Here is a 230686-nt window from a genome sequence, read left to right as displayed (position 1 = left end):
CGGTCAAGCGCCAGCCGAGTTAAATGCAGAACTGCAAGCGAAAGTGCTTGATGGTAAAGAGCCAATTACCTGTCGTCCTGCCGATTTACTTGAGCCTGAAATGGAGACGCTTACGGTTGATCTGATGGAGAAAGCGAAATCAGAAGGCATTAAGCTAGCAAGTGAGCGTGTTGATGACGTACTCACTTATGCACTTTTCCCTCAAGTTGGACTTAAGTTCCTTAAGAATCGTGAAAACCCAGAAGCATTTGAGCCAGCACCAACGCTAGAAGCTGCGAAGCCTGCTGTACCTGTAGCTCAACCAGCAACTGGTGGTGTAGAAACTTATAGTGTACGTGTTGACGGGCAGGTGTATGAGGTGGAAGTTGGCCCTCAAGGTGAACTGACATCTGTTACTCCTTCTAATGCACCGGCAAAATCGGTTACACCTAGCACACCTTCTAATGCTTCAGCTGAAGCGGTACCTGCTCCTCTTGCAGGTAACATCTTCAAAGTGAATGTTCAGCCTGGTGCTGAGGTAGCTGAAGGCGATGTATTGCTCATCCTTGAAGCGATGAAAATGGAAACTGAAGTACGAGCGGCGCGTGGTGGTGTGGTTCAAGAGCTGAACGTTAAAGAAGGCGATGCTGTCACAGTAGGTGCGCCTCTGTTGAGGCTGGCGTAAGGGAGTATCATGGACGGATTGTTAACCCTTTGGGCAGAAACAGGGATCGCTAACTTCGAGTTCGGCCAAATCTGTATGATGCTGGTTGGTTGTACCTTGCTGTTTTTGGCAATTAAAAAAGGATTTGAACCTTTACTGTTATTGCCGATTGGTTTCGGTGCTATTTTGGCGAATATTCCAAATGCTGGCTTTACTGAGCCTGGTGGCTTGCTCTACTACGTTTACTACATTGGGATTGAATCGGGTGTGTTCCCGCTATTGATCTTCATGGGTGTAGGCGCGATGACCGACTTTGGTGCTTTGATCGCAAACCCAAAAACGTTGTGGTTAGGTGCGGCTGCGCAGTTTGGTATTTTTGCAACACTGTTTGGCGCTATTTTGCTCAACTATGTACCTGGCATGGAGTTCTCCATGGCAGATGCATCGTCTATCGCGATCATCGGTGGTGCTGATGGGCCAACAGCGATTTTCTTAGCGAGTAAGCTCTCTCCAGATCTGCTAGGTGCGATTGCAGTCGCGGCATACAGCTATATGGCATTGGTGCCGATCATCCAGCCACCAATCATGAAAGCACTGACAACCAAGGAAGAGCGTCAAATCAAGATGGCTCAGCTTCGTCATGTTGGTAAATGGGAGAAAGTCATCTTCCCGCTTGCTGTATTACTGATGACGATTCTGTTCTTACCTTCAGCTACGCCATTGGTTGGTATGTTCTGTTTGGGTAACTTGATGCGTGAAGCTGGTGTGGTCGATCGTTTATCGAAAACTGCTCAAAATGAATTGATCAACATAGTGACTATCTTTTTAGGTCTTGGTGTTGGTTCTAAGCTGCAAGCTGAGCAGTTCTTGAACCTAGAAACGTTAGGTATCTTGGGGTTAGGCGCAGTTGCATTTAGTATCGGTACTGGTGCGGGCGTCCTGATGGCGAAACTGCTTAACAAGTTCTCGAAAGAAGACATCAACCCACTTATTGGTGCGGCTGGCGTTTCTGCGGTACCAATGGCCGCGCGAGTCGTAAACAAAGTTGGTTTACAAGCTAACCCGCAAAACTTTTTGTTAATGCATGCGATGGGACCAAACGTTGCTGGTGTGCTGGGTTCAGCCGTTGCGGCTGGTATATTGTTAGCACTTGTTGGTTAGACATTATTGAAAATGGAATGATCAACCAATTTACAAAATCACGATTAACTTAGGTTAACAAAATGGTTTATAGTCAAAGGGATGCTTTCGCATCCCTTTTTGTTTTCTTGCAGGGAATGGTTTATGGAACACAAACAGATCGTTATCACTGAGTTTGGTGATGCCAACGTACTCGCGATTCAACATGCTTCTACACCATCACCACAGCCTAGTGAAGTCTTAGTAAAAGTCGCTTTTTCAGGCGTAAATCCTATTGATGTCAAAACTCGAGCTGGGCTCGGTTGGGCAGCAGCGCAGAATAAGGATAATTTACCTTGGGTGCCAGGTTACGACATCTCAGGAAAAGTGATGTCTTGTGGAGAGGGGGCATCACGTTTTAATGAAGGTGATGAGGTGGCTGGATTTATTGGTTTCCCAGTTCGAGGCGGTGGTTACAGTCAATACATATGTGTTCCAGAAACTGAGTTAAGTCATGTTCCTAGCTCTGTCACTTTAGAGGCAGCTGCTGCATTACCGTTGGCGGGGCAAACTGCGGCACAAGCTCTCAGTAAGGCTAATGTGACGGAAAACGATCGCGTACTTATCCTCGCTGGTGCCGGTGGTGTTGGACACCTCGCGGTACAAATTGCGATCGCGACGAAAGCGGAAGTCTTTACAACCTGCAGTGAACGAAATTTAGATTACCTTGCGACGCTCGGTGCTCATGCAGTGAACTATCAATTTGCACCAGTGTCAGAACGTGTTGAAGATGTTGATGTTTTGATTGATTTAGTAGGCGGAGATGCTGCGTTAGATGCGCTTAAATGCCTGAAAGACAATGCGAGAGTCATCACCGTTCCAACCATAACTGCTGAGCTGATTTGTGAAAAAGCCAAACTCCTAGGCTTTGAGGCTAGTGGCATGTTGGTTGAACCAGACCCTGCGCAGTTAGATACCTTGTTGTACATGGTCGGCGTTGGCTTACTGAAGACTGAAATTCAACAGGTTTATCCTATGAGTGATGTCATTGGTGCTCACCAGCAGGTCGAATCAGGAAGAACCAGAGGCAAGGTGTTGCTTGATATGACATGCTAGAAGCATTTAACACGAGTTTTGAAAGTTTAGCGCTTTGGTTTTCAGATTCAGCATTATGGGTGCTTTTCATGACCGGTTTTCTCAGTGCCACGTTATTGCCTGGTGGTTCTGAGGCGGGCTTAGTTGCCACTCTCTCATTAAATCAATACTCCGTTTCTTCAATTGTTATGGTCGCTACTATCGGTAATACGCTTGGTGGCTTAACAAATTATTGGCTTGGCTTGTGGATTCCCAACAAAGCACAAGAGGAAAAGCACGGTCATACCGCATTAAAGTGGCTCTCTAAGTATGGCTATTGGGGGTTATTTTTTAGCTGGTTACCTGTAATAGGAGACCCGCTGTGTTTAGCCGCAGGGTGGCTAAGAATGAAGTTTCTGCCTTGCGTGATTTTAATATTTTTAGGAAAGGCTGCTAGGTATAGCTTACTTGCGGCCATCTATCTCGGATTATTTTAAGGAAAGTACATGAAGATGTTTTGGGTTGGCGCGTGTTCACTGTTGGTGATCACGGGCTGTGCATCAAATACGCCAGTTTCATCACTGCCGAAAGGGGTAACTTTCGTTGAGTCATCGAAAGCTGAAGAAGGCAAAGTTAAGATTCCATACCAAAAGTATAAACTCGATAATGGTTTAACGGTGATCTTAGCTCCTGAAGATTCTGACCCATTGGTCCATGTGGATGTGACTTACCATGTTGGTTCAGCTCGTGAAGAAGTGGGTAAGTCTGGTTTTGCGCATTTTTTTGAGCACATGATGTTCCAAGGTTCAGAGAACGTTGGTGACCAAGAGCACTTCAGAATCATCACAGAGGCTGGCGGCACGTTAAATGGTACAACAAACCGCGATCGTACTAACTACTTTGAAACTGTCCCTGCTAACCAGCTCGAGAAAATGCTGTGGTTAGAGTCTGACCGTATGGGCTTTTTGTTGGATGCGGTTTCTCAACGCAAATTTGAAATTCAACGTTCTACTGTAAAAAATGAGCGAGCTCAGCGTTACGATAATCGTCCTTATGGCTTAATTTGGGAGCGCATGTCCGAAGCGCTATATCCTGAAGGTCATCCGTATTCGTGGCAAACCATTGGTTATGTTGAAGATCTTGATCGTGTTGATGTGAACGACCTCAAAGCGTTTTTCTTGCGTTGGTATGGCCCAAACAATGCGACTATCACGATCGGTGGTGACTTAGACGTTGAACAAACTCTAGAGTGGGTAAATAAGTACTTCGGTTCGATTCCTCGTGGTCCTGAGGTTGAAAATGCGCCGAAACAACCTGCAAAACTGCAAGAAGATAAATACATCACTCTAGAAGATCGTATTCAACAACCTATGGTGATGATCGCGTGGCCAACAACCTACAACGGCGAAGAAAGCCAAGCGTCTCTCGATACATTATCGGAAGTATTGGGTGGCGGTACCAACAGCGTGCTCTATCAAGACCTAGTGAAGACTCAAAAAGCGGTCGATGCTGGTTCATTCCATGACTGTGCTGAACTGGCGTGTAACTTTTACGTTTACGCAATGGGTGATTCTGGAGACAAAGGCGACCTATCAAAACTGTACGATGAGCTTTTACAATCACTAAATCAGTTTGCGGAAAAAGGCGTGACAGAGGATCGCCTTGAGCAGTTGAAGGGTAAAGCGGAAGCGGATGCTATTTTTGCGCTAGAAAGCGTTAAAGGTAAAGTGACTCAGTTGGCTTCCAACGAAACATTTTTCGGCGATCCTGATCGTCTTGAGCAACAGCTTGAACAAATCCGTGCAGTTACGCCGACTTCGGTAGAAAAAGCGTATACGGACTTTATCCAAGGTAAGAACAAAGTGACCCTAAGCGTGGTCCCAAAAGGAAAAACAGACCTTGTCGTAAAACCTGCGACCTTTGTGACGCCAAAGCGCACGCTGCCAGAATATGAGAAGATTTCCGATGACCAATTGGCGTATCGTCGTGCGACCGATAACTTCGATCGCTCAGTGCAACCGCCAGTAGGAGAACCAGTGAAAGCGACGATGCCAGAGCTGTACGAGTTACATTTCAAGAATGGCTCAGAGCTGCTTGGTGCAGTTAGCGATGAAACGCCGACGGTGATGATGCAATTTAGTCTGCCTGCAGGGACACGTTTTGTTGAAAAGGGTAAAGAAGGTCTTGCCCAATTGACCGCTGCGATGTTGCAAGAAGGTACAACGAAACGCAGTGTCGAAGAGATTCAAGCTGAGCTTGATAAACTGGGTAGTGTTATCTCTGTTAATGCCACAGGTTATACAACAAACATCAGTGTTTCTGCTCTAGAAAAGAACTTAGAGCCGACGTTAAAAATTGTCGAAGAGATGTTGCTGTCTCCTGCATTTAATCAAGATGATTTCGAGCGTGTAAAAATGCAAGCGCTAGAAGGCCTGGTATATGAGCACCAAAATCCAAGTTGGATGGCGTCACAAGCGAGTCGTCAGGTGCTCTATGGGGATTCGGTTTTTGCTCGACCAAAAGACGGCACGCAAGCAGGTGTCAGTGCATTAACGTTGGATGATGTCCGTGAATTCTACTCGAAGCATTACACGCCACAAAGTGCGCAAATCGTCGTTGTTGGTGACATCAATAAACAGGAAATTGAGCAGCAACTGACGTTCTGGAAAAACTGGCAAGATGAAGCTGCGCCATTGTATGCACCGCAAAGCATTGCTGCATTAGGTGAGCAAAAGATCCATCTTGTTGATAAACCAGGAGCGCCGCAAAGTGTGGTCATGATGGTTCGTCAAGGTATGCCTTACGACGCAACGGGCGATTTTTACCTAAGCCAACTGGCAAACTTCAACTTAGCTGGGAACTTCAATAGCCGCATTAACCAAAATCTACGTGAAGACAAGGGTTACACATACGGTGCTTACGGCTACTTCTCTGGTAATCCAGAAACAGGCTCGGTGGTTTTCACCGCGCAAGTACGAGCGGATGCAACGGTTGCTTCGATCATTGAGATGGAAAATGAGCTAAATGAATACTCGCAGTCAGGTATTACTGATGAAGAGATGAAATTTATGCGTCAAGCGGTCGGTCAAAAAGATGCACTGAAATATGAAACGCCAACACAAAAAGCGGAGCTCATCAGTGATATTCTTAAGTACAACCTCGATCATGATTACTTGCAGCAAAGAAACGCTATCGTAGAAAAAGTCGATAAGCAGACGTTGAATGCGCTGGCTCAGAAATGGTTTGATCCAAATGACTATCAAATTATCGTCGTTGGTGATGCTAAATCGTTGCGTCCTCAATTAGAAAAGTTGGGGAAAGACGTAGAAGAGCTTGAAATCATTCGATAGAGTACACATTTAATAGCGGAGAAACGTTTCTCCGCTATTCATCTAGATAAGCAACTTTTCGTGGGTTATTTATCTAGATGCATTAACTATCAATAACTTAGCTTACACTTGTGTTATGTGACAAGTGTCCTGCTCCCAATATAAGCGAACCTCATTTTGACTGATTTTGCTGCGCGACTAAAAAAAGTTGCATCAAACCCCGAAGTATTTAAGCAGTTTGGACGCGGTGTTGAGCGAGAAACTTTGCGCTATCGTCAGGATGGACATCTAGCTACAACTCCTCATCCTGAAGGGTTAGGCTCTGCGTTCACAAATCAATGGATCACAACGGATTTTTCGGAATCATTGTTAGAGTTCATTACGCCTGTGTCACATGAAATTCCAGAACTGATGGCACAGCTGAAAGATATCCATCATTTCACTCAAACCAAAATGGGTGAAGAGAAAATGTGGCCACTATCAATGCCTTGCTACGTAGGCTCAGAGGATGATATTCAGTTAGCCCAGTATGGCTCTTCGAATGCAGCGAAAATGAAAACGCTGTACCGAGAAGGCCTAAAGCGTCGCTATGGCAGCCTGATGCAAATTATTTCAGGTGTCCATTTTAACTTCTCGTTTCCTGAAACATTTTGGGATGCGCTCTATGGCGAGCAAGATGAACAAGCCCGCCAAGATGCTAAGTCTGATGCGTACTTTGCGTTGATCCGTAATTACTACCGCTTTGGCTGGATGATTCCCTACTTCTTTGGTGCATCACCAGCGTTATGTGGCTCTTTTATTCAAGGTCGTGAAACCGATCTGCCATTCGAGAAGATTGGCGGGACATTATATTTGCCGAAGTCGACGTCTTTGCGTTTGAGCGATCTTGGCTATACCAATAGTGCTCAAAGTGTGCTGAAAATTGGTTTTAACAGCATTGACCAATACCTCGATGGTTTGAGTGATGCGATTCGCCACCCATCAGAAGAGTTTGCGAAAATTGGGGTAAAAGTGGATGGTGAATACCGCCAGCTTAATTCCAATATCTTACAAATTGAGAATGAACTGTACGCTCCGATTCGTCCAAAACGTGTATCGAAAAGTGGTGAGAAGCCTTCAGATGCGTTACGACGCGGTGGTGTCGAATACATTGAAGTTCGTTCTCTAGATGTTAACCCATTCAGCGCAGTGGGCTTAAATGAAGAGCAAGTACGATTCTTGGATCTCTTCCTTACCTGGGCGGCCTTGTCAGACTCAGACCCTATGGATAACTGTGAATTAGAGTGTTGGCGCGATAACTGGAATAAAGTCATTGTTTCTGGCCGAGAAAAAGGTCTAATGCTGCAAATTGGTTGTCAAGGTGAACGTCTATCTCTACAAGATTGGGCACACCGAGTTTTCGTCGAGTTACGTCAAATAGCACAGCAAATGGATATGACCGCTGGTGGCAGTGCATACCAAGATGTGTGTAATCAACTCGAGACATGGATTGATAACCCAGAACTAACGATCTCTGGTCAACTATTAGAGCTAACGAAAGATCTAGGTGGGCTAGGTAAAGTCGGCTGCACTCTTGGTATGAAGTACCGTGATGAAAACCTAGCGCACGGTTATCAGTACTACTCACAAGATACGATGGAAACGGAAGTAGCGTCGTCCGTGGAAAAACAAAAGCAAGCAGAGCAGAGTGACACGCTTTCTTTTGATGATTTTTTGGAAGATTACTTTGCTTACCTGAAGCAGTAATGACTAACTAAGGATTGGTGGGGTTGAACATTAAGTCGTTAGTAGTAGCGGTACTTGGAAGCGTGTTACTTGCAGGTTGTGCTACGGCACCGCCAAAGCAGCAGAATAACTTATGCGAGATATTCCGAGAGAAATCCGGTTGGTACGATGATGCCAAAGATATGGAAGCTGAATGGGGGACCCCTATTCATGTCGCTATGGCCATCATTAAACAAGAAAGCAGCTTTCGGCACGATGCAAAACCACCTAAAGATTATTTGCTAGGGTTTATTCCTTGGGGACGAGTCAGCAGTGCGTATGGTTACGCTCAAGCTCAAGACCCTGCTTGGGAAGACTTCCAAGATGCGACAGGTCAGGGTGGCTCTCGTACCAACTTCGATGATTCTATGATGTTTGTCGGTTGGTACACTCATGAAACACGGCGTCAGCTAGGGATTTCATTATGGGATCCCTATAACCAGTATCTGGCTTATCATGAAGGGCGAGGTGGGTATAAGCGAGGCACTTATAATCGAAAACCTAGTTTAATCAAAGTCGCTCGACGTGTTGAACAAACAGCGAAAACTTATGGCTGGCAGCTGAAGCAATGTCGTCAGGAATTAGAAGACAACAGCAGCTGGTTCTTTTAGCCCACAGTCTGTTCATGTGCTGTAGGGATGAATGACATTTATCCATTACCGAAAGGTACTGGAGTTACAATCAGGAGAGATGTAATGCCTTTACTCGATAGTTTTACCGTGGACCACACTCGTATGAATGCACCGGCAGTGCGAGTGGCGAAAACCATGCAGACCCCAAAAGGGGATACGATTACTGTTTTCGACTTACGCTTTACTGCGCCAAACAAAGACATTCTTTCTGAAAAAGGTATTCACACCCTAGAGCACCTTTATGCAGGCTTTATGCGTAATCACCTAAACGGTGATTCTGTTGAGATCATCGATATTTCGCCTATGGGTTGCCGCACAGGTTTTTACATGAGCCTGATTGGCACACCATCAGAGCAGCAAGTCGCAGATGCTTGGATTGCAGCAATGGAAGATGTGCTGAAGGTAGAAAGTCAGAATAAGATCCCTGAACTTAACGAATACCAATGCGGCACGGCAGCAATGCACTCTTTAAAAGAAGCACAACAGATCGCAAAGAACATTTTGGATGCTGGTGTTTCGGTGAACAAAAATGATGAACTTGCTTTGCCTGAGTCGATGTTAAAAGAGTTGCGCATCGACTAGGTGCTCATTAAGAAGCATATTGCCCCAATAAGTAAAAAAGCCTGACATGAGTCAGGCTTTTCTTTTGGTTATTTGGATGTCGATTTTTTCTTCTTCGGATAAACACGAACGAGCTTGATTCGGTTCTCTTCAATCTCAACAAGTTCCATTGGGTGACCCGCTACTCTCACGCTTAAATGGCTCTCTGGAATATCTTCCAGGTGCTCCAAAATAAGACCGTTTAACGTTCTTGGGCCATCCGTTGGTAAATCCCATTTCAGGCCTTTGTTAATATCTCGAATATTGGTGCTGCCTTCAATAAGAAAGCTTCCGTCACCTTGAGGACTGATTTCATCAGAGAGGCTTGGAGAAATTGACGTCGTGAACTCACCAATGATCTCTTCCAGAATATCTTCAAGAGTGATTAGACCGATGATATCACCGTACTCATCCACGATCAGACCGATACGTTGCTTGTTGCGTTGGAATTTCAACATTTGCACGTTCAGTGGTGTGCCTTCTGGGATGTAATAGACCTCATCAGCAGCACGTAATAGCGTTTCTTTGTTGAATTCGTTCTTTTCCAACATCAGACGATAAGCTTCACGCAAGCGCAGCATGCCAACCACTTCATCAATTTGGTCACGATAGAAAACTATGCGTCCATGTGGTGAGTGTGTTAGCTGGCGAACAATGGATTTCCAGTCGTCGTTAATATCAATACCGGTAATTTCATTGCGTGGGACCATAATGTCGTTCACGGTGACGTGCTCAAGATCTAAAATAGACACTAGCATGTCTTGGTGTCGGCGAGGAATCAAACCGCCAGCTTCATTTACCACCGTACGCAGCTCATCGGAGCTAAGATGATCTTCTGCTGAGTGATCCGCTCTTACGCCAAGTAAGCGGATAAAGCCATTCGTAATAAAGTTAACAAGCATCACTAAAGGCGACAGTAACTTCATCAGTATGGTCAATAATATACTGCTCGCGTAGGACACGCGTTCAGGGTAAAGCGCTGCAATTGTTTTAGGGGTAACCTCGGCAAAAACCAGTACAACCATAGTTAGTGCACCGGTTGCGATAGCGACACCTAAATCACCATACAAACGCATACCAATAATGGTTGCGATAGCAGACGCGAGAATATTAACGAGGTTGTTGCCGATAAGAATAAGACCAATCAAACGATCTGGACGGTCTAATAGTCTTTCGACTCGCTTAGCACCCTTATGCCCGTTTTTGGCTAAGTGTTTTAAGCGATAACGATTCAGAGACATCATCCCTGTTTCTGAACCGGAAAAGTAACCTGATATGACGATAAGACACGCGAGTAGCGCAAACAAGATACCCGTAGAGATGTCGTCCAAAACGTTGCTGTTCCTTGTAAGTATTGGGTTATATAACGGTTGAGTAAGTCCGTTAAGTCAAAGAGTTAAGGCGTACTGTATTTTATCTAGCCTAAAATATAAAGGATAGGAGCCCTAGAGCTCCTTAATTCAAGATGATTTCTTTTACAAAGCGACTGCCAAAATATGCCAGAGTCAACAGTGTTGCTCCTGCAACAGCGAACCATGTGACTTTTCTACCACGCCAGCCTTTTTGATAGTGACCCCAAAGTAGTATTGAGTACACCACCCAAGCGATGAAAGAAAGAATGCCCTTATGTGCCTTACCTTGGGCAAACATATCCTGCACAAAGACAAAGCCAGTAATGAGCGTGGCAGTTAACAATAAGTTACCGATCAAAATAATTTTGAAGAGTTGACGCTCCACCATTAATAGAGGCGGCAGGTTTGGGTTAATCGCCAAAGATTTTTTTGCTTTCAGTTTGTGATCCAGCCAAGCCAACTGAAGCGCATAGAGTGCCCCGATAGTTAAAGTCGCGTATGAGAAGAGCGCAAATGAAATATGAATGAGTAGCTTAGGGTCATTCTCTAGGTGCTTTATAAACGTGCTTGGCAAAAATGTGGCAGCAGATAAATTGATGGCAGCAAAGCTATAAACGACAGGCAATAAAAACCACAGTCGGTTTTTCAACATAGCAAGGCTCATGACCAGAGAAATAATAAAACTGATCAAAGAAGCCACGTTGAGAATACTCAGGTTTTGACCTGAACCATCAAAAATCAGATCACTCAAAATCCACGCATGAAAAACAAGCGCACAGGCAGCACTAGCAAACACTGTTTTTGCTTTGATTCCTGACTGTTGTGAGAGTCCGGGTATGATGGTCGCAATCGCCAAGACATAAAGTATGGCGGCCGCGATGGCTATTAAGCTATCCATGAATCCTAAATATTATTGTGCACGATGGAGAAATTATACCTTGCATTACACTTTGGGGCTACGTTATATCCGACATCAATCGTGAGAGATGAGATATTGAAATTAATAAGTTACCGCACCATATATAAATAGAGACAAGAATAGGACAGCGGTACGGGTATGACTCAGACCTTGGCTAATGTATACTCACACTAATTAATCGCCATTTTAGCGAAGAGACAAAGATGTTTGAGAATTTAACGGATCGATTATCCAAAACGCTGAAAAATATCAGTGGCAAAGGTCGTCTGACCGAAGACAACATTAAAGAAACCCTACGTGAAGTCCGAATGGCTCTACTTGAAGCTGACGTTGCGCTTCCGGTCGTTCGTGAATTTGTGAACCGCGTTAAAGAAAAAGCGGTGGGCGTAGAAGTTTCTAAATCTCTGACTCCAGGTCAGGAATTTATCAAGATCGTTCAAACAGAACTTGAAGCCGTAATGGGTGAGTCGAATGAGGCGCTAAACCTTGCCGCTCAACCACCTGCTGTGCTTCTTATGGCAGGTCTACAAGGTGCGGGTAAAACCACATCGGTAGGTAAGTTATCTAAGCTTCTAAAAGAACGTGACAAGAAGAAAGTTTTGGTTGTGTCTGCCGACGTTTACCGTCCTGCGGCAATCAAGCAGCTTGAAACACTGGCATCAGACATCGGTGTTGACTTCTTCCCATCATCACCAGACCAAAAGCCTATTGATATCGCCAATGCAGCGATTGACCATGCGAAGAAAAAATTCTACGACGTACTTATTGTCGATACCGCAGGTCGTTTGGCAATTGATGAAGAGATGATGGGGGAGATCAAAGATCTTCACGCAGCTATCAACCCAGTAGAAACGCTATTTGTTGTTGACGCCATGACGGGTCAAGACGCAGCAAATACAGCAAAAGCCTTTGGCGATGCGCTACCTCTTACCGGTGTAGTTCTAACTAAGGTTGATGGTGATGCTCGTGGTGGTGCGGCACTTTCAGTACGCCATGTCACGGGCAAACCAATCAAATTCTTGGGTGTCGGTGAAAAAACTGACGCGCTAGAACCGTTCCACCCAGATCGTGTTGCTTCACGTATTCTTGGCATGGGTGACGTTCTGTCTTTGATTGAAGACCTACAACGCAACGTTGACCAAGAAAAGGCAGAAAAGTTAGCGAAGAAGTTCAAAGAGAAGAAAGGTTTCGACCTTGAAGATTTCCGTGAACAGCTAGGCCAGATGCAAAACATGGGCGGCATGATGGGGATGATGGATAAGCTTCCAGGAATGTCCCAGCTACCAGACAATGTGAAAGATAAAGTCGATGACAAGATGTTCAAACAGATGGAAGCGATCATCAGCTCCATGACAATGAAAGAACGTCAACGCCCAGAAATTATCAAGGGCTCGCGCAAGAAGCGTATCGCGGCTGGTTCTGGTGTGCAGGTTCAAGATGTAAACCGCTTACTAAAACAGTTCACCCAAATGCAGAAAATGATGAAAAAGATGCAAAAAGGTGGCATGAAAGGCATGATGCGCAACATGCAAGGCATGATGGGCGGCATGGGTGGTGGCGGTGGCTTCAACCCATTTGGTCGTTAATTAATCGATCACGCATAGATTCAGGGTGTTAGGTACGTCACAAACTTTAAATTCAATTTATGTTGGTGAAAAAGTAACTAAACTCCTTGCATTGCTCCGGGAGAAGAGTAAAATTCCGGAGCTTTATTTTGGCACGAGACCCCAAACTGTTTAATTTCTTGAATGGTTTTTGGGGTTAATTTTATTTTTGAGAAAGCAAAGAGGACGACATGGTAACCATTCGTTTGGCACGTCACGGCGCTAAAAAGCGTCCATTTTATCAAATCGTAGTAGCGGACAGCCGCAACGCTGCAACTGGCCGTTTCATCGAGAAAGTTGGTTTCTTCAACCCAACTGCTAAAGGTCAAGAAGAAGGTCTACGTCTAGACCTAGACCGCGTTAACCACTGGGTTGGTCAAGGCGCGTCAGTATCTGACCGTGTTGCTAAGCTAGTTAAAGACGCTCAAAAAGCGGCTTAATTTTTTACTTGAAAAGTAGAAACTAGTTTATGTCGATGAAAGGTAAAGAAACAATGAGCAACGAAAAGATTGTTGTAGGCAAGTTTGGTGCTACTTACGGCATTCGTGGTTGGCTTAAGGTTTTTTCCTACACAGACAATGCTGAAAGCATTTTCGATTACAGCCCTTGGTACATTAACCAAAAGGGCAAGTGGGTTGAGTACAAAGTAGAAAGCTGGAAGCGCCATAACAAAGGTATGGTGGCTAAGCTGGAAGGCATGGATGTTCGTGAAGACGCGCATCTAATGACGAACTTTGAAATTGCTATTGACCCTGCGGTACTTCCTGAATTGTCAGAAGATGAGTTCTACTGGCGCGAATTGTTTGGGATGCAAGTTGTAACTACTAAAGGTTACGATCTAGGTGTCGTTACTGACATGCTAGAAACTGGCTCAAACGATGTTCTGGTTGTTAAAGCAAATCTTAAAGATGCTTTCGGGCAGAAGGAACGATTAATCCCGTTCCTTGAAGAGCAAGTGATCATTAATGTTGATCGCGAAGCTCAACGGATCGAAGTTGACTGGGATCCTGGATTCTAATCTCCAAAATTACAGAGCGAGATAAACATGTGGGTTGGCGTTATTAGCCTTTTTCCAGAAATGTTCCGTTCTGTTACTGATTTTGGAGTAACAGGTCAAGCGGTTAAAAAAGGTCTTTTGTCGATTGAGACTTGGAATCCTAGAGATTTCACTCACGACAAACATCGCACAGTCGATGACCGACCTTACGGTGGTGGCCCTGGTATGTTAATGATGGTTCAGCCTTTGCGCGATGCCATTCATACCGCGAAAGCAGCCTCACCGGGCAAGACGAAAGTCATCTACCTTTCTCCTCAAGGTCGCAAGCTCGACCAGAAAGGAGTGGAAGAACTGGCAACGAATGAGAACTTGCTTCTGATTTGTGGTCGTTATGAAGGGGTAGATGAGCGCATCATTCAATCTGAAGTCGACGAAGAATGGTCGATTGGTGATTTTGTGATGACGGGTGGTGAGATACCAGCCATGACGTTAATCGACTCTGTCTCTCGGTTTGTTCCGGGTGTACTAGGGGATTTCGCGTCAGCAGAAGAAGACTCTTTTGCAAATGGCTTGTTAGATTGCCCTCACTATACGCGTCCAGAAGTATTGGATGACAAAGAGGTACCAGCGGTACTGATGTCAGGCAATCACAAGGACATTCGTCAATGGCGACTCAAGCAGTCGTTGGGCCGTACTTGGCTAAGAAGACCAGAGCTCCTGGAAAACCTAGCTCTGACTGACGAACAGGAACAATTACTTGCTGAGTTTGTTAATGAGCATAAAGCCATTAAAGAACATAACGCAAAGTAACCTAATTTATTTAGTATCAGTTTATTCTAGGAATTTAAAAAATGAGTAACATCATCAAAGCTCTTGAAGAAGAGCAAATGAAATCAGACCTACCTAAATTTGCACCAGGTGACACTGTTGTAGTTCAAGTTAAGGTAAAAGAAGGTGACCGTGAGCGTCTACAGGCTTTCGAAGGCGTTGTAATCGCAATCCGTAACCGTGGTCTACACTCTGCTTTCACTGTACGTAAGATCTCTAACGGTGAAGGTGTTGAGCGTACGTTCCAAACACACTCTCCAATCGTTGATAGCATCGAAGTTAAACGCCGTGGTGCAGTACGTCGTGCCAAGTTGTACTACCTACGTGAGCGTTCTGGTAAGTCTGCTCGTATCAAAGAGAAACTTGCTAAGAAGTAATGCTATAACTAGCGTTCTCATCTTAAACGGAGTCCTTTTAGGGCTCCGTTTTTTTATTTGTGTAATTAGCTTGCTCGTTTCTTTTCACCCGACCTGAACTGTCGATGCTCATGCACTGATGTACACTCCACGCCTCTGCCTTGCTGTGAATAGATTCCTGATGTCGCTATGGCTCCTCGGAATGACGGGAAATGATGATCAAATATTACTGGGTACTGTGGTTAAAATTCGTCATTCTGGATAGCGACGAAGGAGCGTGATTCAGAATCTACTAGTTGAGAATGTAAGTGTTTAAGTTGTTAGCTTCATCCTTACTGTGAATAGATTCCTGATGTCGCTATGGCTCCTCGGAATGACGGGAAATGATGGCCAAAGATTACAGGGTACCGCGGTTAAAATTCGTCATTTTGAATAGCGACGGAGGAGCGTGATTCAGAATCTACTAGTCGAGCATGCAAGTGTTTACGTTGTTAGCTTCATCCTTGCTATGAGTAGATTCCTGATGCCGTTATGGCTCCTCGGAATGACAGGAAATGATGGTCAAAGATTATAGAGTACCGTGGTTAAAAGTCGTCATTCTGGATAGCGACGAAGGAGCGTGGTTAAAAATCTACTCGCTGAGAATGCTAGTGTTTCAGTTGTCTAACAGTATTCTTGCTATGAGTAGGTTCTTGATTTCGCTATGGCTCCTCTGAATGACGGGAATTGATAACCAAAGATTACAGGGTACCGTGGTTAAAATTCGTCTTTCTGGACAGCGACGAAGGAGCGTGATTCAGATTCCCCAAGAAGGAACCTAGGGTATTCCTTTACCCTAGGTCTCAATTTAATACTGGTCTTCAGACCAGCCATCACTATCGGACATATCGGGTGCGCCTGGGATGGTGTTTTCTTCATCTGCCCATTCACCAAAATCAATCATTTGGCATTGTTTACTGCAGAAAGGGCGATGAGGACTTTGTTCTCCCCATTCTACGTCGGCGCCACATTGTGGACATTGAACGATGGTAACTTTAGACATAGTTGAGCGTCCCATTACTAATTGGTGTTAAAGGGTAGTATACCTAAACGAATTAAAGATGGCTTATTCAACGCGCTATTGCTGCTACGAAATTTTATCAAATATAAGCGCAATAAAGCGTTGAATTTTAGATTATGGAGGCGAGGCGTAGTGTCGTCTTAGCTGCACACAGCAAGTTCAAATTCAATATCTTGTGTGCACGCTTGACCGTTTTCAAACGACATGAACTTGATCGCAAAGCGGTTTTTATGGCCTGAAATCATAGGATACACGCCATATTCCATTGGGATGTGAAGTCTTAGAATGTTGGCTTCATCAGCGTCACTTTGGAAGAAACCTGCACGACCGATTTGAGCTTTGAAATGTCCGGTTTCTCTAGTGAGCTTTAACCATAACGAAAGCGCATCAGATAAGGGCTTTAAGCTTGCTTGCCACTGTTGTGCATCACGCTTTTTACGTTCAATAGGTAGATGAAGCCAGTAGTGTAATGCTGGCAGATCAAAACAGCATGAACCACCCGGTAGATTAAAGCGTTGACGGATAGAGCTTAGGAAGCGATCTTCTTTTAGTGCTTGACCAAAACGTTCTGCACCCATTAGTTGGCTATGAACGACATCTATCTCTTGTAGTAGGGTATTTAATGCGTCTTGATCGACGCCATCAACATTGAGCCAATGGCGGTACGACAGCCGTTGCTTCTCAAGATCTTTAGCCAGTTCACTTTTCAGTTGGATTTGTTCGAAGATCTCAACCATATCGAATAACGCACGGAAAAACAGTTGATACTGATGATTTTCGCTAAACCCAGAGGCCAAGTGAGCCTGACGCAGCAGAGACTCCACTCTTAGATAAATACGAGTTTTCTCATTTAACGGATGTTCAAATTTGTGCGTGGTCATCGACATAAGCCTTTGTGAGTTTCGTTCCTATTTTCGCAGATTTTTCTTACACATGGCTAGGTACTTTTCGTGCAAATCTGTGATTTGAAGCAAAAGATCAGGGTCACTTGGATTATTCTTAACCACATCGTCTGCAAGCGCGAACCTTTGCTCTCTTGATGCTTGAGAGGCAAGGATGGCGCGAACTTGATCTTCACTCACATTGTCTCGTTTCATCGTGCGAGATATCTGTGTATTCGGTTCTACATCGACGACAAGAACGCGATCACATAAACTATCTAGCTTGTTTTCTACGAGCAACGGCACCACAAGTAACGCATACTCTGAAGTGACTTGCTGCAAATCTTCGATCATCTTTTCACGAATTATCGGGTGCAACAGTGCGTTGAGCCATGCTTTTTCATCTGAATTCGAAAAGATTTTTTCTCTCAGCTTTGCGCGATCTAAAGTTTGGTCTTCACGAACTATATCGTGACCAAAATGTTCAATAATCGCGTTTAGGCCGGGAGTACCTGGTTCGACAACTTCTCTTGCTACAATGTCGGCATCGACGATATCGATTTTAAATTGTTGTTTGAACAGATTCGCGACGGTTGTTTTTCCACTAGCGATACCACCTGTTAAACCAATAACCAAAGCCATTTACACTCCTAGAACTGAAGTAAAGTACCAGTTTAAAATCTGGTCGCCCCAAATTAAGCTTATCCAACCAGCAATTGCTAAGTAAGGACCGAAAGGGAAAGCTTTTTCAATTCCCTGCTTTTGCAAGCGTAGTTGAATGATGCCAAATACGATGCCAACCACAGAAGAAAGTAGAATGATCATCGGCAGTGACTGCCAACCTAGCCAAGCTCCTAGTGCCGCTAGTAGTTTAAAATCACCATACCCCATTCCTTCTTTACCAGTAAGTAACTTAAAGCCCCAGTAAACGGACCAGAGACATAGGTAACCAGCAATAGCACCAATGACAGAATCTTGTAGAGTAACAGGACTTATTTCGACTAATGCTAAGGCAATGCCAGCCCAAGTTAATGGTAATGTTAATTGGTCAGGTAACAACATAGTATCGAGATCGATAAATGTTGCGGCGATTAAGATAAAAGTAAAAAAGAGTAGGGCAACGGTAAAGTAACTAAAACCAAAGTAATAAGCGATAAAGCCTGAACAGAACGCGGTGAGCAGTTCAATCAGTGGATAGCGTGCACTAATGGTTGCCTGACAGTTGTGACATTTGCCTTTTAAAAGCAGCCAGCTAATCACAGGAATGTTGTCGCGAATACGTATCGGTGTTGCGCATTTCTGGCAGGAGGAGCGTGGAACGCTCAAGGTCAGCACTTCTTTAGGAGGTTCTATTTTGTATTCAGGAAATGACTCGGCACATTCGCGTCGCCATTCTAGTTCCATGATTTTAGGTAGTCGATAAATAACCACATTGAGGAAGCTACCCACGATCAGACCGAAGATGGTGGCAAATACAACGAATAGCCAAGGGTAGTACTGGAATACTTCCATATTTGTCTCTTGAGCGATGAGTGAAATCAGCAAGATGCTGTTTTAAAGGAGTTAACAGCCCATTCTAGCCCAATACACTCATTAAGTTAAAGATTGGCAAGTACATTGCTGTCACTAATCCGCCAACAACGATACCTAAAAATACGATAATTAGTGGCTCTAGAATTTTACTAAGGTTGTCGACGGTGTTATCGACTTCAAACTCGTAGATCGTTGCAACTTTATTGAGCATGTCGTCAAGTCGACCAGACTCTTCACCGATCATAACCATTTGTAACACCAATTCAGGGAACACATTACAGTTGCGCATGGCTACATACATTGGCATACCTGCGGCGGTATCACGGTAAACTTCTTCTATGGCGAGTTGATAGTGTAAGTTTCCTGAGGTTTTTGATGTGGTTTTTAAACTGGTTAGAATTGGAATACCCGCTGTAAAGCTTGTGGCGAGTGTTCGACTAAATTTGGCGATAGCGGCTTTTGATAATACAGGGCCCAGAACAGGAAATTTAAGCACAGAGCGGTTGAGCATTAAGCGAAAAGAATCTGAACGCTTAGAGAGGATTCTCGCCGAGGTGAATAAACTAATGGAGCCTAGTGCGATAAACGGACTCCAGTTTTGTGTCCAGGCGGAAAGATCTAACACTTGCCTGGTAAACCAAGGTAAGTCAGCACCAAAACCAACAAACATTTTTTCGAACTCGGGAATGACTTTGGTGAGCATGATAAACGACACGCCTAACGCTACTAGCACTACCATGGCTGGGTAAATCAGTGCTTTGATCACTTTCGCACGAAGCTGCTCATTTTTTTCTCGGTAGGTGGCTAAGCGCTCGAACACTTCCGCTAAGTTACCGGATTGCTCACCTGTTGCGATAAGGTCGGTATAGAGTGGGTCAAAGTGTTCACTTGCAGTGCGCATGGCTTTTGACATGGGCGTACCGGCTTCAACGGCGCGTGTCACGCTCATCAAAATGGATTTCATCTCTGCTTTTTTATTGTTTTCTGAGACCAATTTTAAAGCCTGAACTAACGGCACACCAGTTATCAACATCGTCGAAATCTGACGGGTGAACACCGTGATGTCTCTGCCTTTCACGCGATGGCTGAGTTTAGTGAGAAACGAGATACTGCTTTTCTTTAACTTCTTGATCTTGATGTGCTGTGCGTCTAGACGCTCGCGTACTTCAATTTCTGTCATCGCGAGGGTTTGTCCAGACGTCTTTTTGCCTGAACTGTTGATGCCTTTCCAGCGGAAGTTTTTAAGTTGTGGTGTAGTGCTTTTCATAGAGGTGACTGCTGATTAAAGGATTAAAAATAAAGTACGCGCTGTAGTTCACTAAAACTTGTGATCCCTTGTTTGAGTTTTTCTATGCCCGACATTTGTAACGTGCTCATACCATTTGCGATGGCGAGTTTTTCTAGTTCATGTACCGAGGCACCTTTAATAAGCGCTTCGGAAAGAAATTCATCAAAGCGCATCACTTCATAAATCCCCGTTCGGCCGGAATAACCATGGGTACACTCATTGCATCCATCGGGATTGGCTTTAAAAATGTTGTCGCTTGCTTGAATTCCGAGATGTTGTAGCTGAACGGTAAGCTCTTGTGATTGTTTGCAGTGCGAGCACAGTTTACGGGCTAAGCGCTGGGCAATAATCAAACTAAGAGATGAGGCCAAGTTAAAGCTTTCTACGCCCATGTTTGATAAACGAATAACCGTTTCAGCCGCAGAATTGGTATGTAAGGTTGAAAGTACTAAGTGACCGGTTTGCGATGCTTTTATGGCTATTTCCGCAGTGTCTAAGTCACGAATCTCACCGACCATTACCACATCCGGGTCTTGACGCAAGAAAGAGCGCAGTGCTTCGGCAAAACCAAAACCAATCTTAGGCTGAACTTGAACTTGGTTAATGCCCGATAAGTTAATTTCTACTGGGTCTTCTGCCGTGGAAATGTTGATTTCTGGCTTATTGAGGATACTCAGCCCAGTGTACAGAGATACGGTTTTTCCGCTCCCGGTTGGGCCTGTCATCAGAATCATGCCTTGTGGGCGACGCAGCGCATCCAAGTACAATTGTTTTTGTTGTTCGCTATAACCAAGCTTGTCGATATCCAATGATGCAGAGCTGCTGTCGAGCAGTCGTAGTACAATTTTCTCTCCAAATAGAGTAGGCAGCGTGGATACACGCATATCAATTGCGGTGTCTTGATTCAACTTGAGCTTAATACGCCCATCTTGTGGTAAACGTCGCTCTGCAATATCAAGTTTAGAGAGGATTTTGATACGAGCGGATAAGCGGCGACTTAAGTGGCTTGGTGGCTGCTGTGTTTCAATTAAGATGCCATCACAGCGTAGGCGCACGCGGTACATCTTTTCATAAGGTTCAAAGTGGATATCGGATGCGCCTTTGCGCACAGCGTCCAGCAGAATTTGGTTTATGTAACGGCTGACGGGCGACTCGTCTTGGCTCAAGTCTTCAATGTTGTCGATTTCATCTGCGCCCACATCAACCAGGTTGGCTAATTCTTCTTGGTTGATCTCTTTTAGCCCAGACTTTTCCTGCCCAAGTGCGCGGCCATATAAGCGTCGAATTGCCGCGCTGAGTTGACGAAAATCCGCCAACACCATTTCAATCTGTAAACCAGTGGCAAAGCGAAAATCGTCTTCTGCTTGTTGGTTCGTGGGGTCGGCAACGGCGAGTAATAACGTTGAAGTCGTACGGTGGAGTGGGAGTGCGTTATGCCGTGTGATTAATTCCCTAAGGCCAAGTTGCTGACAAAGCGAAGCGTACTCGTACTGAGATAACTCGGGCTGATTTAATCCAAAAATAGAATTTAAATGTTCAGTGAGTTCGCGTGATGTAAATAACCCTGAACTGAGCAAAGCCTCTGGCATCGAAATGCCAGAAGCTTTGACTTGCTCTATTAACGATTCTTCTTGGGAAAATGTTAGTAACCCGGCCTGGCGAAGAACCGTTGAGAGGTTGGTTATCATTTATATGTTGCTGTACAACTATTTGGACGAGAATCTTCTGGCACATTTTTAGTCGCGCAAGTCCAACCTGTTTTGTTGTTTTTGGCATATTGAACAGAAGCTGTTTTACCTTTCAAGCTACCTTCATCGAATACAAATGTAGCAGTACCGCCACTAGTAGCTGTAGCTAAGGTTATAGTTCCTAGGGCATTCATTTTTTGAGTCCCGCCAACTAATTTCGCATCAGTGGGAAAAGTACCACCATTTTCTTGTTGATACATATCGATATTTGTAAGTAATCCGCGAACAGTGGCAGAAGCTGAAGCTACTTCTGTCTTTTGGACATAGTTTTGATATGCAGGTATTGCGACTGCTGCTAAAACACCAATAATCGCCACCACAATCATCAATTCAATCAGAGTAAAACCCTGTTGTTTTTTCTGTTTACTGTTTTTCATTTTTAACCCTTTCCTAAAAATTAATAATGCTCTTGCATTAGCGAAAGATTATGGAGAGTTAAAGTGGGTTGAAAATGGGGAAGAGATGGGCTCTCGAGTGAGATAAAACTCTTTGGTGAAAAGTTGCATATCGCATGCAGAGTTTTGCGAGTAGTACTATTTTTTTAGTGGATAAAAAGAAAGGGCCAATTGGCCCTTTGAAATGATGAGTTACTCACAACTCACTGAGTTAGTTGAAGTAATTGAGATTGTGTTGCTTTTATTATTTGAAGCGCATCGAAAGATCCATCGCTTTTAGATGCTTAGTCAACGCGCCTACCGAAATGTAATCGACACCTGTTTCTGCGTATTCTGCGATGGTCTCTAGCGTAATGTTACCTGAGTTCTCTAAAGCGGCACGACCTGCGTTAATCGCTACGGCTTCACGCATCATTTCTTTTGTGAAGTTATCGAGCATGATGATGTCGGCACCAGCCTCTATCGCTTGTTTCAACTCTTCTAAGCTTTCTGTTTCTACTTCTACCGGTTTGCCTGGGTTAAGCTCTTTCGCTTTTTGGATGGCTTGAGTGATGCCACCACAAGCAATAATGTGGTTTTCTTTAATGAGGTAAGCGTCGAACACGCCGATGCGATGGTTAAAGCCACCACCACACGTCACGGCGTATTTTAGTGCGCTACGCAGACCAGGAATGGTTTTGCGTGTGTCTAGTAGACGACACTCAGTATGCGCGATTTTTTCAGCGTACTCTGCGGTAACTGTTGCGCAGCCAGACAACGTTTGGATGAAATTCATTGCGTTACGCTCACCAGTCAACAGGTCACGAGCAGGGCCTATCAGCGTGCAAAGGGTTTGGTTAGGTTCGACTTTATCGCCGTCCTTTACGTGCCATTCAATGCTGACCTTGCCACCGAGCTGTTTAAAAACTTCATCAGCCCATGCTTGACCACAGAACACACCATGCTCACGAGTAATAATCGTTGCGGTATTAACCGCATCGGCAGGGATCAAAGATGCAGTAATGTCATTATCTGCGTCGACACTGCCACCTAGATCTTCTTTTAAGGTATCAGCGACAGAGCGAGTGATCTCTAAAGGGAGTTGTTGTTTAAGGTATTCTAGGCGTTCTTGAATGTTGTGTGTGTTCTTCATCGCAAATCTTGTCTTGAAAGGGAGATGGCAACGAATGATACTCTCCGGTGTCAATAATTTCAGCAGTTAATTTGAAAAGTAGAGAGGTTGATATGCGCCCAATTATCGAGAATGGCTGGCTGACACAGGCAAAGCATGTTCCGTCACCATTTTTTGATGCCCGCTCTGATATAAACGACATCTCTCTGCTGGTGGTACACAACATCAGTTTGCCTCCTGGGCAGTTTGGTGGACCATATATAGAGGACTTCTTCACTGGCAAGCTAGACCCAAATGAACATCCATTTTTTGAAGTTATTCACAAAATGGGCGTTTCTGCACATTGCTTGATTAAGAGAAACGGCGAGGTTGTTCAATTTGTTTCTTTTCTCGATAGAGCATGGCATGCCGGTCAATCCAGTTTCGCGGGCAGGGAGCGTTGTAATGACTATTCCATTGGTATCGAGCTTGAAGGGACAGAATTTACTGCCTACACAGATGCGCAATATCAATCACTTGCAGAGATAACTGAGGTGATTATGCAATCTTATCCTCAAATCACCCCGCCACGAATTACCGGTCATCAATATATTGCGCCCTTGAGAAAAAGCGATCCTGGTCTAAGCTTTGATTGGGTGAAATATAGACTGCTTATACAGCGTTGATTTGTAGCGAAAGTGTAAATTCAAAAAAGCGAAATAAATAAGGCATACGATCAGGTATGCCTTTTTTGATACCAGAAATATTAATGATTGTTAAAAGTTAACTACATTTTTACGCTCGCATATGCCGTTTTGGTGAATAAATAGACTGATAATTTTGTCATTTTCTGTATTTCTTTTCCAAAACTGCTAGCACGTCGACTTCCCATTTGTATGCTTTATGTAATTGGTCATACCAATTCTATTGCTGTTTTAACAGTCGATTGTTATCAGAGTGTTGGAAGTAAGCTCGTTCTATGATTTAGGTCAATTTTCGGCTGGACAGTGGCGTTTTAATTATGTTAATTTCTGCACCAACTTAAAATTGGTATTACCAATTACCTGCAAGAGTAGAAGAACAATAAATTATGGCTTATCAAAGGATTCGTCAGCCAAAACTCTCTGATGTTATAGAACAAGAGTTAGAAAGGTTGATAGTGGAAGGAACATTGTCTCCGGGGCAACAACTGCCTCCAGAGCGTGAACTGGCAAAACAGTTCGATGTGTCTCGTCCTTCAGTCCGAGAAGCCATTCAACGCTTGGAAGCGAAGCGTTTGTTGACTCGTCGCCAAGGTGGCGGAACATTCGTAAGTGAGAATATCTGGAAGAGCTTTTCAGATCCCTTGTTGAATTTGTTGTCTAGTCATTCTGAAACCCAGCTTGATGTGCTTGAGTCTCGTCATGCGATGGAAGGAATTTCAGCCTACTTTGCAGCTTTACGTGGTACCGAAGAAGATTTTGCGCGTATTCAAGGTTGCCTTGAGCGCATTAGCCAAGAGCAAGCAAACAACGATATCGAAGCTGAATCTGCGGAAGTAATGCAATTTTTGATCGCTTTGACAGAGGCCGCGCACAACGTGGTTTTGTTGCACATTGTTCGAAGCTTAGCGCCTTTGCTTGAGCAAAATATTCTACAAAATTTTAAATTACTACGTCGCCGCCCAGAAGCGGTCGAGAAAGTCAGTAAACACCGAGCCAATATCGTGGATGCGATTGTTTCTGGTCAGCCTGAAAAGGCGCGAGAAATGTCCCACTCGCACTTGGCTTACATCGAAGAAACATTGTTGGATTTGACTCGAGAAGAGTCTCGACGAGAGCGTTCTCTACGTCGAATTCAGCAGGGTAATGACTCGTAAGAGCGTTACTTAAATAAGTAGATCCAACCAACAGAAGGATAGATCGCCATGTCTGATATGAAGCATGACGTAGATGCACTGGAAACTCAAGAATGGCTACAAGCGCTTGAGTCAGTTGTACGTGAAGAAGGTCTAGAGCGTGCTCAATTCCTATTAGAGCAAGTTCTAGATAAAGCACGTCTAGACGGTGTTGATATGCCAACAGGTATCACAACTAACTACATCAACACGATTCCTGCAGACCAAGAACCAGCATACCCAGGTGACACAACACTTGAGCGTCGTATTCGCTCAATTATTCGTTGGAACGCTATCATGATCGTTCTACGTGCATCTAAGAAAGACCTAGAGCTAGGCGGCCACATGGCGTCTTTCCAGTCTTCTGCTGCGTTCTACGAGACATGTTTCAACCACTTCTTCCGTGCGCCAAACGAGAAGGATGGTGGCGACCTAGTTTACTACCAAGGTCACATTTCACCAGGTATCTACTCACGTGCATTCGTTGAAGGTCGTCTAACTGAAGAGCAGCTAGACAACTTCCGTCAAGAAGTAGACGGAAAAGGTATTCCTTCATACCCGCACCCTAAACTGATGCCTGAATTCTGGCAGTTCCCGACAGTATCGATGGGCCTAGGTCCAATCGCTTCTATCTACCAAGCTCGTTTCCTTAAGTACCTAGAAGGCCGTGGTCTTAAAGATACTTCAGAGCAGCGCGTTTACGCGTTCCTAGGTGACGGTGAGATGGATGAGCCAGAATCACGTGGTGCTATCTCTTTCGCTGCGCGTGAGAAACTAGACAACCTATGTTTCCTAATCAACTGTAACCTACAGCGTCTAGATGGCCCTGTAATGGGTAACGGTAAGATCATTCAAGAACTTGAAGGTCTGTTCAAAGGTGCTGGTTGGAACGTAGTGAAGGTAATCTGGGGTAACAACTGGGATTCACTACTAGCTAAAGATACGACTGGTAAGCTTCTACAGCTTATGAATGAAACGATCGACGGCGACTACCAAACATTCAAATCAAAAGATGGCGCGTACGTACGTGAGCACTTCTTTGGTAAGTACCCAGAGACAGCTGCACTTGTTGCTGACATGACTGATGACGAAATCTTCGCACTTAAGCGTGGTGGTCACGAGTCTTCTAAGCTATACGCGGCATACAAAAACGCGGCAGAAACTAAAGGTCGTCCAACAGTAATCCTAGCTAAGACTGTTAAAGGTTACGGCATGGGTGAAGCGGCTGAAGGTAAGAACATCGCGCACCAAGTTAAGAAGATGGACATGACTCACGTACTACACCTACGTGATCGTCTAGGTCTTCAAGACATCCTAACTGACGAAGCAGTGAAAGAACTTCCGTACCTGAAACTTGAAGAAGGTTCAAAAGAGTACGAATACCTACACGCTCGTCGTAAAGCGCTACACGGCTACACGCCACAGCGTCTACCAAAATTCACTCAAGAATTCATCGTTCCTGAGCTAGAAGAATTCAAGCCACTACTAGAAGAACAGAAGCGTGATATCTCTTCTACTATGGCATTCGTACGTGCACTAAACGTTCTACTTAAGAACAAGAACATTGGTAAGAACATCGTTCCTATCATTGCTGACGAAGCACGTACATTCGGTATGGAAGGTCTGTTCCGTCAAATCGGTATCTACAACCCGCACGGCCAAACATACACACCAGAAGACCGTGGCGTTGTTTCTTACTACAAAGAAGCGACTTCAGGTCAGGTTCTACAAGAAGGTATCAACGAGCTAGGTGCTATGTCTTCATGGGTTGCTGCTGCGACTTCATACTCGACAAACGACCTACCAATGATTCCGTTCTACATCTACTACTCAATGTTCGGCTTCCAACGTGTTGGCGACATGGCGTGGATGGCTGGTGACCAACAAGCACGTGGTTTCCTACTAGGTGCAACTGCGGGTCGTACAACGTTGAACGGTGAAGGTCTACAGCACGAAGACGGCCACTCGCACATTTTGGCGGGTACGGTTCCTAACTGTATTTCTTACGACCCAACGTTCGCGTACGAAGTAGCAGTAATCATGCAAGACGGTATCCGTCGCATGTACGGTCCAGAACAAGAAAACGTGTTCTACTACCTAACGCTAATGAACGAAAACTACGCAATGCCAGCAATGCCAGAAGGCGCTGAAGAAGGCATCCGTAAAGGTATCTACAAGCTAGAAACTTACACGGGCGACAAAGCGAAAGTTCAGCTAATGAGCTCTGGTACTATCATGAATGAAGTACGTAAAGCAGCTCAAATCCTAAGCGAAGATTACGGTGTTGCTTCTGATGTTTACTCTGTAACGTCATTCAACGAACTAACTCGCGATGGCCAAGATGCAGAGCGTTTCAACATGCTTCACCCAGAAGCGGAAGCGAAAGTACCTTACATCCAAACAGTAATGGGTACTGAACCTGCTATCGCAGCAACTGACTACATGAAGAACTACGCAGAGCAGGTTCGTGCATACATTCCTGCTGAGTCTTTCAAAGTTCTTGGTACTGATGGCTTCGGTCGTTCAGACAGCCGTGAAAACCTACGTCGTCACTTCGAAGTGAACGCAGGTTACGTAGTAGTAGCAGCGCTAACTGAACTAGCGAAACGTGGCGAAGTTGATAAATCTGTAGTTGCAGAAGCAATTAAGAAATTCGACATCGACACAGAGAAAACAAACCCGCTATACGCTTAATTAAGAAGGTAGATAAGAAATGGCAATCGAAATTAATGTACCAGACATCGGTGCGGATGAGGTTGAAGTTACTGAGATTCTTGTAAGCGTTGGCGACAAGGTTGAAGAAGAGCAGTCTCTGATCACAGTTGAAGGCGATAAAGCTTCTATGGAAGTTCCTGCTTCTCAAGCGGGTATCGTTAAAGAAATCAAAGTTGCAGAAGGCGACAAGGTTTCTACTGGTTCTCTAATCATGATTTTCGAAGCCGAGGGTGCAGCTGACGCTGCACCTGCTCCTGCGGCAGAAGCAGCTCCAGCAGCAGCTCCAGCTCCAGCAGCAGCGGCAGAACTAAAAGAAGTTCACGTACCAGACATCGGTGGTGATGAAGTAGAAGTTACTGAAATCATGGTTGCCGTTGGCGACAGCATCGAAGAAGAGCAATCTCTTCTAACTGTTGAAGGCGACAAAGCTTCTATGGAAGTTCCAGCGCCATTCGCAGGTACTCTAAAAGAGATCAAAGTTGCAGCAGGCGATAAAGTATCGACTGGCTCACTTATCATGGTATTCGAAACAGCAGGTTCAGGCGCTCCAGCAGCACCAGCGGCAGCTGAAGCTCCTGCGGCAGCAGCTCCAGCAGCGTCTGCGGCAAAAGAAGTGAACGTTCCAGATATCGGCGGCGACGAAGTTGAAGTTACTGAGATCATGGTTGCGGTTGGCGACACAGTGGAAGAAGAGCAATCTCTAATCACTGTTGAAGGTGACAAAGCTTCTATGGAAGTTCCTGCACCATTCGCTGGCACAGTTAAAGAAATCAAGATTGCAGCTGGCGACAAAGTGTCTACTGGCTCACTAATCATGGTATTCGAAGTGGCGGGCGCAGCACCTGCTCCTGCAGCAGCTCCAGCTCAAGCGGCAGCACCTGCAGCTCCAGCTCCTAAAGCAGAAGCTCCAGCAGCAGCAGCTCCAGCAGCGACTGGCGATTTCAAAGAAAACGATGAGTACGCTCACGCGTCTCCAGTTGTTCGTCGTCTAGCGCGTGAATTTGGCGTTAATCTTTCTAAGGTTAAAGGTTCTGGTCGTAAGAGCCGTATCCTAAAAGAAGACGTTCAAGCTTACGTGAAAGATGCACTTAAGCGTCTTGAGTCTGGCGCAGGTGCAGCAGCATCTGGCAAAGGCGACGGCGCGGCTCTTGGTCTACTACCATGGCCAAAAGTGGACTTCAGCAAGTTTGGTGAGACAGAAGTTCAACCGCTATCTCGCATTAAGAAGATCTCTGGCGCAAACCTACACCGTAACTGGGTAATGATCCCGCACGTTACACAGTGGGATAACGCAGACATCACGGCTCTTGAAGCATTCCGTAAAGAGCAAAACGCGATTGAAGCGAAGAAAGACACTGGCATGAAGATCACACCACTTGTGTTCATCATGAAAGCGGTAGCTAAAGCGCTTGAAGCGTTCCCAGCGTTCAACTCTTCTCTATCAGAAGACGGTGAGAGCCTAATTCTGAAGAAATACGTGAATGTTGGTATCGCGGTAGATACACCAAACGGTCTAGTTGTTCCTGTATTTAAAGACGTGAACAAGAAAGGCATCTACGAGCTATCTGAAGAGCTAATGGCGGTTTCTAAGAAAGCACGTGCTGGTAAGCTAACTGCGGCTGACATGCAAGGTGGCTGTTTCACTATCTCTAGCCTAGGCGGTATCGGCGGTACAGCGTTTACTCCAATCGTAAACGCACCCGAAGTTGGTATCCTAGGTGTGTCTAAGTCAGAAATGAAACCGGTATGGAACGGTAAAGAGTTCGAACCGCGTCTACAACTTCCACTGTCTCTATCATACGACCACCGTGTGATCGATGGTGCTGAAGGTGCGCGCTTCATCACTTACCTAAACTCATGTCTATCTGACATTCGTCGTCTAGTTCTGTAATAGAAATTAGATGAATGAGAGGCGGCAACTTAGCCGCCTCTGCTAATCATAATTACCGACAATTTGGTTATCAGCCTTGCTTCGTTCAGGGTTTTCACAATCGAATTGTTGTCTAGCTCACAGGCTAAATTGATTTACTTTTCACACCATTAACATCTCTGTAAACTGTTAGCGGTCTGAAAATAACTGTTTAAAACAAATCTCTCTTAAACATAAAAAATCGATACCCACTCAGCCTGTTAGGGATAATGACTACAAGAGGTCAAAATGAGCAAAGAAATTAAAGCCCAAGTTGTTGTACTTGGTTCTGGTCCTGCTGGTTACTCCGCTGCATTCCGTTGTGCGGACTTAGGTCTTGAAACTGTACTAGTTGAACGTTACAGCACGCTTGGCGGTGTATGTCTGAACGTGGGTTGTATCCCATCTAAAGCACTGCTTCACGTTTCTAAAGTAATTGAAGAAGCGAAAGCGATGGCTGACCACGGCGTTGTGTTCGGTGAGCCTCAAACAGACATCAGCAAAATCCGCATCTGGAAAGAAAAAGTTGTTAACCAACTAACTGGCGGCCTAAGCGGTATGGCTAAGATGCGTAACGTAACAGTAGTTAACGGTTACGGTAAGTTCACTGGCCCTAACTCTATCCTTGTAGAAGGCGAAGGTGAGCCAACAGTTGTTAACTTTGACAACGCAATCGTTGCGGCTGGTTCTCGTCCAATCAAACTGCCATTTATCCCGCATGAAGACCCACGTATTTGGGACTCTACTGACGCTCTTGAACTAAAAGAAGTGCCAGAAAAACTGCTTATCATGGGCGGTGGTATCATCGGTCTAGAAATGGGTACGGTTTACCACTCTCTAGGTTCTAAAGTTGAAGTTGTTGAAATGTTTGACCAGGTAATTCCTGCAGCAGACAAAGATATCGTGAAAGTATTTACTAAGCGTATCAAAGACAAGTTCAAGCTAATGCTAGAAACGAAAGTAACAGCAGTTGAAGCAAAAGAAGACGGTATCTACGTTTCAATGGAAGGCAAGAAAGCGCCAGCTGAAGCTGAGCGTTACGATGCGGTTCTAGTTGCTATCGGTCGTGTACCAAATGGTAAGCTAATCGACGGTGAAAAAGCGGGTCTAGAAATTGACGAGCGCGGCTTCATCAACGTTGATAAGCAAATGCGTACTAACGTTCCTCACATCTTCGCGATCGGTGATATCGTTGGTCAACCAATGCTTGCTCACAAAGGTGTGCATGAAGGTCACGTAGCTGCTGAAGTTATCTCTGGTAAGAAGCACTACTTCGACCCTAAAGTTATCCCTTCAATTGCGTACACTGAGCCAGAAGTGGCTTGGGTTGGTAAGACTGAAAAAGAAGCGAAAGAAGAAGGCATCAAGTACGAAGTAGCAACATTCCCATGGGCAGCATCAGGTCGTGCAATCGCATCTGACTGTGCAGACGGTATGACTAAGCTAATCTTCGACAAAGAAACTCACCGCGTAATCGGTGGTGCTATTGTTGGTACTAACGGTGGTGAACTACTTGGTGAAATCGGCCTTGCAATTGAGATGGGCTGTGATGCAGAAGATATCGCTCTGACTATCCACGCTCACCCAACTCTACACGAGTCTGTAGGTCTAGCTGCTGAAGTATTTGAAGGTTCAATCACTGACCTTCCAAACAAAAAAGCAGTTAAGAAGAAGTAAGCTTTTTCTGACTGAATGATAGAAGCCGCTGCATTGCAGCGGTTTTTTTATGCTTGTTACATAGGAATATAAATGTGTGCTTAGCTGACAGCAGACAATAAAAAGCCCACCAAACGGTGGGCTGACATATATTACTAGTTAAGCTTTAGTGTTCACGGTTGTAAATGCAAAGCATATCTAAGTATGAATTCACTAGATGTTTCAGTTCCGCTTCACCTTTAGCGCGGTTCGCTTGGACAAACAGTGAGTAACAAATACCGTGGAAAAGGTTTGCCAAGTGTTCTGAATCGTGCTGGTCACACACCTCACCGCGTTCAATTGCTTTAATGAACATGTTTTGTACCAGCAACTGGTTAGTACGGTTAGTTGAAACAAACAATGGCCATACTTCATCACGTGTTGAAGCACTCCACTCGAACCATACTTTTAGCCAGTGACAGTCTTGGCTGACAAGCTCGATCATCGCATTAGTAATATTGGCGATGTTTTCACGTGCATGTAAGTCTAGGTCTATGTTATCCGATAGGAAGTTTGAGAACTGACGTACGACGTGATTGAGAACTTCATCCACCAAGTCTTCGCGTGTAGGGAAGTAGTTAAAAACAGTCGCCACAGAAACTTGAGCAATTTCTGCGATATCTGCGTGACCACCACGACCGATGCCGCGGCGCGCAAATACTTCCAATGCGATTTCCATTAACTGTTGCTTACGCTTAATTGGAGAAAGCCTAGTTCTAGGTCTCTTTGCAATTGAGTCCATATCCATTTTCCTTGCCATTTGAGTTGATATTGGGGGTAACCCCCTAATTGATTATTTTAATAGTTGCTTAAAGCAGTGATGAGTGTAATGGTGCATATGCACAAGGTCAACATCTGTAGAACAATTTATATACAGTAATGTCATTATTATTGATAAATTTAGCTATGAACTTTATAAAACTAAGACCTTCTTCCAAGATTTTTTGGCAACAGGATGCGACTTTCAACCCAATGAACGTGGTGATACACTACACGCCGTAAGATTAGGTGATCGTTTGCGTGCGACTTACCTCAACCCACAAATTTAGATTGAGCACAGTATGAAACATACAATAGAAGTCATGATTTCTGAGCAAGAAGTTCAGGAGCGAGTTCGTGAATTAGGCAAACAAATTACAGAGCGTTATCAAGGTAGTGAAGATCTTGTGTTGGTAGGCTTATTGCGTGGCTCATTTGTATTTATGGCAGACTTGGCACGTGCTATCGAACTGACTCACCAAGTTGATTTTATGACTGCGTCAAGCTACGGCAATACGATGGAAAGCTCACGTGACGTTCGTATCTTGAAAGATTTGGATGATGACATCAAAGGTAAAGACATTCTGCTTGTTGAAGACATCATTGACACTGGTAACACACTAAATAAAATCCGTGAGATTCTTTCGCTACGTGAGCCGAAGTCTATCGCTATTTGTACGCTCCTAGATAAGCCATCTCGTCGTGAAGTGAATGTTCCTGTGGATTGGATTGGTTTCGAAATTCCAGATGAGTTTGTCGTTGGGGTGGGTATTGATTACGCGCAGAAATACCGCCACTTACCATACATCGGTAAAGTTGTACCTCAAGAATAATTATTGAGTTCAGCATTAAAAATATAAAAAAACGCCCATCTAAGATGGGCGTTTTTCGTTCAACTTTTAGATATGACTTAGCGACAAAGGAGCTTGTTGTCTGTATTTAGAATCGTCGAAAGAGCTTTCTGGTAAGACGCTTCTACGGTTTCCTTAGAGTTAGAACGAATGCCTAAGTACTCTAAGCGACCATCTTCAATTCCGTATACCACACCATGAATTTCAACATCTTGCCCACGCTCCCAAGCGTTTTGCAGGATGGTTGAGTTACCCAAGTTGTACACTTGCTCTGCAACATTAAGCTCGCCTAGTTTATCCGCTCGATCTTGTTGCGGCATTTGATCTAGGTAAGTGCGGTGTTTGAAATAGATATCTCTGATATGTAACAGCCAATTATTAATAAGACCTAGCTTAGGGTTATCAATGGCTGCGTTTACGCCACCACATCCATAGTGTCCACAGACAATGATGTGTTTAACCTTAAGCACATCTACGGCGTACTGGACGACAGATAGACAGTTGAGATCAGTATGGATAACTTGGTTTGCAACATTCCGATGAACAAAGAGTTCACCTGAGTATAGCCCGGTTAGTCGCTCGGCAGGAACGCGGCTATCAGAGCAGCCAATCCAAAGAAAATCAGGCTTTTGCCCCTCAGCGAGTTTTGCGAAGTATTCAGGTCGATCAGATTTGATCTCTTGAGACCATTTCGAATTGTTTTCAAATAACTGTTTTATTTCCGGCATTTTGCAAACTACTTCCCTTAAAAGACAAAATCGCTGCCGCTGTTTGTGTGCACATGCAAGCGATCAGTGTTGTAACTATACACAATGTTACAATTTCGATCTCGTTAAATATTCGTCAGATAGGACTCATCTGACTAGTTTTCATTAAGAAAAAAGTAAAATCTGGTGAAACTATTTGTGGTGTGAATTTAGCCTTAATCTATTTATGGTTTAAATTTTCGCCTAGCTCGTTAAAGTAGTGATATTTTACTTTTTAAAATTGAATGCAGGGAAAATCAGCAGTGTTCGGTAGTCGTTTTGAAGATATCAATTTCAAAGGGGATGTATTTGGCGGGGTAACCACAGCGATTATCTCTCTCCCTCTGGCGTTAGCGTTTGGTGTTGCATCCGGAGCCGGTGCTGAGGCCGGCCTTTGGGGGGCAATAATGGTCGGTTTGTTTGCCTCGTTATTTGGAGGTTCTAATACGTTAATATCAGAACCGACAGGGCCAATGACGGTAATCATGACCGCAGTATTAACCAGTATGATGGCGAAATACCCAGAAACGGGCATGGCTATGACTTTCACGGTTGTCATGATGGCTGGCGCGTTCCAAATCCTATTGGGGACGTTAAAACTGGGTAAATACGTTACCTTGATGCCTTACAGCGTTATTTCCGGGTTTATGTCTGGCATTGGTGTGATTCTTATCATTCTGCAGTTATCGCCTTTGATGGGGCATGCCGCGCCTTCAGGGGGAGTACTCGGAACGTTATCTGCTTTGCCGGAGACCATTTCTAACCTTAAGTTCAGTGAGTTGTTTTTGGGACTACTGACTTTGGGGATTCTTTTTTTCTTCCCTAAGCAATATCGTAAATACGTTCCTGCACAGCTCGTGGCATTGGTCGCGGTGACTTTATTGTCTGTGATTCTCTTTGATACAGAAGATATTCGTCGTATCGGTGAAATTCCTGCTGGGTTACCTTCTCTCGTCGCCCCTTATATTGACACAGATATGTTTGTCGAGATGGTCATTGATGCATTAGTGCTCGGCACATTAGGTTGTATTGATACTTTGTTAACGGCGGTTATCGGTGACTCATTAACTCGTAAAGAACACGACTCAGATAAAGAGCTGCGAGGTCAAGGGTTAGCTAACATGATCTCAGGCTTGTTTGGTGCGCTGCCAGGGGCGGGGGCTACCATGGGGACGGTAACGAATATCCAAGTTGGGGCTCGTTCGCCATTATCTGGTGTGATTCGTGCACTAATGTTGGCGTTGGTTGTACTGGTTGCTGGCGGGTTAACAGAGCCAATCCCGATGGCTGTGTTAGCAGGCATTGCGGTGTATGTTGGCTTTAACATCCTAGACTGGAGCTTTATTCAGAGGGCACATAAGGTAAGCTTTTCCGGAATGGCGGTGATGTATGGCGTTATGTTGCTTACAGTATTCGTTGATCTTATCGTTGCGGTGGGTTTAGGCGTCTTTATCTCGAACATTATCATCATCGAGCGTTTGAGCCGAGAGCAGGCGCGACAAGTAAAAGCGATCAGTGACGCGGATGAAGATGATGTGCCGCTGACTGACAGCGAGCGTGGTTTGTTGGATCGTGCTAATGGTAAAGTGCTGTTCTTTTATCTTTCCGGTCCGATGATCTTTAGTGTTTCTAAAGCCATTTCACGTCAGCACTCTAGTATTTCGGACTATGACGTGATGATTCTCGATCTTACGGATGTACCAATGATTGATGTGACCGTCGGTTTGGCGTTAGAGAATGCGATTAAGGATGCTCTCGATGCCAATTGTGCCGTGTATTTATTATGCCCGAATGAGCGAACACGAGAACAGCTAGAGAAATTCCATGTGATTGACCTTGTCCCGGATGAAAATATGTACCAATTCCGTTACGAAGCATTGAATGCGGCGGTGGCACATGTTGAGGCAGATCAGTATCAGCGCATAACGGCGTAATCATTCTGACAGTTAAAAACGCAACAGTGTCCTGTTGCGTTTTTTTATGCTCTATTTTGTCTTACTTAGAGATAACCTTTACGAGGTAAGGGTTATATTTCCAATATTATCGAAAGGTTTATTTGTAATCATCGTTATTCAACGATAAACTGATGGACCTCCAATACGATACCCAAGGCGATTTTGTAGTAAACCGCTGCTAAATATGAGTCGGTATTAGTAATCACAAACAAACGGCAATCAAGACCTTATGTACGCATTAGAAATTGAACAACTGCGCAAGACGTATGCAGGTGGCTTTGAGGCGTTAAAAGGTATAAGTCTCCAAGTGAAAAAGGGTGACTTCTACGCGCTTCTGGGTCCCAATGGTGCAGGAAAATCGACCACGATTGGCATCATTTCCTCCTTAGTGAATAAAACCTCCGGAACGACGAAAGTTTTCGGTTATGACATTGATACCGACCTCGAATTGGCCAAGCAGAATTTAGGCTTGGTGCCACAGGAGTTCAACTTCAACCAGTTTGAAACCGTTGAGCAAATTGTGATGCAGCAAGCTGGCTATTACGGTGTGTCTAAAGTATTAGCCAAAGAAAGAGCAGAAAAATACCTGAAAAAATTGGATTTATGGGAAAAACGCCAAGAGCGTGCTCGTAACCTATCCGGTGGGATGAAGCGTCGTTTAATGATCGCAAGAGCTTTGATGCACGAGCCGCAATTACTCATTTTAGATGAACCAACGGCTGGAGTGGATATTGAACTACGCCGCTCAATGTGGGGGTTTCTGAAAGAGATCAACCAAGAGCAAGGAATTACGATTATTTTAACGACACACTACCTAGAAGAAGCGGAGATGCTGTGTCGAAATATCGGCATTATTAATCGTGGTGAGCTGATTGAAAATACCACCATGAAGGCGTTACTAGGTAAGCTAAGCGTCGAGACATTTATCTTGGATATTGAGTCAGAAGTCGAGGTGCCTGAGCTTGAAGGTGTTAATCGACAAAGTATTGTTGATGGCTCTTTAGAGATAGAACTAGATAAGAGCCAAGGATTGAATTCGGTATTCAGTCAGTTAACAGAGCATGGCATTAAAGTTCTCTCAATGCGTAACAAAGCCAACCGACTTGAAGAGTTGTTTGTCAGCATTGTAAGAGAGGGGAGTAATTAAATGTACGGTTTATATTGGACGGCATTTCGCAGCTTGCTGAGCAAAGAAGTTACTCGTTTTACACGTATTTGGGTGCAAACCTTAGTGCCGCCAGCCATTACGATGACGTTGTACTTCATCATTTTCGGCAATCTTATTGGCTCTCGAATTGGTGAGATGAGCGGCTTTAGTTACATGGAGTACATTGTTCCAGGTTTGATCATGATGTCGGTGATCACTAACTCATACTCGAACGTGGCGTCGTCATTCTTTAGTGCAAAGCTACAGAAGAATATTGAAGAACTGCTGGTGGCACCGGTACCAAACTATGTGATTATTGCTGGCTATGTGATGGGCGGCGTGACTCGAGGTTTGTTGGTCGGTGCAATTGTTACTTGTGTGTCACTTTTGTTCGTTGATTTGCAAGTGGAGCACTGGGGCATTATTGTCGCGACTGTCTTCATGACGTCGGTTGTATTTGCTCTCGGTGGCTTGATCAATGCGGTTTACGCAAAAACGTTTGATGATATTTCGATCATCCCTACGTTTGTATTGACTCCTTTAACTTACTTGGGAGGAGTCTTTTATTCGATCAGTCTGCTGCCTGAATTTTGGCAAGGCGTTTCTAAGATCAACCCAATCGTCTACATGGTGAATGCGTTCCGCTACGGCTTTTTAGGTGTCTCGGATGTGGGCATTGTCACTTCATTTAGTGTACTTGCAGTGTTTGTTGTTGCACTGTATGCCATTGCGCATTATCTAGTAACCAAAGGGATTGGGCTAAGAAGCTAAGCCATTCTCATAAAGCAAAGAGCGGCGATTCACGCTGCTCTTTCGCGTGCATAACAATACATACCCATACAATTTTTCGGTTTTTATCATGGTAGGTTTCAATCATTTGTAATAAATGAGTGATCCTATGAATATTGTCCCGCCGCCGCCTTTCTCCTATCAGTTACTTAAGCCCAAATATTGGTCTGTATGGCTGGCATTTGGATCTTTAGCGATTCTTGTTAATGTACTGCCATACGTAGTATTGCGAATCTTAGGTAGAAGCATCGGCTGTATTGCGATGCATGTAATGAAGCGCCGACACAAGATCGCTCTGCGTAATCTCCAGCTGTGTTTCCCTGATTTTACGGATTGGCAATGTAAGGACGTAGTACGAAAAAACTTTCAATATACTGGAATGGCTATCATCGAAACCGGTATCGCTTGGTTTTGGCCAGATTGGCGGATACGTCGGATAACCTCTATTGTTGGAAAAGATCGTTTACTCGCTGAGGAAAATAATGGACGTGGTGTGTTGGTGGTGTGCAGTCACCATTTAAACTTGGAGATAACCGCTCGTATTTTTAGCCAGTTTGCCCAAGGTTATGGCGTTTATCGCCCAAATTCGAATCCTGCTTATGAGTTTATTCAACATCGAGGTCGAACTCGTTTTGGACATCAAATGATAGATCGAAAAGACGTGAAATCAATGCTCAAAGTTCTGAAGAATGGTCATCGACTTTGGTATTTGCCCGACCATGATTATGGCGTTAGCCATTCTGTTTTTGCGCCGTTTTTTGCTGTTGAACAAGCGGCGAGTACCGTCGGGTCTAGTGTTCTCATTGATGCAACAAAGTGCGCGGTTATATCTGGCGTTACAGTGAGTAAAAATCACCATTACACGCTGTACATTGGAAAAGACATTAGCGAGCGTTTCGAGAGACGTAATGCGGTTAAAGCGGCAAGCATCTTGAACCAAGAGCTTGAGAAAATGATAAAACGTGATATTCCAGCGTGGATGTGGCTGCACAAGCGGTTTAAAACTCGCCCTGAAGGGTTAGATTGCGTCTATACGTAGAGTATAAAAAAGGTCGACTAAGAGTCGACCTTTTTACTTTTATGACTCAGAGCTTACTCTGCGCTCTCTGAGTTTGTATTGTTAGATTCAGCTTCTTCCTTCGCTTCGACAACCATATCTACCGTTTGGTTATCGATAAGACGAGCTTTGCCTAGGAACGCAGACATCAGAATGACAGCTTGTGTCGTTTCTGGTGTGATCACTTGTAATGTACGAGCATCACGAATGAAGATCTCATCAGGGTGCAGACCTGCAGCTCGAAGTTGGTCGCTTGCATCTTCGATGATCGATGCGTAGTCATCGCGGCCACCGCGAATGGCACTACTGATCCAACGCATTGTACGAGCAAGTACAGGAGCACGTTGACGCTCGTCCAGCGTAAGCAAGCCATTGCGTGAACTCATTGCTAAACCGTCCATTTCACGTACGGTTGGTACACCGATGATTTCAATGTCCATTGCTAGGTCATCAACCATCTTGCGGATAACCGCAAGTTGTTGGAAGTCCTTCTCGCCGAAGCACGCGACATCCGGTTGTACGATGTTAAACAGCTTATTCACAATCGTCGTCACGCCACGGAAATGACCTGGTCGAGACGCGCCTTCGAGAATTGTTGATAGGCCAGGGACATCGACGAAGGTTTGCTTATCCAGACCTTCTGGGTAGATAACTTCTGGTGTTGGCGTAAATACCACATCGACCCCTTCAGAGGTTAACTTGCTTAAGTCTTCCTCTAGCGTGCGTGGGTAATTATTTAAATCGTCTGCACGATCAAACTGCATCGGATTAACAAAGATGCTTACGACAACGATATCAGCGTATTCGCGTGCTTTACGCACTAAAGTTAAGTGGCCTTCGTGAAGGTTGCCCATGGTAGGGACAAACGCCACTTTACGACCTTCACGTTTAAAGGTTTTAAGGTGTTCACGAACTGCTGAGATTTCCGCAAAAGTTTGCATGCATTTATCCTCTAGGCAATGGTATGAGCGTCGTCTGGGAATACACCGTTGGCTACATCTTCAATGTATTTAGTAACGGCTTTGCGCATATCACCTGTTTCAGCAAGAAAGTTTTTGGAGAATTTCGGCATGTAGTTGGCAGAAATACCAAACATATCATGCATTACGAGAATTTGACCATCTGTTACGTTACCTGCACCAATACCGATAACAGGAACGTCAAGCACTTGCGTAATACGTTCAGCAAGCTCAGCTGGTACGCATTCTAGTAAGACGATTTGAGCGCCTGCTTCTTGCAGCGCTAATGCGTCTTTTACCATGCGGTCTGCTTTTTCTTGATCGCGACCTTGGATTTTGTAACCACCAAAAATATTAACAGCTTGAGGAGTTAAACCAAGATGAGCACAAACTGGAACTGATCGTTCAGTGAGCATTTTCACCGTGTCGACAAGCCAGTCACCACCTTCAATTTTTACCATATTGGCACCAGCACGCATCAGTTTAGCCGCATTTTCGCAAGCTTGCTCTGGCGTGGTGTAGCTCATGAATGGCATGTCTGCCATCAACAAACAATTTGGGCTACCAGCGCGTACGCAACGAGTATGGTAAGCGATATCATCGACCGTTACTGGCAGAGTATCGTTGTGACCTTGCAAAACCATACCTAGAGAATCACCAACAAGAAGTACTGGCATTTCTTGGCTTTCAAACAGTTGGGCAAAGCTCGCATCATAAGCGGTTGAAGTAGCAAATTTACGACCTTCTTGCTTCCACTTGATTAGGTCGTTGATGGTCATTTTTTTCATGGTTTTATCCTTACTAGGAGTTGGCTATGACTGCCAGATACTGAGGCCGTTTCTATCTACTTGTTCCAGTAGTTTAGAGACCTCGGTCCCATCAGGGAGTTGTAAACTTGGTGCAATTTCCGCAAGAGGGTAGAGTACGAATTCACGCTCTTTCATTCCATAATGAGGAACGATCAGCCTCTCGGAATTAATCACCTCATTGCCATAAAGCACAATGTCGAGGTCCAAGGTTCTTGGTCCCCAGCGTTCGTCTTTACGGACACGCCCTTGTTCTTGCTCTATAGCTTGTGTGCAATTGAGCAATTCAATAGGCGTCAAACTGGTGTTAATAGACACAACCGCATTGATGTAATCCGGTTGGTGTTGTGGCCCCATTGGCGTGCTGCTGTATAGCGAAGAAGCTTGAACAAACTCTGATTTAGGCAGCGTTTTTAATGCTTCAATCGCTTGCTTCGCTTGGCTGACAGGATCAGCCAAGTTACTGCCTACCGCAATGTACGCTGTAATCATGATTTGGGCTTACTCTTTTTCTTGCGATAAGTTTTACGGCGGCGCTGGCCTGTTTTCGGTGATTGACCGTCTAAGTCGGCAGCCATTGCTTGACGCATTTCTCGGCCTGCATTTTGAAAAGTTTCCCACCACTTGGCAAGCTTCTGAGTGTCACCACCTTCAATTTCACCGCGCATTTCAAGAAAATCAAAGCCAGCTCTAAATTTATTGAGCTCCATAAGACGGAATGCACGTTTACCGTTACGTCGTGGAAGACGAAGCTGTAACTGCCAAATCTCGCGAATGGTTGCGGTGTGGCGTCTTGGAATGGCAATTGTGCGAACTTGCTCGTCAAGAATGATGTTGCTCGCTTCCATAATGGCGTCGTAATGGCCTAAGTTGCGCTCTTCCATCAGTTCATCGGCTTTCGCACACAGTGGGTACCACAGCATTGCAGCAAACATAAATGCTGGATTGATGCGTTTCCCATCTTCGATGCGCATGTCGGTAGAATCTAGGACAAGATCCAACATCTGCTCAGTGTGAGAGGAGTAATCTTCTGTAAAGTGCGCTGCAATCGTCGGGAATAGTTGCTGGAATAGGTTGTACTCACGCAGTAGGTGGTAGGTTTCTAAGCCATGACCGGATTGCAATAATTTGAGTGACTCTTCAAAAAGACGCGCTGACGGAATGTCACCGAGCAACGGTGCCATGTGTTCGATTGGCGCTGCGGTGTCTTCTTCAATATCAAAGTCTAGTTTTACCGCGAAACGAACCGCACGCAGCATGCGCACAGGGTCTTCACGGTAGCGTGTTTCTGGATCACCAATCAGTCGAATTAGGCGATCTTCTAAATCTTCAATACCACGTGCGTAGTCGTGAATCGAGTAATCTGCGATGTTGTAGTACATCGAGTTAATCGTGAAATCACGGCGCTCAGCATCTTCATCGATGGTGCCGTAGACGTTGTCACGCAGCAGCATACCCTCTTTTGATTGCTGAGAAATGCTCTTATTCTTTTGCTCTTGGTGGTGACCACGGAATGTCGCAACCTCAATGATGTCTCGGCCAAACATAATATGAGCCAAGCGGAAGCGGCGACCAATCAAACGGCAGTTACGAAATAGCTGTTTGATCTGTTCCGGAGTTGCGTTGGTCGCAATGTCAAAATCTTTTGGTTTTTGTCCAAGCAGTAAGTCTCGAACCCCGCCACCCACAAGAAAAGCATCGAAACCAGCACCATTTAGGCGGTACAGTACCTTCAGCGCATTATCACTGATCTGCTTACGCGAAATGTTGTGCTCTTCACGAGTTATTACATTGAGAGCGAGCTCTGGAATTGTGGCAGGTTCGCTTGGTGTATAGTCGTTTGTATTCATGTGCATCTGGCAATAACTGGGTTTAATCCAATCTTGCTTTGGTTAGTTTTATACGCCTCTAGGGCCTAATTTGCGGCTAATGATAGCCTACACAATGCCATTTGAGAATCACGGTGTGATCTCGATCTCTGCTGGAAGCTGTTCCAAGCGCCAGTTTTCGCAGCCCCAACGAAGAATATCTTCTATGTTGGCCGCCCTTACGGTTTCAGGTATCTCGAAACCTAAAAATGTCATGGCGCGCAATAGAGTAGGTTTTGGTGTATCTATATCAATAGCCGTCGCGTGATTTTGTTTCGACAATTTATTGCCGTTGTTGTCCATCGCCAATGGTAAATGCAAGTAGCTAACTTCTGGCTGACCAAGTATTTGGTACAGGCTAATTTGACGCCCTGTCGGCTCGATTAAGTCTGCACCTCGCACGACTTCTGTGACGCCTTGGTCGATGTCGTCCAATACTACCGCAAGATTATAAGCAAATAATCCATCTCGACGTTTAATAATGAAATCTTCATTAACGAGTTGCTCTGGAATCGTAATGGTTCCCCGCTTTTGGTCGAGGAAATGAGCGACAGGCTTGGTCATTTTTAGGCGAATCGCGCCTTCTTTCAAGTTTTTATCGCGGCAAGTGCCAGGATAAAAACCGCCATGCTCTTTAATTTGCTTACGAGTACATTGGCAATAATAGGCTTCTCCATTTTCGAGCCATTTGTTTATTTGAGCTTGGTAAAGGTCGTGACGTTCGCTCTGGTATACCACTTCTCCATCCCAATGCAGCTGATAGGCCTTGAGTGCCTCTAGGATAAGTTGCGCTGCACCTGGCATTTCTCTTGGTGGGTCTAAGTCCTCAATACGTACTAACCAAGCTCCATTTTGTGCTTTCGCTTGAAAATAACTGCCAAGAGCGGCAATCAGTGAACCAAAATGCAGTGGACCAGAAGGAGATGGGGCGAATCGACCTACATAGCGTGTCATGCGTGTATCTCGAATTTAGTAAACAAATAGGGTGCGAAGGTAGCCAAAACAAAAAGGGAGCCTGAGCTCCCTTCAACAATCATAATGCTGGGTGATTAACCTTGCATTTGCTTCTCTTTGATTTCTGCAAGTGTTTTACAGTCAATACAAAGGTCAGCGGTTGGACGTGCTTCAAGACGGCGAACGCCAATCTCTACGCCACAAGACTCACAGAAGCCAAAATCGTCTTCTTTGATTTTATCCAAAGTCTTTTCAATCTTCTTGATCAAACGGCGTTCGCGGTCACGGTTACGCAGTTCTAGGCTGAACTCTTCCTCTTGAGAGGCGCGGTCAACTGGATCTGGGAAGTTTGCTGCTTCGTCCTGCATGTGGTGAACAGTACGATCCACTTCAGCTCTTAGCTGGTCGCGCCAAGCTGTTAAGATTTTCGTAAAGTGTTCAACCTGCTCTGGTGACATGTACTCTTCACCAGGTTTTTCCTGATATGGCTCCACGCCGGCAATGGCTAGGATGCCTATCGTTTTCTTCTTTGATTCTGGCATACAGCATCTCCTACTTACACCTAGTCAACTGCTACGCAGTCAATTTAAGGCGGGTATCTATAGCAAAAAGAGGCGGTGCAAGCAAATACTGAATCGCAAAGTTATCGTCAATGTGAAGACGACATCATTTTTTCTCTTAATTGATAAAATCAATAGCGGAAATCAGCTTCATTCCAGTATCGCTCAGTTCAGCTTTGTAGCAGAGAACTTCCACTCCAGCGTCTTGTGCTTGTTTGAGTAATAGTGAATATTTCGCGTCTATATGGTGCGCCGCGGATACTTTTTCAATACCTGAATGTAAAACAGTGAATAAAAGTATGGCTCTACTTCCATTTTGTGCCATTTCTGTGAGCTCTCTCAGGTGTTTTTGTCCCCGAGTCGTGACCGCATCTGGGAAGTATCCTTGTCCAGTAGAGTCGGTCTCATCAAGAAGAGTGACGCTTTTCACTTCTATATAGCACTTTGGCTTGTCGTCTGCGCTGAGCAAGATATCAATTCGGCTATTTTCATTGCCGTATTTCACCTCAGTTTGAAGTGTGTCATAACCACAAAGCTCTGAAATGACATTATTTTCAATAGCCTCTACGGCTAATTGATTGGCACGCGCGGTGTTGATACAAATACGGTGGCCTTGTTCGGTCTCACTCAACTCCCAACTATTGGGGTATTTTCGTTTCGGGTTGTCGGAAGTAGAAAACCAAACCTTGTTTCCGGGCGTTGCACAACCCGTCATTGCACCTGTATTTGCGCAGTGGATTGTACGGATTTCACCAGTATCGAGCTCGATATCGGCAAGAAAGCGTTTATAACGTTTGAGTAGAGTGGCGGACTCTAAAGCGGGTGTGAAATGCATTTGCTTATTTAGACAAAAAATTTTTTATGTACAATGTTGCCACCATTACACCATAAGGTATTTCCTTTGCCACAATTGCCGATTGAAGCCGTGATGCCTGAGTTGCTGACGGCGGTCAAAAATCAACATCAAGTGATCTTAAAAGCGGCGCCTGGTGCCGGTAAGTCGACTTACTTCCCTTTGCAGTTACTCTTAAATCATTCGGTTGCTGGAAAAATCATCATGCTTGAGCCAAGACGACTCGCGGCGCGTAACATTGCCCGTTATCTTGCTGAGCAATTGGGAGAACAAGTTGGTCAACGCGTGGGTTATCGAGTTCGTGGCGAGGCAAAGGTAAGTTCTGCAACGCAGCTGGAGATCGTGACCGAAGGGATCATGACTCGGATGATTCAAACTGACCCTGAACTGGATGGGGTTGATCTACTGATCTTTGATGAGTTTCATGAACGCAGCATTCATGCCGATATCGCTTTGGCATTCAGTTTAGAAGTTCAAGAGGCATTGCGAGACGATCTCAAGCTGGTGGTAATGTCGGCAACGCTTGACCAACAAGCATTACAATCGTTGTTGCCGGAAGCCAGTTACATTGAATCTGAAGGGCGCAGCTTTGATGTGGCAATGCGCTACCAGCCGTTAGGTGTGAACGAGCATTTACCTACGAGTATGGCAAAAACAATAGAAAGTCTTATGAACAAAGAGTCTGGATCTTTGTTAGCTTTCCTACCGGGTGTTGGTGCCATAAAACAAGTTGAAGAGCGGTTGTCTCATTTAGCGGATGATATCGACGTATGCCCACTTTATGGTCAACTGAGCTTTGCAGATCAACAAAAAGCGATTACGCCAGCAGAACAAGGTAAGCGTAAAGTCGTTCTAGCGACCAACATTGCAGAAACTTCACTAACGATTGAAGGCATTCGCCTCGTCGTTGATTCTGGGTTAGAGCGTATTGCCCGCTTTGATTTGAAAAACGGTTTAACACGCTTAGAGCAAACACGCATTGCACAGTCTTCAGCGATTCAGCGTGCAGGACGAGCGGGACGAATAGAAGAGGGCATTTGTGTTCGTCTTTATTCTGAAAACCAGTTCAAGCAGCAACCGCTGGTTCCCCAACCCGAAATTTTGCATTCCGATTTAGCTAGTTTAGTTATGGAGCTTGCCTTTTGGGGAGCGAGTGATATCCACGATCTAAAGTGGCTTGATGTTCCCGCTAATGCGTCATTGGAACAAGCGAAGCAGCTATTGGTGTCATTGGGACTACTGACGGAAAAAGGGCAATTAACGTCCGAAGGAAAACAGGCGCATGAACTAGGCGTTGAGCCTCGTGCGGCTGCGATGCTAATTAAAGCGCAATCTTACAGTGATAAGATGTTAAATGCTGCTTTGGCGGCGGTCGCACTGATTGAAGAGCCAGAGAGAAATGTTACCAATATCGCTCATAGCTTGCATCGTTGGCTTGTTGGTACTCATCCAAAAAAGTCGATATTGTTCAAGCGTGCTCAATCTCTAGCGTACAAATTGGATACGGTATTTGACCTGAAAGGCGTGGATGAAGATGCATTACCGCTGGTGTTAAGTTTGGCATTTCCAGATCGCATTGCGCAGCAGCGCACAAATCAATTTGGGCGATTTACTTTGGCTAATGGTCATGGTGCAGAATGTCGTCAGGAAGACATGCTAGGTGGCTGTGAGTATTTGGTTGCCGTTGACTTAATGCGTTCTCATTCTAACTCAAGTCAAATTCATTCGGCATGTGAATTGGATGTCAATATATTGCGAACGACCTTTGATACGCTATTTTCGTCTGAAGAAGTAGTGGACTGGGATGAAAAAAGAGGCCGTCTAATAGCTGAGCGACAAACAAAACTCGGTCTGCTGGTCGTTGAACGCGAGCCGTTGCCAAGCCCTGGCAAAGAAAAAATGACACAAGCTTTACTCACGTATGTCCGCCGCCAGGGCTTACAGAGTCTAAACTGGACACCGGCAGCGGAGAGCTTGTTGGCTCGGATTCGTTGTGCGGTGGAATGGTTACCTGAGCAGTCATGGCCAATGTTTGATGAAGCCAGTTTGCTGGATTCATTAGAGGAGTGGTTAGAGCCATACATGACGTCTGTCAGCTCGGTTAAAGACCTGAGCAAGATAAACTTGGTCGAAGCGCTTAATGCTCGATTAGGTTGGCCACTCAATCAACAACTGGATGAATGGTTACCTGAGCATTACCAACTGCCCACAGGTTCAAAGAAGCGTATCCGTTACCAATATGGCCACGAGCCGATATTATCGGTGCGTATGCAAGAAGTATTTGGGGAGAGTGGTTCCCCAACGGTGGCTCTTGGCCGCAAGCGTTTGGTGCTTGAACTGCTTTCACCGGCACAACGTCCATTGCAAGTAACGTCGGACTTGGCGGCTTTCTGGAACGGAAGCTACAAAGACGTTCAAAAAGAGATGAAAGGGCGCTACCCAAAACACGTTTGGCCAGATGATCCTGCCAATCATGTAGCAACAACGAAAACAAAAAGACAATTGAATAATGACTGACAGCAAGAAGCCTAGCGCGAAAAAAGCGCCAGCGAAGAAAAGTACAACCAATAAAGGAACCGCAAAACAGACTCGACGTACGCCGAGTAAAAAACCGACTAACGAGAAACGTTCGTGGTTGAAAGTTCTGTGGTCGTTTAGCTGGAAAGCTGGCGTTGCACTTGCCGCTGTTTTGCTGTTTGTTGGGATTTACTTAGATAGTGTGGTGAAAGAACGCTTTGAAGGCCAGCTGTTTGAGCTGCCAACGGTGGTTTATGCCCGTATCTTGAATCTAAGCCCTGGTGAGAATATCACCATCCAAGAACTGCGCAACGAGCTAGATGTGTTGAATTACCGTAAAGTGAGTCAACCTCGTTACCCAGGCGAATATTCCTCTTCTTCCACTCGGATTGAATTGATTCGTCGTCCATTCGAGTTTGCCGATGGTCCCGAGCCGGATCGTCACATTATGCTGCATTTCTCTGATTCCGGCTTGCAACGTATTCAGTCTTTAGAATCTCGAGGAGACCTTGGTTACTTGCGCCTAGAACCGAAGATGTTGGGCATGCTGGAGAAAGACCGTGATGAACAGCGCCTTTTCTTACGTCGTGATCAGTTCCCTGAAATTTTGGTGGATGCACTGCTTGCGACCGAAGACCGGGATTTTTATCAACATGACGGGGTGTCACCGCTCGCGATTGCACGTGCATTGGTTGCGAACATTAAGGCGGGTCGTACTGTTCAAGGTGGTAGTACGCTGACTCAGCAATTGGCAAAAAACCTGTTTTTGACTCGTGATAAAACACTGTGGCGTAAAGTTCGAGAAGCGTATATCGCGCTAATTTTGGATTACCGTTACAGCAAAGATCGTATCTTAGAAGCCTACCTAAACGAAGTGTACCTAGGTCAAAGTGGAGGTGAAGCGATCCACGGGTTTGGCTTGGCGTCGCGTTACTATTTTGGGCAGCCAATTCAGGAGTTGCGAATCGATCAACTGGCGATGTTAGTTGGGATGGTAAAAGGACCGTCTTACTACAACCCAATTCGTTACCCTGAGAGAACGAAAGAGCGTCGTGATCTCGTTCTGCGCCTGTTAATGCAGCAAAACATGTTGACTTCAGAGCAGTATGAACAAGCTGTAAGTCGTCCACTCGATACGCAAAGCAAGCCACGTATTGCGAGCCGTCAGCCAGCTTATTTCCAACAATTGAGTATTGAATTAAAAGAAAAAGTTGGGGAGCGATTTAAGGCAGAGACCGGACTGCGCGTATTTACGTCTCTGGACCCAGTATCGCAAAGCAAAATGGAACAAGCTATCGCGAAAAAGATCCCAGAACTAGCTAAACGGGGTGGTAAAGAGTTAGAAGCCGCAGCTGTGGCCGTTGATCGCCATAGTGGTGAAATCCGTGCGATGGTAGGTGGTAAACGTGTCGGTTATGAAGGCTTTAACCGCGCGCTCAATGCCAGTCGTCCGATTGGTTCTTTGGTGAAACCAGCGATTTACTTAACGGCTCTAGAACAACCGGATAAATACAACCTAGGCACGACGCTACACGACACGCCGTTAAGTCTGAAGAGCAGTAAAGGTAACGTGTGGACGCCGCGCAACTACGATAGAAAATATCGTGGTGATGTGCCACTTTACATTGCTTTAGCGAAATCACTTAACGTACCAACCGTGCGCTTAGGTATGGCACTTGGCATTCCTGAAGTCTCCAATACTTTAGAGCGTTTGGGCGTGAACAAAGACGAAATTCGCCCAGTGCCTTCGATGTTTTTGGGTTCGTTTTCTTTGACGCCATTCGAAGTCGCACAGATGTATCAGACTCTGACGAATTCAGGTAAGCGTGCAAAACTGACCGCTCTGCGCTCAGTCATGGATATGGAAGGTAATGTGCTGTATCAATCCTTGCCTCGTTCATCAAGAGCCGTGGATGAACAAGCTGCATGGCTAACGACCTACGCGATGAAACAAGGGGTTGCTCAAGGCACTGGCCGCTTCTTACAAAGCCAGTTTGGTTGGGCTGCATTGGCAGGAAAAACGGGTACCAGTAATGACAACCGCGATAGTTGGTTTGTCGGTGTTGATGGTCGTGAGGTGACGACAATTTGGCTAGGCCGCGACGATAATAAACCCGTGAATCTAACGGGGTCGAGTGGTGCATTACGAGTGTACGCAGAGTACTTGAAGCAGCGTATTCCTGAGCGCTTAGAGCTCCCATGGCCAAGAGAAATCACCACATTAGGGTTCAAGCCTACATCTGATGGAGGTTTAGAAATGAACTGCCGTAGTGATTACAAACTGCCGGTTTGGGATAAAACCGGTCAGATAAAGCAACAGTGTGAGAAGAAATCAAACTGGTTAAATAGCATATTTGATTGGTAGCATCGCCAAATCAACAACATTAGCTTGTTTATCTGATTAATTCTTAGTACATATTAGGGCGTGTTAGTACAGTACTGCTAGCACGCCCTACTTGATCAGATATTCAATAAAGGAAGAAGTGAATGTTCAAAAAGCTGTTATCAAGCCCATCGGTTCGCAACTTTGCGCTTTGGGTTAGTACCTTTTTGATGATCACTCCTTCTGTTTCCCTCGCAAACTCTCTAACAAAAACGGATGACTTGGAACCTCGACCAAAGGTGGCGGTTGTGCTCGCTGGTGGCGGAGCGAAAGGGGCGGCACACATTGGGGTTTTAAAAGCATTGGAAGAAATGCAGATCCCTGTCGATATTGTGACCGGTACCAGTATGGGCGCCTATGTGGGTGGGCTCTATGCCACGGGGATGAGTGCTGATGAAATTGAGAGTTTTATCTACACCGTCGATTGGGGCAGCGGTTATCGAGATCGTGTTGACCGTAGCCAACGTCGAGTTCGTGACAAAGAGTATGAAGACCGCTATCAAATTAATACCGATCTCGGCTTAAGGTTCGGTGAGGTACGAGCACCAACGGGTGTGGTGCAAGGCCAGAACATGTTGCGAGTATTGCGTGAGACTACAGGGAACTTAGGGCGATTCGATTCTTTTGATGATCTTGCCATTCCTTATCGTTCTGTTGCGACAGATATTCTTGCCTTAGAAGAAGTCGTATTGGGCAATGGTTACCTTGTGGACGCCATGATGGCTAGCATGTCTGTACCAGGAGCGCTTCCTCCCTATAAGCTCAATGGCCATATGCTTGTTGATGGCGGCGTCGTCAATAACATGCCTGTCGATGTGGCTCGCGCCATGGGGGCTGATGTCGTTATTGCCGTCGATATTAGCACCGATTACAAAACCGAAGATGAATTTACGGGGCTGTTTACTGTCGCGGACCAACTCTCTAACTATCTCGTTCGTCGTAGTACACAACAGCAAGTGGACGAGCTTGAACCTCAAGATATCTATATTCGTCCCAATGTGGGCACCATGGAAACTGTCGAGTTCGACAAAATGCCTTGGGCTTTTCAAGCTGGGTACGATATTACCAAGCAGTTAAAAGACAAGCTGAAAGGGTTGCGCTTGTCCAATGCGGACTATCAAAAATACATCGATCGCAAACAAGAAGTTCGTAAAACTTTGATTTATGGTGATCAGCGTGTGGTTGATGACATAGTGATTGTTAATAACACGCACTACAGCGATGTGTTGTTGACGAATCGTATTGAATTAGAAACCGGACGTCGTATTTCAACGGCCGAAATTGAGAAAGCCGTTGAAAACCTCTACGCGTTAGATAGGTTCGAGCTCATCACTTATCACTTTGAAGAGGTGGATGGTGAGACATTGTTGGTTTTTGATGTTAACGAGAAGTCGTGGGGGCCTAATTATCTCAACTTCCGATTTTTTCTTGAAGATGACTTCGATACAGATAGCCAGTACGGCATAGGAATATCGACCAACTTTACCAATTTAAACTCTCATGGCGCGGAGTTGGCGTTCAACGTAGAAATGGGCACGGATAAGCTGATTGAAGCTGAGTTGTATTCCCCTGTTTTATCTAGCCAAGAACTTTTTGTATCGGGGCGAATTTCCTATGGTAGTGAGAGCCGAAACTTACCTTTAACAGAGCCTCAAGCACCAGATTTAGAGTCAGTAAATGACTTTTTTCCGGTCACTTACGATGATTTTACAACAGAGTTAGCGATAGGTATCCAACCCACATTGTGGCAAGAACTTCGATTTGGCGCTCGCTACTCAACCGGAGATATTGAGCTTTCTACTTTGGCTTCTGCTGGTAAATTGGATTTTGAACGTCGTGGCCTGTTTGCCAATTATCGCCTAGATACACTTGATGATTTCGCATTTCCGACTCGTGGGCTTTTAGTCGATCTCGAATATTTAGTGTCTCATGATCAAAGTCCTCAAGGCGTTAGCCTTTTAGAAACTGACAAAATTATTGAAGATACCGTTTATGAAATCTCTGCACGATTTAAAGGTGCAGTGAGTCATCAGCGTCATACTTTAGTCGGACATGCTGAATATAGTTTTGTAGAGAGTAAAAACTCATCTTTACCGCTTGATCCCAGAGAGTTGGGCGGCTTCTTAAGCCTATCGGGAATCCCAAGAAATAGCCTGATCGGACAGAACTTATTTTTCAGCAGTTTGGTGTACCGATATAAGTGGTTTGATAATGATTTCGGATTGTTTGAAGCTCCAGTCTACCTGGGCGCATCGGTCGAATATGGCGGTGTTTGGTCTGATAATGATCTGAAACTAAACGAAGCGCCGCTTTACAATGCTGGCTCCATCTTCTTTGGTGTTGACTCACCAATAGGACCAATAATGTTGGCATACGGTCGTACCGAGCAAGATTTGGATGCTGTGTATTTGATCGTAGGAACATCGTTTAATTAATCGGGTATGAGAAAGCAAAAACTTGGCATATTTGGTCAAAATTAGCAGAACTTTAGTCGTAAGTTGCTATGTTGGTCAAAATGATAAGATTTTAATTTAAGGTTAAATTTGCTATTATTTTGCCCACAGTTTGGCCTCTACGGCGCTGTTTCTCAATCATAATTGAATGAAAACAAGGGCAATGGAGAGCCAAGTTTCCAAGGATGTTCACTCCTTTACTTTAACAATAGTAATAATAGAGGAGGAACCGCAATGAGAGGAAAAAGTCGTGCTTGAAGCCTACCGTAAACACGTCGAAGAGCGTGCTGCTGAAGGAGTTGTTCCTAAACCGCTAGACGCAGAACAAGTTGCTGGACTTGTAGAACTTCTGAAAAATCCCCCGCAAGGTGAAGAAAAAGTCATTCTTGACCTACTTGAAAACCGTATCCCTCCAGGTGTTGATGAAGCTGCTTATGTAAAAGCGGGTTTCCTAACAGCAGTAGCAAAAGGTGAAGTTAAATCACCATTAGTGAGTCGTGAAAAAGCGGCTGAACTGCTAGGCACTATGCAAGGTGGTTACAACATCGAACCGCTAGTTGAGCTATTGGATGATGAAGCACTGGCAGAGATCGCAGTAAAAGCGCTGTCTCATACGCTGCTGATGTTTGATGCTTTCTATGACGTAGAAGAGAAAGCGAAAGCAGGCAATGCGCATGCACAGAAAGTACTTCAATCATGGGCTGATGCTGAGTGGTTCCTTTCTAAGCCTAAGCTTGAAGAAAAAGTCACTCTAACCGTATTTAAAGTAACAGGTGAAACGAACACGGATGATCTTTCACCTGCACCTGACGCTTGGTCTCGCCCTGATATCCCAGTACACGCACTGGCGATGCTTAAAAACGAGCGTGAAGGAATAAACCCTGATCGACCGGGTACTATTGGCCCGATCAAGCAAATTGAAGAGTTAAAAGACAAAGGCCATCAATTGGTTTACGTTGGTGATGTTGTTGGTACTGGCTCTTCACGTAAATCTGCAACCAACTCAGTGCTTTGGTTTATGGGTGATGATATCCCTTACGTTCCAAACAAACGAGCTGGTGGGTATGTGCTTGGTGGCAAAATTGCCCCTATCTTCTTTAACACAATGGAAGATGCTGGCGCACTACCAATCGAAGTTGACGTAACTAAGCTCAACATGGGCGATGTTATCGATGTTTACCCATATGAAGGTAAAGTTTGCAACCACGAAACTGGTGAGGTTCTAGCTGAGTTCTCGCTAAAAACAGAAGTACTGATTGATGAAGTTCGTGCTGGTGGTCGTATCCCATTGATCATCGGTCGTGGTTTGACAGACAAAGCGCGTCAATCGCTAGGTCTTGAGCCTTCGGACGTATTCCGCAAACCAGGTGAAATCGCAGATTCTGGCAAGGGTTACACGCTTGCACAGAAAATGGTTGGTAAAGCATGTGGCGTAGAAGGCATCCGTCCTGGAACCTACTGTGAGCCGAAAATGACGACAGTAGGTTCGCAAGATACTACTGGCCCTATGACTCGTGATGAACTTAAAGACTTGGCGTGTCTCGGCTTCTCTGCTGATCTTGTCATGCAGTCTTTCTGTCACACATCGGCTTATCCAAAACCAGTAGACGTTAACACTCACCATACACTTCCGGACTTTATTATGAACCGCGGTGGTGTATCTCTTCGTCCTGGTGACGGTATTATCCACTCATGGCTAAACCGTATGCTACTACCGGATACTGTCGGTACGGGTGGTGACTCACATACTCGTTTCCCTCTGGGTATTTCATTCCCAGCCGGCTCGGGCTTGGTTGCCTTTGCAGCTGCGACAGGCGTTATGCCGCTAGACATGCCAGAGTCAATCTTGGTTCGTTTTAAAGGTGAGATGCAACCGGGTATTACACTGCGTGATCTTGTTCATGCCATCCCTTACTACGCGATTCAGCAAGGTCTACTAACGGTAGAAAAAGCGGGCAAGATCAACGAATTTTCTGGCCGTATCCTTGAGATTGAAGGCTTAGAAACGCTAACGGTTGAGCAAGCATTTGAGCTTTCTGATGCATCTGCAGAGCGTTCGGCGGCAGGTTGTACTGTGAAATTGTCTCAAGAGTCGATCGAAGAGTACTTAAACTCTAACATCGTGATGCTGAAGTGGATGATCTCTGAAGGCTACGGTGATCGCCGTACTATCGAGCGCCGTATTACTGCAATGCAAGAGTGGCTAGCAAACCCTGAGCTGATGCAAGCAGATAAAGACGCTGAATACGCACATGTGATTGAAATCGATATGGCTGAAATCAATGAGCCAGTACTATGTGCACCGAATGACCCAGATGACGCTCGTTTGTTGTCTGAAGTACAAGGCACAGCGATTGATGAAGTGTTCATCGGTTCTTGTATGACGAACATCGGTCACTTCCGCGCAGCAGGTAAATTGCTTGATAAGTTCAATGGCCAGTTAGCGACGCGCCTTTGGGTAGCGCCACCAACAAAGATGGATAAAGACCAACTGATTGAAGAAGGCTACTACGGTATCTTCGGACGTGCAGGGGTTCGTATTGAAACGCCAGGGTGTTCACTTTGTATGGGTAACCAAGCGCGTGTTGCAGATAAATCAACAGTAATGTCGACTTCAACGCGTAACTTCCCGAACCGTCTGGGTACTGGTGCGAATGTTTACCTATCGTCAGCTGAGCTAGCTGCAGTAGGTGCAATCCTAGGTAAGATTCCAACCAAAGAAGAATACCTAGAATACGCGAAGCAAATCGACGCTACGGCAACGGATACGTACCGCTACTTGAACTTCCATAAAATGGATCAATACACCAAGAAAGCGGACGAAGTGATCTTCCAAGAACCGGCATAATCAGAAATGCACAATTCAAAAGCACCTCACATGAGGTGCTTTTTTTATGGGAGCAATTCGCTATACTCGCACCAAATTGATACGAAATAGGCAATCTCGGTGGAATTTGAATTCATTCGTAACACGTTGATGGGCGAGTACTACGTAAAATGTAGCATGGGACATGAGATTGTAGGGCGCTGGTTGCAAGAAGAAATTGGTAAAGATCCGATGAAGATTGCACAGGTTGAAAAGCTAATTGAGCGGTCATTTTCAGCGCCTTCTCAGGAGCATAACCTTACAGGCACGGAAATTAGCTTGATGATTCAGGGCGACGAAGTTCTTGTACAAGAAAACGCATTAGCCCATGAATATGATGTCGAGATGGAAAGTGAGTTCGACTTCTACAATGCAGAAAGTACAGCAAGTTGTGGGATAGAGGATTTCATGGCACTTATCGAACAGTGGAAAGACTTTTTGAACATTTAATGCACAGTTTTGGGTAACTTCTCTGCCGTTGCTTTAAATTTGTGAAAAGGGCGCACCGATATGGTGCGCCCTTTTTGTTTATAGATATGTAAATTGAGGTTAGTTTTTATTATTCAATAACTTAAAAACTTGGCACGTAGATTGGATTATAAGAAGTGTTTCAGGATGAAAGCTTCGGAGATAACTCAATGAAAATAATCAATGCCATTATTAAGCCGTTTAAATTAGACGATGTACGAGAAGCATTGGCTGATGTCGGTATCGAAGGGATGACAGTATCAGAAGTTAAAGGGTTCGGTCGTCAAAAAGGTCACACGGAATTGTATCGCGGTGCAGAGTATCAAGTCGATTTTCTACCAAAGGTGAAAATTGAAATCGCGACTCACGCAGACAATGTAGATCGCGTTGTTGAAGCAATTACAAAAGCTGCGCAAACCGGAAAAATCGGCGACGGTAAAATTTTTGTTTACGATCTGAACCAAGCGGTGCGTATCCGAACTGGCGAAATGGACGCAGAAGCACTTTAAGAATTCAAAGGATTGGAGATACTTATTATGGAATTAACAACAACAGTAACCGAGTTACGTTACGCACTTGACACCTTTTTCTTCCTCATTTCCGGTGCGTTGGTAATGTGGATGGCAGCAGGCTTTGCGATGCTAGAGGCTGGCCTTGTGCGCTCTAAAAACACAACAGAAATTCTTACGAAGAACATCTGTTTGTACGCCATCGCATGCACGATGTTTCTGATTGTCGGTTATAACATCATGTATGTCGATAATGGAGAAGGAGGCTGGTTACCTTCATTTGGTACGCTAATTGGTACTCAAGGTGAAGGGGCCGACCACTCTTTAGAGTCTGACTTCTTCTTCCAAGTTGTCTTCGTTGCAACTGCTATGTCCGTCGTTTCTGGTGCGGTAGCTGAGCGCATGAAGCTTTGGTCTTTCTTGATTTTCTCTGCGATTTTAACTGCGTTTATCTATCCAATGGAAGGTTACTGGACATGGGGTGGAGGCTTCCTAGCAGAAGCTGGATTTAGTGACTTTGCGGGGTCTGGTATCGTACATATGGCAGGTGCTTCTGCTGCTCTTGCTGGTGTGTTACTGCTTGGCGCGCGTAAGGGTAAGTACGGTAAAAATGGTGAAATCTATCCGATTCCAGGTTCTAACATGCCTTTGGCAACGTTGGGTACTTTTATCCTTTGGTTTGGCTGGTTTGGATTTAACGGTGGTTCTCAGTTGATGGTTTCAGATTTTGAGAATGCTACAGCGGTAGGTCAGATCTTTCTAAACACTAACGCAGCAGCGGCTGCTGGTGCAATTGCGGCGCTATTCGTTTGTAAAACTACTTGGGGTAAAGCCGATTTAACGATGATCCTCAATGGCGCGCTAGCTGGCTTGGTTGCCATCACTGCAGACCCTCTATCGCCATCACCACTGTACGCGGTTGCGATTGGTGCGGTGTCGGGTGCACTAGTAGTATTCAGTATCATTGCTCTAGATAAACTTAAAATTGACGATCCAGTAGGTGCTATCTCAGTTCACGGTGTGTGTGGTTTCTTCGGCCTAATGGTAGTGCCACTGAGCAACGGTGATGCAACGTTTGGTGCACAGCTTTTAGGTGCCGTAGTTATCTTTGCTTGGGTATTTGGTGCTAGCCTAGTTGTGTGGGCAATCTTGAAAGCGACCGTTGGGATTCGCGTTACAGAAGATGAAGAAATGGAAGGTATGGACATGCATGATTGTGGTGTTGGTGCTTACCCAGAGTTTGTTACGGTGAAATAATCATTAGCTTGTAATAAATGGTTACACACTTAACACAATAAAACCTGCTCCGATGAGCAGGTTTTTTAATATTCGTCATTGTCTTCTTATTGAACATACATATAATAACGCAACTGATAAACGTTATCATTAGCATGGTAAAGGATTAAACAATGAAAAAACTGCTAACTCTTTCAGCACTAACTTGCGCTACTCTAGCTCCAACAGCAATGGCTGCTGAAGAAGTGAACGTCTACTCTTACCGTCAACCTTTCCTAGTTGAACCTATGTTCAATGAGTTCACTAAAGAAACTGGTATCAAAGTAAACGTAAAATTTGCTAAAAAAGGCTTAGCAGAAAAGCTAGCTCAAGAAGGTGAGTACAGCCCTGCTGACGTTATTCTTACGACAGACATCAGCCGTCTAGCTGAACTGACAAACAAAGGTTTAGTTCAGAAAGTCGATAGCAAAATCATTGAAGAAAACGTACCTGCTCAATACCAAGATAAAGAGAATGAGTGGTTTGCTCTAACTCTACGTTCTCGTAGCGTTTATTCATCACGTGATCGCGTGGGTAAACTAGGCGCAGATTTCAACTACGCAGACTTAGCTAAGCCAGAGTTCAAAGGTAAAATTTGTACTCGTAGCGGTAAGCACCCGTACAACGTTTCTCTAGTTTCAGCAATGATTGCTCACAATGGCGAAGCAGAAACCAAAGAGTGGTTAGAAGGCGTGAAAGCAAACCTTGCTCGCAAACCACAAGGCAACGATCGTGCACAAGTTAAAGCGATCAAAGAAGGCCTATGTGATGTTTCTCTGGGTAACAGCTACTACCTAGGTAAAATGGTTAACGACAAAGAGCAAAAAGCTTGGGCTGATGCAGTTTACATCAACTTCCCTAACCAAGAGACTACAGGCACTCACGTGAATATCTCTGGTATGGCGATGGCTAAGTACTCTCCAAACAAAGACAATGCTGTGAAGCTAATGGAATTCCTAACGGGTGACAAAGCGCAGCAAATGTACGCAGAAGTTAACTACGAGTACCCAGTTAAAGAAGGCGTGAAGCGTTCTGAGCTTGTGGAATCTTGGGGTGACTTTAAAGCAGACAAGCTTTCTCTAGACGATATTGCAGCCAACCACGAAGCGGCAATTAAGCTATTAGATGAAGTGAAATTTGACCTTTAATTCCTTGTGGGGGTATAACAGTACCCCCATTTGATTAAAGGATATGAGATGTATTTGCAACAGCATTTGTATTTCATACAGCCTTGCAGTAATTAGGCGATGAAAGATAAACACTCTTTATGGAAAACCAGTAGTGGGGTAATAACTCTGCTACTGGTTTTGCCGATCTTAGCGATCTTCTACACCGCAATTGGTGAAACGGATGATTTGTTTGCTCATTTAATGGCAACGGTCATGCCGACTTATATTTTTAACACGGTTGCGCTAACTGTTGGCGTAATGGTGCTGTCCTTAATTCTTGGTATTCCAAGCGCTTGGATAATGGCCATGTGTAAACTGCCGACCGAAAAATGGTTGCAGTGGGCATTGGTGCTACCTCTTGCAATGCCAGGTTATATCATTGGTTATATTTTTACTGATTGGTTTGATTTTGCTGGTCCAATTCAAATCTTTTTGCGTGATGTAACCGGATGGGGACCTGGCGAGTATTGGTTCCCTGACATTCGTACGTTGCCTGGCGCGACCTTTGTGTTAGCTTTGGTGTTGTATCCTTACGTGTATTTATTGTGCCGGGCTGCGTTTATGGAGCAAAATGTCTCTTTATTGCAAAGCGCGCGTTTGCTCAAGTGCTCTCCATGGGAAAGCTTTTGGCGCATCTCGATGCCGTTAGTAAGACCCTCTATCGCAGTGGGTTTATCATTGGTCGCAATGGAGACCATTGGTGACTTTGGTACGGTAAGTTACTTCGCGGTGAATACGTTAACCACAGCGGTCTACGATACTTGGTTGGGGTACTCTAATCTTAATGCGGCAGCCAAGATTTCTGCCATGATGCTCGTCATTGTAGTACTGCTTCTTAGTGCCGAACGATACAGCCGCCGTAAACAAAAGCTTTTTCAAAGCCAATTTAACAGTCACGAAGATTTTCGTTACGAGTTGACGGGCTGGAAAAAGTGGACCGCACTAGTTTGGTGCTGGGGCTTGGTTTCGGTCGCGTTTATTTTGCCGCTACTACAGCTGATTGATTATGCGATCACTTATTTTGCGCAGAGTTGGACCTCAGAGTTTCGTGAATACGCATGGAACAGCTTAGTTGTGTCTGTTATTGCTGCGATTATTGGTGTTGCTGTCGCACTGATCGTTAACTTTACCCATCGAGTCAATGGTAAACGAGAAAGCTTGGCATTTATGCGTCTTTCTTCTATGGGCTATGCAGTACCAGGAACGGTACTAGCCATCGGTGTGATGGTCGCTGTGCTGTTTATGGATCATCGTGTCAACGACGTTGCTAAAGCCATGGAGTGGGGAAGGCCGGGACTTATCTTTTCTGGTTCCATGTTCGCACTAGTATTTGCCATGGTTGTGCGCTTTTCCGCGGTAGCGATTGGTAGTATCGAAAGTAATTTAAATAAAATTTCTCCGTCGTTAGATATGGCATCGCGCACTATGGGTTGTAAGCCCAATGCCATGCTGTGGCGCGTGCACTTTCCGCTGGTTAAGCGCGGTGCACTGATTGCGGCTTTATTAGTGTTTATCGAGTCGATGAAAGAGCTTAATGCGGCTTTGTTACTTCGTCCGTTTAACTTTGAAACACTAGCCACATACGTTTATAACTTCGCCTCGGATGAGCATTTAGAATTGGCCGCTTTGCCAGCGGTTCTGTTGGTTCTTGTTGGGTTGATCCCGCTTGTTGTTGTTAACCGTTCACTGGAGCAAAATCACTGATGAGCTGTGCATTATCAATTAAAAACCTAACGTGCCAATATGACGATCAAACCGTACTCGAATCATTGTCTCTTGAGGTAGAACAAGGGCAGATTGTCTGTTTGCTAGGAGCCAGTGGCTGTGGGAAAACAACACTATTAAAGGCCGTTGCGGGATTATTGCCGTTAACGTCAGGCGAAATGAGTCTAAATTGCGTCACAATTGATGATGGGGAAAACTGGTTGCCGCCAGAACAGCGTAATATCGGGATGATTTTCCAAGATTACGCACTTTTTCCTCACTTGACGGTGGAGCAAAACATTGCCTTTGGCTTAAAGCAGTGCTCGACAAAAGAGAAAAATGCCAAAGTTCAAGAGATGTTAGAACTCGTGCATCTTCAAGGTTATGGCGATCGTTATCCTCATCAATTGTCTGGTGGACAGCAGCAGCGTGTTGCGATTGCTCGCTCATTAGCTTACAGCCCAGACTTACTGTTACTGGATGAACCGTTTTCTAATATTGATACGCAAGTTCGCCATGAGTTGATAAGTGAGATCCGTAAGATTTTTAAGGCCCAAGGTGTGACTGCCATTTTTGTTACGCATAGCCGTGAAGAGGCTTTTGCTTTCGCCGATAAAATGGCAGTGATGAACAATGGAGTCATCGAGCAATATGGCACAGCATCTGAGCTTTACTACCAGCCTTCAAGTAAATTTGTCGCTGATTTCTTAGGTGGTGGCAGCTACCTTGCTGCTAAACGGGTTTCGAATTCAGAATATGAAACCCACTTGGGCGTGGTTGAAGCCACGGCTCAACAAGATATTCCAGTACAGGCGGAGTGCTCTTTACTGCTAAGACCGCAGCATGTGCAAATTCAATCCGATGAAGATAGTTCGGTAACCGTATTGGAACAGCATTTTATGGGTGATCACTGCCGTTATGTGATTAACGCGAATGGTGACCGTTTGTTAGCTACAGCTTCGCAAGCATTAAATATAGGTGAGTCCGTCGCGGTGAAAATTGAAACGCAAGGCGTCCTGGCATTTGCTTAACGGTCCTGAGTATCTTTGCTATCTCGTTTACGACTTTCCAACATACAATAAAAAAGCCCGGCAGTGAGGCCGGGCAAGTGCTCTTCTCCTTTTTGATGAGCGCCTTTTCAGACAGCGTCGACTCTCATCATAGTGCGCGAAGCGGGCACAAGGTTCAGTTATAAAGACAAGAAGTCTTTAAACTGTTGAAGAACACGTTCCGCAGTGTCCTTATCTTGCATCTCTGCAAAAATTCGTAGCAGTGGCTCAGTGCCAGAGAAGCGAGCGATGATCCAACCGCTGTTTTTGAAGTAGACTTTCGCACCATCTTCATAGCTGACTTTTTCGATTTCAAACTCAAACTCAGGCAACTGCTTTTCAACATAAATCTTGTTGAACAGTACGTCTTTTTGCGCTGGTTTGAACTTGCAATCGCCTTCTGCCATGTAGGCATAGCCGTACTTGCCGTAGATTTCATCCAGCAACTCAGACAGCTTCTTGCCGGTTACTGAAATCATTTCTACCAATAGGCTTGATGCGAATACGCCGTCTTTACCTTTGATGTGGCCGCGAATGGTTAGGCCACCAGAGCTTTCCCCGCCAATCAGTGAGTCATCCGCTTCCATTTGGGAGCTGATGTGCTTAAAGCCTACAGGAACCTCAAAGCATTTCTCGCCATGATCTTTGGCGACTTTATCGAGAAGGTGGGTGGTTGCGATGTTACGTACCACGGAGCCTTTCCAGCCTTTGTATTCAAGTAGGTAGTAGTAAAGCAGCAGTAGCACTTCATTTGGATGAATGAAGTTACCTTTTTCGTCGATAATACCAAGACGGTCCGCATCGCCATCAGTACCGATGCCAATATCGTAACCTTGCTCTTTCACTAGGTGCATCAAACGGTAGAGTGTTGCAGCGCTTGGCGAAGGCATTAACCCACCGAAATCTGGGTTTTTGCCATCGTTAATCACATCAACGTCACAGCGGCCGTTGATTAATACGGTTTGCAGTGCGTTTTTCGCGACACCAAACATTGGGTCGATCAAAACACGTAAATTCGCCTTCTTGATCGCTTCGATGTCGATAAAGTCGATGATTGAGTCAACGAATTCGTTCATCGGATTGATGATTTCAATCAGCTTATCTTCAACCGCTTGTTCAAAGTCGACGCTTTTTACATCGTGCGCAGTGAGCGCGTCTATTTGTGATTCGATTTTTTGGGTGATGATTTCATCTGCGTCACGACCGCCTTCAATGAAGACTTTAATGCCGTTGTAATCGGCAGGGTTGTGTGATGCGGTAATACATGCCGAGTATGCGCAGCCCATTTCTTTCGCTTTAAACATTACGATAGGTGTTGGGACAAATTTGTCGATAAAGCTAACCATAATGCCGTTTGCTGCTAGAACTTCAGCGAACCAACGACCTGCTTTATCGGAAAGAAAACGACGGTCATAGCCAATCACAAAACCGCGATCAGCAACCGATTCGTTATTCGTGATGTTTGCAACTGCTTGGGCAACCAAGCGTACGTTATCTTTGGTGAACTCCTCACCAATAAATGCACGCCAACCGCCTGTACCAAATTTGATCATGATTCGATCCTCGATAAGAGCGGCATCCCACCGCGTCTTAAATCTTTGCTAGCGAACCGATGCACTTGTAAAACATAAATGCACCGGATAAATCAAAAGGGGAGAAGGACTCCCCCAAAAGATGATTAACCTAGAGTAACGATAACTTCGTTTACTGAACCTTCCGCTTGAACTGGGACAGAGGCACCATTCACTGCTTCACCGTTCACAGTAATCGACTTAACGCCTTTGCTTACTGAGTCTGGGTTAACGACTTTGATGTTGTACGTTGCACCTAGCCATTGACGAGTCACTTCGAAACCAGGCCAGTTCGTTGGGATACATGGATCGATAGTTAGGCCATCGAAGCCTGTACGCACACCAAGGATAAAGTTGGTAACAGCGAAGTAAGCCCAGCCTGACGTACCTGTTAACCATGGGTGGTTTGCACGACCGTGGTCTTGGTGGTCACGACCCATGATGAACTGTACGTATGAGTATGGTTCTGCAATACGTTTTTCGATGATGTCGTTCTGGTTGTATGGGTTTAGCGCATCGTAGAACTTCATTGCACGATCACCACGACCCAGTTTCGCTTCAGCTACCCAAGCCCATGGGTTTGGATGCGAGAATATCGCACCGTTCTCTTTTACGCCTTGGTAAACACGAGTTACGAAGCCGATATCATCATTCGGTGTTGCAAAAGATGGTGAGTTTAGGTGAAGGCCGTATTCAGAGAACAGGTTCTCATCGACAGCGTCCATCGCTTTTTCGCCACGCTCTTGAGATACCGCACCAGAAAGTACCGCAAGTGTGTTTGACTCTAGGTGTACTCGGCCTTCCGCTTGTTGCGCAGTACCGATCTTGTCGCCATTCTTCGTCAGACCACGGATGTACCAACCACCTTCGTCATCCCAAAGGTGGGTTTCACACGCTTCACGAACGTTTGCTGCCATCACCGTGTATTTTTCAACGTCAGCCTCCTTACCTAGGTATTTCGCTAGGTCGATGAACTCCTGCAGTGCCCAGAAATGTAGGAACGACACCATTGATGATTCGCCGCCACCTAGGTTCAGACAGTCGTTCCAGTCTGCACGCAGACCTTTACAGATACCGGTTTGACCTACGTATTCAGCCGAGAAGTCTAGCGCGGCTTTCATGTGGTCATAAACCGTTGCATCGCCACCGTCGGCGTAAGGGATCACTTCGTCAAAGAAGCTGTGCTCACCGGTTTCCATCACGTACTTACAGATGGTTGGAACTAGCCATAGATGGTCATCGGAACAAGTGTCTTCGATGCCGTGAATTTTGTCTTCATCAGAAGGTGTTGGAACTACGGTTGGTGACTTCGATGGTTTAACGTCTGCTTTTTCTGGATCGAACCAATCTGGATCGAATAGGTGTAGACCGTAACCCGCCTTCACTTGACCGCGCAGTAGGTCAACGATACGTTTACGCGTCATTGCAGGGTTAGCGTGAGGAACTGAGATCGCATCTTGCGCTGTATCACGGTAACCAAGACCAGTACGACCACCTACTTCGATGAATGAAGCAAAACGAGACCACACCACACAAGTTTCCGCTTGGTATAACGTCCAAGCGTTGATCATGGTGTCTAGGCCTTCGTTTGGCGATTTCACTTGGAACTTGCCACAACGCTCATCCCAGTGTGCTTTGATGCCAGCAAATGCATTGTCGACTTCTGCAAGGTCTTGGTACTTAGCACGTAGACGCTCACCGTTGCCTTTACCGATACCTAGAATGTAAGCAAAGCGAACTTCTTCACCTGGTTGGATAGTAAATTGCTTGTGCAGAGAGCCACAGTGGTTGTAACACGTTTGTGCGGTGTTAAAACACTTACCTTGTTCTACTGCTAGTGGGTTTGCTTCGTCGCGGTATAGACCTAGGAAGCTATCACGTTGACCGTCGTATGAATCTGGATCAAACGTTGACGCTAGGTAGTAGAAGCCTTCGAAATCGTTAGTGTTGTAGTACAGGTCGTATTCAATCACACCTTCGTTGTAAGCCGTACCTGCCGAGTACAGAGACATTTGATGGTTTTGGTTATCAGATTGAATGTGGCTGAATGAGAACTCAACAAATGAGAATGCACTGATCGTACGTGGTTTGTCAGAGGTGTTTTTAATCACTACATCCCAGATTTCAGCGTCTTCGCCTTTTGGTACGAACAGAGTTTTTGTTGCGGTAATACCGCTGTATTCACATTTGAACTTAGAGTAAGACAAGCCGTGACGAACTTCGTAGTTTGCTTCGTCTAGGCTCTTCGCAACTGGTTGCCAAGAGATTGACCAGTAATCAGATGTCTCATCATCACGCAAGTAAACGTAGTGTCCTGGGCGATCGAATGTCGCATTTGGACGGAATTTAGTAACACGGTTGTATTCTGGAGAGTTGTAGAACGAGTAGCCACCCGCGTTGTGCGAGATAACCGTACAGAACTTCTCAGTACCTAGGTAGTTGGTCCATGGTGCTGGTACGTCAGGGAGAGTGATGACGTATTCGCGATTCTCGTTATCGAAATAGCCGTATTTCATTTGTGTCTTTCCTTTTTACGAAGCTGCATCAGCAGCCAAAATTTAAAAACTCTTCAAGCGTGATGTTTCGACATCAGTTTTGTATTACTTCCACGGTTTACGGTAATTCACTCCCTGCAAATCAAGCAGAGGTAGATGGCCTTTCAAGCGTGATAAATAGTCGGTCCAATCTCGGTGTTGTTTGTCTGTCCAACATGCTTCTGCCATTGCAGTTAAACGAGGGAAGATCATGTAGTCCATGCGAGGTTGGTTATTGATAATTTCGCACCATAATGCTGTTTGAATGCCCCAAATGCGCTTACGTATTGGGTCGTCAGCAGGCACTTCAGCGAGCGGCTCGTAGTTGTAAGCTTTTTCTAGTGGCAGTGGGTTTGCCCAGTCCACGCCCGGCTCTTCAGGTGCGTAGTCTTGGGTCATATCTAGGTAAGTGGTTTGTGCTGGTTGCAGCACCACATCAAAGCCTTGGCGAGCACAGTTCAATGCCGCTTCTTCGCTTAGCCATGAGTAGATCACCGTATCTTTACTGACTTTGTCGCCGTGTTGAGCTTCTTCCCAGCCCAGCATGCGTTTGCCCAATTTACGAAGTTTGTCTTCGGCATAACGCAAGAAGTGTCCTTGCAAATCTTTGTAGTCGCTGTAACCCAGTTGTTCCATTAGTGCTTGGCATGCTGGGCTTTTTGACCATACGCCGTTAGGTACTTCGTCGGCACCAATATGAACGTAAGGCGCAGGAAAAAGCGCAGAGACTTCTTCTAGCACTTTGTCGATAAATTCATAACTCCCCGGCAGAGCAGGGTTAATGACGTTGTCGTTGTAATGCTGAATACTGCGGTATTCGGTGGTATCTTCCGCTTCTACCAATAGGTGTGGTAACGACTTGATGGCGGCTCGGCAATGACCAGGTACATCAATTTCAGGAATGATGGTGATGCCGCGTTGCGATGCAAATTCGATAACGTCTTTGATGTCTTCTTGTGTGTAGAAGCCGCCGTAACGTTCATCAAAGTGCGTGTACTGTGGTTCATTGATCTCATCCAATCCGCGCCAAGCACCAATATCGGTCAGTTGAGGCAGTGATTTGATTTCAATTCGCCAACCCTCATCGTCGGTAAGATGCCAATGGAACGTATTGAACTTGTAATGAGCCAGTTGGTTGATCAAGCGTTTGACTTGCTCAACGGAGTGAAAATGACGAGCACAATCCAGCATCATACCGCGGTAACGAAAACGTGGCCTGTCTTTGATTGAACAGCAAACTACTTCCATTGAGTTAGGTTGATCGCCAACTTTGATTAGTTGTAATAACGTTGCACAAGCATGGGTAAAACCAGACGAAGATCCTGCTTCAATTTTGATTGACTCTTCGGCTACTTTCAGTTTGTAAGCGCCTTCATCCAAGGTTGGGTTGCCTTTGAAGATGATCTGACTGCCATTGTCTGATGCGAACTCAAATTGGTGAATGCGCTTAAGCTCTTCAAGTAGCCATTCTTTAGCTGAATTGGCCAGGCTTGAATAAACCGCGACGCCAGCATGATGATCAAAGCTAAAATAGTGATCGCTGACCTCAATATGGTTTGGTTTTGGCAGCAAGGGCTGTGCATGGGTTAAACTTGCCGGAATCTCACTGCGTTCACGGTATGGTGAAGCTAATACGATAGGCGTGACATCCACTTGTGCGCGCTGTGGGTTTCCATCAACGACAAAGTTGATCATCGCTTCGTTAAAGCCATCCGAGTAATAACGGAATGGGTTCGAACCAATACTGAATTCACAGTAATAGTGATGGTTGGCAGCCAGTACCACCCCTTCTGGTTTAAGTGTGCAAAAACTACCAATTTGAGTCAGTTGACCATTTGAAACGCTGTCTGGAAGAATGTAACGATCGAAAGCGAAAGTTAAGCTCCAGCTGTTCAGGTCTTGGTCGCTCAAGTTATGAAAGGTAAGGCCAAAGCGGCAGTTTTGTTTCTGCTCAGAGAGGACTACGAGATCAACACGATATTCCATATCTACTCCTACGCCGCACTGAGCGAGTAAAGGTTATGTTCTGGTTTGCCAGCAAACATAATTGCGCCTTCAATCGCGTCAAACTGTGGCTCAACAATCCATTGCTGAACTGGTGGTGAAAGCCAACGTACAATGCGTTCAGCTATGCTGCCCATTAAACAAATACGTGTTGCGCCGCGCTTGTTTAATGCCACGAGAAACATTTCTATATCCGCTGCGGTTTGCTTCAGCATTTCAATGGCCAGTGCATCGCCTTGTTCCGCATGTTGGAAAATAGCCGGAGAAAACTGCCCATAATCACGAGGAAGCGCCTGTTTTGACCACGCCACCACGTTGTCGACCTCATTTTCGAAATGCGTCATAACGTGTTGTGCTAGGGGCGTTTTTTCTCTGATGCCATCTTCTGCTAACAAAACTTGCTGAACTAGGCGTAGCCCCATCACTGCGCCGCCACCTTGATCCGAAATAGGGAACTCACGACCACCGACAACGTGTTGCTCCAATCCGTTAAGGTAGATGCCACAAGAACCGGTTCCCGCAATCATGATTGCGCCATCTTCGCCATTGTGCGCACCAACGCACGCACCGTAAGCATCGGTATTCAGAGTTATACTGGCAAATGGATGAGGAAGAGACATGAAGGCTTGCCAAGATGCTTTGTGCTCTGCGCCAGCAAGGGCTAAGCCGACGTGCATCGACGCGAAATCTTGTTGTGTTAGACCGCCTTGCTCGGTAGCCGAAGTGATGGATTCAAGAATCGAAGCCATTGCTATTTCAGCACCTAGCATGATGTTGGCACTGCCGCTTTTGGCCTCGCCAAGAAAATTACCTTGTGAATCTTTAATCCTGGCTCGACATGACGTGCCGCCACCATCGATACCGACAAAATACATTCCCATGATTATTCTTCCTTCATATTTTTAGAGGTCGCCAACTGAGAAACATGCTGAGCCTGACTCATTATCGCGAGTAAGTACCAAGCGCCATGCGGGATCCATTGTTCGCCCCAGCGCCAGTTTTGTAACACGTCTTCTTTTTGTGCAGGTGGGTTAAATGCAATATCTTCCTCGTCTTCAAAGCCGCCAGTGATTCCGTTACACACGCCACCTTTTGCGTTGAAGAAACCATATTGAGGGAGGTAATCAGGGTTGTTACGACCATGGCCATCTAGCATGCACATGTCGTATGGGTTTAAGCCTACAACCCAGTTCAATGCATCTTGAGCAAACACAGAAAGTTGTTGCTGTACTTCTTGCGACGCTATATGCGGTTGAGCAAGGTACGCCATGGTCGCGAGTGAGCCAAGTCGAGCATTCTCGCCTTGCCACCAATAGCCGGATTCATTGTTGTGTGCGACAAAAAATGCCTCGCGTTTTGACTCATTTACGCCTTTAACATATTGGCGAGGGTAACCGAATGGGTTGATCACTTTATTCGATATTGTGATCTCAAACTCACACGCTAGGTTGACGATACGTTTTACCGATTCCGCTCGTGCTGAGTCGTCTTCAATTGATAGATATTCGCATAGGGCAATAACTGGTAGACCTGCTTCGGCTGCGTGAAAATATGGACGGCTGCCGTCTTGGTTTGCTGACCAAAAGTGTTGAATCTGCTCGTCGCTCATTTGGCGTGCAACTAAACGTTGCGCCCACAAACGGCTCTCTTCCAAGTAGCGAGTTTCTTTGGTTGCTTTAAACAGTTCTACACAAGCCAGTAGCGCACAGTATTCGTCGATAATGTTTTCTTCCCCATCATTGAGGTACTGTGTATTGTGCTCTTTTAAGTGCCAGTAACCATTTTCGGCAGCGTTGCGGTATTTTTGTTGATCGTATTCACCGTGAACACTTAAACGCGACGCTGCCGCTAGCGCTGCAATGGCGACACCGCCACCTTGTCGAAAGCCTGCTTGATAGTCGTCAAATTTGTGACCAAGTTGAGTTTCGTACGCGCAAATCTCGCGTTGCGCAGTATCTTTGCTCCACTTGTCAAAGACCGTCATGTAGAAAAAGCCTTTTTCGTTTTGCATACGCACAAGAAAGTCTGCACCGAACAGGGCTTCTTCAATCAGACGTGTACGTGTGAAAGCTGCAATGTCTTCGCTTCCTTCAAGCAATGAAGCCCCTTTTAGGATGTTCCAAACCACCATTGGGGTTTGTTGAGGATTCAAATAATTCGCGTATGAAAGGTGACTTAAATACTTGCTAACGTCTCCTGATGCGTCGTACCAGCCGCCGTGTACATCAACCTTTTTATTGGAGTTTAGTACTGGAAGTTGTCGATCTTGTTGATCGAAGATCCCGCCGCAACGTTGCGATTTGAAGTAGTGGATCACATCTGACAAAGTTTGATCCAACAGAATGTGTTCGCCAACGATGAAAGAGGAAGAGCGCGTATCTTCTACTTGCAAGAAATAGTCACCTGACGTTGTGAAAGAGGAAAAGTCGATGAGGTAGAAATAGCCCTGATGCCAGTTCGCCACTTTACCTTGTTCTTCAACCGCAAAAGTTGCCACGGTTTGCTCGCTAGTGGCACAAATCAATTGAGCAGTGTAAGAAGACAAGTGTGGTTGTTCGGTCTGGATAATGGCTTTCTTTGGGCCCAGACGTTCATAACCAATGTGGTTAGTCAGTAGCAGCATTCAATGTCTCCGGGAAACGATAAAAACAGGAATGGGCCAGGCTGAACCTGACCCTCGTTATGATTAATCTTCAAATAAGTAACAGCGGACAAAGTGGTTGTCGGACAGTTGAGTGACGCCCGGTAGTCGTTCGCGACATTTGTCGGTAGCGTGTACACAACGTCCAGCAAATGGACAGCCGACAGATACTGGTGTCCAAAGTGGGATTTCCCCTTTGTTGCCTTTCAGTTTCTCGTGAATAGACTTCGATGGATCTGGAACCGCAGATACCAACAGTTGTGTATATGGGTGTTGAGGATCGTGAATGATTTCTTCAGTATCGCCCCATTCAACCATGTGACCTACGTACATGACCGCGAGATCTTCAGCAATGTAACGCGCTGTTGCGATGTCGTGAGTGATGTAAAGCAGAGACATTTGTTTCTCGAACTTCATCTCTTCCATCAAGTTCAGAACACCGGCACGGATTGATACATCGAGCATCGATGTTGGCTCATCCGCCAATACCACTTCTGCACCAACTGCGATGTTACGAGCTAGGTTTACACGTTGACGCTGACCGCCAGATAGCTGGTGCGGGAACTTTTGCGCCGTTTCTTTTGGTGGAATAAGACCAACTTGTTCAAGTAGGTCGTACACACGCTCTTCCAGTTCTTTCTTGTTGCCCGGTGCTACTTTCTTATGAATCAGCAGCGGGCGCGCAATATGGTGGAAGATATTGTGCGTTGGGTTTAGCGAGCCAAACGGGTCTTGCCACACCATTTGAACACCTTCACGGTAGGTCATTAAATCGTGACGAGAGGTGATGTCTTGGATATCACGACCTTTGTATTCAATGATGCCATCGGTTGGTGCGTACATTTTTGCAATCATTTTTGCAGTAGTAGACTTACCTGAACCAGATTCACCTACCACTGACAAGCCGCGGCTCTTGTACATTTTGAAAGAGACATCGTTGATTGCGCGCATCTTAGATTGTTTGATTGAGTTACTGTTTAAAGGGAAGTCCTTAACGACATTTTTACCCTCAATCAGCAGTTCGCCGAATTGTTTGCTCATAATTCTCTCCAGTGTAATTTTTGTTCTTAGCTAGCGTTTTTTTGTTGTTAAACCTTAGCTTGAGCAATGGTGTCGCCGTACAAATGGCAATTTGAGAGGCGACCTGGTTCAATTTGACGTAATTGGGTTGGTACACGTGTACATGCTTCATGTACGCGATCGCAACGAGCTTGGAAGCGGCAGCCCCGTGGTACTTCTAGCAAGTTCAACGGGTTACCTGGAATACCAGTCAATTTGGTCTTTGGTCCAGTTAGTGGAGGGAAAGAGCTACCCAAACCTTTGGTGTAAGGGTGGTAAGGACTTTCCAGAATTTGCTTAGAAGGCGCGACTTCAATCAACTCACCTGAGTACATGATGCCGATACGATCCGAGAACTCGACCATCAATGACAAGTCATGTGTGATGAATAGAATTGAGAAACCAAACTCTTCTTTAAGCGCGTAAATTTTTTGTAGAATTTCACGTTGAACCACTACATCCAATGCGGTAGTCGGTTCGTCCATGATGATCATTTTTGGGTTCAGAGCCAAAGCGATTGCGATTACTAGACGTTGACGCATACCACCAGAGAACTGGTGCGGGTAATCACTCAATCGGCTAGGGTGGATATCAACGATTTCCAGCAGACCTTCAGCGCGTGTTTTTGCTTGAGCGCGAGTCATATTGGTATGACGCATGATGACGTCACAGAACTGCTCTTCCATGGTTAGAACAGGGTTCAAAGCGTTCATCGCACTCTGGAATACCATCGACATTTCACTCCAGCGGAACGCTTGCATGCGATCATCGCTGTACTGAAGGATATCTTCACCGTTGAAGATAACCTCACCACCTGTGATAAACGCTGGCGGCTTATGAAGGCGCATTAGTGAGAAGGCAACAGTGGATTTACCACAGCCAGATTCACCAGCCAGACCGAATACTTCACCGGGTGCAATGTCGAAGCTCACGTTGTTACAGGCGCGGACATCGCCCGCGTCTGTGATGTAGTCTACGCATAGGTTACGGATGGAAATTAGTGGTGCAGTCATGATTATTTATCTCCGCTCCATAGTGCATTTTGTGGTGCCAGTTCAGGCTCACGCTCTTTCTTGTCTTTTGCTGCTAGTTTTTTCCAGCGTTTCATGCCTTTGTGAGAACGAAGTTGAGGGTTCGCAATTTCGTCAACGGCAAAGTTCAACAGAGCAAGACCAGTAACCAGTAATGTTAGGGCAATACAAGGTGCTAGTACTTCCCACCATGCGCCAATCAGCATGGCTGATGAGGTTTGCACGTTGTAAAGCATGATGCCCCAACTGATCGTGTTGGCATCACCCAAACCTAGGAACGAAATGACCGCTTCAGTGTTGATCGCCAGCATTACCGAGCCAATGAAGCTCGCACCGACAATTGGGATAAGGTTTGGTAAAATCTCAACAAAGATGATGCGGAATGAAGACTCTCCCAATACTTCGGCAGCTTTAACGAACTCTTTCTCGCGTAGTGCCATAGTTTGAGAGCGGACAACACGTGCACCCCATGCCCAAGAAGTACCAGCGATAATCAAGGCAATGGTGAGTGGGCCTGCTTCACCGATAAAGGCCGCCAACACGAATAGCAATGGATACTGCGGAATTACTAACATGATGTTCATCGCGGCACTCAATACGTCATCCACTTTGCCTCCGAAGTAACCTGCCGATATACCAATGACTGTTGCTAAGAAGCACACGATGATGCCAGCGCCAAAACCTACACCCAGTGATACTCGTGCACCGTAAGCCACTTGCGACCAGATATCGCGACCCATTCGGCTAGTACCTAATACGTGGTCAGCCTTTTTAGACATAATCAGCGTACGACGATCGTCTGCTAGGTTTTTAGCGACCCAACCATCAGGATTGTTTTGTGCCTGTTTTACAACAAAGCTTGGGTATTCGTGTGGGTTACCGGTTCGCTTGTCTGGCGCATGCTTTGTAAGTAAAGGAGCGGCAATCGCAACGAACACGAACAGCGTAACAATGCCAAGACCAATGCGAGCAAATGCGTTACCCAAAATAAGTTTGAATAGTTCTTTCATGATTATTTGCCTCCCGTACGTAGGCGAGGGTCTAGAATCATGTACAGCATGTCAGCCATTAAGTTGAAGCACAGCATGAACATCGTCATGATAATTAACTGACCTTGAAGTACTTGGTAGTCACGAGCGTGAATTGCGTTTAGAAGAACCGTACCTAGGCCTGGGTAGTTGAAAATCATCTCGATGATTAATTGACCTCCAATGGCCATACCTAAAGACATAGACAGTGCGGTAACACTTGGAAGTAGTGCGTTACGTGCGGCGTAATTAAAGACGACGCGGTTTTCACTCAGCCCTTTACCTTTAGCCATCGTGATATAGTCTTCGGCGAGAAGGTTGATCATGTTGTTACGCATGTTAACTAGGAAGCCACCAATTTGAACGATGGTTGCACAGAATAGAGGTAGTACAGCGTGGTAACCCACGTTCTTGATGAACTCCCAGCTTGTCCAATCAGGAATAGTACCTGGCGTGTAAGCATAGCCAGATGGGAACCATTTCAGGCCAATCGCAAAGGTAAACAGTGCTAACATTGCGATAACCATTTGTGGAATCGCTTGAATGATCAATGTGCCAGGCGTTACGAATGCATCGTACTTACTACCGCGCTTCCAGGCGGCAAAAATACCAAGGACAGAAGCGATGGAGAAAGAAAGTACAACCGCAGTACCAGCTAGAAATAGTGACCAGCCAAATGCACTACCTAGTAAAGAATTAACTGAAAGAGGGTAGAACTGGATTGAGGTGCCCAATTCCCAACTTAGAATGTTTTTAATGTACGAGAAGTACTGAATGTAAATTGGCCCATCAACGAAACCGAGCAGTTCTTTCATTGCTGCGATTCGTTCTGGAGTCACCTGTACTGAAGCATTAGCAAACATCATGGTAACTGGGTCACCAGGCATTGCTCGCGGAATAATAAAGTTTAACGTCGCTGCAACTAAGAGCGCGACAAGATAGAACGACAAACGTCTTAAAAAATAACCCATAACTCACACCTTACTCACCCAGATTTTTTCCCTGTTTCTGGTTTCAGGTCGCTCCTAGCGAAATTTAGAGCGAAAAATCCCCTGACGACGAGCGCCACATATTGGTTTCGTTAACAAGGGATTTTTATAGGCGGCACACGGGATGTATGCCGCTTGAAATGAACTTCTACTTATTTAACTGGTTTTAGGTCCAGTACGTGAAGTAGACGCTCTGGGATACCTGCCCAAATGTTTGGACGGCCCTTAGGGTTTTCTTCGTTCCACCAACCAGTGAAGCGAGTTGTGTTGTATTGGTACATGTACGCGCCAGATAGCACAGGAATAGTTACTTGGTCCTGAGCAATGATCTTCTGAATGCCATGAGCGATCTCTAGCTGTTCTTGCTTATCTGCTGTCTTGTAGAAGCTGTTAAGAAGACCGTCTAGCTTATCGTTCTTGTAGAAGTGCATTGCAAAGCGAGGCATGCCGTCACCAGCTTGTAGCTTCGAGTTGTAGCCACTATCCCAGTACAAGTGTGGATCTGCACCGTGGAAGTAGTTGGTGTAAGCAACGTCGTAAGTACCTTCTAGCATAGCTTGGTTGTATACCGAGAAGTCTGGTGTACGAGCACGAGCTTTAATGCCCACTTCTGCTAGTTGCTCAACGGCTAGCTGTACCGTGTTGTTGAAGTCAGTCCAACCGTTTGGTGATTGAATTAGAAGCTCGAAAGACTTGCCAGATGGTGTATCCACAAAGCCATCTTTGTTTACATCTTTGAAGCCAGCTTTAGCTAGAAGCTTTTTCGCACCTTCCGCGTTGTATGTGTTGTAGCCTTTGTACTTGTTGTGCGTCTCTTCATCAGACCAAGCTTCGAATGCGTAGCCAAGACCAGATGCGAAGTCGTTCACTGTACCGCCGCCGTAGAAAGCGATATCAATGATAGTTTGACGGTCTAGCGCCATAGAGAACGCACGACGGAAGTCAACGTTAGTTAGTGCTTCGTTTTTCGCAGCGTCTGGGTTTTTGAAGTTCACTACAAATGCTTGAGTACCCGCTGGTGGGTACCAGTAGTGGTGATTCGGGCTTGCTGCAGCGTACGTACGGTCGATGTCTGGTACGAATGAAGACGTCCAGTCCATTTCGCCGTTAACGATTTTGCCCAAGAATTGGTCGTTGTTCGCGATTTGTGGCACACGCAGACAATCTACATCTAGGTTGTCAGTATCCCAATAATTCGGGTTCTCACACTGGATATATAGCTGCGGTGTGAAAGTGTCGATTTCAGTAAATGGACCACTTCCTACTGGATTTTCGTTTGTGAATGTAGCTGGATCTTTTACTTTGCTCCATACGTGCTTAGGTACGACGGGTACTTTCGCAATTTCGTAAGGAACGTTTGAGTTTGCTTCGCTTAGACGGAATTTAACTTGGTAGTCGTTAACTTTTTCTACGCCAGTCACCCAAGAGTTGATACCAGACTGGTCTAGCTCTGGCTTCTCTTTCACTAGGTTGAAAGAATAAACAACGTCATCAGCGGTAAACGCTTTGCCATCAGACCATTTTACGCCCTTACGGATATCGAAGGTTACGCTCATCAGGTCATCAGCCATGGTAAAGTTTTCTGCTAGACGAAATACAGGCGTGTTACCGTGCATTTCGTTAAAAACAACGAGCGGCTCGTAAATAAAGTCGGTTGTTGTGTGCAGGTTAGTTGCACCCAAGAAAGGGTTAAAGTTACGAACGAAAGTTGTAAACTCTTTAGGGTGGATAGTCAGTTCACTGCGTTCAGCCGCAGTAGCTACCGATGCAAAACCTGTAGTAGCCGTTGCAATAATTGCTGTTGCTAGTGCTGTTTTTTTAATATTGGCAAGCATAGCTGTTCCTTACTATTTGCTTTCATTTCACTAAATGGAATTGAATGTCATCAATTGATAAACACTCTCTAAGACCTACCTCTTGTACATGCCTTACTCATTACAACATTGAGTTTCGCCAAGAGTGGCCTGTAGGCCTTAGGCAGGAGTAAGAAAACACCTTATCCATAAAATAATCAAACTTGATTCCCGTTAAAAACGTTAAAATCTCTGAGCTCTCCGTTATAAACGTTATTTTGGCTAATTTTAACCAGCATTGGGCCAAAAAATAAACGTTGATATGCGTCGCAGTTTATATCCTTGTTAATAATGAGTGTTGGTGATTACTAACCTGTTGGTCCTTTTTAAATATACGTTTCCTGCTTGGTTTCTAGGTTCGGAGATCTCGCTCACATGCAGAAATGGTGTTAATTAATCAGCTAAAAATTAATCTGCCGTTCTGTTGTGATTAAGTTCGCAATCTCTATCAATAGTTCGTCAAAATCCGCTTGTTATCTGAAAAATGGCCTTTTTTATCGACAGTTTTCTTCCGTTTGTTGTCCTTTTTTTATTGTATGAATGAAGTTTTTCGGTTGCTCGAACTTACCTAGTTAAGACAAGTTAAATGGATAAGGTCGTACGTTTGAATACCAACAATAGATAGCGTTGTCTAACCGAATGTTCGTTATTGGAAATATGTTAACGGGGTAGGAAGAGGCGGTCTCTTTTATCTCTAGGAAGGGAATACTCGAATAACAAAAAAGCCCAGCATGCACGCTGGGCTAGTTTTTTGATAAATATTAGCTGGTCAATAGTCGCTGTAGTTTATCTCGTTGTGCTTCTATGTATGCTCTCTCGGGGCTCTGTTCTTTGCAGTGTTCGAGAATGAACTCTATCGAGCTTAGCACCGTTCTCCAACGTGGTGTTTTGGGTAATGTTTCTATACGCATGTATTTATCTAAAGTGCGTGTTTGCAAAGTACTACGGTCTAGATAAACGCGCCACAAGCCACTTTGCTCTGCAAATGCGAACTTACTTTCACCCGTTACAGATTCCCAATACTCTAAAGCATGTGTCATTGCGTCTACTAGAACTTCTCGCATAAGTTCTTGCTTGTCCTTTTTATTACCGAGTGCTTTGTCTGCAAGGCGCGTAAATTCTCCGCCAAGCTCTTTTAGCTTTTGCAATTGGTCTTTGTCACCATCAAATGCATAACTTGAAAGCACTTCTACGGCGGTTTCTAGATTATGTATGCGAGCGGCACTGGCTCCACCGCCGACATTAAAGATGTACATGATATCTAACCCTGAACCTTCAGGGAGCTTAAGAATGTCTGCTTCGATGTTCTGACGAATATCTTCAATATAGATATCAATCTTGCCACAGTAATGAGGTTGTTTGACGGTCAGATATTTAGGGGCAATCAGCTCATCAGCAGATGAGCGCTTTAGCTGTTCTAAGCTGCGCTTGAATAGCTTACAAGCAGCTTCGTTAGCAAAGCGAATACGCTTGTCTTCACGTAGACAGATGATAGCTTCAGGAGCCGATTCTAGCTGTTCCAACAAACGACCTTGAGTCTCAAGTAAGCTTGCTTCAACGACTGCACGCTGTCTAAGTTCAGACTCTAGCACTTTGTTTTCCATATGGCGCATTTCTGCTTTACTTGCCGTTAAATGCGCTTGGATACGTGCCGCCAACTCTTGTTTATTAAATGGTTTCGATAAATAGTCGTTGGCTCCTGCCTCAAAACCTCTTACACGATCTTCTGTTTGACTGAGTGCGGTGAGCATAATGATTGGCAACTCGGCATGATCATAGGTTTCACGTAGTTCACTACAAACTTGGTAGCCGCTCATGCCTGGCATCATGATATCCAATAACAGAAGTTCCGGCTTCTCTTGCTCGACGAGCGCTAACGTTTCTGGCCCATCGGAGACGGTACGCACACGATAGCCCTCTAAACGTAAAAAGCTTTCAAGCACGCGTAAGTTTACTGGTTCATCGTCAGCAACATACAGTAACGGGCCGTCTGGGTTCTCTGGAAGTGATAAGTCTTCACTGTTCTCTACATTAACTTCAGGGATTTGGAAGTGTCCGTGCGCAGCTAGAGTCTGGGTTGCTTGGATTTCTTCTTCACTGGCGAGCGGTAAAGTGAAACTGAAGGTAGTTCCGACCATTGGTTGGCTACTGACGTATAACGAGCCTCCCATTAATTCGATCAATTGACGGCTAATGGAGAGCCCAAGTCCTGCACCTTGACGATAACGGCTCGCGTCTTGCCCTGCTTGGATGAGTGGTTCAAAAATATGTTCAAGTTGTTCTGCGGGAATTCCTTGTCCAGTATCCACGACTTGTACGCGTACATGATCATCTACCACATTAGCGGAGATAACAATTTTACCTTCTGAGGTGTATTTAATCGCATTGCCAATCAGGTTATATAGCACTTGTTCAAGGCGTTGCGGGTCAGCTGACACTGCTTTTAAATCCGCAGGGACTTGGTTGATGATGCGGATGGTTTTACTTCCAAGTAAATGGCTAGAAAGCTCTAAAACCAATCGTGTTGCACTGCCCAAACTCACTGCTGATTTCTGGATATCCATGCTTCCATAACGCATTTTATGATAATCCAACAAGTCATCGACTAGATTAGCGAGACGCTGACCACTTTTAATGATGATATCAAGCTGATATTTCTGGCTAGCGGGGATCGCGCCATTGGCGCCGGACGCTAAGGTTTCAGCAATCCCGACCATGCCGTGTAACGGTGTACGAAGTTCATGAGAAGTCGTGGCTAAGAACTCATCTTTTAATTTATCGGCCAATTGCAGTTCTTCATTCTGTTTCTGAATGATCTGTATGTTGCTTTCTAGTTCTTCATTTTGCTTCTTAATGGTTTGAATCTTCTCTCGAATAGAGCGTTGCATTCGTTCAAAGCTTAACGCAAGCCGACCAATTTCATCTTTACGAACCGTATTAAAAGATGTGTCATCAAGATCCCCTGCAGAGACCTTTTCGGCAACCCAAGTCAATTTCAGCAACGGAGAAGTGATAAAGTTTGATAAATAGTGAGAAGCGATCACCACAAGGATAATGGCGATCAACATAGCGATAACGAATAGTTTTTCGAGTTGATGGATACGAGCGAAAGCTTCGTTTTCTGGTAACTGTACGACGAGCGCCCAAATCACACCACGAGTTTCAATCGGTGCATAAGCCGCGATGATCTCTTCACCTAAACCGTTTGTGTAAGTGCCGACACCAAATGCACCAGAGAGTGCTTTATCGATCACTTCTAAACTGTTCTTAATGTCGTCTTGTTTCGTGTTAATTGTGCGAGGTTGGTGATCATTTCCAACCAGCAAGGTGTTAATTGATGACTCTCGGTTGGCGTCTGCGGCTAACTTAGTGATGCCATTATTTGGCAAGCGGAACATGGCATAGCTGTGTAGATAACCTTGCTGAACAATTGGTGCACCTAGCCAAGCGACTGATTTCCCCCCTTCCAGCTCGAAGTCAGACACAATCACAGGAGTGTAGTCTTCGTTTACTTTTCGACGTTCAGTCACATCATCGGCGAGACGCTTGAAAGTTTTGCCAAGTGCCGAGTCTTTGTAGGGGCCTGATAACAAGTTCGTTCCGTAGTTATCGTCTTTGTTGATCGAGTAGGTGACGTTACCATTGATGTCGACCAGCAAAATGTCATTAAAATCAGAGCGCTTGAGGAGCTCCAAGTAGGCCCAATGATAGCGTTTGTGCAAAAGTCGGTAACGTTCACTTCCTACATAGTTGGATGACTCGGGTAACGTTGAGGTTTTGATTTGGTCTCCGCTGCCCTCGATGTAGCGCTGTTGGGCGTTTTTACGAGACTCTTCAATATCATTGCCTAAACGACTAAAAGCATTGACGAGACCGTAGAATCGGCCACCACTGGCGTAAGCCAACTCTGAGCGCACAAAGCCCATGACTTCGGTTTCTCGTGCCTCAAAGTAGTCGATGATTTGCTGCTGTTTTGTATCTCGAACAGACAGTAAGTGTGAGGTGCTTTGTTCTTGCAGATCTTTACTGTGGGACTGCAAGAAAAAGATCGCAGTAATGGTAAGAGGTGTGATACTGAGCACCAGAAATGCGGTCATCAGTGTACTCTGAAGGCGCTTAAATTTCTGTTTTTTGTAGAATTTAAACATGGATAAGATTACAACTCATAATGGGCAGTTCTAAAACATACTTCGCTGCCGAGGTTCTCGTTAAAAACGGATAAGATGTTCAACTAGATAGAATTAACAAAATTAACGAGTTTTTTTTCTTTGACAAGAAAGTTAGTTGTAAAGCGTGCAGGGTGACGCAGTTTTTCTTATGAGTGTTGAATTTATGAGAAAAAATCGCGCAGGTTTGTGCCTGCGCGGAGGGAAGTTATGATTTTTTCGCGTAGTAGATAGAAAATTTATTGGTCTTATTTAGCGTCTCGCAATTATTAAACGCCCGCTCGATAATTGGTGGGTATTTTAAGAAGCTATTCGCGACAATCACCATTTCGCCGTCTTTGGTTAAATATTGTGGTGCCTGACCCAACAAGGTTTCCGCTGCGTTGTAATTTGTGTCTAAACCACTGTGGAATGGCGGGTTGCTGACGATAAAGCGGTAGTCTTTTGCGGTATCCGAGTATATATCTGATGCAAATACGCGTCCGGATAAACCATTCGCTTCTAATGTGGCTTGGCTAGAAGTGATCGCATAAGCATTAATGTCACACATCTCAATCGCGATCTCTGGATTCGCTTTCGCCATAAACGCACCGAGCACACCTGCACCACAACCAAAGTCGAGCACTTTGCCCGACAGCTTAGGTAAGGTTTCAAGCAGCAATCGGCTACCTAAGTCGAACTCGCCATGGCTGAATACGCCAGGTAGGCTCTTAACCGCTAGCGACTGCTCACCGAGTGTAACAGTGTAAGACTTAAACCAATCTGCTTGGTTGAAAGGTTTTGGTTCATTGAGGCAATTACCCCAGTAAAATGAGCAGCGACGAGCAGAGTCGTACTTGTTCACAGGGCCGTATTCTTGGAACATCTTCTCGATGCTCTTGATGCCGGAGCGGTTTTCACCAACGATGACGATTTCGGTGTTAATGCCCAGTTTCGCCATCAACATCGCCAGCAAGTATTCTGCTTCAGCTTTTGCTTTTGGCCAGTATAAAAGGACCATGTCTGCTTTTGTTTCAACATCAAATACAGAGCCAAAATGACTTTTCACTTTGTCAGATGTTTGAATTTGGCGGTAGTAGCTATAGTTGGAAGTAAACACTTCAACAGACTCACAATGAGCCACTAACTCAAGAGGAAATAGGTCTTCAACTTCACCAGCGACTAAAACGTGTTTTCCGTTGAAGTATTCAAGTTGGCGCTGAGCTATTTGGCTAGGAGCGATATAAGCAGACATAAATTTGGTTCATCAGGAATAATTTGGGGCAGATTTTCGCACAATCTGCCCCAAGCTTGAAGTGATTAAGCGGTGACTAGCTGTTGTCTTGTTGGTTAAGGAAGTCTTTGAATTCTTCCTCGTAGATATTAAACAGTACCATGGTCACGGCAAAAATAAGTGGACCGTAGATAAGACCAATCAAACCAAACAGATGCAGACCACCCAGTAATGAGAAGAAAATCATAAGGGTATTCATGCCGGCGCTGCCTTGCATTAGCAACGGACGTAATAGGTTATCTATAGAGCCAACGATAACTACACTCCACACCGTCAAGAAGATAGCCCAAGTCATATCGCCTGTTAAGAACAAGTACGCTGCTGCAGGAATCCAGATTAGCGCGGTTCCTACCACTGGAATGAATGATGCAAAGCCCATCATTGTTCCCCAAAATAACCCAGGGAAACCGGCGAGCCACATACCGATACCGCCAGCCAAACCTTGAGCAATCGCTGTCATGAATGAGCCCATTACGGCTGATTTAGAAACTTGCTCTATCTCTGTCAATATGCGGTCTTCTTGGCTACGTGAGAGTGGCAGGATATGACGAATCGCAGAGATAATTTTGTCGTGGTCACGAAGCAGAAAAAACAGCACAAACAGCATTAAGAAGAAGTTCATTAGGAAGTTGGTTGCGTCTCCTAAAATCTTTGCGCTGATAGCGACTAAGTTAGAGCCAAACGATGTGGCAAATTGCCCAATTTTCTCAGCAATGGCTTTGGGCTCGATTTTATCAAAAGGTAAGTACTCATTAACAATCGCTAAGCCTTTGATAACGAAAGGATGTTGGAATATATCTTGGATACCACCATTGGTAACCCAATTATATGTATTTTGTGAGAAAACAGAGCCTTGCTGAACAATGGCGGCAAACACAAATAAAAGCGGGATAACAATAATAAACGTCAAGACGACACATGACAGCAGTGCCGCCATATTGGGGTGCTGGGGAATTTTCTGCTCAAACCATTCGTGTATCGGAAACATGAGCAAAGAAATGATAAAAGCCATCACAATGGAATTGATATATGGCTCAACCAATAAGTAGCAAGCAAAAGCAGCGGCGAGTAAAGCAACCATTAGTACTCGGTGACTCGACGTTATTTTTACATTATTTGGCATGGTATTAGTCCAACTTACAGGTGACGTTTACGGTTTATGCCTTCAATGATGGCGTGTAACCTTTATTACTTTGCACTCTTAACTCTTTCAAGCTTATGACAATGCCGAATTAGAGCAGGGCGATGTACCTTGCTATAATGACTACAAATCAGTCGGTTATCAATCAAGAGATGAGCTATGGGTTGTTGCAACGGTGATAAAAAGTGTCAAACTGAGAAAAAAGCTAAGCGAATACCGTGGTTTGGCATTGTCGTTGGGGTATTAGCGATATTGGTTATTTTGAATTGGCAATAAAAAAGGACCGTTACGGTCCTTTTCTAAATGCGTTATCGCCGTTTTTAGCGATTATTTCGCTTCTTCTGCAAGAACAGCAAAACAGCGGTCAGCCGCTTCTAATGTGGCATCAATCTCTTTTGAACCATGAGCGAGTGAAGTAAAGCTCGCTTCAAACGCAGATGGCGCAAGGTAGACACCGTGTTTTAGCATTAAGTGGAAGAAACGCTTGAAGCGTTCTACATCGCACTTCGTTACGTCTTCGTAGCAAGTTACTTTTTCCTGGTCAGTGAAGAAGAAGCCGAACATACCGCCCACTTGGTTAACAACTAGCGGAATACCGTGTTTTTCTGCTAGAGACTTAAAGCCTTCAGCAAGTTGTTTCGTTTTAGAAGCTAGGCGCTTTTCGTTGCCTTCTTCTTTTAGAAGGTTCAAACATGCGTAGCCTGCTGCCATTGCGACAGGGTTACCGGAAAGGGTACCAGCTTGGTAAACTGGGCCTGTAGGTGCAACGTATTGCATCACTTCTTTACGGCCACCGAAAGCACCTACTGGCATACCGCCACCAATCACTTTACCCAGTGTCGTTAGGTCGGGTTTGATGTTGTAGTGTGCTTGCGCGCCGCCTAGAGCAACACGGAAGCCTGTCATTACTTCATCAAAAATTAGTAGCGCGCCTTCTTGATCACAGATTTCACGTAGCCCTTCGTGGAAGCCTTCCACTGGTGGAATACAGTTCATGTTGCCTGCTACTGGCTCAACGATGATACAAGCAATTTCGCCTTTGTTAGCAGCAAATAGCTCGCGTACAGAATCTAGGTCGTTGAATGTTGCTGTTAGCGTGTGCTTAGCAAAATCTGCAGGAACGCCAGGAGAGCTTGGTTGACCTAGAGTTAGTGCACCAGAACCTGCTTTTACTAGCAAGCTGTCAGCGTGGCCGTGGTAACAACCTTCAAATTTCATGATCTTGTCGCGACCGGTGAAGCCACGTGCAAGACGAATCGCGCTCATCGTAGCTTCAGTACCAGAACTTACCATGCGGATTTGCTCCATTGATGGAACAAGCTCAGAAACTAATTCTGCCATCGCGATTTCAAGTTCTGTTGGCGCACCGAAGCTAAGACCGCGTTGCGCTGCATCAATTACTGCTTCGCGGATAACTGCGTGGTTGTGGCCAAGAATCATTGGACCCCAAGAGCCAACGTAATCAATATACGCTTTACCATCGGCATCAAAAATCAGTGGACCGTCTGCTCGTTCGATAAATAGCGGAGAACCGCCAACGCCGTTGAATGCACGAACTGGTGAATTGACACCGCCAGGGATGGTTTGCTGAGCTTTTTGATACAGCTCTGATGATTTGGTCATGGGGTTATCCTCTTTTGATTGCTCGGACCAAGTGGAGCGCATTGTACCTAGCTATAATCAAGTTAGAAACGTTTTGCTTAATTTATGTGTTGTTTCGCAGTGTAATCTTATATATCCGCATCTGTTATAAAGAATCGGCGGCGAATACTTGAACGAGTTTGTCAGGTATTGGATAATCGTCTCAATTAGCACAAATTTGACGTCTTGCTTCAGGCTTGACGCATTACACGAGTGAGAGAGGTCTTCGTGAGCGAAGTAAACGTACCATTATCTTTTTCTGACGCAGCAGCATCTCGCGTTAAAGCATTGATTGCTGAAGAAGAAAACCCAGCATTGAAACTGCGCGTATACATTACTGGCGGCGGCTGCAGCGGCTTCCAATACGGCTTTACTTTTGATGAAAATGTAAACGAAGGCGATACGACAATCGTAAACAGTGGTGTAACACTGGTTGTAGACCCTATGAGTCTGCAATATCTCGTTGGCGGTATTGTTGACTACACAGAAGGGTTGGAAGGAGCGCGCTTCTTCGTAAATAACCCCAATGCAACGACAACATGTGGTTGTGGTGCATCGTTCAGTGTGTAATTAACACCTAACAGGCAGCTAATGGCTGCCTGTGCTTTATGTAGAAGGATGTCACGTAAAGCGCACGCTCGCAGATATGCAGAGAAATAATAAAAAGGACTTTATATGTCTGGACTTTCTTTTGGACGCCGAATTGTCGAGCGCCCTTGGCTAGTATCTCTTATCCTCGTCTTACTTCTTGTTGCATGGCTAACCATCGGCCAACTCAAAGCACAAGATGATCATCCTAACTCTTCAACATCCACGAACACGACACCACTTGCAAAGGTGATGTTTGATACTTTTCTTGCCGAACCTACCAGTAAAACCATTGAATTGTATGGACGAACAGCGCCCAATCGTCAAGCGCGTCTTGGCGCCGAAGTTGCCGGTAAAATAGTCAGTCTTAACATAAAGAAAGGCCAAGCGGTCAAACAGGGACAAGTGATCGCAAACATCGATAAGCGCGACCTTGGCATTCAACTTAAACGGGCCCAGGCGATGCTGTTGGTTAAAGAGAAAGAGTTTAATGCAGCTAAATCGCTAAAAAGTCGTGGACTGCAAGGTGAGGTTGCATTTGCGACAGCGCAAGCAGCGTTGGTAGATGCACGTGCGAATTTGAGTAACGTGCAAACGGCTTTAAGAAATACTGAGGTTAAAGCGCCATTTGATGGCATCGTAGAGCACCACTTTGTTGAGTTAGGTGATTTTGTCGGGATTGGCGATCCTATTGCGACGGTCATTGATTTGGATACTTTAGTGATTGAAGCCGATGTCAGTGAACGGCATATACAATACCTTAAGGAAGGCCTAGAAGCCGACGTAAGAACCATTAACCAACAGCATCATCAAGGTCGTGTGCGCTACATTGGACGTGTTTCTTCTGCTTCTACTAATACATTTCCAATTGAAATCGAAATTGATAATCAAGACGCAAGAATTTCTGCCGGTATGAGCGCAGAAGTACAGCTGCCTTTGAGTGAAGTGTTGGCGGTAAAGATTACGGCTGCCATGTTAGCACTAGATGAAGAAGGTAACTTAGGTGTCAAGACACTGCGTAATGAGCATGTTGAGTTTGTTCCAATTCAACTCGTTAAGGCCGAGGATGATGGTGTGTGGCTCTCTGGGTTAGGAGAGCGTGTAGACATTATCGTGCTGGGACAAGGTTTTGTGCGAGATGGTGATCAAGCACTGGCCAATAAAGTTGATGACGTAGTTCTTGAAGCAGCTAATGAGCAGTAAGGAGCACCTATGTACACTCTGATTGATGCTGCGTTATCTCGCGCTCGCACTATGCTGACATTATTGGTGATGATATTAATTGCAGGTGTCATTACTTACGTCACAATCCCCAAGGAATCGAGCCCTGATATTACCATTCCGATCATTTATGTTTCTGTTGGACATCAAGGTATTTCTCCTGTCGATGCCGAGCGTTTATTGGTTCGCCCAATAGAGCAAGAGCTGCGTTCAATTGAAGGCGTAAAAGAGATGACCTCTGTGGCATCAGAAGGTCATGCTTCGGTGACGCTGGAATTTAGTGTCGGAGTGGATCTTGATAAAGCGATGGCAGATGTGCGTGATGCGGTTGATCTTGCGAAGCCAAAGTTACCAGAGGACAGTGATGAGCCAACGGTAAACGAAGTCACGTTTGCATCTGAAGAGCCTGTGTTGACCGTTGTGCTCTATGGCACCGTACCAGAGCGAACCATTGTTCAGATTGCCAGAACGTTACGTGATCGTTTGGAAAGTTTCCGTCAGATTCTTGAGGTTGAAATCGCAGGAGATCGCGAAGACATCGTGGAGATAGTTGTCGATCCGCTATTGATGGAAAGCTACGGTCTCGATCAAGCGGATATCTATAATTTAATCGCCTTGAATAACCGAGTTGTGGCAGCGGGGTTTGTCGATACTGGGTATGGACGCTTTTCGGTAAAAGTCCCATCGGTTTTTGATTCACTGAAAGATGTGCTTGAATTACCGATCAAGGTGAATGGCAAAGAGGTGATCACTTTTGGCGATGTGGCGACAGTACGGCGTGCATTTCGCGATCCTGAAAGTTTTGCTCGTTTAGATGGCGAATCTGCCATCGTTTTGGACGTAAAAAAACGGGCAGGGGAAAACATTATTGAAACGGTTGAGTTGGTAAAAGAAGTACTGGCTCAGGGACAGAAGCGCGCCGAGTGGCCCGACAATTTGCAAGTTAAATACACTTGGGATCAATCCGACGATGTCAAATTGATGCTCAGTGATCTACAAAACAATATCTTATCCGCAATTATCCTCGTAGTTATCGTCATTATTGCCATATTGGGGGTTAGGACCGCGCTTCTCGTGGGGATTTCTATTCCAGGATCGTTCTTGACTGGGTTGTTGGTGTTATCGGTATTTGGGCTGACGGTCAATATCGTCGTACTGTTTGCTTTAATTATGGCGGTAGGCATGTTGGTGGATGGTGCCATTGTGGTGACAGAGTTTGCAGATCGGCGCATGCAAGAAGGAACGCCACGTAAAGAAGCCTATCGAGATGCAGCAAAGCGAATGGCCTGGCCTATTACCGCATCCACAGCAACCACATTGGCTGCGTTTGCTCCGTTACTTTTCTGGCCAGACATCACTGGTGAGTTCATGAAGTACTTACCACTTACTTTAATTGCTACCTTGGCCGCTTCGCTGATGATGGCTTTATTGTTCGTTCCTGTCATCGGTGGGATCATTGGCAAGCCTCAAGTAGTCAATCAGAAAGCTCAGCGAGAAATGGTGGAGCTGCATAACGGCAACTTTGAAAAAGCGACTGGCATTACCAAGCTTTATTACCAGACTCTGTCGGTAGCGATTCGTCATCCATGGAAAGTCTTACTCAGCGCGATACTGCTAGCGGCAGGTGTCGGCTTCACTTACAACAAAGCTGGCTTGGGTGCAGAGTTTTTCCCTGAAGTGGACCCTGCCTTTTTTACCGTTAAAGTTCGTTCTTATGGTGACCTGTCTATTCACGAAAAAGATGTTGTTATGCGCGAAATCGAGAAGGTGATGCTCGGTCATGACGAGTTTGAAAGTGTCTACACGCGCACAGGAGCGAGCGATAATGGGGACGAGATTGGCCAGATTCAAATAACGCCTGTGGATTGGCAGTATCGACGCAAAGTGAAAACCATTATTGAGGAACTAAAAGAGACGACAGACCGCTTTTATGGTGTTGAACTTGAGTATAAATTCCCGGACGCAGGACCGCCTGTCGAGCATGATCTCGTGATTGAAGTATCATCACGAAACTTGAGTGTTAGTGCGTTAGATGAAGCGGCCAAAAAAGTACGACATTGGGCTGATGGTAATCCTGCACTGACCAACTTGAGTGATACCACTAATAAGGAAGGGATTGATTGGCAAATTGATATCCAGCGAGATGACGCTTCTCGCTTTGCAGCGGATGCTACCTTAGTCGGGAATACCGTCCAGTTTGTTACGAACGGCTTGAAAATAGGCGATTATTTGCCCGATGATGCGGATGAAGAAGTCGATATTTTGGTGCGCTATCCGCAAGATAAGCGCGACATAGGTCGATTTGATCAACTGAGAGTGAAAACGGCAGCTGGTCTGGTACCGATTACGAATTTTGCTCAAATCAAACCAGATCATAAGCAAGACACTATTCGTCGGGTCGACGGTCATCGAGTTATCAATATTAAAGCGGATATGGTGGAAGGTTACAATTTGGCGCTTGAGTTACCTAAGATTGCCGCTGGAATGGAACAGCTCGACTTACCGGAAGGCATTGAATATAAGATTCGGGGTCAAAATGAAGAGCAGGAAAACTCATCAGCATTCTTGCAAAATGCTTTTATTGTCGCGCTTGGTGTGATGGCTTTGATTTTAATTACGCAGTTTAATAGCTTTTATCAAGCTTTCTTAATCCTTAGTGCAGTGCTGTTTTCTACCGTTGGTGTCTTCGCCGGGTTACTTATTTTCCAAAAGCCATTTGGCATCATTATGTCGGGAATTGGAGTGATTGCGTTGGCTGGTATCGTGGTAAACAACAATATTGTTTTAATCGATACTTATAATCAGATGCGTAAACGTGGCTTAGAAAAATCTGAGGCTATTTTGCGTACGGGTGTGCAGCGTTTAAGGCCCGTTTTACTTACGACGGTGACCACCATATTAGGCTTATTGCCAATGGTGTTAGAAATGAACATCGACTTAGTTAATCAGAAAGTGGAGTTTGGCGCACCAAGCACTCAATGGTGGTCTCAGCTTGCGACCGCTGTCGCGGGTGGTTTGGCGTTTGCGACTTTGCTAACGTTAATTCTGACACCGTGTTTGCTTATGCTCGGGAGAGAGCATCACTCCGAACAGTAAGCTTTATCGTGATGATATCGACAAAACAAAAAGGGCAGCTTCGCTGCCCTTTTCAATACCTGGCTTACTTCATTGCTAGCAGTTTGCTGTAGCGTTCAAGCTTGTCCATGCTAATTTTCGCGTTTGCCATGAAAGTTTGTCTCGCTTTGCCTGTCAGGGATTTAGATTGTGGCAAATTCACCGTGCGCGGGTTTTTATGGACACCATTCACAAGGAACTCATAGTGCAGGTGAGGGCCAGTTACACGGCCAGTTCCGCCAAGCGTACCGATGGTTTGGCCTTGCTTAACGCGTTGACCAGCTCGTACAGTACGTTTGGTTAAGTGCAGGTACTTGGTAATGTAAGTATTGCTATGTTTAATGAAAACGTAGTTACCATTAAATTTGTTGTAAGACGATTTTTGAACAACGCCATCACCAGCCGCCCAAATCGGGGTGCCCACTGGTGCTGCATAGTCCGTGCCTCTATGAGGACGAACGCGTCCCGTCACTGGATGTAAGCGGCGTGGGTTGAAATTAGACGAAACTCGACGGAAGTCCAACGGCGCGCGTAAGAATGCTTTTTTCATTGCACGCCCATTTTCGTCGTAATACTTGCCACTTTTCTGATCCAATATTGCGGTAAAGGTATCGCCTTGGTTTTTAAAGAGCGCAGCAATGATTTTTCCACGGCCGATTACTTCACCTTCTACCACTTCCTCTTGGTAAAGTACTCGGAAGCTGTCGTTTTTACGAATATCTAAAGCAAAGTCGATGTCCCAACCAAATATGCCAGCCAGTTCCATGATTTGGTTACCATTTAATCCAGAAGATATTCCTGCATTCCAAAAGTTTGATTTGATGGTGGCTTCAGCGTAGTTGTACTGGAAGTCGACTTCTTTTTTATCAACTTCAGAAACGTACTTGCCGTCTTTTAATGTGATACGAAAAGTCTCGAACGCGCTTAGTGTTCTTCTTAGCTGCACCAAGTTGTTATTTTCGTCAAAACCAAATTGCAATCGGTCACCAGGTCGAAGCCGAGTTAACTGTTTTTCCACTTCTTTGTCTGATGACACCAGTTCATGTAATAGACGAGCAGAAAGCCCTACGCGACTAAATAAGATGGCAGCACTCTCGCCATTTTTTACCTTGTATGTCTCCCAGCGTAGCACGGCGGGAACCGCAGGCGATGAACTATTTAGTGCACTGAGTTCGAGGGAAACTGGCACAGGATAATGTTGACCAACTTTTAATCGGCTCTGCTGCGGGTCTAGGTCTTGCGGATCAGGTAAAAAGAAGAGCGCGAAGATAATCAGCGCACTAAAAAAACCGATCAATACTTTGTGCAAGAGTGGAAGTCGGACAAAAATCGAATGCATGAGGTACTTGATTGCTAAATTAAACGGAAAAAGTGACAACTACCTAGTCTAACGTGTTTCAAAATGCATCGCTATTCAAGTAATATGTTCAGCTATTATATTTTTGCCAAATCTGTGGGAGTGAACAAGAATGGCGAGCATTGAAGCTGCACTAGCCGAGATTAAGCGCGGTGTTGAAGAGCTGATTCCAGAAGAAGAGCTAATCGCAAAACTAAAAGAAGACCGTCCTCTACGTATTAAATTGGGCGCTGATCCAACAGCACCTGACATTCACCTAGGACATACGGTTATTTTCAATAAGCTTCGCTTGTTCCAAGAACTAGGTCATGAAGTGACGTTCCTAATCGGTGACTTCACTGCAATGGTTGGTGACCCAACAGGTAAAAACACAACTCGTCCACCGCTAAGTCGTGAAGACGTATTGCGTAACGCTGAAACGTACAAAGAGCAAGTGTTCAAAATTCTCGATCCTGCAAAGACTAAAATTCAGTTTAACTCTGAGTGGCTGTCTGAATTGGGCGCAGAAGGTATGATTCGCCTTGCGGCAAACCAAACCGTTGCTCGTATGCTAGAGCGTGACGACTTTAAAAAGCGTTACGCGGGTGGTCAGCCAATTGCTATTCATGAGTTCATGTACCCACTTCTACAAGGTTGGGACTCAGTAGCAATGGAAACGGATGTTGAATTAGGTGGTACAGACCAGAAGTTCAACCTTCTAATGGGTCGTGAACTGCAAAAGTCTCACGGTCAAAAACCTCAGGTTGTACTGATGATGCCGCTTCTAGTGGGCCTTGATGGCGAGAAGAAGATGTCTAAGTCAGCAAACAACTACATCGGTATCAGCGAAGCGCCAAGCGAAATGTTTGGTAAAATCATGTCTATTTCTGATGACTTAATGTGGAGCTACTACGAGCTGCTCTCTTTCCGTCCTCTGGAAGAGATTGCTCAATTCAAAGCTGATGTAGAAGCGGGCAAAAACCCTCGTGACATCAAAGTATTGCTAGCAAAAGAAATTATTGCTCGTTTCCACAGTGAAGCCGATGCCGATGCAGCAGAGCAAGAATTCGTAAACCGTTTTGCGAAGAACCAAATTCCTGATGAAATGCCAGAGTTTGACTTTGACGCAGGTCGCCCAGTGAGTAATCTGTTGAAAGAAGCAGGCTTATGTCCATCATCGTCAGATGCGATGCGCATGGTTAAGCAGGGCGCTGTGAAGATTGATGGTGAAAAAATTGCGGACAGCAAATTTGCTCCAGAAGCGGGTACTTACGTGTTCCAAGTAGGCAAACGTAAATTTGCTCGTATTACTATTCAGTAATTCATAATGACTGCAAATGAAAGCGTCCGAAGGGCGCTTTTTTTGTATGAAAATTTAGCAAAAACGGCAAAGTAAAACTTCCATACCTGATGAACTTTGCTACTATACTTGCGCTGCCAATAATGGCAGCGCTATCGGAGATTTACATGAACAATACCGACCATCCTCCCAGTCGTTGGGTGAGTAAGATTAAGGGAGCGAAATAACCCGCTTCGGTATTGGCGATCTCCGCCTTACCTAAGTGGTGAGGCATCTTTTCTAATTTTCTTCTCGTTATTTCCTTCATACATTCTGAATAGACAGTGCATTCGCATTGGTTTTCTCTGTGCATCTTAATTGTTGTCTGACTTTTAGCGTGCAAGAGTGGCTTTTCATGCTTTGTCGATGGTCGTTACCAATGCCAATCGGGAGATTCGCCATGACGGTAATGAACAACACTTTTATTGAAACAACACCAAACTTTTCTGAAGTAGAAATTGGTGCAGCTCGCAATGCATTCTTGCAGTACGAGCAAGAGCAACAAGTCCATTTGCTTACGGTTATGCCTATTGATGAGGCTGTAGGTATTTTACAGCATTGCTCTGTCGGCTATGTGAATAGTCTTATTGCTCAACTTGAGCAAGCAGGTCATGACAAACGCGCACGTCATTATGCTCACCAACTGGGTCTGCATATGTCTGAAGTTGATACACCCGATGGTTATTTATCAACTAGTGTTTTAGGGCATGTAAAACAGCGTATTGGATGGATCATTGCGCTGGCTCTTTTAGGGATAGTGTCAGGCTTGATCATCGCTCAGTATGAGGACACCCTTAGTCAGCTTGTTTTACTTGCAGTGTACATGCCAGTGATTGCAGCTGCTGGTGGTAACACAGGAACACAAGCAGCAACTTTGGTGATTCGTGCTCTTGCTACTGGAGAGTTAAAAAAACGCCAATGGTTAGAAGTTTTGTGGAAAGAGAGCCGAGTCGCTCTATTTATTGCGCTAGCAATCGCTATCGTGATGATTGGACGCATTATGTTATTTAGTGCAGGACAATCAACAGGAGGCTTTGAACTGACCGATATCGCACTGGCAATAGCAGTTGCGCTGTTCATTCAAGTCACCATTTCTACAACATTGGGCGGGCTGTTGCCAATTATTGCACGAGCTTGCAAGTTGGACCCGGCCGTATTGGTGAGTCCAGTTCTTGCGTCTATCGTCGATATTTCAGGAATGTGGATTTACTTTAACGTGGTGAACTATTTCTTAGGTATTGCCTGACTAAAGTTCACAATGTCATTGTAAAAAAGCTGCTCAAAATGTGTAATCGGGGCGATGACAGGTGTGTTGTCGTCCCGTTTTTCTGGGAAGTAGTCTGAAACAAACTGAACAAAAATGGTGTTAGGTTGACCATTTTTATCCAAGCCATATCCAGCCATATTGTAAGTCCCGTAGATAGAGCCACTTTTCGCGATCAGCTGTCCTTTAATTGGAAGTTTTCGCATACTTTGTCGGTACTTTAATGTGCCGGATTCACCTGATTTCGGCATGATGGCAATCAATTTGAGTTCGTTTTCATGCTTCCAAATATAGCGCAGCATTTCAGCCATCTTGGTCGCGGAGATCCGGTTATTTCGCGAAAGTCCTGAGCCGTCTTCTAGGCGCGCATTACGAATATCAATACCAGTGTTGGCGAAAATGATCTGCTTGATCGCTTCTGTCCCGTTAGTAAAACTGCCTGGCTGAACGAAAAATTTAGCGCCAAGTGTTTTGGTTAATGTGTCGGCAATTAAGTTGTCAGAGTTTTTGAGCATATCTTCGAGAATGTCTGGTAAGGCTTTTGATTGATGCATTGCGATGAGCTTTCGCTGCTTTTCTGGCGCCGTACCGACCCTAATCTTTCCTGATACCCCAATGTTGAGCTCCTTGAGCAAAGCCGCCAACCTTTGACTGGTGTAACGCTCAGGGTCTTGAACCGCAAATTTCAGTGGCAATGGTTTGTCTCTTTCAACCAAGCACCCTGTTAGCTTGTAGTTGTTATCGGGATTTGCAACTAAACCTAAGTCACAATGACGACTTTTCTTAATGGTTTTAGAAACTGTTTCTACGGTACTTGTGACACGAATAGGTTGATGCTCTGGTACGTAGACCCGCGTTCCACCATCTTTTTGTGTATAGATAGAGGCTTGTACACAGTTGTTATTGAGTGTGATGGTCGATGCCGGAGCGCTGTAGCAAACTCCCAAGATATCCCATGGCCAGCCCACCGCACGGTTATAACCAGTGAATGCGCTGTTATCGAGCCATAGGTCACCGTTAATCCGTTTTAAGCCATTTTTCTTAGCTAGAGTGAGGAGTGATTTTAAGTCGTTGGTTTGGAGTGTTGGGTCGCCGACAAAGTAAATCACTGCATCTGAGTTCGACGTTTCCAGCTTGGTTCGAAACCGGAAATTATCACCCAGTTCTAGCTTTGCGGCTAATGCGGTGACGATTTTTAATGTACTCGCAGGTGGGAACAGTTGTTCGGTAGGATGAACACCGTCAAGCTCAGCATTTTCACTGAGTTTTTCCGCAACTAAACTGATGCGGGCGCCTTCAGGCAACACCTCTTGATGAGGGTACGCTTGTGAAAAAGCAGAAAGTAATGAAAAGAATATGAGCAAGGGCCAACGTAAACGCATAATGATACTTTCTAAGGTGAGTTATGTGATTGAGTATACGCAAGTCCTTTCAATATGCTAGGTAACTAAATAAATGCTTCAAATGTCTTCATGAATGAGACACGAGAGAAAGGCGCGCTGCTTAAAATGAAGTATAAAAAATGCCCGCTTAAAGCGGGCATTCGATATTCTAGTCAAAGACCGGAATTAGAAGTCGTAACGTAGACCTAGAGCTAGCTCGTCTTCAGCATCGATCTTAGTTGCAACTGTTTTGCTAGTGTCAGTTGAACCAAACTTGTCACCTGCATCAATCAGGTTGAAGTTGTAAGAAATGTAACCACGGAAGTTAGGCTTGAAGTAGTAAGAAGCATCAACAGCGAAGTTGTTTGCAGAAGTTTCGTTGTTAGTTTCTGCATTGTTGTATGATGTTGTAAATACTGTTTGGCCTAGAGTGTAAGCACCCGCTAGCTCGTAACCAGTGTAATCAACTGTGTTACTGTTGTTTGAATCTTCCATTTTCTCGCCGTCAGTGAATACACCAGCGAAGTAAAGATCAGACATTGTGTAAGATGCAGCTAGCATGTACTCGTTAGCTTTGTCTTGATCTGCGTAACCAGCACCTAGCTCAAGACCAGTGTCAGCTAGAGCGTAGATTGCAGATAGAGAGTAACCGTCTTGTTTGTTGTCGTAGTACTCACCAGTGTTTTTGTTTTCCATACGATCAGCGAAGCGGTAGCTTGCTTTTACGCTTAGGTTTTCAAACTGGCCTTTGTAAGCCATCATGTTGTCTGTACGGTCTGATACAGCTAGTTTGTCTGCTGCAGAGTTACCGTGGTAAGCCATGATATCTGTGAAGTCAGTGATAACGCCTAGTGCACCTTCAGTTTTACCGTATGCGAACTCACCGTAAGCACCGCCAAGACCAGCGTAAGCAAGACGAGTTTCTAGATCGCTCTTGTCGTCGCCGTCTACAGTACCGTTTTGAGCAGTCTCAAATTCACCTTCCCAGAAACCAACACCGTATAGGTTGTCATTGATTTCTTGTTTACCAAGGAAGTTTAGACGGATGCGAGATTTGTCTTGAGCGTCGCCATCTTTCATAGATAGACGTGCTTCAGCACGGCCGCCCATTTCTAGAGAAGTACCGTCTTGGTTGTAAAGTTCAGCTGCGTTTACGCCAGTTGCCATAGCTGCTGCAGATACAGAAAGAGCAATTAGAGTCTTTTTCATCTTATTTGTCCTAGTTAGCTGTCCATAATCATTGTTGTATGGGGGAGAGGTGATCTCTCACAAGTTGTTGGTCCAAAATTGGCTAATTGAGCGATATAGTTCGCACTTGTAAGCCATTGATCTAACAACTCGCTGGACATGTTTTACTGCTAAAGTTTCCGTATGAGTTAGTAAAATGATATAAATCCCACTGATGAACACTGTTCAATTGTGCGTTGTTTTTATTTAAATTGCTGTTTTTGATTGAAATTATTGGCAATGACATTGGCCTGACATTGATTAGTTTTTATCTTTTTTGAGGTTTTTGGTGTAATGAACAGTGTTGTTTTTCAATAAATTGAGAAGGTGATTCGCCCTAGAACCGCTCTAAAAGTGAGTTATATCATTATGCCGAAAAGGCATAGTCTTGCTGTCTTTCGAATTAAGATGATTTCGTCCGGGAGTTTGTTTACACTAAACGAAATACATCTTTAAGCGCACTACCCAGTCCTATGACAGGGTGGGCTTTTTTTGTCCAAAGACCCATTTGGGCTTGAGGTTATAAAATGGAAAAAGTTCCAATGACACTACGTGGCGAGCAAAAGCTACGTGCAGAACTCGATCGTCTACTTAAACTACGTCCTCAGATCTCAGAGGCAATTGCTGAAGCTCGTGAGCTAGGTGATTTAAAAGAGAATGCTGAATATCACGCCGCTCGTGAAGAGCAGGGCATTTGTGAAGCACAAATCCGTGACATTGAATACAAACTGTCAGTTGCTCAAGTTATTGATGTAACGAAGATGGAGAACACGGGTAAAGTTATTTTTGGTTCAACCGTAACCTTGATTGATATCGACACCGAAGAAGAAAAAACGTACCAAATCGTTGGTGATGACGAAGCCGATATCAAAGCAGGTCGCATTTCAGTGAGCTCACCTATTGCTCGTGGCCTAATTGGTAAGATGGAAGGCGATGAAGTTGCTATTCAAACCCCGGGTGGCGCGAAAGACTTCGAAATTGACCGAGTAGAATATATCTAAGTCGTTTGGAGTAGCATTACTACTCTGATAAAACGCAAAAAGGTCGCCTCAGGCGACCTTTTTTCTTCAGCAACGTAAGTAGAGTTACTTACGAGGGATTTCGATTTTACGCTCTTCAGACTGGCGGTATAGCACAAGCACTTTACCAATAGTCTGAACTTTTTCAGCGCCCGTCTCACGTACGATAGCGTCGATGATTAGCTGTTTTGTTTCACGATCTTCCGAAGCAACTTTTACTTTGATAAGTTCGTGATGGTTAAGAGCGATTTCAATTTCTGCTAGCACGGCTTCTGTAAGTCCATTTGCGCCCATTAGCACAACAGGTTTTAAACTGTGAGCTAGGCCTTTAAGGTGCTGCTTTTGTTTGGTGCTTAGGTTCATTACGCGGCCAATTTTCTTTAAAATAAGGGTTGAAAAAAGCTATTTTAACGCCATCTATTGCTGAAGACTATAATTTATTGAGTAATAGGTAGCGCCTATTAAAACAATAGCTCCAATTTGTGCCTTGTTGGGATTAAAATGAGTAAACAAAAACATTCGGCTAGTTCTGGTCGTTGGTTGAAAGAACACTTTGATGATAAATACGCGAATGAAGCCCGAAAAAAAGGCTACCGCTCACGTGCTTATTTCAAGATCGATGAGATTCAAACGAAAGATAAATTGTTAAAGCCTGGAATGACAGTCGTCGACTTGGGGGCCGCGCCGGGCGGATGGTCTCAATATGCTGCTAAGATAGTAGGGGACAGTGGGCAGATCATTGCGTGTGACTTGCTTCCTATGGACCCGATTGCTGGCGTTAGCTTTTTACAAGGCGACTTTCGTGATGATGCGGTATTGGACGCTTTGCTAGAAAGGATCCAACCTTCCATGGTAGACGTAGTAATGTCTGATATGGCGCCTAACATCGCGGGAAACAATTCTGTTGATCAACCTCGCGCTATGTATTTAGTTGAATTAGCTTTAGATATGTGTCGACAAGTTCTAGCGCCTAATGGTAGCTTTGTCGTAAAGGTTTTCCAAGGGGAAGGCTTCGATCAGTATGTGAAAGAAGTCCGAGACATGTTTAAAGCCGTAAAAATTAGAAAACCAGACTCATCGCGAGCTCGCTCTCGAGAGGTCTTCGTCGTAGCCACTGGTTACAAAGGTTAACCATTTTGCTCTCTTGAGAGCGTGTTAACACTATAGCTACAGTTAATGAACTGTAGTACCCTACCTTTAATTACAATTAGTTATCGAGAGGCTTACACCTTGAGTGACATGGCAAAAAATTTAATTCTGTGGCTTGTTATCGCCGTCGTATTGATGTCGGTATTTCAGAGCTTTGGCCCTGGAGAAAGCAATGGCAGAACCGTGGATTACACCACGTTTGTACAGGAAGTTGGCCAAGGCCAGATTCAAGAAGCAACTTTTAAAGACGGTGAAATTAGCTTTGTTCGTCGTGGCGGCGGTGCCAAAATGGTCACTTACATGCCAGTGTATGACCAAAAGCTTCTAGATGACCTAATTAACCAAAACGTGAAAGTACAAGGCACGCCTCCAGAAGAGCAAAGCTTGCTTGGTACTATCTTCATCTCTTGGTTCCCAATGATCTTACTAATTGGTGTATGGATTTTCTTCATGCGTCAAATGCAAGGCGGCGGTGGTAAAGGCGCCATGTCTTTTGGTAAGAGCAAAGCTCGAATGATGAGCGAAGAACAAATCAAGACAACTTTTGCTGACGTTGCTGGTTGTGACGAAGCAAAAGAAGACGTGAAAGAACTGGTGGACTACCTACGCGATCCAAGCCGCTTCCAAAAACTAGGCGGTAAGATTCCAACGGGTGTTCTAATGGTTGGTCCTCCTGGTACGGGTAAAACGCTTCTAGCGAAAGCCATTGCCGGTGAGGCGAAAGTACCATTCTTTACTATCTCTGGTTCTGATTTCGTAGAAATGTTCGTTGGTGTTGGTGCATCTCGTGTGCGTGACATGTTTGAACAAGCAAAGAAAGCTGCACCTTGTATCATCTTTATCGATGAGATCGATGCGGTAGGCCGTCAACGTGGCGCAGGTGTTGGTGGTGGTCATGATGAACGTGAACAAACACTAAACCAAATGCTCGTTGAGATGGATGGTTTCGAAGGTAACGAAGGTATTATCGTTATCGCTGCGACTAACCGTCCGGACGTGCTAGACCCTGCGCTACTGCGTCCTGGTCGTTTTGACCGTCAAGTGGTAGTTGGTCTTCCAGATGTACGTGGCCGTGAACAGATCCTAAAAGTTCACATGCGTAAGGTCCCTCTAGCGGGTGATGTAGAGCCTTCTCTCATCGCACGTGGTACTCCAGGCTTCTCTGGTGCTGACCTAGCAAACTTAGTTAACGAAGCAGCCCTGTTTGCTGCGCGCGGTAACAAGCGCAACGTTTCTATGGTTGAGTTTGAACTGGCGAAAGACAAAATCATGATGGGTGCTGAGCGCCGTTCAATGGTGATGTCTGAGGAAGTGAAAGAGTCAACCGCATACCACGAAGCGGGTCACGCGATTGTTGGTCGCTTGGTTCCTGAACACGATCCAGTGTACAAAGTGTCTATCATTCCACGTGGTCGTGCGTTGGGTGTAACAATGTACCTTCCAGAGCAGGACCGCGTGAGCATGTCTCGCCAACACCTAGAATCAATGATTTCTAGCTTGTACGGTGGTCGTTTAGCAGAAGAACTTATCTACGGTGCTGACAAAGTATCAACCGGTGCTTCTAATGATATCGAGCGCGCAACAGATATTGCTCGTAAGATGGTTACTCAATGGGGTTTCTCTGAAAAGCTTGGTCCTCTGCTGTATGCAGAAGATGAAGGCGAAGTGTTCTTAGGACGTAGTGTAACTCAGACTAAACATGTGTCTGACGATACAGCGAAGTTGATTGATGACGAAGTTCGTCAGATCATTGACCGCAACTACGATCGTGCGAAGAAGATTCTTCAAGAGAACATGGATATCATGCATGCGATGAAAGATGCGCTGATGAAGTATGAAACCATTGATGCTCGCCAGATTGATGACTTAATGGAGCGCAAAGCTGAAATTCGTGAGCCTGCGGGCTGGAGTGATAACTCAGCAAGCAAACCAGAAGACAGCGACAAGCCTCAAGCAAAGCAAGAAGTTAAAGAAGAAGCAACGGAGACTGCGAAAGATGCAGAACAGCCTAGCTCTTCTGAAACAACTTCTAACGAAGCGCCTGAAAAGAAAGACTCTGAATAAAGAGTATCGATAATATTAAACCCCGAGTTATCTCGGGGTTTTTGTGTTTATGATGATGATTACAGCAAATAACAAATCTTTGGACCTTTCGCGTCCACATGTCATGGCCATTCTAAATGTGACACCGGATTCCTTTTCGGATGGCGGTAAATACAACTCAATTGAACTTGCTCTTGCTCAAGTTGATAAAATGATAAAGGCTGGTGTAAGTATTGTTGATGTTGGTGGTGAATCGACAAGACCTGGTGCACCGGATGTGTCTTTGGAAGAAGAGCTTAGGCGTGTTGTCCCAGTAATCAAAGCCATTCGAGAAAAGTATGATGTGTGGATTTCCGTTGACACCAGTAAAGCAGAAGTGATGCGCCAAGCAATTGATGCTGGGGCTGATTTGATCAATGACATCCGCTCGCTGCAAGAGCCAGGTGCTCTGGAAGTCGCAGCAGAAGCAAACCTTCCAATTTGTCTGATGCATATGAAAGGTCAACCTAGGACCATGCAAGTTGACCCTCATTATGATGATTTAATGGGGGACGTGTCGGCTTTTCTAGAAGAACGTATCGCGGCGTGTGAAGCTGCAGGGATTGATAAATCTCAACTGATTCTCGATCCTGGGTTTGGCTTTGGCAAAACAATCGAACACAATTATCATATGCTTGCTCATCTTGAAAAGTTTCATGAATTCGGCCTGCCTATTTTGGCTGGCATGTCTCGTAAATCCATGATCTTCAAACTGTTAGACAAGCCAGCGGCAGAGTGTACGAATGCAAGTGTCGTTTGTGCTACGATTGCCGCGATGAAAGGCGCGCAGATCATTCGCGTGCATGACTTTGAAGAGACAATCGAAGCGATGAAAGTTGTTGAGATGACGAAAAACAATATTTAAAAATAATAAAGGAAAGTTTATGTCGAATGAAAGACGTTACTTTGGTACTGACGGTGTGCGCGGTAAAGTAGGACAATACCCAATCACTCCAGACTTCGTACTTAAGCTTGGCTGGGCTGCTGGTCGTGTACTAGCGAAACAAGGCACAAAGAAAGTTATCATAGGTAAAGATACACGTATTTCAGGTTATATGCTTGAATCTGCACTAGAGGCTGGCCTTGCAGCTGCGGGACTTAAAGCAACATTTACTGGTCCCATGCCAACTCCAGCTGTGGCATATTTAACTCAGACTTTCCGTGCCGAGGCTGGTATTGTGATTTCTGCATCACATAACCCATATTACGACAACGGCATTAAATTCTTTTCTTCTGAGGGTACTAAGCTACCTGACGATATCGAATTGGCGATCGAAGCTGAGTTAGATAAAGAAATTGAATGTGTGGAGTCTGCTGAGCTTGGTAAAGCAACCCGCCTAAATGATGCAGCTGGTCGTTACATCGAATTCTGTAAGAGTACTTTCCCATCTGAGTTGAGCCTTGCGAACTTTAAGATCGTAGTAGACTGTGCGCACGGTGCAACGTACCACATCGCTCCAAATGTTTTCAAAGAACTTGGGGCAGAAGTTATCGCTATGGGCGTAGAGCCTAACGGCATCAACATTAATGAAAAAGTGGGCGCAACAGACGTACGAGCTCTTCAACAGCGTGTTGTTGAAGAGCAAGCGCATCTTGGTCTCGCATTTGATGGTGATGGTGACCGCATCATTATGGTCGACCACCTAGGTAACAAAGTTGATGGTGACCAAATTGCTTATATCATCGCTCGTGATGCACTTCGTCGTGGTGAGCTAAAGGGTGGTGTTGTTGGTACACTAATGACTAACTTGGGTATGGAAAATGGTTTAAAGCAGCTAGGCATTCCGTTTGTACGTGCTGCTGTTGGTGACCGTTATGTCATGGAGCAACTGCTAGAAAAAGGTTGGAAAATTGGTGCTGAAAACTCAGGCCATGTGATCTTATTAGATAAAGTCACAACCGGCGATGCGATTGTTGCTGCACTTCAAGTACTTGCTTCTGTAATTGGCAGCGATATGTCTTTATATGAACTATCGCAAGGAATGACATTATATCCTCAGGTTTTAGAAAATGTCCGTTTCTCAGGAGAAAGTAACCCTCTTGAAGCTACAGCTGTATTAAACGCTGTCGCTGAAGTAGAGGCGACACTTGGTGATAAAGGGCGTGTACTGCTGCGTAAGTCTGGCACTGAGCCTTTGATCCGCGTTATGGTGGAAGGCGAAGATGGTGAACTAGTTCAACACTCAGCATTGAAAATCGCTGAGGCTGTTAAAGCAAGTTGTTAATCATTGCGTTAAAGCATGTCTTGAATGAAAAGGGCATCTTTTGCCCTTTTTTTGAGCGCTTAACGCATTGGCATTGATTTTTTACTAATTTTCCCTTGTCAGCGTTACTGGCTTTCGCTAGTATTGCTCCGCCTCCCGTTAGGAGGTCGCTAGCCTTGTTCATTATGATTTGTTCTTTTGAACGGCGCTGGCTCAACAATTTGGAACATAGGTGGAAAAAATGTTTTCAGTTCTACTTGTGATTTACCTGTTGGCAGCGCTTGGTGTGATTGGCCTTGTGTTGATTCAACAAGGTAAAGGCGCAGATATGGGAGCCTCGTTCGGTGCTGGTGCTTCAAACACAGTGTTTGGTGCTGGCGGCTCAGGTAATTTCTTAACCCGAACAACTGCTATTTTAGCAACCGTATTCTTTATCGTTAGCTTGTTACTTGGTCGTATGTCTACGCACCAGACTGAATCACAATGGGTAGACCCAACGTTAGGTCAACCAGTTGTTGAACAAGTTAAGGATGCAGCGAGTGAAGTTCCTGCCCCTGCGGGTGATGAAATTCCTCAATAAGCTGTAAGGTTTTGATGCCGAGATGGTGAAATTGGTAGACACGCTAGCATGAGGTGCTAGTGCCTTAGGTGTGAGGGTTCGAGTCCCTCTCTCGGCACCATGTATTTACAAACTTGTAAATCACTTGTTTGCGAGTATAATGCTCAGCAAGTCGGACGCGGGGTGGAGCAGCTTGGTAGCTCGTCGGGCTCATAACCCGAAGGTCGTCGGTTCAAATCCGGCCCCCGCAACCAATCTCTTTCTTTAAAAGGAAATCGTAGATTGGCAAGTTTGCGTAGTGCTAACCACACTACGAGTTAAGAAAAGCAATTGTTGGCTATTCTTAACGTATCAGGGTCCAGCAGCATAAAACCCCGACTATCGGGGTTTTTTGTTATCTGAGCTTTTTTGAAATAGCTCAGATACTGCTTGGTTTTTTGATTGGGCTCTGAGCCCTTTTTTTGTTTCTGGAGTGGTTAAATGACTGGTTTAGAAAGACAACTTACTGAAATGCTTGACGCGCCAGTAGCGGCATCAGGTTATGAGTTAGTTGGATTAGAATTCATTCGTGCAGGCGCGCACTCAACGTTACGTATCTACATTGACCATGAAAATGGTATTAACGTAGACGACTGTGCAGAAGTTAGCCACCAAGTTAGTGCAGTTTTAGACGTTGAAGATCCAATTTCTGTTGCTTACAGCCTAGAAGTGTCTTCTCCAGGTTTAGAAAGACCACTTTTTAAAGCAGCACATTACGAGCAATTTATTGGTCACGAGGTCAGCATCGTATTGAAAATGGCTGTAGCAAACCGTCGTAAGTGGAAAGGTATTATCCACGGTGTTGATGGCGAAACAGTGACAATTACTGTAGACGGTCAGCAAGAAGAGTTTGCTCTAAGTAACATTTCCAAAGCTAACCTGATCCCTAAATTTTAGTTCCCTAAAAAAGTTTAAGCTTAGAGGCTAAATACAATGAGTAAAGAAATTTTAGCGGTAGCAGAAGCGGTATCGAACGAAAAAGCGGTACCTCGTGAGCGTATCTTTGAGGCTCTTGAGATTGCTCTAGCAACTTCTACAAAGAAAAAATACGAAATCGAAATCGACGTACGTGTTGCCATTGACCGTAAAACCGGTGAGTTTGTAACTTACCGCCGTTGGTTAGTTGTTGATGACGTTGAGAACCCTACAAAAGAGATCTCACTAGAAGCAGCGCAATACGAAGATGATTCAATCGAGCTTGGCGACTACGTAGAAGACGAAATCGAATCAGTAACGTTTGACCGTATTACGACTCAAACTGCTAAGCAAGTTATCGTACAAAAAGTTCGTGAAGCTGAGCGCGCACAAATCGTTGAACAGTTCATCGACAATGAAGGTGATCTAATCACTGGTGTCGTGAAAAAAGTAAACCGTGACACAATCGTGCTTGATCTTGGTAATAACGCTGAAGCGGTAATCCTGCGTGATGACCAACTTCCTCGTGAAAACTTCCGTCCAGGCGACCGCGTACGTGGCCTTCTTTACAAAGTCGCGCCTGAAGCACGTGGTTTCCAATTGTTCATCACTCGTTCTAAGCCAGAAATGTTGGCAGAACTGTTCCGTGTTGAAGTGCCTGAAATCGCAGAAGATATTATCGAGCTGAAAGGCGCAGCACGTGATCCTGGTTCTCGCGCTAAGATCGCTGTCAAAACAAATGATAAACGTATCGACCCTGTAGGTGCGTGTGTTGGTATGCGTGGTGCACGTGTACAAGCTGTTTCTGGCGAACTTGGTGGTGAGCGTATCGATATCGTTCTTTGGGATGATAACCCAGCTCAATTCGTTATCAACGCAATGGCGCCAGCTGATGTTGCTTCTATCATCGTTGATGAGGATGCACACTCAATGGACATCGCAGTTGAAGCTGACAACCTAGCGCAAGCTATTGGTCGTAACGGTCAAAACGTGCGTCTAGCATCTCAACTAACCGGTTGGGAACTGAATGTTATGACAGTTGCTGATCTTCAGAAGAAACACGCTGAAGAATCACAAGCATCTATTGAAAACTTCATGAAGTACCTAGATATTGAAGAAGACTTCGCTCAACTTCTTGTTGAAGAAGGTTTCTCAACGCTAGAAGAAATCGCATACGTGCCAGTTAACGAGCTACTAGAAATCGATGGTTTGAATGAAGAACTAATCGAAGAGCTTCGTGGACGTGCAAAAGATGCACTAACGACGATCGCACTAGCACAAGAAGAGTCTTTTGAAGGTCTAGAACCAGCTGAGGACCTACTTGCACTTGAAGGTCTTGAGCGTGAGATGGCATTTAAATTGGCAGCGAAAGGTGTAGCGACACTGGAAGATCTTGCTGACCAAGGTATTGACGATTTAGAAGGTATCGAAGGCCTGACCGAAGAACGTGCAGGTGAGCTAATTATGGCCGCACGTAACATCTGTTGGTTCGGCGAAGAAGCATAATTTTCGGCAAGGAGGAAGCGGCATGACACAATTAACAGTTAAAGCACTGAGTGATGAGATTGGTACGCCAGTCGACCGCTTGATTGAACAACTTGCTGACGCTGGCATTAAAAAGGCGAGCTCTGACAATGTTACTGATGAAGAGAAGCAGAAGCTTCTCTCTCATTTAAAGAAAGAACACGGTGATAAATCAGGTGATTCAGAGCCGACTCGCCTTACGCTTCAGCGTAAAACTCGTAGTACACTTAGTGTGAACGCGGGTGGTGGTAAGAGTAAGAATGTTCAGGTTGAGGTGCGCAAAAAACGTACATACGTGAAGCGCAGCACAATTGAAGATGAAGCGAAACGTGAAGCTGAAGAAGCAGCACAACGTGAAGCAGAAGAAGCAGCAAAACGTGCAGCAGAAGAAGCTGCAAAACGTGAAGCTGAAGAAGCTGCGAAACGTGAAGCTGAAGAAGCTGCAAAACGTGAAGCGGAAGAAAAAGCGAAACGTGAAGCTGAAGAAAAAGCGAAGCGAGACGTAGATACGAATGCACAACGTAATGCTGAAGAAAAAGCAAAGCGTGATGCTGAAGAGAAAATTAAGCAAGAAGCAGCGCGAAAAGAGGCCGACGAGCTTAAACGTCGTCAGGAAGAAGAAGCTAAGCGTAAGGCTGAAGAGGAAAGTCAGCGCAAGCTTGAAGAAGCTCGCGAATTGGCTGAAAAGAATAAAGAGCGTTGGTCTGCTGCAGAAGAGAAAAAGGGTGATATGGAAGATACAGATTACCATGTAACGACTTCACAATACGCACGTGAAGCCGAAGATGAAGCAGATCGCAAAGTAGAAGGCGGTCGTCGTAAGAAGAAAAAAGCAGCTTCGGGTAAAGACGACCAAGCTCGCGGTGGCCGTAACAACCAACGTGGCGGTAGAGGTCGTAAGGGCAAACTTGCTAAGCCGACTTCAATGCAGCACGGGTTTGATAAGTCAGCAACGGTTGCTAAGCAAGACGTTGTAATTGGCGAAACGATCGTTCTATCAGAACTTGCTAACAAGATGTCGGTTAAAGCGACAGAAGTTATCAAAGTAATGATGAAGATGGGCGCTATGGCGACTATCAACCAAGTGATCGACCAAGAAACAGCACAACTTGTTGCTGAAGAAATGGGCCATAAAGTAGTTCTTCGTAAAGAGAACGAACTGGAAGAAGCGGTACTATCTGACCGTGACACTAACGCGGAAGCAGTTCCACGTGCTCCAGTTGTTACTATCATGGGTCACGTTGACCACGGTAAAACGTCAACACTTGACTACATCCGTCGCACACACGTTGCTTCTGGCGAAGCGGGTGGTATTACTCAGCACATTGGTGCGTACCACGTTGAAACAGACAACGGCATGATCACGTTCCTTGATACTCCTGGACACGCAGCGTTTACTGCAATGCGTGCTCGTGGTGCTCAAGCAACAGATATCGTTGTTCTTGTAGTTGCAGCAGACGATGGCGTAATGCCACAAACAGTAGAAGCGATTCAGCACGCGAAAGCGGCAGGCGTTCCTCTAATTGTTGCTGTGAACAAGATCGATAAAGAAGACGCGAACCCAGATAACGTTAAGAACGAGCTTGCTCAATACGACGTTATTCCTGAAGAGTGGGGCGGTGAGAACATGTTCGTTCACATCTCTGCTAAACAGGGTACAAACATCGATGGTCTTCTAGAAGCAATCCTTCTTCAGTCTGAAGTTCTTGAACTTACAGCTGTAGCTGAGGGCATGGCATCTGGTGTTGTTGTTGAATCTCGCCTAGATAAAGGTCGTGGTCCAGTTGCAACAGTACTTGTTCAATCAGGTACACTAAACAAAGGCGACATCGTTCTTTGTGGTCAAGAATACGGCCGTGTTCGTGCAATGCGTGATGAGCTAGGTAAAGAAATTACTTCGGCTGGCCCATCTATCCCTGTAGAGATCCTAGGTCTTTCAGGTGTACCATCTTCAGGTGATGAAGCAACAGTAGTTCGTGACGAGCGTAAAGCGCGTGAAGTAGCTAACTACCGTGCTGGTAAGTTCCGTGAAGTGAAACTTGCTCGTCAGCAGAAATCTAAACTAGAGAACATGTTCTCTAACATGACTGCTGGTGAAGTTGCTGAACTTAACGTTGTACTTAAAGCAGACGTTCAAGGTTCTGTAGAAGCAATCGCTGACTCATTAGTTAAGCTATCTACTGACGAAGTTAAAGTGAACATCGTTGGTTCTGGTGTAGGTGGTATTACGGAAACTGACGTAGTACTAGCGGAAGCTTCAAACGCAATCATCCTTGGCTTTAACGTTCGTGCAGATGCTTCTGCTCGCCGTGCTGTTGAAGCCGCAGCTGTTGACTTACGTTACTACTCAATCATTTACCAATTGATTGATGAAGTGAAACAAGCAATGGGCGGTATGCTTGCTCCAGAATTCAAGCAAGAGATCATTGGTCTTGCTGAAGTTCGTGACGTGTTTAAGTCACCGAAACTGGGCGCTATCGCTGGTTGTATGGTTACAGAAGGTGTGATCAAGCGTAACAACCCAATCCGTGTACTACGTGATAACGTTGTTATTTACGAAGGTGAACTAGAGTCACTACGTCGTTTCAAAGATGACGTTCAAGAAGTTAAGAATGGCTACGAATGTGGTATCGGCGTTAAGAACTACAATGATGTTCGCGTTGGTGACCAAATCGAAGTCTTCGAAATCGTTGAAATTAAACGTACTCTAGACTAATTGACTAAAATTACTAATATTGTCTTTGAAAGATAAGTAGTAATTGGTTGTTGAATACACCATGGGGGGCTGGCTTTGACCAACCCCCCATTCTTTCTATATAAGAGTAAAGATATGTCAAAAGAATTTAGCCGCACGCAGCGCGTTGCACAGCAGCTGCAAAAAGAACTAGCGATGATCCTTCAACGTGAAGTTCGTGACTCTCGCCTTGGCATGGTGACGATCTCAGACGTAGAAGTCTCTCGTGACCTAGCTTACGCAAAAGTATTTGTGACCTTCCTGTGTGTGGGTGAGCAAACACCAGAATCATGTCTAGCAGCGCTACGTGAGCACGAAGTGCACATTCGCATGATGTTAGGTAAGCGTATTCGTCTACGTTTAACGCCAGAAATCCGCTTCCACTATGACAATACGCTTGTTGAAGGTATGCGTATGTCTAACCTAGTGTCTGAAGTCGTTAGTTCAGACAAACAAAAGCAAAAAGATTCTGGTCGTGAGGACGAAGAATAATGGCTCGTCGTCGTAAAGGTCGTCCAATTAATGGCGTTATACTGTTGGACAAACCAACAGGTATCTCTTCCAATGATGCACTGCAAAAAGTAAAGCGAATCTACTTTGCCGAGAAAGCAGGCCACACTGGAGCCTTGGACCCATTAGCGACAGGCATGCTGCCAATTTGCTTGGGTGAAGCGACAAAATTTTCTCAGTTTCTTCTTGATTCTGATAAACGCTACCGCGTGATCGCAAAGCTGGGTGAACGTACCAATACGTCTGACTCGGATGGTGAAGTTGTAGAGACGCGTCCAGTCGATGTTACGTTAGACAAGCTAGAAGCGTGCATCGATCAGTTCCGTGGTGAATCTGATCAAGTGCCTTCCATGTTCTCTGCGTTGAAGTATCAAGGTAAACCCTTGTATGAATACGCTCGTAAAGGCATCGAAGTTCCGCGTGAATCTCGTAAGATCACGGTATATGAGATTGTTCTTCACCGTTTTGAAGGCGATGAAGTAGAGATGGAAGTGCACTGCTCTAAAGGTACCTATATTCGTACTATCGTTGATGATCTGGGCGAAATGTTAGGTTGTGGTGCGCACGTAACTATGCTTCGTCGTACTGGTGTTGCTAAATACCCTTACGAGAATATGGTAACACTTGAGCAACTAAATGAGTTGCTAGAGCAAGCTCACCGCGAGGAACGAGCGCCTCGAGAGCTACTGGACCCACTGCTTTTGCCAATGGATACCGCGGTAGAAGACTTACCAGAAGTCAACTTGGTGCCTGAACTGGCGAATATGGTCCAACATGGGCAGCCCGTTCAAGTATTTGGTGCTCCGACTGAGGGCTCACTTCGCCTTACTATGGGTGAAGAACGCTTGTTTATTGGCGTTGGCGAAATGAACGAAGATGGCAAAATCGCTCCTAAGCGATTGGTCGTGTTCCGAGATGACGTTGCATCCAAGTAAATGATTGAAAATACCGATCTGAGTGTCGGTATTTTTATATTGCACGAGATAGGAAATTTCCCTATAATCCGCGCTTCGCGTAGCGGCTGAATCAGAGATTGGCTGCTACAACTTTAAACCTACTCTTATTAGGAGAGAATTATGTCTCTGAATGCAGAAACTAAAGCAGCAATCGTTGCAGAATACGCACAAGGCGAAGGCGACACTGGTTCACCAGAAGTTCAAGTAGCTCTACTTACAGCTTCTATCAACCACCTACAAGGTCACTTCAAAGCGCACAAAGGCGATCACCACAGCCGTCGTGGTCTTCTACGCATGGTTTCTCGTCGTCGTAAGCTTCTAGATTACCTAAAAGGTAAAAACCTAGCTCGCTACCAAGACCTAATCAAACGTCTAGGCCTACGTCGCTAATCAGCGACTGCATAGCAGTTTGTCTAAAAAGGGGCTTTATGCCCCTTTTTTGTTGCCTAAATTTAGCCAAATTAGACTTATGCCGTTATAATACTGGCGGCTAAACCTTGTAAGAGGTTTTCTCAAAAGCTCATAGCATTACAGTCAACCACGTCGACCAAAAGGTCGCGACTATTCAAAAGGAATTTCCGAGTTTCTTTTTACTAGTCGCGATTCGTAATGCCTTGAGTGTCAATTAACACATCTAAGATTTCTTTAAGCACTAAAGGAAGATTAGAAACAAGGAATAACAATGTTCGAAAAACCAGTTGTTAAAACGTTCCAGTACGGTAACCACACAGTTACTTTAGAAACTGGCGTTATTGCACGTCAAGCTACAGCAGCAGTTATGGTCACAATGGATGATACGTCTGTATTCGTATCTGTTGTAGGTAAAAAAGAAGCCGTTGCAGGTCAAGACTTCTTCCCACTAACGGTTAACTACCAAGAGCGTACTTACGCTGCGGGTAAAATCCCAGGCGGCTTCTTCAAACGTGAAGGTCGTCCTTCTGAAGGCGAAACGCTAACAGCTCGTCTAATCGACCGTCCAATCCGTCCGCTATTCCCAGACGCGTTTAAAAACGAAGTTCAGGTTATCGCGACAGTAATGTCTGTAAACCCAGATGTTCAGCCAGATATCGTTACAATGATCGGTACTTCTGCTGCTCTTGCTATCTCTGGCATTCCATTCAACGGCCCTATCGGTGCGGCGCGTGTTGGTCATATCGATGGTCAGCTTGTACTTAACCCTAGCCAAACTGAACTAGAAACTTCTAAGCTTGACCTTGTTGTTGCAGGTACAGAGTCAGCAGTATTGATGGTTGAGTCAGAAGCGGACAACCTAACTGAAGAAGAAATGCTAGCGGCGGTTGTTTATGGTCATGACCAACAACAAGTTGCTATTAAAGCTATCAACGAATTCAAAGCAGAAGTTGCAACTCCTGCTTGGGATTGGGTTGCTCCTGAAGAGAACACAGCGCTTAAAAATAAGATTGCTGATCTAGCAGAAGCTAAACTTGTTGAAGCCTACCAAATTACTGAGAAAATGGCTCGTTACGACCGCATCCATGAGATCGCTGCGGAAGTAAATGAAGTTCTTCTTGCTGAAGATCCTGAAGCAGATACAAAAGAAATCCACACTATCTTCCATGATCTAGAGAAGACAGTAGTACGTAGCCGTATTATTGCAGGTAACCCTCGTATCGATGGCCGTGAAAAAGACATGGTTCGTGCACTAGATGTACGTACTGGTGTTCTTCCTCGTACTCACGGTAGCGCGCTATTCACTCGTGGTGAAACTCAGGCGATCGTTACGGCAACGCTAGGTACTCAGCGTGATGCTCAAATCATCGATGAGCTAACTGGTGAGCGTAAAGATCACTTCCTACTGCACTACAACTTCCCTCCATACTGTGTAGGTGAAACTGGTTTTGTAGGTTCTCCTAAGCGTCGTGAAATCGGCCACGGTAAACTGGCGAAGCGTGGTATTGCTGCAGTAATGCCTTCTGTTGATGAGTTCCCATACACAGTACGTGTTGTATCGGAAATCACTGAATCTAACGGTTCATCTTCAATGGCTTCAGTATGTGGTACTTCTCTTGCACTTATGGACGCAGGTGTGCCAATCAAAGCATCTGTTGCTGGTATCGCAATGGGTCTTGTTAAAGAAGGTGACGATTTCGTTGTACTTTCTGACATCCTTGGCGATGAAGACCACCTAGGTGACATGGACTTTAAAGTAGCAGGTACTAACACTGGTATCACTGCACTTCAAATGGACATCAAGATCGAAGGCATCACTAAAGAAATCATGCAAATTGCGCTTAACCAAGCTCAAGGCGCACGTAAGCACATCCTATCTGTAATGGATGAAGCAATCTCTGGTGCTCGTGAAGACATCTCTGAATTTGCTCCGCGTATTCACACGATGAAGATCAGCGCTGAGAAGATCAAAGACGTTATCGGTAAAGGTGGTGCAGTTATCCGTGCTCTAACTGAAGAGACTGGTACAACTATCGAAATCGAAGACGACGGTACTATCAAGATTGCGGCAACTGAAGGCACTGCTGCGAAAGAAGCTATCCGCCGTATCGAAGAGATCACTGCTGAAGTGGAAGTGGGCCGTATCTACACAGGTAAAGTTGCACGTCTAGCTGACTTCGGTGCATTCGTAACGGTTCTTCCAGGCAAAGATGGTCTTGTACACATTTCTCAAATCGCAGAAAAACGCGTAGAGAAAGTGTCTGACTACCTAGCTGAAGGTCAAGAAGTTCAAGTTAAAGTTCTTGAAATCGACCGCCAAGGCCGTGTACGTCTAAGCATGAAAGAAGCGGTAGAAAAGCCAGCTGAAGAAGCTGCTGCTGAAGCACCGGCTGCTAAAGACGAGTAAGACAAAATGAGACTTTCAGCCTTTTATTAGATTAAAGGCCTGAAAGCATGTTATAAAAGGGGAGCATTTTCGCTCCCCTTTTTTGGTTTGTTTCGATGTATTAACCTCAAACGAGGTTATCGCCTATATTGCATTAAGAGAAACAAATCTTGAGCGGTCCAAACAGGAGTATCAATTAGTGAAATGGTTTCAAACCGCAATTTTATGTGTTGCTATCGCGCTGACCGGTTGTGCAAATACTTCTCAACAATCAGCACAAAAGTGGTTATATCCACCGATGGCGGTGCCACTTCAGCCTAGTGTTCAACAAGAAGTACAAATCGCGCGTCTATCGCAGTTGCTACAACGTCCCGACCTTAGTGATGAAGTGCGCGCTAAAATGCATTATGAGCGCGGTAGCTACTACGACAGCGTTGGTTTGCGTGATCTTGCCCGTTTGGACTTTAACCAGTCTTTGCAGTTGAATCCCGCTCAGCCGGACATCTTCAATCTCTTGGGGGTATACTTTACCCAAGTAGGAGAGTTTGATGCGGCATATGAAGCGTTTGACTCAACCATAGAGTTGGCTCCTGATAATACCTATGCTGAGCGCAACCGTGCGATTGCACTGTATTATGGTGGTCGAATCGATCTCGCTTTAGAAGATATGACCAAGCACTATCAAGAAATGCCAACGGATCCTTTTCGTTCATTATGGCTGTACATCATCGAAGCTGAGCAAAATCCAGAGCAAGCAAAAGCCAATCTTCAACAGCGTTATTTACGAGATCGTAGTGAAGAGTGGGGATGGGTTCTTGTTGCTATCATGCTACGAGACGTCTCGGACGAAGACGCGCTTAAAGCAATTATGGATGGAACGAGAGAGAACTATCGCCTAGCTGTACGATTGACGGAAACGTATTTCTACCTTGGAAAGCGTAATCAGCTTGAAGGTGATATCGCAAGTGCCATCTCACTTTATAAGCTCGCGATTTCGTTCAACGTTTACGATTATGTTGAGCATCGCTATTCTTTCTTGGAATTGGCGCAAATTTACGATCAATTACAGCAAGATAGATTGGCCAAGTTAAAGGCTGCCAAGAAGCTGGAAATTGAATGATTTAGAGCCGCTCGATGAGAGCGGCTTTTTTTATGATTGAACTTGATGAGTGACTCATTTAAAATAGTTAGTCTTGCTAACTAAGTGGTGGTGGCTTTTATGGCATTAGAAGAAAGCTTGATTGATTTAGAGCGTTTTTGCGCCAAAGCTTGGCGTGTCTATGCCAAAGAAGATCCATTATCACATCTAAGCTTTAATGAGTTCGATTATTTACGTGTGATTCAGGTTTACCCTGAGGGTGTGCGAATAACCGATCTTGCAGAAGAGCTGCAAGTGACTAAGCCTTCCGCATCGACAATGGTTGTGCGTTTGGAAAAAAAGGGTTTGGTGAAACGCATCGCATGTAATGAGGATGCTCGTGCTAAGCGTGTGTTGCTTACGGAAGAAGTCGCAGAAAAAATGTCTTTGGAGCAGGTAGTGTACAAAGATATCTCTGACCAAATGATGCAACAATTAAATCAGCAAGAAGCTGAACACTTACAAGCTTTATTGAATAAAGCATTGAGTAATAAGTCATTTTAAACTGAAGCAAAGGCCTCAGCTGTATGGTTTAGTTTTTGTTGTTTCATCTTTCTTTTATTTAATTTAACCATTTAGTTAGTCTTGCTAATTAAATGGTTAGCTTTGCTAACTACTGGTGACAGTCATGCAAAACTCAATTTATAGACAGTTTTGGAAATATACGATTCCAACCGTCGCAGCAATGCTCGTAAACGGTTTGTATCAAATAGTTGATGGCATTTTTATTGGCCGTTATGTTGGCGCTGACGGATTAGCTGGGATCAATGTTGCGTGGCCTATTATCGGTTCGATCCTCGGTATAGGAATGATGATTGGGGTGGGGACTGGCGCGCTGACTTCGATCAAGCAAGGAGAGAATGATCATGAAGGCGCTAAGCGAATCCTAACGACCGGATTGACATTGTTAGCGGCATTGATGCCAATCGTTGCTACAATATTGTTCTTGTTTTCGGATGAATTTATTCGCTGGCAAGGTGCGGAAGGGCGAGTGTTTGAACTTGCGCTGCAATATTTGCATATTCTGATTGTCGCGTGCGTATTCACGTTGGGTTCTATCGCAGTTCCGTTTTTATTACGCAATGACGACAGCCCGAACTTAGCAACGATTTTGATGGTCATCGGTGCCGTTATTAACATTGTATTAGACTACGTATTTATTGCTTGGTTAGAGTGGGAGTTAACCGGAGCCGCTATTGCCACTGCACTTGCACAATTAGTGGTCACTGTGCTCGGTATTGGTTACTTCTTTACTTCAAAAGCAACATTACGCCTTCGTATCCGCGACTTCAAAGTTCAGGTTGATGCTGCACCGAAGATTATCATGATAGGTACATCAAGTTTCTTTATGTACGCCTACGGCTCTGTGATGGTGGCACTGCACAACGCGTTATTTGCTCAATACGGAAGTGCAATGTTGATCGGAGCGTACGCCATTTTGGGGTACATCGTGACGGTTTACTATCTGATAGCAGAAGGAATTGCGAATGGTATGCAGCCTTTAGTGAGCTTCAACCACGGTGCACGTAATCAGGAGAACATCAGAAAGTTATTAAAGGTCGCGATGGGGACATCTGTGCTTGGTGGGGTGGCGTTCGTTGTTTTGATGAACCTTTTCCCGTACGAACTGGTTGCGGTGTTTAATAATGCTGACCAACAGTTGATTGATAGCACCGTGATCGGGATTCGTTTACACATGTTTGCGTTGTTCTTAGATGGTTTTTTAGTTGTTGCGGCCGCGTACTATCAATCAGTAAACAAAGGCAGCAAAGCTATGTTTGTAACACTAGGCAACATGCTGGTCCAGTTGCCATTCTTATTCATTATGCCGAAACTTTTCGGCGTGACAGGTATTTGGTTAGCTTTCCCATTGTCTAACATTGCATTGAGTTTGGTCGTGATCAGTATGTTGTGGCGAGATGTGAAAAAGCTGCTTAATGAGAGTTCTGTCGAACCAAGGGTGCAAGCCTGCTAACAAAAGCTAACAGATAAAAGCGAGGCTAGGCCTCGCTTTTATCTTTAAGGATTAAATGGTTTTTACTTCTAAGCCCGCTAGTTGATGCCAATAGCCATTGCATTGGCGGCTTTCGAGCTTTTCAGGATTATCGCCGTATTCGTTTGAGCGAAAACGCTCTAACTCTGAAAAAATGTCCATACCAAGAGGGCTTAACCGGACCACATCAACCAGCCCTTTCATACTTGGTAAGTCATTGATGAGGTTGTAGCAATACCCTGACTGTGTTTGAATGCCGTTAAGGTTAAAGACTTCTTGCCCTTCTTGGCTGCTGACCTGGATACCCGTAGGGTATTTGATACAGCAGGTTTCGCAATCGTCTTTCGCTCGGTTTTCAGCTCGGGCTGTGAAACAGCGAGCGGAATACGCTAAAGGCAAATAACCGTGGCTAAATACCTCAACTTCAAACTTGTTACGAATACCAAGCTCGTCACACTGAACTAAAGTATCGTTTAACCATTCGCGAGATAGCTCGACAGGCATGCACCAACGCATCATACCTTGCTTCAAAAATAAGTTGAGCGTGTGTGCGTTATAAGTATTGATTGCAGGGCCAACGACGAAAGGCACTTTATGCTCTGATGCCAATTGAACAGCAGATACGTCATTTGCTTCAATCGCGAAGTCACCGTTGTCGATGTACTTCCTCATTATGTTTACTTCACTCGGAGCTTCTAGTAGTGCCATTGTTGATAGCACCACTTGCTTGCCAGATGCAGACAGCTCTTTTGCGATTTCAAGCCAATGCGAAGGCTTCATTTCTCGACGTTTTGAACATACGGTTTCCCCAAGATAGATGATGTCCGCGGAGCTTGATTTCGCTTGTTCATAAAACGCTTCGATGTCTTGTTTTGGCCAGAAGTACAACAGCGGGCCAAGCGCGTATTTCATTGAATTATCCATCTTAACCTCTACTGCCATTTGCGGTGATAAGCACCAAGTGTGGTCTGCGTACCTTCAGACACGTTTGCCAATGCGGCATCCCAAGCCGCTTCGACTTGGTAAGCTTCTGGGTTTGCTTGGTAACGGTCAATCGCGGCTCGCCATGTTCGAGTGACTTGTTCTACGTAAGCAGGGCTACGTTGGCGACCTTCAATTTTTACAGACGCCACATTTGCAGCAAATAGTTCTGGCAGCATAGAGAGGGTGTTCAAACTGGTTGGTTCTTCCAGTGCGTGGTAGCGTTTTTTCTCGCCTTCGATTTCTGCTTCGAAACGACCTTTACACAAGGTAGGGTAGCCCGCATTTTCACCGGCGCTGTAGCGATCGATCAAAATGTCGTTAAGGCGGGATTCCAGACCATTTTCTGTTTCTTGCCAGCGAACGTACTTAGCTGGAGAGCATGCTCCCACAGTGTTTGGAGACTCGCCTGTCATGTATGACGATAGGTAGCAGCGACCTTCAGACATGATGCAAAGGCTACCAAAAGCAAAGACTTCTAACTCGACATCGCTAGTGATGTTGCGTGAGAGCTGTTTGACCTGATGAATCGATAAAACGCGGGGTAGCACTACCCGTTTTACGTTGAAGTTTTGTTTGTAAAAATCAATGGCTGCGACGTTGGTCGCTGATGCTTGCACTGAAAGGTGTAGTTCCAGATGGGGATATTTGCGAGCCGCGTACTCCAGCACTGCAATGTCTGCAACAATCAGCGCGTCTACACCCAGTGCCGCTGCATTGTCTACTGCGTTCGTCCAGCGCTCGAAGCCATTGGGATGAGCGAAGGTATTCAACGCGACATGAATTTTTTTATTGCGGTCATGAACGTATTGCACCGCTTTTTCTAATTTCTTGCCGTTAAAGTTGAGGCCAGCAAAGTGACGGGCGTTGGTATCATCTTTGAAACCAATGTAGACGGCATCGGCACCGCAATCAATCGCAGTTTTTAACGCAGGCAGGTTACCCGCGGGACACAAGAGTTCCATATGCTCACAATCATTGAGAATAAAAAGGTGTCCGCATTTTATGAAGAATTATGAATAGCGAAATTGACCTAAGTTAGGTTTAGCTCAATAAAGTCGATATTTACCCCTTGCGAGTAAGGGTATCGGGTCGGGGTTAGTTCTTGTGACGACGATTCTGTACAAACAGCTCTTCAATTTCATGTTTTGGCTGCGGGCGATAAAAATGGAATCCTTGAATCGCATTACATTGAAGGTTAGAGAGCAGGGTCGCTTGCTGGTGGGTTTCCACCCCCTCGGCAACGACAGTTAAGTCGAGCGACTTACCTAGGTTAATGATGTTTTCAATCACAGTGACTTGTTTCGGTAGTGTGTCGATATCATTAATAAAAGCGCGGTCGATTTTTAGCTCGTCAATAGGGAAACGCGCTAAGTAAGAAAGAGAAGAGTAGCCGGTACCAAAGTCATCGATAGAGAGAGCGAAGCCAAGCTTTTTAATCGCATTCAACATTTGCAGTGTATGTTCGCTATCACTCATCACGGCACTTTCGGTTAGCTCGAAGGTAATGCAGCTTGGATCAAGCTCGGTAGTGCGAAGCAGCTTTTCCATAAAGTCGATCAGCTGTGGGTTGCCAAATTGCTCGGGAGAGAGGTTGATGGCGACACGGCCTGGCAGTATGCCTTGTTGCTTCCAACGTTTTACCGTATTGAAAACATCACGCATCACGACACGTCCAAGGTGTTCTATTAACCCAGCGCGCTCGGCGACAGGAATGAATGAGCCAGGACTAATGTACCCTTCGACTGGATGCTTCCAACGAACGAGCGCTTCTGCGCCGTTGATACTGAAGTCTCGCGCGTTAACCTTAGGTTGATACCACACTTCCAAACCGTTCTGCTGCAATGCTTTTTGCAGTTCGATTTCAAGCCACAAACGCATACGCGCTTCTTTGTTCATTTGATCGTTAAATTTGATCAGACGATTTCTACCACGATCTTTGGCTTCATACATCGCAGTATCGGCATTTTGTAGTAGGATTCGCGCATCTTGTCCGTCTTCAGGGTATCGAACGCTACCAATTGAACACGCAAGGCGTTTACTGAAGTGGTGCAAGTCGAAAGGTTGGTTGATCAACGAGATAATGCGATCGGACAAAATTTCAGCCATGCGGGTGTTTTCTGGCTCCGGCAGAATGACGCCAAACTCATCGCCACCCAAATGACCAATAATCGCTTGGTTTGGCAGTAACCGTTTAAGACGGGCCGATACCTCTTGAATCACTTTATCTCCAATATGGTGACCAAGTGAGTCATTAATGTTTTTGAAGTTATCGATATCCAAATAGAACACCAGAAGCGGTGTTTGCTTTTTGATCAGCTGTTCCAAACGTTTGGTGAAGCCAAAGCGGTTGTAGAGTTTGGTGAGCGAGTCAATGTGTATGTCTTCATTCGATGCAGAAGACAGGTTTTTGGGCGCATCATCAGCATCTTGGATTAGGATAATTTGAGATTCGCTACCTAATATCGCCGTGGAATCCGCGTGTAGCTGAACTTTCCGTTCAAAGCCGCATCTTGCGCTGGTTAAGCAGACAAAAGGTTTGTCAGAAATTAATGTACTCAATCGATGACTAAATACCTTTTTACTGTTTTCATCGATGAATAAACGACTTAGCTCTTCACCCAACAATTCATGAGGAGAGTTAAGTCCGAGAAGGCGCGCTGATGCGGGGTTCGCAGAGATGACAATATCATCCTCGATAAGCAGTAAGCCGTCTGGTAGCAGTTGTGTTAACTTCGCAAACTTACTTTCGGACTCTTCTAAGGAGCGAACGAGTATCTGCTTTTCTGAAGTATCGACAGCGTGAAAAACAACAAAGCGAATGTCGTTACCTTCAAAAACTGGCGAAAGACTAAAGTGAAGGCTGGTTTCAAGGTCGGTTTCATCGAGCGTGATTTCGGCTTCGACATGTGCCCCTTTGAACGCGCGCTGATAGTATGGTGCAAGCTTCTTATAAAACTGCTCACCCAGCACTTGGCAATCGTTTAAGCCGACGATTTCCTCATGACTTAAACCTGCGATATCGCAGTAACGGTCACTTACCATTCGATAATTGTGTTTTTTATCAAGAATGGCAAAGAAGAAAGGGCTATTTGAGGTTAGCGTGGCAAACCAATGTTTTAATTGCTGGGAAGGCATTAGGGTATTACCGATCTCCAATGAGCCAGATTATTCGTCCGTGTATAAAAAGCGACACCCTGATAAGCCTGCGGCGGTCTACCACCAAGCTAAAGTGTTACTTGCCATTAAAGGGCTCGCGGTTTTAGCTGTGCAGTCGACAATCACATGGATACGCTCAGATAACTATAACTTTGAAAATACGGTTGTAAAAGTGTTTATCCACCTGTTCGCATCAATAATACACGTAAGTTCAAAAAAAGAAGCGTTAGTGAGCAATAAACCACCAATCTAAAATAAGCACTTTATTGATACATAACAGTAATCTCATCGCCACGATTGCTTAATATAAGCAACCTAATGACAAAGTAACGGATAATGAACGTGTTAAACAAGATTCGCAGTCAACTAGTAAAGAACGCAGCTAATATTTTGCGTTCTCCAGTCCAGTTATTTCCACAGCCAATTCAGCAAAAAGCGTTGCTGGAAGGGCTAAAAATGGTGTTTAAAGAAGCCTTGGAAGATGGTGACTTTGAGTTCCTTGAAGACAAGTGGTTAAAAGTTGCGATTAAAGACTTGAACTTAGCATGGTACATCAGCTATCAAGACGAAAAATTGGTGGTAGCTGAAAAACCAGTTCAGGAAGATGTGAGTTTTAGTGGTAATCTAAACGACCTAGTACTGATTGCTGGTCGTAAAGAAGACCCTGACACACTGTTCTTCCAACGTCGCCTTTCAATTGAAGGTGATACTGAGCTTGGCTTAGAAGTGAAAAACTTAATGGACAGTGTCGACTTAGAGCAGTTACCGAAAGCAATGCAAGTCGCTTTGAATCAATTGGCTGATTTTGTTCAGAAAGGAGTTCAAGCGCCTGCACAACCAACCGGAGTAGCGAATGCTTATTCGAACTGAAGCCCCAGCGGACATTCTTACCATTGACCGCTTATTGAAACACGCCTTCCCGACGGAAGCTGAAGCTGAGCTTGTGATGCGTTTGCGCGAAAACAGCAAATTCACGCTTTCCTTAGTCGCGTGTACAGATGAGGGAGAGGTGATAGGCCATGCTTTATTTAGCCCTGTGACCTTAAATGGTGAAGATTTGTCATGGCAAGGGCTAGCGCCATTAGCTGTTCATGAAGATTACCGTCGCCAAGGCATCGCTGCAGAGTTGATCAAAGAAGGTTTTGATTCACTGCGTGATTTTGGTTACCCAGTGTGTGTAGTGTTGGGCGATCCTGATTATTACGCGCGCCAGGGTTTTCAATCATGCGACGAGATGGGCTTTGAATGTGCTTGGGATGTCCCTAAAGGTGCATTTCGAGTCGCAGAGTTGGTCGAAGGTCAATGTGCTGGACGCTCCGGACGCATAGACTATGCGCCAGAGTTCTCTGAACTGTAAATGAAAGAAGCCCACGACTAAGTGGGCTTCTTTCTTATTCACTGAAAACTGAGATAGGGAGGTTAGGATGACTGGTTACTTTTCTTTTTGCCCCAGACCTCTATTTTCGCTTTTTTACTTACCCCTAGCAGGCTAAGTTTTGTGCTTCCCCAGCTACTGTAAGTCATTTCAATCCGTTTTAGCTTGGCTTCTTTTGTACCTGGAAGGCTCCAGGCACGAGTCGACAATCCGCTTGTTAGTACGCCCATAGAGGAAAGCTTTTTCTCACTACCATCTGTCATGACGACTTTTAAACCATTCATGTCTACCGTTCCTTGCACACATTTTAGTTTTATTTTACTGAAGCTTCGGTTTCGGAATAGGCTATTTGGTGTCACGGTATCTGTTTCTGTATGAAAGTTAACGGTTTTCGTTGCAATCAGCTCCCACTCATCGCTGTTATTAGCAAAAACACTCACGCTGGTGGCGGCTACCAGTGTGCAAAGTAGTAGCGTATTTAAGAATTTCATAATGTACCTCATATGTCATACCCAATGTGTGGCCGTTGGCAAAACGCTATGTTCAGGAATATCCAAATCATCTCATTGTGTTCAGGTGTTCCTTGAAGTCCTTTAGGTATAATCGCGATAATTTGATAGGATTGCCCTCGTTCAAATAGGTGACGGAAAATGTCAATTAACGAGAAACAGTATTTACGTGAAATGGGGATCAGCACATGGGAGCTGGTACACCCTGAAAGACTGGAAGGCTATCAATCGCCATTATTGGATTTGCAAAGTTCATGTAAACTCCTATTGGTATCGCCAATATGTCCAGAAAACGAGACGGCATTGATGTTTGAGCGCGTATTAAAAAGCATTAAGCTCACGCTTGATGATGCGCTACACCTAGAGCCTGAGCGCTTATCCATGCTGGGTGAACATCAGCTAGAGTGGGTGTGGTTTGCAGGCTGTGAGGCTGATCAAAGCATCAAGGCAAAGCACCTGACCTCGCCACTATTACAAGATATTGATGGTAATAACGAACAGCGCCGCGCATTGTGGCAACAAATCTGTTCGTACTCTTCTTAACGGAGCTAATGCGTGACAATTGAAATTACGCCGATGCGTGCAGAGCACCTCGACCAAGTTTGGCAAATCGAGCAGCAAGCACATTCTCACCCTTGGGCCGAATCTTTGGTTCGTGACTTATCCAGTCGCGGTGCTTGCCATCATGTGATGCTGGAAGGCTCTCAAGTGGTTGGTTACTTCTATGGACAGAATATTGTTGGAGAAGTGACACTATTAAATATTGCAGTAGCGCCTTCTCAACAGGGCAGAGGGCTAGGGCAAAAATTGCTGGACGCGTTTATTGAATACTGTGAACAAGCCAAAGCAGAGAGTGCTTGGTTAGAAGTGCGTGAAAGTAATCACCCAGCTATCCATATTTATGAGCAAGCAGGTTTTAATGAAGTGGACCGTCGTTACAACTATTACCCAGCTAAATCGGGAAATGGTAAGGAAGACGCCATTATCATGAGTTACTTATTTTTGAGTTAGTTTTAGGCCGTTACTAATTACCTCATCAACACTTATGCTTTAAATGCGTATCCGGATTCGAGGCTTTTGAATATGTAATAATAATTTTTTGAATTTTTACATCTCTTTGTGTGGAGCTGGCTTTCCCTTGTTAGTTGCAGGTAAAGGCTGGTGAGCCGAGTAAATTCAGTTCATGTCTTTCCAGTTTGCTAGCACAGCGATAATAAGCGAGAATACCGCACAATATCGAATAGTAGATATGCTTGCCTATTTTGTGAGCATGAAAGTAATTTAGAAGATTAACTAATGTCAAATCCCCTTTTTTTAGGCGAAGTGTCTAAGCGCAGAACGTTCGCTATTATTTCTCACCCGGATGCGGGTAAAACCACCATTACTGAAAAAGTACTGTTATTCGGAAACGCGATCCAAAAAGCAGGTACGGTTAAAGGTCGTGGTAACGCACAGCACGCAAAATCAGACTGGATGGAAATGGAAAAGGAACGTGGTATCTCGGTTACTACTTCTGTAATGCAGTTCCCTTACAACGATTGTCTGGTAAACCTACTTGATACGCCTGGACACGAAGACTTCTCGGAAGATACTTACCGTACTCTAACGGCAGTTGACTCATGTCTGATGGTTATCGATGCAGCGAAAGGTGTTGAGGACCGTACTCGTAAACTAATGGAAGTTACACGTCTACGTGACACGCCAATCGTAACCTTCATGAACAAACTTGACCGTGACGTTCGTGATCCAATGGAAGTATTGGATGAAGTAGAAAACGAATTGGGCATGATGTGTGCGCCAATCACATGGCCAATCGGCTGTGGTAAAGAGTTTAAAGGTGTTTACCACATTCACCGTGATGAAACGATTTTATACGAATCAGGTCACGGTCATGAGATTCAAGAAGTTCGAATCATCAAAGGTCTCGATAACCCAGAGCTTGATGAAAAAGTTGGTGCAGGCCTTGCGGAAAGTGTTCGAGAAGAGCTTGAGCTTGTCATGGGTGCTTGCCCTGAGTTTGATTTGGAAATGTTCTTAACAGGTGACCTGACGCCAGTTTACTTCGGTACTGCATTAGGTAACTTTGGTGTGGATCATATGCTAGACGGTCTAACTGAATGGGCTCCAGCGCCGAAAACTCGTCAAGCGGTTGAACGTGAAGTTGAAGCGACTGAAGAGAAGTTCTCTGGTTTCGTATTTAAGATCCAAGCGAATATGGACCCAAAACACCGCGACCGTATCGCATTCATGCGTATTGTATCGGGCACTTACACGCAAGGTATGAAGATGAACCACGTTCGTCTTGGCAAGCAAGTGAGTATCTCTGATGCAGTAACCTTTATGGCTGGTGACCGTGCACGTGCAGAACACGCTTACGCCGGTGACATCATTGGTCTACACAACCACGGCACTATTCAGATTGGTGATACCTTTACGCAAGGTGAATCACTGAAGTTCTCTGGTATTCCGAACTTCGCTCCGGAACTATTCCGTCGTATTCGCCTGAAAGATCCATTAAAGCAGAAGCAGCTTCTCAAAGGTTTGGTTCAGCTATCAGAAGAAGGTGCGGTACAGGTATTCCGTCCTCTACAGAACAACGATCTGATCGTTGGTGCCGTTGGTGTACTTCAGTTCGATGTTGTTGTGGCTCGTTTGAAATCTGAGTATAACGTTGAAGCGATTTATGAAGGCATTAACGTTGCAACTGCTCGTTGGGTTGAGTGTGGTGATGCGAAGAAACTGGATGAGTTCCAACGCAAGAATCAAGCGAACTTAGCATTGGATGGTGGTGATAACCTAACGTATATCGCTCCAACAATGGTTAACTTAAACTTGGCGAAAGAGCGTTTCCCTGACGTTGATTTCCGTGCGACGCGTGAGCACTAATTTGCGCGGTTAGGGTAAGCCTTAACGCAAACTAGATTTTAAAACGCCCTTGGCTATAAACTTAGCCAAGGGCGTTTTTATATAAGGATAAGATATGAATTGGTTTAAACGTGGGCTAAAGCGTTACGACAACTGGTGTAAAGAGATGGGGTTAACTCCCGATCAGAAACGCAGTTGTGTCCCATATCGAAAAGACCCAGCCCATCAAACTGAAGAGAAGAGTGAAGCCCAACCATCCTCTGATTTTCTGCCCGCAGATACAGATAAAAAGCGTCAAGATGAAGCTCTTTGATACGCACTGCCACTTTGATTTTGATGTGTTTCAAGATGACTTTGCACATCAACTTGAGCTTGCTCAAACGCAAGGCGTCGCAAGAATTTTGATTCCTTCCGTCGGTCCGCAAAACTGGGCTCGTATTCAAACTTTGGCAGAGCAACATGCCAATTTGTATTATGCGCTCGGCTTTCATCCGTATTTTCTTGAAGATAACGTTGAGCAGCACCTTACAGAGCTAGAAGGCTATCTAAATCAAAAAGGGCAGCAGTGCGTGGCAATAGGAGAGTGTGGTTTAGATTTTGCCATTGATGTTGATCCACAGTTGCAAGAAAAGATACTTGAAGTTCAATTTGAGCTGGCTAGACGCTTCGAACTCCCAGTTATTTTACATAGCCGAAAAGCGCACAATCGCCTCATTCAAATGGTGAAAGCGGCGAATCTCCCTAGAGGTGGTGTGCTACACGCTTTTTCTGGGAGTTATCAGCAAGCCATGGAGTGGGTCAAATTAGGTTTTTTTATCGGTGTAGGAGGAACGATTACCTACCCAAGAGCCAAGAAAACACGCGACGCAATTCAAAAATTACCACTCGAAAACCTAGTAATCGAAACAGACGCACCAGATATGCCTATACTTGGATATCAAGGGGAGTCAAATCACCCAGCCAAACTCATTCACGTCTTTAATGAGCTCGTAGAGTTGCATAACGGCCGAAAGCAATCGATTGCCTCTCAACTGTGGAAAAATAGCAATTTTGCTTTCTCGATATGTGAATAAAATCTAAAGATGTGGTTTGAAATCGAAAACGTTTTCCTGCTTATTGTGAATTGACTCACAAAGCTGGTTGAATCAATCATGAATCTTATAGGAAAGTGTGAGGCTGGCATTACTTTAATTGATTCTGCATGAGTATAATTGCCCCCGCTTTATAGCTCCATTTTGTAACACGCCAATAAATAACTTATAAGGAAGTCATAAACTATGAGCCTGTTTATGAGCCTAATCGGTATGGTAGTGCTTCTTGCGATTGCAGTGGCATTTTCTAACAACCGAAAAGCTATCAACTTTAGAACTGTGGGTGGCGCATTCGCTATCCAATTCGCATTAGGTGCATTTGTTCTGTATGTACCTTGGGGCCGTGATCTACTAAACGGTTTCTCTTCAGGTGTTTCTAACGTTATCAACTACGGTAACGATGGTTCATCATTCCTGTTCGGTGGTCTTGTTTCTGACAAGATGTTCGAAGTATTCGGCGGCGGCGGTTTCATCTTCGCATTCCGTGTTCTTCCTACACTGATCTTCTTCTCTGCACTGATTTCAGTTCTTTACTACATTGGCGTTATGCAATGGGTTATCAAGATTCTTGGTGGCGCACTACAAAAAGCGCTAGGCACTTCGCGTGCGGAATCAATGTCAGCAGCAGCTAACATTTTCGTAGGTCAAACTGAGGCACCTCTAGTTGTTCGTCCATTCGTTCCAAAAATGACTCAATCAGAGCTATTCGCGGTAATGTGTGGTGGTCTAGCTTCTGTTGCTGGTGGTGTACTAGCTGGTTACGCATCTATGGGTGTTCCACTAGAGTACCTAGTTGCGGCATCATTCATGGCAGCACCAGGTGGTCTACTGTTCGCTAAAATCCTTCACCCTGAGACTGACCAGCCTCACGAAAGTATCGAAGAAGCGATGGACGGCGGTGACGACAAACCAGTTAACGTAATCGACGCAGCTGCGGGCGGTGCGGCTTCTGGTCTACAACTTGCGCTTAACGTAGGTGCAATGCTAATCGCATTCGTTGGTCTAATCGCGCTAATCAACGGTATGCTAGGTGGCATCGGTGGTTGGTTCGGCATGCCAGAACTAACACTAGAGCTAATTCTAGGTTACGCGTTCTCTCCACTAGCATTCCTAATCGGTGTTCCATGGGCAGAAGCTGTAACAGCTGGTTCATTCATCGGTCAGAAAATCGTAGTGAACGAATTCGTTGCTTACTTGAACTTCACACCATACCTAGGTGAAAACGCTCAAGTAATCGCGGCAACTGGTGAAGTAATGTCTGAGAAGACAACAGCTATCATCTCATTCGCACTATGTGGTTTCGCGAACCTTTCTTCTATCGCGATTCTACTTGGTGGTCTAGGTAGCCTTGCACCAAACCGTCGTAGTGACATCGCTCGCATGGGTGTTAAAGCAGTTCTTGCAGGTACGTTGTCTAACCTTATGGCAGCGACAATTGCAGGCTTCTGCTTAAGCCTTGCAGCACTATAATTAGAATCGGTTCTTAATATATAGACGCCGTTTTACATCATGCCCTGTAGCAAGAGATTGCTGCGGGGCATTTTTCGTTTTTCGGGCTCCAAAATTTCATCGGGTGTTTGCCTTAGTCGAGGTATTACGCAGTCAATGGAATAGGGGCTAGGAAATTTTGAGATACAAACCGTTTGCGCTCTATTTGGTGCTACAGTTTTGCGGTGAAACTCTATAATGTATTAATCACAGGATAGTGGTTAAGCTTGATTCTTAATCACGTAATGAATATTACATAATCGATGGGCAAATGAATTGCCCTGCAATATTAGATCTAATAGGCGTTTTGCTTTGTGATGTGATATTAAAGACACCGCAATCATAGATTGTTGTGCCATAGGCCAAACTGGTACTGTGCGGTGACAAGGATAGCAATTGGCATATGATAAATTTTCGCTGTATATGCCGAGTCTTCAGGGAACCAAGTCCGTTCATTAATAGACTGTTTAGCCATTTACTCACATTGTCTCGACTTGTTGATTATAGTTAAAGACGTGATGTAAGGCTGAGTAGTGAATTTTTTGAATATTGATCGGAGATAGAAATGAGCGATTTAAAAGCAGCAGCGCTACGTGCACTTAAACTTATGGACCTAACTACGTTGAATGACGATGACACTGATGCAAAAGTGATCTCACTATGTCATGACGCGAAAACAGCAGTAGGCAACACAGCTGCAATTTGTATTTACCCTCGCTTTATTCCTATTGCTAAGAAGACACTTCGTGAGCAAGGTACGCCAGAGGTTCGTATTGCAACAGTAACGAACTTCCCACATGGTAACGACGACATTGAAATCGCAGTTGCTGAAACAAAAGCGGCGGTTGCTTACGGTGCAGACGAAGTTGACGTAGTTTTTCCTTACCGCGCGCTAATGGCGGGTGATGAGAAAGTAGGCTTCGAACTAGTTAAGCAATGTAAAGAAGCTTGTGGTGACATTCTTCTTAAAGTGATCATCGAAACAGGTGAACTAAAAGAAGAAGCACTAATCAAGAAAGCATCTCAAATCTGTATTGAAGCAGGTGCTGACTTCATTAAAACTTCAACTGGTAAAGTGCCAGTAAACGCAACACCAGAATACGCTCGCATGATGCTTGAAGTTATTCGCGACATGGGTGTTGCAGAAACTGTTGGTTTCAAACCAGCAGGTGGTGTGCGCACTGCTGAAGACGCAGCTGCATACCTAGCAATGGCTGACGAAATCCTAGGTGACAACTGGGTTGATGCTCGTCACTACCGTTTTGGTGCGTCTAGCCTGCTAACCAACCTACTAAATACATTAGAAGTATCGGACGACGTCGCTGATCCAACAGCGTACTAATTCCAATAATACGTCTGAACGGTAGCACCTAAACGGGTGCTACCAAACCTCTTCTATCCTACTACAACCATGGCTCAAAAGAGCTTGGGAGGCACTAATGTATTTACCACAAGAAATCATTCGTAAAAAACGTGACGGCGAAGTCCTAACCGCCGATGAAATCAACTTCTTTATTCAAGGCGTAGCGAACAACACGGTATCTGAAGGTCAGATTGCGGCGTTTGCTATGACGATTTTCTTTAATGAAATGACCATGGATGAGCGCATCGCCTTAACGTGTGCAATGCGTGATTCGGGCATGGTTATCGACTGGAGCCACATGAACTTCGGTGGTCCAATTGTCGACAAACACTCAACCGGTGGTGTGGGTGACGTAACTTCTTTAATGCTTGGCCCAATGGTGGCAGCGTGTGGCGGTTTCGTACCTATGATCTCTGGCCGCGGTCTTGGTCATACAGGCGGTACGCTGGATAAACTTGAATCTATCCCTGGTTACAACATTACGCCGAGCAACGATGTTTTTGGTCAAGTAACCAAAGACGCTGGTGTGGCGATCATCGGTCAAACTGGTGACCTTGCTCCTGCGGATAAGCGTGTTTACGCGACTCGTGATATTACCGCAACGGTAGACAATATCTCCCTGATTACGGCGTCGATCCTTTCTAAGAAACTGGCGGCGGGTCTGGAATCGCTAGTGATGGACGTAAAAGTGGGTTCAGGTGCATTTATGCCAACTTACGAAGCGTCTGAAGAGCTAGCAAAATCAATCGTTGCGGTAGCAAACGGTGCTGGCACTAAGACTACGGCAATTCTTACGGACATGAACCAAGTATTGGCGTCTTCAGCGGGTAACGCAGTAGAAGTTCGTGAAGCGGTTCGTTTCTTAAAGGGTGAATACCGTAATCCTCGTCTACTTGAAGTGACCATGGCTTCATGTGCTGAAATGTTAGTACTTGGCAAGCTTGCTGAGAACACAGAAGACGCACGCGCAAAACTGATGGAAGTGCTGGATAACGGCAAAGCGGCTGAGTGCTTCGGCAAGATGGTTGCCGGTTTAGGCGGCCCTGCGGACTTCGTAGAAAACTACGACAACTACTTAGAAAAAGCAGCAATCATTAAGCCAGTTTACGCAACAGAAACGGGCATTGTCTCTGCAATGGATACACGTGCTATCGGCATGGCTGTGGTTGCTATGGGTGGTGGTCGTCGTGTTGCTACTGATGAAATCGACTACGCAGTTGGTTTCGACGAGTTCATCCGCCTAGGTGAGGTCGCAGACAGTGATAAACCTCTTGCGGTCATCCACGCTCGCACTGAAGAGCAATGGGAAGAAGCGGCAAAAGCACTGCGCAGTGCAATCAAAGTAGGTGGTGAATACACACCAACTCCAGAGGTTTACCGCCAAATTCGTGCAGAAGATATCTAATAGAACAAGTAATTACACAAGGCCTACTCAACCATAATAAAAAGCCGAGTGGGCCTAAGGAACGAGCAATGAAAAGAGCATTTATTTTAGTACTAGACTCATTCGGTATCGGTGCAACTGCCGATGCTAAAGAATTTGGTGATGTAGGTTCAGACACACTAGGTCACATCGCTGACCAATGTGACAAAGGCTTAGCAGATAACGACAATCGCCAAGGTGCACTTCGCCTTCCAAATCTATCGAAACTTGGTTTGGCAATGGCGCATAAAGAATCGACAGGTCGCTTCGCACCTGGACTAGACGCAGACGCTGAAATCATTGGTGCATACGGTCATGCAGCAGAGCTTTCTTCAGGTAAAGACACGCCGTCTGGTCACTGGGAAATCGCAGGTGTGCCTGTTCTGTTTGACTGGGGTTACTTCACTGACAAAGCAAACAGCTTCCCGAAAGAATTGACTGACCGCATTCTTGAGCGTGCAGGTCTTGACGGTTTCCTAGGTAACTGTCACGCGTCTGGTACTCAAGTTCTTGACGATCTTGGTGAAGAGCACATGAAGACTGGCAAACCAATCTTCTACACGTCTGCTGACTCTGTATTCCAAATCGCATGTCACGAAGAGACTTTCGGTCTAGACCGTCTACTAGAGCTTTGCCAAATCGCACGTGAAGAGCTAGAAGATTACAACATTGGTCGTGTTATTGCGCGCCCATTCGTTGGTGCTGGTAAAGGTCAATTTGAGCGTACAGGTAACCGTCGTGATCTTTCTGTAGAGCCACCATCAGCAACGGTTCTTCAGAAGCTCGTTGATGAGAAGCAAGGCAACGTGGTTTCTATTGGTAAGATTGCTGATATCTACGCAAACTGCGGCATCACTAAGAAAGTGAAAGCGACAGGTATCCCTGCATTGTTCGAAGCAACGCTAGAGCAAATCAAAGAAGCGGGCGACAACACGATCGTATTCACTAACTTTGTAGACTTCGACTCAGCTTACGGTCACCGTCGTGACGTAGCGGGTTACGCAGCGGCACTTGAGTACTTCGATGATCGTATCAACGAAGTGCTAGAGATTATGGAAGAAGACGATGTGCTTATCCTAACGGCAGACCACGGCTGTGACCCAACATGGCCAGGTACTGACCATACTCGTGAGCACATCCCAGTATTGGTTTATGGTCAAAAAGTACCAGCTGGTTCTCTTGGCCGCCGCGAAACATTCGCAGATATCGGTCAAACATTGGCAAGTTACTTCGGTACTTCTCCAATGGATTACGGTAAGAACTTCCTATAATTAGTTAGGTTTTTGAAAACTAGGAGCTTGATAGCTCCTAGTTTTATGTTTGCAGTATGTAAATGCTGCTTGTCGGAAATGAGAATACTCTGGCATATATCGCCTTAAGCGCGGAGCGCTAGAGAAAGGTTAAGGAAAAGAAAATGGCAACTCCACATATCAATGCTGAAATGGGTGCATTTGCAGACGTCGTACTGATGCCTGGTGATCCACTACGTGCAAAATACATCGCAGAGACTTTCCTTGAAGATGTCGTTCAAGTGTGTGACGTTCGTAATATGTTTGGTTACACAGGTACATACAAAGGCCGTAAGATATCGGTAATGGGCCACGGTATGGGTATCCCATCATGCTCGATTTACGCGACTGAACTAATCAAAGACTTCGGCGTGAAGAAAATCATCCGTGTTGGCAGCTGTGGCGCAGTGAATGAAGACATCAAAGTGCGTGATGTTGTGATCGGCATGGGTGCATGTACTGACTCTAAAGTGAACCGTATCCGCTTTAAAGGTCATGACTTCGCGGCAATCGCAGACTACAACATGGTTCGTGCGGCAGAAGACGCTGCAAAAGCTCGCGGTATTGACGTTAAAGTTGGTAACCTATTCTCAGCAGAGCTTTTCTACACGCCAGATCCAGAAATGTTCGATGTAATGGACAAGTACGGCATTGTTGGTGTTGAAATGGAAGCGGCTGGTATTTACGGTGTTGCGGCAGAATACGGTGCAAAAGCTCTGACAATCTGTACGGTTTCTGATCATATCAAGACTGGCGAACAGACTACATCTGACGAGCGTCAAACGACATTCAACGACATGATGCTAATCGCACTAGATTCAGTATTGCTTGGTGACGAAGAGTAAGCGACGAAGAGTCATTCTATTTTTCGCTCTCAAGAGCTAAAAAAACAGCCCACACATTGCGGGCTGTTTTTATATGAGTTGTTAGCGCTACCTAGTTACTTGGTTAGCAGCAGGTTTGGCGCTTTTTTACGACGTATCGGTTGTCGACGTAAAATCAAGATGAACAACATACCACAGACAAAGCTCATTAAGACCATCATGTACATATAACGATCGCTCTTGCGATAGTGGTGGTCAGAAATAGCCGTCACCCGGCCCGTCTCAAAGGTCACGCGAACAAAACCGATAAGCGCACCATCTGCAAAAACTGGTTCAACCAACTGCTGGCGACCAATGGAAGCTGTTGCCAAAGGCGTATCCAGGCCAAGAACTTCGCGTACCGATAATGCCTCTTCACTAGACGCTAAACGTACACCCTGTGCATCGTAGATTGTTGCATCAAACACTAAACGGTCTTGTGCTAGCTGGTTTGTTAGCTGAAGTAATCGTTCTTGATCTTTAGTTAAAATCATCTCACTGGCAGAAAGAGACGCCTGTGAAATCAAAACTTTGGTGAGCGTTTCAAGCTGTTGTGCTTGAATTTTCTCATTACCCTTACTGATCACAACACTGTTTTTTATTGTGATAAACAACATCACACACAGTAGGATTAGTGCCAGAATTCTTAGGGCATTCCTTACTGAGAACAAAGATTCACTCATGCTCTTTACTCATCCATTTAAAATAAAACAAAGACTTGCCTTTTTAGTTTGTTGAGGTAACGTTTTAGCAAAGTCATAAGGGATTATATACATGGACGCGTCAAAAAGCTTGCCTATCAGAAAACATACGACACTTTTAAAACGATTACCCGAGACTCGATTTGCCTCCCAATTAGATAAAGCAAAAGCAAACTGGATCGTATTTGCTGAGTACCTTTCGCCAAGTCACTTCGAAGACATTGATTTCTTCACCGGCTTTTACAACCCAATACTAGAAACGTGGAAAGTTGGCCAATATGAAGTAGCCCTGATGGCCGGAGAGTTGACTCCTCAACATGAAACGATCTTACAAAGTCTCAACCTAGATTACGCCTCGCTTAATGAAGTGCCCGATCTATCAACCCAAGGGTTGATTGTATTTGATATGGATTCAACGGCGATCCAGATAGAGTGTATTGATGAAATCGCGAAACTGGCAGGAGTAGGGGATGAGGTCGCTGAAGTCACTGAACGTGCCATGCAAGGTGAGCTGGATTTTGAGCAAAGTTTACGTCAGCGAGTTGGTAAGCTCAAAGGTGCCGATGAATCAATTCTTGAACAAGTTCGTTCCCAGTTACCATTCATGCCGGACTTTGAAGCGCTAATTGCGACGTTGAAAGCCTTGGGCTGGAAAACAGCGATTGCCTCCGGTGGTTTTACTTACTTCTCTGATTACATCAAAGATAAAGTCGACTTAGACTTTGCTCGCTCCAATCAATTAGAAATTATTGACGGCAAACTCACGGGTAAAGTACTTGGCGATGTGGTAACGGCGCAGATGAAGTCTGACATTCTAGTGGAACTGGCGGATGAATATGAAATTGAGCAGCACAACACGGTTGCTGTCGGTGATGGCGCTAATGATCTTGTGATGATGTCGGTGGCAGGATTAGGGATTGCGTATCACGCAAAACCAAAAGTGGAAGCTCAAGCGCAATCAGCGATTCGCTTTGCTGGGTTAGGCGGTGTGCTCTGTATTTTATCTGGCGCATTGGTGAAGCAGCAAAAGGTCAGCTGGAAAGCTAAACCTTAACCATCCATTCAAAAACACCGCCAGAAAGGCGGTGTTTTTTTTTCAATTTGGTATGACTTTGAATTTACTCGGTTAACTCCAATCTAATTACAACCTCTTCAGTAATGTCTTCAAATTCACTGTAACCAACGAGCGCTGTTAACTCTTTTTCTAACTTGCTCGCTTGATGTACGCCAAATTGGGTTAAGTCACTTAAATCTTGTTGCAGTAATGATGTCATCGGATCGAAAATTGGCGCAGTAGAAAGGCGAATCACGTAAAAGTCACCCATCATTCGCGCTTTCTTTATAAATTGAATCCGCTCTTTTACGCTGTTGAACTCTTGATGAAGCTTTGACTCAATGCCTGTAATTTTATTGCCTACTTTTTCGGCGCTTATGTAGATATCCTGATGTCTGGCTTGAGCACCTTCTACACGTTTTATTGGCTCTGCGATTAATGTGCTTGTCCGGCCTTTAAAGATAGGTTCAAGTGACAACAGTTGGTCATGCCCAATACGGGCAAAAAGCTCAATGTGTTTAGGTAGTGGCAAGTTCACCCCGATAACGGGGGTTTTTATTGAAGATGACGTACTCTTACTGATAAAAATGGGCGTGCTCAGCGTACGCGAGAGCAACATGCAGTGCAGCCTTTCAAGTAGAGCATTACTTGGTAGCGTCTCTTTTTGAGGGATTAGCTTGTCTTGATTGTGCTCGATAATGCTGTTGAAAAAAGCGATTACCTTCATGGTTTGGCTGCTTTCATCAATAACTAGCTGCACGCTACAACCGTCTGGGCTTACACGAATTACTCGGTATGGCACCGACATTAACGGCAATTTTTTATCGTAGAGTTGTAATTCTCGAAAGTTGATTCTTACCTCTTGCCCAGAACGTAACATCGTGGGCTCACTTAGCCTAATTCCGAGTCCTCGTTTGGAAAGGTCAACAGTACAGCCGCCTGTTTTAGTTTGTCCTGAGTACAACTCTAAAGGTGTTTTAAAACGATAACGAGGCTCTTTTCGACGAGACTTTGCATCAAAATAAATGCCCTTTGGATTGCCGATAACTCTTCTCGGGTGACGAAACGCGTTTAACGTATTAGCGGGTAAGCGCGGCTTTTCAGTTAGCAGGTAATCCTGCCCTGATTTTTCGTCAGCAATTTCTTGCAAAATACCAATATGAGTCAGTGATTGAGACGTTTCTGCCAACTCTGGAGAGAAAGCTGCTAGGTCTTCCTGCTCTTGCTCTGATAGTTCAAAGATTGAAATTCTAAAGGCGCGCCAACTCTCTCGTTTGCCACCTAAATGCCAAAATAGCTGGCGCTGTTCGCGAGTTGCTTCTGGGCGAAACATCGAATAGAAATAGGTTCGATTCTCGTGCTCGTGAGTAAATGAATAAAGGACATTGGTTGTTCCTTTAACACCAGGCTTAATGAGTGACGCGATGCGTTGCTCGTTGAATAAAGAACCAAACATTTGCTGGTTTCTCTCATCGTGCCAGTATTGCCAAAGCTTTTGATTGTTTGGCGTTAACATTGCTAATTTTAGGTCACTACCATCAAAGAATAGAGGCAAGCTGCTGGTGTGCTTTAGTGCGATATGCTCATAACCGCGAGTTCGAGCTCGAATAATCTTGTCTTGATTGTCGTGACGAGCCCTTTTAGCAGCACTGTTGAGCGCTTCATCTATCACTCGGGTGACGACATTGGTGTCAGTTAAGCGTATGGTTCTGAGGTATCGAACTGAATCATTTTCGTAACAGTCATCAACCGCGAGTATGCGGTATGCAAGCGGTTTCTCTATACCTGCAACGTTAGATTTGCTGGCAAATTCAGTAAACGTGACCTGAATAATTTCCCCAAGGTTATATTTAAATGCGCTAGGGACTTTAAACTTTGCGCCAGAGCTAGATAAATCAATGCTTAATCCATGAAGAAGCTGTCCTTTAGAACGGCAAATTTCAACTTGAGATTGGACTTTCAAGCGTTTTTCTTGGCGCTTTAAATCGTAGCCTAGGTGAACGGGTTCTGCTAAGAACGGGCTTTTAGGATCCGTTAACGATTGCGTTTTTTGCTGAGTAAGGCGCTTGCTCATTACGCGAAAGTTATTTCGCGTGTTGACCAATGCTTCCCACATTCCTTCCGTGTAGCAGCCAAACTTTTTGATGTTTTTATGGTAAGCGTTGAAAGCAACATCATCCAACCAATGTGGAATGCCATCCAAAATATACTCGCGACATTCGCCTTGAACGCGACCTCGCAAATCAATGCTTTTTTTGCATGGAGCCATTAAGCGGTTAAGTTCCATTTTAACCAAAATTTTGGCCGAAGGCGGCTCTTCCTCGGTCAGTTGGCCAAGGACAAAGTCAAAGTCATTCGTACCGTAAACGGGAATGAGTCGTTCTGCGAGCGAGAGAATTTCAGATTGCTGCATTATTTCTGTTAGAGTATGTCGTTACTTTAAATTGTATCGGCTAAGCGAAGTAATACTTAAGTATATCAATAGTTCATTTCAGTTCAGGTCTGACTTGGCTGTGCTTAGTCACATTTGTAGAAAAAATTGAGGCATCATGGCGAAAGCAAAACGAGCGTATGTTTGTAATGATTGTGGCGCGGACTTTCCCCGTTGGCAGGGGCAGTGTAACGCATGTGGTGCATGGAATACGATAACAGAAGTACGTATCGCTGCATCGCCAACCGTTGCTCGCAATGAACGCTTAAGCGGCTACGCTGGTTCCGCAACAGAAGCTACGGTTCAAACGCTATCCGAAATTGATCTGCAAGAAGTACCTCGCTTCACCAGTGGGTTTAAAGAGCTTGACCGCGTGTTGGGTGGTGGTGTTGTACCAGGTGCCGCAATTTTGATTGGTGGTAACCCTGGCGCTGGTAAATCAACCCTTCTGTTGCAAACCATGTGTAGTTTATCTGCGCAAATGCCAACGCTTTACGTAACCGGTGAAGAGTCATTACAGCAGGTGGCAATGCGTGCTTCCCGATTGGGCTTGCCGAAAGATCATTTAAAAATGCTATCGGAAACGAACGTCGACAAAATTTGCCAAATCGCCGAAAAAGAGCAGCCTCGTATAATGGTGATAGACTCGATTCAGGTGATGCACGTTTCTGATGTTCAATCGTCGCCTGGCAGTGTTGCTCAGGTACGTGAATCTGCGACGGCTCTGACACGATACGCAAAACAGAATAATGTTGCGGTATTTATTGTTGGTCACGTAACAAAAGATGGTACCCTTGCGGGCCCCAAAGTTCTTGAACACATTATCGACTGTTCGGTACTACTCGATGGTGGAACGGATAGCCGATTCCGCACTTTGCGTAGTCATAAAAACCGTTTTGGCGCTGTGAATGAGCTTGGTGTCTTTGCAATGACAGGCCAAGGATTGAAAGAAGTGAGTAACCCATCAGCGATCTTCCTTTCTCGTGGTGAAGAAGAAACATCAGGCTCTTCCGTCATGGTGGTTTGGGAAGGTACGCGCCCTCTGCTAGTAGAGATTCAAGCGCTGGTGGATTACTCGCAGTTAGCCAACCCTCGTCGTGTTGCGGTCGGCTTGGAGCAGAACCGCCTATCACTTTTGCTCGCTGTGTTGCATAAGCATGGTGGCTTACAAATGGCAGACCAAGATGTCTTTGTTAATGTGGTTGGCGGTGTTAAGGTGACGGAGACAAGCGCTGATCTTGCTTTAGTTATGGCGCTTTTATCGAGTTTTCGTGACCGTCCACTCCCTAAAGATGTGGTGATTTTTGGTGAGGTAGGGCTTGCGGGCGAAATCCGTCCAGTGCCAAGTGGGCAAGAGCGTTTGAATGAAGCGTTCAAACATGGTTTCAAGAAAGCCATCGTGCCAGCAGCCAACATGCCGAAAGGTGGCATCCCTGGCATGCAAATTCACGGCGTTAAGAAATTGTCGGAAGCGATAGAGGCTTTTGACGAGCTGTAATGCTCATAAGAATGGTATTTGTGCAATCACAAACTGTTCTATCCGTCCTCAATAAAATGCGAATAAAGTACATAAATTGCTGTGTTTGACTATGCTTTGGGGACGGAAATTTCACGTTAAAATTTTTTTTCTTCCATCCGCACGCAAGGGTATCAGTATTGACAGAATGTGATATACTCTGCGCGCACTTTATACCTTATTAACAGAGTAAGACAATGACTGATTTATCAAAATACAGAAACATTGGTATTTTTGCTCACGTAGACGCGGGTAAAACTACCTCTACAGAGCGTATCCTAAAGCTAACTGGTAAGATCCATAAGATCGGTGACACTCACGACGGTTCAACTACTACTGACTTCATGGAGCAGGAAGCTGAGCGTGGTATCACAATCCAGTCTGCAGCAACAACTTGTTTCTGGAACGATCACCGTCTAAACATCATCGATACTCCTGGACACGTTGACTTCACTATCGAAGTTTACCGTTCTCTAAAAGTACTTGACGGTGGTATCGGTGTATTCTGTGGTTCTGGTGGTGTTGAGCCTCAGTCAGAAACTAACTGGCGTTACGCTGACGAATCACACGTATCACGTCTGATCTTCGTTAACAAACTAGACCGTATGGGCGCAGATTTCTACAAAGTTGTAGATCAAGTACAGAACGTACTAGGTGCTACACCTCTAGTTATGACTCTACCTATCGGTATCGAAGAAGATTTCGTAGGTGTTGTAGACGTACTAAGCCAACAAGCTTACGTATGGGATGAGTCTGGCCAACCAGAGAACTACGAAGTTCAAGATATTCCAGCAGACATGGTAGAAAAAGCTGCTGAATACCGTGAAATGCTAATCGAAACTGCTCTAGAGCAAGACGAAGATCTAATGATGGCTTACCTAGAAGAAGGCGAAGAGCCATCTCTAGAAGACATCAAACGTTGTATCCGTAAAGGTACTCGTGATCTAGCATTCTTCCCAACTTACTGTGGTTCAGCGTACAAGAACAAAGGTATCCAACTTATTCTTGACGCGGTAATTGATTACCTACCATCTCCAACAGAAGTTGATCCACAGCCTCTAACTGATTCAGAGACTGGTGAGCCAACTGGTGAAGTTGCGACTGTATCTGCAGACGAGCCACTACGTGCTCTTGCATTTAAGATTATGGATGACCGCTTCGGTGCTCTAACCTTTATCCGCATCTACTCTGGTAAGATGAAGAAAGGTGACACAATCCTTAACTCTGCAACTGGTAAAACAGAGCGTATCGGCCGTATGGTTGAGATGCACGCGGACGAGCGTAACGAGATCGATTCAGCACAAGCTGGTGACATCATCGCTGTAGTTGGTATGAAGAACGTTCAAACTGGTCACACTCTATGTGATCCTAAGCACGAATGTACTCTTGAGCCAATGATCTTCCCAGATCCAGTAATCTCTATCGCAGTTAAGCCTAAAGATAAAGGCGGTTCTGAGAAGATGGGCATCGCGATCGGTAAAATGGTTGCAGAAGATCCATCATTCCAAGTTGAGACTGATGAAGATTCAGGCGAAACTATCCTGAAAGGTATGGGTGAACTTCACCTAGACATCAAGGTAGATATCCTTAAGCGTACTTACGGCGTTGAGCTAGAAGTTGGTGCTCCACAGGTTGCTTACCGTGAAACTATCACTCAAGCAATCGAAGATAGCTACACGCACAAGAAACAGTCTGGTGGTTCTGGTCAGTTCGGTAAGATCGACTACCGCATCAAACCAGGTGAGCCAAACTCTGGCTTCACGTTCAAATCAACAGTTGTTGGTGGTAACGTACCTAAAGAATTCTGGCCTGCAGTTGAGAAAGGCTTTGCGTCAATGATGGAGCACGGTGTTCTAGCTGGCTTCCCTACTCTAGACGTTGAAGTTGAACTATTCGACGGTGGTTTCCACGCAGTTGACTCTTCAGCTATCGCTTACGAAATCGCAGCGAAAGGTGCATTCCGTCAGTCTATGCCTAAAGCTGGCGCGCAACTTCTTGAGCCAATCATGAAAGTTGACGTGTTCACTCCAGAAGATCACGTTGGTGACGTAATCGGTGACCTTAACCGTCGTCGTGGTATGATCAAAGACCAACAAGCAGCGTCTACTGGCGTACGTATCAAGGGTGATGTACCTCTATCAGAAATGTTTGGTTACATCGGTACTCTACGTACTATGACTTCTGGTCGTGGTCAGTTCTCTATGGAGTTCTCACACTACGCACCATGTCCAACAAACGTTGCAGAGCAAGTAATTGCTGACGTTAAAGAGCGTAACGCTAAGAAGTAATTCTTAAGTTAACTCTATAACTTGAAAGCCCCGCTTAGTGCGGGGCTTTTTGTATTTAGCAGTCTTATACGCAGAGCGTGTTTGTTTTATTCCTATTTAGCGTTTGTTTTGATGATAGTTATGATGCCGTTCTAGTACTGTTGCCTTTTAGGTCAATGGTCTTAAAGTCTGGTACCACTGACTTTTCAAATATTTCTATTTCTTCCTTCAACCATTGCGCAAACAATTGAGATTTAGGTCTTTTTAAGTAGCCTTTTGGCGCACACAAGTAATACGCAAAGTTGGGCTTGATAGCGATATCTCCAATTCGGACCAATTTGCCAGAACGAAAATATTGATGAGCTAAACTGTGTTTTACTAATGCCACGCCTTGAAGTGATAGTGCAGCCTCAAGCACGAGATGTGATCCACTGTATTTTAAGGTAGGCTTTGCTGCGCAGTGACCCAAGGTTGCTAACCACATATTCCAATCAAGATCAGGCCAAACATCTTCAATCAGCTCAGCTTTGCTTAAATCCTCGATGTTATAGATCCCGTGCTCTTTCTGGTACACCGGATGACAAGCTGGATAAAAAGCTTCGTCCATTAGCCATTGTGATTCTAAATTGGGGTACTTTCCTAAACCGTAACGAACACATAAATCTATCTGGCTATCTTGAAAAGACACCAAATCATTGGTTGGTTCTAATAGCAAGGCGATATCAGGGTGACGCTGGCGAAAAGCCGTAATCTTCGGGACCAACCAATGATGAGCGAAAGAGGGGAGTGTTGATATCGAAAGGTGGTTCGGGTTTGGATCTTGATTGACTAATCTAACCCCTTGCTGCAAATGAGCAAACCCTCTTTCTGCCTGAGTAAACAGCAGCTCTCCCTCAGGTGTGAGCACGATTTTTCTGTGCTGACGAACAAATAGGTCCGTGCCTAAGAACTCTTCTAAATGACGAATTTGCTGACTAATGGCCGCTGGCGTAACAAACAGTTCTTTTGCTGCCGTTTTAAAGCTTCCTTCCTTTGCTGCAACGAAAAAGTAATACAAGCCCTGTAAGGGAGGCATTCGATCTTTCACATTAGTTTTCCTTAACTCTATGGCAGATTCTATCGTTTGAGGATATCAGCGTAGTCGCTGATTATTAAGTGGTCAACATTGTATAGGAATCTTTGAAATGGAAAACATGACACACACTTGTGAGCGTACTATACCTACTGCCCATCAGAGCGGGTTACAGTTAATTTATTCTAAACTGGCGGCTTGGAGAAGGAACTATAAGACACGTCGTCACTTGAGAGAGTTACCAAATCACCTTTGGGACGATATTGGATTAGGTGAAAGGGAGATTAGTTGTGAAGTGAGTAAGCCATTCTGGAGAGAGTAGTTTATGAGTTTGATTCAAGCTCAAAGTTAAGTTGCACTCCCCAATGGTGTTGAGGAGTGCAAGCAAAATTACAAGTCTTCTTCCCACACGACCAATTCATCTTTTGGCCAATTGTGGCCTATCTCATGATACTTTTGTTCGAGCACATGACGTTTAATTTTAAGCGTTGGCGTCAGTACGCCATTTTCTATACTCCAAGGCTCTTTAATCATTAACACACCTTTGATTTGCTCATGAGAGGCGAGTTCTTGGTTCATCCTGGCAATAACTTTACGTGTGGTACGTGCGTATCGCTCTCGATCAAAGTTAGGGAAGTCATGTGGCACAACCAAAAGAATCGGAGCGGGTAGCCCTAAACCGATGAGACACATCATCTCTACGCGACTGTACTCGAAAAGCTTTTTCTCGATAGGAACCGGAGAGACAAATTTACCTTTGGCGGTTTTGAAGTTATCTTTTTTACGGCCTTGAATCGTTAGATAACCATCTGAGTCGATAGCGCCGATATCGCCTGTGTGTAGCCAGCCCTCTGAATCAAAAGACTCTTGGGTGGCAATATCATTTTTGTAGTAGCCAGAAAATAGCCCTTTGCCACGCACCATGATTTCATCATCGGCTGCGATTTTTAACTCAATGCCTGGCCCTGCATTACCGACACTACCAATTTTGTCAGCTCTAAATGGGTAGTTGAGCGTGCTGTAGGCAAATGATTCCGTCATCCCCCAAGCCTCTGTGATATCAAGGCCCACTGAGTGGTACCATTCCAACAGCGCTGGCGAGACAGGTGCAGAGCCACAGCCTAATACTCGAGCCTGATCTAAACCTAGACCATCTGCTAGCTTTTTCTTGATCAAAGAATTGACGAATGGGATTTTCAACAGAATATTGAGCTTCTTCTGTGGAAGTTTGTCTTGAATACGTTGCTGGAATAGCGTCCATAACCGTGGGACGGAGATAAACAGAGTTGGTCGGTGCATCTTCACATCTTCGATAAAAGTGTCCAGTGACTCTGGAAATGCTGTTGGCACGCCACCCATAATCGATGAACCGAAGATATAAACACGCTCTGTAATATGAGCGAGCGGTAAATAAGAGAACAGTCGGTCGTTTTCTTGGATACCAATATGATTGATCAGTTGCTGAACAGACCAACTGAATGCGCCGTAAGTTAGCATCGCGCCTTTCGGTAACCCTGATGTGCCTGAGGTATACACCAACGACATTAGCTTGTCATCGTAATGCTGTGGACGCTCTTCACTTGGCACTGCATCAGCAATGAGCGCTTGGTATTCGTGCTTACACTTTGGTGCCGTGTCATAAGGTAGAGCGATGCTAATGAGTTCAGGCATAGCATCAATGACTTGCTGAGTTGCTTTGGGATCATCGAGTTTTCCGCCAATGATCGCTTTACTTTCACTATGAGTCACACAGTATTCGATGGTGTCTGCACCGGCGGTAGGAAAGATTGGCACACTGACATAGTCACCAAGCATCATAGCAAGATCGCAAATAAACCATTCTGCACAGTTTTTAGATACTAACGCAACTTTGTCGCCAGGCTTTACACCAAGCGAGCGTAGTGCGCTGACAAGTTTTAAGGCTTGATCTGCAACATCAGAGAATGTGTACTCAACAAACTGTCGGTTAATAATTTGTTTTAGGTAGACCTCATTTGGACGCTCTTGAGCCCATTTGAGGATCATTTCATTTGGTGGTGGGAGAGCGCAACCAGCAGCGCTATTTAGATTCGGCTGATTCATTTTAAGTGACTCCATGTCTTCTCATTGTATTTATAATTGTTAACGCATTGTTAACTTTAGCATGTTAAATCGCGACACGGGAATGCATTTTGATGAAATATGTGGGGAAGATAGCGTTAGTTATGGTTGAAGTCGGAGCGACTCGATCTAAAAAAGCAATGTGATTGATGCTACGCAAAAGAGAACAGGCTTTTCAGCTGTTATGTCATATCGACTTCATACTAAGAGCACAGGTAAGCAATTTATTTTATTAATAATATTGCGAAAACATAGAATCTATCCTAATTATTTATTAACTAGTGGCTTAGTGTTGAAGATAAGTATAAATGTCTCCTAATTTCTTCAAAGCGCCAAACTTAAAGGTATGTCGTGGTTTTGAAGTAGCTATACTAATCTTACTTTGGAAAGTTAGGAGCTTCACCTCAAGCTATTGCCTGAGATTACTTGGGTACGATCATCAGCAAAAGGAAAGATGTGATGTTACGGAAGACTTTACTGGGTACCTATCTTTGTAGTTTATTCATCGCGGGGAATGCATATGGTGCTGAAGGAGATGATATTCCTCAGCGCGCCCAAACGGTTGGTGATGTTATTGAGCGCCCAGGCGTTCTCACACCTAAAGGTAAATGGTCATTTGATTCGTCTTTAAGCTATACACAAAACTCTTCAAACAAAGTATCTGTTGTTGGGTATACAGTCTTACCAACTCTGATTGTTGGGCGAATTGAAGTGAGTGATTCGGATAGGACTACAGTAACCGTTGGATTAACTGCTCGGTACGGTTTAACAAACGCCACAGAGTTAGAAGTTAGAGTGCCGTATGTGTATCGTAATGACCAAGTTTCTACGCGCCCCATTCAAGATGGTTCAAACAGTGAAGTAGTAAACACAACGGTGGATGGCGGAGGGCTTGGTGATGTAGAGTTCGCATTGAGGCACCAGTTTAACTTTGAGTCTGCGCCATACTGGGTAGGTGGCCTTAGAGTAAAGTCGGATACAGGACGATCGCCTTATGATGTTTCTATTGAAGATGGAAGCAACTCATTTAGTGATGTCCCTACAGGTTCGGGTTTTTGGAGTTTTGAGCCTAATTTATCTCTTATTCACCCTGTTGATCCTGCGGTCTTGTTCGCTAGTCTAAGTTATATTTATAACTTAGAGGATACTGTTACAGTTGGCGACACAAAAGCTGATGTTGAACTTGGAGACACTATTTCTCTTTCAGGAGGAATGGGGTTTGCGGTGAATCCTGATCTTTCATTCTCTTTAGGACTTAGCCATAAAACTATTTTAAAAAGCAAAGTAAATGGCAGATCGGCAGATGATGCTAAGTTGCTTCAATTAGATGCATTAACTTTTGGTATAAACTATGCCTTTAGTGAACGCTCATCTATCAATGTTAGTGCTCAAGCTGGTCTTACAGAAGATACTCCCGACTTTCAATTAACAGTACGAGTACCTTTTAATTTGTAAAATGGATATTAGGCCCTTGAGTCTTGGGCCTAATTTATCGTTAGCGCCTAGTGTTCGCATTATAAATTGATTGGATTATATTGGATAAAGTAGGTATATATTCTTAAAATGATGGTGGCCTATTGATATATCTACCTTTCTTTTGGTATGTAATCATAGATATCAGTCGTTTCTAATATCAAAGAAGCTTAACGTAACAATTTTTCAGATAAAAATGGAAATGCTCATTGAAGGTGGTTCAATAAGGCGTCTTCTAATTGTTGGTTTGCTTTGATTTCCCGTATTACCCCATTTACTTGAGCATCAATGTCTACGAGCGTGCTAAGTCCAATAATACTGTTATCTTTCGTGTTTTGAATAATATTGATAATACTTGAATTTATAAAGTCTGAACTTATTATATTAGGATTTTGAGACGAAGGCATTTTGGGTGAATCTATAGAATCATCTCCAATAATATTTCCTTCACCAAATTGTATGATGTTAACAATACCCTGGTTGAAAATATCTCCACTTTGATTTTCACTATTTGCGCTAATGTTTTTTAAATTACCATTTTCAATTACTAAGTTGGCAATGTTTGTGTTCAAAATATCATCGCCATTTATAGTCGTAGTAATGCTTAATCCAATATTAATAATATACTCGTCCGTAATTTGGAAGCCACCTCGATATTCTTCTAAAGATAAATTTGAAAGAGGAGTAAGTTCTTGCAGGCCAACATCTTTAGCATTCACATTAAAATGAGGTATTAGCATACAAAGCACTAACAAAAATTTATTGTAGTTCATAATGCAGGCCTTTCAGGTTGTTTAGTTCTTAAAGTTATTTAAAACAATGTTATATTAATTTTCACCGGAAACTGGGAGAGTAATGCTAAATACCCCTAAGGAATCTCTAGACACTCCTGTTTTTAATGGTGATCTTTGATATACGGTGAAATTATCATTGGTTATAAAGCTAGACCTTCCCATTTCCGCTTCGTTACGGACCAGTAACACAATTCCTTGATAATATTTTTCAAACTCATCCAGTTTCATTATCATGGTTCCTCTAGAAGGGTCTCCTAGAATAACTGAGTGATTGTTTATACCTCTGATGACAACAAAATGCATATACCCATCGAAATTAACGAGAGTAATCCCAGGGACGCCGACTTCTTTAATTTTCTCCAATCCTACTTGAAAGCCGTCAGAACGTAACCCTATGGAATCCAAGTAAAACTTCATATCCAACAAAGAAAAACCTTTCTCTTTGATTTTTTCTTTATCACCTTTTTCAAACATGCTTTTGAAGATATCTTGTTCAGATGACTCTGTTGCATAATGAAAAGTGAGAAGAGAAGCCAGGGCGGCAGAGCCACAGCTGAAGTCATACTGTTGGCGAAAAACATCACCGAACACTATTTCTTTGTAGCTTTTAACAGGAACAGAGTAATGTGCTCGGTAAGGTAGCAGTTCTAATGAAATGGCTGATGCTGAATAAACGAGCATCAGCCAAATTACGTTATTTAATACTTTCATATTGTTTACTTGAGTGTCAGGTTAACGACGGTAGAGTTCTGGATTAAAACGTTGTTTCCGCTGTTCTGAATTACGTTGGATATACCCGAACTGTCTGCGAACGCTCCACTTGATAGTATATTGTTACCACTCACGGTGTTTGACGCGACATTATCTGACGAAATACCATTGATATCTGATTCTGCATAAACCAAGTCGAGTTCAACATTTTGTCCACCTCTTGATTCATTCATGATATCCAAGCTAACTTCTCCGCCAGATAATGCAATGTCATCAGCGAGTGCAGTGCAGGCAACTATCATACTCAAAGTACAGATTGCCAAACGCATCGCTTTCTCCTACTAGTCGGTTACTCACCCCCAGTAAACACACTTGCATTAGTTGTAACAGATTGTTGTACAAGTGAATTTGAACCAGCATTCTGACCAACGGTAGTAATACCAGCCGCACCACCAAGACCACCAAGGGTGTTCATGTTTTCAACTCGAACTCGAGTATCATCCGCGTTAGTTGCATAAATAACTGATGCACCTGTAACACCACCCATTAGGCTTGAGCTCGCAACAACCATATCTGTATCCATATGGACTTGATTGAAGCTATCAACATTTGTTGAGCTCGAGTCACTTTGATAGTTACTATTGTCGTTAAAGCTGTTCGAGTTTGTTGTGCTTGAATCAGCGTAGCTACGGTTATCACTCTGGTTACGGTTGTCGCTTTGATTACGATTATCGCTGTTATCGTTAAAGCTACTGTTGATACTAGAGTCACTGTTGTCGTTGTTGCTACGTCTTACAGTAGTACTAGAGTCGCTGTTGTCGTTGTGGCTTCTATTTGTGTTAGTACTTGAATCACTACTATCACTATTTAGGCTCACATCAAGATCAGCACTGGTACTGTTGTCGTTAGCGTTAGACGTACTATTGTCGTTGTGGCTTTGAGCTGTGTTAGTGCTCGAGTTTGAGTTGTCGCTGTTGTTATTAAAGCTGTCATCAACACCAAGAGTTGCACTGTTGTCAGTGTCGCTGTTGTCGTTGAAGCTATGACCAATACCTAGTGACGCACTATTATCGCTGTTGTCGTTGAAGCTATCACCAACACCGAGAGATGCGCTATTGTCACTGTTATCATTGAAGCTGCCAGATAAACCGATATCGGTATTAGCGCTGTCAGTCCATTGCATGTTGTCGTCTCCATCATCGATCTCATTCGCGATTAGAGAGCCACTAAATAAAATTGCTGACATTGCTAAAGCAAGCCCTGTTTTGTTTAGAGTCATAACGATTACTCCATTTCCTGTTATTCCTGATTAAAAATGACTGCACTTAACTTCTTGCTGCTTCCTTCAAATGTTGTGGGAAGCGATGAAATTATAAGAAAGGATCAGTGAAAGCTGTTCTCATTATTGAGAATGATTCAGGCTGGAAGGGAGTATTTAGGTGCGTCTCTTTAAGGTGTTAAAGAAAAAAATAACATAATCATAATGTTATTTTTTGTATTTACTTTAAGTACTCATCAAGTATGAAATGAAGCCAATATAAAGAAGTAATTCGTTCTATTGCACTGAGCGGAGCAGTCATCCATTTTTTATAAATGGTATTTTATCCAATTATTATCTTTATTATTTAATATTATAAATCATATCCTTATGCTAACACAGGTTGAAAAGTATGGATAAAAATATAACATGTTCATACTTTTTAAGTCTTTTTCGGTGCTGAAAAGCAATGCGATATCATTCTGAAGTGCTATATTTTCTACTTAAAATGAAGATAAATTCTCTTTGCTATCCCCAATTAATTTTCTAACGGGGGTTGGTGAAACAGGTAAGTTAATGTGGTGGGACTATGGAAAAGAAGCACTTGATACTGCTAGCTGAGAGTAATTTACAAAGTAACTTAATAAAAAAACAGCTGTCTTCCATTCATGATGTCGATGTAAAGATAATGCAACCAGATGAAGTGGTGTTCAGAAGTCACTCACTCAGTATCGATTTGATGTTTATTGATTACGATTTTATGCGTCAGCTTGAAGTACAAGGAAAGTTACCAGATTTTGATCTATTTGGGTGGTCCTTTATGCTTCACAACGTCCCTTGTGAAAAAGTACAAACGGACTTACTGCATTGGAAGTTGTTAAAAGGAATTTTGCTCCGAAGTGCATCAGTGACACATATATGTGATGGCGCGGAATACGTACTGAAAGGTGGGTTGTGGCTACCAAGAATGTACCTAGAGAAGTTAGTCCTCAATTATCGGCATGCAAATTTGTCCGAAGAACAGCAGCATGATGAGTTAACATGCAGAGAAAAACAGATTCTAGAGCTACTTGTGTACGGCATTTCAAATCAACAAATTGCTTCAAGACTTTTTTTATCTGAAAGTACAGTGAAAAGCCATATATACAAGTTGTACAAAAAACTCGATGTCCATTCTCGTCATGATGCGGTTAAGTTGGTAAGAATGAACAATGGCTTAACCGAGAGAAGTTAAGTCACAATTTGTGATGCTCTTTTTATCGGGGTCTGTTCCGTTTTCACTATCTAATCTAAGCAAGGGCACTCGTATTTGAGTGCCCGTGGTTTATCTAGATTCAATAGTTGGCGTATCAGCAGGCTACATCATGCCCGTGACAAGGCCTGCTGCCACAAAAAACACGATCATCCATAGCACCGATAGGTTGATCTTTTTGTGTAGATAAAAACCTGCAACCACTAACGCCATGTCGATGGGAGCAACAACTGCGCTGCTAAATACTGGCTGGTAAAGTGCCGCGAGTAGTAACCCTACTACCGAGGCATTTACACCGTTGATGGCGCCGGAGACCAGCGGTTTGCCTGCCAGTGCTTGCCAGTTTTTAAGAACGCCAAGCAGTAAAAGAAACCCTGGGAGGAATACGCCAAGCGTTGCGATCAGAGCGCCTAAAATTGGCGTATCCGAAAGCTCATAACCGATAAAAGTCGCAAAGGTGAACATTGGCCCCGGTACAGCTTGTGCAGCGGCGTAGCCTGTTAAAAATGCATCTTGGCTGAGCTGGTCGCCAACAATGTTTTGCAGAAGCGGCAGCACCACATGACCGCCACCAAACACTAAACTACCAGCTTGGAAAAAATCACTAAACAGCCCAAGCAAAGGTAACGTATGAGCCACTAATGGTAAGCCGAGTAAAAGCACCGCAAATAGAGCCAATGGCGCGATAGACGGTTTAAACGGCTCGGCTGATGACGCGGAGTCTTTCTTCAGATATCGCGTACCGACAAAACCTGCTGCGATCAACACGAACATTTGCGTCATGATGTTTGGTGCCACCAGCAACGCAATCGCAGTCGCGACGCACAAACCCGCGGTCAGTTTACTTTGGCAGAAGTTTTTGTACATGCCCCAAGTCGCATCCGCCACGACGACGACTGCGAGCAGTTTTAGGCCGTGAACGATGTTTTGGAACACTGCGGTGTCGGTGATTTGGCTGCTCACCATCGCCAGCGCCAACATGATGATCACCGAAGGAAGCGTGAATCCGACAAATGCTGCGCATGCGCCACCTAAACCGCCGCGTTTATAACCTAAAGCAAAGCCAACTTGGCTTGAGCCCGGTCCCGGCAAAAACTGACTGAGTGCGACAATTTGCGCGTACTCGCTGTCATCAAGCCATTTCAGTTTCTCAACAAAGGTTTGGCGAAAATAACCAATATGAGCCGCCGGGCCGCCGAAGCTGAACCAACCCAGCCAGAAAAAAGTTTTGAATATGGTGAACATGTCGAGCCTGTTTATCTAAAAAGCATTGTTGCTAATTTATCGAATGCTCTAAAATGACTCAAATTGATGATTTTAATTTCATCTATGAATAAAATGGGATGAGGATGTTGGAGTGAAAGAGGACATTCAGTGGCGCAACATTGACTTGAACTTATTGGTGACGTTTTCCTACTTGTATCGCTATCGAAGCGTTAGCGTCGCGGCAGAGAAAAGTTACGTTAGCCAGTCGGCGATGAGTCATAGTTTGTCTCGTTTAAGGTTGTTGTTTGACGACCCGCTTTTTGAGCGAAAAGGGCACAAGATGGAGCCCACCGAGCACGCTCACCACATCGCGCCAATCGTGCATCATTTGTTGGATTCTATTGCCAAAGACTTGCTCACTAAGTCTGTCTTCCAGCCTAAAAATTACGCGGGTGTATGTCGCATCGGGTTAACGGATTATGCCGAGTTTATCTTTGCTCCTCGGCTTTATGACGAAATACGCCAGCGCGCCCCAGAGGCGCAGATCAGTTTTATTAACGTCAATCGTAGCAACTACGTGGCATTAACTGAGCACGAAAAGCTCGATGTCATTATTGGCAGCATGCCGGTGTTGGATGACAACTTTGAGAGCTTGTACTTGTACACCGAAAAACACGTGTGCATGTGTGATAAACAGGTGTTGAAAGGGGAAACACAGCTGTCTCTGGAAGCGTTCGCGAACATCGAGCAAGCTCTGGTAAGTCCCGATGGGAGCTTAAAGACACAAGTAGACCAAAAGCTCGCAGAACATGGCTTGAGCCGCAAAGTCACCGTGGCGTCGCGCAACTTTCTCACTATTCGGCATCTATTGAAAAAGCGCGATCTCATTGCCATCGTGCCAGAAAAAATGGCGTTGGCGGAGGGCTTTTCGGACGATCTCATTACTGTTAAGCCGCCGATCGCCGTTGCGGATTTTGATATTGCCATGCTGTGGCATTCCAGCCGAAACAATGAAGACAAAGGCATTTGGCTACGCGAGTTGGTTTCTTCGACCATCACCTCTAAATGATAAACATTTGGGGCACTCATGGTGCTTAGAGTGATTTGTTGTTGAACTTCTTACTACCCGCTGAGTTATCGGCGTTACGCCGAAACAGTACTGATTGTGCAAAATGAATATCTTGGGTTAGGGGGGGATGTTCCAGATTTAATTCATAAAAGAGATTAATGGAAAAGGTATCATTGAGTTGTACCACGTAGTTTAAGCTCTGTTTGAACGTATACATGAAGAGGGAGTAAGCGTCCATCTCGGTATTTTTCCACTAGTAAGTTCACTCCCTGAGTTCCCATCAACTCAGAGTGAATACGAATTGTAGACAACGGCGGAAAGGTAAAGCGAGCAGTAGGAATATCATTCATACTAATCAGCGTAATATCCTCTGGTATCTTTAAGCCAAATTCATGGATTGCACGTACTATGCCAATCGCGATGGAGTCTGAATCAATGAATACTGCTTTCGGGAAGTCACCTTTGGCTAGCATCTCTTTCGCTAAGTTATAACCGGACAAACTAGAGCAGGCACAATAGTGTATATCATGTTCTGCGACCACGCCTTTTAGATAGCCATAGTCCAAAAACACATTTTCACGAGTGTCAGCTGCGTCGTGCTTGTCTTGACCGCCAATATAACCGATGCGGCGGTGGCCTCGTTGTACAAAGAAATCAACTACTTGCCTACTGATTCGAATAAGGTCGACATCAACGCAATCATAAGGGCAGGTTGGATCTGAAAAGTTTATGTAGCAAATGCTATCGGCTAGACGTTTAGGTAATTTATCTACTACCTTTTGGTCGACATTTCCGACTAAAAGGACACCTGTTATCTTTTTCGTTTCAACATCAATTTCACTGTTATAGCAATTGGTTAGCGTAATACCTAATTTGTCGCATTGCGTTTCAATCCCATGACGAATTGATAAGTAGTAAGGGTCATTCACCTCTGTTTCTTGTTTGTAGTTATATAAGGCTAAAAAGTGATGTTTTTGCTTAGCTTCTTTGATGCCTTTCTTCGAGCTACTGGTGCGGTACTCCAGTTTTTCTGCAATTTCCAAAATGCGGTATTTGGTTTCTTCTTTAACGCTCAACGTTGGGTCGTTGTTCAAAACCCGCGATACGGTTGCAAGTGAGACGCCTGCTTCAATGGCGATATCTTTTAGCTTTGCCATGTAAATTTCCCGTTGGCACTGCCCAAGTGTGAGCTCAATAATCTGACTATTTTAAACAGCTACTTAGATATGCACAAACCTTTAGTAAGACAGTCCTAAACACTTTAAATCATCATATCAAGCCAAATTGTTTTCATGAAATAGACTCTATTGAGTAATAAATAAAGCCGTAAACGTAAGGATTATATTGCTGTAAAAATACTGAAAAACGCGACTGGTTTGGAAACTTGCTACTTGTGGTAACTCTAGTACTTAATAGGACTCGAGCTGTTTAGAGTTTAATCAAGCAAACGTTTTATTGTTCATGTTTATGTTTTGTGTCTCATTTTATAAACAAATCAATAGGAAAGTATTCAACTCTATTTATAATCTCCGCGCTTTTAAAAGCTGTCTAACAGTATGAAAAATTAGGAAATTATAATGAAAAAAGTATTGCCATTATTGGCTTTAGGTGCAGTGGTTGCTTCAGCATCAGTTCAAGCAAAAGGTAACTGGTATGTTGGTGCTGATTTGGTAAATTCAGATCTTAAAGTTAAAAGCTTGTCAAAAGATTTTTCTGCGACAGGTCTTAGCCTTGCTGTAGGTAAAGAGCTTCAATATTCAGAAAACTTCAAACTAGCTTTTGAAGGTGAGTACATATACTTTGGCGACTTTGAAGAAACATTTTCTTACATGGGGTGGCCGGTTAAATTTAGTGTTGATGCTTCTGCGTTCAATTTCAATGCGAAGCCTAAATACCAATTTGCAGGTACAGGCTTCTATGTTGGTGCGATTGCTGGCCTTGGTGTAATGAGTGTTTCTTATGAAGTGAAATCATCTAGCACTGTTACCGATGATGGTCGTGATGTAGGCTTTAACTACGGTGTTGAGGCTGGTTATGAGTTCGCTTCAGGTTTGGTTGTATCTGGTGGCTACCGTGCTTCTTCGGTAAGTATTGATGCCGAAAACGGTGGCAGCGAAGATTTTGATTTTGACAGCCTGTACGTTGGTGTTGATTACAAGTTTTAAGCTTGCGTAAGCAAAACATAGATACTAAAGAGGAGCCGTTAGGCTCCTTTTTTGATCAGATTATCAATCAACTCATAATGGTGATCTTGTACGCCTGCAAGGTTGCCATATTTGGGTTGGTGGCGGTCATTTTCTTTCGCGTGTTGCCAGCCAATGGTGTGACGCACAAAATGCTCTGCAAACGCGTGGGAAACTTCCAAGCAACCTGCCAGTACGGTATCAACATAACTTTGCATGATTGGGCTCTTTGCGCATGGTGGTAGTGGCTCGTCTTTTACGTAAACCCAAATGTCGTGTTCTTGGTTAAAACTCGCATCTGTTTCGATTTGATCTGGCTGAAGTTGAATACGATGATAGCCGCGTTCACGGCGATCGAATTCTGCGAGCGCTTCTTCATTCACTTCGAGTAAAACGCCGTTGACCTGCCCATCGCCTTGGTTTACAACCAGAGGAGACAGAGTGTAGCTGTCATCAATCTTTCCCCAGTAGCGAACCAACCCATGTGCTATGACGGGAATGGCTTCTCCCGTTTGTCCGGTTAACTTACGTGACGCAGAATTAATCAAACTGCCATAGCCAAATATGTACATTGTCGTTGCATCCCTTAACTGATAGTTGTGCCTCTCATGTTTATACCTAACCCGCATCTGAAGCACAACTTTACCTCTTAAGTATAATCTTAATTATAAACATGTATTTTTTATACATGTTTATGGTAGCATCAATATGTAGTTGAGTTAACCAGCATCGAGAGACGCTTGAGGGCAAGATAATGCTGAATATCACCGATAAAAAAGTAGAAGAAAAAATCCCCGCATGGCTGCGATTAGGCTTTCGGCCGTTTTTTCTGTTTGGGTCGATTTACGCCATTGTTGCGATTGCGTTATGGGTGTGGATGTTCCAAAGCGGACAGCCAAACGCATTAGCTGTGCCTGCATTGTGGTGGCACGTACATGAAATGTTGTTCGGTTTTTCAATGGCCATTGTAGTTGGCTTTGTACTGACCGCGGTACAAAACTGGACTGGCGTTAATGGTACCAAGCATTACATGCTTCTGGCTTTATTTGGCTTGTGGTTAGTGCCCCGCATATTGCTTTGGACACCAGCACCGTTATGGTTAACCAGCAGTATCGAAGCGGTATTTTTACTGTTTGTCGCCTATGAGGTGGGCATTCGTGTGTATCGAGCCAAAGGTTGGCGTAATTTGTTTTTCGTTCCACTGTTTCTTTTAGCCATCTTTGCGAACTTTGCAAGCTACGCAACGATAAAAGGTATGCCGCCGTTTAGCTCTTCAGCGGTGTGGCAAGCAATGCTGTGGTGGTTTACCTTGCTGTTGTCAGTGATGGGCGGACGTGTGATTCCATTTTTTACTGCGCGTCGATTTAATTTCGAAAAAGCGCAACCATTGGCTTGGTTAGAGTGGCTCGCGAACTTGCCGTTGGTAATGCTATTTGTGCTGAGCTTTTTCCCTGTGACGTTTGCAGAACTAGGTAGTCCTTTGATGCTATTTGCAGGTGTTGCTCAGTTGGTGCGTTTTGTTCGCTGGAAACCTTGGTTAACCCTGAGCGAGCCTTTAGTGTGGTCGCTGCATGCTGCGTATTTGTGTTTACCACTAAGCTTAATTTTGCGAGGCGTCTGGGGAGATGCATTTGCCAGCCATAACCTCATTCACCTGTTTGCGATAGGTGCGTTAGGCGGTTTGATTTTAGCGATGATTGCACGGGTGACGATGGGACATACTGGTCGCATGATCTACAAAGGGCCAAACATGAGCCTTGCGTTTGCAGCGATTACCGCGGCAGCTTTGGTTCGCAGTTTCGCCGTGATCTTTGATCCAGCGAACATGATACTGTGGATTGATATCAGCGGCGGATTATGGATTGTTGCGTTTGGGCTATTTGTGTGGCGCTTTGGTGTGATGCTTGTGACCCCTCGTGTGGATGGTCACCCCGGATAAGATTCTAATGTGAGTAGAGAAAAGAGGAGCCGCGTGCTCCTCTTTTGGTTTTTGTTCTTTATAGGTTTAGTGTTTATTCGTCTTCGTCGTCCGCTTTATTCGTGAGCCCCAAGCGTTTAAATAGCCACCACTCTAGACCAAAAATGACAATTAAGGCGATGCAGAACCAGGTGAATGCCATGGTGGATTCCACGCCTGGCATTCCACCAACATTGATACCGAGTAAACCTGTTAAGAAGCTGGTTGGTAGAAAAATCGTTGCTACCAAAGTAAACAGGTAACTGTTTTTATTGGTTTTCTCATCACGATGATGTTTGATCTCTTCTTGGAAAAGCGCCACTTCTCCAAGATAAAACTCAAGTGTTTCATTTATGCGCGTAATATTATTGTGTGCGAAGCGATATTGATGAGGTCTCAAAGCAATCAATTCTGATTCTGACTCCACAAGATCACGGATAGCGTACTGCTGAGGGCGAATAAAACGCTTGATAGAAATCAGTGCTTTTTGAGTCGCCATATGTTTGTACGTCGATTCATCATTCACGTCGAACTGGTTTAGTGTTTCTTCAATTGTATCAAGGTAAATGTCTATTTTACTGTTTAATCCTTCAATGATCTGATGAAGTAAACTAGCAAGACTTTTTGGGCCTTTGTGTTCCGCTAATGCTTGGCGAATCTCCATGATCGCGCGTGATGGAATTTTACGAGTTGAAATGAGTGCGCCTTGAAAGTAGAGAATTCGAATACTAAGCATATCTTCTGGTGATGCATTGCCGTTCATATTGACGCCTCGTAAAATCAACATGAAGTTCTCGTCATCTAAAGGATGGAAAGATGGTCGGCTTTCGTCGGCTAATAGATGATCAACCGTAGCTCGAGGTACTTGGTTTTGCTCCAGCCAACCACGAATATCAGGATGCAGCCGTTCGCAATGGTACCAATGCTTAGCTTGAATTTGCTCTGCCGTGGTGGATTGTTGAGTTGCTTCTGGGGTTGAGAAGTCCCAATGTTCAATCATAAAACCCATTTTCTTTTCCTTGTTTGAGCCGATACCAAAATAACCTCAAGATACTTCTTTCGCGAGAATTGCATTGCCATACAGAGGCAATGCTCTGAGTACGGTACTCTGAAGTCATTGATGCATTATTTTTCAAATGAGTATGATTGTATTTAACGCCAAATGTCTATGAATAGTTGTTCTTATTTGCAATCGAGTGGAGCGCACCAAGGTGTTGTGCTTAAACAACAAAACAAAAAGCCTGCAACTAAGCAGGCTTTATTGTGGGGGGAGGGAGGGGAGCTGTTAGCCAACTTGAGAAAGATTAACCACTTTCTGTTGTAGCTTTTTCTTTAAATAGTCCGTTAAGGCCTGTTTTTCTTCCTCGTTCATGTAAAGACCAAGCTTAGTACGGCGCCATAAAATGTCTTCATCGGTCATTGCCATTTCATGGTTCATTAAGTAATCGATCTCACGTTGGTAAACACCACCGGCTTGTGTCGAGAACGTTTGTCCTAAGTCAGCTTCACTTGTTGTACCTTCCATTAAGTTCCACGTTTGGGTACCAAACTGAGTAACATAACGAAGAATCAATGCTTCTGGCGCCCAAGTGTATTTAGCATGAATTTGTTTCGCTAATTGTTCACGACTACAGCTGAAGTTACCACCAGGAAGGGTTTGGTTGGCCGTCCAGTCTTTACCCATTTCAGGTAGGAACGGAGCAAGTTTCTTCATTGCTGCTTCACCTAACTTACGGTAGGTCGTTAACTTACCACCAAAAACAGAAAGCAGAGGTGCATGGTCGTATTCCGCATCGAGCTCTAGCGTGTAGTCTCGTGTGATTGCTTGCGGAGAGTCAGATTCATCGTCACATAAAGGACGAACACCGCTGTATGTCCAAACTACATCTTCGCGAGTCAACTGGTGGACAAAGTGTTGGTTTACGATATCAATGAGGTAATCGACTTCGTCATCTGAGATCGACACTTCACGTGGGTCACCTTTGTATTCCACATCTGTTGTACCAATGATTGAGAACTTATCTAAGTAAGGAATCATAAATACGATGCGATTGTCTTTGTTTTGAAGAATGTAGGCTTGCGGTTCGTTGTGGATACGAGGAACAACGATGTGCGAGCCTTTGATTAAGCGAATGTTACGAGGAGAGGCTTGCTCTAATCCATCATCAAAGAACTGTTTTACCCAAGGCCCCGCAGCATTGACTAACGCTTTCGCTTTACGTTCGAAACGTTGGTCTGTCATCACATCGTGAATAGTAACATGCCAGATACCACCTTCACGGTGTGCTTTTTCCACGCGGCAGTAGTTACGCACTTCAGCATGGTTTTCGCGAGCCGCAAGAACGTTCAGTAATACTAAACGTGCATCATCAACCCAACAGTCAGAGTATTCGAAACCCGTTTTCATTTCTGGTTTTAGCAAGCCAGATTTCGCAAGGTTGACGGTTTTACTGCCTTGCAGCGTCGTACGTTTACCCAAGTTATCGTAAAGGAAAAGGCCACAACGAATCATCCAAGCTGGGCGTAGGAATGGGCGATGCGGTAAACGGAAACGCATTGGTAGTGCGACGTGTGGTGCTTTACGAAGAATAACCTCACGCTCTGCGAGCGCTTCCGAAACTAAACGAAACTCGTAGTGTTCAAGGTAGCGTAAACCGCCGTGTATCAGTTTAGAACTTGCTGAAGAAGTCGCAGATGCGAAGTCATTTGCTTCGTATAAGCCAACACTCAAACCTCGGCCAGCTGCGTCTGCTGCAATACCAGCTCCGTTAATGCCGCCACCGATTACGATCAAGTCTAAGGTAGTGGATGAGCTAGTAGTGGAAGCATTATTTTGTATACTCATAAATTTGACCTCTTGGTGAGCGAACGAGCATTTTAGAACATAATGTAATCCTAGCTCAGGTTTCGTTTGTGATCATCTATTATTTTCGTTTGTGAGCGTTTTGTGTGATTTAGACACAAAAAAACCTCTGTCTAATTAAGACAGAGGTCATTTGAGGGGGAGTTATACGATTGACGTTACTCGTTTTCGGAGTTTGATTCGTTAGCTTCAACCACTTCAAGTGGGATAGAAGCTTCCTTCAAAATTGACAAGATTTCTTCTGGTGGCTGCTTATTGGTAAAGATCATGTTGAGCTGTGCAATATTGCCTAGTTTCACCATAGCATTGCGCCCGAACTTGGTGTGGTCTACGGCAAGAAATACACTACGGCTATTGTCAATGATCGCTTGTTTGACCCGGACTTCGTGGTAATCAAAGTCTAATAGCGAGCCATCGAAGTCGATACCGCTAATGCCGAGAATACCAAAGTCGAGACGGAACTGTTTAACGAAATCGAGGGTAGCCTCGCCAACAATACCGCCGTCTCTGCTGCGGACTTCTCCACCCGCTAAGATGACTTTGATTTCAGGGTTAGGGAAAAGAATGGTCGCAACATTGATGTTGTTGGTGACAACACGCAACTGTTTATGGTTTTTATTGAGCGCTCGCGCAACTGCTTCTGGTGTGGTGCCGATATCGATGAATAGTGTGGCACCATCTGGAATGTGTTTGACTACCTCGTCTGCAATGACATCTTTTTCATTGAAGTTGAGCGCTTTACGCGTGTTGTAAGATGTGTTTTCAGAACTGAGAGGAATAGTGGCTCCACCGTGATAACGACGAATTTTGTTGTCATCGGCGAGTTCATTGAGATCGCGTCGGATGGTTTGTGGGCTGACATTGAATCTTTCTACTAACTCATCCGTGCTGACATAGCCTTGTTTTTTCACCAGCTCAACAATCTGCTGGTGTCGAGGTATTTGCTTCACTTACCACTCCCTTGTGCATTGGTAACGGCCAATGCTTCAAATTCGAAGCTCTATTGTGCTCGAATTTGCTCGTTGTGAGAAGTAAGCGAGTTCAGGAATCGGGGATAAAGCGCAAAAAGAGCGCACAAATGGCGCTCTTTTTTTCTTATGGAGATGAGATTAATCTTCTTCGTCGTGAAGTTCAGACCAGGTTTGTGCACATTTCACTGCACGTTTCCAGCCCTTGTAACGACGATTGCGTTTTTCTTCATCATCGTGTGGCTCAAAGGTGCGATCAAGTACCGCTTTATTCTGCAACTCATCAATGCTATCCCAGTAACCAACTGCAAGGCCGGCAAGGTAGGCTGCACCAAGAGCGGTAACCTCAGTTACTTGAGGGCGGTGTACTTCTGTGTTCAATACATCGGATTGGAATTGCATTAGGAAGTTGTTCGCTACTGCACCACCATCGACGCGAAGGTTCGCAAGCTTAATGCCTGAGTCAGCTTGCATCGCATCCAGTACGTCACGAGTTTGATAAGCGATGCCTTCCAATGTTGCACGGATGATATGGTTTGAATTCACACCGCGAGTAAGGCCGACAATCGTGCCACGTGCGTAGGCATCCCAGTATGGAGCGCCTAAACCAGTAAATGCAGGCACGACATAAACGCCGTTTGATGTATCCACTTTTGTCGCGAAGTATTCAGAGTCTTCTGCACCGTTTAGGATTTTCAATTCATCGCGTAGCCATTGGATAGAAGCTCCACCCATGAATACGGCGCCTTCAAGTGCATAAGCTGGTTCGCCTGCAGGACCACAAGCCAAAGTAGTTAGAAGGCCATGTGTCGAAGTGACTTTTTCTTGGCCAGTATTCATTAGCAAGAAACAACCCGTACCGTAAGTGTTTTTCGCTTGACCCGCTTCAACACACATTTGGCCGTAAAGCGCCGCTTGTTGGTCACCTGCGATTCCAGAAATAGGAATACGAGTACCGCCTTTACCACCGATGTTGGTTTTACCGTAAATTTCCGATGAGCGCTTCACTTCTGGCATCATAGATGCTGGGATGCCAAGCTCATCTAACATTTTTTGATCCCAACATAGATCGTTGATGTTAAACAGCATGGTACGCGATGCGTTAGTGTAGTCGGTTACGTGAACGCGACCTTGAGTCATCTTCCAAACTAACCAAGTATCGACAGTACCAAACAACAGCTTACCTGCTTCTGCGTCTTCTCGTGCGCCTTCAACATTGTCCAGAATCCATTTAACTTTGGTACCGGAGAAGTAAGGGTCAAGCACCAAACCAGTGTTGTCACGTACATAGTTTTCGAGACCGCGTGCTTTTAAATCTTCACAGATATCAGCAGTACGGCGACATTGCCATACAATCGCATTGTAAACGGGTTTACCTGTTTCTTTGTTCCAGACGATAGTCGTTTCACGCTGGTTAGTAATACCGATAGCCGCTAATTGGTCGCTACGGATGCCAGACTTAGCTAGAGCTTCTACTAAGGTAGAGCTTTGTGTTGCCCAGATCTCCATTGGATCATGTTCAACCCAACCAGCTTCTGGATAAATCTGAGTAAATTCGCGTTGCGCGACGCTTACGATGTTCGCATCATGATCAAGAATCACTGCGCGAGAGCTTGTTGTACCTTGGTCTAGGGCAACAATGTATTTTTGCTCAGTCATGGTAAGAATCCTTTTGTTTCGTTATTTATATTTTAGTAAATGTTCGAGTTACGTCAGTTTTAAGCTCTAGCTTCTTCTGTTTCTTCTTCCGTCTCACATTGGTTTGGAATCGTGCAACCGTGACCTTGTTGTGGAAGGTAAGCGGCAATCGCTTTTGGATACAACCAACCACCAAAACACGCACCTGCAATCGGAGCAAGTAAAGGCACGATAAAGTAAGGAATGTCTTTAGCACCTGTCAGAGCGTAATCCCAACCAGCGAAGTAAGCGAACAGCTTTGGTCCAAAGTCACGAGCAGGGTTCATCGCAAAGCCTGTTAGTGGGCCAAGTGAACCACCGATGACGGCAATCAAAATACCGATCAATAGAGGGTTCATTGCGCCACGTGCCGCGCCGTTATTTTCATCGCCCAGAGCCAGAATCGCAAACATCAGCACAGCAGTGATAACGAATTCCACAGCAAAAGCACCAAAGAAAGAGAGGGAGGCATGCGGATAGGTTGAGAAGATACCAGCAGTTGCTAGTGCATCTTGGCTGCTGCGAACGAAGTTATGAGCGATTTCGTAGTCGGTGAAAAGGTTGCTGTATAAGCTGTATACCAATGCAGCAGAACAGAATGCCCCAAGCATTTGAGCGATAATGTATGGCACCACTTTCGCCTTATCAAAACCATGGAACATAGCAAGTGCGATGGTAACGGCAGGGTTGATGTGTGCACCAGAGACGCCAGCCGTACAGTAAATAGCGATGGCGACACCGAAGCCCCATACAATACTGATTTCCCATTGTCCAAATGATGCGCCTGTTAGAACTAAGGCTGCAACACAGCCTACGCCGAAGAAAATAAGTAGTCCTGTACCGATAAACTCGGCCAAACATTCTCCAAGCAGAGAGGGGTGTTTGTTCGTTGTCATGTTAAAAGTCCTTTGATCATTTTTACCTGTCTAGCACGATACTATTGTGCATATATAAACGTTTGCGAAAACAAACGAGCGTTAAAAATGAGCGTTTGAGCATAAATTTGTTAATCAAAGTCTTCGTTTTTGTTAAATGGCGCATCTTTTAACCGGAAAAGAACACAACGAAAATAATTTATTTGTCACGAGGCCAGTGTTGAGAGCGCTCAAATTACCGATGTGAAAAAGAATGCACAACTGGTAAGAGGAGTTTTGTGAAGCTGCTACGTGCTTGGAGACTTATTGCACAGAACTTGTGTAGCAATTAACCCTAAAGGAGTAGCGGAATGTCAAATGTATCAAGGGATAGCAGTGATATAAAAAATACGCTGTCATGTTTGGACTTTTAGAAAAAATCGTCATCCCATTGGTACCAATAGGATGAGTTGAGAAGAGAATAAACGCTGTTAATGTCTTGTGTTTGTGAATCATTGCTTCGGCTTGTATTCAAATAAAAATTGTTTTTTTTATTTCGTTTGATGCTAAACGTGATCGTTTTTCAGCTTTTTAGTTATTAGTTGGTTCGGAGCGAGTAGGGCAGGCGTAAATCGCCCTTTTTACGGTTAGTTTATGTTCTAATTCGAGCCTTTGTTTCAAAGGTTTCGAATTGGAATGCTCAAGTGAGAGGTTTGAATATCAGTTTCATATTAACGAATCTTGAGTAAAGTTGAACGATGATCTAATTAATGCTCATATAATTTACTGTATTTACTTATATTTAATCCATGTGCAACATTTGTCACAGAAATAAAATCCTAACTCCATACAATTCATGAACTTTCGAACGAAGATTTATTTTGTTTCGTTCGCTCCTTTTGTGTTTTTACCATCGCATACAAAATAATGAGGTTCCTATGTTTGGAATATTCAAACCTAAGGCGCACATTGATCGTCTGTCCCCTGGCAGCATCGATAGCACCTACTCTCGCCTCCGTTGGCAACTCTTTATCGGTATCTTTGTTGGCTACGCCGGTTACTATCTAGTTCGTAAAAACTTCAGTTTGGCGATGCCTTATCTTATCGAGCAAGGCTTTAGCCGCGGAGACTTAGGTGTCGCCTTGGCAGCTGTTTCCATTGCATATGGTCTCTCTAAGTTTCTAATGGGCAGCGTTTCAGACCGCTCCAACCCTCGCTATTTCCTTAGTGGCGGCCTATTGATGTCTGCATTAGTGATGTTTTGCTTTGGCTTTATGCCATGGGCGACTGGTAGCGTCACTGCGATGTTCATTTTGCTTTTCTTGAACGGTTGGTTCCAAGGGATGGGGTGGCCTGCTTGTGGCCGAACCATGGTGCACTGGTGGTCACGTAAAGAGCGTGGTGAGATCGTTTCGGTTTGGAACGTGGCGCACAACGTGGGTGGCGGCTTGATTGGTCCACTATTTATTCTTGGCCTGTGGGCATTTAACGATGATTGGCGCACTGCATTTTATGTTCCTGCATTTTTCGCCACGTTGGTTGCTGTGTTTGTTTGGATGACGGTTCGCGATACCCCTCAGTCTTGTGGTCTGCCTCCTATTGAAGAATACAAAGACGATTACCCAGATGACTATGACAAGTCCCATGAACAAGAAATGACAGCGAAGGAAATCTTCTTCAAATACGTCTTCAACAACAAACTTCTTTGGTCGATTGCAATTGCAAACGCATTTGTTTACCTAATTCGTTACGGCGTACTGGACTGGGCACCTGTTTACCTAAAAGAAGCGAAGGATTTCTCGGTAGATAAATCGTCATGGGCTTATTTCTTATACGAATGGGCTGGCATTCCAGGAACACTATTGTGTGGTTGGATCTCTGACAAATTGTTCAAAGGTCGTCGTGCACCTGCTGGTATCTTATTTATGGTGTTAGTGACAGTTGCAGTGATGGTTTATTGGTTTAACCCTGCAGGCAACCCAACAGTAGATATGATGGCGCTTATTGCAATTGGCTTCCTAATCTATGGTCCGGTTATGCTGATCGGTTTGTACGCACTTGAACTCGCTCCGAAGAAAGCCGCAGGTACTGCCGCTGGTCTTACTGGTTTGTTTGGGTACCTGGGTGGGGCAGTTGCCGCAAACGCGATTTTGGGCTACACCGTAGACCACTTTGGCTGGGATGGTGGCTTTATCATCTTAGTGGGTTCTTGTATTACTTCTATCGTGTGTTTGATGTACGCCTTCTTAGGTGAACGTGCGCACCACGAGCAAAAAGAGCGTGAGAAGGAAGCGCTAGCGTAATATTTATTTAAAGAGGCAGTGGAATACTGCCTCTTCGCTTTATCAAGGAAATAACAATGAAAACAAAGTCAGTATGTCTTACTTTTTTAGCACTTAGCCTCTCTGCTGGTGCGATTGCGAAGCCGCTTGTCATTGCGCATCGTGGTGCATCGGGCTACTTGCCTGAGCACACGCTAGAAGCCAAAGCACTTGCTTACGCAATGAAACCTGACTACATAGAGCAAGATGTGGTAATGACGAAAGATGACCAGTTGGTCGTGTTGCATGACCATTATCTCGATCGCGTAACGGATGTTGCGGAGCGTTTTCCTGATCGTGCACGTAAAGATGGTCGTTATTATGCGATTGATTTCACTCTGGCGGAAATCAAATCCTTGCGAGTAACTGAAGGCTTTAATATCGATGACAAAGGCAACAAAGTAGCGGGCTATCCAACCCGATTCCCTATGTGGAAATCTGATTTCACCGTGCCGACGTTTGCTGAAGAGATTGAGCTGATCCAAGGCTTAAACAAAACGCTGGGTTATGACATCGGTATTTACCCAGAAATTAAAGCGCCTTGGTTCCATCGTCATGAAGGTAAGGACATTTCTAAAGCAGTACTTAAAGTCTTGAAGCAGTACGGTTACGGCTCTCAAGACGACAAAGTCTACCTTCAGTGTTTTGATGCGAATGAACTTCAACGCATCAACAGTGAACTCATGCCTGCAATGGACATGGACTTAAAGCTCGTTCAGCTTATGGCTTACACGGACTGGAACGAAACTATGGTGTACAAAGGCGACAAGGCAACACCATACAGTTATGACTGGATGTTCGAAGCCGACGGAATGAAGAAAGTAGCGAGTTACGCGGAAGGAATTGGACCTTGGAAGCCGATGCTGGTGGATGATAAGTCAACCAAAGACAATATCATCATCAAGCCGTTGATGAAGGCTGCAAAAGACGCTGGCTTGCAAGTGCATCCATACACGTTCCGCGCCGATCCAGGACGCATTCCAGCGTACACTGACAGCTTTGAAGGCATGATGGATGTGTACTACAACCAACTAAAAGTGGATGGTTTGTTTACTGATTTCCCAGATAAAGCGGTCAGCTTTTTAAATCAGTAATCACGCATTTTTCTTTAAGCTAAAAAATCCCCCAACAGTTTCCTGTTGGGGGATTTTTCTTAACTATTTATTAGTTGTTTTTATGCAGTTCGCTGTTCAGTTCAACCGCGCTCTTGTTAGCAAGACATTCGATTTGACCTGTTACAGAGTTACGACGGAACAGTAGGTCAGAAACTCCAGCAAGATCGCGTGCTTTCACCACTTCGACTTCTTGACCGTCAGAATCTAGCATGCGTACTTTAGAACCAGCAGTTACGTACAGACCTGATTCGATAGTACAACGGTCACCCATTGGGAAACCAAGACCTGCGTTCGCGCCTAGTAGAGAGTTTTCACCGATAGAAACCACAACTTTACCGCCGCCAGATAGCGTACCCATGATAGATGCGCCGCCGCCGATGTCAGAGCCGTTACCAACCACTACGCCAGCAGAGATACGACCTTCAACCATGCTTACGCCTGTTGTACCCGCGTTGAAGTTGATGAAGCCTTCGTGCATTACTGTTGTGCCTTCGCCAACGTGTGCGCCAAGACGTACGCGAGAAGTATCAGCGATACGAACGCCAGTTGGTACCACGTAGTCCACCATTTTAGGGAACTTGTCTACGCAATCTACGCTTAGTGCACGACCCGCTAGGCGAGCTTCAATTTGACGCTCTGCTAGTTCAGGTAGATCGATTGGACCTTCGTTAGTCCATGCGATGTTGTGCAGTAGACCGAAGATGCCGTCTAGTACCGTGCCGTGTGGTTGAACTAGGCGGTTAGAGATAAGTTGAAGCTTTAGGAAGCCTTCAGCAACGCTTTGTGGTTGTTCGTCAGTTGCAAGGATAACCAGTACAAGTGGTTGTGCTGATTCTGCTGCTTTTGCTGCGAAAGATGCGTTTGCCGCATCGCCGTTTGCTTCAAATGCTGCTGCTAGTTCTGCGCTTTGTGCTGCAGAGATCTCGATAGCTTGGTTGCCTTGCTCGTAACCTGCTACTGCTGCTAGTGCGTTAACAAGCGCTTCGCTTGGGTTAAGAACTGGGTTTGGGAAAAACGCTTCGATGATTTTGCCGTCGCGGTTTTTAGTTGCCGTACCAAAGGCTAGAGAGAAGAAAGCCATAGTTGATCTCCATGTGTTGAGTCTTGTGTCTCGTCTGTTCACTGACAAGAAATAATTAAGTTGTCAGTCATCATAATGAGAGTGCTAGGGAGTTTAAAGAGGGGAAATAGATAAAGTCTGTAGATGGATACCTTTTGTCTTTTTAGAGATATGTTTGTCTGATGAGAAATGTGTCGCAAAAGCCTTCTCAGACCGGTTTGGGGTAAAGACACAGTGAAGTTGGAGAAGGGGGCATAGCAAAAAATAAGGGGAGGGCCGAAGTCACTCCCCCTACACTGGGTTTGTTGGATTTACTGGCTTTGGATAGTAAAGCGATAAATCGACTTAGAGGCTTAGCTCGCCGACCTCTACTGCAAGTGCAACCGTTGCCCCTACCATTGGGTTGTTACCCATGCCGATGAAACCCATCATTGCAACGTGCGCTGGTACTGAAGAGCTACCCGCGAATTGTGCATCGGCGTGCATGCGACCCATAGTGTCTGTCATGCCGTAGGATGCAGGACCCGCCGCCACGTTATCTGGGTGTAGAGTACGACCAGTACCACCACCTGATGCCACAGAGAAGTAAGGCATGCCTTCACGGTTACGTTCCGCTTTGTAGATACCTGCTACAGGGTGTTGGAAGCGAGTCGGGTTGGTTGAGTTACCTGTGATGCTCACATCCACTTGTTCTTTATGCATGATAGCCACGCCTTCACGCACATCGTCTGCACCGTAGCAAAGGATCTCACCACGTGGACCTTGCGAGAATCGACGACGTTCTACTTCCACTAACTCACCAGTTTGGTAGTTGTATTGAGTGCGTACGTAAGTGAAACCATTGATGCGTGAGATGAGGTAAGCGGCGTCTTTACCCAAACCGTTCAGGATCACTTTCAACGGATTTTTGCGTGATTTGTTGACGTTCAATGCGATTTTGATTGCGCCTTCTGCCGCTGCGAATGACTCATGGCCCGCAAGGAAAGCGAAACAGCCACTTTCTTCATTCAATAGACGAGCCGCCAATGCACCGTGACCGATACCCACTCGGCGTTGTTCTGCTACGCTGCCTGGTTTTGTGCAGGCTTGAAGGCCTTCACCGATGATGTTTGCCGCTTCTTCTGCTGTTTTTGCTCCGCGGAAAATCGCCAAAGCAGTGCCTAGCGTGTAGGCATCGGCAGCGCTTTCAAACGCGATAGGTTGAGTGTCCATCACTAGTGCTTTAGGGTCGATACCACGATCCATACAGTATTGGTAAGCCTCTTCCAGAGAAGAAAGTTGCATTTCGTCTAATGTGCGACGTACAGATTCAGTAATTGGAGTGTTCATAATCTCTTTCCTCTTGGTGGCAATTATTGTTGGCGTGGGTTGATGGTCGTTACGGCTTCGTCAAAACGACCGTAAGTCCCCGTTGCTTTGTCTGCGGCTTCTGCAGCAGATACGCCTTCGTTGAAGGCTTTCATCATCTTGCCGAGGTTGAGATATTGGTAACCAATCACTTCTTTGTTTTCGTCTAGCGCGAGTTTTGTTACGTAGCCTTCAGCCAACTCCATGTAACGCACGCCTTTTGCTTTAGTTGAGTAACTAGTACCCACTTGGCTACGTTGAGTTTGACCAAGGTCTTCCAGTGCCGCACCAATTTCCAAGCCGCCTTCAGAGAAAGCAGATTGAGTACGACCGTAAACAAATTGAAGGAAGATTTCGCGCATCGCGACGTTAATAGCATCACATACCAAGTCGGTATTCAGTGCTTCAAGAATGGTTTTGCCAGTTAGGATTTCTGCGGCCATCGCGGCTGATTGAGTCATGCCTGAACAGCCGATCGTTTCGATCAAAGCTTCTTCGATGATGCCGTTTTTGACGTTAAGAGTCAGTTTTGCTGCACCTTGTTGAGGAGCACAAGCACCAACGCCGTGGCTAAGACCAGAAATCGCGATAACGTCTTTTGGATTGATCATTGCGCCTTCAACAGGGATCGGTGCAGATGCATGAAGATCGCCGCGTTGAATCGGGCACATTGATTGGATTTCGTGTGAATATTGCATAATGTTTTCCCAGTGTATTTTTATTTTTGAGAAAACAGGAGCGGGGTTGGAGAAGAGTTGAATTGCTCACTACAGAACTCTCGCTTTCACAACATAAGCGAAAGCACTTCCAACAGGGCTGACCTGTTTTCGTTTCTGTAGGAGTCATTAGCTTTAACAGCGGTTCGAATCTTTCGATTCCGGTGGCACCCCATCACCGGACCCATTTAGACTAGATCTAAGTCACGCTAATCTGCAACATGAAATTTAGAGCAATTTGGGATATTAAATCGGTTCTTTATATTCTCAGAGATATATGGAGATAAACGGAAGGAATAAAAAAACGCCGCATAATGCGACGTTTTTTCTAAACAAATGAGAGGCTTATGCAGCGTCTTCTTGTTCGCTATCTTCTTCAACAGCTTCAAGCTTCTTTGCTTTTTTTGGTGCAGGTTTACGTTTTGCACCCAGAGCGTAAAGCACTTCTTCTTTGTTTTGCGCAAGGAACATTGCAAGATCTTCTTGCTTACCTTCGTCTTCTAGAAGTTCACTTTTACCCAGCAGTGAGAATAACTCGTCTGCCATATCCAGCATTTTGTCGTATGCGTCAGCTTCCGCTTTAGAGGTAAAAGTCATTTTCTCTTCTCCATTGCGTTCTACCACGTACTTGACGATTACAGCCATGGTTGGTCCCCTAATTTGGTGTATTGATACTGGCTTTTTATACAGTTTTTGACCAATCAAGTCTAGCGACAAGCCTCAGAATGAGAGACACGTACAACTAACTGACTAGCATTTAAACTATCTTGGTTTCACTTTGCGGATTTATTCCCCAAAGGAAGGTTTGTTGGTCGCTCCCAATCTTGGCAAAATTCGATAAACGTTCTGAGCAATGGGCTTTGATATTTCTCTTTATGAACCAGTAACCAGAAGCGGCGCTTCATATCTAAAGGCATGTCGAGCAGTTTTACGCGGCCGTCACGAATAGCAGGTTCTGCAGACAAACGTGACAAGCAGCCCAAGCCTAACCCTGCCGATACTGAGTTGATCAACGCTTCGGTGGTATTGAGCTGAAAAGCTTCATGCCAATGTTCCAAGCGCGGCGCGACAACGCGCATAAAAAATTCGCGTGAACCAGATCCTGCCTCTCGCAATATCCATTCACTGTTTTCTAGCTCGGTTAAGTTTACTGGCCCTTCGTGCACGGCTGGGGAATCGGGCGCGCAAATCACGCACATTTCATCTTCGCTAAACTGGGTGGACTGCAATTCAGGGTGAAGTGTTTTGCCTTCAATGAGGGCTATGTCTAACTCGTAATCGGTCAGCATGTCGCAGATTTGTGCGGAGTTAGAAATGAACAGGCTTTGAGAACGATGGTTCGTTTGCTGACGAAATTCGCTAAGCAAATAGGGCGCGACTTGGTTGCCAATGGTGTCGCTGGCACCAATGCGAAGTTGGCCCGATAGCGCTTGGTCACCATCGAAAATGCTCTCGATGTCCTTGGCTCGGTTGAGTAATTCGTCCGCCAGTGGCAGCAGTTTTTGACCTTCTTGGTTCAAAATTAGTCGGTTATTAACACGATCAAACAAGTGATGGCCGATCTGCTTTTCTAATTCTGAGAGTGCCATGCTCACAGCGGCTTTTGACAAAAAGAGACTATCAGAAGCTGCTGTGAGCGTTTTGTGCTGCGTGACCGTCGTAAACACTTTCAGTTGTTTAAGAGAAATGTGACTTGCCATACCCCACCGTTAAGTAATTCTGAACGTTTGTTTTAAATAATTAGATATATCGGAACGAAGTGCAAGCGTATTATACGCTCCATCAAGAGTGAGTCTGGTTGAGGTCATCATGATTCAAAGAACAAAAGCAAAAGTAATGGGAGCACCAACTCCGATGGCGGGTTTGGCTCTTGGTATTGCAAGCTTAGGCTGGAGTTGGGAAAACTTCGCCGAATTACATGGCTACGGACAGTGGATTAGTGCGGGTATCGCGAGCGTATTGTTGGCTATATTGGCAACCAAGTTTTTGCTACATAACCATCTATTGAGACAAGATCTTGCTCATCCGGTTGTGGGTAGCGTGGTTCCGACATTTGCGATGGGCACTATGGTGGTATCGAACTCTCTCGGCCATTTTTACCCATTGGCTGGTGATGTGCTTTGGCTGATTGCGGTGGTTCTGCACATCGTGTTCTTGGTGAGCTTTGTTTACCATCGCGCCAAAGATTTTGAATTGCACCACATGGTTCCTAGTTGGTTTGTACCGCCAGTGGGTATCATCGTTGCGGATGTGTCTTTCTCTGGCAACCCGATGTTAGCACCAGTGGCACAAGGTGCATTGATGTTTGGTATGGTGGCGTACGCGATCATGTTGCCGATGATGATTTACCGTTTCATGTTTACCCATGAAATTCCGGATGCAGCGAAACCAACAATGGCAATCATGGCAGCGCCAGCAAGTTTATCATTGGCAGGGTACTTAACGGTCACTGCGACACCATCACCAGTGATCATCGCTATGCTATTTGGTATCGCGGTATTGATGACAGCCATCATTTACCTCGCATTCTTTAAATTGCTTAGACTGCCATTTAGCCCAGGCTATGCGGCGTTCACTTTTCCGATGGTGATCGGTGCGACGGCGCTGTTTAAAATGGCGAATTGGATGGAGTTGCAAGGATTGGCTACGCACTATGTTCAACAAGTGCGAAGCTTAGCTGGTCTTGAGTTGATTGTGGCAACATTTGTTGTCTCTTATGTGGCTTTACAATACATCAACAACTTATTGATTCAGCCACGCTTGATGCACGCTCATCACGCTTAAATAGCAGATAGGAAAAAGCCTCTTGGTCTTACAACCAAGAGGCTTTTTTATTTCAATCGGCGTCGATGTTGGACACTAGCCTTTTTTGTAAAATCGCGACATCTCATCCAGAGAATGACGAATGATATCGACAGGAACTTTCTGTTCTTTCTCGACTTTTAACTGACGATTCAGTTGCTGAGAGTGCCCGCCAGGGTTGACCACAAGCATCAATTCTTTGCCGACCAATGCATAGTTGTAGTAGCTGCCTGCAATATACCAATCGCGAGAGGCAGAGCTATCAAACAAGTTATGACCAACACTGTATGAACTCGTTGTGCCTTGAACGTCAAACAGCGTATTCATCATGGTTGGCACGACGTCAAAATGGGTCGTGCGGTAATCAACTTGCTCTGGCTGACGATTTGGCATGTACACGTAAAGAGGCACATGTACTTGAACGTCACTGTAGTTACCCGTGTGGCCCCAATAGTTCATCTTATGGTCGTTAAACTCTTCACCATGATCTGATGAAATCACCACAATGGTGTTGTCTAAGTCGACATTTTTCAGCACATCACCAATCAAGCTGTCGATGTAGTACAACGAGTTCTTGTATCGATTGTGGTAAAGCGAAGCGTCAAAATCGTTGTTGAGCAAAATGTGGTCAACGCGTTCCCAGTATGGTTTGAATTTCGCAAATTCAGGTTCAGGAAACACCGTGCCGTGGGCGGCATCGTAGAACAGAAAACCAAAGTACGGCTTGTCGCTATCCTGCTTTTGGAACTCGATGAACTTGTCTGTTATCTGCTGATCGCGCTCGACAGCTGTTTCCCCAGTTTGTTTCAGGGTCAAGTCCGACACTTTTTTGAATACCGTGCGAGAAAGTGGCGGGCTGGTGAGCGGTGCCGAGCCAAAAATGCCCATGCGGTAGCCTTCTGCTTGCAGCGTATCCATAAACACAGGAGAGCGTTGACTTGCGTAAAAGCTTTCCCAGTAGGTCGCTGGCAAGCTGTAAAACAGGCTGAAAATACCCGCTTGAGTTGAGTTGCCGCCGCTCATATGTTGTGTGAAATTCACTGTTTTTTCGGCGAACTTGCTGACATTTGGCATGACTTCCGGCGTCGCATCACTGTAGCGCCACGCATCAACCAAGATAAACAAGACATTGGGTTGTTTCTCTTTGCTTTGCACTTGAATCGGCGCAAGCGGATAGTTGAGTGAGCTACGTTCAATGTTGGTTAACTCTACGCGGTTCTTCGATGCAATGCTCTCATCCACTAGGTCGTGTTTGTAAATAAATTTACGAGCCGTCAGCGGGTAGTAAAGTGGCCAGTTATTCGAAAACTGACTGACTTCATCGTCGTAAAGTGCGTTTTTGTACGCATGAATCATCTGCGTGCTAAGCAATACAGCAAACCAAACGCTGATCAAAACGAACTTAGCTCGGCTTTCTGACAGTTGATTACTTACCCAAACGGTACAAGCGAGCCCGATCACCAGAATGGCAATTTCACTGATGAAGATTAGCCAACTCATCCAAGAAATATCGAAGACATCACCGCCACCTTCGAAAAACATACGGATTAATAGAGCGTTGATGTGAAGTTTGTATTGCTGAAAAACGAGGATATCGACTTTAAACATGATCAATAGACAGATCGCGATAGCGATCACGATGCCTTTGAATACTCGAGTCGGTAGAAAAGAGAGCAATAAACTCAACAACATAAATGGAAGAGCGATCAAGCCCAGCCAGCCATATTGAGTCGAAACCAAATAGTAACCTTGCAACAAGGTTAGCGGTTCATTCTGATTGTTAGACAACACAAAAGGATAACAAGCGATCGACAGGTACACTGCAAAGCAAGCAAAAAAAGCAATCAGCCAAGCGCTGTTGGAAGACAGTTTGCGAAACATACTTTTTGTTTGTTTATAAATTATGGGTAGAGGGAGTATAAAACAGTGTTTTTTATTATGGAATAGTTGCGACGAATGTCACATTTTGTATGGAAGTGTCAGACTTGATTGACATGTGAAAATTCAGAAGATTCATACTCTATTTGAGTGATATATAACCTTTTGTTTTTTCCGAACGCGAGATCACTGCGGGTTTAAATGGGGCTGTGCTAAGCTAGCTAACAGTTTCAATCGGCGCTCGGTATTCCCAATTTGTTTACTGTTTATCACTCCAACCAAGTTGACGTTCTTAAATCACTCCTTGTCGAACTGATTCGAATCAGTCCGCTGGAAAACCCGTTCGAAAAAGAACAAATTCTGGTTCAAAGTCCGGGCATGTCCCAGTGGCTAAAAATGGAATTGGCCAAAGAGTTTGGTGTTGCCGCGAACATTGATTTTCCGCTCCCTGCTACTTTCATTTGGGAAATGTTTACGCAGGTGTTGCCAGACGTGCCAAAACGCAGTGCGTTTAACAAAGAAGCGATGACGTGGAAGTTGATGCATCTGCTGCCGGGGCTTCTCAACCAAGAGGTGTTTTCGCCGTTAGCGCAGTACCTCAAAGATGACATTGACCACTCTAAGCTGTATCAGCTGGCTGAGAAAATTGCCGATATTTTCGATGGTTACTTGGTGTATCGTCCGGAATGGATCGCAAGTTGGGAAGCTGGGCAGAGTGTGCCAGAGCTGGAAGATGAGCATCCGTGGCAGCCGATCTTATGGCAAGCGTTGTATGATCACACTGTGTCATTAGGGCAGTCTCCTTATCACCGTGCCAACCTTTATGAGCACTTTATCGACACGTTAGAGAGTTTTAACTGCAATTTTGACCATTTGCCCAAGCGTTTGTTTGTTTTTGGCATTTCTTCGTTGCCGCCTCGCTATATGGATGCGCTAAAAGCAATTGGTGAACACATCGACGTGCATCTGATGTTCACTAACCCTTGTCGTTATTATTGGGGTGAAGTTCGAGATCGCAAATATCTGGCTCGTTTGGCGGCGAAACATCGTCAGCACGTTGTGTGGCAGGACGATCACTCGGAAGTGCAAGGTGAAACTGAGCAACTGAAAGGTTCATTGGAAGATAATGTGATCGATGAGCTGCACACCGATGTGGTCGGAAACAGTCTGTTGGCGTCCATGGGTAAACTCGGGCGCGACAATATGTATCTGTTGTCTCAGCTGGAATCTCATGAAATCGAAGCCTTTGTTGATGTTGAGCGCGACAGTCTGCTCCATCAATTGCAAGCGGATATTCTCAATCTTGAAGAACATCAAGATGACCAACAGATTGAAAACAGTCATCACAAACAAGTGGTTAGCTTGGGTGATAAATCACTGAGCCTACACGCTTGTCACAGCCCGATGCGCGAAGTGGAAGTGCTGCATGATCAACTGTTGGCGATGTTCGATGCTGACCCAACGTTAAAACCGCGCGATATTATCGTGATGGTCGCGGACATCAACGCTTACAGCCCTGCGATTCAGGCGGTCTTTGGTAACGCGCCGGGTGAGCGTTTTATTCCCTATTCGATTTCTGACCGAACCGCCGATCAAGAGAGCCCAATTCTGGCCGCATTTATGCAGTTGGTGAACTTACCCAATACGCGCTGTTTGGCATCAGAACTACTCGAACTTCTGGAAACTCCGGCGATATTAAAGCGTTTTGAACTCAGCGAAGATGATTTTTTACAAGCCAAACAATGGGTTGAGGAATCGGGGATTCGCTGGGGATTGGATGCCAATACCGGACGCGAATTTGAACTGCCGGAAACCCGTCAAAACACATGGCAATTTGGTATTCAACGCATGTTGCTTGGCTACGCGATGCCAGAATCCGCAGGTTTGTTTGAAACCGAGCAAGGCAGTTTGTCTCCGTACAACGAAGTGCAAGGCATGGGCGCAGAGCTGGCGGGCAAGTTGGCACACTTTATCCAACAAATTAGCACTTATCGAAGCAAACTTTCTCATGTTCAAACTATCGATGGTTGGCGAGAGACTTTGGTTTCACTGCTGGATGACTTCTTCTCAGTTGAGTTAGAAGGCGAAATGGCGCTCAAGTCCATTCGCGATACGCTCAGCCAACTCAAAGAGCAATTAGCTGATGCCGCATTTGATGATGCGTTATCGCCGTCGATCATCTGCCAATACCTTCAAAACAAATTATCTGGCACACGAGTCAGCCAGCGCTTCCTTGCTGGTCAAGTGAACTTTTGTACCCTGATGCCGATGCGCTCTATTCCGTTTAGAACCGTTTGTCTACTGGGGATGAATGACGGCGTGTACCCACGCTCCATGCCGCCAGAAGGCTTTGACTTGATGACAGGAAGAACCAAACCGGGCGACCGTTCGCGCCGAGATGATGACCGTTACCTATTCCTCGAAGCGATGTTGTCTGCACAACAAACGCTCTACATCAGTTATGTTGGCCGTTCAATCCAAGACAATACCGAGCGAGTGCCTTCGGTTCTGGTTTCTGAGCTGATGGAATACTGCCACCAAAACTATTGTTTAAGTGGTGATGAAGCGTTGCCTGTTGATGAGTCTGGCGACAACTTATTAAATGCGTTGGTGAATACCCACGCCATGGTGCCGTTTAGCCCAAGTGCGTTCCAAGGCATGCACGCCAGCTACGCGAAAGAGTGGATTCCAGCGGCATTGACTCAAAGCAGTCAATCGCAAGGCTATGTCCGTCGTGATTTTAATCGGGCATTAGACGACTATCTGTTGGGAGCGACGTTCCCGCTTGAGCTCGACTTAGTCGAGTTGCAACGTTTCTGGCGTTTACCAGTGCAGTATTTTTTCAATCGTCGTTTAAAAGTAATCTTTGAACCGCCGCTACCGGTGATGGAAGACGACGAACCCTTTGTTTTAGGTGGTTTGGAAAGCTATCAAATGCGTGATGAGCTGTTAGAAATCTTGCTTGAAACGACATTGATGCAGCCAGAGAAAAAAACAGAGGTGCTTAAACACTTTATGAGTCAACAGCGCGCGCAAGGCAAACTGCCGGTGGGGGCGTTTGGTGATATCGAATTTGAAACCAACCGAGTTCAGGCGGAAGAGCTGGTGGATAAACTGGCGTTTTTATCTGGTGCGCCTCAAGACGATTTGGAAATCGACCTGACGTTTGATTCCTTGTTTGAGCGAAATGAAGGCGAAGAGAAAAACGTTCGCCTAACAGGTTGGCTAACTCAATGCTACCAATCCGGTTTGATTCGCTATCGAAGCGGTAAGATTCGATCGCAGGATTACCTTGCAGCGTGGATCGATCACCTTGCCATGTCGGCGTCGGGTCATGCTAAGAAAACCCACATCATTGGTTACGATCGTAAAGAAGGCGCGCTGCATTTGATCTACCCAGAAATTGCCGATGCTCAGTATGCCAAACAGCTACTGACTGAATTAGTTCGCTTATTCTTCGAAGGCATGACTAAGCCTTTGCCTTATTTCCCGAAAACGGCGTTGGCTTGTGTTGAAGCGGGCTTTAGTCGCGGTCAGTGGGTAGATGACGAAGAGAAATCTTTGAAGAAAATGGCTGACGCATTCAATGATGGCTTCATGAGCCCGGGCGAAGGCAATAATGCGTACATCTCTCGAATTTGGCCTGCTTGGAATGATGAGTTGGCCTCAGAAGTTCGTTTGCTGACAGCATTAGTTTTGCAAGGTGCGCGCTTAGCGGTTCAAGACGCTGATGACGTAAAAGCGTAATAAAGACAGTTGGATAAAGAGAAGGAAGAGTAGGGTGGCCGCCAGAAAATCATTATTTTTTGTAGGGCGTTCGCTGTACGGCCACAAGGTCAGAGGGACCATGATACTTTTGTTTAATTCATTTGAGTTGTGCCGCCAAAAGGTTTGGCTTATCTCGTGGGGCGCATACTAACGGTACGTCTTATGGATAACCGTGAGAAAGATCTCACAAAGCTCTAAATTATCCAACTTGTTAAACATATTAATAGAATTTTTAACTATAGATCACATTTATTAGGTGATACGTCCTAGTAAATAATCCGGAGAGATTCAGCGTTATGGATCAAATGTCAGGTGCAGAGTGTCCTCTACATACGTTAGACCGCACAGAGCAACCTCAACCAACGCCACTAGAACCGATGACGTTTCCTCTGCACGGTGCGAGGTTAATCGAGGCATCAGCAGGTACAGGTAAAACCTTCACTATTGCAGGTTTATATCTGCGCCTTTTGCTTGGTCACGGCAGCGCGGAAACTCGACATCGCGTACCGCTTACGGTCGACCAAATTCTGGTCGTAACCTTTACCGAAGCGGCAACTGCGGAATTACGCGATCGTATCAGGGCAAGAATCCATGATGCGCGAATCGCGTTTGCGCGTGGACAGAGTTCCGATCCGGTGATCCAACCTTTGCTTAATGAGTTTGACGATCACAAGCAAGCCGCAGAAATTTTATTGCAGGCAGAGCGTCAGATGGACGAGGCGGCGGTCTACACCATTCACGGTTTTTGCCAACGTATGCTAACGCAAAATGCGTTTGAATCTGGCAGCCGATTTAATAACGAGTTTGTGACCGATGAAAGTCACCTAAAAGCGCAAGTTGTAGCCGATTACTGGCGCCGAAATTTCTACCCATTGCCATTTACTTTGGCGGGAGAAATCCGCCAGCTATGGGGCTCTCCATCTGCGTTGTTGTCTGACATCAGCAATTACTTAACTGGCGCGCCGTTAAGCCTTTCTGTTCCAGCAATGAAAGGCAGTTTGGCTGATCTTCATACTGAAAATTTGAAAAAAATTGATGAATTAAAAGCACAGTGGCGAGAAAGCCAAGATGACTTCTTGACGCTGATTTCAGATTCAGATATTAACAAACGCAGCTACACCAAAAAGTCTCTGCCGACGTGGTTGGAGGCGGTAAACGCTTGGGCTGCAACGGAAACCACAGGTTACGATTATCCAGACAAGCTGGAGAAATTCGCGCAAAACGTCTTGTTGGAAAAAACACCGAAAGGCAGTGCGCCGCAGCACGCGGTATTTGAAGCCATTGAAACATTTCTTGCTAACCCAATCAGCTTAAAAGCGCCACTGCTTGCTCATGCGATTGAGCATTGTCGTGTGATGCTGGCCAACGCGAAAAATCAAAAACAGTGGCTCTCTTTCGATGATTTGCTGACACAACTTTCTGCTTCTATCGATACGGACGAAAGCGAGCTTTTAGCGGCGCGTATTCGTACTTTGTATCCTGTCGCAATGATTGACGAGTTCCAAGATACCGACCCGCTTCAATACAGTATTTTCAGCCGTATTTATCTGAACAACCCGGAATGTGGTTTGTTTATGATCGGTGACCCCAAGCAGGCGATTTATGGCTTTCGTGGCGCAGACATTTTCACATATATCAAAGCGCGTAACCAAGTAAGTGCCCACTACACGTTAGGAACCAACTGGCGTTCTAGCGCAGATATGGTGCAGGCGGTAAACCAAGTATTTGCCTTGCCTGATAGTCCATTTATCTATGATTCGGACATCCCGTTCTTACCCGTAAAATACAGTCCCAATGCCGAAAAACGCATTTGGACTATGGGTTGCCAAAAGCAACCCGCGCTGACCTATTGGTTGCAAGAAGCGGACGATAAACCGCTACCCAAAGGCGAGTATTTGACTCGAATGGCGGAGGCGACCGCAAGCCAAATCCAAACCATTTTGACGCAGGCTCAACAGGGGAAAGCGTGTCTGGTGAATGGCGAAAAACAGAAAGCGGTTCAAGCGGGCGATATCGCAGTGTTGGTTCGAACAGGTAGTGAAGGTCGCATGATCAAACAAGCGTTGGCTGATCAAGGCATTGCCAGCGTGTACCTGTCTAACCGAGACAGTGTGTTTACCAGTTCAGTGGCGCAGGATCTACAGCGTTTGCTGCAAGCGGTGCTGACTCCAGAAAATGACCGTGCGCTGCGTGCAAGTCTTGCTTCTGAGCTGTTTGCCCTCGACGCAGCAAGTTTGGATGCACTTAATAACGATGAAGTGGTGTGGGAAAACGCCGTAAACGAATTCAAAGAATATCGCAAACTTTGGATTCAACGTGGTGTGCTGCCGATGTTGCGCGCGGTGATCAGCAAACGCCATATTGCCGAGCGATTACTAGAAGAAGGTGCGAGTTCACAGGGTGAAAATGGTGAGCGAGTACTTACCGATTTAATGCACATTGGTGAACTGCTTCAACACGCCAGTAATGAACTGGATAGCGATCACGGTCTGCTGCGTTGGCTCGCTCAGTCTATCAGTGATGCGGAAAACGGTTTGGGTGGCAGTGATGACCAAATCCAACGTTTAGAATCGGAACGTAACTTAGTGCAGATCGTAACTATTCACAAATCAAAAGGCTTGGAGTATGACCTCGTATTTCTGCCGTTTGTGTTCAGCTATCGAGAAGCCAGTGAAGCCAAATATTACGATGCAGCCAATGACCGCACGGTACTGGATATCACTGGCAACGATGCGTCCATGAAGCAAGCGGACAAAGAGCGTTTGGCGGAAGACTTACGCTTGATATACGTGGCACTAACGCGTGCTGTTTATGCGTGTTTTATCGGTGCCTCACCGTTGCGCAATGGCCGTTCGACCAAAGAGCCAACTGGTGTACACCGCAGTGCGATTGGCTATTTGATTCAAAATGGTCAAGAAGGTGGCATTAACGATTTGCACCAAGGTTTAACAAAGCAACAAGACGAGCTTGATTGTGTCGTTGTGGCCGATCCGCCGCAGCAACTCGAAGAGAAGTACGTAGCGCCACAAGAAGAAATATACGATCTTAGCGCGAAAGAGCTGCAAAACCCTATCGACAGAAACTGGCGCATCACCAGTTATTCTGGCTTGGTCAAGCAAGGCTCTCATCACGCCGAGCATGATGCCACGATTGAGATTACGGGTTTTGATATCGACTCATCTGAAGAACAAGACGAAGCGGATTTGGTGGAGCCAGAGCGTTCGATTTTTACCTTCCCTCGTGGAGCGCGTCCGGGTACGTTCCTGCACAGCTTGTTTGAGGAAATTGAATTTACTCAGCCAGCCACGACGGAAGAGAATACACAAATCATCCTTGGCTTGATGGAAAGCGAACAGCTCGATGAAGAGTGGTTGCCCATTTTACAGCAATTGATTGATACCGTACTCGCAACGCCGTTGGATGGTAAATCTTTGCTGCTGAATCAAAAAGCACCGTCGCAACGTTTGGTGGAGATGGAGTTTTTGCTGCCGATTGAAGTTTTGTCTGCACCGGCGTTAAACCGAGTCATTCAACGTCACGATCCGTTGTCGGCGAAAGCGGGGGATTTAGGTTTCCAAACCGTGCAAGGCATGCTCAAAGGTTTTATCGACTTGGTGTTTGAACATCAAGGTAAATACTACGTGCTTGACTGGAAATCGAATCATCTTGGCGACGATGTGACGCACTACCATGGTGAGGCTCTGAAATCGGCGATGGCTGAGCACCGCTACGATTTGCAGTACCAGATTTATGCGTTAGCACTGCATCGTTTCCTACGCAGCCGATTGGCGAATTATCAATACGAGCAGCACTTCGGTGGTGTGTATTACTTGTTCTTACGCGGCATGGATGGGCAGAGTGACCACGGCATTTTTGCTGCGAAACCAACCTTAGACTTCTTACAAGAGATGGATCGTTTGATTGATGGTCAAGTACTTGAAACGCGCTCAACTCAAGCCGGGCAGATGGAGCTACTTTAATGACGACAAATCACAATCTTCATTCTGGCCAAGATAGTTTATTGGTAGTGCTGGAACGCTTGGCGCACAAAGGTGCTATTCGTCAGCTCGACTACCAATTCGCCTGTTTTATTGATTCTCAAACACATGATGAACAGTCGGACAGCCAAGCACTGGCGTTTATCGCTGGTGTTGTCAGTAGTGAGCTCGGTAAAGGACATATCTGTCTGTCTCTGTTCGATGCACAAGGGCAATCTACGGATTTAGCCAGTAAGCTAGGGCTGTTTGGTGAGTCGGCATTGGCGCTTAATACACAGTTGCAAGGCATAGACTGGATTCAAGTATTACAAAATTCCAGCGTGGTCGGCGCGCAAGGAGAAGCCTTGCCTTTAATGTTCGATGGTGAGCGTCTGTATCTGCATCGCTATTGGCATTATGAAGTGACACTGGCGGAAAAGCTCAATCAGCTGGGCGCCGCAGTTAACTTGCAACCACAAGAGTTTGCGCGATTATCCGAGTTGCTCAACCATTTATTTGCACGCCAATACCATTTTCTGTTTAACGCGTTAGGCAAAGCAGTAGAAGCGGGAAGCAGCAACCAAGTGTTGCGTCAACAATTGGTGTGTGACCACCTTGATGTGGTCGCAAGCGAATCGTTGGATTGGCACGCCATTGATTCCGTGCTTAGCAATGCGCGCAAGGTTCAGGATTTACAAACACTGGATGAACTCGTGCCACTCTCGGCTTGCGTGAACTGGCAAAAAGTCGCGGCGGCAGTTGCGTTAACCCGTCGATTTGCTGTGATTTCTGGTGGCCCAGGTACGGGTAAAACGACGACAGTAACCAAATTGCTTGCTGCTTTGATTGAACAGGCGACGCAAGAGAAAAATCTAACCATCAAGCTGGTGGCCCCGACGGGGAAAGCGGCGGCGCGATTAACCGAGTCCATTGGTAAAGCAGTGCAAGAACTGCCAGTTTCTCCGGAGCTAAAAGCCAAAATTCCGACTGAATCAAGCACCTTACATCGGTTGCTGGGTGCGATTCCTAATAGCGCAGAATTTCGTCACAACAAGCAAAATCCACTGCATTTGGATATTTTAGTTATCGACGAAGCGTCGATGGTCGATTTGCCAATGATGTACAAAGTGGTTGATGCCTTACCGAAACATGCGCGGCTGATTTTGCTAGGTGATAAAGACCAACTTGCTTCAGTTGAAGCCGGGGCCGTGTTGGGTGATATCTGTTCGTTCCATGCATTGGGTTATGGCAAAGAGCAGGCGTCAGCCATCTCAAAACTGACGGGTTTCGATACTTTAGCCCATACGGGTAACAGTGCATCTAGCATTGCCGATAGTTTATGTATGCTGCAAAAGAGCTACCGATTTGATGCTCGCTCAGGCATTGGTCAGTTGGCAAAAGCGGTTAACTCCGGTTCTGCTGCGAGCGTAGATAACGTCTGGGCGCGTGACTTTTCTGACATCGAACATTTCGCGCTAAGTAGTCAACATTACAACCAAATGATGCAGACGTTGGTGCAGGAATACGGTCGTTACCTCAAACGCATTGGACAACAGGAAACCGATCCTAAAACCGGAGAGCCAGAGTCGCTAACGCACAAAGCCAAAGCGGTGTTAGATACCTTCAACCAATGCCGGTTGCTGTGCGCGATCCGTGAAGGTGACTTCGGTGTGGCTGGGCTAAACCAACGTATCGAGAAAGCGCTCGCAGCGCGCAAGTTCATTCAAGTTCAGGATGAAATTTGGTACCACGGCAGACCCGTCATGGTTACGCGTAATGATCACGGTTTAGGTTTGTATAACGGTGATATTGGTATTTGCATGCGAGATGACACTGAAGAAGAACCGCGTTTGAAAGTCTTTTTTGAGTTACCTGACGGCAGTGTGAAATCGGTCTTGCCAAGCCGAGTACCTGAACATGAAACGGCTTACGCCATGACCATCCATAAATCGCAAGGCAGTGAATTTGATTACACCCTGATGATTTTGCCACCAGACTTTAGCCCGATATTAACCCGTGAGTTGATTTACACAGGCATTACCCGCGCGAAAAAGCGTTTAGCTCTTTACGCCGAACTTAATGTTCTGAAGCGAGGCATTAAGGTGAAAACCACTCGTGCGAGTGGGTTAGTACAGCGGCTTACCAACTGATTATGGACTTAGTTTATAGTCAGTTTTACCTTTGTTACATGTCAAACTTGGTGATGAGTTGTGTTTTAACAATTCTCTTTCTGAAAGAAAAGTCATTTCAATTGATGTTTTTGAATCTGAAACGTTAACATTATGCGCAATTATGGGCATAAGGATCTGAATGAAATGAATACAACTTACTTTAACAGCGTTAATAGGTATAGCTACATATATAGTGTTAAGCCTGGTGATACTCTTACGAGAATTATATGGAAGTTTTATCATTTTAAGTTTGGAACAGATGGCTATAATTTTGCTCTTGCTCAAATAAAAAAAGACAACCCTAAAATTTCAGACCCTAATTCGATTAAATCTGGTCAATCTATTTACTTGAGAAAGTTGAACGTTTCAAATACCAAGCAATCTGAGTTTTCTTCTAAAATTGCCATTTCAGATCATGATCAAGCGCAATTTGAATCAACGATGAAATCTATGTCGCAAAACGAAAAGGAAGCATTTTGGGCTCTTTCTTGGCTTGATGATAATTGGGGGCCTGCGAGCGCAGGTATCGGTGCTACTTTTGCGTCCATGGGGGCTTTATTAGGAGATAGTGAAAAAGGAAATGTTGCAGAGCTAAAAAAGCTTGATGGTTTATATAGAGATTATAAATCAGGAACGTTTTCGAAAGGGCAGTATGATTATCGCAGGAAAAAACTATTAGAGAATGTAGCAAAAAATCTTGGACCAACTGAGAAGCTTCTCTTTAATGGTAAGAAAGCTCGAGAGGCTATGAGGATATCTAGAAACGGCGGGGTTATGACTACTGCGGCGCTTAAGAAGAATACAGATAGGTTAGCAAAGTTATCAAAAGTAGCAGCTAAAGGCGGCACTGTATTAACTGCAGTTAATATTGGTATTGCCTGCGATCAGATAGCTAGAGCAGACTCTAACGCAAAGAAAAACGAAATATTGGTGGAAACTGCAGCAAGTACAGTAGTTGGTTTAGCTGGCGGGGCCGTTATATCTCTGGTAGTTATGGCTACTCCAGTTGGTTGGATAGGCGCTATCGCTTTAGGGGTTGTCTCTGCCAGTGCTAGTTATGCGTCTGGTAAAGTTGTTGCTGATAAATACAAAGAGTTATATAGCAATATAGACTTAGTTGGTAAGACCAAGGTCGGTGAAGTTTGCAGTTATTAGAAGTTTCTTTTATTACATTTTTTGTTGCAGGTGCTTTGTTAGTTTTTTGGTACCTGATAGTAGGTATTTTGCTTATTGTTATCACGCCGCAAAAAGTAAAGCACTATGCGTATACTAGTGAGCACTATACAGATATTGAGCTTGCTTTAGTTTCTGGATTTCACTTTGGGGCCTTAATACATGGATTAGCTCTTGTTGCCGCAGTTGCATTTCCTAAGTTGGCCAAAAAAAGAAAGCTAACAGATATTCGTAGAGTTTGCCCAAAGTGGTTCATAAGTATTGGGCTAGTGTACTGGACTATTTTAATCTTTATCGTAGTCACTATTTTTGCATCTTTGTTAGCTATGATTTTGTTTTGAATTGATTACGTACGTAAAAGAAGACCGAGCTTATGGCTCGGTCTTCTTTTATGCATGTTTTGCAAACGCATTGGTAAAAGACACGCTGCGTATTTTGTATTGCTGTTGATAAGCAAGAATAAAATCTCGGATAGCGTCATTTACGGGGAAAACACAGTGGACGTCTAGGCCTTCTAAAAACTGATTGTCAGCCATATCCCAGAAGCTTTGAAGCGAATTACAAATGATTGTTCTCATAACAGTGCTCGTCTCGGCTTATTTAAAGTCAGATTAACAACTGTCCTTGGTGTGCAATACGGAGCTAACTAGTTTTTCAATTGCCCAGTATTTTAGGGTGAAGGCTACATTACATCACCTAGATCCATTCGTATTGGTTAAAAACCAATCACTAGCGAGCAGAGTATAGCCAACCAAATGTATATTTAAAAGATAAAATTGGAACAAAAATCAAGCAATGGTTTGCGCATTTCTAAGTTGGGTTTACATGATGACCCGCTAGTCCGGAGTAGGGTTTATGTGTGGCCTTACTCCTAAACAAACTCGTTCCTAAACAAGCTCGATGTGCAGGGTTGAGCGTTAATGAACTGAATCCTGCCCTTTGAGGTTAGTTGGTATAGTGGAACGTTAAGTTTCGCTCCCTGATTTAAGGTTAAGCTATAAATCTAACGCTAAGATTTTGGACTTACGCTGGAAGTTATATAACCCTTGTTTGGCTCCAGGCAAATAGTCGACACTGACTTCGTAAAAACCTTGCTCTCTAAACCAATGCAAACTGTGTGTCGTGAGGACAAAAATTTGATCAATGGTCTCGGATTTAGAACGATGTTTCATGTAGTTGAGCAGTAACAAACCTCGGTTTCCATCACGATAGTCAGGGTGAATCGCTACGCAAGCCATCTCAGCTTTGCGCTCTTCTGGGTATGGATAAAGGGCAGCACAGCCAATAATCAAGCCGTCTTTTTCGATGATGGTAAATTTTCCAATCTCTTGCTCTAGCTGCTCTCGAGAGCGCCTAACGAGTACACCTTGTTCTTCTAAAGGGCGAATGAGGTCTAAGATACCGCCAATATCGTCAATATTAGCTTGCCTCACTTGTTCAGCACTCGCCATAACAACTTGGGTACCGATACCGTCGAAAGAGAACAACTCCTGAATTAAGGCGCCATCTACTTTATAACTGATCAAGTGGCTACGAGGTACTCCGGCACGGCAAGCGGCAATAGAGCCTTTAAGAAAGCGCAGTGTCCCAGTGTTGTAATCTAGGTCAGGAGACGTATTTTCAGAGAGTGTTTTGATGACATGCTCCGCTTCAATTGGCAGTAACTCGGCGACAGCATTGCCGTTGTCATCAATGACACCTTGTTCGGAGCAAAAACCAATCAGCTTATCCGCACCCAGCTTTATCGCTAGTTGGGTGGCGACTTCTTCCGATAATAAATTGAAGCACTCGCCAGTCACAGAGCTCGCAATGGGGCCAAGTAGCACAATAGAGCCTTGGTCGAGCGTGCGATTAATCGCGTCGGTGTCAATGCGGCGAATACGTCCACTATGGCAATAGTCCACACCATCATCAACGCCGAGTGGTTGGGCAATGATGTAGTTTCCGCTAACGACATTGAGCTGGGTACCTGCCATCGGAGTATTGTTGAGGCTCATTGATAGGCGCGCAGTAATCGCAAGCTGAAGTTGTCCGGCAGCTTGCATAACAACAGATAAAGCCGATTCATCCGTAATGCGGATATTTTTGTGGTAAGGCGTAGTGAGGTCTTGTTTTTCTAGCAGCTGATTAATTTGAGGACGTGCACCATACACCACCACGACTTTGATTCCGAGGCTGTGCATGAGGGCGATATCATTAATAATGTTGCCAAAATTTTTGTGTGCGACGGCTTCTCCGCCCAGCATGATCACCATGGTTTTTCCGCGGTGAGCATTGACATAAGGTGTTGATTGACGGAATCCTTTTACGAGAGCAGTACTACGAATTTTCACTACAGCCATTCCTTTGTTTAATTATGTTAGAATAATGCCTTTTTATTCATTTGGTGGCAAGGTGAAATTTTGGAATAAAGCACAAACATATTGAGGTAGGTTCTTGGTCCCGTTAAAAGGGAAGGTTACAATGGGTGCGTCTTTCCTCAATACGTGAACCTCATGTCTTCTGCTGTTAATAAGAATGCTGCGATCACTGCTTCCAATCTGTCAAAAACGTCATCTAAATCAATGCTTCGTAAGTGGCTAGAGCGTTCTCTCATGCTTATAGCGATAGTTGGAACCGTTGTCGTGTGCATGCTGTATAGTGATTTGATTACTCGAACCATTAATCCGCCCATTCCCAAATCGACAATTTATGGTCGCTGGGTTGAGCAAGATGTTGCGCCTTATGCTCGTGAAGAATTTGTGTTGAGTGAGCGCGGTGTTACCGTAAATGGTTCTACAGTGGCGACCAGTTTTGAATTCGATGGGGATTCGTTTTCGTATCGAGTGGGTTCAAATGAGCGGCACTTCAATTTTGTGGGTAAGCAGCATGCAGAAATGAAGCTGGATGCCAATGCACATTATCTACCTGTATTCCGTTTAGAGGGGCGTGCAAGGATTGCGGTAAGATAGTCGTTTTTATCTTTGTCTGTTAAGCAGAGATCTCTTGCGTCTGTGAGTCACATGGATGATCACAATTTCATCTCTCAATCAGTAAATCTTACTTTCAAACATAATCCGGACAATTCCGTAATTCTTCCGCTGCTATCATGTTGTATTAACTGAATGAATTCACAACGAGTAAACGGATTGGCTTAGCGTTGAAACATTTTGTCGTTGCTTTTCAATTGCACCGTATGCATTTGTTTGCCATCCTTTTGCTATTCTCTTTTACGGAAAAGACACGTGTTAAAAAAACTCCTTCCTATTATCTCTTTGAGCCTACTCTTTGGCTGTGCTCAACAAAATGATCGTGCTCAGCAATATCTTGATGGTGAGTTTCCTCAGATCCTCAATCAAGTGGATGTGGTTGAGTCTAACAAACCACGCGATTTTACTGAATTTAACAAGCAAGCTGAGCAAGTGGTGATAAAGTCACCATCCATGGCGAAGATATACCAACCGCTATATCAACGATTAAGTGAGTGGGCGCAACAGAGTGGAGATACCAGTGCGTTGAGTGCGTTTGGCATTCAAGCCGCGCAATTGGGTGGTGGTGATAAAAAAGGTAATGTGCTGTTTACCGGATACTTTTCTCCCGTGATGGAGCTGCGTCATACACCAAACGACATTTTTAAGTACCCAGTTTATGGCAAGCCAAACTGCTCATCAGATTGTCCGACTCGTGCGGAGATCTACAACGGGGCATTAGATGGCCAAGGTTTAGTGCTAGGTTATGCGCCTAACCGTATTGACCCGTTTATGATGGAAGTGCAGGGCAGTGGCTATGTGCATTTTGAAGATGATGATACGTTGGAGTACTTCGCGTACGCAGGGAAAAATAATAAAGCTTACGTTAGTATTGGCCGCATTTTGATTGAACGTGGTGAAGTGCCGCGTGAAAAAATGTCTCTCAAAGCGATTAAAGAGTGGGTAATGGACAACGACGACGCAACAGTACGCGAGTTGTTGGAGCAAAACCCTTCTTACGTCTTCTTTGCGCCAAAAGCGGAAGCGCCAGTAACGGGATCGGCTGGTATTCCTTTGTTACCAATGGCCGCGGTCGCGGGTGACCGTTCTATCTTACCAATGGGCACACCAATCTTGGCGGAAGTACCATTGCTGAATGCGGATGGTACGTGGAGCGGTGCTCATCAACTGCGAATGCTGATCGTTTTAGACACTGGTGGTGCGGTAAAACAGAACCATTTGGATCTGTATCATGGCATTGGTGCGAGAGCAGGAACGGAAGCAGGGCACTACAAGCATTTTGGTCGAGTTTGGAAACTTGGGCTGGAAAACTCACCAACTCAAGCGCCTTGGGCTTTGCCGCCAGAAAAGCTACAATAGCGACCCAAGAAAGAGGAACCGCCTCTTATCTAGACATTTCATCAAAGAGTGCGTATAAATCGCACTCTTTGTTTTTCTATCGATCATCTGGACTTCAATATGCGTGAACTCGATACCCCAGCATCTGACAGCTACAATCAACGCTTTGGCGGCACTCGTCGTCTTTATGGCAACAGTGAAGTGGACATTCTTCGCGCTGCACACGTTTGTGTTATTGGTGTTGGTGGCGTGGGTTCATGGGCGGTCGAAGCGCTGGCCCGTAGTGGGATCGGTGAGTTGACTCTGATTGATATGGATGATGTTTGTGTCACGAATATTAACCGCCAAATTCATGCGATGACGGGCACCGTTGGCCAAAGCAAAATTGAAGTTATGGCCGAGCGTGTCAAATTGATCAACCCAGAGTGTAAAGTCAATCTGATTGATGATTTCATCACGCCAGACAATCAACATGAGTACTTAAGCAAAGAGTTTGATTACGTGCTAGATGCGATTGACAGCGTAAAAGCGAAGGCGTCTTTGTTGGCGTATTGCCGCAGCAACAAGATCAAAGTGATCACCACGGGGGGCGCTGGTGGTCAGGTTGACCCAACGCAGATCATGGTCGCTGACTTAACGAAAACGATCCAAGATCCTCTAGCGAAGAAAATCAAAGACACCTTGCGTCGTCATCATAACTTCCCTAAGAATCCGGCTCGTAAGTTTGGTATTGATTGCGTGTTTTCAACCGAGCAGCTGAAGTACCCTCAAGCAGACGGTTCAGTGTGTGGTGTGAAGTCGACAGCGGAAGGTCCAAAACGTATGGATTGCGCTAGCGGTTTTGGTGCGGCGACTGTCGTAACTGCAACGTTTGGCTTTGTCGCGGTATCGCGAATCGTTGAGAAGTTGATTTCAAAATATAAGCAGTAAACTAGAAGAAGAGCGCATCATGACAGATTTTCCCGTTTCTCCATTTGGTACAGATATCACCAGCGAAGACATTGTAGCGACTATGCAGCAATTTAAAGGCTGGGAAGATCGTTACCGTCAGGTTATTCAGTGGGGTAAAAAGCTGCCAAAAATGCCAGAAGAGCTGAAATCAGAACAAGTTACCGTTTCGGGTTGTGAAAGCTTGGTGTGGTTAGTGAGCAAAGAGCAAGATGGCGTTTGGCATTTTTGTGCGGACTCCGATGCGCGTATCGTCCGTGGATTGATTGCCTTGGTAATGGCAGCTTATGACGGTAAAACGGCCGATCAAATTCAAGCGTTTGATATTGATGCTTATTTTGATCAACTGGGGCTTGTCTCCCATTTAAGCCCGTCACGTGGTAATGGCTTGAAAGCTATTGTAGAGCAGATTAAGCAAACCGCCGTGTAACGAGTCATTTTCCCAATTCTTAAAAAACGCCGAATAACCTAGCTGTTTGGCGTTTTTTGTTTCTGAGTTGAGACATTTTTTGCATATGGATAAAAAGTATGCAAATAGTCGACTATTTTAGTGTTAATTAACCTTTCTATTGATCCTGGTTCATTATATTGCCCACTTGGTTTTTATAAACTCAATTGTATTTAAAATTTGTCTATATTAGATAGTAGACATATGCCTCATTCGCTCCTGTTCCCCAATGCTGACACGCATTTGGAGGCGATTGGGATATTTAGGTACAAACGCTAGGAACCTCCCTATATGCAATTCACCTTGGAACATGCGCAAGACGTGTTATCCGGAATGCCAGACCCCACTTTTATTCTGAGTGAAGATGGTATCTATATTGATGTTTTTGGAGGAACAGATAAAAAAGCCTATCACGATGGAAGCAATTTGATAGGTAAGACACTTCACAGCGTACTTGAAAAAGATAAAGCCGACTGGTTTATCGAGCAGATCAGTCGATCACTGAAACAAGACAGTATTGTGACGATCGAGTACAAGATGTGCGCCGACAGCATTCAGGGAATAGATGCTAACAGTGGGCCAAGAGGCGACCTATACTACGAAGGCAAGATCTGCCCACTCGCTATAAAATACCGAGGTCGTCGCGTTGTCCTTATTCTTACACGCAACATCTCCAATCGCCACCGAGTTGAAACCCTTCTTCGCCATCAAAGCCAAATTGATGCTCTTACCAACATCTACAATCGACGTGTCTTTTTCGAAAAGCTCACAGAAGAGGTCATTAAAGCTCAAGAGCCGAACTATCACTCCGCGTTGTTATTGTTTGATTTGGACTTTTTTAAAGTCATCAATGATAAACGTGGTCATGATGCGGGGGATTATGTCTTAGAGACCTTAGCTGATTTGGTTTCTCACTTACTCGTCAAAGACGAAATTTTTGCAAGAGTCGGAGGGGAGGAGTTTGCGATTATTTTGCCAGAAACTTCTCTGTCGGCGGCGAAAGAGGTAGGAGAGGAAGTACGTTCCCACATTCAAAATTGTCAGTTCGAATTTGAAAAGATTGAAATTCCGGTCACGGTGAGTGTAGGCGTGGTGGAAATAGGCAGAAATGAAACCACCAAACGTTTGTATGCGCATGCAGATAAAGCGCTTTATGCTGCGAAAAGAAATGGCAGAAATTGCGTGGCGACTCTGGATAGGCAGATGGAGTAACCTTGTTGGTTACTCCAAATCAAACCGTTGGCGTTATAGCATGTCGACGGCTTTTTCTACGGCGGCGATGAGTCTTTCCACATCGTTCGTCGTGTTATAAATACCAAAAGAGACGCGTACCGTGCCTTTCACATTTAGCGCATCCATCAATGGGTGAGCGCAGTGGTGTCCTGCTCGTACCGCAATGCCTTGTTGATCGAGCAGCGTCGCAATATCTTGGTGATGAACGCCGTCCATGACGAACGTCAGTACAGAGGCATTCGGTTGATAGCCTAGAATATGGATGTCATCCAAAGCGCTTAGTGCTTGGTAGGCCTTATCCTGAAGCACATGGAGATGATCCTCTACTTCGTGATGGTTAAAACCTTGGTACCACTCAATGGCTTTCGCTAGAGCAATCGCGCCCGCAACGTTTGGTGTGCCCGCTTCAAATTTACCAGGAAGTGCAGAAAACGTCGTTTTCTCGAAAGAAACACGTTCAACCATTTTACCGCCGCCGTGCCATGGTGGCATGGCTTCCAAAAGTTTAAGCTTGCCGTATAAAACCCCAATGCCTGCTGGTGCATAAAGTTTGTGACCTGAGAAAACGTAGAAATCGATATCTGATGTCGATAAATCAAGTTGCTCATGTACGATGCCTTGCGCGCCATCAACTACAACAACCGCGCCAACGTTGTGCGCCAGTTCAGTGATTTTTTCGATAGGTTGGCGTGTGCCTGTTACGTTGGTTATTTGTGCGCAAGCAACAATTTTACAGCGGTCAGACAGAAGCGCCTCAAATGCACTGATGTCGAACTGGCAATCTGATGTCATCGGAACTTTAATGACTTTAGCACCCGTTTGCTCTGCCACGATTTGCCAGGGCACGATGTTGGCGTGGTGCTCCATCTCGCTAATCAAGATCTCATCACCTGGTTGTAACGTGCTACGGGCGTAGGTTTGAGCAATTAAGTTCAGTGCTTCGGTTGCGCCCCGTGTCCAAATGATCTCTTTAGAGCTGTTTGCACCAATAAAGCTTGCCACTCGTTCTCGTGCCGCTTCAAATTGGCTGGTGGCATTAGCCGTTAAACTATGGCTGCCACGGTGAACATTGGCATTTTGCGCACTGTAGTAATGACTGATGACATTAATCACACATTGCGGTTTTTGCGTTGTCGCTGCGCTATCTAGATACACTAAGGGCGTATCGTTGACGGATTGGTTTAGAGCAGGAAATTGCTCGCGTACAGCATTTACGTCAAACATTATTCTTCACCAAGCTTGTGGTAGTGCAGAGTAGGCAGAGGGATCATTGGTTCAGCAACTGACCATGCGTGTTTTTTACCTGAGAGTTGAATGATTACTTCCATCGCGAACTCTAAAGCTGTACCCGGACCTTGACTAGTGATCAGGTTGTGGTTGATATCAAAGGTCACGCGTTTGCTGCGCCACTTCTCTTCCGGGATATGTGACTGAAAGCTCGGGTGACAGGTCATCAGTGATTGTGGGAAAAGATCATGGTGTTGCAATACCAACGCCGGTGATGCGCAGATAGCAGCAACCAATTTTCCCTCGTAGATGTGCTGCTTAAGGATTTCTATCATCACCGTACTATCACGGAAAATTTCTGCACCACCAACACCACCAGACAGTGCTATGGCATCAAACTCATCATCAGCGATATCGACTAGCTTACAATCTGCCGTTAATGTGACTCCGCGAGAAGCTTTCATCGTCAATGATCCATCAAAAGCAGCACTCGCTACCGTAACGTCATAACCCGCGCGAACCATCATGTCGATAACGGTGACGGCTTCCATTTCTTCGGTGCCTGGAGCGATTGGCACTAAGATTTTCTTACTCATTGTTCTGTCCAGCTTTGTTCTATTTGTTTGATGCGTTGGTAAAGTTTTAAATTCTCAGGCGTATTGATACGATGTTTCTCGGCAGCCTTTAACAAGTATCCGGTTATAAAATCAATTTCCGTTCGACGTTGATGGAATACGTCTTGCCTCATTGAAGAATAGTTCTCAGCTGTGGCGTTCACCACTTGCATTACCGTATCGAAAAGAGAGCGAAACTCGATAGCAATACCTTCTTTACTCATTACTTCAACCAGTTCTTGAGTGATGCTTTCGAGTTGTATCTTAAACTCGGGCTGCGCAAGCTCACCATTCTTACACTGGTGAATCGCAGTCAGTGGGTTAATCGCGCAGTTAATTGCTAACTTAGTCCATAACGCAGATTGGATGTGTGGATTCCAAATGACCTCTGGAAGAGCATGATGCATAACATCTTGCAGAAAAGCGCACTGCATTCCTTTGTCATTATAACCACCCACTTGCGTTGTTCCGTGACCGGTATGCAGTACGTGTTGGTTATCTGGTTTGTATGCGCCGTGCGTCGTTGTGGCGAGCACGATAGGATTGTTTGGCAGAGCCTTCTCCACGGCAGAGGCGGTACCCATACCATTGTGCATCAGCATGATAATCGTGTATGCGTTGATATGAGGCAGTAAAGGCTGAATGGCGTCTTCCATTTGCCAAGCTTTTACCGTGATCAAAATGAGATCTGCTTTATTTACGTAGGAAATATCTTGATTACTGAATACGATTGCGGGTGTGTCATCCAACTGAAGTGATTGTTGGCTTTCAGAACTTCTTCCCCACAATGAAACATTGTGCCCGGCAAGCTTAAATTTTGTTGCCCAGAGTGAGCCCACCGCACCTGGACCGAGGATAAGGATATTCACCAAACGCTCTCATTAAAAAGGTTTGCTGCAAGGATAATGAGGGAAAAAAGGAAAGCAAATAAAAATGGCGCCGAAAGGCGCCATTTTTGAGCAAACTTAGTGGTTCAATTAGAACTTGTAAGTTACAGCAAGGTAGTGGCCAAAGCCAGTTGACTTGAACCCATCAGTATCTTTGATACCGTACACGTCTTTGTAACCTTTTAGACCGTAACCCACTGCGAAGCGGTCTGAGTGCCAGTAGATACCGTTGAACATTGCACCACCGTTTGACGCGGTTGAACCAAACTTGTTACCAGCATCATCATCCATACCGAATTGGTAATCGATGTAGCCTTGGTAAGAGATGAATGAACCGTTCTCGAAGAAGTAGAATGGTTTGAACCAGTTAGTCGAGATTTGGAAACCGTTCCAATCCTTTTTGTTGCCGTCGTAAGTGCCGTATAGGTTAACACCAACTTTACCAAACCAAGGAACCATTACGTCAGAACCTAGACCGATTTTTTGAGAGTTAACACCAGAGTTACCACCCCACTCGATTAGAGTTGCAACGTATAGCTCTTGAACTGGACCGAAAGATAGGTCTTTACCAGTTACCGCATCTAGAGACATACGTGGAGCGAATTTCATAAAGATCTTCTCTGCGCCAGCTTTGTCGCTACCTGGATCAGAAGTTAGGTTGAATACATCAACGTAGCCGTAAAGGTCGAAGATACCAGAGCGGCCGCCGAATTCCATTTCTAGGTAGTCGTGTGAAGATTCACCTGGAAGTTCGTCAAATGCACCCATTAGGTTAAATTGCATCCACTTGTAATCGTTTTTGTGAATATCGCCGTCAGAGTAATCTGCCGCCATAACTGGAGCTGAAGTAGCCGCTAGAAGGCTAAGAGCTAAAAGTGATTTACGCATAAGGGGACTCTCTATGTTTGTAATGATTCAGAACACGCAATCTGTGCTGCGCTTTCCAATTGGCGGGAATAATAGCGATAAAAATCCCAAATGAAAGTGATAAAGGGTGCAAAATGAAACGTTTTTGGTGAGTTGCATCACGAAATTATCTTTATTTACGGAACTTTTTGTTTGTTGCATTTTATTGCAATAAATGTGTGATTTGGATCGTTTGCGTGAGCGATTTTATGACTTTTTAAGCCAGTCGATTAACCAACATAAATCGTTAGTGATCGGAGTGATAAGGGAGTCGTATGTATCCGTGAATCAAAGAGGACGTTTGAATGAAAGAAGTCATGTTATTCCCACTCACTTCAGTTGTACTCCCTGAAGGTAAAATGAATCTGCGCATTTTTGAGCCACGATATAAGCGAATGGTAAAGGAATGCAGCCTACAAAATGTGGGTTTTGGAGTTTGCCTAGTAGGAAGTGAAGGTGACCCTAAAGACGTGGGTAACGTTTCATCTATCGGAACTTTGGTCAGGATTGTTGATTTTGAAACACTCAGTGATGGTCTTCTTGGTATTACAGTCGCTGGTGAGAAACGCTTTGTTGTCAAACGAGTTCGTGCAGATGCGGACGGCTTACGCCATGCAGAGGTCGAATGGTTAGACAATTGGCAACATCCAGACAACTCACCAGATTTCTTCTATTTAAGCCAGCAGTTATCCCATGTTTATGAAGAGTTTCCTCAACTTGGAAACCTCTACCAGCATCGTTTTTACGATGACTCAGCTTGGGTGACCCAGCGCTGGCTTGAATTACTTCCTTTAGACTGCAATCTGTTCGAACAGCTCGTTGGCGCAGAGAACTGCATTCCTGCGTTGCAATTTCTGACAGAAGCCATAGAAGCCCCGACTAACAAAGAGGCAAGGATATGAAAGGATTTGGCAGAGCTGCGCTAACTATGGTGGCGGCATTAGGACTGGCGGCGTGTGGCTCCGACAGTGACACTATCGAGTATTCCAATTTACAAGCAGTGCACGCGTCTTCTGATGCGCCGCTTGCAAATGTGTGGATCAACGATAAACCATCATTAACGAATGTTGATTATGGTGTGGGATCTGGCTACGTTAAATTGCGAGAGGGGATGAATTCGATTCAGGTCGATGTTCAGCTCCCAGGTAATGAAACCGCGACCGTAATACCTAAAACAGAACTAGATCTTGATTCCGACCTCAATTATAACGTGTTCGTTGTTGGCGATGCCGATGGTTCGCCAAACCCAGTTGAGCCTTTAGTTGTGACTCGCAGCGCCGATTCAATGGCTGATGCCAATAGTCTAGATGTTCAAGTTGTTCATGCAGCTTCACGCGTTCCTGCTGTTGATCTTTATGTCACTGAGCCAGGTGTTGCTCTTGCTAGCGCGACTCCAATAACTAACCTTGCTTACAAAGCTTCTACCGACGTATTGAACATCCCAGCTGGTGAGTATCAAGTTCGACTTGCCGTAGGAGACAGCGTTGCTTTTGACTCCGGCACAGTACCTCTTGCGGCTAATTCCAACTTGACGATTGCCGCTATCGGCACAGGAGATTCGAATAGCACGTCACCTGTCAAACTCTTGGTGTTGGACGGTTCGGGCTCTTCTATAATTGAAGATATGGGCAGCCAAGCTGAAGTAAGAGTCGGACACCTTGTCGATGGAGCGCCAGTCGTCGATGTTAACGTTAACGGGGCGGCCTTCGCTCCTCTTGCCGACTTAGCGTTCAAAGAGATTCGTGGTTATTTGGATCTTGCTGCTGGCGCTTACGATATTGACGTTTACGTGGATGGCACAACAACCAATCCGATCATAGATGTTGACGGGTTAATGGTTGCAGGTGGAATGGATTACAGTGTTTATGCAGTCGGTGTTGTTAGCCCAGCGATTGATATCGAAGCTCTGGTTGTTGAAGATATGAGACGCGCTGTGGCGACTAGCGCGACATTGAATGTGACACACGCTGCGGCTAATCCTATAGCGGAAATGGTGGATATTTACCTCACTACGAGTGCAGGAATAGATGGAAGTGATCCAACTATTGCTAATTTTGCGTATAAAAATAGCGTACAAGGATTATATGTCGCTGAAGGTACATATTATGTAACGGTAACAGTGGCTGGTAACCCAAGTATTGTTGCGGTTGACTCAGCACCAGTCAATGTAATGAACGGTGTTGTGTACCAAGTCGTTGCCATTGGTGATGGGAACAACGGTGGTTTCAACTTGTTGGTCGATGACGTGACCGATTAGGACGAATGGGAGGAGGAGACTCCTCCCACAAATTAAGGCCGATTATGATGAGTGATAGCCCGAAAAAACTGGGGCGCAGTGATTGGAACGATTACATGGATAAAGTGAAGGCTCGAGACAAAGATGCGTTCGCTTTTGTATTCCGTTTTTACGCACCCAAGCTGAAGCAATTCGCTTACAAACATGTTGGTAATGAGCAAGTTGCTATGGAGATGGTGCAAGAGACCATGGCGACAGTTTGGCAGAAAGCGCACCTCTATGATGGTGAAAAGAGCGCGTTATCGACTTGGATATATACCATAATCCGAAACCTTTGTTTTGATTTGCTGAGAAAACAGAAAGGTAAGGAATTACACATTCATTCTGATGACATTTGGCCGTCAGAGTATTATCCACCTGATCTTGTTGATCACTATTCACCAGAACAAGATATGTTGAAAGAACAGGTGGTTAAGTTTTTAGATATATTACCGAAAAACCAGAGAGATGTTTTACAAGCGGTATATCTTGAAGAGCTACCTCATCAACAGGTCGCGGAATTATTTGATATACCCCTCGGTACTGTAAAATCCAGGCTGAGGCTTGCAGTAGAAAAGCTAAGGCATTCAATGCATACGGAGCAACTATGAACAAACACCCAGATAACAGCTTGTTAGAAGCATACGCTTCGGGAAGCATTGATGCAGTTTCTGGTCTTGTGGTCGCAACCCATTTAGAAACATGCACCAAGTGCCGAGCTTATGTGAACCAAGTCGAAGCAAGTCAAGCGAACATCGTAAGTGACATACCTTCTGAGTATGTTTCTGAATTTGACGACATGTTTAATGACATCATCAATGCGGAGCCAGCGACTGATAATATCGTGATCCGCGACTCTGCTGCCGTTAATGTGGCAGGAAAAAGTTTCGCTCTTCCTAAAACTCTAGCGCGTTTCTCTGACCTCGTAGGGTCATGGAGAAGTTACGGAGGCAAGGTTTTCAGTGCTCAGATTGACCTAGGGGAAGACGCTCGTGTCAGCTTAATGTACATCGGGGAAGATGTGCAAATTCCTCAACATACGCACAAAGGCCTGGAGTCTACATTGATCCTACATGGTGGATTTAGTGACGAGGATGGCCAATATGAAGAAGGCGATTTGATGATTAGAGACGCATCAGTGAAGCACAGCCCTTACACTAAGGCCGGAGAAGACTGCTTGTGTTTAACCGTATTGACTGAGCCGATGATCTTTACTCAAGGCGTGGCACGTATATTTAATATGTTTGGTAAAGGGTTATACCCATAGACCTCTTATCTTATATCTCGCAAAACAAAAACCACCGAATTCGGTGGTTTTTTATATGTTTCGTTAATGTTTGTGACGTGCTTTTTCCAATAGAGCATCAAAGTAATGTCGTAGCGAGTACAACATAATCAAGCTTGGCACGACCATGACAGCGGTAAGCACGAAGAATGTGCTCCAATCATTAAGATAATCCACTAGCTCGCCACTGAAAGAAGCAAGAGTCGTCCGTCCGAAGTTTCCTAGAGAGGCAAGCAACGCATACTGAGTTGCCGAAAATGCTTGCCCGGTTAGAATCGTCAAAAATGAAACAAAAGCGACAGTTGAGAAAGCAGTCGTAAAGTTATCGACAATAATCGTGGCTAAGTACAAGTGCTCGTTTGGGCCTACCGAAGCAATCCAAGCAAACATCAAGTTACTGGCAGACATAGCAATACCGCCGATCATTAATCCACGTACAATACCAAACCTAACGTTGAACATGCTTCCGACAAAAGTAAAGAAGATGGTGGCTCCCCAACCGATCAGTTTGGAGTAATAGCCAATTTGTTCATTGCTAAAACCAATATCTTTATAGAACGCGATCGACATCCTGCCCAAAAACGCTTCGCCAATTTTAAATAGGAAAACGAACAGCAACAGAGTAATCGCGACACGGACGCCATTGCGATTAAAGAAATCAAGGAAAGGTTCTACAACAGTCACGGTAAACCAAGCTACGACTTTTGAACCAACCACTTCTTTGTGGCGTTGTTCAGCGGCAGACTGAAGTTGTTCGCGTTGAGTCTTCGGTTCACCGACTAAAATCGTAAAGACCATTAGAATGCCGACTATCACCGCCATCCCGTAGTACACACCATTCCAACCGACACTGTCAGCATTAACAAACGCTAAATAACCCGGTAGTGAATAACCTGTCCACCAGCCAATGACCGCCATTGCAGAAGCTTGAGGCAGTTTAGACTCTTCTGACTTTGGGAAAGTATCAATACGAAAAGCATCAATTGCGATGTCTTGTGTCGCTGAAGCCGTTGCAATGCACAAGGCGAGTAGTGACGCAAACACCAAGTTTTCCGCTGGATTAACGCCGGCAATAAATAGGGTAGCGACGAGTACGATACTTTGACAAAAGAAAATCCAGCTACGTCTTTGCCCCAGTAGTCTAAAGAGGACTGGCAGCTTCACGCGGTCAACCAGAGGTGCCCACAGAAAGTTGATCGCATAGACCGCAAAAACGCTACCAAAATAGCCAATTGCGGAGAGGGTCAAGCCGGCATCTTTTAGCCAACCTGACATGTTTGAACCGATAAGAACCCACGGAAAGCCGCTAGAGCAGCCCAGCATGAAAACCCACATGAGTCGTTTATCGAGGTAACTTTTTACCGTTTCCAACCAAGTGATGGAAGGTAATGAAGACATAAATCAATCCAATAAAATGAAGCCGTTGAAAGAGAAAGCCCTTCGATTATTCAAAGGGCTTATCGTTTTGGCTATTTAAGTAGTGTAGCTTTGGTGATGACGATTTGCGTCTCTGGTACATCACGCATTCGGCCTACTGTCGTGGTCGGCTGCTGAGCCATTTTCTGGATAACGTCGAACCCCTCAGTAACCTCACCAAATACAGCATAACCTGGTGGTCGAGCGCCATAGTTGAGAAAGTCATTGTCGACTAAGTTGACGAAAAACTGACGAGTTGCAGAGTTTGGTGCATTAGTTCGTGCCATGGCGATGGTAGTACGGTCATTGTTTAGGCCATTATTTCCTTCGTTTTTGATTGGCGCGTATGTTTTCACCATCTGCATATCTTGGTTAAAGCCGCCACCTTGTGCCATGAAGCCTGGGATAATACGATGAAAAATAGTACCTTCGTAGCTCCCATCTTCTACATATTTCAGAAAATTAGCGACAGTGATAGGTGCTTTCTCTTCGTTTAACTCAACCGTAAATGAACCAAGGGTCGTTTCAAACGCTACTTTTGGCCCAGCCCAAACGCTGCAGCTGAGTAATGCTAAAGACAGAATCGCTTTGCGTAACATTAGAAACGCTCCTGCATGTATTGACGAAGCTCAGGGTCATTGGCAATCTCTTTAAGCGTTAATGTCACCACATCATTCAATGTCTCTTCAATATCGGCATCAGAAGCACTCAATGTGCCAGATCGCTTTGCTGTACCTGTATAAGTTTTGACTAGCTTGCCCTCAGGTGTCTCTGCTGTGATTTCCAGCACAACTTTAGCGTCCATCTCATTTTCCATCACCGAATGCTTCACGTTGACCAACGCTTCTTGAACGCTCAATTCAATCGCGTTGTTGCTGTTTAGATCCGCATGGAAACCTTGAGATGAGAATTGCTTCTCTAATGCTTCTTCTAACGCAATACGTAAATTCTGTTTAGCATGAAGAGGAAGAATGTTCGAACGGCCGTTATCCACCAACGCCACGTATTGCGCTGCACGTACATCTTTGCTGGTCAAACTGTAAGTCTTGCCTTGAACAATTGGATTGGTGCTCAATGTGCTTTCTGGCATCAGGTTCAGCTGAGGTTGTTGAGGGGCTGAACACGCAGCAAGCAACGCAACCGAAGCCGCAAGTACCAATTTTCTCATTTTATTATTCCTTTTAACTATTTTGCTAAAGCTTATTTTGCGCTTAATTTAGCAGGATTTTTTGTAGCCTGTAAAATCACAAACTTATTGTTGGAAGCGATAAGTTTCACATTTTTATCGCCAAACAGACGTTTGAGTTTTGCGTCGTACCCGAGGTGACGATTTCCGATAACCAGTAAACGGCCATTTCCACTTAATACTTGTTTAGCATCGCAGAACATTTGCCAAGCAATATGATCGGTGATTGCCTGTTGTTGATGAAACGGTGGATTACACATAACCATAGAGCTGCTGCTGTGTTTAAAACCGTCCAAGCAATTGTTCGCTATGCACTGTATGTCTCTATTTTCACCAAGGTTGTCGCGTAGGTTCTGTTTTGCTGATTCAAGCGCCATAAAACTTTCATCAACACATGTTAGCCGAGCATTTGGATTCAACTGACCAAATTTAACAGACAGAACACCATTGCCGCAGCCGAGGTCGATGACATTGTCTATCGAAGGGTCTTGAGGCAGGTGCTGCAGCATAAAGCGTGCACCTAAATCTAAACTTTCTCCTGAATAGACATTTGGCATGTTCTTGAGTTCGATATCTTCGCCATCAACGCGCCAAGTCGTGAAAGGCATTACTTCAATCGGAGGCTCAACTGTTGCTTGAGAAAACACCAATCTGTGCTTTTTCCAGGCCAAAGATGTTTTTGTTTCGCCTAAGTATTTTTCAAACAGTTTTAGCGTCGAAGTATGAATGTCTTTCGCTTTATTGACTGCAATGACGGGGCAGGAAGCCGGTAGCGCCTTTCTTAATTGGCTTAGTATCCACACTAGATGGCGGTTACTTTTGGGCAGTTGCAGCAAGACGAGATCAATATTGGCAGGAACGAGGTCCATCGTGGTGGCAAACGCTACTTTATTGCACTGGTTTTGCTCGAGATTTTGCTGTGCACCTTTATGTGAGATGAATGAATCACTCATTAGCGTTACATGGTGTTTTTCCGAAAACCAGCAGGAGAGGGCACCAAAGCTGTCATTAATCACGAGGATGTTTTGATTGTCTGGCAAAGCAAGCTCTTCAACATGATTAATAAGATACTCATCACCGGCATCCCACGCTTGTAGCGTTTCGTTACTACGTTTTGGGAAACGATGAAGTGTTAAGCTTCGCTCGTGAAGGTTCAGTTCGGTTTTCATAGCTAAATGTAAGTTGATTTAGAAATTAAGTGTTATTGTCGCAAATGATGACGTGTCGAGATACAAAAAGCTGTCAAATTTTACGAGTTCAGTGATGGCTGCTCTCTAGGCATGTTCATGGAGTCGAGCGCCTTGAGACAATATGTCTACAAAGTGCGTCAATAATGAGAGTGACGTTTGAGTGATGCATGTCTGCTTTACTTAGGTATATACTTATGGAATTCGCATCAATGAGGAACGAATATGATCCAAGAAATCATAGAGAAGAAACTACACAGTGAGCTGCAACCCAGCTATCTCAAAGTCATTAATGAGAGCTACATGCATAATGTGCCACCAGGCTCAGAGAGTCATTTCAAAGTGATTGTTGTGAGTGATTCGTTCGCGGGACAGCGTTTGATTGGGCGCCATCGTCAAGTTCATCAAATTTTGGCAGATGAACTGGACAACCACATTCATGCATTAGCTATTCATACATACACTGATGAAGAGTGGAAGCGTGAACAAGATGGCGCCCCTGATAGCCCGATGTGTATGGGTGGTGGTCACTAAAAACGCAAGATATAAAGGTGCAGAGAAAGGTGGCTTAAGGCCATCTTTTTTCGTTTTACATTCTTTAGGGACGTTGACGTGGCACAAATTCTGGTTAAAAAATGTGTTAACAGTGTTTCAACAAATGAATGGAAATTGCAGAATATTTCAGGCGATGAATATCACTTTTCCATAAGATATGTATGGAATATGGCATTTGTGCGATGGGTCAAAGTTATGACTATTCTTTGACCTTTTAGACCTGATTCTACCGAAATAACCCCTCTATTCTAATGATTGATCATGGCATCAAGTTCCTAAAAAATGCTAGACTACGGCACCTGATAAATCTCGCGTATTCCTTGTGACGAGATTTTTAATAGGATGTTGCGATTTTGATGTTTAAAACAACATCAAAACCGGACACTGATGTCGTGTCTAAAAGTTACGCAATCAAAAGAATCTTTTTCCCGATAAAAGTAGTGCAAGTGCGTATGATTACAATAAAGAAGGGCTTGGATCTTCCTATCGCAGGAACTCCATCCCAGGTGATTAATGATGGTAAGACCATCAAAAAAGTCGCCTTGCTTGGCGAAGAGTACGTTGGCATGCGACCTACCATGCATGTCCGCGTTGGTGATGAAGTGAAAAAAGCGCAAGTTCTTTTTGAAGATAAAAAGAACCCAGGCGTGAAATTTACTGCACCAGCAGCCGGTAAAGTGATCGAAGTTAACCGTGGCGCTAAACGTGTCCTTCAATCTGTAGTGATTGAAGTGGCAGGTGAAGAGCAGGTGACATTTGATAAGTTCGAAGCCGCTCAACTTTCAGGTCTAGATCGTGAAGTGATCAAGACTCAGTTGGTTGACTCTGGCTTATGGACCGCTTTACGTACTCGTCCGTTTAGCAAGGTTCCTGCAATCGAGTCTTCTACTAAGGCTATTTTCGTAACTGCAATGGATACTAATCCACTAGCAGCTAAGCCTGAGTTGATCATTAATGAGCAACAAGAAGCATTCATTGCTGGTCTAGACATTCTTTCAGCCCTGACAGAAGGCAAGGTTTACGTATGTAAATCTGGCACTAGCTTGCCACGCTCTTCACAGTCTAACGTAGAAGAACACGTCTTCGATGGCCCTCACCCAGCAGGTCTTGCTGGCACCCACATGCATTTCCTATACCCAGTAAATGCAGAGAATGTGGCATGGAGCATCAACTACCAAGACGTTATCGCGTTCGGTAAGCTGTTCCTAACTGGTGAGCTATGCACAGATCGTGTTGTGTCTCTAGCTGGCCCAGTTGTGAATAACCCTCGTCTAGTTCGTACCGTAATGGGTGCAAGCTTAGATGACCTAACAGATAACGAGCTGATGCCTGGCGAAGTTCGTGTGATCTCTGGTTCAGTACTAACAGGTACACATGCAACTGGTCCACACGCATACCTTGGCCGTTACCATCAACAGGTTTCTGTATTACGTGAAGGCCGTGAAAAAGAACTATTTGGCTGGGCAATGCCTGGTAAGAATAAGTTCTCGGTAACTCGCTCTTTCCTTGGTCACGTATTCAAAGGTCAGTTGTTCAATATGACAACGACGACCAATGGTAGTGATCGTTCAATGGTTCCAATTGGCAACTACGAACGCGTAATGCCTCTAGATATGGAGCCTACTTTGCTGCTTCGTGATCTATGTGCCGGCGACACAGACAGTGCTCAAGCACTGGGTGCGCTTGAACTGGATGAAGAAGATCTAGCATTGTGTACCTTTGTATGTCCAGGTAAGTACGAGTACGGTACGTTACTTCGTGAATGCCTAGATACTATCGAGAAGGAAGGGTAATTTTCATGGCTCTTAAAAAGTTTCTTGAAGACATCGAGCATCATTTTGAGCCTGGTGGCAAACACGAAAAATGGTTTGCCCTGTACGAAGCTGTAGCAACAGTTTTTTACACCCCAGGTATCGTAACAAATAAAAGCTCGCACGTTCGTGATAGCGTTGACCTAAAACGTATCATGATCATGGTTTGGTTTGCGGTATTCCCAGCAATGTTCTGGGGTATGTACAACGCAGGTGGCCAAGCTATTGCAGCACTTAACCACATGTACGCTGGTGACCAACTAGCGACAGTTATCGCAGGTAACTGGCACTACTGGCTAACAGAAATGCTTGGCGGCACTATCGGTGCGGAAGCGGGTGTTGGCAGTAAGATGCTACTAGGTGCGACTTACTTCCTGCCAATCTACGCAACAGTATTTATTGTTGGTGGCTTCTGGGAAGTGTTGTTCTGTATGGTGCGTAAACACGAAGTTAACGAAGGTTTCTTTGTAACTTCTATCTTATTCGCACTTATCGTTCCACCAACGCTACCTCTATGGCAAGCGGCACTAGGTATCACATTTGGTGTTGTTGTAGCAAAAGAGATCTTCGGTGGTACAGGTCGTAACTTCCTTAACCCTGCACTTGCAGGTCGTGCATTTCTATTCTTCGCTTACCCAGCACAAATTTCGGGTGACGTAGTATGGACTGCAGCTGACGGCTTCTCTGGTGCAACTGCTCTTAGCCAATGGGCTCAAGGTGGTAACGGTGCTCTAGTTAACACAGTAACTGGCGCTCCTATCACTTGGATGGACGCGTTCATCGGTAACATCCCTGGCTCTATTGGTGAAGTATCGACTCTAGCTCTAATGATCGGTGCAGCGATGATCGTTTACATGCGAATCGCTTCATGGCGCATCATTGCGGGTGTGATGATCGGTATGATCGCAGTATCGACTCTGTTTAACGTGATCGGTTCTGACACTAATCCAATGTTTAATATGCCATGGCACTGGCACCTAGTTCTAGGTGGTTTTGCATTCGGTATGTTCTTCATGGCAACGGACCCAGTATCAGCGTCATTTACTAGCAAAGGTAAATGGTGGTACGGCATCCTGATTGGTGCAATGTGTGTGATGATCCGTGTAGTTAACCCAGCGTACCCAGAAGGTATGATGCTGGCGATTCTATTCGCGAACCTATTCGCACCTCTGTTCGACCATGTAGTGATTGAGAAGAACATCAAGCGGAGACTAGCACGCTATGGCAAGTAATAACGACAGCATTAAAAAGACGCTGGGTGTTGTTATCGGGTTGAGCCTTGTTTGTTCAATCATCGTATCAACAGCAGCAGTAGGTCTGCGTGATAAGCAAAAAGCTAACGCTGTCCTAGATAAGCAATCAAAGATCGTTGAAGTTGCAGGCATTGACGCAAACGGTAAGAAAGTACCAGAGCTATTTGCTGAGTACATCGAACCTCGTCTAGTAGACCTTGAAACAGGTAACTTTACTGAGGGTAATGCATCTACGTACGATCAACGTGAAGCATCAAAAGATGCAGAACGTTCAATCGCATTGACACCAGAAGAAGACGTAGCTGATATCCGTCGTCGCGCGAATACAGCAGTGGTGTACCTTGTAAAAGATCAAGATGAAGTCCAAAAAGTTATCCTGCCTATGCACGGTAAAGGACTATGGTCGATGATGTATGCCTTTGTAGCCGTTGAAACTGATGGTAACACTGTGTCTGCTATTACTTACTACGAGCAAGGTGAAACTCCTGGACTTGGTGGTGAAGTAGAGAACCCTTCATGGCGCGATCAATTCATTGGCAAGAAATTGTACAATGAAGATCACCAGCCAGCGATTAAGGTCGTGAAAGGCGGCGCACCGCAAGGTTCTGAGCACGGTGTTGATGGCCTATCAGGAGCGACGCTCACTAGTAATGGTGTTCAACACACATTTGACTTCTGGTTAGGTGATATGGGCTTTGGTCCTTTCCTAGCAAAAGTTCGTGACGGAGAACTTAACTAATGTCTAGTGCACAAAACGTTAAAAAGAGCATCCTAGCGCCAGTGTTGGATAACAACCCAATCGCGCTACAAGTTCTTGGTGTATGTTCTGCTCTTGCAGTAACAACTAAACTAGAAACAGCTTTTGTAATGACACTAGCGGTAACATTTGTAACTGCGTTGTCTAACTTCTCTGTTTCATTGATCCGTAACCACATTCCTAACAGTGTGCGTATCATCGTTCAGATGGCAATCATCGCATCGTTAGTAATCGTGGTAGACCAAGTGCTAAAAGCTTACCTATACGATATCTCTAAACAGCTATCTGTATTCGTTGGTCTGATTATCACTAACTGTATCGTAATGGGTCGTGCTGAAGCATTCGCAATGAAGTCTGCGCCAGTACCATCTCTTATTGACGGTATTGGTAACGGTCTAGGTTACGGCTTCGTTCTTATCACTGTAGGTTTCTTCCGTGAGCTATTTGGCTCAGGCAAACTATTTGGTCTAGAAGTTCTACCTCTAGTGAGCAACGGTGGTTGGTACCAGCCTAACGGCCTAATGCTACTAGCACCATCAGCATTCTTCCTAATCGGCTTCCTTATCTGGGTAATCCGTATTCTGAAACCAGAACAAGTAGAAGCGAAGGAGTAAGGACGTCATGGAACATTACATTAGTCTGTTAGTTAAATCGATTTTCATCGAAAACATGGCTCTGTCTTTCTTCCTAGGTATGTGTACTTTCCTTGCCGTATCTAAGAAGGTTAAGACCTCTTTCGGCCTAGGTGTTGCAGTTGTGGTAGTTCTGACTATCGCTGTTCCTGTGAACAACCTGGTATACAACCTAGTTCTGAGAGAGAACGCGTTAGTTGAGGGCGTGGACCTTAGCTTCCTAAACTTCATCACCTTTATCGGTGTAATTGCAGCACTTGTACAGATTCTAGAGATGGTCCTAGACCGTTTCTTCCCACCTTTGTACAACGCGCTAGGCATCTTCCTACCGCTGATCACAGTAAACTGTGCAATCTTCGGTGGTGTATCTTTCATGGTACAACGTGACTACAACTTTGCTGAATCGATCGTTTACGGTTTCGGCTCTGGTGTGGGCTGGATGCTAGCAATCGTTGCTCTTGCAGGTATCCGTGAGAAGATGAAGTACTCTGACGTACCTCCAGGTCTACGTGGTCTTGGTATCACATTTATCACTGTAGGTCTTATGGCGTTAGGCTTTATGTCTTTCTCTGGTGTTCAACTGTAAGTCGGGTAAACCGCAACAATTAAGGAATAGTCAATGGACATTATTCTTGGTGTAGTGATGTTTACTCTGATCGTACTAGCACTAGTACTAGTGATTCTTTTCGCTAAGTCTAAGCTTGTACCAACAGGTGACATTACAATTTCTGTGAACGATGACCCTTCTCTGGCGATCGTTACACAACCAGGTGGTAAGCTACTGAGTGCTCTAGCAGGTGCTGGCGTATTCGTATCTTCTGCTTGTGGTGGCGGTGGCTCATGTGGTCAGTGTCGCGTAAAAGTTAAATCAGGTGGTGGCGACATCCTACCAACCGAGCTTGACCATATTACTAAAGGTGAAGCGCGTGAAGGTGAGCGTCTAGCGTGTCAGGTTGCAATGAAAACTGACATGGATATCGAGCTTCCTGAAGAAATCTTCGGCGTTAAGAAGTGGGAATGTACTGTTATCTCTAACGATAACAAAGCGACATTCATCAAAGAGCTTAAGCTGCAAATTCCAGATGGCGAATCAGTACCTTTCCGTGCTGGTGGTTACATCCAGATTGAAGCTCCTGCTCACCACGTGAAATACGCAGACTACGATATTCCTGAGGAATACCGTGAAGACTGGGAGAAGTTCAACCTTTTCCGTTACGAGTCTAAAGTTAATGAAGAGACCATTCGTGCATACTCTATGGCTAACTACCCAGAAGAGCACGGTATCATCATGCTTAACGTTCGTATCGCAACTCCGCCGCCGAACAACCCAGACGTACCACCAGGCATCATGTCTTCGTACATCTGGTCTCTAAAAGAAGGCGACAAGTGTACTATTTCTGGTCCATTTGGTGAGTTCTTTGCGAAAGATACAGATGCAGAAATGGTATTCGTTGGTGGTGGTGCTGGTATGGCTCCAATGCGCTCACACATCTTCGACCAACTTAAGCGTCTGCACTCTAAGCGTAAGATGTCTTTCTGGTACGGCGCACGTTCTAAGCGTGAAATGTTCTACGTAGAAGACTTCGATATGCTACAAGCTGAGAATGACAACTTCGTATGGCACTGTGCACTGTCTGATCCACTTCCAGAAGATAACTGGGATGGTTACACTGGCTTTATTCACAACGTTCTTTACGAGAACTACCTACGTGATCACGAAGCGCCAGAAGACTGTGAATACTACATGTGTGGTCCACCTATGATGAACGCTGCTGTAATCGGCATGCTAAAAGATCTAGGTGTAGAGGATGAAAACATCCTACTAGATGACTTCGGTGGTTAATTCCTCCAAGTGATTGAATCTATGGCTAGCTCTCCAAGAGAGCTAGCCATTATTTTTTATAGACATAAAACTGATACTCAACAGTTGATATAGGTAATCGGATTGAAAGGATTGATCCTATTTCCCATATCAATTCAACAACATTGGGAGTTAACAAGTGAAAAAGTGGCTTGTTGCATTTGCTTCTCTATTGATTTTGGCTGGCTGTGAGCAGCCTGCCGATCAAATTCATTTAAGTGGCCCTACCATGGGGACTTCTTACAACATCAAGTATATCGAGCAAGATGGTATTCCAACGCCAAAAGCGATGCAGACAGAAATTGATCGCTTATTGGAAGAGGTTAATGACCAAATGTCGACCTATCGTGACGACTCAGAGTTAAGTCGTTTTAATCAGCATCAAACGAGCGAGCCATTTACAGTTTCGACACAAACTGCAACGGTAGTGAAAGAAGCAATTCGCCTTAACGGTCTTACTTTAGGTGCATTGGATGTGACGGTCGGCCCTCTAGTTAACCTGTGGGGGTTTGGTCCAGAAGCTCGTCCAGATGTAGTTCCAACCGATGAAGAACTCGCTGCTCGCAAAGCAAATACCGGTATTCACCACCTATCTGTTGATGGTAATACACTGTCCAAAGACCTTCCTAACTTGTACGTCGACCTATCGACGATTGCGAAAGGTTGGGGGGTTGACGTGGTTGCTGACTACCTTCAATCTGAAGGGGTACAGAACTTTATGGTCGAAGTTGGCGGTGAAATGCGTCTCAAAGGTGTCAATCGTGAAGGTGTGCCTTGGCGTATCGCAATTGAAAAACCGACCGTTGATGAACGTTCAATTCAAGAAATTATTGAACCAGGCGACATGGCAATTGCAACAAGTGGTGACTATCGTAATTACTTTGAGAGTAATGGTGTGAGATACTCTCATATTATTAATCCACGAACAGGCAAACCAATTCATCATAAAGTGGTGTCTGTAACGGTATTAGATAAATCGTCGATGACTGCTGATGGTCTTGCAACTGGTCTTATGGTGCTAGGTGAAGACAAAGGCATGGCAATTGCGAACGAAAATAATATTCCTGTTTTCATGATTGTGAAAACGGAAGATGGTTTTAAAGAGTTGGCTTCGGAAGCATACAAGCCATTCATGAAGAAATAACAACAGAAGTGAGCATGTTTTTATGAATACATTTCTAATTACCTTTGCTGTGTTTGTCGCGGTAATCACTGCAATGGCTGTCGGATACATTTTCCAAAAGAAAGTCGTGAAAGGTAGCTGTGGTGGCTTAGGGGCAGTTGGCATCGAAAAAGTGTGTAATTGTCCAGAACCCTGCGATGCGCGTAAAAAACGTGAAGCGCGCGAGGCTGCGCGTGCTGAGAAATTGGCGGCGTGGGAAAAAGATAGAATTGCTTAGTATTGGTTAATCGTACTAAGAAAGTGATAAAGCTCAGCGTTCTGCTGAGCTTTATTTTTAGGCAGCTAACCAAAGCTCAGATGTCCGAGAAAGAGCCCAATACCGTGTTTTGTTGTTTCTTTCTCTCATGTTACAGAGCAAGACCACACTGATAGTCATTAGGACGAAGAAATGATTTGGTTACGTCCGTTCTCTTTGGCCATGTAAAGTCGCTCATCCGCCACTTTTATTTGTTGTTCCAGCTCCCCCTCGATGTTGCTTACACCAATACTCGCGGTCACAAGAATGTTTTTGTCCAAATAAGTTATTGGCGTTTTTTCTATGCGCTGTCTCATTTGTTCTAAGCGTGTTAGAAAGCCGTCATAGTCGCCACTGGCTTGAATACAAAACTCCTCGCCACCAAGCCTAGCGACAATATCATTTGGAAAATAGATTTTTAGAATATTCGCTATCATGACTAACACTGCATCGCCGCCCTCATGTCCGTGTGTATCATTTACTTGCTTAAAGAAATCGATATCAAGCATCGCGATGTTTCTTTGAGCGTTTTCTACATGGGGTTGCTCAAACAGAAAGCGGCGGTTCCATAAGCCCGTTAGCGCATCTTGATTTGCCATTTTAAACAGTTCAGATGTTGCGTCTTTGATATCTAACAGTTGGTGAATACGGCAAAAAAATTCTTCTTGATTAAATGGCTTGTATAAAAAGTCATTGGCCCCTGCTTTTAGAAACCTAGCCGTCATGGTCTTAGAGTTACTACCCGACAAGCCGAGAATGGCTAATTGATTTTTATCCCACTTCCGACGTAATTCACGCACCATAGTAATGCCATCTTTAACGGGCATATCATGGTCGGTTAAAACGAGAGTGATATCTGGATTTTGCTCGACAAGCTCTAGGGCTTTTTGCCCATTGTCAGCTTCCAACGTCTGAATATATTGATGCTCCAAAAGTTGGGCAATGTGTCTTCTTACGGTGCGTGAATCATCAACGACTAAACATTTGTGTTGTTGATTGTTGGTTAGTCGCTTGAGGAGTGGTAATAGATAGGAAACGGACGCCATGCTGTCTTTCAAAATATAGTCGAGGACACCTTTTGCAAGCATCTTTTCGCGAGTGTCTTCTTGAAATCGAGCCGTTAAAACAATGACACGATGACCATGTTCCAAAACGAGGTCAATAATCTCGCCATCTTGAGCATCCGGTAAACAATAGTCTAAAACCGCACAGAAGAGGTCCTGTGCTGAAGATAACAAGTTCTTTGCCTCCGCGTAGCTTTCCGCTGCGATGACCTCATAACCAGCTTGGCTTATTGTTTGGCAAAGAAAGTTTTTAAATGCACGACTATCTTCAACAACCAGAATCTTATTACTCAAGCGCAGTCCCCAAAATTAATTGTTTAAAATCAATGATAACTAAAATTAAACTTATCGCCATCAAAAAACACATGTCAACCAAAAGTAGAACAACTACTCAAATGTTTGACACGCATCCGTTAACATCACATCATTATTCCTGTCTTAGTTATATAATTATGTTTAGCTAACGTAGGGAGAAAGTAGTATGGAAATGCATCAACATGGTATGGCTGAGCTATTTCAACAACTGGGCCTCGGTAGCTCTCCTCAAGAAATGAAAGATTTTATTAATCAACATCGACACAAAAGAGATTCTGCGCCTTTACATGAAGCTAGCTTTTGGACGATGTCACAGGCGAACTTTCTAAAACAAGCCATCGAAGAAGATGCAGATTGGGCCGAATTAGTCGATCAATTGGACGTAATGCTTCGAGATTGACGTTCGCTTAAACACGCCCATTTCTCTTCAGGTAGATTTGATTTATACTGTTTTTTTGAACAGTGCTTTGATGGCTATGTCAGATCGAATTAGAAAAATTATTCATGTCGATATGGATTGTTTTTATGCTGCCGTAGAGATGAGAGATAACCCCAGTTACCGTGGCATTGCACTCGCTGTTGGCGGACATGAAAAGCAGCGTGGAGTGATTAGCACCTGTAATTATGATGCGCGTAAATATGGTGTTCGCAGTGCAATGTCAACGGCGCGCGCGCTGCAACTCTGTCCTCATTTGTTGGTTGTGCCCGGTAGAATGCATGTATATAAGCAAGTCTCTCAGCAGATTCGTGCTATTTTTGAGCGTTATACGCCTACCATTGAACCTCTCTCATTGGATGAAGCATACCTCGATGTCACGGACTCGACAGCTTGCCGTGGCTCCGCTACGTTGATCGCAGAGTCAATTCGCCGCGATATCTGGAGTGAACTTGGGTTGACGGCATCGGCGGGCATTGCTCCGATAAAGTTTCTTGCCAAGGTCGCGTCAGACATGAACAAGCCCAACGGTCAGTTTGTGATTCCGCCAGAGAAAGTCCAAGAGGTTATCGATAGTCTTCCGCTAGAGAACATTCCTGGTGTGGGGAAGGTGAGTCTTGAGAAGCTCCACCAAGCCGGTTTTTATCGATGTGAGGACATTAAAAACAGTGACTATCGAGAGTTGTTGAGGCAGTTTGGTCGTCAGGGTGCCTCCTTATGGCAGCGAAGCCATGGAATTGATAATCGAGAAGTCGTTGTTGAGCGCGAGAGAAAGTCCGTCGGTGTGGAAAGGACATTCAGCCAGAACATCGCAACCTATGATGAATGTTGGCAAGTGATTGAGGAGAAACTTTATCCTGAACTCGAGAAACGTTTAGAGCGTGCAAGCCCAGATAAGTCGATTATTAAACAAGGTATTAAAGTCAAATTTGCCGACTTTCAACTGACAACAATTGAGCACATCCATCCGCAATTAGAGCTTGAGGACTTCAAGATCTTGCTAAGAGATATTCTTAAACGCCAAAATGGACGGGAAATTCGCCTTTTAGGCTTGAACGTGATGCTCAAGCCCGAAGACCAAGCGCGTCAATTGAGCTTTTTTTAGGCCCTTACCGTTTCTACCTGCGTTAATACCTGCTCAAAACTTACATTTGCCATTGCACCATAACCTGCTAGCTTTGAGGCTTTTAGCTGGCTAATCAAAGGAGTGCTGATTCCGCACAAGAAGCGAGCAACGGCATCATTACTGATGGCCGATGGGGAAAGCTGAATAAACTCCCGCGCCCATATCGATACTTGAGATTGTTCAATATCTTCAGGTTCTGGTGCTGTGAATGTGGCGACGTGACCACGACACACGGAGCAGTGACCACATTGCTTTGGTGCATCGTGATCCGCAAAGTAGTTCGCCAATTGTGAGCTCAAACAGTGCTCGGACTGGAACAAGTGCAGCATGGTGTGGATTCTTTCGATATCTTTGCTTTCTTTGGATTGGAACAGTTCATACAGTTGTTGGATTAAAACATCCGAGCTCTGTTTGGTTGGCATAACTGAGTACACGTCCGTCAGTTGTTTGCTCTCTAGTTCTATCCAGCCGTTCTGGTGAAAATAGTCGAGCGCTGCGACAACTCGGCTGCGTTCCGATTGATAGTTCATCCATAGCGCTTCTAGATCAACTTGGCACCACACTTTGGCTTTTTGTGAGCAGGAAAAAATAGCCTCCACAAATTGACGTCGCTCGCCTTGAAATTGATTCACAATAAATTGCTGATCGTGCAAAAACTTAAACCGATATTCCGCAAAGTAACTGTACTTTGCTTCAATGACGTTATGTAGCTCCAAATAAACCAACAAGGTTTTGAGTGGCAATTGGCGGATATTACTTTCACGCGACAAACGCAGTGGCACTACCTCCCATTGTGGAGCATGTTCTTTCGCTTGCTCGACTACATAGTTAATTGACGTAAATTCTGGTGTGTCACCATAGACAAAATTCTCCAACACCGTTAAGCCGGACGTATTGCCTAGCAGAATGCACTCCGAGCGTTGCCCGTCCCTGCCTGCACGTCCAATCTCTTGTGCGTAGTTCTCGATTGATTTGGGTAAGTCGAAGTGAATGACGCGTCGAATATCAGATTTATCGACCCCCATACCAAATGCAATCGTTGCAACAATACAGTCAATTTGGCCATCCATGAACTGCTGTTGGATTTGTTCACGAACGTCGCTTTTCATGCCAGCGTGGTATGCGTGAGCGTTAATGCCAATATGGATTAATGACTTTGCTACTCGTTCTGCTGTTTGCTGCTGCGTCACGTATACGATGGTCGGAAGCTTAGGTGAAGAGGCGATGATCTCACTTAGCTGTTCTTGTTTCTTTGTTTCCTCACACGGGATCACCGAGATATCCAGATTAGAGCGGTAGAAGCCTGTAACGGTAATATGTTCACTGGAAATATCGAACTTTTTTTGCATGTCTTCAATAACTGCAGGCGTTGCCGTTGCGGTGAGAAGTAAAGACTGTGGGATGTTCAGTTCACGTTGATATTGCGGTAGTTTGAGATAATCTGGACGAAAGTTATGCCCCCATTCGGAAATACAGTGCGCTTCATCAATGACCATCAAAGAAATCGGTACTTGGCGAATGAATTCACGAAAACGCTCATTTTTTAGTCGCTCAACAGAAATCATCAAGATTTTGATTTGTCCATTCTTCACGCCAGCCATGACCTGTTGTGCTTCTTCTCTACTTTGACTGCTATCGATAGAAGCGGCCGCGATTCCTTTACTTTGTAAAAAGCTCAGTTGATCCTTCATTAACGCCAACAACGGAGAGATCACCAACGTAAGGTTGGGTAATATGGTTGCAGGTAGTTGATAACAGAGTGACTTCCCCGAGCCTGTAGGAAAGATTGCCGCAGCAGAGTAACCATTCATAACGGCTTCAATAACGGGTTGCTGACCTTGGCGTAATGAGTCAAAACCAAATACAGATTGAAGTGTTTGATGCAGCGAGTCACTTTGCATAATAGGGAAACCTTTCTTTGATGGTAAACTTGGCTACATTAACACACCCCGAATACTAAACGCGCGTCCTAAAAGTATGAACAAAGCTGACTTAGTCCAAATTATCATCCAACATCTGGAAGAAAAACTTCAAGTTGCCCATTCATCGGCTCAGCGAGCTATCGATGCCGCCACAGATGAAGAAACTGTTCCCGAGCACAAGTACGATACATTGGCACTTGAAGCCGCGTATCTTGCTCATGGACAAGCCATGCGAATTCAAGATAGTGAAGAGGAGTTGCGTCAATATCGTTCTTTAGTGACTCGTAACTTTAAGAATGCGCCTGTTGGTGTTGGTGCTTACGTTGTTCTCGCAGATGAGAATTTGATCGAAAAGCACTTCTTTGTAGGCCCTTGCTCTGGTGGTTTGACTGTTCAATATCAGACTCTGGAAGTCTTTGTCTTAACAGCCAAATCTCCTCTGGGTCGAGCGTTGTTCGGGAAAGAAGAGGGTGATGAGGTTGACGTGAAAATAGGAGATAAAACAACTTGTTACGAAGTCGTGACGATTTGCTGACATCTCATGTATCACTCAGTGTTATGTTTAACACGAGTAATGTTAAATAAAAGAGAATGACATGAAAAAGCTTTTTACACTCTCATTGCTGATGGTCAGTGCTACTGGTTATGCAGCGCAGTGTCGTGTGGACATCAATAATGAAGTCCGTATGGATGGGCAAAGCTTGGAAATTCGCCAAACGACAGGTGATAAAGCTGTCGTGGATGAGGATAACAACCTCTTCATCAAAGGTGAGCTAATTGAACTCAATGCCGACCAAAAAGCGGCAATTGAAGACTATCGCGAAAAAATGAACGCGTATATTCCACAAGCAAAGCAATTGGCGAGTGATGGTTTAGCGCTTGCGAATGATATTATTGATGATGTTGCGGAAAGCCTCGATGCACCTGGTGCGTTTGATAATGTAAAAGTCGCAGTAAAGGACTTTTTCGCTGATGTTGAATCACGTTACTACAAAGATGGTGATTTCATCCTGCCTGCGGAGAGTTTTGAGTCTATGACACAAGGGTGGACTGAAGACTTTGCAAAAGCACAAGAGATCTTCAATAAAGAGTTTTTAGCCAGTTCGTTGGATGCTTTATCGAAAAAAATGAAGGAAGAGGGAGGGATAAACCTCACTGCATTATCAGAGAGTATGGCTGAACTCAGCGCGAAAGTAGAAGAGCGTTTAGCCGAGCATTCAAAAGAGGTAGAACAACAAGCAGAAGACTTGTGCGATTCGCTGGATGACATGGCAGGGCAAGAAAACGATCTGTTGAAGAAAATCCCTGAGCTAAAAGATTACCGAGTATTTACGATTTAATTACTCATTAAAAAGCAAAAACTCGATGAGATAAAGAAAGAGAGCACTATTGTGCTCTCTTTGCGTTTTACTCGCTTATTCTTTGATAGCTTATTGCGCATTCATCTCGGTGAGTTTATCGCCGACAGGTTTTGAGAAGTTAAAGCCATCATGCTGATCCCAGTTGATAGACCATGTCATTACTCCTGCATAATTCGGGTAATGGTACGCTGGTTTTACGGTGCCACATGAAGTGCCTTTGGTTAAACAATCTAGTGCGTTGATAATATTCTGTGTTGGAGCCTGCCCTGAATTTGCCGAGCTAGGACCTGAAGGTAAACCGATTGCGACTTGATCATCGCGCAATGGTGCAAATTGAGTGCCGTCGGCCAACTCAAAACCTTCGATAAGCATTTTAGATTGCGCTACCATCATATCCACAGAGCCTTCTGGTGCACTGCCTGGCAGGTATGGGTTTGGCAAACCGCCGTTGTTATATAACTGGACGTGAAGCAAGTCGAGCGTGCTGCGTGTCTCGTTTATCACAGGAATGTAAGCTCCCCAAATACCGCTGTAAGCCACATAGCCGCCTTGAACATAAGGGTGCTCAGGCGCCATGGTTAGGTACATATCTCCACCCATGTTTTGCTCTATTTGAAGCAAAGCACGACCAAGGCGAGCTTGAATTTGCGAGCCATGAACTAAGTTAGAACCACTCTCTAAATCCACATCTAGACCATCAAAGCCCCACTCAGCGATAAGACCTGTTAGGCTAGAGACAAAGTTGGCTTCATCTTGGTCGGTATTCAGCGTAATCGTGCCTTCTGCGCCGCCAAGAGAGAGAACAAACTTCTTACCTTTAGCTTGAAGCGCTGCCATGTCCTGCTTGAATTGTGTTGGATCGAGTGCTGGACAATCGCTGTAAATATCGCCTGAATATAGATTAAAGTGCACAGTGCCATCACTGTTGCGATCATTTTCAGCAAAGGCAATATCAATCACATCCCAAGCATCTGCCATATCTGCTAGACGAATTGGACAGCCCGCACCATTTACAAAATTGTGCCAGTAACCGATGAGTTTATGGCGTTTCTCTACTTGCTCAACCACCGTTATTGCTGCGGCGTCAGACAGTGCATTGCTTCCTGACAAATCCACAGCTTGGGCGCTAACTGTAAAGTTACCAAGTGCAGTTGGTGTCCAGTTGGCTGTGTAAGGTGCTGTGGTATCGGTTGCAACAATAGAGCCGTTGATCATGAAATCAACGTGTTTAATGCCTGAAGTTAAAGACGTTGCATCGGCGCTTAATGCGAGACTTTTGCCTAATCCGACGGTTTGACCGCTGCTTGGTGAAGTCAGAGAGACGACCAAATCTTTATCGCTGACTTCCACACCAACCAGGGACTCTGACGTGTTGTTATCATTATCGGTTGCGACGGCTTTAAGCTGGTTAGCGCCAATAAGTGTGGCGTTCCAAGTAACGGAATATGGCGCTTGAGTGGTGACCCCTAAGCTGGTGTTGTTCGCAAAAAACTCAACTTGCGTGACTGTGCCATCAGCATCGCTTGCGTTTGCCGTGATTTCGTTATTGCTGCCAGCGAGCACGACTTGTCCATCCGTTGGTGCCGTAATGGTAACTTGCGGTGGTGTCGAACAAGCACCTAGGCCACTCCAAGCATCTTGCCAGTATAGCCCTTCACCAGGCTCGTAAGCCCATGTCGCATCCGAGGAGCACCAACCAGCAACATCACAACGATATTTTTGGTTGAAGTGAGAAATCAGGTCGCCAGCTTGATAACTTGTGCCTGCCACATAAGGTACTGCATCTGCACATCCGCCCGTTCCGGTTTCTGAATTACTGATAACCAGCGCTACTTCTTGGCTCATCGTTGCGAGGTTTGTATCATCAGTCGCTTGTGCTTTGAACGAGTATGTACCTGGACTAGCGGTCCATTGATATTCGTAAGGTGCGCTAGTATCAATGGCGACAGATTGATTGTTTACGAAGAACTCAACTTGTGTGACCACACCATCAATATCGTCAGCTTGAGCGGCTACGGTTAGGTTATCGCCTACATTAAGCACTTCTGTGCCTACTGGGCTTGTCAATGAAATGCTTGGTGGCGGTAATTCGACTTGTGGTTGAACTTGGATAGAAATCGTCGTGGTGCTAACAGCTCCCTCATTATCTGTCGCAATTGCGGTCAATTGCGAGATCCCTTCAATAGCGGTCCAAGAAGCTTCGAATGGTGCTTGAGTTACCACAGCAACGGTTTGGTTGCCTGCAACAAACTCAATTTGTGTGATTTGGCCATCTTCGTCAGTTGCGTTGGCTAACAAAGTGATCGCACTGCCTTCGGGAATTTGTGCGTTGTTTATTGGAGAGGAGAACGACACCGTTGGTGATAAATTGTTGCTTCCACCATCACATTGCCCTAACGCTTTCCATGCTTCCCAAGATCCTGAGTTGGTCACGGGATCATTGCCTTGCGTCCAATATGCAGCCTCATAAGCGGCTCCTTGCGTTTTTACTAAAGCGCCCGATGTATAAGTCGCAGTGCTGTCCCAGTCGGGTAAACTTTGACAGTTATAGGCTTGAGCTTGGTAGCTGGCGCTGAGTGCTACAACCATCGCTCCGTGAAGTAGGGTGACCTTCATTTTCCTCTCCTTGAATCATGGGTATAAATGAGAACAGAGTAATAACTAGCTGATAAATAGACATTAGGGGGAAAAAGCGAAGCACAATATTCTGCTTTTCGACACAGTATCACGAGGAACAGTTCGTCCCTTACACCAGAGCTCATTATTTTTCGGCTCACTTCACGGCAGAAGGATTGGTAAAATTCAGCCACGTAAAACGAACAACAGTCGCGAGGCTTTTGAGCGATGAATATGAGATGTACGTTAAAATTTACAAGCTGAATGACTACAAATTGTTTCAACTGTCGAGGATTTAACCGAGGTGCTCTTGTTGAATAGTGAATATTGCTATAGTGTACTAGTTAGCTAGTTCAATGATATTTTTGTGTGAGTAGTATGACACAGCAAACCTCTTCTCAGCCTCGCGAGCATTTTGGCTCTCGTCTCGGGTTCATCTTAGCTGCCGCAGGTGCCGCAGTTGGCCTTGGCAATATTTGGGGCTTCCCAACTCAAGCAGCCAGTAATGGTGGCGGTGCTTTCCTGTTAGTTTATTTGGTGATGATTCTTATCGTCGCATTTCCGATGCTGGTGGTTGAAATGGCGATTGGTCGCCATGGTCAAGCCAACCCTGTAGACAGTATGCGTGCAATCACAGATAACCCTGCCGGTAAAAAGCTCGGCGGCATTGTGGGTTGGATTGGTTTAAGCGTACCAAGCGCTGTCTTAGCGTTTTATTCAATTGTTGGTGGTTGGTTGATCTGCTTTTTACTGGGTGCAATCACAGATCTAATGGGGTTAGAAGCTGCAACTCAATGGCTAAAGGGCTTTAGTGTTGAACGTAACTTGTTCGGAACCATTACTTTTTATGTACTGACGATTCTCATCGTACAAGGTGGCGTAAAACAAGGTATTGAGAAGTGGTCCACACGTTTGATGCCAGCATTGTTTGTTTTGTTTGCTCTGCTATTTGCTTACATCATGACGCAAAACGGTGCGATGGAAGGTCTGAAACATTACCTAGTGCCGGATTTTGAAAAGGTATGGGACCGCAAGTTGATTCTTGCTGCAATGGGACAGGGCTTCTTCTCGCTTACGATCGGTGGCTGTTCAATGCTGATTTATGGCTCTTACTTGAGTAAGAAAGAGAACCTACCAAAGATGGCGATGAACGTGACCATGGTAGATACTGCCGTTGCTTTCATTGCAGGGTTAGTGGTGATGCCAGCGATGTTTGTAGCAATGCAAAAGGGCGTTCAAATCTATGCAGAAGATGGCTCTCTCTTAAGCTCAGATACGTTAGTGTTTACGGTATTGCCACTAATGTTTGATAGTTTAGGTTTGCTTGGTCAATTATTCTCTATTGTGTTCTTCTTATTGTTGACGATTGCGGCGCTAACGTCTTCCATTTCAATGTTAGAGTGTCCAGTGGCTTTAGTGAGTGAGCGCTTCAATACTAAGCGCAGCGCAACGAGCTGGGTTTTAGGTGGTCTCATTGCTTTGTTCAGTGTGGTGATTGTTTATAATTTTGGTGCTCTATTTGGTATGGTCGCGACGGTTGCTACTCAGTATCTACAACCAACCGCTGCGCTCTTATTCTGCTTATTTGGTGGTTGGGTATGGAATCGCAACTCAAAAATCAAAGAGCTTGAGCAAGGTTGCCCGGAGTTTACGCAAGGTTGGTTTGGTAAGTTATGGCCTGCGTATGTGAAGTTTGTATGTCCAATTCTTGTGGCGACAGTCATCTGGGCTTCATTTGGCTAACCGAGACGTCTATCGAATAAAAGAAAAGGGCTTGATGGTAACTCATCAAGCCCTTTTTCATATTGGTTATTCTCGTTTCGGTTATCCGCCAAGCATGGTGTGGATTAACGGAATTGTCCTGCTTTTGGAAGAAAGTCAAAACCAGCAGAAGCCAGTTTTGTCTCCAGTGCTGTGCGCTCGATATCGAAGAAAGCCACCAGTTTGTCCAGATCACCTCCGAAGTCATCGCGTAGCTTCATATTCACAATGCTCATCAGCATGACAGGGTCCATGGATTCAAAGTTCGCTAGATTCATTACTTATCCTCAAAATCTGAAATCAGTAGGTTTGCCGCAGCAAATGCCGCTTTTTCACGCACTTCTTTAGGCAGGGACTCATCCGCTGCAACATCGTTCAGTGCTTTAACTGCACATGAAATTGCTTGGGGAATATAAGCTTGATCGCCACTACCAATCTGAGCATAAAGCTCACGAACCAGTTCACAACAGCCGTATACTTGCATGTTTTCTTTCCACTAAATGATAACTTATCTCAATATACACACAGCGGATTTGAAACTCAAAGTACAGAGTTGTTTTGGCTCAAGTTGAAGGTTTGCTTGAGCGAGATTTAATCACTGCATTTGTGCTTCTAACTGCTGAGTGACTTCTGGTGAAAGTTGAAGTTGTTTTGCTAGTTCTTGCAGATACGCTTTTTCCATAAAGTTTTGTTCATCAGCGACGATCAAAGACGCCAGGTAAATTTCTGACGCTTGTTGAGGAGAGGTCGCCTGATTAGCAATTTCAGCAGGATCAAGCGGTTTGTTTAACTCTTGCTGAACGAGGTGACGAACGTGCTCATCTGCGCCCATATCCGCGAGAGCTTGTTCAATGCGCGCCATTTCCTCTTCATCAACGTGACCATCAGCTTTTGCAGCTCCAATCATTGCTTTTAAAATTAAGACACTGTGTTTACTGTCATCGGGGTCAAAGGTTTCTTGAACACCTTGACCGGATTGCTTGGCTTGCCAGTCGTTATACACTTTGTAGGCCAAGGCTCCAAGCGCAGCTGCGCCACCGACTTTTAATGCGCTTGACCCTATTTTTTTAGTCATTTTTTTACTTTTCTTTGAGCCCATCAGCATACCGATGAGGCCTCCGCCTACAGCACCTGCTCCTAGCGTTTTTAGGCTACTTGAATTTGATGAGGATTTGATGTTGTTGGTTTGTTTGCCCAATGCATCTGCACCTTGCTTAAGTAAGTCTGATTTGAGTGCTTGGTTTAGAAGACTTTTTAAATCCATAACTGACCTCCTTTAGATGATGAAATCAGTTTAATAGCAAGAAGCTGAACCAAAGATTAACAAAGTGAATAGTTCGAAAAAGGTGGAGGGAGGATGTTGAGCTGTAATAAAAAAGGGCTGACCGAAGCCAACCCTTTTTAACTATTTGAAACTACTTCAAATGCGAACTCGTCGAGTGCTTACTTTAGTTGAGCTTTTACGTGCTCAACAATGTCAGTCATTGCGACTGCTGTTTTCTCACCAGTAGCACGGTTCTTGTATTCGAAGTTGCCTTCTTTCATTGAGCGGTCACCGATAATAATGGTATGCGGTACACCAATAAGCTCCATGTCAGAGAACATTACGCCTGGGCGTTCTTTACGGTCGTCAAATAGCACTTCGATGCCCATTGCTGTTAGCTCAGCGTACAATTTCTCAGCGGCTTCTTTCACTTCTTCTGACTTGTGCATGTTCATTGGAACGATCGCTACCTGGAATGGTGCGATTGCATCTGGCCAGATGATGCCGTATTTGTCGTGGTTTTGTTCAATAGCAGCCGCTACTACGCGAGTGATACCGATACCGTAACAACCCATTTCTAGGATGACGTTCTTACCATCAGGACCCAGTACACCACAGTTCATCGCTGCGGAGTAAGCGTTACCTAGTTGGAAGATATGGCCAACTTCGATACCACGCTTAAGCTGGATAATGCCCTTGCCACATGGGCTTGGGTCACCTTCCACAACGTTACGTAGGTCTTCAACTTGACCAAGCTCTACATCACGACCCCAGTTAATACCGAAGTAGTGTTTGCCATCGATGTTCGCGCCCGCACCGAAGTCGCTCATTACCGCAACGCTGCGGTCAACAATGAACGGCAGTTTAAGGCCAACAGGGCCAAGTGAACCAGGGCCTGCACCGATAAGCTCACGAATTTCTTCTTCAGATGCCATTTCCAGTGGAGCTGCAATCTGAGGAAGGTTTTCTGCTTTCACTTCGTTCAGTTCATGATCACCACGAATAATAAGCGCGATGATTGGCGCATCAACTTCGTCAGATGCTTTCACAAACAGTGTTTTCACTGTTTTTTCAATTGGTAGTTCGAACTGCTCAACCAATTCAGCGATTGTTTTCGCGTTTGGCGTATCAACCAACGTCATTTCTTGTGTTGGTGCCGCAGCCTCAGAGGCTGGAGCTAGTGCTTCTGCTTTTTCAATGTTTGCCGCGTAATCTGACTCGCTAGAGAATGCGATGATATCCTCGCCGCTTTCAGCCAGTACGTGGAACTCTTGAGAGCCGCTACCACCGATAGCACCGCTATCTGCAAGTACAGGACGGTAATCCAGACCCATGCGATCGAATGCTTTACAGTAAGCATCGTGCATTGCGTCGTATGACTTTTGTAGGCCGTCTTTATCAATGTCAAAGCTGTACGCATCCATCATTGAGAATTCACGTGAACGCATTACGCCAAAACGTGGGCGTCGTTCGTCACGAAATTTAGTTTGGATTTGGTACAGGTTTAGCGGAAGCTGTTTGTAAGAGCTCACTTCATTGCGAACAAGGCTAGTGATCACTTCTTCAGCGGTTGGGCTAAGTACAAACGGACGAACATGACGGTCAGTAAAGCGAAGTAGCTCAGGGCCCATCTTTTCGCTGCGGCCTGTCTCTTCCCATAGTTCAAACGGCTGAACAACGGGCATCAAAGTTTCGACTGCGCCTGCATTGTCGATTTCTTGACGAACGATGTTTTCGACTTTACGCAGTACACGTAGACCAGTAGGTAGCCAGGTGTATAAACCTGAAGCCAGCTTACGGATCATACCTGCACGTAGCATGAGCTGGTGGCTCACTACTTCTGCGTCGTTTGGAGTCTCCTTCAGAGTAGAAAGAAGATAATTACTGGTACGCATTAAATTTATCCGTTTATTTAAGTTAGATACTCAAGCTTGAATAAGCAGGAGTATGGGAGTTCCCTAAAGGGAAATTTGTTAGCCGTCTATAATATCAGCCAATTGCGTTTGTCAAAAGCTTTCAATAGCGGTAACCGTTATTAAGTTGCTTGTTGCTGTGAACTTTACGTTCAAGTCGAACAAATTTACCGCATATTCTTTGTCGTCCGGCTTGTTTTTCTTATATGCAGGGCGAGGATCTTGTGCCAGAACTTGTTCAATGACTGATCTTACATAGTCAGTATCGGGTCGATTTTCTATCGTTGCTAATGCTTGAGCAGAAAAGGTGACTTGTGACTTTTCTGGTTCTTGGTCTGCGTATCCGCCTTGTGCTTCCGAAATAGAATCCGAATAGGGAATATAAGGCTTAATATCCACAATCGGTGTCCCATCCACGAGATCTACACTGCCTAAATCAAGATAGATTTGATCGCCTTGCTTAGTGACTCCTTTCACTTCAACGGCTGACATTCCGATTCCGTTTGGACGGAAAGTCGAGCGCGAGGCAAAGACACCAATTCGTTCATTGCCGCCTAATCGTGGCGGACGTACAGTTGGTTTCCAACCAGCTTCCAGATTCTGATCAAATAGAAACAACAACCAAACGTGAGAGAACTGTTCTAGCCCACGCACTGCTTCAGGGCTATTTGCTGCACCTAACAGTTTTACGCGTGCTTTAGCCTCTGGTACTAAGCGTGGTTGGCGCGGAACTGCAAACTTTTCTTTGTACGGTGTCTCAATGACGCCGATGGGTTCGATGGAATACATGGTGGACATCTTTAAGAATTCATTGAGATGAAAAGTATCACAAATTTCTCTTGCTTTTCTTGTTGATAATGATTATTAATTAAAATGTTATAACATAACAATTCAATTAAAAGGAAAAGTATTATGAAACCAGGAATCCACCCTGAATATCGTCCTGTGGTGTTCCACGACACCAGTGTAGATAAGTACTTTGTCGTTGGTTCTACGTTGAAAACGGAGAGAACCATAGAATGGAAAGATGGCAAAACTTACCCTTACTTTACGTTAGATGTGTCGTCAGCTTCTCACCCGTACTACACCGGTAAACAGCGCGTTGTACAAACCGAAGGTCGCATTGCGAACTTCAACCGTCGTTTTGGTCAATTTAAGAGCGAAAAGGAATAAATCATGAAGGTAGTAAAATCATTAAAAAGTGCAAAAAGTCGTCATCCGGATTGCCAGATTGTAAAACGGAGAGGGCGTCTTTATGTCATTTGTAAAACGAACCCGAGATTCAAAGCTGTGCAAAAGTAATCAACCTGCATATATCTAACTTATGGTTTTGTTTAATTGATAATATTGAGTTAATTATCTTACATGGATGAAATATCTACATTTTTATTCAATGTTGGTTATAAATGCCTCTGTTCGTCACAGTTTGTAACATTTAGGGCTTTTATTTGACCTTCTACTCAAGTACCCTTCGCACGCTTTTTGACATTTTTGTCACATTTGCATAGGAATAAAAACAAGGAGGGAACAGATGAGTTCATCTGATTCAATTAAACAAAACTCGCCTAAGAAGCCGCTGTTTACGCGCTTTTTGGATACTGTCGAATATTTGGGGAACTTATTACCCCACCCGATCACACTATTTGCCATTTTCTGTTTAGCCATTCTGGTGATGTCGGGTATTGCAGGATACTTCGAAGTTTCCGTAGTTGACCCTCGTCCTGAGGGTGCAAAAGGTCGTGCCGCGGATGGCATGATTCATGTCGTTAGCTTGCTTAACGCTGATGGCCTTGAGCTAATCGTTACCAATCTAGTGAAAAACTTTGTCGGCTTTGCACCTTTGGGTACGGTATTGGTTGCGATGTTGGGTGTTGCTATTGCTGAATACTCAGGCTTGCTATCTGCAGCAATGCGTGGCTTAGTCATGGGTGCATCTCAACGCATGGTAACAGTGACGGTCGTTTTCGCGGGTATCATTTCAAATACGGCATCAGAGCTTGGCTATGTGGTACTTATTCCACTGGCTGCAATGCTGTTCCATTCTTTAGGTCGTCACCCACTTGCCGGTCTTGCTGCGGCGTTCGCTGGTGTATCTGGTGGTTACTCAGCAAACCTACTTATTGGTACGGTTGACCCGCTGTTGTCAGGCATTACTGAAACGGCGGCGCAAATGATCGACCCAACTTACACTGTTGGTCCAGAAGTTAACTGGTACTTCATGTTTGTGTCGACATTCTTCATTGCAATCACAGGTGCGTTTGTTACTGAAAAAATTGTTGAGCCAAAGCTTGGCAAATACAGTGAAGAAGAAGCCTCAGAAGATTTGTCGAACGACAAAATGGGTGGCTTAACAGACATTGAGAAGAAAGGCCTAAAACTAGCAGGTGTTGCTGTACTGGTTGTTTCAGCGCTGCTTGCTTGGACGGTTGTTCCAGAAGACGGCATTCTACGTTCTGATGCAGGTACAATTGCAGGTTCACCATTCCTGAAAAGTATCGTGGCATTCATCTTTGTGTTCTTTGCTATTCCAGGCTTTGTGTTTGGTAAAGTTGTTGGCACGATGAAGACGGATCGCGATGTAATTGATGCAATGGCGAAATCTATGTCTTCTATGGGCATGTACATTGTATTAGTTTTCTTTGCGGCTCAGTTCGTTGCTTTCTTTAAATGGACTAACTTCGGTCAGGTATTCGCGGTTGCTGGCGCTAGCTTCCTGCAAGAAATTGGCTTAACTGGCCCAATGTTGTTCTTTGCCTTCATCCTGATGTGTGGATTTATCAACCTAATGATTGGTTCGGCATCGGCACAGTGGGCAGTAACGGCTCCGATTTTTGTTCCTATGTTGATGCTTGTTGGTTATGCACCGGAAACGATTCAGGCTGCTTACCGAATTGGTGACTCGACGACAAACATCATTACTCCAATGATGAGCTACTTTGGTTTGATTCTTGCCGTAGCGACTCGTTACATGAAGAACTTAGGTATCGGTACGCTGATCGCGACCATGCTACCTTACTCAATCTGCTTCATTGTAGGTTGGAGTGTGCTGTTCTACCTATGGGTATTCGTATTTGGTTTACCAGTAGGCCCTGGCGCAGCAACATACTACACACCGTAGAAAACGGTTACCTCACACAGCTCCATTATAAAAAGCCTGCGAACGTCGCAGGCTTTTTTATCGATTGAGACTGTGTACGCAGGCTTACCTGATTATAGATGTCGGTTTATAGCTGAAAACGCATCAACAAAGGGCGATAAAAGTGCTGAGTGAGCCAGCATAAGCTTTTCCAAATTATGCGTTTGTACCAAGGTAAGTGCGCAATATAAACATAGCTAAATTCAATTTCTGGCCGGGCTTTTCTGTTGCGTTTAAAAGCCGGAGCACCTGAGCTCATATTAAAGCGACGCTGGAATATCATTGCGTGGCGGATGGTATAGGCCGATATTCGACGATACAATGCGAGGCGTTGTGGCTTATTGGTATCGTAGCCAAAAATTGGGCAAGTCATATCATTATCAATTTCTACAATGCCTAACGTAGCCAGCATCTCTTCTTGATAAAACAGTCCCACTAACTGTACTAATTTGTTCTGGCTCGCCTGTTTTAAATATTGGGTTGAAAACTGTATGTTATTGAGGCTGTATTTATCAAGGTAAAGCATGTCATATAACTCTTTGGCACGCTGAAACTCTTCATCAGTGGTCAGTGGCCTAAACTGCCAATCTTTATCATTAAGCAGTTTGAAGTCTTTCGTTAAATCTCGGTTGAAGCTGAACGCTTGCCAATCATCAAGTAAATACACTTGTCGTGTTACCAAGCTTTGCCATTTTGGCTGCTTCAATCGCTGAATTAAGTGTAAATGCTGACGCTGGTTGAGGGAGCGAAGCACCAAGGGAAAGGTGGGGTATTGATCGAGTGCGACGCGACGCAGTTCATCGAGATTTAAGGCTGCCCATTGTTCGCTATACATATTGGTGGACAAGCACTGATTGTTGAGCGTTTGGACTTGATCCAATCCAGCCAGTGATAAGATTGGTTTAGTCATATTAATAAGTAACTTACATACCCATCGAACAGCCACATTTTTGACTTTGTGAAGCTCTTCTTCGGCGTAGCCACTAAGCAGTGTCATAGGGGAGACTGCATAACAGTTGTTTGGTATTTTTGGTGTTACGGAGTAAGGAATGGCAACGTCATCGATATAGTAGCAACCAAAGCTTGCTGTGCATTCATCAATAGGATTTGACTGCATGAGAGTGATAAAGGTTTGATGCCATTCTTGAGAGGAAAGTGTCATGAGTTCAATGCCTCTCCATTCCACTCAATATCAACGGTAGAAGCGTCGCTCCACTTCGTCTTGTTCTGCCTAGCTAACCGGAGTAATTCAAACATACTCCGGATTTGGCTCCCGACCGGTAAGTTATGCTGTTGCATCACATTCACTCCAGACCACCAATCTAGCCAAGTTCGAGCCTTGAACAGGGATAACCCGCCTTCAGCGATGAGTGTTATTGGACCTAAATGATGCAATCGCTGCTCGGAAGGACTGGTAAACTCCATATTAGGAAGCAGTTGGTTGCATCGAGACGAGAGTAGGTGCAAACCACTGGTGGCTCTTGGGTTACATTCAATCACGTAGAGTTCATCTTGTGATTTGATGAAGTCAAACGACACTTGCCCATGATAAGTATGACGTTTACCAAAAGCTGCGATAAATGTATCTAGTCGTTCGCACGAGATCGGCTGAAAAGCACTGGCGGCCGAGCCGTTTACACAGTATTTCGGCACATAAGCTTGGTGTGCTTTAAGGTCACCATGTTCAAAAATGGCATAGTTACACACCGGAGTCCCATGGATTTTTTGTTGCTGAACCCAAGGGTAAAGGGGCGATATCGTGGCGGCAGAAATAGACTGAGTTGTCACATCTCTTATGACTTGCCCGCCAAACCGAGAGTAAACGGGCTTTAGAACGGTTCTCTTATTAATTTCAATCTCACTTTTATCAGCGACCAAACGAGTTTTTGGAAGTGTGATTTCTGGCAAACTTTGAAGCTGTTCAAAGACGGTCAACTTGTTGTGCAGGGCATTGAGTAGTCCCACATTGGGCAGAAAAAAATCTACTTCTGGGCATTGTTTGGCAACATGAGCCAAGTAATACACTTCTTCACAAGTGGGTATCACTATATCAATACGCATCTGAGTAATGATTTTTAGGATCTGCTGTTGATAGGTGGGAAACGCAAATCGAGGTGAAGCGGTGGGGATATAAGACTCGATGCCTCGCAAAAACGATCCTAGAGGTTTTTTTAGCGAATCGGTGAGAATTACTTCATGTCCATGATGCATACACATGGTTGCCCACTCTAGTGCAACTGGTGATCGGGCTCCGGTGATTAAGACCCGCATATGTTCACCACACGTCGTTGTTTATTCATTGGCGTCCAAATAGGCGCAGGGCGGTAACTAAATCTGACAGGATCAAGCCGCAATTGGTCAAACAACTTTATCAAGGCTTGATGTATAACCCGATGGTGGTGAACATCCGCTTCAATTTGAATGGCTTGTGACCCTGTTTGGGTGATTCGGTAATCCACGCGACTTTGGGCGGATAGTGTTATAGCGCGGTAGATGAGATCTGGTAACACCGTCACTGGGACGTGGTTTGCGTTTAGCGTGAGGCGATCACCACATCGTCCGGCAATTGCGCCAAGAGGTTCAAATACGCCATTATCCTGTTTATTCTCAATAATATCGTCGAGCTGATAACGAATAATTGGCTGAGTTTTACGACGAAAATCCGTAATGATTGGGCTGTAATGAGTACGTTCGGTATTCAGCCAATGTTTTTCGATGTAAATAACATCTTGATTCCAGCGCATTTGTCCATGCTGATCCGTACATGCAAGAAAACCTTCAGTACATTGATAGACTTCATGGAGTTCGCTGTCGAACCGTTGAGAAATAAAGTGACGGTCACTCTCGGTTAGGACTTCTGCACCAGAAATGATCCGCTGTGGTTGAATTGCGGGTTGACCAAATTGACCGCTGAACTGGGCGCAGAGCTGAAGAGCTTGCGCACTACCAACCAAAAGCGTGGGTTGGAACTTATCTAGCTCTTTTATCCATTCTTGGTAAGGTTTGGTTAAATCGGCATAAAAAAATGTTACAGGCCCTTTCGCGACGGATTTATACAGTGGGCTGTTGGCGCGCAAGGCTAGCGCAATTCGGTGCTTTTGCCATAGGTTGGGCAACAGGCGAGCCAATATATTGCCAGCCCACAGTTGCGTTTCCTGTTTGTCAGCAAGAAACAACCCGCGCATGCCTGATGTGCCCGAAGAAAGCCCAACAGTAACATCGCCAACTTTCGAAGCGGCGAAGTTGCGTGACTGTTCTGCTTCGAGTGCTTGTTGCATTAGCTGTTCAGCATCTAGGCCTTTCGTATTCAACTCCGAGAGGCTCTCCATCATGGTTTGCTTATTCATGATAGGGAAATCACTAAGTGCTGCACCTTGAAGTGAGCGGTAATACGGTGAATGACAGCATACCCAATCTAGGTGTTGCGTTAAATGTCGTTGCTGCCATGTTTCGACTTGTTCTCTTGAGCCGAAAGGGCGGTAGCGGGTTCGCCAGAATTCTGAGATAAGCGTTATCACTTCATCCACCCTTCTTTGATTAGCTGCCGGATAGTTTCCTGACAATGTGAAGGCACGAAGCGAACAAAGTGGTGGGTTTGTTGGTAGCAACTTCTCAATTCGGAGAGGGTGTTTTTATAGGCATTTGTGTCATCGCAAAGCATGTTCGCCAGCCAATGCTGATCAATATTTTCACTCAAGCTCTCGATTAACCAGCATGCATCGGCGAGTAAGAATAGCCAACCTTGGTCTCTTTTAACCAGCAAGCCCACTTGGCCAGCTGCATGGCCTGGCAAGCTAACCATATAAATGAATCCGTCGTCGAACATGTCTTTACAGAGCAAATTAACACCTTGGCACTGAGGAAGAATTTGGCTGATTGGTACAGAAAAATCACTATGAATGAATAAGTTAGGTTCAAGCTGTGGAGGAAGTAGAGCTTTTAGGTATCCTTTTCTTACGCCTCCAATTCGACCACTTTTAGTAATTGCATCTACCCCTTTTTGTTGGCAATGCAATTGAGAGTGGGAAAACTCAGACACGGCAGCAATGTGATCAGCATGGAAGTGGGAGAGCACTAAGTGTTCAATATCATGAGGTTTGAGACTTTCTTTTGCTAACTGCGCAACAATTCCGTGTTCTTTTTTATAGCGACAAGGTGTTGTCCAAGCATAAAAACGTTCAGGGAAGGGACGAGTCGCGCTAAAAAAATGCTCGTGATATCCCGTGTCGAACAGGATGTTGCCTTGCGTTGGGTGCTGAATTAACGCAACGGCTGCCGGAAATGCTCTAGGCTTGATACCA

The 230686-nt window shown here is 44.9% G+C and carries 195 protein-coding genes, 2 tRNA genes and 1 riboswitch (2 of these 198 running past the window's edge); of the genes, 111 read left to right on the top strand and 86 right to left on the bottom strand.

What is annotated here, in order from left to right:
• The 8 genes from oadA to luxS all read left to right on the top strand — a co-directional run.
• A protein-coding gene (oadA, locus tag R7Z78_RS11475; RefSeq protein WP_104975582.1) for a sodium-extruding oxaloacetate decarboxylase subunit alpha crosses the window boundary here: on the top strand, positions 1 to 664 show its 3' end. The gene continues 1121 nt to the left of window position 1, outside the view; the window shows 664 of its 1785 coding nt (coding positions 1122-1785); its start codon lies beyond the left edge, outside the window; the stop codon is at positions 662 to 664.
• 9 nt (positions 665 to 673) lie between these two features.
• Complete coding sequence (locus R7Z78_RS11470) at positions 674 to 1804, top strand: sodium ion-translocating decarboxylase subunit beta (RefSeq protein WP_005379935.1); 1131 nt, start codon at positions 674 to 676, stop codon at positions 1802 to 1804.
• A gap of 123 nt (positions 1805 to 1927) precedes the next feature.
• Positions 1928 to 2878, top strand: a complete 951-nt coding sequence (locus R7Z78_RS11465) for an NADP-dependent oxidoreductase (protein ID WP_104975581.1) — start codon at positions 1928 to 1930, stop codon at positions 2876 to 2878.
• Positions 2872 to 3333 (top strand): YqaA family protein, encoded by a 462-nt coding sequence (locus R7Z78_RS11460; RefSeq protein ID WP_005379938.1) that lies wholly within the window; start codon positions 2872 to 2874, stop codon positions 3331 to 3333. Before R7Z78_RS11465 ends, R7Z78_RS11460 begins: the two co-directional genes overlap by 7 nt.
• Before the next feature lie 9 nt (positions 3334 to 3342).
• On the top strand, positions 3343 to 6186 hold the full coding sequence (locus R7Z78_RS11455; protein ID WP_017820389.1) for a M16 family metallopeptidase: 2844 nt from the start codon (positions 3343 to 3345) through the stop codon (positions 6184 to 6186).
• A 156-nt stretch (positions 6187 to 6342) separates the two neighbouring features.
• A complete protein-coding gene (gene gshA / locus R7Z78_RS11450) occupies positions 6343 to 7911 on the top strand; it encodes a glutamate--cysteine ligase (protein ID WP_054574812.1) in 1569 nt (522 codons plus the stop codon).
• Between the two features lie 23 nt (positions 7912 to 7934).
• Positions 7935 to 8540, top strand: coding sequence for a hypothetical protein (locus tag R7Z78_RS11445; protein ID WP_169644374.1), 606 nt, complete (start codon positions 7935 to 7937; stop codon positions 8538 to 8540).
• 84 nt (positions 8541 to 8624) lie between these two features.
• Positions 8625 to 9143, top strand: coding sequence for an S-ribosylhomocysteine lyase (gene luxS / locus R7Z78_RS11440; RefSeq protein WP_017820391.1), 519 nt, complete (start codon positions 8625 to 8627; stop codon positions 9141 to 9143).
• Between the two features lie 68 nt (positions 9144 to 9211).
• On the opposite strand, the gene R7Z78_RS11435 is transcribed toward luxS, so the two are convergent.
• Positions 9212 to 10492, bottom strand: a complete 1281-nt coding sequence (locus R7Z78_RS11435) for an HlyC/CorC family transporter (protein ID WP_005379948.1) — start codon at positions 10490 to 10492, stop codon at positions 9212 to 9214.
• A 124-nt stretch (positions 10493 to 10616) separates the two neighbouring features.
• Complete coding sequence (locus R7Z78_RS11430) at positions 10617 to 11411, bottom strand: inner membrane protein YpjD (RefSeq protein ID WP_005379950.1); 795 nt, start codon at positions 11409 to 11411, stop codon at positions 10617 to 10619.
• A 224-nt stretch (positions 11412 to 11635) separates the two neighbouring features.
• On the opposite strand from R7Z78_RS11430, the gene ffh reads away from it, so the two are divergent.
• From ffh to rplS, 5 genes are all read left to right on the top strand, one after another.
• A complete protein-coding gene (gene ffh, locus R7Z78_RS11425; protein ID WP_005385423.1) occupies positions 11636 to 13018 on the top strand; it encodes a signal recognition particle protein in 1383 nt (460 codons plus the stop codon).
• 209 nt (positions 13019 to 13227) lie between these two features.
• Entirely contained in the window at positions 13228 to 13476 is a 249-nt protein-coding gene (gene rpsP / locus R7Z78_RS11420; protein ID WP_005379962.1) for a 30S ribosomal protein S16, read from the top strand.
• A gap of 29 nt (positions 13477 to 13505) precedes the next feature.
• On the top strand, positions 13506 to 14054 hold the full coding sequence (gene rimM, locus R7Z78_RS11415; protein WP_005379964.1) for a ribosome maturation factor RimM: 549 nt from the start codon (positions 13506 to 13508) through the stop codon (positions 14052 to 14054).
• Positions 14055 to 14081: 27 nt separating this feature from the next.
• Positions 14082 to 14843 (top strand): tRNA (guanosine(37)-N1)-methyltransferase TrmD, encoded by a 762-nt coding sequence (gene trmD / locus R7Z78_RS11410; protein WP_005385420.1) that lies wholly within the window; start codon positions 14082 to 14084, stop codon positions 14841 to 14843.
• Between the two features lie 41 nt (positions 14844 to 14884).
• On the top strand, positions 14885 to 15238 hold the full coding sequence (rplS, locus tag R7Z78_RS11405) for a 50S ribosomal protein L19 (RefSeq protein ID WP_005379971.1): 354 nt from the start codon (positions 14885 to 14887) through the stop codon (positions 15236 to 15238).
• Positions 15239 to 16064: 826 nt separating this feature from the next.
• Here the strand turns inward: rplS and yacG are convergent.
• The 8 genes from yacG to nadC form a co-directional block, all read right to left on the bottom strand.
• Positions 16065 to 16259 carry a DNA gyrase inhibitor YacG gene (gene yacG, locus R7Z78_RS11400; RefSeq protein WP_017635922.1) on the bottom strand — a complete coding sequence of 65 codons (195 nt, stop codon included), beginning with the start codon at positions 16257 to 16259 and terminating at the stop codon, positions 16065 to 16067.
• A gap of 158 nt (positions 16260 to 16417) precedes the next feature.
• On the bottom strand, positions 16418 to 17158 hold the full coding sequence (gene zapD / locus R7Z78_RS11395; RefSeq protein WP_005373086.1) for a cell division protein ZapD: 741 nt from the start codon (positions 17156 to 17158) through the stop codon (positions 16418 to 16420).
• Positions 17159 to 17185: 27 nt separating this feature from the next.
• Positions 17186 to 17800, bottom strand: coding sequence for a dephospho-CoA kinase (coaE, locus tag R7Z78_RS11390; protein WP_065274841.1), 615 nt, complete (start codon positions 17798 to 17800; stop codon positions 17186 to 17188).
• On the bottom strand, positions 17801 to 18670 hold the full coding sequence (locus R7Z78_RS11385; protein ID WP_017635919.1) for a prepilin peptidase: 870 nt from the start codon (positions 18668 to 18670) through the stop codon (positions 17801 to 17803). It abuts the gene before it with no gap.
• 64 nt (positions 18671 to 18734) lie between these two features.
• A complete protein-coding gene (locus R7Z78_RS11380) occupies positions 18735 to 19958 on the bottom strand; it encodes a type II secretion system F family protein (protein ID WP_047102659.1) in 1224 nt (407 codons plus the stop codon).
• A gap of 23 nt (positions 19959 to 19981) precedes the next feature.
• The gene (gene pilB / locus R7Z78_RS11375) at positions 19982 to 21667 is read right to left on the bottom strand and encodes a type IV-A pilus assembly ATPase PilB (protein ID WP_053304129.1); all 1686 of its coding nucleotides are present in this window, start codon (positions 21665 to 21667) and stop codon (positions 19982 to 19984) included.
• Positions 21664 to 22104 (bottom strand): pilin, encoded by a 441-nt coding sequence (locus R7Z78_RS11370; protein WP_017447682.1) that lies wholly within the window; start codon positions 22102 to 22104, stop codon positions 21664 to 21666. The genes pilB and R7Z78_RS11370 overlap by 4 nt, the downstream gene beginning before the upstream one ends.
• 262 nt (positions 22105 to 22366) lie before the next feature.
• Positions 22367 to 23254, bottom strand: coding sequence for a carboxylating nicotinate-nucleotide diphosphorylase (gene nadC / locus R7Z78_RS11365; protein WP_104975579.1), 888 nt, complete (start codon positions 23252 to 23254; stop codon positions 22367 to 22369).
• 92 nt (positions 23255 to 23346) lie between these two features.
• Between nadC and ampD the strand changes: the two genes are divergently transcribed.
• The 5 genes from ampD (at position 23347) to lpdA (ending at position 31389) form a co-directional block, all read left to right on the top strand.
• Complete coding sequence (ampD, locus tag R7Z78_RS11360) at positions 23347 to 23898, top strand: 1,6-anhydro-N-acetylmuramyl-L-alanine amidase AmpD (RefSeq protein WP_053304127.1); 552 nt, start codon at positions 23347 to 23349, stop codon at positions 23896 to 23898.
• Between the two features lie 404 nt (positions 23899 to 24302).
• Complete coding sequence (pdhR, locus tag R7Z78_RS11355) at positions 24303 to 25070, top strand: pyruvate dehydrogenase complex transcriptional repressor PdhR (RefSeq protein WP_005379989.1); 768 nt, start codon at positions 24303 to 24305, stop codon at positions 25068 to 25070.
• Between the two features lie 48 nt (positions 25071 to 25118).
• On the top strand, positions 25119 to 27782 hold the full coding sequence (gene aceE, locus R7Z78_RS11350; RefSeq protein WP_005379990.1) for a pyruvate dehydrogenase (acetyl-transferring), homodimeric type: 2664 nt from the start codon (positions 25119 to 25121) through the stop codon (positions 27780 to 27782).
• A gap of 19 nt (positions 27783 to 27801) precedes the next feature.
• Positions 27802 to 29694, top strand: coding sequence for a pyruvate dehydrogenase complex dihydrolipoyllysine-residue acetyltransferase (gene aceF / locus R7Z78_RS11345; protein WP_005396678.1), 1893 nt, complete (start codon positions 27802 to 27804; stop codon positions 29692 to 29694).
• 267 nt (positions 29695 to 29961) lie between these two features.
• Positions 29962 to 31389: a dihydrolipoyl dehydrogenase gene (lpdA, locus tag R7Z78_RS11340; protein ID WP_005379993.1), complete on the top strand. Its 1428-nt coding sequence runs from the start codon at positions 29962 to 29964 to the stop codon at positions 31387 to 31389.
• Positions 31390 to 31534: 145 nt separating this feature from the next.
• Here the strand turns inward: lpdA and opaR are convergent, their stop codons facing one another.
• Positions 31535 to 32149 carry a transcriptional regulator OpaR gene (opaR, locus tag R7Z78_RS11335; RefSeq protein ID WP_005379994.1) on the bottom strand — a complete coding sequence of 205 codons (615 nt, stop codon included), beginning with the start codon at positions 32147 to 32149 and terminating at the stop codon, positions 31535 to 31537.
• Between the two features lie 319 nt (positions 32150 to 32468).
• Here opaR and hpt point away from each other — a divergent pair, with 319 nt between their 5' ends.
• Complete coding sequence (hpt, locus tag R7Z78_RS11330; protein WP_005379995.1) at positions 32469 to 32999, top strand: hypoxanthine phosphoribosyltransferase; 531 nt, start codon at positions 32469 to 32471, stop codon at positions 32997 to 32999.
• A gap of 77 nt (positions 33000 to 33076) precedes the next feature.
• Here the strand turns inward: hpt and can are convergent, their stop codons facing one another.
• Positions 33077 to 33745: a carbonate dehydratase gene (can, locus tag R7Z78_RS11325; protein WP_005379996.1), complete on the bottom strand. Its 669-nt coding sequence runs from the start codon at positions 33743 to 33745 to the stop codon at positions 33077 to 33079.
• Positions 33746 to 34026: 281 nt separating this feature from the next.
• Here can and R7Z78_RS11320 point away from each other — a divergent pair, with 281 nt between their 5' ends.
• From R7Z78_RS11320 to R7Z78_RS11305, 4 genes are all read left to right on the top strand, one after another.
• Positions 34027 to 35697, top strand: a complete 1671-nt coding sequence (locus R7Z78_RS11320) for a SulP family inorganic anion transporter (RefSeq protein ID WP_005379997.1) — start codon at positions 34027 to 34029, stop codon at positions 35695 to 35697.
• A 250-nt stretch (positions 35698 to 35947) separates the two neighbouring features.
• The gene (locus R7Z78_RS11315) at positions 35948 to 36865 is read left to right on the top strand and encodes an ABC transporter ATP-binding protein (RefSeq protein ID WP_005380000.1); all 918 of its coding nucleotides are present in this window, start codon (positions 35948 to 35950) and stop codon (positions 36863 to 36865) included.
• Complete coding sequence (locus R7Z78_RS11310) at positions 36866 to 37636, top strand: ABC transporter permease (protein ID WP_005386598.1); 771 nt, start codon at positions 36866 to 36868, stop codon at positions 37634 to 37636.
• A gap of 127 nt (positions 37637 to 37763) precedes the next feature.
• A complete protein-coding gene (locus R7Z78_RS11305; protein ID WP_104975578.1) occupies positions 37764 to 38693 on the top strand; it encodes a Kdo(2)-lipid IV(A) acyltransferase in 930 nt (309 codons plus the stop codon).
• A 53-nt stretch (positions 38694 to 38746) separates the two neighbouring features.
• On the opposite strand, the gene panC is transcribed toward R7Z78_RS11305, so the two are convergent.
• The 7 genes from panC to sfsA form a co-directional block, all read right to left on the bottom strand.
• Positions 38747 to 39652 carry a pantoate--beta-alanine ligase gene (gene panC / locus R7Z78_RS11300; RefSeq protein WP_005380005.1) on the bottom strand — a complete coding sequence of 302 codons (906 nt, stop codon included), beginning with the start codon at positions 39650 to 39652 and terminating at the stop codon, positions 38747 to 38749.
• A gap of 11 nt (positions 39653 to 39663) precedes the next feature.
• Positions 39664 to 40458 carry a 3-methyl-2-oxobutanoate hydroxymethyltransferase gene (gene panB / locus R7Z78_RS11295; RefSeq protein WP_005386592.1) on the bottom strand — a complete coding sequence of 265 codons (795 nt, stop codon included), beginning with the start codon at positions 40456 to 40458 and terminating at the stop codon, positions 39664 to 39666.
• Positions 40459 to 40482: 24 nt separating this feature from the next.
• On the bottom strand, positions 40483 to 40968 hold the full coding sequence (folK, locus tag R7Z78_RS11290; protein WP_104975577.1) for a 2-amino-4-hydroxy-6-hydroxymethyldihydropteridine diphosphokinase: 486 nt from the start codon (positions 40966 to 40968) through the stop codon (positions 40483 to 40485).
• On the bottom strand, positions 40965 to 42332 hold the full coding sequence (gene pcnB, locus R7Z78_RS11285; protein ID WP_005386589.1) for a polynucleotide adenylyltransferase PcnB: 1368 nt from the start codon (positions 42330 to 42332) through the stop codon (positions 40965 to 40967). Before pcnB ends, folK begins: the two co-directional genes overlap by 4 nt.
• Positions 42333 to 42434: 102 nt before the next feature.
• Positions 42435 to 43298 (bottom strand): tRNA glutamyl-Q(34) synthetase GluQRS, encoded by an 864-nt coding sequence (gene gluQRS / locus R7Z78_RS11280; RefSeq protein WP_104975576.1) that lies wholly within the window; start codon positions 43296 to 43298, stop codon positions 42435 to 42437.
• A gap of 95 nt (positions 43299 to 43393) precedes the next feature.
• Positions 43394 to 43840 carry an RNA polymerase-binding protein DksA gene (dksA, locus tag R7Z78_RS11275; RefSeq protein WP_005386584.1) on the bottom strand — a complete coding sequence of 149 codons (447 nt, stop codon included), beginning with the start codon at positions 43838 to 43840 and terminating at the stop codon, positions 43394 to 43396.
• Positions 43841 to 43976: 136 nt separating this feature from the next.
• A complete protein-coding gene (gene sfsA, locus R7Z78_RS11270) occupies positions 43977 to 44693 on the bottom strand; it encodes a DNA/RNA nuclease SfsA (protein WP_017635909.1) in 717 nt (238 codons plus the stop codon).
• A 66-nt stretch (positions 44694 to 44759) separates the two neighbouring features.
• Here sfsA and hrpB point away from each other — a divergent pair, with 66 nt between their 5' ends.
• The 10 genes from hrpB (at position 44760) to R7Z78_RS11220 (ending at position 61086) form a co-directional block, all read left to right on the top strand.
• Positions 44760 to 47228 carry an ATP-dependent helicase HrpB gene (hrpB, locus tag R7Z78_RS11265; protein WP_104975575.1) on the top strand — a complete coding sequence of 823 codons (2469 nt, stop codon included), beginning with the start codon at positions 44760 to 44762 and terminating at the stop codon, positions 47226 to 47228.
• On the top strand, positions 47221 to 49593 hold the full coding sequence (gene mrcB / locus R7Z78_RS11260) for a penicillin-binding protein 1B (RefSeq protein WP_005380020.1): 2373 nt from the start codon (positions 47221 to 47223) through the stop codon (positions 49591 to 49593). Before hrpB ends, mrcB begins: the two co-directional genes overlap by 8 nt.
• A gap of 122 nt (positions 49594 to 49715) precedes the next feature.
• A complete protein-coding gene (locus R7Z78_RS11255) occupies positions 49716 to 52046 on the top strand; it encodes a patatin-like phospholipase family protein (protein ID WP_005380018.1) in 2331 nt (776 codons plus the stop codon).
• A 268-nt stretch (positions 52047 to 52314) separates the two neighbouring features.
• Complete coding sequence (gene acnB, locus R7Z78_RS11250; protein ID WP_086047030.1) at positions 52315 to 54912, top strand: bifunctional aconitate hydratase 2/2-methylisocitrate dehydratase; 2598 nt, start codon at positions 52315 to 52317, stop codon at positions 54910 to 54912.
• Positions 54913 to 55011: 99 nt separating this feature from the next.
• Positions 55012 to 55380, top strand: coding sequence for a YacL family protein (locus R7Z78_RS11245; RefSeq protein ID WP_017635908.1), 369 nt, complete (start codon positions 55012 to 55014; stop codon positions 55378 to 55380).
• Positions 55381 to 55568: 188 nt separating this feature from the next.
• Positions 55569 to 55907 (top strand): P-II family nitrogen regulator, encoded by a 339-nt coding sequence (locus tag R7Z78_RS11240; RefSeq protein ID WP_005386570.1) that lies wholly within the window; start codon positions 55569 to 55571, stop codon positions 55905 to 55907.
• A gap of 27 nt (positions 55908 to 55934) precedes the next feature.
• Positions 55935 to 57164 (top strand): ammonium transporter, encoded by a 1230-nt coding sequence (locus R7Z78_RS11235; RefSeq protein ID WP_005386568.1) that lies wholly within the window; start codon positions 55935 to 55937, stop codon positions 57162 to 57164.
• A gap of 152 nt (positions 57165 to 57316) precedes the next feature.
• Positions 57317 to 58330 carry a Fe(3+) ABC transporter substrate-binding protein gene (locus R7Z78_RS11230; protein ID WP_005386566.1) on the top strand — a complete coding sequence of 338 codons (1014 nt, stop codon included), beginning with the start codon at positions 57317 to 57319 and terminating at the stop codon, positions 58328 to 58330.
• A 99-nt stretch (positions 58331 to 58429) separates the two neighbouring features.
• Positions 58430 to 60055: an ABC transporter permease gene (locus tag R7Z78_RS11225; protein WP_005386564.1), complete on the top strand. Its 1626-nt coding sequence runs from the start codon at positions 58430 to 58432 to the stop codon at positions 60053 to 60055.
• Positions 60055 to 61086 carry an ABC transporter ATP-binding protein gene (locus tag R7Z78_RS11220; protein WP_005380055.1) on the top strand — a complete coding sequence of 344 codons (1032 nt, stop codon included), beginning with the start codon at positions 60055 to 60057 and terminating at the stop codon, positions 61084 to 61086. Before R7Z78_RS11225 ends, R7Z78_RS11220 begins: the two co-directional genes overlap by 1 nt.
• Positions 61087 to 61244: 158 nt before the next feature.
• On the opposite strand, the gene R7Z78_RS11215 is transcribed toward R7Z78_RS11220, so the two are convergent.
• The 14 genes from R7Z78_RS11215 to hemL form a co-directional block, all read right to left on the bottom strand.
• The gene (locus R7Z78_RS11215) at positions 61245 to 62657 is read right to left on the bottom strand and encodes a phosphoglucomutase/phosphomannomutase family protein (RefSeq protein ID WP_104975574.1); all 1413 of its coding nucleotides are present in this window, start codon (positions 62655 to 62657) and stop codon (positions 61245 to 61247) included.
• Between the two features lie 125 nt (positions 62658 to 62782).
• Positions 62783 to 65191, bottom strand: a complete 2409-nt coding sequence (locus tag R7Z78_RS11210; protein ID WP_104975573.1) for a GH36-type glycosyl hydrolase domain-containing protein — start codon at positions 65189 to 65191, stop codon at positions 62783 to 62785.
• Between the two features lie 84 nt (positions 65192 to 65275).
• The gene (locus tag R7Z78_RS11205) at positions 65276 to 67195 is read right to left on the bottom strand and encodes a beta-N-acetylhexosaminidase (RefSeq protein WP_104975572.1); all 1920 of its coding nucleotides are present in this window, start codon (positions 67193 to 67195) and stop codon (positions 65276 to 65278) included.
• An 8-nt stretch (positions 67196 to 67203) separates the two neighbouring features.
• Positions 67204 to 68094 carry an N-acetylglucosamine kinase gene (locus R7Z78_RS11200; RefSeq protein ID WP_104975571.1) on the bottom strand — a complete coding sequence of 297 codons (891 nt, stop codon included), beginning with the start codon at positions 68092 to 68094 and terminating at the stop codon, positions 67204 to 67206.
• 2 nt (positions 68095 to 68096) lie between these two features.
• Positions 68097 to 69836, bottom strand: a complete 1740-nt coding sequence (locus R7Z78_RS11195; RefSeq protein WP_104975570.1) for a glycoside hydrolase family 9 protein — start codon at positions 69834 to 69836, stop codon at positions 68097 to 68099.
• A 63-nt stretch (positions 69837 to 69899) separates the two neighbouring features.
• The gene (locus R7Z78_RS11190; protein WP_104975569.1) at positions 69900 to 70895 is read right to left on the bottom strand and encodes an ABC transporter ATP-binding protein; all 996 of its coding nucleotides are present in this window, start codon (positions 70893 to 70895) and stop codon (positions 69900 to 69902) included.
• Positions 70896 to 70942: 47 nt separating this feature from the next.
• The gene (locus tag R7Z78_RS11185) at positions 70943 to 71926 is read right to left on the bottom strand and encodes an ABC transporter ATP-binding protein (protein ID WP_005380040.1); all 984 of its coding nucleotides are present in this window, start codon (positions 71924 to 71926) and stop codon (positions 70943 to 70945) included.
• 2 nt (positions 71927 to 71928) lie between these two features.
• Positions 71929 to 72954, bottom strand: coding sequence for an ABC transporter permease (locus tag R7Z78_RS11180; RefSeq protein ID WP_025768199.1), 1026 nt, complete (start codon positions 72952 to 72954; stop codon positions 71929 to 71931).
• Between the two features lie 2 nt (positions 72955 to 72956).
• Positions 72957 to 73943, bottom strand: coding sequence for an ABC transporter permease (locus R7Z78_RS11175; protein WP_005380038.1), 987 nt, complete (start codon positions 73941 to 73943; stop codon positions 72957 to 72959).
• 170 nt (positions 73944 to 74113) lie between these two features.
• A complete protein-coding gene (locus tag R7Z78_RS11170) occupies positions 74114 to 75796 on the bottom strand; it encodes an ABC transporter substrate-binding protein (protein ID WP_104975568.1) in 1683 nt (560 codons plus the stop codon).
• A 779-nt stretch (positions 75797 to 76575) separates the two neighbouring features.
• Positions 76576 to 79962, bottom strand: a complete 3387-nt coding sequence (locus tag R7Z78_RS11165; protein WP_005380036.1) for a response regulator — start codon at positions 79960 to 79962, stop codon at positions 76576 to 76578.
• Between the two features lie 226 nt (positions 79963 to 80188).
• Positions 80189 to 81214, bottom strand: a complete 1026-nt coding sequence (gene rsmC, locus R7Z78_RS11160; protein ID WP_017820412.1) for a 16S rRNA (guanine(1207)-N(2))-methyltransferase RsmC — start codon at positions 81212 to 81214, stop codon at positions 80189 to 80191.
• Between the two features lie 76 nt (positions 81215 to 81290).
• Positions 81291 to 82376: an AI-2E family transporter gene (locus R7Z78_RS11155; RefSeq protein ID WP_085569821.1), complete on the bottom strand. Its 1086-nt coding sequence runs from the start codon at positions 82374 to 82376 to the stop codon at positions 81291 to 81293.
• Positions 82377 to 82721: 345 nt separating this feature from the next.
• A complete protein-coding gene (gene hemL / locus R7Z78_RS11150) occupies positions 82722 to 84017 on the bottom strand; it encodes a glutamate-1-semialdehyde 2,1-aminomutase (RefSeq protein ID WP_005380032.1) in 1296 nt (431 codons plus the stop codon).
• A gap of 246 nt (positions 84018 to 84263) precedes the next feature.
• Here hemL and erpA point away from each other — a divergent pair, with 246 nt between their 5' ends.
• From erpA to vmeK, 3 genes are all read left to right on the top strand, one after another.
• Complete coding sequence (erpA, locus tag R7Z78_RS11145; protein WP_005380031.1) at positions 84264 to 84605, top strand: iron-sulfur cluster insertion protein ErpA; 342 nt, start codon at positions 84264 to 84266, stop codon at positions 84603 to 84605.
• A 105-nt stretch (positions 84606 to 84710) separates the two neighbouring features.
• Complete coding sequence (locus tag R7Z78_RS11140) at positions 84711 to 85826, top strand: efflux RND transporter periplasmic adaptor subunit (RefSeq protein WP_104975566.1); 1116 nt, start codon at positions 84711 to 84713, stop codon at positions 85824 to 85826.
• Between the two features lie 9 nt (positions 85827 to 85835).
• Positions 85836 to 88940 (top strand): multidrug efflux RND transporter permease subunit VmeK, encoded by a 3105-nt coding sequence (gene vmeK, locus R7Z78_RS11135; protein ID WP_104975565.1) that lies wholly within the window; start codon positions 85836 to 85838, stop codon positions 88938 to 88940.
• 64 nt (positions 88941 to 89004) lie between these two features.
• Here the strand turns inward: vmeK and R7Z78_RS11130 are convergent, their stop codons facing one another.
• Positions 89005 to 90297 carry a peptidoglycan DD-metalloendopeptidase family protein gene (locus R7Z78_RS11130; RefSeq protein ID WP_104975564.1) on the bottom strand — a complete coding sequence of 431 codons (1293 nt, stop codon included), beginning with the start codon at positions 90295 to 90297 and terminating at the stop codon, positions 89005 to 89007.
• 130 nt (positions 90298 to 90427) lie between these two features.
• Here R7Z78_RS11130 and tyrS point away from each other — a divergent pair, with 130 nt between their 5' ends.
• A complete protein-coding gene (gene tyrS, locus R7Z78_RS11125; RefSeq protein WP_017820416.1) occupies positions 90428 to 91615 on the top strand; it encodes a tyrosine--tRNA ligase in 1188 nt (395 codons plus the stop codon).
• Between the two features lie 418 nt (positions 91616 to 92033).
• Positions 92034 to 92879, top strand: a complete 846-nt coding sequence (locus tag R7Z78_RS11120; protein WP_005380062.1) for a magnesium transporter — start codon at positions 92034 to 92036, stop codon at positions 92877 to 92879.
• Here the strand turns inward: R7Z78_RS11120 and dacB are convergent.
• Complete coding sequence (gene dacB / locus R7Z78_RS11115) at positions 92858 to 94279, bottom strand: serine-type D-Ala-D-Ala carboxypeptidase (RefSeq protein ID WP_104975563.1); 1422 nt, start codon at positions 94277 to 94279, stop codon at positions 92858 to 92860. The two genes, R7Z78_RS11120 and dacB, sit on opposite strands and share 22 nt — an antisense overlap.
• Positions 94280 to 94465: 186 nt before the next feature.
• A complete protein-coding gene (locus R7Z78_RS11110) occupies positions 94466 to 95488 on the bottom strand; it encodes a porin (RefSeq protein WP_005380064.1) in 1023 nt (340 codons plus the stop codon).
• Between the two features lie 545 nt (positions 95489 to 96033).
• On the opposite strand from R7Z78_RS11110, the gene greA reads away from it, so the two are divergent.
• The gene (gene greA / locus R7Z78_RS11105; RefSeq protein WP_005380065.1) at positions 96034 to 96507 is read left to right on the top strand and encodes a transcription elongation factor GreA; all 474 of its coding nucleotides are present in this window, start codon (positions 96034 to 96036) and stop codon (positions 96505 to 96507) included.
• 84 nt (positions 96508 to 96591) lie between these two features.
• Here the strand turns inward: greA and yhbY are convergent, their stop codons facing one another.
• Positions 96592 to 96888, bottom strand: coding sequence for a ribosome assembly RNA-binding protein YhbY (gene yhbY / locus R7Z78_RS11100; protein WP_005380066.1), 297 nt, complete (start codon positions 96886 to 96888; stop codon positions 96592 to 96594).
• A gap of 138 nt (positions 96889 to 97026) precedes the next feature.
• Here yhbY and rlmE point away from each other — a divergent pair, with 138 nt between their 5' ends.
• The 17 genes from rlmE to R7Z78_RS11015 all read left to right on the top strand — a co-directional run bounded on the left by rlmE (position 97027) and on the right by R7Z78_RS11015 (position 115107).
• Positions 97027 to 97656 (top strand): 23S rRNA (uridine(2552)-2'-O)-methyltransferase RlmE, encoded by a 630-nt coding sequence (rlmE, locus tag R7Z78_RS11095; protein ID WP_104975562.1) that lies wholly within the window; start codon positions 97027 to 97029, stop codon positions 97654 to 97656.
• A 108-nt stretch (positions 97657 to 97764) separates the two neighbouring features.
• On the top strand, positions 97765 to 99738 hold the full coding sequence (gene ftsH / locus R7Z78_RS11090) for an ATP-dependent zinc metalloprotease FtsH (RefSeq protein WP_017635895.1): 1974 nt from the start codon (positions 97765 to 97767) through the stop codon (positions 99736 to 99738).
• A gap of 52 nt (positions 99739 to 99790) precedes the next feature.
• The gene (gene folP / locus R7Z78_RS11085) at positions 99791 to 100621 is read left to right on the top strand and encodes a dihydropteroate synthase (protein ID WP_017820419.1); all 831 of its coding nucleotides are present in this window, start codon (positions 99791 to 99793) and stop codon (positions 100619 to 100621) included.
• Positions 100622 to 100640: 19 nt separating this feature from the next.
• Complete coding sequence (gene glmM / locus R7Z78_RS11080; RefSeq protein WP_005388992.1) at positions 100641 to 101981, top strand: phosphoglucosamine mutase; 1341 nt, start codon at positions 100641 to 100643, stop codon at positions 101979 to 101981.
• A 220-nt stretch (positions 101982 to 102201) separates the two neighbouring features.
• Complete coding sequence (gene secG / locus R7Z78_RS11075) at positions 102202 to 102540, top strand: preprotein translocase subunit SecG (RefSeq protein WP_005380080.1); 339 nt, start codon at positions 102202 to 102204, stop codon at positions 102538 to 102540.
• Between the two features lie 16 nt (positions 102541 to 102556).
• Positions 102557 to 102640, top strand: a tRNA-Leu gene (locus R7Z78_RS11070).
• A 56-nt stretch (positions 102641 to 102696) separates the two neighbouring features.
• Positions 102697 to 102773: transfer RNA gene (locus R7Z78_RS11065), tRNA-Met, on the top strand.
• A 226-nt stretch (positions 102774 to 102999) separates the two neighbouring features.
• Complete coding sequence (gene rimP / locus R7Z78_RS11060) at positions 103000 to 103455, top strand: ribosome maturation factor RimP (RefSeq protein WP_005386424.1); 456 nt, start codon at positions 103000 to 103002, stop codon at positions 103453 to 103455.
• Between the two features lie 36 nt (positions 103456 to 103491).
• Entirely contained in the window at positions 103492 to 104979 is a 1488-nt protein-coding gene (nusA, locus tag R7Z78_RS11055; protein WP_005380084.1) for a transcription termination factor NusA, read from the top strand.
• A gap of 22 nt (positions 104980 to 105001) precedes the next feature.
• On the top strand, positions 105002 to 107713 hold the full coding sequence (infB, locus tag R7Z78_RS11050) for a translation initiation factor IF-2 (RefSeq protein WP_005380086.1): 2712 nt from the start codon (positions 105002 to 105004) through the stop codon (positions 107711 to 107713).
• Positions 107714 to 107827: 114 nt separating this feature from the next.
• Positions 107828 to 108223: a 30S ribosome-binding factor RbfA gene (gene rbfA, locus R7Z78_RS11045; protein WP_005380087.1), complete on the top strand. Its 396-nt coding sequence runs from the start codon at positions 107828 to 107830 to the stop codon at positions 108221 to 108223.
• Entirely contained in the window at positions 108223 to 109176 is a 954-nt protein-coding gene (gene truB / locus R7Z78_RS11040; protein ID WP_005380088.1) for a tRNA pseudouridine(55) synthase TruB, read from the top strand. Before rbfA ends, truB begins: the two co-directional genes overlap by 1 nt.
• Before the next feature lie 141 nt (positions 109177 to 109317).
• Entirely contained in the window at positions 109318 to 109587 is a 270-nt protein-coding gene (rpsO, locus tag R7Z78_RS11035; RefSeq protein ID WP_005380094.1) for a 30S ribosomal protein S15, read from the top strand.
• Between the two features lie 292 nt (positions 109588 to 109879).
• Positions 109880 to 112015 (top strand): polyribonucleotide nucleotidyltransferase, encoded by a 2136-nt coding sequence (pnp, locus tag R7Z78_RS11030; protein WP_054574827.1) that lies wholly within the window; start codon positions 109880 to 109882, stop codon positions 112013 to 112015.
• A 178-nt stretch (positions 112016 to 112193) separates the two neighbouring features.
• A complete protein-coding gene (gene nlpI, locus R7Z78_RS11025; RefSeq protein ID WP_104975561.1) occupies positions 112194 to 113114 on the top strand; it encodes a lipoprotein NlpI in 921 nt (306 codons plus the stop codon).
• A 99-nt stretch (positions 113115 to 113213) separates the two neighbouring features.
• The gene (locus R7Z78_RS11020) at positions 113214 to 113636 is read left to right on the top strand and encodes a MarR family winged helix-turn-helix transcriptional regulator (RefSeq protein WP_104975560.1); all 423 of its coding nucleotides are present in this window, start codon (positions 113214 to 113216) and stop codon (positions 113634 to 113636) included.
• A gap of 124 nt (positions 113637 to 113760) precedes the next feature.
• The gene (locus R7Z78_RS11015) at positions 113761 to 115107 is read left to right on the top strand and encodes an MATE family efflux transporter (RefSeq protein ID WP_017635889.1); all 1347 of its coding nucleotides are present in this window, start codon (positions 113761 to 113763) and stop codon (positions 115105 to 115107) included.
• Between the two features lie 51 nt (positions 115108 to 115158).
• Here the strand turns inward: R7Z78_RS11015 and R7Z78_RS11010 are convergent, their stop codons facing one another.
• The 3 genes from R7Z78_RS11010 to R7Z78_RS11000 all read right to left on the bottom strand — a co-directional run bounded on the left by R7Z78_RS11010 (position 115159) and on the right by R7Z78_RS11000 (position 119244).
• Positions 115159 to 116037 carry a U32 family peptidase gene (locus R7Z78_RS11010; RefSeq protein ID WP_169644378.1) on the bottom strand — a complete coding sequence of 293 codons (879 nt, stop codon included), beginning with the start codon at positions 116035 to 116037 and terminating at the stop codon, positions 115159 to 115161.
• A gap of 20 nt (positions 116038 to 116057) precedes the next feature.
• Positions 116058 to 117071 carry a ubiquinone anaerobic biosynthesis protein UbiU gene (locus R7Z78_RS11005; protein WP_064376538.1) on the bottom strand — a complete coding sequence of 338 codons (1014 nt, stop codon included), beginning with the start codon at positions 117069 to 117071 and terminating at the stop codon, positions 116058 to 116060.
• Positions 117072 to 117204: 133 nt separating this feature from the next.
• Positions 117205 to 119244: a bifunctional diguanylate cyclase/phosphodiesterase gene (locus R7Z78_RS11000; protein ID WP_005380112.1), complete on the bottom strand. Its 2040-nt coding sequence runs from the start codon at positions 119242 to 119244 to the stop codon at positions 117205 to 117207.
• Between the two features lie 363 nt (positions 119245 to 119607).
• Between R7Z78_RS11000 and R7Z78_RS10995 the strand changes: the two genes are divergently transcribed.
• The gene (locus R7Z78_RS10995) at positions 119608 to 120135 is read left to right on the top strand and encodes a ubiquinone anaerobic biosynthesis accessory factor UbiT (RefSeq protein ID WP_054574856.1); all 528 of its coding nucleotides are present in this window, start codon (positions 119608 to 119610) and stop codon (positions 120133 to 120135) included.
• Entirely contained in the window at positions 120119 to 120622 is a 504-nt protein-coding gene (locus R7Z78_RS10990) for a GNAT family N-acetyltransferase (RefSeq protein WP_005380119.1), read from the top strand. The genes R7Z78_RS10995 and R7Z78_RS10990 overlap by 17 nt, the downstream gene beginning before the upstream one ends.
• A gap of 62 nt (positions 120623 to 120684) precedes the next feature.
• Here the strand turns inward: R7Z78_RS10990 and R7Z78_RS10985 are convergent, their stop codons facing one another.
• The gene (locus R7Z78_RS10985; RefSeq protein WP_005380120.1) at positions 120685 to 121131 is read right to left on the bottom strand and encodes a hypothetical protein; all 447 of its coding nucleotides are present in this window, start codon (positions 121129 to 121131) and stop codon (positions 120685 to 120687) included.
• Positions 121132 to 121290: 159 nt separating this feature from the next.
• Here R7Z78_RS10985 and R7Z78_RS10980 point away from each other — a divergent pair, with 159 nt between their 5' ends.
• The 6 genes from R7Z78_RS10980 (at position 121291) to R7Z78_RS10955 (ending at position 126575) form a co-directional block, all read left to right on the top strand.
• The gene (locus R7Z78_RS10980) at positions 121291 to 121692 is read left to right on the top strand and encodes a DNA polymerase III subunit psi (protein WP_005380121.1); all 402 of its coding nucleotides are present in this window, start codon (positions 121291 to 121293) and stop codon (positions 121690 to 121692) included.
• 12 nt (positions 121693 to 121704) lie between these two features.
• Positions 121705 to 122160 (top strand): ribosomal protein S18-alanine N-acetyltransferase, encoded by a 456-nt coding sequence (rimI, locus tag R7Z78_RS10975; RefSeq protein WP_005380122.1) that lies wholly within the window; start codon positions 121705 to 121707, stop codon positions 122158 to 122160.
• Between the two features lie 285 nt (positions 122161 to 122445).
• Positions 122446 to 124035, top strand: a complete 1590-nt coding sequence (gene prfC, locus R7Z78_RS10970) for a peptide chain release factor 3 (RefSeq protein WP_005380123.1) — start codon at positions 122446 to 122448, stop codon at positions 124033 to 124035.
• A gap of 94 nt (positions 124036 to 124129) precedes the next feature.
• Entirely contained in the window at positions 124130 to 124327 is a 198-nt protein-coding gene (locus tag R7Z78_RS10965; RefSeq protein WP_005380125.1) for a DUF5363 family protein, read from the top strand.
• Entirely contained in the window at positions 124314 to 125087 is a 774-nt protein-coding gene (locus R7Z78_RS10960) for a TatD family hydrolase (protein WP_005380129.1), read from the top strand. The genes R7Z78_RS10965 and R7Z78_RS10960 overlap by 14 nt, the downstream gene beginning before the upstream one ends.
• Before the next feature lie 204 nt (positions 125088 to 125291).
• Positions 125292 to 126575, top strand: a complete 1284-nt coding sequence (locus R7Z78_RS10955; protein ID WP_005380131.1) for a NupC/NupG family nucleoside CNT transporter — start codon at positions 125292 to 125294, stop codon at positions 126573 to 126575.
• Positions 126576 to 126933: 358 nt separating this feature from the next.
• On the opposite strand, the gene R7Z78_RS10950 is transcribed toward R7Z78_RS10955, so the two are convergent.
• On the bottom strand, positions 126934 to 127068 hold the full coding sequence (locus R7Z78_RS10950; RefSeq protein ID WP_005391675.1) for a hypothetical protein: 135 nt from the start codon (positions 127066 to 127068) through the stop codon (positions 126934 to 126936).
• Positions 127069 to 127158: 90 nt separating this feature from the next.
• On the opposite strand from R7Z78_RS10950, the gene deoC reads away from it, so the two are divergent.
• The 4 genes from deoC (at position 127159) to deoD (ending at position 131513) form a co-directional block, all read left to right on the top strand.
• Positions 127159 to 127935 (top strand): deoxyribose-phosphate aldolase, encoded by a 777-nt coding sequence (deoC, locus tag R7Z78_RS10945; protein ID WP_005380133.1) that lies wholly within the window; start codon positions 127159 to 127161, stop codon positions 127933 to 127935.
• A gap of 97 nt (positions 127936 to 128032) precedes the next feature.
• Positions 128033 to 129361 (top strand): thymidine phosphorylase, encoded by a 1329-nt coding sequence (gene deoA / locus R7Z78_RS10940; protein ID WP_104975558.1) that lies wholly within the window; start codon positions 128033 to 128035, stop codon positions 129359 to 129361.
• 68 nt (positions 129362 to 129429) lie between these two features.
• Positions 129430 to 130650 (top strand): phosphopentomutase, encoded by a 1221-nt coding sequence (locus R7Z78_RS10935; protein WP_054700480.1) that lies wholly within the window; start codon positions 129430 to 129432, stop codon positions 130648 to 130650.
• A 143-nt stretch (positions 130651 to 130793) separates the two neighbouring features.
• A complete protein-coding gene (gene deoD / locus R7Z78_RS10930) occupies positions 130794 to 131513 on the top strand; it encodes a purine-nucleoside phosphorylase (protein ID WP_005380140.1) in 720 nt (239 codons plus the stop codon).
• A gap of 95 nt (positions 131514 to 131608) precedes the next feature.
• On the opposite strand, the gene R7Z78_RS10925 is transcribed toward deoD, so the two are convergent.
• Positions 131609 to 132214: a YtjB family periplasmic protein gene (locus tag R7Z78_RS10925; protein ID WP_005391677.1), complete on the bottom strand. Its 606-nt coding sequence runs from the start codon at positions 132212 to 132214 to the stop codon at positions 131609 to 131611.
• Positions 132215 to 132305: 91 nt separating this feature from the next.
• Here R7Z78_RS10925 and serB point away from each other — a divergent pair, with 91 nt between their 5' ends.
• Entirely contained in the window at positions 132306 to 133286 is a 981-nt protein-coding gene (serB, locus tag R7Z78_RS10920) for a phosphoserine phosphatase (RefSeq protein ID WP_005380142.1), read from the top strand.
• Between the two features lie 64 nt (positions 133287 to 133350).
• Here serB and R7Z78_RS10915 read toward each other — a convergent pair whose 3' ends face one another.
• Positions 133351 to 135699 (bottom strand): PilZ domain-containing protein, encoded by a 2349-nt coding sequence (locus R7Z78_RS10915; RefSeq protein WP_104975557.1) that lies wholly within the window; start codon positions 135697 to 135699, stop codon positions 133351 to 133353.
• A 136-nt stretch (positions 135700 to 135835) separates the two neighbouring features.
• Here R7Z78_RS10915 and radA point away from each other — a divergent pair, with 136 nt between their 5' ends.
• Both radA and fusA read left to right on the top strand, forming a co-directional pair.
• Complete coding sequence (radA, locus tag R7Z78_RS10910) at positions 135836 to 137215, top strand: DNA repair protein RadA (RefSeq protein ID WP_005386443.1); 1380 nt, start codon at positions 135836 to 135838, stop codon at positions 137213 to 137215.
• Between the two features lie 215 nt (positions 137216 to 137430).
• Positions 137431 to 139521, top strand: a complete 2091-nt coding sequence (fusA, locus tag R7Z78_RS10905; protein ID WP_005386444.1) for an elongation factor G — start codon at positions 137431 to 137433, stop codon at positions 139519 to 139521.
• A 118-nt stretch (positions 139522 to 139639) separates the two neighbouring features.
• On the opposite strand, the gene R7Z78_RS10900 is transcribed toward fusA, so the two are convergent.
• Positions 139640 to 140587 carry a LysR substrate-binding domain-containing protein gene (locus R7Z78_RS10900; RefSeq protein ID WP_104975556.1) on the bottom strand — a complete coding sequence of 316 codons (948 nt, stop codon included), beginning with the start codon at positions 140585 to 140587 and terminating at the stop codon, positions 139640 to 139642.
• 97 nt (positions 140588 to 140684) lie between these two features.
• Here R7Z78_RS10900 and R7Z78_RS10895 point away from each other — a divergent pair, with 97 nt between their 5' ends.
• Positions 140685 to 140894 (top strand): DUF1127 domain-containing protein, encoded by a 210-nt coding sequence (locus R7Z78_RS10895; RefSeq protein ID WP_104975555.1) that lies wholly within the window; start codon positions 140685 to 140687, stop codon positions 140892 to 140894.
• Positions 140895 to 140962: 68 nt separating this feature from the next.
• On the opposite strand, the gene R7Z78_RS10890 is transcribed toward R7Z78_RS10895, so the two are convergent.
• Positions 140963 to 142654, bottom strand: coding sequence for an AMP-binding protein (locus R7Z78_RS10890; protein WP_031779037.1), 1692 nt, complete (start codon positions 142652 to 142654; stop codon positions 140963 to 140965).
• Positions 142655 to 143131: 477 nt separating this feature from the next.
• On the opposite strand from R7Z78_RS10890, the gene R7Z78_RS10885 reads away from it, so the two are divergent.
• Positions 143132 to 144127 carry a transporter gene (locus tag R7Z78_RS10885; protein WP_005380160.1) on the top strand — a complete coding sequence of 332 codons (996 nt, stop codon included), beginning with the start codon at positions 143132 to 143134 and terminating at the stop codon, positions 144125 to 144127.
• Between the two features lie 224 nt (positions 144128 to 144351).
• On the opposite strand, the gene R7Z78_RS10880 is transcribed toward R7Z78_RS10885, so the two are convergent.
• The 4 genes from R7Z78_RS10880 to R7Z78_RS10865 are packed head-to-tail and all read right to left on the bottom strand — an operon-like array spanning position 144352 to position 146929.
• Positions 144352 to 144918 (bottom strand): hypothetical protein, encoded by a 567-nt coding sequence (locus tag R7Z78_RS10880; protein WP_005380163.1) that lies wholly within the window; start codon positions 144916 to 144918, stop codon positions 144352 to 144354.
• A 54-nt stretch (positions 144919 to 144972) separates the two neighbouring features.
• Positions 144973 to 145650 carry a C39 family peptidase gene (locus R7Z78_RS10875; protein ID WP_033905563.1) on the bottom strand — a complete coding sequence of 226 codons (678 nt, stop codon included), beginning with the start codon at positions 145648 to 145650 and terminating at the stop codon, positions 144973 to 144975.
• A 5-nt stretch (positions 145651 to 145655) separates the two neighbouring features.
• Positions 145656 to 145979, bottom strand: a complete 324-nt coding sequence (locus R7Z78_RS10870; RefSeq protein ID WP_005380167.1) for a hypothetical protein — start codon at positions 145977 to 145979, stop codon at positions 145656 to 145658.
• Positions 145980 to 145999: 20 nt separating this feature from the next.
• The gene (locus R7Z78_RS10865; protein ID WP_005391691.1) at positions 146000 to 146929 is read right to left on the bottom strand and encodes a hypothetical protein; all 930 of its coding nucleotides are present in this window, start codon (positions 146927 to 146929) and stop codon (positions 146000 to 146002) included.
• Positions 146930 to 147497: 568 nt separating this feature from the next.
• On the opposite strand from R7Z78_RS10865, the gene R7Z78_RS10860 reads away from it, so the two are divergent.
• Positions 147498 to 148142, top strand: a complete 645-nt coding sequence (locus R7Z78_RS10860; protein ID WP_005380169.1) for a helix-turn-helix transcriptional regulator — start codon at positions 147498 to 147500, stop codon at positions 148140 to 148142.
• Positions 148143 to 148265: 123 nt separating this feature from the next.
• On the opposite strand, the gene chrA is transcribed toward R7Z78_RS10860, so the two are convergent.
• Positions 148266 to 149405: a chromate efflux transporter gene (gene chrA, locus R7Z78_RS10855; protein WP_104975554.1), complete on the bottom strand. Its 1140-nt coding sequence runs from the start codon at positions 149403 to 149405 to the stop codon at positions 148266 to 148268.
• A 112-nt stretch (positions 149406 to 149517) separates the two neighbouring features.
• Here chrA and R7Z78_RS10850 point away from each other — a divergent pair, with 112 nt between their 5' ends.
• Positions 149518 to 150435: a LysR family transcriptional regulator gene (locus R7Z78_RS10850; protein ID WP_052484234.1), complete on the top strand. Its 918-nt coding sequence runs from the start codon at positions 149518 to 149520 to the stop codon at positions 150433 to 150435.
• Positions 150436 to 150605: 170 nt separating this feature from the next.
• Here the strand turns inward: R7Z78_RS10850 and ebgR are convergent, their stop codons facing one another.
• Positions 150606 to 151592 carry a transcriptional regulator EbgR gene (ebgR, locus tag R7Z78_RS10845; RefSeq protein ID WP_025768213.1) on the bottom strand — a complete coding sequence of 329 codons (987 nt, stop codon included), beginning with the start codon at positions 151590 to 151592 and terminating at the stop codon, positions 150606 to 150608.
• A gap of 420 nt (positions 151593 to 152012) precedes the next feature.
• Between ebgR and R7Z78_RS10840 the strand changes: the two genes are divergently transcribed.
• On the top strand, positions 152013 to 152600 hold the full coding sequence (locus tag R7Z78_RS10840; protein ID WP_017636001.1) for an outer membrane beta-barrel protein: 588 nt from the start codon (positions 152013 to 152015) through the stop codon (positions 152598 to 152600).
• A gap of 38 nt (positions 152601 to 152638) precedes the next feature.
• Here R7Z78_RS10840 and R7Z78_RS10835 read toward each other — a convergent pair whose 3' ends face one another.
• Positions 152639 to 153190, bottom strand: a complete 552-nt coding sequence (locus R7Z78_RS10835) for a gamma-glutamylcyclotransferase family protein (protein WP_104975553.1) — start codon at positions 153188 to 153190, stop codon at positions 152639 to 152641.
• A gap of 182 nt (positions 153191 to 153372) precedes the next feature.
• Here R7Z78_RS10835 and R7Z78_RS10830 point away from each other — a divergent pair, with 182 nt between their 5' ends.
• Entirely contained in the window at positions 153373 to 154557 is a 1185-nt protein-coding gene (locus tag R7Z78_RS10830; protein WP_104975552.1) for an NnrS family protein, read from the top strand.
• 73 nt (positions 154558 to 154630) lie between these two features.
• Here the strand turns inward: R7Z78_RS10830 and R7Z78_RS10825 are convergent, their stop codons facing one another.
• The 5 genes from R7Z78_RS10825 to R7Z78_RS10805 form a co-directional block, all read right to left on the bottom strand.
• The gene (locus tag R7Z78_RS10825) at positions 154631 to 155584 is read right to left on the bottom strand and encodes a CorA family divalent cation transporter (protein ID WP_005391702.1); all 954 of its coding nucleotides are present in this window, start codon (positions 155582 to 155584) and stop codon (positions 154631 to 154633) included.
• Between the two features lie 276 nt (positions 155585 to 155860).
• Positions 155861 to 157420, bottom strand: a complete 1560-nt coding sequence (gene glpD / locus R7Z78_RS10820) for a glycerol-3-phosphate dehydrogenase (RefSeq protein ID WP_033905559.1) — start codon at positions 157418 to 157420, stop codon at positions 155861 to 155863.
• Positions 157421 to 157596: 176 nt separating this feature from the next.
• The gene (locus R7Z78_RS10815) at positions 157597 to 158388 is read right to left on the bottom strand and encodes a DeoR/GlpR family transcriptional regulator (RefSeq protein WP_005380192.1); all 792 of its coding nucleotides are present in this window, start codon (positions 158386 to 158388) and stop codon (positions 157597 to 157599) included.
• Between the two features lie 159 nt (positions 158389 to 158547).
• The gene (glpK, locus tag R7Z78_RS10810; protein ID WP_005380193.1) at positions 158548 to 160065 is read right to left on the bottom strand and encodes a glycerol kinase GlpK; all 1518 of its coding nucleotides are present in this window, start codon (positions 160063 to 160065) and stop codon (positions 158548 to 158550) included.
• A 59-nt stretch (positions 160066 to 160124) separates the two neighbouring features.
• The gene (locus tag R7Z78_RS10805; protein ID WP_005380195.1) at positions 160125 to 160979 is read right to left on the bottom strand and encodes an MIP/aquaporin family protein; all 855 of its coding nucleotides are present in this window, start codon (positions 160977 to 160979) and stop codon (positions 160125 to 160127) included.
• 896 nt (positions 160980 to 161875) lie between these two features.
• On the opposite strand from R7Z78_RS10805, the gene glpT reads away from it, so the two are divergent.
• A complete protein-coding gene (gene glpT / locus R7Z78_RS10800) occupies positions 161876 to 163240 on the top strand; it encodes a glycerol-3-phosphate transporter (protein ID WP_005380199.1) in 1365 nt (454 codons plus the stop codon).
• A 56-nt stretch (positions 163241 to 163296) separates the two neighbouring features.
• Positions 163297 to 164352, top strand: coding sequence for a glycerophosphodiester phosphodiesterase (glpQ, locus tag R7Z78_RS10795; RefSeq protein ID WP_104975551.1), 1056 nt, complete (start codon positions 163297 to 163299; stop codon positions 164350 to 164352).
• 70 nt (positions 164353 to 164422) lie between these two features.
• Here glpQ and dapD read toward each other — a convergent pair whose 3' ends face one another.
• The 5 genes from dapD to R7Z78_RS10770 form a co-directional block, all read right to left on the bottom strand.
• Positions 164423 to 165454 (bottom strand): 2,3,4,5-tetrahydropyridine-2,6-dicarboxylate N-succinyltransferase, encoded by a 1032-nt coding sequence (dapD, locus tag R7Z78_RS10790; protein WP_025768219.1) that lies wholly within the window; start codon positions 165452 to 165454, stop codon positions 164423 to 164425.
• A 324-nt stretch (positions 165455 to 165778) separates the two neighbouring features.
• A complete protein-coding gene (locus R7Z78_RS10785; protein WP_009707468.1) occupies positions 165779 to 166762 on the bottom strand; it encodes a GGGtGRT protein in 984 nt (327 codons plus the stop codon).
• 23 nt (positions 166763 to 166785) lie between these two features.
• Complete coding sequence (locus R7Z78_RS10780) at positions 166786 to 167478, bottom strand: iron-sulfur cluster assembly scaffold protein (protein ID WP_104975550.1); 693 nt, start codon at positions 167476 to 167478, stop codon at positions 166786 to 166788.
• Positions 167479 to 167609: 131 nt separating this feature from the next.
• Positions 167610 to 167685, bottom strand: a riboswitch (Fluoride riboswitch).
• A gap of 156 nt (positions 167686 to 167841) precedes the next feature.
• Positions 167842 to 168141, bottom strand: a complete 300-nt coding sequence (locus R7Z78_RS10775; protein WP_005380208.1) for a YebG family protein — start codon at positions 168139 to 168141, stop codon at positions 167842 to 167844.
• A 128-nt stretch (positions 168142 to 168269) separates the two neighbouring features.
• Positions 168270 to 169196, bottom strand: a complete 927-nt coding sequence (locus R7Z78_RS10770) for a LysR substrate-binding domain-containing protein (protein WP_104975549.1) — start codon at positions 169194 to 169196, stop codon at positions 168270 to 168272.
• Positions 169197 to 169305: 109 nt separating this feature from the next.
• Between R7Z78_RS10770 and R7Z78_RS10765 the strand changes: the two genes are divergently transcribed.
• Positions 169306 to 170280, top strand: a complete 975-nt coding sequence (locus R7Z78_RS10765) for a TDT family transporter (RefSeq protein ID WP_047102632.1) — start codon at positions 169306 to 169308, stop codon at positions 170278 to 170280.
• Between the two features lie 75 nt (positions 170281 to 170355).
• On the opposite strand, the gene R7Z78_RS10760 is transcribed toward R7Z78_RS10765, so the two are convergent.
• Positions 170356 to 172179 carry a DUF3413 domain-containing protein gene (locus R7Z78_RS10760; RefSeq protein WP_104975548.1) on the bottom strand — a complete coding sequence of 608 codons (1824 nt, stop codon included), beginning with the start codon at positions 172177 to 172179 and terminating at the stop codon, positions 170356 to 170358.
• 252 nt (positions 172180 to 172431) lie between these two features.
• Between R7Z78_RS10760 and recC the strand changes: the two genes are divergently transcribed.
• The 5 genes from recC to R7Z78_RS10735 all read left to right on the top strand — a co-directional run bounded on the left by recC (position 172432) and on the right by R7Z78_RS10735 (position 183606).
• The gene (gene recC / locus R7Z78_RS10755; RefSeq protein ID WP_104975547.1) at positions 172432 to 175923 is read left to right on the top strand and encodes an exodeoxyribonuclease V subunit gamma; all 3492 of its coding nucleotides are present in this window, start codon (positions 172432 to 172434) and stop codon (positions 175921 to 175923) included.
• Positions 175924 to 176249: 326 nt separating this feature from the next.
• Complete coding sequence (recB, locus tag R7Z78_RS10750) at positions 176250 to 179924, top strand: exodeoxyribonuclease V subunit beta (RefSeq protein WP_169644376.1); 3675 nt, start codon at positions 176250 to 176252, stop codon at positions 179922 to 179924.
• Positions 179924 to 182071, top strand: coding sequence for an exodeoxyribonuclease V subunit alpha (gene recD, locus R7Z78_RS10745; protein WP_104975545.1), 2148 nt, complete (start codon positions 179924 to 179926; stop codon positions 182069 to 182071). The genes recB and recD overlap by 1 nt, the downstream gene beginning before the upstream one ends.
• 165 nt (positions 182072 to 182236) lie before the next feature.
• The gene (locus tag R7Z78_RS10740; protein ID WP_054574840.1) at positions 182237 to 183247 is read left to right on the top strand and encodes a LysM peptidoglycan-binding domain-containing protein; all 1011 of its coding nucleotides are present in this window, start codon (positions 182237 to 182239) and stop codon (positions 183245 to 183247) included.
• Positions 183235 to 183606, top strand: a complete 372-nt coding sequence (locus tag R7Z78_RS10735; protein ID WP_031780957.1) for a hypothetical protein — start codon at positions 183235 to 183237, stop codon at positions 183604 to 183606. Before R7Z78_RS10740 ends, R7Z78_RS10735 begins: the two co-directional genes overlap by 13 nt.
• Positions 183607 to 183654: 48 nt before the next feature.
• Here R7Z78_RS10735 and R7Z78_RS10730 read toward each other — a convergent pair whose 3' ends face one another.
• Together R7Z78_RS10730 and argA are read right to left on the bottom strand one after the other, a co-directional pair.
• Complete coding sequence (locus R7Z78_RS10730) at positions 183655 to 183843, bottom strand: hypothetical protein (protein ID WP_005380230.1); 189 nt, start codon at positions 183841 to 183843, stop codon at positions 183655 to 183657.
• A gap of 417 nt (positions 183844 to 184260) precedes the next feature.
• Positions 184261 to 185598, bottom strand: a complete 1338-nt coding sequence (gene argA, locus R7Z78_RS10725; protein ID WP_012841478.1) for an amino-acid N-acetyltransferase — start codon at positions 185596 to 185598, stop codon at positions 184261 to 184263.
• A 162-nt stretch (positions 185599 to 185760) separates the two neighbouring features.
• Between argA and R7Z78_RS10720 the strand changes: the two genes are divergently transcribed.
• The 5 genes from R7Z78_RS10720 (at position 185761) to R7Z78_RS10700 (ending at position 190180) form a co-directional block, all read left to right on the top strand.
• Positions 185761 to 186216 carry a DUF2850 domain-containing protein gene (locus R7Z78_RS10720; RefSeq protein WP_005380234.1) on the top strand — a complete coding sequence of 152 codons (456 nt, stop codon included), beginning with the start codon at positions 185761 to 185763 and terminating at the stop codon, positions 186214 to 186216.
• Positions 186217 to 186489: 273 nt separating this feature from the next.
• On the top strand, positions 186490 to 187593 hold the full coding sequence (gene mltA, locus R7Z78_RS10715; RefSeq protein WP_005391723.1) for a murein transglycosylase A: 1104 nt from the start codon (positions 186490 to 186492) through the stop codon (positions 187591 to 187593).
• 99 nt (positions 187594 to 187692) lie between these two features.
• Positions 187693 to 188502, top strand: a complete 810-nt coding sequence (tcdA, locus tag R7Z78_RS10710; protein WP_031780958.1) for a tRNA cyclic N6-threonylcarbamoyladenosine(37) synthase TcdA — start codon at positions 187693 to 187695, stop codon at positions 188500 to 188502.
• Positions 188503 to 188521: 19 nt separating this feature from the next.
• Positions 188522 to 188950, top strand: coding sequence for a cysteine desulfurase sulfur acceptor subunit CsdE (csdE, locus tag R7Z78_RS10705; protein WP_005385278.1), 429 nt, complete (start codon positions 188522 to 188524; stop codon positions 188948 to 188950).
• Positions 188951 to 189259: 309 nt separating this feature from the next.
• Positions 189260 to 190180: a sensor domain-containing diguanylate cyclase gene (locus R7Z78_RS10700; protein ID WP_104975544.1), complete on the top strand. Its 921-nt coding sequence runs from the start codon at positions 189260 to 189262 to the stop codon at positions 190178 to 190180.
• 33 nt (positions 190181 to 190213) lie between these two features.
• Here the strand turns inward: R7Z78_RS10700 and csdA are convergent, their stop codons facing one another.
• From csdA to R7Z78_RS10680, 4 genes are all read right to left on the bottom strand, one after another.
• Positions 190214 to 191425 (bottom strand): cysteine desulfurase CsdA, encoded by a 1212-nt coding sequence (gene csdA, locus R7Z78_RS10695; protein ID WP_005385281.1) that lies wholly within the window; start codon positions 191423 to 191425, stop codon positions 190214 to 190216.
• The gene (locus R7Z78_RS10690) at positions 191425 to 192024 is read right to left on the bottom strand and encodes a DJ-1 family glyoxalase III (RefSeq protein ID WP_005385285.1); all 600 of its coding nucleotides are present in this window, start codon (positions 192022 to 192024) and stop codon (positions 191425 to 191427) included. The genes csdA and R7Z78_RS10690 overlap by 1 nt, the downstream gene beginning before the upstream one ends.
• The gene (gene panE / locus R7Z78_RS10685) at positions 192021 to 192911 is read right to left on the bottom strand and encodes a 2-dehydropantoate 2-reductase (protein ID WP_104975543.1); all 891 of its coding nucleotides are present in this window, start codon (positions 192909 to 192911) and stop codon (positions 192021 to 192023) included. Before panE ends, R7Z78_RS10690 begins: the two co-directional genes overlap by 4 nt.
• Positions 192912 to 193019: 108 nt before the next feature.
• A complete protein-coding gene (locus tag R7Z78_RS10680) occupies positions 193020 to 193817 on the bottom strand; it encodes an outer membrane protein OmpK (RefSeq protein ID WP_005385292.1) in 798 nt (265 codons plus the stop codon).
• 323 nt (positions 193818 to 194140) lie between these two features.
• Between R7Z78_RS10680 and R7Z78_RS10675 the strand changes: the two genes are divergently transcribed.
• From R7Z78_RS10675 to R7Z78_RS10660, 4 genes are read left to right on the top strand one after another with little or no spacing between them, the layout of a single operon-like run.
• A complete protein-coding gene (locus R7Z78_RS10675; protein WP_005380253.1) occupies positions 194141 to 194737 on the top strand; it encodes an LON peptidase substrate-binding domain-containing protein in 597 nt (198 codons plus the stop codon).
• Entirely contained in the window at positions 194734 to 196092 is a 1359-nt protein-coding gene (locus R7Z78_RS10670; protein ID WP_104975542.1) for a DUF4397 domain-containing protein, read from the top strand. The genes R7Z78_RS10675 and R7Z78_RS10670 overlap by 4 nt, the downstream gene beginning before the upstream one ends.
• A gap of 44 nt (positions 196093 to 196136) precedes the next feature.
• Complete coding sequence (locus R7Z78_RS10665) at positions 196137 to 196721, top strand: RNA polymerase sigma factor (protein WP_005380255.1); 585 nt, start codon at positions 196137 to 196139, stop codon at positions 196719 to 196721.
• Positions 196718 to 197377, top strand: coding sequence for a ChrR family anti-sigma-E factor (locus tag R7Z78_RS10660; protein WP_005380256.1), 660 nt, complete (start codon positions 196718 to 196720; stop codon positions 197375 to 197377). Before R7Z78_RS10665 ends, R7Z78_RS10660 begins: the two co-directional genes overlap by 4 nt.
• Before the next feature lie 63 nt (positions 197378 to 197440).
• Here the strand turns inward: R7Z78_RS10660 and R7Z78_RS10655 are convergent, their stop codons facing one another.
• The 4 genes from R7Z78_RS10655 to R7Z78_RS10640 all read right to left on the bottom strand — a co-directional run bounded on the left by R7Z78_RS10655 (position 197441) and on the right by R7Z78_RS10640 (position 201166).
• Complete coding sequence (locus R7Z78_RS10655; RefSeq protein WP_005380257.1) at positions 197441 to 198793, bottom strand: AmpG family muropeptide MFS transporter; 1353 nt, start codon at positions 198791 to 198793, stop codon at positions 197441 to 197443.
• A 71-nt stretch (positions 198794 to 198864) separates the two neighbouring features.
• On the bottom strand, positions 198865 to 199410 hold the full coding sequence (locus R7Z78_RS10650; protein ID WP_017636023.1) for a peptidylprolyl isomerase: 546 nt from the start codon (positions 199408 to 199410) through the stop codon (positions 198865 to 198867).
• A complete protein-coding gene (locus R7Z78_RS10645; protein WP_005380259.1) occupies positions 199410 to 199979 on the bottom strand; it encodes a YajG family lipoprotein in 570 nt (189 codons plus the stop codon). The genes R7Z78_RS10650 and R7Z78_RS10645 overlap by 1 nt, the downstream gene beginning before the upstream one ends.
• Before the next feature lie 32 nt (positions 199980 to 200011).
• On the bottom strand, positions 200012 to 201166 hold the full coding sequence (locus tag R7Z78_RS10640; protein WP_005391754.1) for a methyltransferase: 1155 nt from the start codon (positions 201164 to 201166) through the stop codon (positions 200012 to 200014).
• Between the two features lie 243 nt (positions 201167 to 201409).
• Between R7Z78_RS10640 and bolA the strand changes: the two genes are divergently transcribed.
• From bolA to nqrM, 9 genes are all read left to right on the top strand, one after another.
• The gene (bolA, locus tag R7Z78_RS10635; RefSeq protein ID WP_005380262.1) at positions 201410 to 201718 is read left to right on the top strand and encodes a transcriptional regulator BolA; all 309 of its coding nucleotides are present in this window, start codon (positions 201410 to 201412) and stop codon (positions 201716 to 201718) included.
• A gap of 473 nt (positions 201719 to 202191) precedes the next feature.
• A complete protein-coding gene (locus R7Z78_RS10630; protein ID WP_005380264.1) occupies positions 202192 to 203532 on the top strand; it encodes a Na(+)-translocating NADH-quinone reductase subunit A in 1341 nt (446 codons plus the stop codon).
• Between the two features lie 5 nt (positions 203533 to 203537).
• A complete protein-coding gene (locus R7Z78_RS10625; RefSeq protein WP_005380265.1) occupies positions 203538 to 204782 on the top strand; it encodes an NADH:ubiquinone reductase (Na(+)-transporting) subunit B in 1245 nt (414 codons plus the stop codon).
• Positions 204772 to 205542: a Na(+)-translocating NADH-quinone reductase subunit C gene (locus tag R7Z78_RS10620; RefSeq protein WP_005380267.1), complete on the top strand. Its 771-nt coding sequence runs from the start codon at positions 204772 to 204774 to the stop codon at positions 205540 to 205542. The genes R7Z78_RS10625 and R7Z78_RS10620 overlap by 11 nt, the downstream gene beginning before the upstream one ends.
• On the top strand, positions 205542 to 206174 hold the full coding sequence (locus R7Z78_RS10615) for an NADH:ubiquinone reductase (Na(+)-transporting) subunit D (RefSeq protein ID WP_005380269.1): 633 nt from the start codon (positions 205542 to 205544) through the stop codon (positions 206172 to 206174). Before R7Z78_RS10620 ends, R7Z78_RS10615 begins: the two co-directional genes overlap by 1 nt.
• A 7-nt stretch (positions 206175 to 206181) precedes the next feature.
• Positions 206182 to 206778: an NADH:ubiquinone reductase (Na(+)-transporting) subunit E gene (gene nqrE / locus R7Z78_RS10610; RefSeq protein WP_005380270.1), complete on the top strand. Its 597-nt coding sequence runs from the start codon at positions 206182 to 206184 to the stop codon at positions 206776 to 206778.
• Between the two features lie 33 nt (positions 206779 to 206811).
• Positions 206812 to 208035 (top strand): NADH:ubiquinone reductase (Na(+)-transporting) subunit F, encoded by a 1224-nt coding sequence (gene nqrF / locus R7Z78_RS10605; RefSeq protein WP_005380271.1) that lies wholly within the window; start codon positions 206812 to 206814, stop codon positions 208033 to 208035.
• Positions 208036 to 208192: 157 nt separating this feature from the next.
• Entirely contained in the window at positions 208193 to 209197 is a 1005-nt protein-coding gene (locus R7Z78_RS10600) for an FAD:protein FMN transferase (RefSeq protein WP_005380272.1), read from the top strand.
• A gap of 22 nt (positions 209198 to 209219) precedes the next feature.
• Positions 209220 to 209453 (top strand): (Na+)-NQR maturation NqrM, encoded by a 234-nt coding sequence (nqrM, locus tag R7Z78_RS10595; protein ID WP_005380273.1) that lies wholly within the window; start codon positions 209220 to 209222, stop codon positions 209451 to 209453.
• Between the two features lie 158 nt (positions 209454 to 209611).
• Here nqrM and R7Z78_RS10590 read toward each other — a convergent pair whose 3' ends face one another.
• On the bottom strand, positions 209612 to 210829 hold the full coding sequence (locus R7Z78_RS10590) for a response regulator (RefSeq protein ID WP_104975541.1): 1218 nt from the start codon (positions 210827 to 210829) through the stop codon (positions 209612 to 209614).
• Positions 210830 to 211016: 187 nt separating this feature from the next.
• Between R7Z78_RS10590 and R7Z78_RS10585 the strand changes: the two genes are divergently transcribed.
• On the top strand, positions 211017 to 211250 hold the full coding sequence (locus R7Z78_RS10585; protein WP_005380277.1) for a DUF2789 domain-containing protein: 234 nt from the start codon (positions 211017 to 211019) through the stop codon (positions 211248 to 211250).
• 112 nt (positions 211251 to 211362) lie between these two features.
• Positions 211363 to 212391: a DNA polymerase IV gene (dinB, locus tag R7Z78_RS10580; RefSeq protein WP_238777554.1), complete on the top strand. Its 1029-nt coding sequence runs from the start codon at positions 211363 to 211365 to the stop codon at positions 212389 to 212391.
• On the opposite strand, the gene R7Z78_RS10575 is transcribed toward dinB, so the two are convergent.
• Positions 212388 to 214313, bottom strand: coding sequence for an ATP-dependent DNA helicase RecQ (locus tag R7Z78_RS10575; protein WP_005380279.1), 1926 nt, complete (start codon positions 214311 to 214313; stop codon positions 212388 to 212390). The two genes, dinB and R7Z78_RS10575, sit on opposite strands and share 4 nt — an antisense overlap.
• 76 nt (positions 214314 to 214389) lie before the next feature.
• Here R7Z78_RS10575 and R7Z78_RS10570 point away from each other — a divergent pair, with 76 nt between their 5' ends.
• Together R7Z78_RS10570 and R7Z78_RS10565 are read left to right on the top strand one after the other, a co-directional pair.
• Positions 214390 to 214869, top strand: coding sequence for a GreA/GreB family elongation factor (locus R7Z78_RS10570; RefSeq protein ID WP_005380280.1), 480 nt, complete (start codon positions 214390 to 214392; stop codon positions 214867 to 214869).
• Positions 214870 to 214930: 61 nt separating this feature from the next.
• Entirely contained in the window at positions 214931 to 215674 is a 744-nt protein-coding gene (locus tag R7Z78_RS10565; RefSeq protein ID WP_005380283.1) for a YggN family protein, read from the top strand.
• 90 nt (positions 215675 to 215764) lie between these two features.
• On the opposite strand, the gene R7Z78_RS10560 is transcribed toward R7Z78_RS10565, so the two are convergent.
• On the bottom strand, positions 215765 to 218311 hold the full coding sequence (locus R7Z78_RS10560; protein WP_053304077.1) for an Ig-like domain-containing protein: 2547 nt from the start codon (positions 218309 to 218311) through the stop codon (positions 215765 to 215767).
• 378 nt (positions 218312 to 218689) lie between these two features.
• Between R7Z78_RS10560 and R7Z78_RS10555 the strand changes: the two genes are divergently transcribed.
• Positions 218690 to 220054, top strand: a complete 1365-nt coding sequence (locus R7Z78_RS10555; RefSeq protein ID WP_005391763.1) for a sodium-dependent transporter — start codon at positions 218690 to 218692, stop codon at positions 220052 to 220054.
• A 104-nt stretch (positions 220055 to 220158) separates the two neighbouring features.
• Here the strand turns inward: R7Z78_RS10555 and R7Z78_RS10550 are convergent, their stop codons facing one another.
• The 5 genes from R7Z78_RS10550 to tsaA form a co-directional block, all read right to left on the bottom strand.
• Entirely contained in the window at positions 220159 to 220350 is a 192-nt protein-coding gene (locus R7Z78_RS10550; RefSeq protein ID WP_169591646.1) for a DUF4250 domain-containing protein, read from the bottom strand.
• Entirely contained in the window at positions 220350 to 220556 is a 207-nt protein-coding gene (locus tag R7Z78_RS10545) for a YaeP family protein (protein WP_005391765.1), read from the bottom strand. Before R7Z78_RS10545 ends, R7Z78_RS10550 begins: the two co-directional genes overlap by 1 nt.
• Before the next feature lie 111 nt (positions 220557 to 220667).
• Positions 220668 to 221336, bottom strand: a complete 669-nt coding sequence (locus R7Z78_RS10540) for a tellurite resistance TerB family protein (protein ID WP_005380291.1) — start codon at positions 221334 to 221336, stop codon at positions 220668 to 220670.
• Positions 221337 to 221515: 179 nt separating this feature from the next.
• Positions 221516 to 223231, bottom strand: a complete 1716-nt coding sequence (locus R7Z78_RS10535) for a proline--tRNA ligase (RefSeq protein ID WP_025768238.1) — start codon at positions 223229 to 223231, stop codon at positions 221516 to 221518.
• Positions 223232 to 223342: 111 nt separating this feature from the next.
• Positions 223343 to 224038 (bottom strand): tRNA (N6-threonylcarbamoyladenosine(37)-N6)-methyltransferase TrmO, encoded by a 696-nt coding sequence (tsaA, locus tag R7Z78_RS10530; RefSeq protein WP_025768239.1) that lies wholly within the window; start codon positions 224036 to 224038, stop codon positions 223343 to 223345.
• Positions 224039 to 224161: 123 nt separating this feature from the next.
• On the opposite strand from tsaA, the gene R7Z78_RS10525 reads away from it, so the two are divergent.
• The 3 genes from R7Z78_RS10525 (at position 224162) to R7Z78_RS10515 (ending at position 226367) form a co-directional block, all read left to right on the top strand.
• Positions 224162 to 224422, top strand: coding sequence for a type B 50S ribosomal protein L31 (locus R7Z78_RS10525; RefSeq protein ID WP_005380295.1), 261 nt, complete (start codon positions 224162 to 224164; stop codon positions 224420 to 224422).
• Positions 224423 to 224425: 3 nt separating this feature from the next.
• A complete protein-coding gene (gene ykgO / locus R7Z78_RS10520; RefSeq protein WP_005380299.1) occupies positions 224426 to 224551 on the top strand; it encodes a type B 50S ribosomal protein L36 in 126 nt (41 codons plus the stop codon).
• 229 nt (positions 224552 to 224780) lie between these two features.
• Positions 224781 to 226367 carry an AbgT family transporter gene (locus tag R7Z78_RS10515; RefSeq protein WP_005380301.1) on the top strand — a complete coding sequence of 529 codons (1587 nt, stop codon included), beginning with the start codon at positions 224781 to 224783 and terminating at the stop codon, positions 226365 to 226367.
• Positions 226368 to 226473: 106 nt separating this feature from the next.
• Here R7Z78_RS10515 and R7Z78_RS10510 read toward each other — a convergent pair whose 3' ends face one another.
• The 4 genes in view from R7Z78_RS10510 to R7Z78_RS10495 are tightly spaced (each overlapping or abutting the next) and all read right to left on the bottom strand, a layout consistent with a single transcriptional unit that may run on beyond the window.
• Positions 226474 to 227547 (bottom strand): hypothetical protein, encoded by a 1074-nt coding sequence (locus R7Z78_RS10510; protein ID WP_042521403.1) that lies wholly within the window; start codon positions 227545 to 227547, stop codon positions 226474 to 226476.
• On the bottom strand, positions 227544 to 228656 hold the full coding sequence (locus tag R7Z78_RS10505; RefSeq protein ID WP_042521404.1) for an ATP-grasp domain-containing protein: 1113 nt from the start codon (positions 228654 to 228656) through the stop codon (positions 227544 to 227546). Before R7Z78_RS10505 ends, R7Z78_RS10510 begins: the two co-directional genes overlap by 4 nt.
• The gene (locus tag R7Z78_RS10500; RefSeq protein ID WP_373920937.1) at positions 228644 to 229912 is read right to left on the bottom strand and encodes a F390 synthetase-related protein; all 1269 of its coding nucleotides are present in this window, start codon (positions 229910 to 229912) and stop codon (positions 228644 to 228646) included. Before R7Z78_RS10500 ends, R7Z78_RS10505 begins: the two co-directional genes overlap by 13 nt.
• Positions 229900 to 230686: the 3' portion of an MBL fold metallo-hydrolase gene (locus R7Z78_RS10495; protein WP_033905523.1), read on the bottom strand. It continues 77 nt past the right edge of the window; only the last 787 of its 864 coding nucleotides appear in the window; the start codon falls outside the window, past its right edge; it ends in the stop codon at positions 229900 to 229902. The genes R7Z78_RS10500 and R7Z78_RS10495 overlap by 13 nt, the downstream gene beginning before the upstream one ends.

It is taken from the genome of Vibrio sp. 1167, assembly GCF_033340375.1.
GTDB classification, from domain to species: Bacteria; Pseudomonadota; Gammaproteobacteria; order Enterobacterales; family Vibrionaceae; genus Vibrio; species Vibrio alginolyticus.
The sequence above is the reverse complement of the archived record's forward strand: the minus strand, read 5'-3'. Positions and strand labels throughout refer to the sequence as shown.

Bases quoted from the DNA above. Each gene is read 5' to 3' on its own strand.
- R7Z78_RS11470 (WP_005379935.1), top strand. From the start codon at position 674: ATGGACGGATTGTTAACCCTTTGGGCAGAAACAGGGATCGCTAACTTC.
- R7Z78_RS11465 (WP_104975581.1), top strand. From the start codon at position 1,928: ATGGAACACAAACAGATCGTTATCACTGAGTTTGGTGATGCCAACGTA.
- R7Z78_RS11460 (WP_005379938.1), top strand. From the start codon at position 2,872: ATGCTAGAAGCATTTAACACGAGTTTTGAAAGTTTAGCGCTTTGGTTT.
- R7Z78_RS11455 (WP_017820389.1), top strand. From the start codon at position 3,343: ATGAAGATGTTTTGGGTTGGCGCGTGTTCACTGTTGGTGATCACGGGC.
- luxS (WP_017820391.1), top strand. From the start codon at position 8,625: ATGCCTTTACTCGATAGTTTTACCGTGGACCACACTCGTATGAATGCA.
- R7Z78_RS11430 (WP_005379950.1), bottom strand. From the start codon at position 11,411: ATGGATAGCTTAATAGCCATCGCGGCCGCCATACTTTATGTCTTGGCG.
- ffh (WP_005385423.1), top strand. From the start codon at position 11,636: ATGTTTGAGAATTTAACGGATCGATTATCCAAAACGCTGAAAAATATC.
- rpsP (WP_005379962.1), top strand. From the start codon at position 13,228: ATGGTAACCATTCGTTTGGCACGTCACGGCGCTAAAAAGCGTCCATTT.
- rimM (WP_005379964.1), top strand. From the start codon at position 13,506: ATGTCGATGAAAGGTAAAGAAACAATGAGCAACGAAAAGATTGTTGTA.
- trmD (WP_005385420.1), top strand. From the start codon at position 14,082: ATGTGGGTTGGCGTTATTAGCCTTTTTCCAGAAATGTTCCGTTCTGTT.
- rplS (WP_005379971.1), top strand. From the start codon at position 14,885: ATGAGTAACATCATCAAAGCTCTTGAAGAAGAGCAAATGAAATCAGAC.
- yacG (WP_017635922.1), bottom strand. From the start codon at position 16,259: ATGTCTAAAGTTACCATCGTTCAATGTCCACAATGTGGCGCCGACGTA.
- zapD (WP_005373086.1), bottom strand. From the start codon at position 17,158: ATGACCACGCACAAATTTGAACATCCGTTAAATGAGAAAACTCGTATT.
- coaE (WP_065274841.1), bottom strand. From the start codon at position 17,800: ATGGCTTTGGTTATTGGTTTAACAGGTGGTATCGCTAGTGGAAAAACA.
- R7Z78_RS11385 (WP_017635919.1), bottom strand. From the start codon at position 18,670: ATGGAAGTATTCCAGTACTACCCTTGGCTATTCGTTGTATTTGCCACC.
- R7Z78_RS11380 (WP_047102659.1), bottom strand. From the start codon at position 19,958: ATGAAAAGCACTACACCACAACTTAAAAACTTCCGCTGGAAAGGCATC.
- pilB (WP_053304129.1), bottom strand. From the start codon at position 21,667: ATGATAACCAACCTCTCAACGGTTCTTCGCCAGGCCGGGTTACTAACA.
- R7Z78_RS11370 (WP_017447682.1), bottom strand. From the start codon at position 22,104: ATGAAAAACAGTAAACAGAAAAAACAACAGGGTTTTACTCTGATTGAA.
- nadC (WP_104975579.1), bottom strand. From the start codon at position 23,254: ATGAAGAACACACACAACATTCAAGAACGCCTAGAATACCTTAAACAA.
- ampD (WP_053304127.1), top strand. From the start codon at position 23,347: ATGCGCCCAATTATCGAGAATGGCTGGCTGACACAGGCAAAGCATGTT.
- pdhR (WP_005379989.1), top strand. From the start codon at position 24,303: ATGGCTTATCAAAGGATTCGTCAGCCAAAACTCTCTGATGTTATAGAA.
- aceE (WP_005379990.1), top strand. From the start codon at position 25,119: ATGTCTGATATGAAGCATGACGTAGATGCACTGGAAACTCAAGAATGG.
- aceF (WP_005396678.1), top strand. From the start codon at position 27,802: ATGGCAATCGAAATTAATGTACCAGACATCGGTGCGGATGAGGTTGAA.
- lpdA (WP_005379993.1), top strand. From the start codon at position 29,962: ATGAGCAAAGAAATTAAAGCCCAAGTTGTTGTACTTGGTTCTGGTCCT.
- opaR (WP_005379994.1), bottom strand. From the start codon at position 32,149: ATGGACTCAATTGCAAAGAGACCTAGAACTAGGCTTTCTCCAATTAAG.
- hpt (WP_005379995.1), top strand. From the start codon at position 32,469: ATGAAACATACAATAGAAGTCATGATTTCTGAGCAAGAAGTTCAGGAG.
- can (WP_005379996.1), bottom strand. From the start codon at position 33,745: ATGCCGGAAATAAAACAGTTATTTGAAAACAATTCGAAATGGTCTCAA.
- R7Z78_RS11315 (WP_005380000.1), top strand. From the start codon at position 35,948: ATGTACGCATTAGAAATTGAACAACTGCGCAAGACGTATGCAGGTGGC.
- R7Z78_RS11310 (WP_005386598.1), top strand. From the start codon at position 36,866: ATGTACGGTTTATATTGGACGGCATTTCGCAGCTTGCTGAGCAAAGAA.
- R7Z78_RS11305 (WP_104975578.1), top strand. From the start codon at position 37,764: ATGAATATTGTCCCGCCGCCGCCTTTCTCCTATCAGTTACTTAAGCCC.
- panC (WP_005380005.1), bottom strand. From the start codon at position 39,652: ATGCAAACTTTTGCGGAAATCTCAGCAGTTCGTGAACACCTTAAAACC.
- panB (WP_005386592.1), bottom strand. From the start codon at position 40,458: ATGAAAAAAATGACCATCAACGACCTAATCAAGTGGAAGCAAGAAGGT.
- folK (WP_104975577.1), bottom strand. From the start codon at position 40,968: ATGATTACAGCGTACATTGCGGTAGGCAGTAACTTGGCTGATCCTGTC.
- pcnB (WP_005386589.1), bottom strand. From the start codon at position 42,332: ATGCACATGAATACAAACGACTATACACCAAGCGAACCTGCCACAATT.
- gluQRS (WP_104975576.1), bottom strand. From the start codon at position 43,298: ATGACACGCTATGTAGGTCGATTCGCCCCATCTCCTTCTGGTCCACTG.
- dksA (WP_005386584.1), bottom strand. From the start codon at position 43,840: ATGCCAGAATCAAAGAAGAAAACGATAGGCATCCTAGCCATTGCCGGC.
- sfsA (WP_017635909.1), bottom strand. From the start codon at position 44,693: ATGCATTTCACACCCGCTTTAGAGTCCGCCACTCTACTCAAACGTTAT.
- mrcB (WP_005380020.1), top strand. From the start codon at position 47,221: ATGACTGACAGCAAGAAGCCTAGCGCGAAAAAAGCGCCAGCGAAGAAA.
- R7Z78_RS11255 (WP_005380018.1), top strand. From the start codon at position 49,716: ATGTTCAAAAAGCTGTTATCAAGCCCATCGGTTCGCAACTTTGCGCTT.
- R7Z78_RS11240 (WP_005386570.1), top strand. From the start codon at position 55,569: ATGAAAATAATCAATGCCATTATTAAGCCGTTTAAATTAGACGATGTA.
- R7Z78_RS11235 (WP_005386568.1), top strand. From the start codon at position 55,935: ATGGAATTAACAACAACAGTAACCGAGTTACGTTACGCACTTGACACC.
- R7Z78_RS11230 (WP_005386566.1), top strand. From the start codon at position 57,317: ATGAAAAAACTGCTAACTCTTTCAGCACTAACTTGCGCTACTCTAGCT.
- R7Z78_RS11225 (WP_005386564.1), top strand. From the start codon at position 58,430: ATGAAAGATAAACACTCTTTATGGAAAACCAGTAGTGGGGTAATAACT.
- R7Z78_RS11220 (WP_005380055.1), top strand. From the start codon at position 60,055: ATGAGCTGTGCATTATCAATTAAAAACCTAACGTGCCAATATGACGAT.
- R7Z78_RS11215 (WP_104975574.1), bottom strand. From the start codon at position 62,657: ATGATCAAATTTGGTACAGGCGGTTGGCGTGCATTTATTGGTGAGGAG.
- R7Z78_RS11210 (WP_104975573.1), bottom strand. From the start codon at position 65,191: ATGAAATACGGCTATTTCGATAACGAGAATCGCGAATACGTCATCACT.
- R7Z78_RS11205 (WP_104975572.1), bottom strand. From the start codon at position 67,195: ATGGAATATCGTGTTGATCTCGTAGTCCTCTCTGAGCAGAAACAAAAC.
- R7Z78_RS11200 (WP_104975571.1), bottom strand. From the start codon at position 68,094: ATGGGAATGTATTTTGTCGGTATCGATGGTGGCGGCACGTCATGTCGA.
- R7Z78_RS11195 (WP_104975570.1), bottom strand. From the start codon at position 69,836: ATGCTGCTACTGACTAACCACATTGGTTATGAACGTCTGGGCCCAAAG.
- R7Z78_RS11190 (WP_104975569.1), bottom strand. From the start codon at position 70,895: ATGAGCAAACAATTCGGCGAACTGCTGATTGAGGGTAAAAATGTCGTT.
- R7Z78_RS11185 (WP_005380040.1), bottom strand. From the start codon at position 71,926: ATGACTGCACCACTAATTTCCATCCGTAACCTATGCGTAGACTACATC.
- R7Z78_RS11180 (WP_025768199.1), bottom strand. From the start codon at position 72,954: ATGAAAGAACTATTCAAACTTATTTTGGGTAACGCATTTGCTCGCATT.
- R7Z78_RS11175 (WP_005380038.1), bottom strand. From the start codon at position 73,943: ATGGGTTATTTTTTAAGACGTTTGTCGTTCTATCTTGTCGCGCTCTTA.
- R7Z78_RS11170 (WP_104975568.1), bottom strand. From the start codon at position 75,796: ATGCTTGCCAATATTAAAAAAACAGCACTAGCAACAGCAATTATTGCA.
- R7Z78_RS11165 (WP_005380036.1), bottom strand. From the start codon at position 79,962: ATGTTTAAATTCTACAAAAAACAGAAATTTAAGCGCCTTCAGAGTACA.
- rsmC (WP_017820412.1), bottom strand. From the start codon at position 81,214: ATGTCTGCTTATATCGCTCCTAGCCAAATAGCTCAGCGCCAACTTGAA.
- R7Z78_RS11155 (WP_085569821.1), bottom strand. From the start codon at position 82,376: ATGCCAAATAATGTAAAAATAACGTCGAGTCACCGAGTACTAATGGTT.
- hemL (WP_005380032.1), bottom strand. From the start codon at position 84,017: ATGACCAAATCATCAGAGCTGTATCAAAAAGCTCAGCAAACCATCCCT.
- R7Z78_RS11140 (WP_104975566.1), top strand. From the start codon at position 84,711: ATGTCTGGACTTTCTTTTGGACGCCGAATTGTCGAGCGCCCTTGGCTA.
- vmeK (WP_104975565.1), top strand. From the start codon at position 85,836: ATGTACACTCTGATTGATGCTGCGTTATCTCGCGCTCGCACTATGCTG.
- R7Z78_RS11130 (WP_104975564.1), bottom strand. From the start codon at position 90,297: ATGCATTCGATTTTTGTCCGACTTCCACTCTTGCACAAAGTATTGATC.
- tyrS (WP_017820416.1), top strand. From the start codon at position 90,428: ATGGCGAGCATTGAAGCTGCACTAGCCGAGATTAAGCGCGGTGTTGAA.
- R7Z78_RS11120 (WP_005380062.1), top strand. From the start codon at position 92,034: ATGACGGTAATGAACAACACTTTTATTGAAACAACACCAAACTTTTCT.
- dacB (WP_104975563.1), bottom strand. From the start codon at position 94,279: ATGCGTTTACGTTGGCCCTTGCTCATATTCTTTTCATTACTTTCTGCT.
- R7Z78_RS11110 (WP_005380064.1), bottom strand. From the start codon at position 95,488: ATGAAAAAGACTCTAATTGCTCTTTCTGTATCTGCAGCAGCTATGGCA.
- greA (WP_005380065.1), top strand. From the start codon at position 96,034: ATGGAAAAAGTTCCAATGACACTACGTGGCGAGCAAAAGCTACGTGCA.
- yhbY (WP_005380066.1), bottom strand. From the start codon at position 96,888: ATGAACCTAAGCACCAAACAAAAGCAGCACCTTAAAGGCCTAGCTCAC.
- rlmE (WP_104975562.1), top strand. From the start codon at position 97,027: ATGAGTAAACAAAAACATTCGGCTAGTTCTGGTCGTTGGTTGAAAGAA.
- ftsH (WP_017635895.1), top strand. From the start codon at position 97,765: ATGGCAAAAAATTTAATTCTGTGGCTTGTTATCGCCGTCGTATTGATG.
- folP (WP_017820419.1), top strand. From the start codon at position 99,791: ATGATGATTACAGCAAATAACAAATCTTTGGACCTTTCGCGTCCACAT.
- glmM (WP_005388992.1), top strand. From the start codon at position 100,641: ATGTCGAATGAAAGACGTTACTTTGGTACTGACGGTGTGCGCGGTAAA.
- secG (WP_005380080.1), top strand. From the start codon at position 102,202: ATGTTTTCAGTTCTACTTGTGATTTACCTGTTGGCAGCGCTTGGTGTG.
- rimP (WP_005386424.1), top strand. From the start codon at position 103,000: ATGACTGGTTTAGAAAGACAACTTACTGAAATGCTTGACGCGCCAGTA.
- nusA (WP_005380084.1), top strand. From the start codon at position 103,492: ATGAGTAAAGAAATTTTAGCGGTAGCAGAAGCGGTATCGAACGAAAAA.
- infB (WP_005380086.1), top strand. From the start codon at position 105,002: ATGACACAATTAACAGTTAAAGCACTGAGTGATGAGATTGGTACGCCA.
- rbfA (WP_005380087.1), top strand. From the start codon at position 107,828: ATGTCAAAAGAATTTAGCCGCACGCAGCGCGTTGCACAGCAGCTGCAA.
- truB (WP_005380088.1), top strand. From the start codon at position 108,223: ATGGCTCGTCGTCGTAAAGGTCGTCCAATTAATGGCGTTATACTGTTG.
- rpsO (WP_005380094.1), top strand. From the start codon at position 109,318: ATGTCTCTGAATGCAGAAACTAAAGCAGCAATCGTTGCAGAATACGCA.
- pnp (WP_054574827.1), top strand. From the start codon at position 109,880: ATGTTCGAAAAACCAGTTGTTAAAACGTTCCAGTACGGTAACCACACA.
- R7Z78_RS11020 (WP_104975560.1), top strand. From the start codon at position 113,214: ATGGCATTAGAAGAAAGCTTGATTGATTTAGAGCGTTTTTGCGCCAAA.
- R7Z78_RS11015 (WP_017635889.1), top strand. From the start codon at position 113,761: ATGCAAAACTCAATTTATAGACAGTTTTGGAAATATACGATTCCAACC.
- R7Z78_RS11010 (WP_169644378.1), bottom strand. From the start codon at position 116,037: ATGAAATACGCGCTTGGCCCGCTGTTGTACTTCTGGCCAAAACAAGAC.
- R7Z78_RS11005 (WP_064376538.1), bottom strand. From the start codon at position 117,071: ATGGAACTCTTGTGTCCCGCGGGTAACCTGCCTGCGTTAAAAACTGCG.
- R7Z78_RS11000 (WP_005380112.1), bottom strand. From the start codon at position 119,244: ATGCCTTCCCAGCAATTAAAACATTGGTTTGCCACGCTAACCTCAAAT.
- R7Z78_RS10990 (WP_005380119.1), top strand. From the start codon at position 120,119: ATGCTTATTCGAACTGAAGCCCCAGCGGACATTCTTACCATTGACCGC.
- R7Z78_RS10985 (WP_005380120.1), bottom strand. From the start codon at position 121,131: ATGAAATTCTTAAATACGCTACTACTTTGCACACTGGTAGCCGCCACC.
- R7Z78_RS10980 (WP_005380121.1), top strand. From the start codon at position 121,291: ATGTCAATTAACGAGAAACAGTATTTACGTGAAATGGGGATCAGCACA.
- prfC (WP_005380123.1), top strand. From the start codon at position 122,446: ATGTCAAATCCCCTTTTTTTAGGCGAAGTGTCTAAGCGCAGAACGTTC.
- R7Z78_RS10965 (WP_005380125.1), top strand. From the start codon at position 124,130: ATGAATTGGTTTAAACGTGGGCTAAAGCGTTACGACAACTGGTGTAAA.
- R7Z78_RS10960 (WP_005380129.1), top strand. From the start codon at position 124,314: ATGAAGCTCTTTGATACGCACTGCCACTTTGATTTTGATGTGTTTCAA.
- R7Z78_RS10955 (WP_005380131.1), top strand. From the start codon at position 125,292: ATGAGCCTGTTTATGAGCCTAATCGGTATGGTAGTGCTTCTTGCGATT.
- R7Z78_RS10950 (WP_005391675.1), bottom strand. From the start codon at position 127,068: ATGGCTAAACAGTCTATTAATGAACGGACTTGGTTCCCTGAAGACTCG.
- deoC (WP_005380133.1), top strand. From the start codon at position 127,159: ATGAGCGATTTAAAAGCAGCAGCGCTACGTGCACTTAAACTTATGGAC.
- deoA (WP_104975558.1), top strand. From the start codon at position 128,033: ATGTATTTACCACAAGAAATCATTCGTAAAAAACGTGACGGCGAAGTC.
- R7Z78_RS10935 (WP_054700480.1), top strand. From the start codon at position 129,430: ATGAAAAGAGCATTTATTTTAGTACTAGACTCATTCGGTATCGGTGCA.
- deoD (WP_005380140.1), top strand. From the start codon at position 130,794: ATGGCAACTCCACATATCAATGCTGAAATGGGTGCATTTGCAGACGTC.
- R7Z78_RS10925 (WP_005391677.1), bottom strand. From the start codon at position 132,214: ATGAGTGAATCTTTGTTCTCAGTAAGGAATGCCCTAAGAATTCTGGCA.
- serB (WP_005380142.1), top strand. From the start codon at position 132,306: ATGGACGCGTCAAAAAGCTTGCCTATCAGAAAACATACGACACTTTTA.
- R7Z78_RS10915 (WP_104975557.1), bottom strand. From the start codon at position 135,699: ATGCAGCAATCTGAAATTCTCTCGCTCGCAGAACGACTCATTCCCGTT.
- radA (WP_005386443.1), top strand. From the start codon at position 135,836: ATGGCGAAAGCAAAACGAGCGTATGTTTGTAATGATTGTGGCGCGGAC.
- fusA (WP_005386444.1), top strand. From the start codon at position 137,431: ATGACTGATTTATCAAAATACAGAAACATTGGTATTTTTGCTCACGTA.
- R7Z78_RS10895 (WP_104975555.1), top strand. From the start codon at position 140,685: ATGGAAAACATGACACACACTTGTGAGCGTACTATACCTACTGCCCAT.
- R7Z78_RS10890 (WP_031779037.1), bottom strand. From the start codon at position 142,654: ATGAATCAGCCGAATCTAAATAGCGCTGCTGGTTGCGCTCTCCCACCA.
- R7Z78_RS10885 (WP_005380160.1), top strand. From the start codon at position 143,132: ATGTTACGGAAGACTTTACTGGGTACCTATCTTTGTAGTTTATTCATC.
- R7Z78_RS10880 (WP_005380163.1), bottom strand. From the start codon at position 144,918: ATGAACTACAATAAATTTTTGTTAGTGCTTTGTATGCTAATACCTCAT.
- R7Z78_RS10875 (WP_033905563.1), bottom strand. From the start codon at position 145,650: ATGAAAGTATTAAATAACGTAATTTGGCTGATGCTCGTTTATTCAGCA.
- R7Z78_RS10870 (WP_005380167.1), bottom strand. From the start codon at position 145,979: ATGCGTTTGGCAATCTGTACTTTGAGTATGATAGTTGCCTGCACTGCA.
- R7Z78_RS10865 (WP_005391691.1), bottom strand. From the start codon at position 146,929: ATGACTCTAAACAAAACAGGGCTTGCTTTAGCAATGTCAGCAATTTTA.
- R7Z78_RS10860 (WP_005380169.1), top strand. From the start codon at position 147,498: ATGGAAAAGAAGCACTTGATACTGCTAGCTGAGAGTAATTTACAAAGT.
- chrA (WP_104975554.1), bottom strand. From the start codon at position 149,405: ATGTTCACCATATTCAAAACTTTTTTCTGGCTGGGTTGGTTCAGCTTC.
- ebgR (WP_025768213.1), bottom strand. From the start codon at position 151,592: ATGGCAAAGCTAAAAGATATCGCCATTGAAGCAGGCGTCTCACTTGCA.
- R7Z78_RS10840 (WP_017636001.1), top strand. From the start codon at position 152,013: ATGAAAAAAGTATTGCCATTATTGGCTTTAGGTGCAGTGGTTGCTTCA.
- R7Z78_RS10835 (WP_104975553.1), bottom strand. From the start codon at position 153,190: ATGTACATATTTGGCTATGGCAGTTTGATTAATTCTGCGTCACGTAAG.
- R7Z78_RS10830 (WP_104975552.1), top strand. From the start codon at position 153,373: ATGCTGAATATCACCGATAAAAAAGTAGAAGAAAAAATCCCCGCATGG.
- R7Z78_RS10825 (WP_005391702.1), bottom strand. From the start codon at position 155,584: ATGGGTTTTATGATTGAACATTGGGACTTCTCAACCCCAGAAGCAACT.
- glpD (WP_033905559.1), bottom strand. From the start codon at position 157,420: ATGAGTATACAAAATAATGCTTCCACTACTAGCTCATCCACTACCTTA.
- glpK (WP_005380193.1), bottom strand. From the start codon at position 160,065: ATGACTGAGCAAAAATACATTGTTGCCCTAGACCAAGGTACAACAAGC.
- R7Z78_RS10805 (WP_005380195.1), bottom strand. From the start codon at position 160,979: ATGACAACGAACAAACACCCCTCTCTGCTTGGAGAATGTTTGGCCGAG.
- glpT (WP_005380199.1), top strand. From the start codon at position 161,876: ATGTTTGGAATATTCAAACCTAAGGCGCACATTGATCGTCTGTCCCCT.
- glpQ (WP_104975551.1), top strand. From the start codon at position 163,297: ATGAAAACAAAGTCAGTATGTCTTACTTTTTTAGCACTTAGCCTCTCT.
- dapD (WP_025768219.1), bottom strand. From the start codon at position 165,454: ATGGCTTTCTTCTCTCTAGCCTTTGGTACGGCAACTAAAAACCGCGAC.
- R7Z78_RS10785 (WP_009707468.1), bottom strand. From the start codon at position 166,762: ATGAACACTCCAATTACTGAATCTGTACGTCGCACATTAGACGAAATG.
- R7Z78_RS10780 (WP_104975550.1), bottom strand. From the start codon at position 167,478: ATGCAATATTCACACGAAATCCAATCAATGTGCCCGATTCAACGCGGC.
- R7Z78_RS10775 (WP_005380208.1), bottom strand. From the start codon at position 168,141: ATGGCTGTAATCGTCAAGTACGTGGTAGAACGCAATGGAGAAGAGAAA.
- R7Z78_RS10770 (WP_104975549.1), bottom strand. From the start codon at position 169,196: ATGGCAAGTCACATTTCTCTTAAACAACTGAAAGTGTTTACGACGGTC.
- R7Z78_RS10765 (WP_047102632.1), top strand. From the start codon at position 169,306: ATGATTCAAAGAACAAAAGCAAAAGTAATGGGAGCACCAACTCCGATG.
- R7Z78_RS10760 (WP_104975548.1), bottom strand. From the start codon at position 172,179: ATGTTTCGCAAACTGTCTTCCAACAGCGCTTGGCTGATTGCTTTTTTT.
- recB (WP_169644376.1), top strand. From the start codon at position 176,250: ATGTCAGGTGCAGAGTGTCCTCTACATACGTTAGACCGCACAGAGCAA.
- recD (WP_104975545.1), top strand. From the start codon at position 179,924: ATGACGACAAATCACAATCTTCATTCTGGCCAAGATAGTTTATTGGTA.
- R7Z78_RS10740 (WP_054574840.1), top strand. From the start codon at position 182,237: ATGAATACAACTTACTTTAACAGCGTTAATAGGTATAGCTACATATAT.
- R7Z78_RS10730 (WP_005380230.1), bottom strand. From the start codon at position 183,843: ATGAGAACAATCATTTGTAATTCGCTTCAAAGCTTCTGGGATATGGCT.
- R7Z78_RS10720 (WP_005380234.1), top strand. From the start codon at position 185,761: ATGTCTTCTGCTGTTAATAAGAATGCTGCGATCACTGCTTCCAATCTG.
- tcdA (WP_031780958.1), top strand. From the start codon at position 187,693: ATGCGTGAACTCGATACCCCAGCATCTGACAGCTACAATCAACGCTTT.
- csdE (WP_005385278.1), top strand. From the start codon at position 188,522: ATGACAGATTTTCCCGTTTCTCCATTTGGTACAGATATCACCAGCGAA.
- R7Z78_RS10700 (WP_104975544.1), top strand. From the start codon at position 189,260: ATGCAATTCACCTTGGAACATGCGCAAGACGTGTTATCCGGAATGCCA.
- csdA (WP_005385281.1), bottom strand. From the start codon at position 191,425: ATGTTTGACGTAAATGCTGTACGCGAGCAATTTCCTGCTCTAAACCAA.
- R7Z78_RS10690 (WP_005385285.1), bottom strand. From the start codon at position 192,024: ATGAGTAAGAAAATCTTAGTGCCAATCGCTCCAGGCACCGAAGAAATG.
- R7Z78_RS10680 (WP_005385292.1), bottom strand. From the start codon at position 193,817: ATGCGTAAATCACTTTTAGCTCTTAGCCTTCTAGCGGCTACTTCAGCT.
- R7Z78_RS10675 (WP_005380253.1), top strand. From the start codon at position 194,141: ATGAAAGAAGTCATGTTATTCCCACTCACTTCAGTTGTACTCCCTGAA.
- R7Z78_RS10670 (WP_104975542.1), top strand. From the start codon at position 194,734: ATGAAAGGATTTGGCAGAGCTGCGCTAACTATGGTGGCGGCATTAGGA.
- R7Z78_RS10665 (WP_005380255.1), top strand. From the start codon at position 196,137: ATGATGAGTGATAGCCCGAAAAAACTGGGGCGCAGTGATTGGAACGAT.
- R7Z78_RS10660 (WP_005380256.1), top strand. From the start codon at position 196,718: ATGAACAAACACCCAGATAACAGCTTGTTAGAAGCATACGCTTCGGGA.
- R7Z78_RS10655 (WP_005380257.1), bottom strand. From the start codon at position 198,793: ATGTCTTCATTACCTTCCATCACTTGGTTGGAAACGGTAAAAAGTTAC.
- R7Z78_RS10650 (WP_017636023.1), bottom strand. From the start codon at position 199,410: ATGTTACGCAAAGCGATTCTGTCTTTAGCATTACTCAGCTGCAGCGTT.
- R7Z78_RS10645 (WP_005380259.1), bottom strand. From the start codon at position 199,979: ATGAGAAAATTGGTACTTGCGGCTTCGGTTGCGTTGCTTGCTGCGTGT.
- R7Z78_RS10640 (WP_005391754.1), bottom strand. From the start codon at position 201,166: ATGAAAACCGAACTGAACCTTCACGAGCGAAGCTTAACACTTCATCGT.
- bolA (WP_005380262.1), top strand. From the start codon at position 201,410: ATGATCCAAGAAATCATAGAGAAGAAACTACACAGTGAGCTGCAACCC.
- R7Z78_RS10630 (WP_005380264.1), top strand. From the start codon at position 202,192: ATGATTACAATAAAGAAGGGCTTGGATCTTCCTATCGCAGGAACTCCA.
- R7Z78_RS10625 (WP_005380265.1), top strand. From the start codon at position 203,538: ATGGCTCTTAAAAAGTTTCTTGAAGACATCGAGCATCATTTTGAGCCT.
- R7Z78_RS10620 (WP_005380267.1), top strand. From the start codon at position 204,772: ATGGCAAGTAATAACGACAGCATTAAAAAGACGCTGGGTGTTGTTATC.
- R7Z78_RS10615 (WP_005380269.1), top strand. From the start codon at position 205,542: ATGTCTAGTGCACAAAACGTTAAAAAGAGCATCCTAGCGCCAGTGTTG.
- nqrE (WP_005380270.1), top strand. From the start codon at position 206,182: ATGGAACATTACATTAGTCTGTTAGTTAAATCGATTTTCATCGAAAAC.
- nqrF (WP_005380271.1), top strand. From the start codon at position 206,812: ATGGACATTATTCTTGGTGTAGTGATGTTTACTCTGATCGTACTAGCA.
- nqrM (WP_005380273.1), top strand. From the start codon at position 209,220: ATGAATACATTTCTAATTACCTTTGCTGTGTTTGTCGCGGTAATCACT.
- R7Z78_RS10585 (WP_005380277.1), top strand. From the start codon at position 211,017: ATGGAAATGCATCAACATGGTATGGCTGAGCTATTTCAACAACTGGGC.
- dinB (WP_238777554.1), top strand. From the start codon at position 211,363: ATGGATTGTTTTTATGCTGCCGTAGAGATGAGAGATAACCCCAGTTAC.
- R7Z78_RS10575 (WP_005380279.1), bottom strand. From the start codon at position 214,313: ATGCAAAGTGACTCGCTGCATCAAACACTTCAATCTGTATTTGGTTTT.
- R7Z78_RS10570 (WP_005380280.1), top strand. From the start codon at position 214,390: ATGAACAAAGCTGACTTAGTCCAAATTATCATCCAACATCTGGAAGAA.
- R7Z78_RS10565 (WP_005380283.1), top strand. From the start codon at position 214,931: ATGAAAAAGCTTTTTACACTCTCATTGCTGATGGTCAGTGCTACTGGT.
- R7Z78_RS10560 (WP_053304077.1), bottom strand. From the start codon at position 218,311: ATGAAGGTCACCCTACTTCACGGAGCGATGGTTGTAGCACTCAGCGCC.
- R7Z78_RS10555 (WP_005391763.1), top strand. From the start codon at position 218,690: ATGACACAGCAAACCTCTTCTCAGCCTCGCGAGCATTTTGGCTCTCGT.
- R7Z78_RS10550 (WP_169591646.1), bottom strand. From the start codon at position 220,350: ATGAATCTAGCGAACTTTGAATCCATGGACCCTGTCATGCTGATGAGC.
- R7Z78_RS10545 (WP_005391765.1), bottom strand. From the start codon at position 220,556: ATGCAAGTATACGGCTGTTGTGAACTGGTTCGTGAGCTTTATGCTCAG.
- R7Z78_RS10540 (WP_005380291.1), bottom strand. From the start codon at position 221,336: ATGGATTTAAAAAGTCTTCTAAACCAAGCACTCAAATCAGACTTACTT.
- R7Z78_RS10535 (WP_025768238.1), bottom strand. From the start codon at position 223,231: ATGCGTACCAGTAATTATCTTCTTTCTACTCTGAAGGAGACTCCAAAC.
- tsaA (WP_025768239.1), bottom strand. From the start codon at position 224,038: ATGTATTCCATCGAACCCATCGGCGTCATTGAGACACCGTACAAAGAA.
- R7Z78_RS10525 (WP_005380295.1), top strand. From the start codon at position 224,162: ATGAAACCAGGAATCCACCCTGAATATCGTCCTGTGGTGTTCCACGAC.
- ykgO (WP_005380299.1), top strand. From the start codon at position 224,426: ATGAAGGTAGTAAAATCATTAAAAAGTGCAAAAAGTCGTCATCCGGAT.
- R7Z78_RS10515 (WP_005380301.1), top strand. From the start codon at position 224,781: ATGAGTTCATCTGATTCAATTAAACAAAACTCGCCTAAGAAGCCGCTG.
- R7Z78_RS10510 (WP_042521403.1), bottom strand. From the start codon at position 227,547: ATGACACTTTCCTCTCAAGAATGGCATCAAACCTTTATCACTCTCATG.
- R7Z78_RS10505 (WP_042521404.1), bottom strand. From the start codon at position 228,656: ATGCGGGTCTTAATCACCGGAGCCCGATCACCAGTTGCACTAGAGTGG.